At 58.5% G+C, this 230,686-nt stretch carries 190 protein-coding genes, 1 tRNA gene, 1 other RNA gene and 1 pseudogene (2 of these 193 only partly in view); 103 read left to right on the forward strand and 90 right to left on the reverse strand.

Annotated features, from left to right (window positions below):
• From secD to hinT, 8 genes are all read right to left on the reverse strand, one after another.
• Positions 1-1,325 carry the 5' portion of a protein translocase subunit SecD gene (gene secD, locus G5533_RS00505; RefSeq protein ID WP_257690225.1) on the reverse strand. 478 nt of this gene lie to the left of the window's left edge, so 1,325 of the gene's 1,803 nt are visible here — the first part of the coding sequence; its start codon is at positions 1,323-1,325; the stop codon falls past the left edge of the window.
• A 158-nt stretch (positions 1,326-1,483) separates the two neighbouring features.
• The gene (locus G5533_RS00510; protein ID WP_005334044.1) at positions 1,484-1,918 is read right to left on the reverse strand and encodes a hypothetical protein; all 435 of its coding nucleotides are present in this window, start codon (positions 1,916-1,918) and stop codon (positions 1,484-1,486) included.
• Positions 1,919-2,014: 96 nt separating this feature from the next.
• Positions 2,015-2,872 (reverse strand): DUF6279 family lipoprotein, encoded by an 858-nt coding sequence (locus G5533_RS00515; protein ID WP_005361577.1) that lies wholly within the window; start codon positions 2,870-2,872, stop codon positions 2,015-2,017.
• 3 nt (positions 2,873-2,875) lie between these two features.
• Positions 2,876-3,700 (reverse strand): phosphotransferase, encoded by an 825-nt coding sequence (locus tag G5533_RS00520; protein WP_421204680.1) that lies wholly within the window; start codon positions 3,698-3,700, stop codon positions 2,876-2,878.
• A gap of 10 nt (positions 3,701-3,710) precedes the next feature.
• Complete coding sequence (lpoB, locus tag G5533_RS00525; protein WP_005334041.1) at positions 3,711-4,307, reverse strand: penicillin-binding protein activator LpoB; 597 nt, start codon at positions 4,305-4,307, stop codon at positions 3,711-3,713.
• A complete protein-coding gene (locus tag G5533_RS00530) occupies positions 4,307-4,705 on the reverse strand; it encodes a YcfL family protein (RefSeq protein WP_231719680.1) in 399 nt (132 codons plus the stop codon). Before G5533_RS00530 ends, lpoB begins: the two co-directional genes overlap by 1 nt.
• 83 nt (positions 4,706-4,788) lie before the next feature.
• Positions 4,789-6,183: a COG3014 family protein gene (locus G5533_RS00535; protein WP_266133812.1), complete on the reverse strand. Its 1,395-nt coding sequence runs from the start codon at positions 6,181-6,183 to the stop codon at positions 4,789-4,791.
• 29 nt (positions 6,184-6,212) lie between these two features.
• The gene (hinT, locus tag G5533_RS00540) at positions 6,213-6,563 is read right to left on the reverse strand and encodes a purine nucleoside phosphoramidase (protein ID WP_266133813.1); all 351 of its coding nucleotides are present in this window, start codon (positions 6,561-6,563) and stop codon (positions 6,213-6,215) included.
• Positions 6,564-6,812: 249 nt separating this feature from the next.
• Here hinT and G5533_RS00545 point away from each other — a divergent pair, with 249 nt between their 5' ends.
• Entirely contained in the window at positions 6,813-8,825 is a 2,013-nt protein-coding gene (locus tag G5533_RS00545) for a methyl-accepting chemotaxis protein (protein ID WP_266133814.1), read from the forward strand.
• A 71-nt stretch (positions 8,826-8,896) separates the two neighbouring features.
• Here G5533_RS00545 and G5533_RS00550 read toward each other — a convergent pair whose 3' ends face one another.
• Positions 8,897-9,772, reverse strand: coding sequence for a 6-pyruvoyl trahydropterin synthase family protein (locus G5533_RS00550; RefSeq protein WP_266133815.1), 876 nt, complete (start codon positions 9,770-9,772; stop codon positions 8,897-8,899).
• A gap of 80 nt (positions 9,773-9,852) precedes the next feature.
• Between G5533_RS00550 and G5533_RS00555 the strand changes: the two genes are divergently transcribed.
• The 5 genes from G5533_RS00555 to G5533_RS00575 all read left to right on the forward strand — a co-directional run bounded on the left by G5533_RS00555 (position 9,853) and on the right by G5533_RS00575 (position 15,221).
• Positions 9,853-11,196, forward strand: coding sequence for a dihydroorotase (locus tag G5533_RS00555; RefSeq protein ID WP_075115531.1), 1,344 nt, complete (start codon positions 9,853-9,855; stop codon positions 11,194-11,196).
• A gap of 112 nt (positions 11,197-11,308) precedes the next feature.
• Positions 11,309-11,385, forward strand: a tRNA-Pro gene (locus G5533_RS00560).
• 216 nt (positions 11,386-11,601) lie between these two features.
• On the forward strand, positions 11,602-12,033 hold the full coding sequence (locus G5533_RS00565) for a CC0125/CC1285 family lipoprotein (protein ID WP_216980324.1): 432 nt from the start codon (positions 11,602-11,604) through the stop codon (positions 12,031-12,033).
• Between the two features lie 204 nt (positions 12,034-12,237).
• Positions 12,238-13,497, forward strand: a complete 1,260-nt coding sequence (locus G5533_RS00570; protein ID WP_005334018.1) for a dicarboxylate/amino acid:cation symporter — start codon at positions 12,238-12,240, stop codon at positions 13,495-13,497.
• Positions 13,498-13,601: 104 nt separating this feature from the next.
• Positions 13,602-15,221, forward strand: a complete 1,620-nt coding sequence (locus G5533_RS00575; RefSeq protein WP_266133816.1) for a methyl-accepting chemotaxis protein — start codon at positions 13,602-13,604, stop codon at positions 15,219-15,221.
• A gap of 64 nt (positions 15,222-15,285) precedes the next feature.
• Here G5533_RS00575 and G5533_RS00580 read toward each other — a convergent pair whose 3' ends face one another.
• On the reverse strand, positions 15,286-15,888 hold the full coding sequence (locus G5533_RS00580; protein ID WP_421285552.1) for a DUF924 family protein: 603 nt from the start codon (positions 15,886-15,888) through the stop codon (positions 15,286-15,288).
• 252 nt (positions 15,889-16,140) lie between these two features.
• On the opposite strand from G5533_RS00580, the gene G5533_RS00585 reads away from it, so the two are divergent.
• The 3 genes from G5533_RS00585 to G5533_RS00595 all read left to right on the forward strand — a co-directional run bounded on the left by G5533_RS00585 (position 16,141) and on the right by G5533_RS00595 (position 19,123).
• Positions 16,141-16,281 (forward strand): hypothetical protein, encoded by a 141-nt coding sequence (locus tag G5533_RS00585; RefSeq protein ID WP_021231002.1) that lies wholly within the window; start codon positions 16,141-16,143, stop codon positions 16,279-16,281.
• Between the two features lies 1 nt (position 16,282).
• Positions 16,283-17,203 (forward strand): DUF808 domain-containing protein, encoded by a 921-nt coding sequence (locus G5533_RS00590; protein ID WP_441254269.1) that lies wholly within the window; start codon positions 16,283-16,285, stop codon positions 17,201-17,203.
• Between the two features lie 123 nt (positions 17,204-17,326).
• The gene (locus tag G5533_RS00595) at positions 17,327-19,123 is read left to right on the forward strand and encodes a M3 family oligoendopeptidase (RefSeq protein WP_266133818.1); all 1,797 of its coding nucleotides are present in this window, start codon (positions 17,327-17,329) and stop codon (positions 19,121-19,123) included.
• A 63-nt stretch (positions 19,124-19,186) separates the two neighbouring features.
• Here G5533_RS00595 and G5533_RS00600 read toward each other — a convergent pair whose 3' ends face one another.
• Positions 19,187-20,593, reverse strand: a complete 1,407-nt coding sequence (locus G5533_RS00600; RefSeq protein WP_441254270.1) for a nucleobase:cation symporter-2 family protein — start codon at positions 20,591-20,593, stop codon at positions 19,187-19,189.
• Between the two features lie 505 nt (positions 20,594-21,098).
• On the opposite strand from G5533_RS00600, the gene ycfP reads away from it, so the two are divergent.
• The gene (gene ycfP, locus G5533_RS00605) at positions 21,099-21,638 is read left to right on the forward strand and encodes an alpha/beta hydrolase YcfP (RefSeq protein ID WP_005334000.1); all 540 of its coding nucleotides are present in this window, start codon (positions 21,099-21,101) and stop codon (positions 21,636-21,638) included.
• 74 nt (positions 21,639-21,712) lie between these two features.
• Positions 21,713-23,005 (forward strand): NAD(P)/FAD-dependent oxidoreductase, encoded by a 1,293-nt coding sequence (locus G5533_RS00610; protein ID WP_421254839.1) that lies wholly within the window; start codon positions 21,713-21,715, stop codon positions 23,003-23,005.
• An 84-nt stretch (positions 23,006-23,089) separates the two neighbouring features.
• On the opposite strand, the gene G5533_RS00615 is transcribed toward G5533_RS00610, so the two are convergent.
• From G5533_RS00615 to G5533_RS00625, 3 genes are all read right to left on the reverse strand, one after another.
• Positions 23,090-23,731 carry an energy-coupling factor ABC transporter permease gene (locus tag G5533_RS00615; RefSeq protein ID WP_257699128.1) on the reverse strand — a complete coding sequence of 214 codons (642 nt, stop codon included), beginning with the start codon at positions 23,729-23,731 and terminating at the stop codon, positions 23,090-23,092.
• Positions 23,732-23,818: 87 nt separating this feature from the next.
• On the reverse strand, positions 23,819-24,616 hold the full coding sequence (pflA, locus tag G5533_RS00620) for a pyruvate formate lyase 1-activating protein (RefSeq protein ID WP_005333994.1): 798 nt from the start codon (positions 24,614-24,616) through the stop codon (positions 23,819-23,821).
• 65 nt (positions 24,617-24,681) lie between these two features.
• Positions 24,682-27,618 carry a sensor domain-containing phosphodiesterase gene (locus G5533_RS00625; RefSeq protein ID WP_245133507.1) on the reverse strand — a complete coding sequence of 979 codons (2,937 nt, stop codon included), beginning with the start codon at positions 27,616-27,618 and terminating at the stop codon, positions 24,682-24,684.
• A gap of 135 nt (positions 27,619-27,753) precedes the next feature.
• On the opposite strand from G5533_RS00625, the gene G5533_RS00630 reads away from it, so the two are divergent.
• The 4 genes from G5533_RS00630 (at position 27,754) to pbpC (ending at position 37,762) form a co-directional block, all read left to right on the forward strand.
• Complete coding sequence (locus G5533_RS00630; protein ID WP_441254271.1) at positions 27,754-29,442, forward strand: FAD-dependent oxidoreductase; 1,689 nt, start codon at positions 27,754-27,756, stop codon at positions 29,440-29,442.
• A 214-nt stretch (positions 29,443-29,656) separates the two neighbouring features.
• Positions 29,657-30,316, forward strand: a complete 660-nt coding sequence (locus tag G5533_RS00635) for a DedA family protein (protein ID WP_005333990.1) — start codon at positions 29,657-29,659, stop codon at positions 30,314-30,316.
• Positions 30,317-30,480: 164 nt separating this feature from the next.
• Positions 30,481-35,364: an alpha-2-macroglobulin family protein gene (locus G5533_RS00640; RefSeq protein ID WP_441254272.1), complete on the forward strand. Its 4,884-nt coding sequence runs from the start codon at positions 30,481-30,483 to the stop codon at positions 35,362-35,364.
• A 52-nt stretch (positions 35,365-35,416) separates the two neighbouring features.
• Positions 35,417-37,762, forward strand: a complete 2,346-nt coding sequence (gene pbpC / locus G5533_RS00645) for a penicillin-binding protein 1C (RefSeq protein ID WP_441254423.1) — start codon at positions 35,417-35,419, stop codon at positions 37,760-37,762.
• A gap of 426 nt (positions 37,763-38,188) precedes the next feature.
• Here the strand turns inward: pbpC and G5533_RS00650 are convergent, their stop codons facing one another.
• Positions 38,189-39,154: a hypothetical protein gene (locus G5533_RS00650; RefSeq protein WP_421204692.1), complete on the reverse strand. Its 966-nt coding sequence runs from the start codon at positions 39,152-39,154 to the stop codon at positions 38,189-38,191.
• A gap of 177 nt (positions 39,155-39,331) precedes the next feature.
• Here G5533_RS00650 and thiI point away from each other — a divergent pair, with 177 nt between their 5' ends.
• Entirely contained in the window at positions 39,332-40,780 is a 1,449-nt protein-coding gene (gene thiI, locus G5533_RS00655) for a tRNA uracil 4-sulfurtransferase ThiI (protein ID WP_421265391.1), read from the forward strand.
• 72 nt (positions 40,781-40,852) lie between these two features.
• Here the strand turns inward: thiI and G5533_RS00660 are convergent, their stop codons facing one another.
• Both G5533_RS00660 and G5533_RS00665 read right to left on the reverse strand, forming a co-directional pair.
• The gene (locus G5533_RS00660; protein ID WP_042053183.1) at positions 40,853-41,245 is read right to left on the reverse strand and encodes a hypothetical protein; all 393 of its coding nucleotides are present in this window, start codon (positions 41,243-41,245) and stop codon (positions 40,853-40,855) included.
• A gap of 99 nt (positions 41,246-41,344) precedes the next feature.
• Positions 41,345-41,977, reverse strand: coding sequence for a trimeric intracellular cation channel family protein (locus G5533_RS00665; protein WP_129503709.1), 633 nt, complete (start codon positions 41,975-41,977; stop codon positions 41,345-41,347).
• Between the two features lie 382 nt (positions 41,978-42,359).
• On the opposite strand from G5533_RS00665, the gene flaA reads away from it, so the two are divergent.
• From flaA to G5533_RS00725, 12 genes are all read left to right on the forward strand, one after another.
• The gene (gene flaA / locus G5533_RS00670; RefSeq protein WP_129503710.1) at positions 42,360-43,271 is read left to right on the forward strand and encodes a flagellin A; all 912 of its coding nucleotides are present in this window, start codon (positions 42,360-42,362) and stop codon (positions 43,269-43,271) included.
• A 579-nt stretch (positions 43,272-43,850) separates the two neighbouring features.
• Complete coding sequence (flaB, locus tag G5533_RS00675; RefSeq protein ID WP_129503711.1) at positions 43,851-44,756, forward strand: flagellin B; 906 nt, start codon at positions 43,851-43,853, stop codon at positions 44,754-44,756.
• 33 nt (positions 44,757-44,789) lie between these two features.
• Positions 44,790-45,230 carry a flagellar protein FlaG gene (locus G5533_RS00680; protein WP_129503712.1) on the forward strand — a complete coding sequence of 147 codons (441 nt, stop codon included), beginning with the start codon at positions 44,790-44,792 and terminating at the stop codon, positions 45,228-45,230.
• 26 nt (positions 45,231-45,256) lie between these two features.
• Complete coding sequence (gene fliD / locus G5533_RS00685; protein WP_216954022.1) at positions 45,257-46,675, forward strand: flagellar filament capping protein FliD; 1,419 nt, start codon at positions 45,257-45,259, stop codon at positions 46,673-46,675.
• Between the two features lie 25 nt (positions 46,676-46,700).
• Complete coding sequence (gene fliS, locus G5533_RS00690; protein WP_005346697.1) at positions 46,701-47,123, forward strand: flagellar export chaperone FliS; 423 nt, start codon at positions 46,701-46,703, stop codon at positions 47,121-47,123.
• Complete coding sequence (locus G5533_RS00695; RefSeq protein WP_129503714.1) at positions 47,120-47,428, forward strand: hypothetical protein; 309 nt, start codon at positions 47,120-47,122, stop codon at positions 47,426-47,428. Before fliS ends, G5533_RS00695 begins: the two co-directional genes overlap by 4 nt.
• A 6-nt stretch (positions 47,429-47,434) precedes the next feature.
• The gene (locus tag G5533_RS00700; protein ID WP_421173043.1) at positions 47,435-49,519 is read left to right on the forward strand and encodes a motility associated factor glycosyltransferase family protein; all 2,085 of its coding nucleotides are present in this window, start codon (positions 47,435-47,437) and stop codon (positions 49,517-49,519) included.
• An 85-nt stretch (positions 49,520-49,604) separates the two neighbouring features.
• Positions 49,605-51,224 carry an HAD-IIIC family phosphatase gene (locus G5533_RS00705; RefSeq protein WP_227340796.1) on the forward strand — a complete coding sequence of 540 codons (1,620 nt, stop codon included), beginning with the start codon at positions 49,605-49,607 and terminating at the stop codon, positions 51,222-51,224.
• Positions 51,217-51,450, forward strand: a complete 234-nt coding sequence (locus G5533_RS00710; protein WP_227340795.1) for an acyl carrier protein — start codon at positions 51,217-51,219, stop codon at positions 51,448-51,450. Before G5533_RS00705 ends, G5533_RS00710 begins: the two co-directional genes overlap by 8 nt.
• A complete protein-coding gene (locus G5533_RS00715) occupies positions 51,447-52,202 on the forward strand; it encodes an AAC(3) family N-acetyltransferase (RefSeq protein WP_408082949.1) in 756 nt (251 codons plus the stop codon). The genes G5533_RS00710 and G5533_RS00715 overlap by 4 nt, the downstream gene beginning before the upstream one ends.
• Positions 52,199-52,603: a VOC family protein gene (locus tag G5533_RS00720; RefSeq protein ID WP_005346679.1), complete on the forward strand. Its 405-nt coding sequence runs from the start codon at positions 52,199-52,201 to the stop codon at positions 52,601-52,603. The genes G5533_RS00715 and G5533_RS00720 overlap by 4 nt, the downstream gene beginning before the upstream one ends.
• Entirely contained in the window at positions 52,600-53,961 is a 1,362-nt protein-coding gene (locus tag G5533_RS00725) for a DUF4910 domain-containing protein (RefSeq protein WP_421204694.1), read from the forward strand. Before G5533_RS00720 ends, G5533_RS00725 begins: the two co-directional genes overlap by 4 nt.
• Here G5533_RS00725 and G5533_RS00730 read toward each other — a convergent pair.
• The 6 genes from G5533_RS00730 to pseF are packed head-to-tail and all read right to left on the reverse strand — an operon-like array spanning position 53,943 to position 59,228.
• Positions 53,943-54,689, reverse strand: a complete 747-nt coding sequence (locus G5533_RS00730) for a class I SAM-dependent methyltransferase (protein ID WP_421204695.1) — start codon at positions 54,687-54,689, stop codon at positions 53,943-53,945. The genes G5533_RS00725 and G5533_RS00730 overlap by 19 nt on opposite strands.
• The gene (locus G5533_RS00735; protein WP_010635733.1) at positions 54,689-54,949 is read right to left on the reverse strand and encodes a hypothetical protein; all 261 of its coding nucleotides are present in this window, start codon (positions 54,947-54,949) and stop codon (positions 54,689-54,691) included. Before G5533_RS00735 ends, G5533_RS00730 begins: the two co-directional genes overlap by 1 nt.
• Entirely contained in the window at positions 54,946-56,241 is a 1,296-nt protein-coding gene (locus tag G5533_RS00740; RefSeq protein WP_323912169.1) for a motility associated factor glycosyltransferase family protein, read from the reverse strand. Before G5533_RS00740 ends, G5533_RS00735 begins: the two co-directional genes overlap by 4 nt.
• On the reverse strand, positions 56,234-57,280 hold the full coding sequence (pseI, locus tag G5533_RS00745; RefSeq protein ID WP_421309654.1) for a pseudaminic acid synthase: 1,047 nt from the start codon (positions 57,278-57,280) through the stop codon (positions 56,234-56,236). Before pseI ends, G5533_RS00740 begins: the two co-directional genes overlap by 8 nt.
• A 6-nt stretch (positions 57,281-57,286) precedes the next feature.
• Complete coding sequence (gene pseG / locus G5533_RS00750) at positions 57,287-58,543, reverse strand: UDP-2,4-diacetamido-2,4,6-trideoxy-beta-L-altropyranose hydrolase (protein ID WP_421223450.1); 1,257 nt, start codon at positions 58,541-58,543, stop codon at positions 57,287-57,289.
• Complete coding sequence (gene pseF / locus G5533_RS00755) at positions 58,533-59,228, reverse strand: pseudaminic acid cytidylyltransferase (protein WP_421312067.1); 696 nt, start codon at positions 59,226-59,228, stop codon at positions 58,533-58,535. Before pseF ends, pseG begins: the two co-directional genes overlap by 11 nt.
• A gap of 173 nt (positions 59,229-59,401) precedes the next feature.
• Between pseF and G5533_RS00760 the strand changes: the two genes are divergently transcribed.
• From G5533_RS00760 to G5533_RS00850, 19 genes are all read left to right on the forward strand, one after another.
• Positions 59,402-59,938 carry a GNAT family N-acetyltransferase gene (locus G5533_RS00760; RefSeq protein WP_441254273.1) on the forward strand — a complete coding sequence of 179 codons (537 nt, stop codon included), beginning with the start codon at positions 59,402-59,404 and terminating at the stop codon, positions 59,936-59,938.
• A complete protein-coding gene (locus G5533_RS00765; protein ID WP_421223454.1) occupies positions 59,935-60,168 on the forward strand; it encodes an acyl carrier protein in 234 nt (77 codons plus the stop codon). The genes G5533_RS00760 and G5533_RS00765 overlap by 4 nt, the downstream gene beginning before the upstream one ends.
• The gene (locus tag G5533_RS00770; RefSeq protein WP_227340787.1) at positions 60,168-60,917 is read left to right on the forward strand and encodes an SDR family NAD(P)-dependent oxidoreductase; all 750 of its coding nucleotides are present in this window, start codon (positions 60,168-60,170) and stop codon (positions 60,915-60,917) included. Before G5533_RS00765 ends, G5533_RS00770 begins: the two co-directional genes overlap by 1 nt.
• Complete coding sequence (locus G5533_RS00775; protein WP_421297082.1) at positions 60,914-62,272, forward strand: AMP-binding protein; 1,359 nt, start codon at positions 60,914-60,916, stop codon at positions 62,270-62,272. Before G5533_RS00770 ends, G5533_RS00775 begins: the two co-directional genes overlap by 4 nt.
• On the forward strand, positions 62,269-63,324 hold the full coding sequence (locus G5533_RS00780; RefSeq protein ID WP_421173048.1) for a LuxE/PaaK family acyltransferase: 1,056 nt from the start codon (positions 62,269-62,271) through the stop codon (positions 63,322-63,324). Before G5533_RS00775 ends, G5533_RS00780 begins: the two co-directional genes overlap by 4 nt.
• Entirely contained in the window at positions 63,303-64,508 is a 1,206-nt protein-coding gene (locus tag G5533_RS00785) for an acyl-CoA reductase (RefSeq protein ID WP_441254274.1), read from the forward strand. Before G5533_RS00780 ends, G5533_RS00785 begins: the two co-directional genes overlap by 22 nt.
• Positions 64,509-64,677: 169 nt before the next feature.
• Positions 64,678-65,649, forward strand: a complete 972-nt coding sequence (locus G5533_RS00790; RefSeq protein ID WP_421173049.1) for a glycosyltransferase family 2 protein — start codon at positions 64,678-64,680, stop codon at positions 65,647-65,649.
• Positions 65,646-66,827, forward strand: coding sequence for a UDP-galactopyranose mutase (gene glf / locus G5533_RS00795; protein WP_441254275.1), 1,182 nt, complete (start codon positions 65,646-65,648; stop codon positions 66,825-66,827). Before G5533_RS00790 ends, glf begins: the two co-directional genes overlap by 4 nt.
• A 113-nt stretch (positions 66,828-66,940) precedes the next feature.
• Positions 66,941-69,301: an HAD family hydrolase gene (locus G5533_RS00800; protein ID WP_421204702.1), complete on the forward strand. Its 2,361-nt coding sequence runs from the start codon at positions 66,941-66,943 to the stop codon at positions 69,299-69,301.
• Positions 69,302-69,320: 19 nt separating this feature from the next.
• A complete protein-coding gene (locus G5533_RS00805; RefSeq protein ID WP_441254276.1) occupies positions 69,321-70,943 on the forward strand; it encodes a glycosyltransferase in 1,623 nt (540 codons plus the stop codon).
• A 14-nt stretch (positions 70,944-70,957) separates the two neighbouring features.
• Positions 70,958-72,121: a hypothetical protein gene (locus G5533_RS00810; protein WP_441254277.1), complete on the forward strand. Its 1,164-nt coding sequence runs from the start codon at positions 70,958-70,960 to the stop codon at positions 72,119-72,121.
• A gap of 60 nt (positions 72,122-72,181) precedes the next feature.
• Positions 72,182-73,990, forward strand: a complete 1,809-nt coding sequence (asnB, locus tag G5533_RS00815) for an asparagine synthase (glutamine-hydrolyzing) (RefSeq protein WP_129505123.1) — start codon at positions 72,182-72,184, stop codon at positions 73,988-73,990.
• A gap of 223 nt (positions 73,991-74,213) precedes the next feature.
• Entirely contained in the window at positions 74,214-75,209 is a 996-nt protein-coding gene (locus tag G5533_RS00820) for a hypothetical protein (RefSeq protein WP_441254278.1), read from the forward strand.
• Between the two features lie 257 nt (positions 75,210-75,466).
• Positions 75,467-77,056 carry a glycosyltransferase gene (locus tag G5533_RS00825; RefSeq protein ID WP_129503724.1) on the forward strand — a complete coding sequence of 530 codons (1,590 nt, stop codon included), beginning with the start codon at positions 75,467-75,469 and terminating at the stop codon, positions 77,054-77,056.
• A 1-nt stretch (position 77,057) separates the two neighbouring features.
• Positions 77,058-77,759 (forward strand): WbqC family protein, encoded by a 702-nt coding sequence (locus tag G5533_RS00830; protein ID WP_421204706.1) that lies wholly within the window; start codon positions 77,058-77,060, stop codon positions 77,757-77,759.
• Positions 77,760-77,770: 11 nt separating this feature from the next.
• Positions 77,771-78,724: a radical SAM/SPASM domain-containing protein gene (locus G5533_RS00835; protein ID WP_421204707.1), complete on the forward strand. Its 954-nt coding sequence runs from the start codon at positions 77,771-77,773 to the stop codon at positions 78,722-78,724.
• Positions 78,721-79,860 (forward strand): dTDP-4-amino-4,6-dideoxygalactose transaminase, encoded by a 1,140-nt coding sequence (gene rffA, locus G5533_RS00840; protein WP_421204708.1) that lies wholly within the window; start codon positions 78,721-78,723, stop codon positions 79,858-79,860. Before G5533_RS00835 ends, rffA begins: the two co-directional genes overlap by 4 nt.
• A gap of 161 nt (positions 79,861-80,021) precedes the next feature.
• On the forward strand, positions 80,022-81,047 hold the full coding sequence (locus G5533_RS00845; protein ID WP_216953972.1) for an NAD-dependent epimerase: 1,026 nt from the start codon (positions 80,022-80,024) through the stop codon (positions 81,045-81,047).
• A complete protein-coding gene (locus G5533_RS00850) occupies positions 81,047-82,213 on the forward strand; it encodes a nucleotide sugar dehydrogenase (protein WP_216953971.1) in 1,167 nt (388 codons plus the stop codon). The genes G5533_RS00845 and G5533_RS00850 overlap by 1 nt, the downstream gene beginning before the upstream one ends.
• Here G5533_RS00850 and pseC read toward each other — a convergent pair.
• The 7 genes from pseC to suhB form a co-directional block, all read right to left on the reverse strand.
• Entirely contained in the window at positions 82,210-83,331 is a 1,122-nt protein-coding gene (gene pseC / locus G5533_RS00855; protein ID WP_421254829.1) for a UDP-4-amino-4,6-dideoxy-N-acetyl-beta-L-altrosamine transaminase, read from the reverse strand. The genes G5533_RS00850 and pseC overlap by 4 nt on opposite strands.
• Positions 83,328-84,332, reverse strand: coding sequence for a UDP-N-acetylglucosamine 4,6-dehydratase (inverting) (pseB, locus tag G5533_RS00860; RefSeq protein ID WP_227340774.1), 1,005 nt, complete (start codon positions 84,330-84,332; stop codon positions 83,328-83,330). The genes pseC and pseB overlap by 4 nt, the downstream gene beginning before the upstream one ends.
• Before the next feature lie 156 nt (positions 84,333-84,488).
• A complete protein-coding gene (locus G5533_RS00865) occupies positions 84,489-85,334 on the reverse strand; it encodes a cobalamin-binding protein (RefSeq protein WP_441254279.1) in 846 nt (281 codons plus the stop codon).
• Positions 85,327-86,289, reverse strand: a complete 963-nt coding sequence (locus tag G5533_RS00870) for a cobalamin biosynthesis protein CobD/CbiB (protein ID WP_421204712.1) — start codon at positions 86,287-86,289, stop codon at positions 85,327-85,329. Before G5533_RS00870 ends, G5533_RS00865 begins: the two co-directional genes overlap by 8 nt.
• A complete protein-coding gene (gene mtnN, locus G5533_RS00875) occupies positions 86,286-86,978 on the reverse strand; it encodes a 5'-methylthioadenosine/S-adenosylhomocysteine nucleosidase (RefSeq protein WP_021230869.1) in 693 nt (230 codons plus the stop codon). Before mtnN ends, G5533_RS00870 begins: the two co-directional genes overlap by 4 nt.
• A 168-nt stretch (positions 86,979-87,146) precedes the next feature.
• Entirely contained in the window at positions 87,147-88,079 is a 933-nt protein-coding gene (locus G5533_RS00880; RefSeq protein WP_005361496.1) for a ZIP family metal transporter, read from the reverse strand.
• Positions 88,080-88,401: 322 nt separating this feature from the next.
• A complete protein-coding gene (gene suhB / locus G5533_RS00885) occupies positions 88,402-89,205 on the reverse strand; it encodes an inositol-1-monophosphatase (RefSeq protein ID WP_005352992.1) in 804 nt (267 codons plus the stop codon).
• A 199-nt stretch (positions 89,206-89,404) separates the two neighbouring features.
• On the opposite strand from suhB, the gene G5533_RS00890 reads away from it, so the two are divergent.
• The 3 genes from G5533_RS00890 (at position 89,405) to emrD (ending at position 92,151) form a co-directional block, all read left to right on the forward strand.
• Positions 89,405-89,860 carry a hypothetical protein gene (locus G5533_RS00890; RefSeq protein WP_005352991.1) on the forward strand — a complete coding sequence of 152 codons (456 nt, stop codon included), beginning with the start codon at positions 89,405-89,407 and terminating at the stop codon, positions 89,858-89,860.
• Between the two features lie 168 nt (positions 89,861-90,028).
• Positions 90,029-90,691 carry a glutathione S-transferase family protein gene (locus G5533_RS00895; RefSeq protein ID WP_124929151.1) on the forward strand — a complete coding sequence of 221 codons (663 nt, stop codon included), beginning with the start codon at positions 90,029-90,031 and terminating at the stop codon, positions 90,689-90,691.
• A 263-nt stretch (positions 90,692-90,954) separates the two neighbouring features.
• Positions 90,955-92,151 (forward strand): multidrug efflux MFS transporter EmrD, encoded by a 1,197-nt coding sequence (gene emrD / locus G5533_RS00900; protein ID WP_076492248.1) that lies wholly within the window; start codon positions 90,955-90,957, stop codon positions 92,149-92,151.
• 165 nt (positions 92,152-92,316) lie between these two features.
• On the opposite strand, the gene ssrS is transcribed toward emrD, so the two are convergent.
• Both ssrS and zapA read right to left on the reverse strand, forming a co-directional pair.
• Positions 92,317-92,498, reverse strand: a non-coding RNA gene (gene ssrS, locus G5533_RS00905) — 6S RNA.
• A 16-nt stretch (positions 92,499-92,514) separates the two neighbouring features.
• Positions 92,515-92,847 (reverse strand): cell division protein ZapA, encoded by a 333-nt coding sequence (gene zapA / locus G5533_RS00910; RefSeq protein ID WP_005333910.1) that lies wholly within the window; start codon positions 92,845-92,847, stop codon positions 92,515-92,517.
• 173 nt (positions 92,848-93,020) lie between these two features.
• On the opposite strand from zapA, the gene G5533_RS00915 reads away from it, so the two are divergent.
• From G5533_RS00915 to gcvP, 6 genes are all read left to right on the forward strand, one after another.
• Positions 93,021-93,590 carry a UPF0149 family protein gene (locus G5533_RS00915; protein ID WP_005346580.1) on the forward strand — a complete coding sequence of 190 codons (570 nt, stop codon included), beginning with the start codon at positions 93,021-93,023 and terminating at the stop codon, positions 93,588-93,590.
• Positions 93,591-93,767: 177 nt separating this feature from the next.
• On the forward strand, positions 93,768-94,991 hold the full coding sequence (gene ubiH / locus G5533_RS00920) for a 2-octaprenyl-6-methoxyphenyl hydroxylase (protein ID WP_216977464.1): 1,224 nt from the start codon (positions 93,768-93,770) through the stop codon (positions 94,989-94,991).
• A gap of 136 nt (positions 94,992-95,127) precedes the next feature.
• On the forward strand, positions 95,128-96,396 hold the full coding sequence (locus tag G5533_RS00925; protein WP_139405357.1) for an FAD-dependent 2-octaprenylphenol hydroxylase: 1,269 nt from the start codon (positions 95,128-95,130) through the stop codon (positions 96,394-96,396).
• 416 nt (positions 96,397-96,812) lie between these two features.
• On the forward strand, positions 96,813-97,910 hold the full coding sequence (gcvT, locus tag G5533_RS00930) for a glycine cleavage system aminomethyltransferase GcvT (protein ID WP_005352980.1): 1,098 nt from the start codon (positions 96,813-96,815) through the stop codon (positions 97,908-97,910).
• 84 nt (positions 97,911-97,994) lie between these two features.
• Complete coding sequence (gene gcvH / locus G5533_RS00935) at positions 97,995-98,384, forward strand: glycine cleavage system protein GcvH (protein ID WP_005333898.1); 390 nt, start codon at positions 97,995-97,997, stop codon at positions 98,382-98,384.
• Positions 98,385-98,682: 298 nt separating this feature from the next.
• Positions 98,683-101,559: an aminomethyl-transferring glycine dehydrogenase gene (gene gcvP, locus G5533_RS00940; protein WP_421254828.1), complete on the forward strand. Its 2,877-nt coding sequence runs from the start codon at positions 98,683-98,685 to the stop codon at positions 101,557-101,559.
• A gap of 91 nt (positions 101,560-101,650) precedes the next feature.
• Here the strand turns inward: gcvP and G5533_RS00945 are convergent, their stop codons facing one another.
• On the reverse strand, positions 101,651-103,204 hold the full coding sequence (locus G5533_RS00945) for a methyl-accepting chemotaxis protein (RefSeq protein ID WP_421204715.1): 1,554 nt from the start codon (positions 103,202-103,204) through the stop codon (positions 101,651-101,653).
• A gap of 204 nt (positions 103,205-103,408) precedes the next feature.
• Here G5533_RS00945 and G5533_RS00950 point away from each other — a divergent pair, with 204 nt between their 5' ends.
• Together G5533_RS00950 and G5533_RS00955 are read left to right on the forward strand one after the other, a co-directional pair.
• A complete protein-coding gene (locus tag G5533_RS00950; protein ID WP_421254827.1) occupies positions 103,409-103,651 on the forward strand; it encodes a hypothetical protein in 243 nt (80 codons plus the stop codon).
• 291 nt (positions 103,652-103,942) lie between these two features.
• Entirely contained in the window at positions 103,943-104,134 is a 192-nt protein-coding gene (locus tag G5533_RS00955; protein ID WP_421204716.1) for a hypothetical protein, read from the forward strand.
• Between the two features lie 97 nt (positions 104,135-104,231).
• Here G5533_RS00955 and G5533_RS00960 read toward each other — a convergent pair whose 3' ends face one another.
• A complete protein-coding gene (locus tag G5533_RS00960) occupies positions 104,232-105,302 on the reverse strand; it encodes a permease (protein WP_323905664.1) in 1,071 nt (356 codons plus the stop codon).
• A gap of 106 nt (positions 105,303-105,408) precedes the next feature.
• Here G5533_RS00960 and G5533_RS00965 point away from each other — a divergent pair, with 106 nt between their 5' ends.
• Entirely contained in the window at positions 105,409-105,735 is a 327-nt protein-coding gene (locus G5533_RS00965) for an ArsR/SmtB family transcription factor (protein WP_128815807.1), read from the forward strand.
• 101 nt (positions 105,736-105,836) lie between these two features.
• Here the strand turns inward: G5533_RS00965 and G5533_RS00970 are convergent, their stop codons facing one another.
• Complete coding sequence (locus tag G5533_RS00970) at positions 105,837-107,219, reverse strand: amino acid permease (protein WP_005352966.1); 1,383 nt, start codon at positions 107,217-107,219, stop codon at positions 105,837-105,839.
• Between the two features lie 398 nt (positions 107,220-107,617).
• On the opposite strand from G5533_RS00970, the gene G5533_RS00975 reads away from it, so the two are divergent.
• Positions 107,618-107,896 (forward strand): hypothetical protein, encoded by a 279-nt coding sequence (locus G5533_RS00975; RefSeq protein ID WP_441254281.1) that lies wholly within the window; start codon positions 107,618-107,620, stop codon positions 107,894-107,896.
• Positions 107,897-108,161: 265 nt separating this feature from the next.
• Here G5533_RS00975 and ppsR read toward each other — a convergent pair whose 3' ends face one another.
• Positions 108,162-108,974 carry a posphoenolpyruvate synthetase regulatory kinase/phosphorylase PpsR gene (gene ppsR, locus G5533_RS00980; protein ID WP_005333888.1) on the reverse strand — a complete coding sequence of 271 codons (813 nt, stop codon included), beginning with the start codon at positions 108,972-108,974 and terminating at the stop codon, positions 108,162-108,164.
• A 347-nt stretch (positions 108,975-109,321) separates the two neighbouring features.
• On the opposite strand from ppsR, the gene ppsA reads away from it, so the two are divergent.
• Positions 109,322-111,694 carry a phosphoenolpyruvate synthase gene (ppsA, locus tag G5533_RS00985; RefSeq protein ID WP_421254825.1) on the forward strand — a complete coding sequence of 791 codons (2,373 nt, stop codon included), beginning with the start codon at positions 109,322-109,324 and terminating at the stop codon, positions 111,692-111,694.
• Positions 111,695-111,775: 81 nt separating this feature from the next.
• Here ppsA and G5533_RS00990 read toward each other — a convergent pair whose 3' ends face one another.
• Both G5533_RS00990 and ubiU read right to left on the reverse strand, forming a co-directional pair.
• A complete protein-coding gene (locus G5533_RS00990; RefSeq protein ID WP_421254824.1) occupies positions 111,776-112,648 on the reverse strand; it encodes a U32 family peptidase in 873 nt (290 codons plus the stop codon).
• A gap of 11 nt (positions 112,649-112,659) precedes the next feature.
• Complete coding sequence (gene ubiU, locus G5533_RS00995; RefSeq protein ID WP_441254282.1) at positions 112,660-113,655, reverse strand: ubiquinone anaerobic biosynthesis protein UbiU; 996 nt, start codon at positions 113,653-113,655, stop codon at positions 112,660-112,662.
• 189 nt (positions 113,656-113,844) lie between these two features.
• Here ubiU and ubiT point away from each other — a divergent pair, with 189 nt between their 5' ends.
• Positions 113,845-114,378, forward strand: a complete 534-nt coding sequence (gene ubiT / locus G5533_RS01000; RefSeq protein WP_101530750.1) for a ubiquinone anaerobic biosynthesis accessory factor UbiT — start codon at positions 113,845-113,847, stop codon at positions 114,376-114,378.
• On the opposite strand, the gene G5533_RS01005 is transcribed toward ubiT, so the two are convergent.
• Positions 114,331-114,747 carry a hypothetical protein gene (locus G5533_RS01005; RefSeq protein WP_139474391.1) on the reverse strand — a complete coding sequence of 139 codons (417 nt, stop codon included), beginning with the start codon at positions 114,745-114,747 and terminating at the stop codon, positions 114,331-114,333. The two genes, ubiT and G5533_RS01005, sit on opposite strands and share 48 nt — an antisense overlap.
• Before the next feature lie 187 nt (positions 114,748-114,934).
• Between G5533_RS01005 and trmJ the strand changes: the two genes are divergently transcribed.
• From trmJ to G5533_RS01105, 20 genes are all read left to right on the forward strand, one after another.
• On the forward strand, positions 114,935-115,657 hold the full coding sequence (gene trmJ / locus G5533_RS01010) for a tRNA (cytosine(32)/uridine(32)-2'-O)-methyltransferase TrmJ (protein WP_100645606.1): 723 nt from the start codon (positions 114,935-114,937) through the stop codon (positions 115,655-115,657).
• Positions 115,658-115,749: 92 nt separating this feature from the next.
• Positions 115,750-116,253: a Fe-S cluster assembly transcriptional regulator IscR gene (gene iscR / locus G5533_RS01015; RefSeq protein WP_026035025.1), complete on the forward strand. Its 504-nt coding sequence runs from the start codon at positions 115,750-115,752 to the stop codon at positions 116,251-116,253.
• 53 nt (positions 116,254-116,306) lie between these two features.
• Positions 116,307-117,521, forward strand: a complete 1,215-nt coding sequence (locus G5533_RS01020) for an IscS subfamily cysteine desulfurase (RefSeq protein ID WP_013723838.1) — start codon at positions 116,307-116,309, stop codon at positions 117,519-117,521.
• 41 nt (positions 117,522-117,562) lie between these two features.
• A complete protein-coding gene (gene iscU, locus G5533_RS01025) occupies positions 117,563-117,946 on the forward strand; it encodes a Fe-S cluster assembly scaffold IscU (protein WP_005333813.1) in 384 nt (127 codons plus the stop codon).
• A 15-nt stretch (positions 117,947-117,961) separates the two neighbouring features.
• On the forward strand, positions 117,962-118,285 hold the full coding sequence (gene iscA / locus G5533_RS01030; protein ID WP_005333812.1) for an iron-sulfur cluster assembly protein IscA: 324 nt from the start codon (positions 117,962-117,964) through the stop codon (positions 118,283-118,285).
• Between the two features lie 236 nt (positions 118,286-118,521).
• On the forward strand, positions 118,522-119,040 hold the full coding sequence (gene hscB / locus G5533_RS01035) for a co-chaperone HscB (protein WP_421254822.1): 519 nt from the start codon (positions 118,522-118,524) through the stop codon (positions 119,038-119,040).
• Positions 119,041-119,068: 28 nt separating this feature from the next.
• Entirely contained in the window at positions 119,069-120,916 is a 1,848-nt protein-coding gene (gene hscA, locus G5533_RS01040) for a Fe-S protein assembly chaperone HscA (protein ID WP_005351033.1), read from the forward strand.
• Between the two features lies 1 nt (position 120,917).
• Positions 120,918-121,256: an ISC system 2Fe-2S type ferredoxin gene (gene fdx, locus G5533_RS01045; protein WP_005333808.1), complete on the forward strand. Its 339-nt coding sequence runs from the start codon at positions 120,918-120,920 to the stop codon at positions 121,254-121,256.
• Positions 121,257-121,429: 173 nt separating this feature from the next.
• Complete coding sequence (gene pepB / locus G5533_RS01050) at positions 121,430-122,734, forward strand: aminopeptidase PepB (RefSeq protein WP_216977894.1); 1,305 nt, start codon at positions 121,430-121,432, stop codon at positions 122,732-122,734.
• Complete coding sequence (pepB, locus tag G5533_RS01055) at positions 122,731-124,014, forward strand: aminopeptidase PepB (protein ID WP_005359802.1); 1,284 nt, start codon at positions 122,731-122,733, stop codon at positions 124,012-124,014. The genes pepB (G5533_RS01050) and pepB (G5533_RS01055) overlap by 4 nt, the downstream gene beginning before the upstream one ends.
• Before the next feature lie 267 nt (positions 124,015-124,281).
• Positions 124,282-124,710, forward strand: coding sequence for a nucleoside-diphosphate kinase (ndk, locus tag G5533_RS01060; protein WP_005333805.1), 429 nt, complete (start codon positions 124,282-124,284; stop codon positions 124,708-124,710).
• 167 nt (positions 124,711-124,877) lie between these two features.
• The gene (locus tag G5533_RS01065) at positions 124,878-125,981 is read left to right on the forward strand and encodes a bifunctional tRNA (adenosine(37)-C2)-methyltransferase TrmG/ribosomal RNA large subunit methyltransferase RlmN (RefSeq protein WP_005344856.1); all 1,104 of its coding nucleotides are present in this window, start codon (positions 124,878-124,880) and stop codon (positions 125,979-125,981) included.
• An 11-nt stretch (positions 125,982-125,992) separates the two neighbouring features.
• The gene (tapF, locus tag G5533_RS01070; RefSeq protein WP_216953941.1) at positions 125,993-126,784 is read left to right on the forward strand and encodes a type IV pilus biogenesis/stability protein PilW; all 792 of its coding nucleotides are present in this window, start codon (positions 125,993-125,995) and stop codon (positions 126,782-126,784) included.
• Positions 126,774-127,745, forward strand: a complete 972-nt coding sequence (gene rodZ, locus G5533_RS01075) for a cytoskeleton protein RodZ (protein ID WP_216978561.1) — start codon at positions 126,774-126,776, stop codon at positions 127,743-127,745. Before tapF ends, rodZ begins: the two co-directional genes overlap by 11 nt.
• Before the next feature lie 10 nt (positions 127,746-127,755).
• Positions 127,756-128,871, forward strand: a complete 1,116-nt coding sequence (gene ispG, locus G5533_RS01080; protein ID WP_005333801.1) for a flavodoxin-dependent (E)-4-hydroxy-3-methylbut-2-enyl-diphosphate synthase — start codon at positions 127,756-127,758, stop codon at positions 128,869-128,871.
• Positions 128,872-129,009: 138 nt separating this feature from the next.
• Positions 129,010-130,287, forward strand: coding sequence for a histidine--tRNA ligase (gene hisS / locus G5533_RS01085; RefSeq protein ID WP_033136069.1), 1,278 nt, complete (start codon positions 129,010-129,012; stop codon positions 130,285-130,287).
• Positions 130,288-130,290: 3 nt separating this feature from the next.
• On the forward strand, positions 130,291-130,941 hold the full coding sequence (locus G5533_RS01090) for a YfgM family protein (RefSeq protein WP_421254821.1): 651 nt from the start codon (positions 130,291-130,293) through the stop codon (positions 130,939-130,941).
• The gene (gene bamB, locus G5533_RS01095; RefSeq protein WP_421254820.1) at positions 130,934-132,118 is read left to right on the forward strand and encodes an outer membrane protein assembly factor BamB; all 1,185 of its coding nucleotides are present in this window, start codon (positions 130,934-130,936) and stop codon (positions 132,116-132,118) included. Before G5533_RS01090 ends, bamB begins: the two co-directional genes overlap by 8 nt.
• Positions 132,119-132,192: 74 nt before the next feature.
• On the forward strand, positions 132,193-133,689 hold the full coding sequence (der, locus tag G5533_RS01100) for a ribosome biogenesis GTPase Der (RefSeq protein WP_043823902.1): 1,497 nt from the start codon (positions 132,193-132,195) through the stop codon (positions 133,687-133,689).
• 124 nt (positions 133,690-133,813) lie between these two features.
• Positions 133,814-134,038, forward strand: a complete 225-nt coding sequence (locus tag G5533_RS01105) for a zinc ribbon domain-containing protein (protein WP_058057395.1) — start codon at positions 133,814-133,816, stop codon at positions 134,036-134,038.
• A gap of 373 nt (positions 134,039-134,411) precedes the next feature.
• Here the strand turns inward: G5533_RS01105 and mltF are convergent, their stop codons facing one another.
• The gene (gene mltF / locus G5533_RS01110; RefSeq protein WP_421208290.1) at positions 134,412-135,896 is read right to left on the reverse strand and encodes a membrane-bound lytic murein transglycosylase MltF; all 1,485 of its coding nucleotides are present in this window, start codon (positions 135,894-135,896) and stop codon (positions 134,412-134,414) included.
• Positions 135,897-136,045: 149 nt separating this feature from the next.
• Between mltF and purL the strand changes: the two genes are divergently transcribed.
• Complete coding sequence (gene purL, locus G5533_RS01115) at positions 136,046-139,969, forward strand: phosphoribosylformylglycinamidine synthase (protein ID WP_421254819.1); 3,924 nt, start codon at positions 136,046-136,048, stop codon at positions 139,967-139,969.
• Positions 139,970-140,041: 72 nt separating this feature from the next.
• Here the strand turns inward: purL and G5533_RS01120 are convergent, their stop codons facing one another.
• From G5533_RS01120 to G5533_RS01245, 26 genes are all read right to left on the reverse strand, one after another.
• Positions 140,042-141,583, reverse strand: a complete 1,542-nt coding sequence (locus tag G5533_RS01120) for an HD domain-containing phosphohydrolase (protein WP_254203392.1) — start codon at positions 141,581-141,583, stop codon at positions 140,042-140,044.
• Positions 141,584-141,599: 16 nt separating this feature from the next.
• Complete coding sequence (locus G5533_RS01125; protein ID WP_421254818.1) at positions 141,600-143,030, reverse strand: HD domain-containing phosphohydrolase; 1,431 nt, start codon at positions 143,028-143,030, stop codon at positions 141,600-141,602.
• A 2-nt stretch (positions 143,031-143,032) separates the two neighbouring features.
• Positions 143,033-144,157, reverse strand: coding sequence for an FIST signal transduction protein (locus G5533_RS01130; protein WP_216962189.1), 1,125 nt, complete (start codon positions 144,155-144,157; stop codon positions 143,033-143,035).
• A 181-nt stretch (positions 144,158-144,338) separates the two neighbouring features.
• Positions 144,339-145,802, reverse strand: a complete 1,464-nt coding sequence (gene nuoN / locus G5533_RS01135) for an NADH-quinone oxidoreductase subunit NuoN (protein ID WP_227340747.1) — start codon at positions 145,800-145,802, stop codon at positions 144,339-144,341.
• The gene (gene nuoM / locus G5533_RS01140; protein WP_139747386.1) at positions 145,799-147,343 is read right to left on the reverse strand and encodes an NADH-quinone oxidoreductase subunit M; all 1,545 of its coding nucleotides are present in this window, start codon (positions 147,341-147,343) and stop codon (positions 145,799-145,801) included. The genes nuoN and nuoM overlap by 4 nt, the downstream gene beginning before the upstream one ends.
• A 98-nt stretch (positions 147,344-147,441) precedes the next feature.
• Positions 147,442-149,289, reverse strand: coding sequence for an NADH-quinone oxidoreductase subunit L (nuoL, locus tag G5533_RS01145; protein WP_441254283.1), 1,848 nt, complete (start codon positions 149,287-149,289; stop codon positions 147,442-147,444).
• Positions 149,286-149,594: an NADH-quinone oxidoreductase subunit NuoK gene (nuoK, locus tag G5533_RS01150; protein WP_005337247.1), complete on the reverse strand. Its 309-nt coding sequence runs from the start codon at positions 149,592-149,594 to the stop codon at positions 149,286-149,288. The genes nuoL and nuoK overlap by 4 nt, the downstream gene beginning before the upstream one ends.
• A complete protein-coding gene (gene nuoJ, locus G5533_RS01155) occupies positions 149,591-150,142 on the reverse strand; it encodes an NADH-quinone oxidoreductase subunit J (RefSeq protein WP_005359828.1) in 552 nt (183 codons plus the stop codon). The genes nuoK and nuoJ overlap by 4 nt, the downstream gene beginning before the upstream one ends.
• 10 nt (positions 150,143-150,152) lie before the next feature.
• Positions 150,153-150,695 carry an NADH-quinone oxidoreductase subunit NuoI gene (nuoI, locus tag G5533_RS01160; protein ID WP_005337245.1) on the reverse strand — a complete coding sequence of 181 codons (543 nt, stop codon included), beginning with the start codon at positions 150,693-150,695 and terminating at the stop codon, positions 150,153-150,155.
• A gap of 10 nt (positions 150,696-150,705) precedes the next feature.
• Positions 150,706-151,674 carry an NADH-quinone oxidoreductase subunit NuoH gene (nuoH, locus tag G5533_RS01165; RefSeq protein WP_005337244.1) on the reverse strand — a complete coding sequence of 323 codons (969 nt, stop codon included), beginning with the start codon at positions 151,672-151,674 and terminating at the stop codon, positions 150,706-150,708.
• Entirely contained in the window at positions 151,671-154,427 is a 2,757-nt protein-coding gene (gene nuoG / locus G5533_RS01170; protein ID WP_421254816.1) for an NADH-quinone oxidoreductase subunit NuoG, read from the reverse strand. Before nuoG ends, nuoH begins: the two co-directional genes overlap by 4 nt.
• Positions 154,428-154,468: 41 nt before the next feature.
• Positions 154,469-155,854 (reverse strand): NADH-quinone oxidoreductase subunit NuoF, encoded by a 1,386-nt coding sequence (nuoF, locus tag G5533_RS01175; RefSeq protein WP_421254815.1) that lies wholly within the window; start codon positions 155,852-155,854, stop codon positions 154,469-154,471.
• On the reverse strand, positions 155,851-156,393 hold the full coding sequence (nuoE, locus tag G5533_RS01180) for an NADH-quinone oxidoreductase subunit NuoE (RefSeq protein ID WP_042658436.1): 543 nt from the start codon (positions 156,391-156,393) through the stop codon (positions 155,851-155,853). Before nuoE ends, nuoF begins: the two co-directional genes overlap by 4 nt.
• Positions 156,394-156,473: 80 nt before the next feature.
• Positions 156,474-158,279 carry an NADH-quinone oxidoreductase subunit C/D gene (gene nuoC / locus G5533_RS01185; protein WP_005337234.1) on the reverse strand — a complete coding sequence of 602 codons (1,806 nt, stop codon included), beginning with the start codon at positions 158,277-158,279 and terminating at the stop codon, positions 156,474-156,476.
• 2 nt (positions 158,280-158,281) lie between these two features.
• The gene (locus G5533_RS01190) at positions 158,282-158,956 is read right to left on the reverse strand and encodes a NuoB/complex I 20 kDa subunit family protein (RefSeq protein ID WP_005344917.1); all 675 of its coding nucleotides are present in this window, start codon (positions 158,954-158,956) and stop codon (positions 158,282-158,284) included.
• 29 nt (positions 158,957-158,985) lie between these two features.
• A complete protein-coding gene (locus G5533_RS01195; RefSeq protein ID WP_005344919.1) occupies positions 158,986-159,390 on the reverse strand; it encodes an NADH-quinone oxidoreductase subunit A in 405 nt (134 codons plus the stop codon).
• A gap of 377 nt (positions 159,391-159,767) precedes the next feature.
• Positions 159,768-160,337: an Lcl C-terminal domain-containing protein gene (locus G5533_RS01200; RefSeq protein ID WP_005351118.1), complete on the reverse strand. Its 570-nt coding sequence runs from the start codon at positions 160,335-160,337 to the stop codon at positions 159,768-159,770.
• 13 nt (positions 160,338-160,350) lie between these two features.
• The gene (locus G5533_RS01205; RefSeq protein ID WP_421254814.1) at positions 160,351-161,790 is read right to left on the reverse strand and encodes an Lcl C-terminal domain-containing protein; all 1,440 of its coding nucleotides are present in this window, start codon (positions 161,788-161,790) and stop codon (positions 160,351-160,353) included.
• A gap of 59 nt (positions 161,791-161,849) precedes the next feature.
• Entirely contained in the window at positions 161,850-164,297 is a 2,448-nt protein-coding gene (locus G5533_RS01210) for a proprotein convertase P-domain-containing protein (RefSeq protein WP_441254284.1), read from the reverse strand.
• A complete protein-coding gene (locus G5533_RS01215) occupies positions 164,294-166,300 on the reverse strand; it encodes a prolyl oligopeptidase family serine peptidase (RefSeq protein ID WP_441254286.1) in 2,007 nt (668 codons plus the stop codon). Before G5533_RS01215 ends, G5533_RS01210 begins: the two co-directional genes overlap by 4 nt.
• Positions 166,300-168,438: a TonB-dependent hemoglobin/transferrin/lactoferrin family receptor gene (locus G5533_RS01220; RefSeq protein ID WP_441254288.1), complete on the reverse strand. Its 2,139-nt coding sequence runs from the start codon at positions 168,436-168,438 to the stop codon at positions 166,300-166,302. Before G5533_RS01220 ends, G5533_RS01215 begins: the two co-directional genes overlap by 1 nt.
• A 162-nt stretch (positions 168,439-168,600) precedes the next feature.
• Positions 168,601-169,476 carry a flagellar motor protein MotB gene (locus G5533_RS01225; RefSeq protein WP_155397380.1) on the reverse strand — a complete coding sequence of 292 codons (876 nt, stop codon included), beginning with the start codon at positions 169,474-169,476 and terminating at the stop codon, positions 168,601-168,603.
• Positions 169,454-170,212, reverse strand: a complete 759-nt coding sequence (locus tag G5533_RS01230; protein WP_040067282.1) for a flagellar motor protein — start codon at positions 170,210-170,212, stop codon at positions 169,454-169,456. Before G5533_RS01230 ends, G5533_RS01225 begins: the two co-directional genes overlap by 23 nt.
• A 364-nt stretch (positions 170,213-170,576) precedes the next feature.
• Entirely contained in the window at positions 170,577-171,899 is a 1,323-nt protein-coding gene (locus G5533_RS01235; protein WP_005344933.1) for a Na+/H+ antiporter family protein, read from the reverse strand.
• Positions 171,900-172,172: 273 nt separating this feature from the next.
• Positions 172,173-172,850, reverse strand: a complete 678-nt coding sequence (gene rnt, locus G5533_RS01240; RefSeq protein WP_216953912.1) for a ribonuclease T — start codon at positions 172,848-172,850, stop codon at positions 172,173-172,175.
• 102 nt (positions 172,851-172,952) lie between these two features.
• Positions 172,953-173,690, reverse strand: a complete 738-nt coding sequence (locus tag G5533_RS01245) for a phosphatase PAP2 family protein (protein WP_441254291.1) — start codon at positions 173,688-173,690, stop codon at positions 172,953-172,955.
• 247 nt (positions 173,691-173,937) lie between these two features.
• On the opposite strand from G5533_RS01245, the gene G5533_RS01250 reads away from it, so the two are divergent.
• From G5533_RS01250 to G5533_RS01285, 8 genes are all read left to right on the forward strand, one after another.
• Positions 173,938-175,059, forward strand: coding sequence for a 4-phosphoerythronate dehydrogenase (locus G5533_RS01250; protein ID WP_441254293.1), 1,122 nt, complete (start codon positions 173,938-173,940; stop codon positions 175,057-175,059).
• Positions 175,060-175,252: 193 nt separating this feature from the next.
• On the forward strand, positions 175,253-176,269 hold the full coding sequence (locus G5533_RS01255; protein ID WP_040066449.1) for an aspartate-semialdehyde dehydrogenase: 1,017 nt from the start codon (positions 175,253-175,255) through the stop codon (positions 176,267-176,269).
• Between the two features lie 271 nt (positions 176,270-176,540).
• Positions 176,541-178,733 (forward strand): FimV/HubP family polar landmark protein, encoded by a 2,193-nt coding sequence (locus G5533_RS01260; protein WP_421254809.1) that lies wholly within the window; start codon positions 176,541-176,543, stop codon positions 178,731-178,733.
• 188 nt (positions 178,734-178,921) lie between these two features.
• Entirely contained in the window at positions 178,922-179,731 is an 810-nt protein-coding gene (gene truA, locus G5533_RS01265) for a tRNA pseudouridine(38-40) synthase TruA (protein WP_421204755.1), read from the forward strand.
• A 119-nt stretch (positions 179,732-179,850) separates the two neighbouring features.
• Positions 179,851-180,714 carry an acetyl-CoA carboxylase, carboxyltransferase subunit beta gene (gene accD / locus G5533_RS01270; RefSeq protein ID WP_005344944.1) on the forward strand — a complete coding sequence of 288 codons (864 nt, stop codon included), beginning with the start codon at positions 179,851-179,853 and terminating at the stop codon, positions 180,712-180,714.
• Between the two features lie 2 nt (positions 180,715-180,716).
• Positions 180,717-181,976: a bifunctional tetrahydrofolate synthase/dihydrofolate synthase gene (gene folC / locus G5533_RS01275; protein ID WP_441254296.1), complete on the forward strand. Its 1,260-nt coding sequence runs from the start codon at positions 180,717-180,719 to the stop codon at positions 181,974-181,976.
• A gap of 74 nt (positions 181,977-182,050) precedes the next feature.
• Positions 182,051-182,839, forward strand: coding sequence for a cell division protein DedD (gene dedD / locus G5533_RS01280; RefSeq protein WP_421235883.1), 789 nt, complete (start codon positions 182,051-182,053; stop codon positions 182,837-182,839).
• Positions 182,840-183,010: 171 nt separating this feature from the next.
• Positions 183,011-183,328, forward strand: coding sequence for a heavy metal-binding domain-containing protein (locus G5533_RS01285; RefSeq protein WP_216953896.1), 318 nt, complete (start codon positions 183,011-183,013; stop codon positions 183,326-183,328).
• 116 nt (positions 183,329-183,444) lie between these two features.
• Here the strand turns inward: G5533_RS01285 and cysG are convergent, their stop codons facing one another.
• The 5 genes from cysG to G5533_RS01310 form a co-directional block, all read right to left on the reverse strand.
• Entirely contained in the window at positions 183,445-184,824 is a 1,380-nt protein-coding gene (cysG, locus tag G5533_RS01290) for a siroheme synthase CysG (RefSeq protein WP_441254298.1), read from the reverse strand.
• 197 nt (positions 184,825-185,021) lie between these two features.
• Entirely contained in the window at positions 185,022-186,032 is a 1,011-nt protein-coding gene (gene asrC / locus G5533_RS01295; protein WP_201902486.1) for a sulfite reductase subunit C, read from the reverse strand.
• Positions 186,033-186,043: 11 nt separating this feature from the next.
• The gene (gene asrB, locus G5533_RS01300) at positions 186,044-186,883 is read right to left on the reverse strand and encodes an anaerobic sulfite reductase subunit AsrB (RefSeq protein WP_204383048.1); all 840 of its coding nucleotides are present in this window, start codon (positions 186,881-186,883) and stop codon (positions 186,044-186,046) included.
• A 1-nt stretch (position 186,884) separates the two neighbouring features.
• The gene (asrA, locus tag G5533_RS01305) at positions 186,885-187,943 is read right to left on the reverse strand and encodes an anaerobic sulfite reductase subunit AsrA (protein ID WP_421309642.1); all 1,059 of its coding nucleotides are present in this window, start codon (positions 187,941-187,943) and stop codon (positions 186,885-186,887) included.
• Between the two features lie 200 nt (positions 187,944-188,143).
• Positions 188,144-188,986, reverse strand: a complete 843-nt coding sequence (locus G5533_RS01310; protein ID WP_005333746.1) for a patatin-like phospholipase family protein — start codon at positions 188,984-188,986, stop codon at positions 188,144-188,146.
• 265 nt (positions 188,987-189,251) lie between these two features.
• On the opposite strand from G5533_RS01310, the gene G5533_RS01315 reads away from it, so the two are divergent.
• Complete coding sequence (locus tag G5533_RS01315; protein WP_441254302.1) at positions 189,252-190,268, forward strand: S66 family peptidase; 1,017 nt, start codon at positions 189,252-189,254, stop codon at positions 190,266-190,268.
• Between the two features lie 134 nt (positions 190,269-190,402).
• On the opposite strand, the gene G5533_RS01320 is transcribed toward G5533_RS01315, so the two are convergent.
• Entirely contained in the window at positions 190,403-191,998 is a 1,596-nt protein-coding gene (locus G5533_RS01320; RefSeq protein WP_441254304.1) for a methyl-accepting chemotaxis protein, read from the reverse strand.
• 253 nt (positions 191,999-192,251) lie between these two features.
• On the opposite strand from G5533_RS01320, the gene hutW reads away from it, so the two are divergent.
• A complete protein-coding gene (hutW, locus tag G5533_RS01325) occupies positions 192,252-193,613 on the forward strand; it encodes a heme anaerobic degradation radical SAM methyltransferase ChuW/HutW (RefSeq protein WP_421221530.1) in 1,362 nt (453 codons plus the stop codon).
• Positions 193,614-193,711: 98 nt separating this feature from the next.
• Here hutW and G5533_RS01330 read toward each other — a convergent pair whose 3' ends face one another.
• Positions 193,712-195,112, reverse strand: coding sequence for a DEAD/DEAH box helicase (locus tag G5533_RS01330; RefSeq protein WP_266133891.1), 1,401 nt, complete (start codon positions 195,110-195,112; stop codon positions 193,712-193,714).
• A 161-nt stretch (positions 195,113-195,273) separates the two neighbouring features.
• A complete protein-coding gene (locus G5533_RS01335) occupies positions 195,274-195,750 on the reverse strand; it encodes a glutathione peroxidase (RefSeq protein WP_040066373.1) in 477 nt (158 codons plus the stop codon).
• Positions 195,751-196,088: 338 nt separating this feature from the next.
• Between G5533_RS01335 and G5533_RS01340 the strand changes: the two genes are divergently transcribed.
• A complete protein-coding gene (locus G5533_RS01340) occupies positions 196,089-196,697 on the forward strand; it encodes a 2OG-Fe(II) oxygenase (RefSeq protein WP_265783640.1) in 609 nt (202 codons plus the stop codon).
• A gap of 204 nt (positions 196,698-196,901) precedes the next feature.
• On the forward strand, positions 196,902-197,891 hold the full coding sequence (locus G5533_RS01345; RefSeq protein WP_100653575.1) for a D-alanine--D-alanine ligase: 990 nt from the start codon (positions 196,902-196,904) through the stop codon (positions 197,889-197,891).
• Between the two features lie 168 nt (positions 197,892-198,059).
• Here G5533_RS01345 and mngB read toward each other — a convergent pair whose 3' ends face one another.
• Both mngB and mngA read right to left on the reverse strand, forming a co-directional pair.
• Positions 198,060-200,714 carry a mannosylglycerate hydrolase gene (gene mngB, locus G5533_RS01350; protein WP_441254308.1) on the reverse strand — a complete coding sequence of 885 codons (2,655 nt, stop codon included), beginning with the start codon at positions 200,712-200,714 and terminating at the stop codon, positions 198,060-198,062.
• 86 nt (positions 200,715-200,800) lie between these two features.
• The gene (mngA, locus tag G5533_RS01355) at positions 200,801-202,747 is read right to left on the reverse strand and encodes a PTS 2-O-a-mannosyl-D-glycerate transporter subunit IIABC (protein WP_441254310.1); all 1,947 of its coding nucleotides are present in this window, start codon (positions 202,745-202,747) and stop codon (positions 200,801-200,803) included.
• 247 nt (positions 202,748-202,994) lie between these two features.
• Between mngA and G5533_RS01360 the strand changes: the two genes are divergently transcribed.
• Positions 202,995-203,714: a GntR family transcriptional regulator gene (locus G5533_RS01360; RefSeq protein ID WP_441254312.1), complete on the forward strand. Its 720-nt coding sequence runs from the start codon at positions 202,995-202,997 to the stop codon at positions 203,712-203,714.
• A gap of 130 nt (positions 203,715-203,844) precedes the next feature.
• Here the strand turns inward: G5533_RS01360 and xseA are convergent, their stop codons facing one another.
• The 6 genes and pseudogenes from xseA to G5533_RS01390 form a co-directional block, all read right to left on the reverse strand.
• Positions 203,845-205,224: an exodeoxyribonuclease VII large subunit gene (gene xseA, locus G5533_RS01365; RefSeq protein WP_441254314.1), complete on the reverse strand. Its 1,380-nt coding sequence runs from the start codon at positions 205,222-205,224 to the stop codon at positions 203,845-203,847.
• A 123-nt stretch (positions 205,225-205,347) separates the two neighbouring features.
• A pseudogene (locus G5533_RS01370) lies at positions 205,348-205,769 on the reverse strand (ExbD/TolR family protein).
• 163 nt (positions 205,770-205,932) lie between these two features.
• The gene (locus G5533_RS01375) at positions 205,933-207,516 is read right to left on the reverse strand and encodes an arylsulfatase (protein WP_441254316.1); all 1,584 of its coding nucleotides are present in this window, start codon (positions 207,514-207,516) and stop codon (positions 205,933-205,935) included.
• A gap of 64 nt (positions 207,517-207,580) precedes the next feature.
• Positions 207,581-208,831 carry an anaerobic sulfatase maturase gene (locus G5533_RS01380; protein WP_441254318.1) on the reverse strand — a complete coding sequence of 417 codons (1,251 nt, stop codon included), beginning with the start codon at positions 208,829-208,831 and terminating at the stop codon, positions 207,581-207,583.
• 67 nt (positions 208,832-208,898) lie between these two features.
• A complete protein-coding gene (locus tag G5533_RS01385) occupies positions 208,899-209,588 on the reverse strand; it encodes a Crp/Fnr family transcriptional regulator (protein WP_270906190.1) in 690 nt (229 codons plus the stop codon).
• Between the two features lie 206 nt (positions 209,589-209,794).
• Positions 209,795-211,663 carry a potassium transporter Kup gene (locus G5533_RS01390; protein WP_441254320.1) on the reverse strand — a complete coding sequence of 623 codons (1,869 nt, stop codon included), beginning with the start codon at positions 211,661-211,663 and terminating at the stop codon, positions 209,795-209,797.
• 520 nt (positions 211,664-212,183) lie between these two features.
• Between G5533_RS01390 and guaB the strand changes: the two genes are divergently transcribed.
• The 5 genes from guaB to G5533_RS01415 all read left to right on the forward strand — a co-directional run bounded on the left by guaB (position 212,184) and on the right by G5533_RS01415 (position 217,599).
• Positions 212,184-213,647 carry an IMP dehydrogenase gene (gene guaB / locus G5533_RS01395; RefSeq protein WP_441254321.1) on the forward strand — a complete coding sequence of 488 codons (1,464 nt, stop codon included), beginning with the start codon at positions 212,184-212,186 and terminating at the stop codon, positions 213,645-213,647.
• Positions 213,648-213,731: 84 nt separating this feature from the next.
• Complete coding sequence (guaA, locus tag G5533_RS01400; RefSeq protein ID WP_076495702.1) at positions 213,732-215,321, forward strand: glutamine-hydrolyzing GMP synthase; 1,590 nt, start codon at positions 213,732-213,734, stop codon at positions 215,319-215,321.
• Between the two features lie 380 nt (positions 215,322-215,701).
• Positions 215,702-215,974, forward strand: a complete 273-nt coding sequence (locus tag G5533_RS01405) for a hypothetical protein (RefSeq protein WP_005337011.1) — start codon at positions 215,702-215,704, stop codon at positions 215,972-215,974.
• 351 nt (positions 215,975-216,325) lie between these two features.
• Entirely contained in the window at positions 216,326-216,754 is a 429-nt protein-coding gene (locus G5533_RS01410) for a hypothetical protein (RefSeq protein ID WP_441254322.1), read from the forward strand.
• A 371-nt stretch (positions 216,755-217,125) separates the two neighbouring features.
• The gene (locus G5533_RS01415; protein WP_216978598.1) at positions 217,126-217,599 is read left to right on the forward strand and encodes a hypothetical protein; all 474 of its coding nucleotides are present in this window, start codon (positions 217,126-217,128) and stop codon (positions 217,597-217,599) included.
• A gap of 281 nt (positions 217,600-217,880) precedes the next feature.
• Here G5533_RS01415 and G5533_RS01420 read toward each other — a convergent pair whose 3' ends face one another.
• The 5 genes from G5533_RS01420 to G5533_RS01440 form a co-directional block, all read right to left on the reverse strand.
• Positions 217,881-218,708 (reverse strand): bifunctional transcriptional activator/DNA repair enzyme AdaA, encoded by an 828-nt coding sequence (locus G5533_RS01420; protein ID WP_441254323.1) that lies wholly within the window; start codon positions 218,706-218,708, stop codon positions 217,881-217,883.
• 51 nt (positions 218,709-218,759) lie between these two features.
• Positions 218,760-219,524 (reverse strand): SDR family oxidoreductase, encoded by a 765-nt coding sequence (locus G5533_RS01425; RefSeq protein ID WP_441254324.1) that lies wholly within the window; start codon positions 219,522-219,524, stop codon positions 218,760-218,762.
• A 394-nt stretch (positions 219,525-219,918) separates the two neighbouring features.
• The gene (locus G5533_RS01430) at positions 219,919-220,992 is read right to left on the reverse strand and encodes a lipocalin-like domain-containing protein (RefSeq protein ID WP_441254325.1); all 1,074 of its coding nucleotides are present in this window, start codon (positions 220,990-220,992) and stop codon (positions 219,919-219,921) included.
• Between the two features lie 88 nt (positions 220,993-221,080).
• The gene (locus G5533_RS01435) at positions 221,081-223,510 is read right to left on the reverse strand and encodes an FtsX-like permease family protein (protein WP_441254326.1); all 2,430 of its coding nucleotides are present in this window, start codon (positions 223,508-223,510) and stop codon (positions 221,081-221,083) included.
• A gap of 30 nt (positions 223,511-223,540) precedes the next feature.
• A complete protein-coding gene (locus G5533_RS01440) occupies positions 223,541-224,221 on the reverse strand; it encodes an ABC transporter ATP-binding protein (protein WP_088869197.1) in 681 nt (226 codons plus the stop codon).
• Between the two features lie 197 nt (positions 224,222-224,418).
• Here G5533_RS01440 and G5533_RS01445 point away from each other — a divergent pair, with 197 nt between their 5' ends.
• Entirely contained in the window at positions 224,419-224,886 is a 468-nt protein-coding gene (locus G5533_RS01445; RefSeq protein ID WP_158112251.1) for a DUF4357 domain-containing protein, read from the forward strand.
• A gap of 107 nt (positions 224,887-224,993) precedes the next feature.
• The gene (gene nhaD, locus G5533_RS01450) at positions 224,994-226,418 is read left to right on the forward strand and encodes a sodium:proton antiporter NhaD (RefSeq protein WP_158112250.1); all 1,425 of its coding nucleotides are present in this window, start codon (positions 224,994-224,996) and stop codon (positions 226,416-226,418) included.
• A gap of 76 nt (positions 226,419-226,494) precedes the next feature.
• Here nhaD and G5533_RS01455 read toward each other — a convergent pair whose 3' ends face one another.
• The 3 genes from G5533_RS01455 to G5533_RS01465 form a co-directional block, all read right to left on the reverse strand.
• Positions 226,495-227,706: a Bcr/CflA family multidrug efflux MFS transporter gene (locus G5533_RS01455; protein ID WP_227096344.1), complete on the reverse strand. Its 1,212-nt coding sequence runs from the start codon at positions 227,704-227,706 to the stop codon at positions 226,495-226,497.
• Between the two features lie 113 nt (positions 227,707-227,819).
• Positions 227,820-229,514, reverse strand: a complete 1,695-nt coding sequence (locus G5533_RS01460; protein WP_441254328.1) for a hypothetical protein — start codon at positions 229,512-229,514, stop codon at positions 227,820-227,822.
• A 58-nt stretch (positions 229,515-229,572) separates the two neighbouring features.
• Positions 229,573-230,686, reverse strand: the 3' portion of a protein-coding gene (locus G5533_RS01465; protein ID WP_441254424.1) for a hypothetical protein. The gene runs 215 nt beyond the window's last position; only the last 1,114 of its 1,329 coding nucleotides appear in the window; its start codon lies beyond the right edge, outside the window; its stop codon occupies positions 229,573-229,575.

The raw sequence follows: 230,686 nt of genomic DNA on the forward strand, positions 1-230,686 counted from the left end.
AGCGCGGTGAAACCCGCCTCGATATTCTGCATCCCCAGCGTCGGGCCTATGCTGCGTTCTTCCAGGATCTTGAGAGGGGCGGTGAGGGCTCCGGCGCGCAGCAGCATGGCCAGCTCTTGTGCTTCCGGCAGACTGCCAATGCCGGTGATGCGGAACTGGTTGCCAAGGGCGGTCTGGATGGTGGCGACGTTGATCACCTCGCTCTGGGCGCGCAGTTTGCCCTGGGCATTGGTCTTGTACTCGGTGAAGACGGTCGCCATCGGCTTGCCCACATGCAGGCGGCTGAACTGGTTCATCTTGCTGCCACCCAGGGTGTCAAGCACGATATTGACCTGGGGCTGGCCCATCTCGCCCATATTGGCGCGGGCATCGACGATGTGCTCGCCGGTGAGTACCGGCTTGCGCGCCATGCCGACGGCCTGACCGTTGCGATCGGCGATGTAGAAGTGGCTGTCGGCTTTGGCCTCGTAGAAGGCCAGCGAGGCGGTGGCCCCGATCACCTCTTTCGCCTGTTTGGGGTTATGTACTCCGGGCAGTTCGATACGGATACCATCCTGCCCCTGACGCACCACCGAGGCCTCGACGATGCCGAGCTCGTTGATCCGTTTTTTCAGGATCGACAGGTTCTGGGTCACGGCGTTGTTGACCAGCAGGGTACGCTCCGCCTCGCTCAGCACCAGTTTCAGATCATTGCCGGAGCGGGTCAGCTTCCACTGATCCTGACGGGTACCGGCACTCTCCTTGATGATGGCGAGCCAGCTCTCCTGTTCGGCCACCTCCGGCAGGGTGACGGCTACGGCGCCCTGTGCGCTGCGCGTGACGCTGGCGCCGCGCAGGTTGGCTTCACGGAAGCGGGTGCGCAGGGTATCCACCAGATTCTTGGTCTGATTGTCGATGACAAAGTCCACGTCCACCCCGATAAGCAGCTGGGAGCCGCCACGCAGGTCCAGTCCCAGCTTGATGGGATCGGCGCCGAGGCGGGTGATCCAGGTCGGCGCGTTGGAGTGAAACTCCAGGGTCAGGGCGGCACTGTCGACCCCTTGCTGCTCCAGCAACTGCTTTGCGCGCTGCTGCTCGCCCTGGCTGGCAAAGACCAGCTCGACCCGCTCAGGTTGCTCAATGACCTTGAGCGGGGTCAGGTGCTTGTCGCTCAGCAACATCTGTTGCTGGGGGGTCAGGCGCTGCTGTCCGTGCAGGCCGAGGGAGGGCTGCTCACCAAAAAAGGTGGGCAGGGAGTAAAAGGTAAAGGTCAACAGCATCAACAGCAGCAGTGCGTACTGCCACTTGCTCATGCGGTTGAGAACGGTGCGATTGCTCTTTCTCATGGCAAACAAGCCTCTGTCAGGAGAATGGTGCCCGGGCCGATAGCAACAAGGCTCGGCAAGGCGCAAAAAATGGGATGCATCAAATGCGGATCAGGCAGTTGCCGGATCCGTAAGGAAGAGGAGATCAGCAAACAGTGGATGTGCCAGCCCCTCCGGGGTCAGGCGCTCAGATAGCTCTGGGTGAAGCGGTATTGCAGATGTTGGCGCTGTAGATGGCGCCGGTGGATCGCGCCAAAGCGATCGCGAAAACTCTGTTTGTGATAGAGCTCGGGGGCCAGCATCAGCCAGCCAAGCAGCAACAGCAGGATGGCCTGGGCCGACCAGCTCTGGATCAGCTCGTAGACCACACTCTTGGGCTGGTTGTCACTGCGCAGGGATTGTTCGAGACGCAGCAGGTGATTCTGATGGCTGCCAACAAACTTGATGATGCCATCATCGCTGTCGCTAAGCTGATTGAACACCTGAGTCTGCTGCTGTTCACTCTGGGGAGATGCGGGTAGCAGCGGGCCTTCCATTCGGGCGATGGAACAAAGCAGGGTGAGGGCGATAACCAGAGTGACCAGCACCAGTTTTACTTTGTCGATAAGGCGCAAAAAGTTAATTCCCGATAAATAGGAAGGGCAAACTACCATAAGCGCCCGGTTTGAACAAGGTTGCCCCGGGCACATGGCACCATTCGGTGCTGGCTGTCAGCTGCCGCTCATCTGCTTGAAGTCGCGGGCATAACCCTTGAGCAGGGAGTAGAGATGGGCCCGCTGGGAGATATCCAGCGACTGGCTCATGGCGCTCAGCCAGTTGACGGTACGCTGGCGCGACTGTTCGGTATAGCCGGTAAAGCGGCCATCCATCAGCCCATCCCCTTCGGCCAGCAGGTCAGTCAGCTCGCGGGTAAAGTCGGGACTCTGGCGCTGCTTCATCAGCCTGTCCAGCTCCTGGGTCCAGGACTCCTGAAACTCGAGCCAGGGGGGCATTAGCTCGTATTGCCATTCGGCCCACTGGGCCACCAGTGGCGCCTGTGCCGGTTTCACCTCACCAATCCAGAACTCGAGCCGCTTGTTCATCTTGTCGCGAAACTCCGCCAGCATCTGCTCTTTGGGCTCAGTGGCAAAGTCCTTTTGCCGTTCCTGTTGCCGCTTGACCCGATCGGTCATAAAGCGGGCCACCTGCTCGTCGGTCAGGGTGCGCGCCAGCCTGACGGCACGGGGGATAGTGTTTTCCAGCGTGCGGGTCAGGCTCTGCTGCACCGCATCTAGGTTGGTCGAGATCTGCTCCGGCGTCATGGGGCTGGCCACCGCCTTGGCCAGTGCATCGAGATCCCTGGCGTAGCGCGGCAGCTCGTGCTGGCGGTGCCAAGCCATCAGCCCCTTCACTTCGCGGCTGAGCAGATCCTTCTGCGAATAGGAGAGGGCAAAGTAGTCATCCAGCTGCCAGATGATGGCGGTATCGAGCCAGTAGTAGATCACCCGGGTGGAGCAGCCGGTCAGCAGCAGGCCGATCAGCAGCAGACCCCAGGTTTTCGGCTTGTGCCAGCGCACCTTGTTTATCATCTGTTACTCCAGTCGTTGCCGGTTGATGGCGATCAGGGTGTCATAGTCGAGTGAGGGCTGTTGCTCTGTCATCAGCAGGGCCCAGAGCAGGCCGATATAGTCGACCCAGGGTAAAAATGCCTCGCTCTGAAAATCGGGCCACTGGTGGCGCGGCAGGGCCTGCAGATAGTGCGCTTCCAGCTCGTCGCGCCGCTCGGCGGGCCACTCATGGGTGCGCTGGATGCTGGCGAGCTCAAAGCCGGGGTGACCTGCCGCGCCATACTCCCAGTCGATGACCCAGGGTTTGCTTCCCAACAAGTTAGCCGGATTGAGATCATGGTGGCAAGGGCGCCAGCAATCATTTGGCTCACTGCTAGCGAGCAAGCCCCGCTCCAGGGCGGGCAGCCAGGAGGGAATGTGGGCCAGTCGGGCGCGATAGCCCGCGGCGTGGGCTCGCACCGCCATCACCACCTCAGGCAGCGGCAGGCGATGGAGCTTGCGCAGCACCTCAGCCAGCAGACGGGGCTGATCGGCTTCCGGTGGTGCCGCGAGCACCCAGTTTGGCTCATCGCACCATTCGAGCAGCATCAGACCGCTGGCGGGATCGCCATAGTGGCAAGGCAGCGCCAGCCCTTCGGCCATCGCCCCCTGATAAAGCTGCCACTCGGTGGAGCGGTCGATGCCAAGGCGCAGCGGATCGGGGTGCCCTTGACGCAAAAAGTAACTGCGCCCCGAGGGGAGGCGCAGTCGATAGTTGCAGTTGGTCAGGCCTAACCCGAGTGGTTCCAACTGCCCCTCCCGCCAGGGGGCGGGCAGGCTGGCCAGTAGCGGATCACAGTTGCCTGTCACCAGGAGCCTGTTACCAGCCAAAGGTGGATTTCTTCGCCTGTTTGCGGATCTCTTTCTGATCGGCCCACAGCAGTTCGCCGTTTTGCAGGTCCATCAGGTTCATGGTCATCTGGTAGTAGACATCCTTCACCTTGCCATTGTCCTTGACGATGCTGGCGAGGTTGCCATAGACCATGTAGCGGGCACCAGTCTGCTTGCCAAGCCGCACCATGGAGGCAGGATCCACCATGCCGCTGCTCTGCTGGTATTCGAGCTGCTGCTTGACGGCGGCCACCTTGCTCATGTCGACGAAGCGGAACTTGCCGGCCCGCAGCAGCTTGGTGCGGATGGTGTCGGTGATGGCTTCGGTATCGATGTGCTCGGAGGTCTTGTTGCGGATAGAGTCCATAAACATCACCGGACGACCGCCTGCGGTGATCTCGCTGGTGGCAGGGGAGGCGAGCATGGAGTCCGCCATCTTGTCGGCGATGGCCTGCAGGTCGCTTGAGCCGTAATCGACGGTGACGGTTTCGGTTTCAGTGGGATCGCCATAGCTGACGGTAGTGCTGGAGCAGCCGCCCAAGAGCAATGCAGAGGTCAGGATCAGCAGGGCATGATTCATTTTCATCAGTAGGATTCCTCAATCACTTCGCGTACGTAAATCCGGTAACCTTGCGCCGCCGGGCTGGGCGCCAGGGCCGAGAGGGTGCGGGTCTGATAGCCATGCAGCTTGATGGGGGTCCAGCCGCGGCCATCGCTGGCGACCTCCTGACCGGCCTCATCATACCAATAGAAGATATATTGCAGCTTGTTATCGCTGCGCTGGGTGCTGGCAGCGGCCACATTGACCTGCAGCAGGCCATTTTGCTGGCGGCGGCTCAGCTCGGTCAGGGTGACGTTGACGTTTTGATGCTGCTCTGCCACTGGTGCACCGCCCGCCGGGCCATAGAGCGCCACGCCGGAGGTGTTGGTGGCGCAGCCGGTCAGCAGCAGCGCGAGCCCGAGGGCCAACCCGTATGCTTTCATCTTGCTCTCCTTAATCGGGGTGAGTGGGGCCGCGAGTGTGCCTGCCCGGTTAATTGTCTTGCTCATCTCTCTTCGCCGTCTGCTCAGAGCGGCATCACCCTGGTGGTCAGACCGGCGCCGAGGCGCTGTACCCAGACCAGGGTTGTGCGGCCCTTGTGGATGGTGAGCGGCAATTGCCGCTGCGCTGCCCCCGCGCCCAGGGTGAGATTGATTTCACCTGCCGGCACCATCCCCTGCCAGCTCGATGCCTGCGCTGGCAGCGTCAGCCAACTGCGGGTATCGGCCCGCTCCGAGAGGGTGTTGAAGATCCCCACCAGAATATTGCCCACATCCCCTCCCTCTTTGGCGGCGGTGCGGCGCATCTGCTCCTTGGCCACCAGTCGCAGCGCCTGGCGGGTCAGCATGCCGGGCAGCCGCTCCTGCAGATCTTTGGCGGCCAGCGCTTCCAGCCTGACCAGCTCGCTGGTCTGCTCGACCCGCTTGCCGACTTCCACCGTCAGCGGGCCGGTGTCGCTGGCCCGATTATCGTAATAGGGGATGGCGACGGTAAAGGTGCGAAAATCGCCGCGGGAGGTGGAGATGGGGAGCGGCAGGAACAGTTCGCGCCGTGCCGGGATCAAACCATCTTCAAACAGCACCACCAGCTGGCCTTGATCTTTTGCAAGCGGCGGCGCTTTGCGGCCTATCTTTTTCTCGGTCTCGCGGATCTCGTCCGGTGAGCCACGCAGCCGCGCCAGACGCAGCAAGGCATCTTGCAGGCTGCGGTTGTCCGGCGCTATCTGGTAGCCGCGCTGATAGTCGACCCAGGCATCGTTGAGATCCCCGGCCGCCTCATAGAGCACGGCGGAAAAATAGAAGGTGTAGGCGTTCTGAAAACCGTTTTTGACCTTGCCGATCAACCGGTCGAGATCCGGTGCGCCGCGCGACATCAGCTGGCGCATCTCGCCTTCTGCTTCGGCCTCTTCGCTCTCATCCTTCGCTTTGCGTACCTCATCGGCTCGCCGTTTCAGGGCCTGCTCCTGCACCTGATTGGCCCGGCGTACCTCCACCAAGGCGCCATCGGCATCTCCCCGTTGCAGGTAGTTGAGGGCCAGATAGTGGTGCAGCATGGTGCGTTCGTAATCGGGGGTGAGATAGGCCATCGACTGATCGTTGGTGAGCAGACTGCCCACCTGATCCAGACCGTGGCTCAGCCGGTATTCGGCTTGATTGTCTTCCCATTGAAGGCGGCTGTCGGCGGCGGTGAACGCCTGCTTGCTGTCCGCATCTTGCCCCGCCAGCCAGGCGATACGCCCCTGTTCGAGCCGATCGAGGACAAAGGTGTCATCGCCGAGGGTGGAGTCGCGCACTTCGGGCAGCGCCTCGGCGGCATGGCCCAGCAGCAGCTGGTTGCGCAAGGGCACCATCTGGTCGGAGTAGGAGACAAACATATCCTGCCAGTGGGAGGCGCAGCCTCCCAGCAGGAAACTGGCCAGCATCAGGCAGGCCAGTCGAATGCTCGGGAGTATCACAGGCTGAGCAGGGGGCCCAACGGCTCGCCGCCGACCAGATGCAGGTGGATGTGGTAGACCTCCTGCCCACCGTGGCGGTTGCAGTTCATGATGAGGCGGTAGCCATCTTCGGCGATGCCCGCATCGCTTGCCAGCTTGCGGGCCACGGTGAACATCCGGCCAAGGGCCAGTTCATGTTCGGCTTCCACGTCATTGACGGTGGGGATCAGCACATTCGGGATGATCAGGATATGGGTCTTGGCCTTGGGCTGGATATCCCGGAATGCGGTGACCAGATCGTCTTGATAAAGGATGTCGGCAGGGATCTCTTTACGGATGATTTTGCTGAAAATGGTTTCTTGCGCCATGGCTAACTCCCTTACATGAAAAAGAAAATTGAACTTGCATCCCAAGCGGCTCCCGAAAGAAGGCGAGCAGCGCGTCAAGTGTGACACAAGCCGAGATTTGACACAGCTGATGTCCCATTCCCTTCAGTTATTGTTAAGAATACCGATAGCCAGAGGGACGTCATCTGCAGCGCCTGTTCAGGGGTCTGCAGGGTATCAAAAGGACGGGGTACTCAGGCAAGGGACTTTTGCATATACAGCGGGACAATAATGAAACAAACAATGTCGGATCTCTCCATCTTGCAGCGAGTCTACCTTGGCTTCGCGATCCTGGTGGCCGTGATGGTGGCCAGTTCACTACTCACATTTCGTAGTCAGAATACCCTGGGGGGATCGCTGGAACAGGTGACCCGGCAGTCTATGCCGCTGGTGATTGCCAGCAGCCAGACCCAGATCACCCTGCTCAGTGCCAACAAGTGGCTGGGGGATGTGCTCACCGAGCAGGACCCCAAACAGCTGCCTGCCGAAGTGGCCGAACTGAAACAGGCCAAGGCCGCGGTGGGCAAGAGCCTCGATGCCTTGCGCCAGCAGGTCGCCCACCACCCCGAACTGCAAGGGGAGATGGGCACTCTGAGCCAGCAGGTCGACAGCTACCTGCAACTGACCGATACCCTGCCGGGCGAACACGAGGCGCTGCTCACCCGATTGCACAAGGTCAATCTGGCCAAGGGGCAGTTTCAGGTCAGCTTGCCCCAGTTCAAGAAGAGTCTGGGGGACATGATGATCACCATCGACGACAGCTTCATCAAGATGCTCTCCGAGACCCTGACCACCAAGCTTTCCGCTATCGAACTCTCCACCATGGATGCCCTCAACCAGAGCATTCCGGCCCCCATTGAAGCTGCGCTCAAGCGCAACAGGATGCAGATCGAGGGGTTCAACAGCACCATCAAGGATCTGCAGGGTGAGCTCAAGGATTTCGACAACAACATGGGTCACTACGTCCACGGTTTCGTGCGCGATACGACCGGTAATGAAGGTGTCCTGGCCCAGTATCTGGCGCTGATGCAACAGCAGGAGCAGATGCGGGAGAAGAGCAAGCAGGCGAGTGCGCTCATCGTGGCAATTCAGGATCGGCTTGAGCGGATCACCGATCAGAGCCAGCAACTGATGAACCAGAGCATTCAGCATGCCAAAGCCGCACAGAGCCAGAGCACCCTGACTCAGGGAGCCAGCATAGCGGTCGCCATCCTGATTGCCATGCTGGTGGCTTATACCCTGGGCAAGGCCATTCGCCGTCCGCTCAGGGAGTTGCTGCGGGTGCTGACCGAAGTAACCCAGGGCGACATGACCCAGCGCATCGGTTTTCAGAGCAAGAATGAATTTGGTCAGCTGGGCAGCCAGATCAACCTGCTGATCGCCCAGATGGGGGAGGTACTGGCGCAGCTTTCACAAGCATCGGCCCAGCTTAACGATGCCGCCCACGGCAACCGTCGCACCACCGAATCGGTGAGGGCGGATCTGGAGAAACAGCGGCAGGAGACCGCCTCGGTCGCCGCCGCCATGACCCAGATGGAGGCATCGGTGCGGGAAGTGGCGCAGGCCGCCAACCAGACTCTGGAGCGAGTGATGGATGTGGAGAAGGCCTCCGAGATGGGGCGAAGGGTGATGGCGGGCAATATCACCACCACCCATCAGCTGGCGGGCAAGCTGCAACAGACCGGCAAGGTGATTGGTGATGTGAGCGCCATGAGCAGCCAGATCGGCAATATCCTCGATGTCATTCGCGGCATTGCCGAACAGACCAACCTGTTGGCTCTCAACGCGGCCATTGAGGCGGCGCGGGCCGGCGAGCAGGGGCGCGGATTTGCGGTGGTGGCGGATGAGGTGCGCAGTCTGGCGGGCCGCACCGCCCAGTCCACAAGCGAGATCCAGACCATGATCGAGAACCTGCAGCAGGGGGTCGCCAAGGCGGTGACCGTGATGCAGGAGTGCTCTCGCGAGATGGACAGTTGCGTGGATCAGAGCTCTCACGCCAACAACGCTATGGAGGAGGTGCAGGGAATTGTGGTGCTGATCAGCGACATGTCGAGCCAGATCGCTTCTGCCGCCGAGCAGCAGCAGGCCACCAGCGCCGATATCGCCACCAACCTCAACCGCATCTCCGATATCTCGGATCTCAACTATCAGGGGATCGAGCGGGTGGCCGAGACCAGCCAGCAGCTGGACTCCCTTGCCGAGCAGCAGGAGAGCCTGGTCAAGCGTTTCCGCCTCAGTGCCTGATGGTCGAGAGTTGAAACAACAAGGCCCCGCAGATGCGGGGCCTTCTCTTTATTGCTGCAGCGACAAGGGGATCAGGCGTAGGCAATCGCGCCCTTGCCGACCCCTTCATAGGCGACAATCTTGACGAACTTGTCGCCAACCATCTTCTTCACTTCGCGGGCGATGTAGCAGGCCAGCAGCTCGACCGTGGTGTCGGTGTCGATCATCTCTACCTCGGCGGTGGGGATGGCCAGCTGGAACAGCCCCTGGGGCGCCATATATTTGAAGCCGGTGTGATGCTCGCCAAGCTGGGCATTGGCGCGGGGGCTCAAGGTGAGCTCGGCCAGTGCCACCTTGTCCTCTTCGGTGCCGAGGTAGATATCGCCCCAGCGTTCGGCCCAGTTGAACTCAAGCTCTTGGTCGCGCTCGCCATCGACGTGGATCTCGATGGGGGAGCGGTGGCCGTGGGCGATGCGCTGGCAGTTGCCATCGTGCTTTTTCAGGCCGTGGCTGTAGTGGTAGAAGGCACCGGTGATCGCCTCCTGACGCAGGGTCAGCGACAGATCCTTGATGTTGCCCGGCAGCCGTTTGGCCAGCACCGCCAGCAGGTAGCGGGTCACCGACTCTTTATCAACTTGCGGGGCAGGGATAAAGGCAAAGCCCTGGGATGGGCAGCGCAGATGGATGGAGCGACCCGGGCGCAGCAGATCCACTGTGCTTTCGTTACCATCCAGTGTCTCGACGTGGATCAGCGGGCACTCGGTCGGCACCAGCAGCTTGTGGTCCACCTCTTCATCGATGATCGACTTGATCAGCTTCTTTACCCGGCCAAAGTCCAGCAGCATGCTCATTTCGTTGAGCTCACCGCTCATTTCGATATCTACCAGCCAGCTCTCGCCCACCATGCCGCGGCGTTCGCAGAGGTAGCTGGAGTCGATCACGGTCAAATCTCTTACAAATAACTTCATCAGTCAGGCCTTGCTACAGAGAAAGGGCAGTTTTGCGCTATTATGACCCGCGATTATCGGCAAAGGAACTGGAACCCCCCATGAACAAACTGCTTATCAAAAATGCCACCCTGGTCAACGAAGGCCGCATCTATGCCTCCGATGTGTTGATCGAGGGGGAACGGATTGCCCGCATTGCCCCGGATATCGAGGCGCCCGATGCGCTGGTTATCGATGCGGCAGGTCGCCACCTCATCCCCGGAATGATCGATGATCAGGTCCACTTCCGGGAGCCGGGATTGACCCACAAGGGGACCATCGCCAGCGAATCCCGCGCCGCCGTCGCCGGTGGCACCACCAGTTTCATGGAAATGCCCAACGTCAATCCCCAGACCACCACCCTCGACGCCCTCGAAGCCAAATACCAGATCGCCGCCAACTCCTCCGTCGCCAACTACAGCTTCTATCTCGGCGCCACCAACGACAACCTTGCAGAGATCAAGCGTCTCGACCCCAAGCAGTCCTGCGGGGTCAAGGTGTTTATGGGCTCCTCGACCGGCAACATGCTGGTGGACAATCAGGAGACCCTGGCGGCCATCTTCCGCGAAAGTCCGGTGATGATCGTCACCCACTGCGAAGACACCCCGACCATCGCCAAGGCCGAAGAGGCGGCGCGAGCCAAGTGGGGCGAGAATGTGCCGATGGGCGAGCACGGCCGCATTCGCAGTGACGAGGCGTGCTACAAATCCTCCAGCATGGCGGTGGCGCTGGCGAAAAAATACGGTGCCAAGCTGCATGTGCTGCATCTGACCTCGGCCAAGGAGCTGTCGCTGTTTACCGCCAGCCACGACCTGAGCGAGCTGAAGGACAAGAACATCACCGCCGAGGTGTGCGTTCACCACCTCTTCTTCAATGAAGCCGATTACGAGACCCAGGGCAGCCTGATCAAGTGCAACCCTGCGGTGAAGAGTGCCGCCGACCAGCAGGCACTGCTGGATGCGGTACGCAACGACGTGCTCGACATCATCGCCACCGACCACGCGCCCCACACCTGGGAAGAGAAGCAGAACAGCTACTTCAAGGCGCCGTCCGGCGTACCGCTGGTGCAGCACTCTTTGCAGGCGCTGCTGGAGCTCTACCACAACGGCGTGTTTACCCTGGAGACTATCGTCAAGAAGACCTCCCACGCGGTAGCCGAGCGCTTCCAGGTGCAGGATCGCGGTTATATCCGCGAGGGCTACTTCGCCGATCTGGTGCTGTTGGATCTGGGCAAGCCCTATGTGGTCAACGACGACAACATCCTCTACCACTGTGGCTGGTCACCCTTCAACGGCTACCGCTTCCACAGCACGGTGGAGATGACGCTGGTGAATGGCCAGATCGCCTGGCAAAACGGGCAGGTGACTGACCAGATCCTGGGCAAGCGGCTGACCTTTAACCGCTGATTGTTCGCAAAGCAGGCGAACGCACCGTGGCCGAGGAATTGGCGGCGTTTCCCTGTTGACAGGGCGGGGTCATCTCCATAAACTCTGCCCCCGTCAGCCGAGCTGACTCCGTCGGTGTGTAGCGCAGCCAGGTAGCGCATCTGCATGGGGTGTAGAGGGTCGGAGGTTCGAATCCTCTCACACCGACCAAATTCCCCGGTAAAGGCCTTGTCAAACGACAAGGCCTTTTCTTTTGCCTGCGATTCGCCGCACAGGCGTGAAGCCTGTGGTGATGCACGCTGGTCGCTGCTGGCGTGAGCAGATTGTGCAGTCACCGCGCTTTATGGTGTAGTAACAACTCTGTTGCTCATTTGCCTGGCGAGGCCTCTCGTGTCTGCATCCGTATCTAAACCCTGTTGTCTGCTGATGCTCACCCTGCTGCTGGTGGGCTGCGCCACCCCTTACCAGAGTGAAAAGTCATTCTGGAACGGCCAGACCGGTTTTTCCCAGACCCGGCTTGGCCCGGACAAGTGGCAGCTGGAGTTTGTCGGCAACGATCTGGTGGACAGGGAGACCGCCCGCAAATATGTGCTCAAGCGGGCAGGGGAGCTGGCACTGGCAGAGGGTTACTCCTGGCTCAAGGTCGATGAGCTGACCATTAACCGCGATGCCGTCAGGGTGACCCCATCACGGCCGATCTTCGGCTTTGACGAGGATGAGCCGGATCTCTTTATGGCCCAGATGCAGGTGCAGCATACCATCTCGGCGCTGCTCACTTTTCGCCTGTTGCCACGGGCACTCGATGAGCGAACTCTGGATGCGAAATATCTCGCTGAAATCAAAATAAACAGTGATTAATATTGGTGGTTTGCAAGATCTATATCACATACACCTAATGGCAGGATAAAATTCTGGAGAAAGCCTCTAGATTTACCCCCTGCTTTTAGGCATTCTCCCAGCATACCAGCCGCCAGGAATCAACGGCTCGGATCACAAAAACGGACTGTTGTGGCTCCCATGCCACCGTTTACGGCTTGCACCAATCAAAACCGGGACTCCCCCATGAAAATGAATAAACTGACGGTCGCCATCCTCATCTCCATGATGTTTGGCATCCTCACCGGCCAGGGCTATCGCATGTTTGCCGCAGATCAGGCTGCGGATTTTGCCAATAACATCACGATCCTGACCGATATCTTCCTGCGACTGATCAAGATGATCATCGCTCCCCTGGTCTTCACCACCCTGGTGGTCGGTATCGCCAAGATGGGCGACACCCGCACCGTGGGGCGTATCGGTGCCAAGACCCTCGGCTGGTTTATGCTGGCCTCCCTGATGTCCCTGAGCCTGGGTCTGGTGATGGTGACCCTGATGCAGCCGGGTGTGGGGCTTTCGCTCTCCCTGCCCAATGACACCGCCAGCTCGGGCATTGCTGCCGGTGCCATTACCCTGAAAGATTTCGTGACCCACGCCATCCCCAAAAGCGTGGTAGAGGCAATGGCCACCAACGAGATCCTGCAGATCGTGGTCTTCTCACTCTTCTTCGGTCTGGCCGCCGCTGCGCTCGGCGATCTGGCCAAGCCGGTGGTGGTGCTGATGGCCAGCGCTGCCGAGATCATGCTGAAAGTGACCGGTTACGTGATGAACTTTGCGCCGTTCGCGGTATTTGGCGCCATCGCCGCCATGGTGGCCAAAGAGGGGCTGGGTATTCTGGTTACCTACGGCAGCTTTATGGCCCAGTTCTACATCGCGCTGGCCTGCCTCTGGCTGCTGCTGATCGCCATGGGCAGCGTCTTCCTGCGTGGTCGTGTCATCAAGCTGCTGGCGATGATCCGCGAACCCATCCTGCTCGCCTTCTCGACCGCCAGCTCTGAAGCCGCCTATCCGAAGACCCTGGATCGTCTGGAGAAGTTCGGTTGTGACAAGCGCATTGCCAGCTTCGTGCTGCCGATGGGTTACTCCTTCAACCTCGACGGCTCCATGATGTACTGCACCTTCGCGGTGATGTTCATTGCCCAAGCGTATGGAATCGAGCTCTCCATGGCCCAGCAGATCACCATGCTGCTGCTGCTGATGGTCACCTCCAAGGGGATGGCCGGGGTACCGCGCGCCTCTCTGGTGGTGATTGCCGCCACCCTGAACCAATTCCATATTCCGGAAGCGGGCATCCTGCTGCTGCTGGGGATCGATCACTTCCTCGACATGGGCCGCTCTGCCACCAACGTGCTGGGCAACGCCATCGCCGCCAGCGTGGTGGCCAAGACCGAAGACAGTCTGGGTGAAACCGTCGCGCTGGGCGAGAGTGAGCCAGCCAAAGCCTGATCACAACGCCATGAAAAATAAACAACAACGGCCCGCCAATGCGGGCCGTTGTTGTTTATGGCTCGTCTACACTGCTAGATAGTTTTCATCTGGAGTGTACGGTTATGAATATTGCTCGTCGACTGCAACTGATCGCGCTGCTGGTGATGCTGACGCTCATTTTTCTCAGTTGGTTCAGTATCAACCGCCTCGATTCGGCCAACCGGGATTTAGGCTATGTGACGGACAATACGGTGCCCAGTATTTCGCTGATTAAGCAAGTGCAGGCCGATTTCTATGAATTGCACTCGCTGGTGCAGACACATGTGCTCAATACCGACACCGGCAAGATGCAGCAGATCGAAACGGGTATCACCGAGATACAGGGACAGATCACTTCACTGCTCGACAAATACAAAGCTGAGATGCTCTCCAATGATGAAGATCGGCGCCTGACCGACGATGATCAACGTATTGTCGCGCAATATTATCAGGAGATAGACAAGGTTCTGCAGCTCTCCAGACAAAACAAGAACGATGAAGCGCGAGACATGCTGGCGGGAGAAGCCACCAGAGTGTTCCAGCAGTTTGCCAAGGCAATCGAGCTTCACGTCAACTTCAATATGGATTTGGGACTGGCGCTCAAGAAGCAGGGCCAGGAGAACTACGACAACAGCCTGCAAACCCTGCTGTTTATCGCCGGTGGCACCATTGTGCTGACGATGGGGCTGTTTGTCTGGTTGTTCAATCAGGTGGCCAATCCTCTTCGCACCGCCATGGATACCCTGACCCGGATCCAGCGCGACCTCAACTTTACCCTCAGAGCGGATGTGAAACAGCAGGATGAGATTGGTCTGACCCTCAATGCGGTCAACCGGTTGCTCGATACGCTGCAACAGACATTTACCGAATTTTCCGTCGGCAGCTTGCAGATCAAGAGCACTGCCGAATCCCTCTCTCAAGCGGCGCAGCACCTCGCCAGCTCGGCCAGTCAGGCCAATGATGCTACCAGTCTGATCGCCGCCGGTGTGGAAGAGATGACTGTCAGCATCACAGATATCTCCCAGCGTACCCAGGAGACGAGCCGTATCACCAATGAGTCAGGGCAGCTGGCTAGCGAAGGAAGCAGAACCATAGATCGTACCGTTCATGCCATCAACGAGATCGCCGACTCCATTCGGCAGGCCTCGGCCGAGGTCATTGCGCTGGGTGAGGGCATTTCGCGCATTGGCGGTGTGGTCAACGTGATCCGTGATGTGGCGGGGCAGACCAACTTGCTGGCCTTGAACGCGGCCATTGAGGCGGCGAGGGCCGGGGAGTCCGGCCGTGGCTTTGCGGTGGTGGCAGATGAAGTGCGCAAACTGGCTGAGCGCACAGCCCAATCCACTCAGGAGATATCTGCCACTGTAGAGGCGATCCAGCAGGAGTCGAACAATACGGTCTCCCGCATGCATCTGGTGGAGGAGAAGGTGAGCCAGGGGGTCAACATGGCTACCGAGAGTGGCGCCATTATTGCCGAGATCCGCAGTGCGTCGCACCGGGTGATGGAGCAGGTGGGCGAGATCACCAATGCCATCCGCGAGCAGAGTTCGGCCGCCGAGTCGATCGCTCACCAGGTAGAGCAGATTGCTCAGGTCGTGCAGCAAACCAGCAGCACAGCGGAAGAGACCTCAGCCGCCGCCGAGGAGCTCAATGTCACCACAGAGAGCATCCACCAGCAGATATCCCGCTACCGCATTCAGTAACGCCGACGGTTGTTATCCATCTGCTATCCCCGCCAGCTGGCGGGGATTTTTTTATATGGCTTGCTTAGAAGCCTGAGCCCGGTTGCTGCAAAAATGCCGCCTCTTCCGGTGTGCTGGTGCGACCCAGAATGTCGTTGCGGTGGGGGAAGCGGCCAAAGCGTTCGATGATCACCTGATGACGGCGGGCAAAGTCGGCAAATCCTGCGAAGGTCGCTTGCGCCGGTGTGCCAGCCTGCTCGGCAGCGAGTGCCTCGAACAGGGCCACACTTCTGGCCTGTTGTTCGCGGGATTCGGCATGCTCCAGCGGCAGATAGAAGAAGACCCGCTCCAGTGGCGAGAGGGATTTGTCCGCCCCGATGGATAGCCCTTTCAGGCAGAGATCTCTGGCCAGCGGATCCTGGGCAAAGGCCGCAGGCGTGTTGCGATTGATATTGCGGGGCAGCTGGTCAAGCAGCAGGATCAGCGCTAGCCGACCGCTGGGGAGATCGGCCCAGTGGGCGAGACTGCCCTTGGCTGCGGCCTCTGCCAGCTCGCCAAAGCGGCTGGCCAGCAGGGCATCCGTTTCGCTGCTTTTTCCCCACCAGAGCGGGGCTTGCCGTGTGGCCCGCAGGACATCATCGGCTTCGTCGCCAAACCAGAGATCGAGCAGAGGTTGCCAGGGTTGCATGGGAACTCCTTGATGTGATTCAGAGGGAACCAGGAACAAATGGCTCAGGGGTGCTGCCGAAACGGCGGCTTCTCGTTACACTGTGCCATCTTTTGCCCGAAAGACGTAACCCCACCGATGGTGAGCGCCGGATTCTTGGCTCGGCCGATGATGGCCTGAGATCGCCACGAGGTGGTCCTGTTGACCCTGGTGGTTATCGGGACGTACACCTCTCTCCCGGGGTTGTTCTCACTGATATAAGGAATCTTTGATATGGCCGGAACCAGTCTGTTGGCCCTGCTCGACGATATCGCCAGCGTGCTCGATGACGTGGCGCTGATGACCAAGGTCGTTGTGAACAAGCGCGAGACATTTTTCGGGAAGACGTTTCTCACTGATATAAGGGATCTTTGATATGGCTGGAACCAGTTTGTTGGCCCTGCTCGACGATATCGCCAGCGTGCTCGATGACGTGGCGCTGATGACCAAGATGGCGGCGAAGAAGACTGCCGGGGTGTTGGGGGATGATCTGGCCCTCAACGCGGAGCAGGTCTCCGGGGTGCGTGCCGAGCGGGAGCTGCCGGTGGTGTGGGCGGTGGCCAAGGGGTCATTTCGCAACAAGCTGATTCTGGTGCCCTCCGCCATCGCCATCAGTGCCCTGGTGCCCTGGCTTATCACGCCGCTCTTGATGTTGGGAGGTGCCTACCTCTGCTTTGAGGGGGCCGAGAAGCTGGCCCACAAGTTCCTGCCTCATGAAGTGAGTGAGGGTGAGGCACATACAGCCCCCATTCCCGATGATCTGGTCGCCTTCGAGCAGCAGAAGGTAAAAGGGGCGATCCGCACCGATTTTATTCTCTCTGCCGAGATCATCGTCATCGCTCTTGGCACGGTACAGGGAGCAAGCCTCACGCTGCAGCTCTCGGTAGTGGCGGGCATCGCCCTGCTGATGACCATCGGGGTCTACGGGTTGGTGGGGCTGATCGTCAAGCTCGATGACATCGGTCTGCATCTGCTGCAAAAGCCCGATGGCAGCGCCCTGCGCCGCGCGGTGGGGCAGGGATTGTTGGTGACGGCGCCCCGTCTGATGCACCTGCTGGCACTGGTCGGTACCATCGCCATGTTCATGGTGGGCGGTGGCATTCTGGTGCATGGCTGGCCCTTTGCCCATCACCTGATTGAAGGTACAGCCGCTGTTGTCGCCACCCTGCCCACAGTGGGGGCCGTACTGGCGGCGGTGACGCCGACGCTGCTCAACGCCGTGGCCGGTGTGGTGGCGGGTCTGCTGCTGGTTGCCGTGATGACGCTGGTGAGCCGTCTTGCCCCGGCCAAGGGATAAGCGAGCTTGCGGGCCATTGTCTCTTTTTTCCTCTCTTCATTTTTTGGCCTTCGGGTTGCCCGGTCTCTGACTTGCTGCCCGCAGGTCTGCTGCGCCTCCCGATAAAGGTCTTTGCGAGAAGTTATGTATCAACAACAGTGGAATAACGACCATATCTACCCGGGCCTCGACAGCCCCGAGCTGGAAGCGGACATGCGCGCCGCCCGCCACGCGCTGGAAGAGCTGGCCAGCTATATGGCAGGCCTGGACGGGGTGCGCGACTATGACGCTGCGCTGCAGGATTTCTTGCGGGAAGTGCGGCTGCGCGCCCGCGATATTCGCCATATCGGCTGGAACGTCGCCATTCTGGCCGCGTGCCGCGGCAGTCAGGATGCGCGGGATCCGCAGGCCAAACAGCTGGCGTCCCGTGCCCGCGCCCTTAACGCCGATCTGTTCAAGACCCTGGCGCCGGTGGAAGATCTGATGCTGGCGCTGCCGGAAGTTGAATTTGCCGCGCTGATGAGTGATCCGCTGCTCGGCGAGGAGGCGTACCGCTTGGGCCATGAGCGTCGTTTGCAGGATCAGCGCTTGCCGGTGGCGGCGGAGCAGCTGGTGATTGGTCTGGGCACCGATGGTCTGCACGCCTGGGGCAACCTCTATAACGATCTGGTGGGCAAGATCCGCTTGACCATTGATGGCCGCGAGATGGGGCTGGCCGAGGCGAGCAATCTGCTCTCCAGCCCGATACGTGCGCTGCGTTTAGAAGCCTTTGATGCCATCAGTGCTGGCTGGGAGGGAGAGCAGGAGACGGTGGCCGCCATCCTCAATGCCCTCAACGGCTGGCGGCTGGAGCTGGCCCGCCAGCGTGGCAACACCCGGTTGCTCGATGCGCTGGATCTCTCCTGCCACCAGAGCCATATCGAGCGTGCCACCCTCGATGCCCTGATGAGCGAAACCTGGCGAGCCCGTGGGTTGGGCCAGCGCGCCCTAGAGCTGATGGCCGAGCGCCTTGGTCTCGACGATCTGGGGCCGGAGGATCTCTTTGCGCCGCCGCCTGCTTCCAGCAGCCGCGACATTCCTTTTGATGAGGCGATCGAGTTGATTGCCGATGCCTTTAGCCGTTTCGATCCCGAGATGGGGGCGTTTGCCCGCATGATGGCCGAGAAGGGGTGGATTGATGCGGCGCCCACGCCAAATCGCCGCACCGGCGCCTACTGCACCAAGTTTGCAGAACCGGTCGAACCGCGGGTCTTCGTCACCTATGCCGGCACCATGGATAACGTCATCACTCTGGCCCATGAGCTGGGCCACGCCTGGCACAACTGGGTCATTCGCGATCTGCCGATGAGCCAGCGCAGCTATCCCATGACGCTGGCCGAAACGGCCTCCATCTTTGCCGAGACTCTGGTGCGCAGCGCCCTGTTCGAGCAGGCAGAAAGTCCCGAAGAGCAGTTGGCGATCGCCTGGGCCGAAGCCGACGGTGCGGCCACCTTCCTGGTCAATATCCCGGCTCGCTTCGATTTCGAGCAGGCCTTGGTGGCCGAGCGGGCGCAGGGTTATGTATCCGCAGAGCGACTCAAAGCGTTGACCGACGAGGCGTGGGGACGCTGGTATGAGGGGAGCCTGACCCGCTATCACCCCATGTTCTGGGCGGCCAAGGCGCACTTCTCCATCGCCGGGCTGGGCTTTTACAACTATCCCTATCTGTTCGGTTATCTGTTCAGCCTCGGGGTCTATCAGCAGTTGATGAGCCGCAAGGCGGCGGGGGAAGAGGGCATTGCCGAAGCCTATCGCGCCTTGTTGCGCGATACCGGCCGGATGAGCGCCGAAGATCTGGTAGCCAAGCATTTGGGGCAGGATATCCGTGAGGCCGCCTTCTGGCAGGGGAGTCTGGCACAGGTAGCGCATGCGGTTGAGCGCTTCGCGCAGTTGCCTGCCTGATTGGGTCTGCGGTGATATGAACAACAGGCCCCCGGACAGTCTCGCTGTCCGGGGGCCTATTTGTTATGCCTGCTCTTGCTGCGGTTTGATGGGACCAACGAACAGAGGACGGGTCTGGTGACTCAGATCCGGCTGATAGCCGTTGAAGAAGAGGTTGAGCAGCACCGAACTGATGGTGGCCAGCAGGATACCGCTATGAAAAAGCGGTTGTAGCTGCGCCGGAAGCTGCTGGAAAAAATTCCCGGAGACCGTCGGGATCATGCCAATTCCGAGACTGATGGCGACGATATAGAGGTTGTGGCGGTTGCTGTTGTAATCGGTGCGCGCCAGGATGCGGATCCCGGTTGCCAGCACCATACCGAACATGACGATACCGGCGCCCCCCAGTACGAAGGGCGGGATGGAGGCGACTAGCACCGACATCTTGGGGATGAGGCCAAAGGCGAGCAGTATCCCCCCCGACATCACACAGACCCAGCGACTAGATACTCCGGTCACGCTCACCAGACCGATATTCTGGGAGAAGGAGGTGTGGGGGAAGCTGTTGAATATCCCACCAATAATGGTGCCGATGCCATCCACCCGCAGCCCGCGCACGATATCACCGCGCCTGGCCGGATGGCCGACGATGTCGCCAAGGGCCAGAAACATCCCCATGGATTCGATAAAGGTGATGAGCATGATCACCGTCAGGGTGGCGATGGAGATGGGATCGAAGGTGGGCCAGCCGAAGGCGAAGGGCACTATGGGGGCAAACCAGGCTGCCTCGCCGAGGCCATCGAGGCTCACTTCGCCCATGGCGATGGCCACCACGAAACCGAAGATGATCCCGAGCAGCACCGAGATATTGCTGAAAAAGCCCTTGGTGAAGCGGGTCACCAACAGGATAAAGACGAGCACCAGGAAGCTGGTGCCGATATAGCGCAGGCTGCCATATTCCGGATTACCCTTGCCCCCCGCCATCCAGTCGATCCCCACCTGCATAATGCTGATCCCGATGGAGGTGATAACCACCCCGGTGACGACGGTGGGGAAGAGTGGCATCAGCCGACCTATCAGCGGCACCAGCAGGGTCGAGATGATACCGGCGGCAATGGTGGCGCCGAAGATGCCCGTCAGCCCCAGATCCGGGTTGGCTCCGATGGCCAGCATGGGCATCACGGCGGCAAAGGTGACCGACATGATGACCGGCAGCCGGATCCCGGCAAAGCGGCCAATCCCGACACATTGCAGCAGGGTGACGATGCCGCAGCAGAAGAGATCCGAACTGATGAGGTAGGAGATCTGCTCCTTGGGTAGCCCCAGACTGCCGCCAATCACCAATGGCACCGCCACGGCGCCGGCGTACATCACCAGCACATGTTGCAGGCCCAGGGTAAAGAGTTGGCCCATGGGGAGCATGCGCTCCACTTCATCCACCGGGCGCTTGCGCGCACCCGGTCGGGGGGATTGGGGATTGGTCTCGTTCATCAACAGATCACTCCTTGAAGCCCGCGCAACTGCTACAGGCAAGATAGTGAAAGCCGCAGCTTTCCCGGTCATTGATCTCGTGTATTGACAGAGGTGCCAGATCCCTCGGCAGTAGTGAGAGGGAGCCGGTGCAGCACGGGTCAGTGCACAAAACATGCACAACGCCGCTCACGAGAGAAAACGTTTGGCGATAACGCCTTGTTTTTGCGGGATGAGTCACATATCGGCCAGATAAGTGTCCGGCTGCTGGCAGGGGAAGGAGGTGAGGGCATCTCAGATTGGTAAGGGGTTTATCATTATTGGTCTGGCGATCTCACTTTGATAGCCGGGCACCATAACGTTGCTCGCAATGCGCCCGTCTTCATGTGACGGCGCTCGCGGGCTGCTGGGCGCAATCGGGGGCGGGGGCGTGATCCAAAGCAAGAAAGTTGGATGTTTTGGTGGCGCGCATGGCCGCCGCTGGGGTAGTTTCGATAAAACCGACACAGATCCTGAGGTCTTATCCATGATCATCTATCTGCATGGCTTTGATGCCACCAGCCCAGGCAATCACGAGAAAGTGCTGCAGTTGCAGTTTATTGATGATGATGTGCGTTTCGTGCACTACAGCACGGTTCACCCCCGTCATGATATGAGCCATCTGCTCAAGGAAGTGAAAAAACAGCTCGATATGAGTACCGATCCCAAACCGCTGATCTGCGGCGTGGGTCTTGGTGGCTACTGGAGCGAGCGGATCGGCTTTCTGTGCGGCATTCGCCAGGTGATCTTCAACCCCAACCTCCATCCTGAAGAGAACATGCAGGGCAAGATCGACCGGCCGGAAGAATATGACGATATTGGCACCAAGTGTGTAACTGAATTTCGTAAGAAAAATTCAGGAAACTGCCTGTGTATCCTTTCCGTTCAGGATGAAGTGCGCGATAATCGGGACACTGAACGTGAATTGAAGAACTATTACGACATCGTGTGGGATGAGCGCGAGACTCATAAGTTCAAAAATATCTCGCATCATCTGCAGCGGATGAAGGCCTTCAAAGAAGCCTGATCCATCACGTCGACCGATTTCGTTTTAGGGAGCCAATGGCTCCCTTTCGTTTTGAGGAACCGAGGAAAATCATCATGATGAATATTGTCGTTGTAGGCGGCGGCGCCGGTGGCCTGGAGCTGGCCACCAGTCTGGGTCGCAAGCTTGGCAAGAAGAACAAGGCCAAGATCACTCTGGTCGATCGCAACCGCACCCACCTGTGGAAACCCCTGCTGCACGAAGTGGCCACCGGCTCCATGGACGCGGGCATCGATGCCCTGAGCTACCAGTCTCACGCCAAGAACCACGGTTTCGACTTCCAGCTCGGCACCCTGACCGACATCAAGCGTGACGATAAACGCATCGTGCTGGCCCCGATCCACGACGACAATGGCGACATCGTGGTCAACGAGCGCGAACTGCCCTACGACTATCTGGTGATGGCCATCGGTTCTGTCTCCAACGACTTCAACACCAAGGGCATCAAGGATCACTGTATTTTCCTCGATAGCCCCTCCCAGGCGCACCGTTTCCACAACAGCATGATGAACCGCTTCCTGCAGTTCGCCACCGAATATAAGCCGGGCGACAAGGTTAAGATTGCCATCGTCGGCGGCGGCGCAACCGGCGTCGAGCTCTCTGCCGAGCTCTACAATGCGGTCGAGCAGCTCTACGCCTACGGCTTCAAGAACCTCACCACCGACAGCCTGAAGGTGACCCTGGTGGAAGCGGGCCCGCGCATTCTGCCGGCTCTGCCGGAGCGCATCAGCGGCGCCGCCCATCAGGAGCTGGTCAAGCTGGGTGTGGACGTGCGTACCGCCACCATGATCACCGAAGCGACCAGCGACGGTCTGCACACCAAGGATGGCGAGCTGATTGAAGCGGATCTGATGGTGTGGGCGGCCGGTATCAAGGCACCTGACTTCATGAAGGATATCGCTGGTCTTGAGACGAACCGCATCAACCAGCTGGTGGTGAAAGAGACCCTGCAGACTACCCGTGACGAGAGCATCTTCGTTATCGGTGACTGCGCTGCCTGCCCGCAGCCGGATGGCAAGTTTGTGCCGCCGCGCGCCCAGTCTGCCCACCAGATGGCCAGCCAGGCGTTCAAGAACATTCTGGCCAAGATGGACGGCGGCGAGATGAAGCCCTACCTCTACCACGACCACGGTTCGCTGGTCTCCCTCAGCCGCTTCTCCACCGTGGGCAGCCTGATGGGCAACCTGATGCGTGGATCCATGATGGTCGAGGGCTACATTGCCCGTCTGGTCTACATCTCCCTCTACCGGATGCACCAGATCGCCCTGCACGGCTATGTCAAGACCGGCCTCATCATGCTGGTGGGTCGCATCAACCGTGTGCTGCGTCCGACCCTGAAGCTGCACTAAGCCAAGGTTTGACAGAATTCGGAATACCAAAAGGAGAGGCGATGGCCTCTCCTTTTTTATGGGCGCAGATCAGGAAAGAGAGCGTTACTTGCCCAGATAGGTACGGTCGAAGAAGGTATTGACCCAGTGAGGGCGGTAGATGGCCAGCACCGTCATCGCCATGCCGTTGAGCAGGGCTTCGGGGAACAACAGCAGTGGCCAGATGGAGAGGTAATCCGCCGTGATGGTGTGCCAGGGGTAGCTGTCACTCAGCCCCATCAGCAACGCACTGGCGGCCACCTTGACCGAGATGGTGATGGCGCCGCCGAGAAAGGCGGCCACGAAGATATAGACAAAGAGATGGCGCGGCAGCCAGGCCCAGCTGGCCAGAAACAGCAGCCAGCTGGTGGCTACCGGCAGGGCGATGCCAACCAGTGCCTGCCAGCCAAAATCGGCCAGATTGGTGACACCGAAGTAACCGAGCACCAGCAGGGTCAGGCAGGGGGCGAGCAACGCCAGTCGCCAGCCCAGCAGCAGGGTGAGGGAGGTGAGCCCGAGAAAATGGACCTCCAGCCCCTCATGCAGACCGGCCCTTAGATACCAGAGCGGCACCAGCGCGATGGCACTCCCCAGCAGCAGGTGCTGATAGAGGGGGTTGTCATAGAGGGTTTGCCACAGGGAGCGGCGCAGGCTGAAGGCCAGCAGTACCAGCCAGATCAGGAGGGCGGCGAGTTGTCCTTCACTCATCTTGTCGTCCATTTATGCAGTAGAGTCCGGGCGGTCTTCCCGACCGCCCATAGCAGAGCAGGCTGACGAGTCAGCCTGCTTTTACCATCAATATTTGACGTTGTTGTGGTACTTGCCGAGGATGCCCTTGACCCGTTCCATGGTCTCCTTGCTGGGGGGCTTGATCCCGCTCAGCTCGTACGGATCGCCCAGCACGTCCCACTTGTGTTTGCCCAGCTCATGGTAGGGGAGCAGCTCCACCTTCTCCACGCTCTCGCCCAGCTCGGCGATGAACTGGCCCAGCCCTTCGGCGCTCTCGTCGTCATCGCTCCAGGTCGGTACCACCACGTAGCGGATCCACATGGTCTTGCCTTTGGCCGCCAGATAGCGGGCAAACTCCAGGGTGTATCTGTTGCTGACGTGAGTCAGCGGAATGTGTTTCTCGTCATTGATCTGTTTGATGTCGAGCAGCACCAGATCGGTCTGGTCGAGCAGCTTGTCCACCTGTTCGTCGAGATGACGGACGAAGCCGTTGGTGTCGAGACAGGTGTGGATCCCTTTCTCTTTGCAGGCGGTAAAAAGTTCGGTAATGAAAGCCGGTTGCAGCATGGCTTCACCGCCGGACGCTGTCACGCCACCGCCGGAGGCATTCATGAAGTGGCGATAGCTGGTGATGTCACTCATCAACTCCGGTACGGTCACTTCGCGGCCACCTTCGGTATCCCAGGTATCGCGGTTGTGGCAGTACTTGCAGCGCATCAGGCAGCCTTGCATGAATACGATAAAGCGTATTCCCGGGCCATCGACAGTGCCGCAGGTTTCGACGGAATGGATCCGGCCAACGGTGCCGTGAGCTCCGGCTGGCTGGCTGATTTCAACGGCAGGGATCCGATTAATGACAGACATAAACAACTCCAACGATTCGAGCAGGCCGTTATTTTATTACATAAACCCCTATTGATCCTACACCTTTAGTCCGGCGCCCGGCTGCCAAGCAGCTGCTCCAGCCCCTTGACGGTGAGCGGCCGACTGGTGAGAAACCCTTGATAATGCTGGCATCCCAGCGCTTTGAGGATGGCCAGCTGCGCCTCCTCTTCCACCCCTTCGGCGGTGACGGTAAAACGAAAGACCTGGGCCAGATCGAGTATCGCCTTGACGATGGCTCTGTCCTGTTCGCTGTGTACCAGGGTCTGAATGAAGCTTCTGTCCAGCTTTACCTCATCGGCGGGCAGATCCCGCAGATAGGCCAGCGACGAGTAGCCTGTGCCGAAGTCGTCGATGGAGATGAGGATGCCGAGCTCCTTGAGCTGGCGCATTCTGGCGATACTCTCCTGCCGATTCTCCAAGACTACCGATTCGGTCACCTCCAGCAGCAGGCGGGAAGGGGGCACACCGGTGTCGCGCAAGATGTACTCCACCTGTTGTACGAAGCCCTGGGTGTGGAACTGGCGGGCACTGACGTTGACCGACAGATGGGGGATCTGCAGGCCACGGTTGAGCCAGAAGCTGTATTGGGCGCAGGCGGTCTTCATCACCCAGTAACCGATTTCGAGGATCAGGCTGGTCTCTTCGGCGATGGGGATAAACTCCCCGGGTGGCACCATGGTGCCGTCGCTGCGCTGCCAGCGCAGCAGCGCCTCGATACCCGACAGCGAGCCATTGTCGACCCGGTATTGCGGTTGATAGTGGAGCTGCAGCTCGTGATGACGCAGGGCATCGCGCAGCTCATTGGTGAGGGTCAGCCGATTTTTCTCGTGCTGGGCCATCGCCTCGGTAAAGAAGACGTAGTGGCCCTGACCGGCGCGCTTGGCCATGTGGGTCGCGGTGTCGGCCTGTTGCATCAGGACCAGATGATCCGTCTCGTTGCCGGAGAAGAGGCTGATCCCCACCGAGGCGCTGCAGTGCAGTTTGTGATCACCGATGTCGAACGGGGTGCGAAACAGCCCCATCAGCTCGCGGGCGAAGTGCTCTGCCAGAATTTTGGCGGTGACCTCGCCTTGTCCGAGCTGGGTAAAGAGCAGGGCAAACTCATCCCCCGAGATGCGCGCCTGCACCAGATTGTCCTGGGGCAGCTCCCTGAAACGCTGCACCACGGCCTGCAGCAGCAGATCGCCGCAGGCATGACCGAGGGAGTCGTTGATCGACTTGAAGTTGTCGAGATCCACCAGCAGCAGGGCGCCCCACTGGCCGTTGGGGGCGCTCAGGGTCTGCTGCAAAATATGGTTGAGGCTGCGGCGGTTGTGCAGACCGCAGAGATCGTCGTAGTAGGCGAGCTGCTCGATATGTCTGGCTGCCTCTTGTTCCTGGGTGATGTCGTAGAAGCTGCAGATAAAGTGGCTGAGCTCCCCCTGCTCATCCTTGACGCCGTTCACCATCAAGCGCACCGGAAAGAGGTGACCATCCTTGTGCAGGCAGCGCTCTTCCCCGAGCCAGAACTCCTGCTCGTTGACGGTGCGGCTGACATCTTCCTTGAGATGATCCCCGTAGTAGGTGGGGCGCAGCTTGCGAATGGAGTGACCGATCACCTCTACCTCGCCAAATCCGGTGATCCGGCTGAAGGAGTGGTTGACCTTGAGGATGATGCCGTTGTGATCCATCACGATCAGCCCATCGTGGGTATTAAAGGCTACCTCAGCCAGCCGCAGGGCATCGTCGGTGGCGAGGCGCTTGAGCTCGATGGCGGCCCGCTCGTGCTGGCTGCTCAATAGATCCAGAAGCTGTTCGGGCTCCTCGAGGGGGGTATCGAGCAGCAGGGTGATCTGGCCAATGGGGGCGCCGCTCTGGCCATGGAGTGGAATGCCGATGTAGGCGCTGGCGTTGAGGGCCAGCAGCCGGGTCGCCTTGGGATAGCGCACGGGCAGATCTTCCACATAGATGGCCTGACCATGCTGGAACAGCTCCTGAGCGGGGCCGGGGTCGAGCTGGATGGGCTTGAGGGTGGAGCAGATCTCCTCGTTGATGACGCAGCGGGGGATGATCCAGAGATCCTGACCGCGGGGTTGGAACTCGCCGATCCAGCCCACCCGGGCACCGCTGGCGCTCATGGCCCAGCTTACCAGCGTCTTGCAGTAGTCGATGCCGGTCTGCTGGTGCAGTTCGGGCGGGAGGGCCAGCTCGGCGCGGTGCTCTTCCGGTTGCGGTTGCCAGTGGCCGAGCAGCTGGGCGCTGCTGCGCACCAGTTGCAACATCTCCTCGCTAAGCGGGGTGGGATCGAGATACTCCAGACTCAGCACCCCGAACAGCTTGTCCTGCTCCAGCAGGGCACCATCAAGGCGTGAGCGCACACCGGCACTGGTCAGATAGAGGTGATTGCTCAGCATCGGCTGGTGGGCGGCCTCCGAGAAACTCAACGCTTTGCGGGTACGCAGGGCGCGGATATAGCGGCTGTCACCACGAATGGGGTAGAGCGCTTCGACCCCCAGGGTGAACACCGGGGTGAGTTGCTCGCTGCCGAGATCGCCGTTGGCCTGATAGTGCCAGAGGATGAGCCGATCGGCCCCCAAACTCTCTTTAAGGGCCTCGAGCAGGGGCGCATACTGTTGCTGGCTCGCCATCTGGCTGAGGCGCGGCAGTTGCAATGCCAGATCGGCGATGGGCTCCTGACGAAGGTTCTGCAGACAGATGAGCCAGAAGCCATCCTGCTCGTGAGCGAGGGCGATGTGCCAGAGCTGGCTGGCAAAGCGCACGGTGATCTTGCCGCCATGGCCGTTGGCCAGCAGTTGTTCGATGGGCAGGCGCAGGGCATCGGGCAGCTGGGCAGGCCAGGGAGCACGCGGCTCGTCGAGCCAGTAGAGCGGGGTTTGCATCACGTCGGTCAGGGCGACCAGCCGTTGACTGCGCAGGTCCAGACGGAAAAAGAGCGGCGTCTGGAGGGCAGGAGGAAGATGACTGAGTGCGGTAGACGACATGAACAAACAACATCCTGTTAAGCAACCGTCGGGGTTGCAAGAATACTGCAAAATGGTGTGAAACAAAATTTCATTGAATTCTAAATTAGAAAAGTCTAATTTATTGCCCATTATCATGTATGAGGAGTCTTGCAGATGAAACGGATCCTGATTATCGGTGGTGTCGCGGGGGGCGCATCGGCGGCGGCTCGTGCTCGTCGTTTGAGTGAAGAGGCAGAGATCGTGATGTTCGAGCGGGGCGAGTTTGTCAGCTTCGCCAACTGCGGTCTGCCCTATCACATCGGGGGCGATATCCCCGACCGGGATGCCTTGCTGCTGCAGACTCCCCAGAGTTTCAAGCGCCGTTTCAACGTCGATGTGCGGGTCTTCCACGATGTGATTGAGATCGACAAGGCGGGCAAGACCTTGCTGGTGCGCAACCTGCAAACCGGTGAAGAGCAGCGCGAGCATTACGATGTGCTGCTGCTGAGCCCGGGGGCGGCGCCGATCCGTCCTCCCTTCCCCGGTATCGACAGCCCCCATGTCTATACCCTGCGCAACATCTCGGACATGGATCGCATTCTGGCGGCCCTGCATCACGATCAGCCACGCCACGTCACCGTGGTGGGCGGCGGCTTTATCGGGCTGGAGATGATGGAGGCGCTGCACCAGCGCAAGCTGGATGTCACATTGCTGGAGCTGGCCGATCAGGTGATGGCGCCGGTGGACAAGGAGATGGCCAACATGCTCCATGCCCGCATCCGGGAAGAGGGGATCGACCTTCGCCTGCGCACCGGCCTCACCGCCATCGAGAGTCTGGATCTGCCTGCCGAGAAGACCTCCGCCGTGCCGACCGCCAAAAGCGGTGGCCTGCGCCTGACCCTCAATGACGGTTCCCATCTTGATACCGGTCTTTTGATCCTCGCCATCGGCGTCAAGCCGGAAACCCTGCTCGCCGCCAAGGCAGGGCTGGAGCTGGGCCCACGCGGCGGCATCAAGGTCGATGCCGGGATGCGTACCTCGGATCCCTTCATCTACGCGGTGGGGGATGCGGTGGAAGAGATAGACTTCGTCACCGGCGAATCTGTGCTGATCCCGCTGGCGGGCCCGGCCAACCGGCAGGGGCGCATCGCCGCCGACAACATGCTGGGCCGAAGCGAAACCTACAAGAAGACGCAAGGGACCGCCATCTGCAAGCTGTTCGATCTGGCGGTGGCCAGCACTGGCCTCAACGAGAAGCGACTGGTGCAACTGGGATTGCCGTTCGAGAAGGTTTATGTCCATCCGGGCAGCCACGCCGGTTACTACCCGGGCGCACATCCGGTCAGCCTCAAGCTGCTGTTTGCCCCGGATGGCAAGATTTACGGTGCCCAGGCCATCGGCAAGGATGGCATCGACAAGCGCATCGACGTGCTGGCGGTGGCCCAGCGCGCCGGTCTCACCGTGTTTGACCTGCAGGATCTGGAGCTCACCTATGCGCCGCCGTTCGGCTCAGCCAAGGATGTGATCAACATGGCGGGCTTTGTGGCGAGCAACCACCTGAAGGGGGACACCCTACTCTGCCACGTGGCCGAGGTGCAGGCTCGTAACCCCCATCAGCTGGTGGTGGATGTGCGCAATGGCCCGGAGCTCGACAAGCTGGGCCGCATTCCGGGGGCGCTGCATATTCCCCTCGACGAGTTGCGCAGCCGCCTCCATGAGTTGCCCAAAGAGAAAGAGCTGCTGATCAGCTGTCAGGTCGGGCTGCGCGGCCATGTCGCCTGCCGCTTGCTGAGCCAGCACGGCTTCAAGGTGAAAAACCTCTCCGGCGGCTTCAAAACCTGGCTGATGGCCACCGCCGAGTAACCGTTTTATTTCTGTGCCTGTTTGCCCCTCTCCCTTGTGCGTGCAAGATGAGGGGCTTTTTATCTCTGCTGTTTGCCCTCCTTGCATCCCCTAATTGCAGCAATATTTCGACACACTTTATTTCCTGTGCCGGACAAAATTAACGTTTTGTTCAGGGGATGGGTGCTATAACCCCTGCCTCGTTCATGATGAACCGTGTAGTAGGGAGAGTGACATGCTGGATATGCTGATGGCCATTTGGCATCAGGATTTTGACGCCCTGGTTCAGATGCAGGCGGTACCCCTGCTGATCAGTTGCCTGATGCTGGTACTGCTGCTGGAGTCCGCATTCGTCTTCCTGCCCCTGCCGGGGGACAGCCTGGTACTGCTGGCCGGTGGATTGGTGGGCATGGGGGTGTTTGGCCCTGAAGTAACACTTATTTATCTGCCGTTGGCTGCTGGCATAGGTTCTGTGCTCGCCTATTGGCAGGGACGGGCCCTGCAGCGTACCCGCTTTATGGATCATATCGAGCGGATGCTGCCTCCCGACAGCCTGCCCAAGGCGACCCGGCTGCTGAAAAAGTACGGTTTTCTGGCGATGTTCTCCTCCCGTTTTATCCCGTTCGTGCGGGTACTGACCCCCATGCTGATGGGGATTGGCCGCCTGAGCGTGCTGCGGATGTGCGTGGCCAGCTTTGCCAGTGCCTTTATGTGGGCGCTCTGCCTCAGTTTGGTGGGCAAGCTGGCGATGAATACCCCCTTCTTTCTCCACCACAGCGAACTGTTGACCCGGGCCCTGCTGATTACCTCGCTGGTGCTGTTTCTGGCGGCCGTCATGGCCATCCTGTTTCGCTGGTTCAAAGGCGGAGCAAAAAACGAGACCAGCCACGACTAGATGACAACCCTTGCCGCACTGGATCAGTGGGCAAGGGGGTTATCGTGCTGCAGGGGGGGGAATTGTGCCCATTCGGGTAATGAGCTTTGTGTCGGGTGCGCAGGATGCCTTATCCTGTTTCCAGCCACGCTGCGTTTGCAGCGCTCCAACTCGGGATGGAACCTATGCGCCTCTTCGACTCTCCCTCTGCTTCTCACCGCTCTACCGCTGAAACCGGCGCTCTGCGCCGCCGCTGGTCAACCCTGCTGCTTTGCGGGGTGGTCGGTTTGCTGTCTGGTTGCGGCCCTGACAAGCCCGCCAGCCAAGTACCGACCACAGAATCTACAGCGCAGCAGGAGGCCGGGGCGCCAACTTCTGTAGTGCAGGCCAATGCCCGCCAATATCGCGATGCGCCGGCACTGGCGCTGGTCTTCTCCGGCCCCCTGGCGCCGAAGGCAAACTGGCAGAGCTGGCTCGGGGTCAGTGAGGGGGGCAAGCAGGTGCAGGGGGAGTGGATCCTCGCCGACGATGGTCGCACCCTCTATTTCCCGAATGTGCAGCCCGACAAAAGTTACGAGGTGAGCCTCAAGGCGGGGCTGGGCCCATCCCCCCAGAGCTGGACCCTCAAGACCCGGCCGCTGGAGGCGGGGGCTTCGTTTACCGCCAGCGGCATGGTATTGCCGCTGCGTCAGGAACTTCGCTTGCCCATCAGCGCGGTCAATGTGGATGAGGTCAATATCGACTTTTTTCGGGTCGATGCGGAATACCTGCCCCGTTTTCTGGCGGAATATCGCCCCGGTTCCGGCATGGGCAACTGGGAGCTTGAACAGATCACCAAGCGGGCCAAGCGGTTGTTCAGCGGCCGCTATGCGCTGGAGCTCGATGCCAACCGGCGCGAGACCCGCCTTATCAATGTGAAGGAGCCGCAGCTGGCGGAGGCTGGCGTCTACTTTGCTGTGATGTCCCCCCTTGGCAACTACGACTGGCGCAAGGAGACCACCTACTTCGCGGTGAGCGACATGGGGCTCAGTGCCCGCCGTTACCGCGATCAGCTGGAGGTGTTCGTGAGCTCCTTGGCCAGCGCCGACCCGCTCAAGGATGTGCAGCTCTCCCTGCTCGACGAGAAGGGCAACCGGCTGCAGGTGCAAACCACTGATCCGCAGGGCCATCGTCGCTTCGATCAGGTGCAGGGGGCTCGCCTGCTGCTGGCCGAGCAGGGCAACCATCTGGCGGTGCTGCGTCTCGATGGGGCTGCGCTCGATCTCTCCACCTTCGATCTCGGCACCCAGCCTTGGCAGGCCCAACAGCTCTATCTGTTCAGCGGGCGCGATCTCTATCGCCCCGGCGAGCGGCTCGACAGCGAGATCCTGCTCAAGGGGCAGGATGGCCAGCTGCTGCCCGGCATGGCGGTGGAGCTGGAGGTGAAGCAGCCGGACGGTCAATTGCTCGAACAGAAACGGCTGCTACCTGATAGCCTTGGCGCCGCCCACTACGGCCTGCGTCTGCCGGACGATGCGCCGCTCGGGCGCTGGACCATCAACCTCAAGACCGCCGCCGGCAGCCGCTTCGAGTGGCCTTTCCTGGTGGAGGAGTTTTTGCCGGAACGGCTGAAACTGCAGCTTGGCAAGGGGCCGGATGGGGAAGTGACGAGTCTGGACGCCTCCCTCACCCTGCCGCTGCAAGGGGACTATCTCTACGGTGCACCGGCGAGCGCCACCAAGGCGAAGGCGGAGGTAAAGATCAGCCGCGCCACCATGCCCTTTACCCAGTGGCAGGAGTTCACGCTGGGTGACGTGCTGCTTGCCGAGCAGGCCAAGGATCTCGAGCCTCTCAATCTCACCCTCGATGCGCAGGGGCAGGGGACTTTTTCGTTAGCTGATGAGCTCGATGGGGTGCGCGGTCTCGGGCCGTTGGAGGTGGCCTATCGGGTGTCGCTCTCCGAGCCCGGTGGCCGCGCCGTCAATCGCAGCCGCACCCAGTATGGCTGGCCCGCAGGCAGCCAGTGGCCGGCCCTCAAGGCCGATTTCGTGGCGGATCGGGTGGAAGGGGGCAAGCCGCTCCCCTTCCAGATCCTCAACCTCGATGACAAGGGCCAGCCGGTGGCGGGGGCGGTGAAAGTGCGTCTTATCAACGAGTACCGCGACTACTACTGGCACTACGCCGATGGCGAGGGGTGGAAGTACGAGTTCAACAGCCAGCCCTATCTGGAGCAGGAGCAAACCCTGCAGCTGGATGGCAAGGGGCCGACCCCGCTCACGCTGCAACTCGCCGCGGGCTGGTATCGATTGGAGGTGGAGAACAGTCAGGGCCATCAATCGAGCCTGCGGGTGGAGATCGGCAGCTACGCCTGGGGCGGCGGTGGCGAGCAGGCGCGGCCCGACAAGATTGCCATCACCCTCGACAAGCGCGCCTATCAGGCGGGCGACAAGGCCAAAGTGACGCTGGTGGCCCCGCGCCCCGGCAAGGGGTTGCTTATTGTGGAAGATGGCGACGGCCTGCGCTGGTGGCAGCGTATCGAGCTCAAGGGGGCCGGTGGCGATGCCAAGGATGCCCGCGGCGAGTTCGAGATCCCGGTCAGCCCCGAGTGGCAGCGTCATGATCTGCACATTTCGGCCCAGATCGCCGCACCAGACAGCGCCTCCAAACCGGTCAGCAGCCAGCAGGGGCAGAGCCTGCGCTCGGTCGGTCTGGTGCCGCTCACCCTGGATCGGGAAGCGCGCCGTCTGCCGCTTACCCTGAGCGCGCCGGACAAAGCCGTGCCGCTTACCCGGCTGGAAGTGACCGCAACCTCCACCCCCAATAGCCAAGGCCGTGTGGTACTGGCGGCGGTGGATCGGGGCGTGCTCAATATCAGCGATTATCAGCAGCTCGATCCGTTCGAGATCTTCTTTGGTCGCAAGCGCTTCTCCCAAGATTTGTTCGACAACTACGGCCAGGTGATCCCGCCGCAGGATGGCAAGCTGGCCCGCCTCAACTACGGGGGCGATCGGGCGCCGCTGAAAAAGGGTGGCGCGCTGGAGAGCCGGGTCGAGATAGCCGCACTGTGGAGCGGCGAGGTGAGTTTTGACCAGCAGGGTAAAGCGGTGATCCCGCTCGACTTGACCAACTTCAACGGCGAACTGGCGCTGATGGCGCTGGCCTGGAACGAACAGCAAGTGGGTGAGGCCGAGCGCGCCGTCAAGGTGGTGGCGCCCTTGGTGGCCGAGATCGGCTGGCCGCGCTTTGGCGCCAGAGGCGATGAGACCCGGGCATTGGTGCAGTTGCGCAACATGAGCGGCGAAGATCAGACCCTCTCCCTTGCCTGGACCCTCAATGGCGGGCTCAAGGCAAATGGCGAGCTGCCCGGCACCCTGTCCCTTAAAAATGGCGAAGAGCAGTGGTTGACCCTGCCGCTCACCGTGACCGGGGCGAGGGGTGTGGCAAGCCTGCAGTTGGCGGCTAGCGGCAAGGATTTTGCCATCAGCCGCGACTGGTCTCTGCCGCTGCGCTCCCCTTGGCCAGCCGAGACTCGCCAGCGTTACCAGATGTTGGCCCCCGGCCAACAGATGAGCTTTGCGCCAGCTGAGCTGGCCGGTCTGGATCGCGCCAACCTGCAGGGGCTGCTCAGCCTCTCCGGCACTCCCCCCTGGGATCCGGCAGCCCAGTGGCAGGCGCTGGCCGATTACCCCTACGCCTGTCTGGAGCAGACCTTGTCCCGTGCCTGGCCCTATCTGCTGACCACGGCAGATGAGCGCATCGCTTGGAGCAAACCCGCAGAGGGCAAGAAAGCAGCGAGCGAGGCGGATGTGCAACGCGCCCTGCTACAGCGGCTGCAGCGGTTGCAACTGCCAAGCGGTGGCTTTGGCCTGTGGGATGGTCGCTCCGACGAGGAGCAGTGGCTCACCGCCTATGCCGCTGACTATCTGCTGGCGCGCAAGGAGGCGGGTGACGCAGTGCCGGAGGCCATGCTCAATCAGGCTTTGAACCGGCTGCAAAGCTATCTCACCGACAGTCAGTATGGTGAGCGCTGGAGCAGTGCCCCCGAGCACAGCCGGCTGGCCTATCAGGCCTACAGTGCCTATGTGCTGGCCCGGGTTGGCAAGGCACCGCTCGCTACCCTGCGTCTTATCTGGGAGCAGCAGGCCGATCACGCCCGTTCCGGTTTGCCGCTGCTCCACCTCTCGCTGGCCCTCTCGGCCATGGGGGATGAGCAGAACGCCGCCAAGGCCCTCAGCCGGGCATTGGCGACCGAGCGCGGTGATGACTATCTCGGGGATTACGGCTCACCGCTGCGCGATGAAGCTCTTGAGCTCTCCTTGCTGCGCCAGCACAAGCTGGCTGTGGAGCGCTGGCCGGCCCTCAGTGCCAAGGTGGCAGATACCCTGGCTCACCGTCAGTGGCTCAGCACTCAGGAGCGGCTCGCCCTGCTGCGACTCGCCCGCTTCGATCCGGCCGCAGACTGGCAGGCCAAGGTAACTTCCTCTCTTGGCAGTGGATCCCTGAGCGGTTCGGCTCCGCTGCAGCAGGGCGCCCCCGAGGCGCTGGCGGCGAGCTCCGTCACCAACGAGGGCAGGGGGGCCCTCTATGTGCAGCGTACTCTGGTAGGTTACCCCGAACAGGCTCCGGCACGGATCAGCAAGGGGATGAGCGTGACCCGTAGCTGGTTCAATAGCGACGGTCAGCCGTTTGATCCCGCCAAGGTGAAGGTGGGCGATCTGGTGGTGGTGCGGCTCAACGTCAGCAGTGAGTCGGCGGTGCCCGATGCCCTGCTGGTGGAGATGGTGCCCGCCGGCTTCGAGCTGGAGAACCCAGCCCTTGGCAACAGCATCAAGCTGGAAGAGCTCTCCATCGAGGGGAAACCGGCGTGGCAGAGCGAGTGGAACGACTATCTCAAGCATCAGGAGTTTCGCGATGACCGCTACACGGCTGCGCTGGATCTGAGCGAGGGGAGCAACCAGCAACTGGTCTACCTGATGCGGGCGGTGACGCCGGGTCGCTATCAGGTGCCGCCGACCCAGGTGGAGGATATGTACCGCCCCGAGCTGCGTGCCGTGGGTGAGGATATCCATGAGGTGATCATCTCTGAGTAATGTTCCCTCCCTTGAGCGGGTTCGCCCGCTCACTTTCTGGCAGCGTGGTTGGCTGAAATTGGGTCGCACTGGCCACGCTTGCTGGCGCTGGCTTGGTCGTTTGCCACGCTGGCTGCTCTTCTCAGTGCTGGGCGTTGTCGCACTGCTCCTGTCATTACTGGCGCTGGATCGACTCTTCCCGCCGCCGCCACTCGACCCTGCCTACGCACGGGTGGTGCTCGACATGAAGGGGCGGCCGCTGCGCGCCTTTGCCGATACCAGCGGCGTGTGGCGCTATCCCGTGACCCTGGAGCAGGTCTCCCCCCGCTATATCGAGGCGCTGCTGGGCTACGAGGATCGCTACTTCTGGCGTCATCCCGGGGTCAATCCGGTGGCCATGGTGCGCGGGGTCTGGCAGTGGCTGCGCTATGGGCGGGCTGTATCGGGCGGCTCGACCCTTACCATGCAGGTGGCGCGTCTTATCGAGCCCTACCACAGGAGCGTGCCCGGCAAGCTGCGCCAGATGGCCCGCGCGCTGCAGCTGGAGTGGCACTATGACAAGCGCACCCTGCTCACCGTCTACCTCAATCGGGCGCCGTTTGGCGGCAATCTGGAGGGGGTGCAGGCGGCAAGTTTTGCCTATCTCGGCAAGAGTGCGGCCAAGCTGACCTATGCCGAGGCGGCGTTGTTGGCGGTGTTGCCGCAGGCTCCCAGCCGCAACCGGCCGGACCGCCATCCCGAGCGGGCCCGCACCGCCCGTGACAAGGTGATGCAGCGACTGGTAGCGCAGGGCGTCTGGCCCGAACAGGCGTGGCTGGAGGGACGCATCGAGCCGGTGCTGGCCCGCGGTCACTTCACGCCAATGGAGGCGCCGCTCTTTGCCCGCCTTGCCGCCGATAATCAGGCCGGGGCGCTGGTGCACACCACCATAGACGGCGATCTGCAGCGCTGGCTGGAGGGGCGGGTGGCGAGCTATATCCGTCGCTTCCCCGAGCAGACCTCAGCGGCGTTGCTGTTGGTAGATAACAAAACCATGGCGGTGCGCGCCTATGTGGGCAGCGCCGAGTATGGCAATCTGCGTCGCCACGGTTACCTCGACATGGTGCAGGCGATCCGCTCCCCCGGCTCTACCCTCAAGCCCTTCATCTACGGTTTGGCGATGGACGAGGGGCTGGTGCATTCGGCCTCCTTGCTCTCCGATGCGCCAAGGCTGGGCTCGGAGTACCGCCCCGCCAACTTTTCCGGTGCCTTTCAGGGGCCGGTGACCCTGGCCCAGGCGCTGCAGCAATCCCTCAACGTGCCGGCGGTGCAGGTGCTGGAGGCGCTGGGGCCGGACAAACTGGTCAGCCGCCTCGACAACGCCGGGGTGAGACTGGCGCTCTCCGACAAACCCAATCCTGCCATCGCGCTGGGGGCGGCGGGCATTCGGCTCGAACAGCTGGTGGCGCTCTACAGCTCGCTGACCCGGCAGGGGCAGGTGGCGATGCCGGTCTGGCTGGCGGGGCAGCAGGCGGTGTCACGCCCCTTGCTGAGCCCGGGCGCGGCCTGGATCATCTGGCAGATATTGAGTGCCCAGGGGCGCGCGGATCAGCCCTTTGCCAGTGAGGCGACCGGCCGGGTTAACCGACTGGCCTGGAAGACCGGCACCAGCTACGGCTATCGCGACAGCTGGGCCATGGGGGTCTCCGGTCGCTGGACTATCGGCATCTGGCTTGGGCGCCCCGACGGCACCCCTTTGCCCGGTTTTTACGGCCAGAGCGCAGCGGTGCCGCTGCTGCTCTCGGTCTACTCACGGCTGGCTGACAACAGCTCTCTGCCGGCACAACCCAACACGGTGAGCGAAGCCGAGATCTGCTGGCCGCTGGGGCGCAAAATGAGCTCGACCCTGCCTGAGGCCTGCTTGCAGCGTCAGAGCGCCTGGTTGCTGGAAGAGCGCGATCCCCCCACCTTGCCGGATCCCATGGATTGGCCCTCGCCGCTGCGTCAAGTTGCATTGACCGCCGCGGGCAAGCCGACTCTGACCCGTTGCCCCGATGCGGCACAATCCGGTTTTCGGGCGCTCTGGCCATTGTCGCTGGAGCCGTGGCGGTCCCCCGGCGAGCGACGGCAGGCGCTGCTGGCCAGCGGTTGTGCAGGGGAAGGGCAGAGTGCCGAGCTGCAGGCTCCCATTCGCATCGTGGCGCTGGGGGAGGGCAACCTTATCCGCAGCCAGCGCTATCGGTTGCAGCCCAAGGTGCTCGGTGGTGTCGGCAAGCCGGCCTGGTTTCTCAACGGCCAGCGACTGCGCTGGGACGGGGATCAGGTGCTGAGTATGGCGGGTCGTTATCAGCTGGTGGTGGTCGATGAAGCGGGTAACAGCGATCGTATCGAGTTTCGTGTGGTGCATCCTGACAGTGATGCCAGCACCATCACCCGTTGATCGTTTTGCCGACAGCCATTGAGGTGAATGTAATTAACCATTTGAAATGCATCAATATTTGATTGGATGAATTAATTTGTGAATAATTACGAGTTCATTCAAATCCAATCGGGAGTTCTCTTTTGCTGCGTGTTCTGTGTCCCTTGCTGGTGCTGATTAGTTCGGGTTGTGCCACAACCAATCATGGTGATCACCATGTTTCTCCTGAACGAACCGGGTTCTATTCACCTTTCGAACCTGCTTCCGAGAGTTTTGCGCGTTGCTATCAGAAACAGTTTGCCTGTACCCCTGCCAATATCCGCCGCGACAGGGCGATGGAGGCGCGCAGGCAGGCGCAAGAGCGGGCCAATCACCGGGGTGATGATTGGTAGGCCGCAGAAAACGAGAGGGGTTGGCAGATGCCAACCCCTTTCTCATTCCGCCAATTCAGCCCGGTTGGCGCAGATGACCGAGCCGGGTGAAGAAGTGCTGGCTCTTGCGCTGGTGAAAGTGGCTCTTCTTGATGGGATGGAAGATAAGGTTGCTTTCGGGGTGGCTCGCTTTTAACTGGTGGAGCATGGCTACGGCGGGCAGGCTGGTGCTGACCAGGGTGGTGAGTGGTATGCTGAGGGTCTCGGGCCCCAGCAGTTGATTGAGCCCTTGCTGAGCCTGCTCAAAGCGGGTCAGGGCCGCCGGGTCGGCATAGCCGCTACCCAGCATGGCGAGCAGGTTGTCGATGGCCAGATGAAATTCGGCCAGCTGTTGGCGAAAGCCGCTGCGCCCGCGCAGGGCAATCAGCTCTGCCAACGGAATGTCGGCCAGGTGAGTGGGCACTTGCAACGGGATCTCGAGGTGGAAGCAATCCTGGCCGCCGCGATTGTGGTAGCGGGATTCGAGCAGGTGGAGCAGGCGGTCCAGATAGTCGTGATCGGTAATAAGCGCCCCGTCATTGGCGAGTGCCCACTCACGGGCAAGACGCATGGAGAGCAGGTTGGCAAAGCGCCGCGCCATTCTGATCCCCCCTTCATCCCGGGTCGCAAAGCTGTGAGTCAGGCAAAAGCCGTGCAGCCGCTCCAGCCCCGCCTGTTCCGGGCAGAAGCAGTCGTGGTTGGCCTCCTGACGCCAGCGACCAATCAGCTCCTTGTTGCCAAACACCTTGTGGCGGACGAAATCGGGGGCCACCAGGCCGCTTATCTGGCACTCCAGTTGCGGGGTAATGGCGGCAAAGAAGGCGGCATCGGGCCGCTCGGCCAGCAGGTCGGTCTGCTGTTGAAGGGTATCGAGCAGGGCGGTGAGCCCGCTCTTTTCGCTGACGGTGAAGACAAAGGCAAGCCGCTCCAGATAGAGCAGGGCAAATTTGAGCCAGAGCTCGTCGCGTACCTCCATGCCGGGGTAGTAGATATAGGTCTTCATCGGATCAGTCTGTTGTCAAAAATCTGGCGAGGCGCAGGGTCGGGAATATACGCAAGATTCGCGCTGCACGGCAAACACTGTATGGGGTAATGTGAGCAAACGCTCATCCAGTAGGCGCTGGCCACAAAGTTCTGATATAATTCGCGCCCTTAAATCAAGGTCACCCGAGTCATTACCATGAAGTTCATTATCAAGCTGTTCCCGGAAATCACCATCAAGAGCAAGTCGGTTCGCCAGCGCTTTATCAAGATCCTGCAGGGCAATATCCGCAATGTCCTGCGCCGCTTCGACGACGATGCCCGCGTACGGATGGATTGGGACAAGCTGATCGTGAGCTCCCGCAATGACCAGTTCCGCGAGCAGGCAATCGAAGCCCTGGCCTGCATTCCCGGCATTCAGGCCTTCCTCGAGGTACAAGCCAGCAAGTTTACCGATCTGCACGACATCTTCGAGCAGGTGAAAGCCGTTTGGGGCGACCAGCTCAAGGGCAAAACCTTCTGCGTGCGCGCCAAGCGCCACGGCAAGCATGAGTTCTCCTCCCTCGAGGTTGAGCGCTATGTGGGCGGTGGACTGAACCAGCACTGCGAAAGCAATGGTGTGCGCCTCAAGAACCCGGATGTGAAGATCAACCTCGAGATCGACGGCGAGGAGCTCTTTATCGTCAGTGCTATTCATCAGGGCCTGAGCGGCATGCCCATCGCGACCCAGGAAGATGTGCTGAGTCTGCTCTCCGGCGGTTTTGACTCCGGTGTGGCTTCGTTCCAGTTCATCAAGCGCGGCTGCCGGGTGCACTACTGCTTCTTCAATCTGGGCGGTGCGGCCCACGAGATCGGCGTCAAGCAGGTGGCCTATCACCTGTGGAACCGCTTCGGTTCATCCCACCGGGTACGTTTCACTGCTGTGGACTTCGAGCCGGTGGTCGCCGAGATCCTCGAGAAGATCGACAACGGTCAGATGGGCGTGGTGCTCAAGCGGATGATGATGCGTGCTGCCGCCAAGGTGGCCGATGAATTCCAGATCCCGGCGCTGGTGACCGGTGAGTGTGTGGGTCAGGTATCCAGCCAGACTCTCACCAACCTGAACGTGATCGACCGGGTGACCGACAAGGTGATCCTGCGCCCGCTTATCACCTGGGACAAGCCGGATATCATCAGTGAAGCCCGCCGCATCGGCACCCTGGAGTTCGCCGAGACCATGCCGGAGTATTGTGGGGTCATCTCCAAAAAGCCGACTGTGAAGGCCGAGCTCTCCCGCATTGAAGAGGAAGAGGCCAATTTTGACTTCTCCATTCTGGACAAGGTGGTCTCCGAGGCCCGTTACCTTGACATTCGTCGCATTGGTGAAGAGACCGCCGCCGAGGTGCAGGAAGTGGAGACTACCGCCGAGAGCGGTGACAACGAGGTGATCCTCGATATCCGCTCCATGGACGAGCACGACGAGAAGCCATTGCTGGTGGAAGGGCGTGAGGTCATGCATATCCCCTTCTTCAAGCTGGCTACCGCCTTTGGCGATCTGCCCAAGGAGAAGACCTACCTGCTCTACTGCGATCGCGGCGTGATGAGCAAGCTGCAGGCGCTTTACCTGAAAGAGAAAGGCTTTGCCAACGTCAAAGTTTACCGTCCGTAATTTGACGCTCAATCTCCCATAAAAAATCCGGCCAATGTGCCGGATTTTTGTTTTATAGCTCGGAGCTTGGATTTATGGACAGGGAACGGGAGTGAAGGAGTGCTCCCCCAGGCAACGCCAACCCATTTCCGCTCCCCTCATTTGCCAAAGGTTATCGCTGCGATAGAGAGTCAGGATATAGAGCATGTCGTTCTTGCTGCCATCGAGGGCAACCGAGAGTACCAGATCATTATCCAGTTGCTGTGCATGGATGCGACTGGGGATGTCGCTATGACCGACAAAACGAAGTGCTACCTCACGGTAGTCATTGACCCATTTCTGATGTAGCTCGTTCGCCTGACGTATCTGCTGGTTGAACTGCTGCACTGGCGCCGATGCCAGTCGTCCAAAAACGGCTTGTGCTTCGGCATGTGCTGCTGTCACGTTCGCAAGGAGGAGAGTGGTAAGCATACCGATTTTGTGCATGAGAATATCCGGCTAACAACGACTGCTTCTATGACAACAGAAAAGCCCATTTGGTTCAACGCACAACCCACAGAGCCATATTCCACTGCGGGTGTGCTTTCAGTTGCGTTGCAGCGAGAAGGTTGGTAGCGACAGGTGCCAGTAGATAGCAGCTACCCGCAAACCGAACACGGCTGTCATACAGATGAGCATGGCGGTTACTCTGTCCATGTTCGCCTCCAGTGCCAGGGTGTAGAGGATTCCGCCCAAAATGCAGGCTGTTGCATAGATCTCTTTTTGCAACACCATAGGCACTTCCCTAGCCAGTACATCACGGATCATACCGCCTGCTACCCCGGTCATGGTCCCCATCAGCACGGCGATCAGTCCCGGGGTACCGAAGTTGAGGGCTTTTTGCGCCCCAATCACCGTAAAGAGGGCCAACCCGAAGGCATCCGCGACGGGCAGTACATACCAGGGCATTCTGCGGGGCAGTTTGACCATCCACATACCGATCAGCGCCGTTGCAATGACCACCCAGATATAGAGAGGATCGCGAACCCAGAACACCGGGGTTGCTCCTAGGATCATGTCGCGGATGGTACCACCGCCGATGGCGGTGACTGCCGCCAAAACCATGACGCCAAATCCGTCCATTCTGAGCCGGCCCGCCACCAGAACCCCTGAAAACGCGAATACCGCAGTACCAAACATATCGCTGATGTAAACAATCTGCTCAACCAGTGTCTGCATGGAAAACAACTCACGCCAAATTGTTGATGGGGCCGCGATTTTAGGGGCTGGAGAGCCCAATCGCCAACTGTGCTCGACAAAATTGAGAGTCGACACCGCTTTTTTCTCGCATCATGGACAAGGAGGGGCTCGAGTGTGCCTGTTTACCTCCTTGTTGGAGGAGGGGCGCGATGAGTTTCTGCCACGTTTTAGTGGGCGTTTTTTTCCTTAAGTTTATCCCCGACCTGTCGATATATAGGGTAAGCGGCGTTAACGTGATGAAGCGTTGAAAAAAATGCTAAAGACATCGAAAAACGGGCCGTTAAATAAGACGCATCGGGCACAGAAAATAATAAAGCCAGAGCAAATAGAAGAGTAAATTTAATAGCTTAGGAGAATAGTCATGGGCCTTTATATCAACACTAACGTTTCATCACTCAACGCTCAGCGTAACCTGATGAACACGACCAAATCACTGGATACATCCTACACTCGACTGGCATCCGGTCTGCGTATCAACAGCGCCAAAGACGATGCCGCCGGCCTGCAAATTGCCAACCGTTTGACCTCCCAGATCAACGGTCTGGATCAAGGTAATCGTAATGCCAATGACGGTATCTCTGTTGCCCAAACTGCCGAAGGGGCAATGGATGAAATTACTTCCATGCTGCAACGGATGCGTACGCTGGCTCAACAGTCAGCCAACGGCTCCAACAACACAGATGACCGTACCGCGCTGCAGCAAGAGTACACTCAGCTGATGACTGAGATCGACCGGGTAGCCAAAGATACCACCTTCGGTGGCCAGAACCTGCTCAATGGCGGCTATGTGGGCACCTTCCAGGTGGGGGCAGACGCAGGGCAGACCATCACCTTCCGGATGACGACCGCCTTTACTATCTCGGGCATGGCCTCTGCCACCAGTGGTAGTGCGACAGTGGCAACCACGACCTCGGGCGAGCCGTATAACATCACGAAGACAGCAGGAACGCCGGTCACATCTACCAGTATGTCGACCATTACAGCTGCAAGCTCGGCCCAGTCGGCTATGGCCAACCTGGATTACATGATAAAGGTGGTGGACAGCAAGCGTGCTGAATTGGGGGCGGTACAAAACCGGTTTGACTCGACCATTCGCAACCAGGCGAACGTCTCCGAAAACGTTAGTGCTGCACGCTCACGTATCCGTGATGCAGACTTCGCCACCGAGACTGCAAACTTGACCAAGCAGAATATCTTGCAACAGGCCGCATCAACCATACTGGCCCAGGCGAACCAGCGCCCCCAGTCAGCTCTTTCGCTGCTGCAAGGCTAACAAAAGAAAACAGGGCGGTTGTTCAGGCCGCCCTGGTCAAGAGATGGAACAAAGGGGTGTTCGGTTCGCACTCTGTTCTATCGGGAGAGATATAATTCTCTACTAGTAATGCCAAGTGTTGTCCAGCTGTTCAGTTCTGTCACGCTTGGTCATATTCTCCTGAGCATATGCTCATCTTTAGGCCGGTTTACCGGCCTCTTTTTATTGTGTCGTCAAATCGACGTCACTCTACCCAACCTAAGCACAAATCGTGCCACAAAAATAATCCTGTCACACCATCCTGCAACCCCTCTATTACGTCTTGCACTATGTTTGCCATCTCGCTTTCCTTGCCATGTACCGGAGAAAAATTGCCGCGTTAGGCAACAATTTTCCTAAAGCTTGCCTCTGCACTGCCGTTAAACAAAGTGAAGCAATCGAGGGGTGTTCGGAATCCAACGTTTGCACTACTGCGGGTGACCTGTCCGTTCAAACAGACACCCGCCAGAAGACTCAGGCTCGTTCAACCTGTTCTTCTAACGGTGGGACGCCGCTTTGACGGCGCAACCCGCAGTCGCATGTTCTTCGGGAGAATATTTTATGGCCATGTATATCAACACGAATACTTCATCACTGAACGCCCAGCGTAACCTGATGAATACCAACAAGTCTCTGGATACCTCTTACACCAGACTGGCATCGGGACTTCGTATCAACACTGCCAAAGATGATGCTGCCGGTTTGCAGATCTCCAACCGTTTGACTTCCCAGATCAACGGTTTGGATCAAGGTAACCGCAACGCCAACGATGGTATCTCGGTTGCTCAAACGGCTGAAGGGGCCATGGATGAAGTGACCAGTATGCTGCAGCGTATGCGCACGCTGGCACAGCAATCTGCTAACGGTTCCAACAACACCGATGACCGTACTGCATTGCAGCAAGAGTTTGACCAACTGACTACAGAGATCAACCGTATCTCCAACGACACCACTTTCGGTGGCCAGAAGCTGCTGGATGGCAACTACAAGGGGTCGTTCCAGGTGGGGGCGGATGCTGGTCAGACTATCACCTTCAAGATGACTTCCGCCTTTACCATCAGTGGGATTGCGGCATCAACCAAGGGAAGCGCGACCGTTGCTACCAGTGCCTCTGGCGAGCCCTATACCGTGACCAAGGGAACATCTGCAGTAACCTCTACCAGCGTCAGCAGCATCAGCTCTGCCAGCGCCGCCCAGCTGGCCATGGCCAACCTTGATTTCATGATCAAGGCGGTAGACAGCAAGCGGGCAGAGCTGGGTGCGGTGCAGAACCGGTTTGACTCCACCATTCGCAACCAGTCCAACGTCTCTGAAAACCTGAGTGCAGCACGTTCTCGTATTCGTGACGCAGACTTTGCAACCGAGACCGCTAATCTGACCAAGCAGAACATTCTGCAACAGGCTGCTTCCAGCATCCTGGCTCAAGCCAACCAAAGACCGCAATCAGCCCTGTCCCTGCTGGGTTAACAGGCTGTGATGAGATAAAAAAGGAGCGACGATATGGCCAATGAAATTGGAATTCCGTCATCGGTCACTCCTTCTTCTCTTCAGTCAAGTAGCAAGAGCGGCCAGTCGGCCGCTCAAGTGCTATCTGGCACAGCAGAAGAGCAGCGGGGGACGGCAAAGGACATGGAAAAGCAACAGGGGCTGCCTGAGCAGGAGAGGGCTGGCAAGCCGAAGATTTCAGACAAGGAAATTGAGAAAGGGGTACAAAACTTGCAAGAGTTCAGTCAGTTGCAAGGATGGACCGTCAATTTCAGTGTTGAAAAGGAACTGGAGCAGGTTGTTATCAAGGTTATGGATGCCGATACCAAATCAATGATCCGTCAGATACCAAGCGAAGAGTTGCTGGCTATCAGCAAACGAATCCAGGCTCTGCGCGAAGGTGATGTGATTGGCGGTGGCTCTCGAGTCGGGTTATTGCTTGATAAAGAGATTTAATAGTTACGTTTGCGAGGAGAGTGAGTATGGCTACTATTACGTCTGCTGGTGCGGGCTCTGGACTGGACTTGGAGTCTGTCATCGCTGCAAGCGTTGATGCCAAAAAGGCGCAGCTGTTGCAGCCAATTACCACCAAAAAGACCAACGCCCAGATCACTCTCTCAGGGGTAGGCCAGCTGAAGTCAGCGATCGCGACTTTTGTCACCACTCTGCAGGCTATGTCAAAGGATGACGCGTTTAACAAACGTGCGATAAACATCACCCAGGATAAAGATAATCCGGTTCTCAAGGTGGAGAGCAAGAGTGGCGCTTCCAACGGGCAATATGACATCAGTGTCGAAAAATTGGCGAAGACCAGCAAATTTGAAGGTAGTTTCGCCTCTTCGACCACGCCCATGATCACTCAAGATGGCACCCTGACATTCAAGGCAGGTGACAAGACCTTTGATGTGGATGTTAAAGCAGGGGATTCACTCCAGTCCATTCGCAAGCGGATCAACAATGATAGTGACAACTTTGGTCTTAGCGTCAATATCATGAATACCTCCGATGGCAAGGCGGCCCTTGTGATTGACTCCGGTGTCAGTGGAACAGGTAAAGATCTGCAGATAACCGGCAGTACACCTGAACTGACTGACAATTTCATCTCCAAGCTGACCCAGAAGCAACAAGCCCGTGATGCCGAGATAAGCGTGGATGGCAATAAATTGACCAGTGCGACCAACACCTTTGATGGCACCATTGTGGGTCTCAAGATTACGGTGTTGAAAGAGTCGGAGAGCACCACTACCACGAACCCGAGTGATGGTACCGTGACGACCACTTACAAGCCAAACAGAGTGGATGTGACGACAGACAAGGCTGGCATCAAGACCATGGTGCAGAGCTTCATCGATGGCTATAACGCTCTGGTGAAGAAGAGCACCGATCTGGGCAAACGCAGCTCTATCGTGGCCGGTGTCAGCCAGAATGATGGTGGAGCCCTGGCGGGGGATGCGACGACCAAGGCTGTGACCAACCTGATGAGTGGCACCGTCACCGAGCCTTCTAACAACTCTTCGACCTTCTCTACCATCTTTCAGTTGGGGGTCAAGATGGACAACAAGGGAGTGCTCTCACTTGATTCGACGAAATTCGATGAAGCGGTCGAGAAGAACTTCGACCAGGTAGTGGCTGTATTTGGTGGCAAGGACGGTGTTGCTGGCAAGTTGGCCAGCCAGCTTGAGACCTACTCCAAGACAGGGGGACTGCTTGCCAAGCGGGAAGAGACACTCAATTCTGATCTGCGTGATGTCAACCGCAAACAAGCAGATGTCGCGGCGCAGCTCACCAAGTATGAAGAGACGTTGAGGGCACGCTACGGCAGTCTGGATACCTTGCTGGCCAAGATGAACAAATCTGCCTCCTATCTCAACCTGCTCAATACCAACAACAAAACCAGTTAATTTGTAGTCAGGAGCTGAGTCTCGTATGTATCGAAAAACGATCAAGGCCTATACAACCCAGAGTTTGCAGTCTGAGCTGGCAGTGGCGGATCCCTATCGCGTGATCCAGTTATTGATGCAAGGGTGTCTCGAACGTCTCGCTCAGGCTCGCGGTGCAGTCGAGCGTCGCGATTTCGAGGGTAAGTCCCAATCTATCTCCAAGACGCTGGCCATTATCAATGGTCTGCAAGATTCACTTGATCTCTCTTATGGCAAGGTCCCCGAAGACCTGTTCGCACTTTATGACTATATGAAAGTGCGCATGATGGATGCCAGCCGTGACATGGATGTAGGCGCCATTGATGAAGTGATGAACCTGATGCTGACGGTCAAGAGCGGTTGGGATGCCATCCCTGTCGATGAGCGAGACAAGGCGCTGGCACAGCAAAAGGTAGGCAGACCGGCATGAATGAGGTCAATAGTACTTCTGTGTCTGCCTTGATGAGACAGGGCGAGCAGTTGCAGTCTCTACTGGTGCAAGGTGAGCTGGTTGCAGCAGAACAGCTGGCTGAACTTTATCTGCATGCTCTGGAAGAGGTATTCGGGTCACTGCCTTGGGGAGAGACTCTCAATGTGGAACAGCGGCAGGCACTGATGCAGTTCCAGCTTATTTATGATTGGGTGGGTCAGGAAAAGCAGCAGGCTGAAGCACAATTACGACAATTCTCCCAGGCCGGACGTGCATCCGGTCTTTACAAGCTGAATGCAGGTTAGTCTGACATGGATATCCATCACAAGATTCATGATGTAGAAAGTGAACTGGCACGCCTGGCTCTGCAAAAGCAGCAGGAGGCCGCCATGCTGGAAGTACTCCCCGTTCGTTATGAACTCAATATGGCTGCGTTTGCCAAATACATGCCCGCCATTCATGACTTTTTCAAGGAGTACCAGCCTGCCAGGCCTTTTCGTTTCTTCTGTAATGAAAACGGCGTTCCCAATATTCTGTGGCTCGACGAGGGTATCTCGCTTTATGGGGATGATCCATTTAGCGAGGTTCAGTCGCAGATTGCCGAGGTCATTGAACACAGTGTCTTGCAGTGCATCGATTTTGTGCCCCAGTGGTATATCGATGGCCAAATCCATATCAAATACAACAATGAAATCTCCAAATTAAAAGAGAAGTCAGCTCTGGAAGGGTTGCGTCTAAAGGCAGCATTACATACCGATATTCCTCTGGCACTGATGTATGGCATTGGTTTGGGCTACCAGCTCGGTTGCTTGTATGAACAGTGCAAGATCAAGAATCTGTTTGCTTTCGAGCCTGATCTTGACATGTTTTACGCCTCGCTCTTCTGTTTTGATTGGCATCAGCTGCTCGCCTACATGGAGGAGGAGTCGATCAGTCTGCACCTCTTTATCGGTGTTGACGAGCGATTGCTGGTCGCTGACATGATGGAGGCGCTGCATCGCAAGGGGGCATTCTGGTCGGCAAGCTATTTCTCGTTCTGTCATTACCATTCCCCCAAGCTGCACGCCTTGATAACACAGGTGGAAAGGGAGTTCTATCTGCTCAAAACGGGGTGGGGGTTCTTTGATGACAACATCTATGCACTTGCCCATAGCCACACCCATCTGCAAGACGGCACCCCCTTTCTGAAACGGTGGCGCGATAGCCGTGCCTTCGAGCAGATCCCTGTCTTTGTGGTTGGCAATGGCCCCTCGCTGGATCAGAGCATCGAGTTCATCCGGCAGCATCAGCAGCAGGCAATCATTATCGCCTGCGGTACTGCGGTCAGTGCACTCTACAAAGCTGGCGTAAAACCGGATATCTACGTTGCAGTGGAGCGCACCAAGAGCTCAGCCGATTTTCTGAGCATTCTCAATGCCGATGACTTTATCAAGGACACCGTGTTTCTGAGCGTTGATGTCATTCACCCTGAATGCAAGCGCTTCTTTCGTAAAACAGGGTTGGCGTTCAAGCCCAACGAGCCGATGTTCTCCATGCTGATTAGCGCGTTTGGTCAGGCATTTGAGTACGATACCATTGAATTTTCCAACCCGTTCGTCGGCAATACCGGCCTCAATTATGCGGCCTTGCTTGGTTTCAAGCAGGTGTATTTGTTTGGTATCGACAATGGCTATAAAACAGCCGGACAGCATCACTCCAGCCTGAGTCTCTATTACAACGACAAGCAAGAGGCGAAATACGAGGAAAATTTAAAGGATACTTTCCCGGCACCGGGTAACTTTGGTGACGAAGTGCGTATCAATCATCTGTTTGGGCTAGCCATTCACAATATGGCCAGTGTATTGCGTGATTATCCCGAGATGCAGTGCGTCAACAGTAGTGACGGCGCTTATATAGAAGGGGCAATCCCTCGTCGTGTTGAATCGTTGCAACCTGAATGGCCGGTACTCGACAAAATCCCGCTCATGGATGAAGTGATGGCCACTTGTTTCCAGTCCTTTGACATGAGCAGCGTTGATTTCGCTGCTGCATTGCAGGTGCCGCTGTTCGTTGAGCTGGTAGACAAGTTGCGCGATGACTGGCGCCAGGTAGCCTGTGAACACAATGCGGTATTGGCCATGATGCAACGCCATCACGACTATCTGCTCTATCTGCTGATGAGCCGCGAATCACATCTCTATCGTGTGTTGATTGGTTCAATTAACTATTTCTACGCCAATATCATCAGCCTAATGATGGCGCAGGTGACAGCAGAACCCGAGGTGCTGGCGGGCAAGATAAAAGAGGCGCAGGCAATTCTGGAGTTATTCTTCGAGGATAGCAAAGTGATGTATGCCGATGCGTTCGATGGCCATGATACCACCTATTTTACCGGCCTGGATGTGTTCAAGCGCTAGTCCTTGAATCGGATGGGGATGACTCTGTTCATCTCCATTCCCTAACAGTATGATATAGAAGTATTTAATCCTTTCAGGTGCATATATGGCCACCCTTTCCCTGGCATCCACCGCATTTCTCATGCCCGGTAATGTGGCATGGGCTCCTTTGGCCCGACATGCACAGTTGCAATTTTGCCCTCAAGGTCAATGGCAGCCGATGGCCGCTTGTGACGGACATCTGGTGCTCTGGTTTTGGGAGCAACTGCTGACCGACAGCGAATGCCAGCATTGGTACACCTTGGCTGAACCCGCATTGTCCGAGACCATCGACACCTGGTTGGAAGCATTGCTCTCGCCACTGCGGGGGCTCCCTCATCTTTATCTTGGTGCCTGTTCACTGCAAGGCGGTGGTGTGAGTAGCGCTCTTCATCCCTGGATGATGCAGCTGGATGTCTGCTTTACCCGAGCGCTTGCACGTCACCACATTAGGGATTTGGGGCTGGGTCGCTGGCTCTCTGAGCAGGGGCGAGCCCATTGTGTGGACGAGCGTAATCGTTACCTTCTTTCTTGTCCTCTCTCGATGCACGGCTTGACCAGCCTTGCCGACTGGATTGCCGCGCGTTGGATGCTTGATCAGGCGCCAATACGCAAGGTGCTGGTGCTCGATTGTGACAATACCCTGTGGGGGGGGGTAGTGGGTGAAGAGGGGTTGACTGGCCTTTACCTTGGTCAGGACGGTCTCGGCAAACTCTATCAGTCGTTTCAGGATGCGGCGCTCTACTGGTATCAGCGCGGCGTGTTGTTGGCATTGTGCTCTAAAAACGAGCCTGCAGATGTTTGGCTGGTGTTTGAGCAGCATGGCGCCATGAGACTCAAAAGGCGAAATATTGCAGCATCTGCCATTGGTTGGGGCTCTAAATCTCAAGGTTTGCGACATATTGCTGCCAGCCTCAATCTGGGGCTTGAGGCCTTGGTCTTCTGGGATGATTCCCCCCTGGAAAGGGCTGAAGTTCGCCATGCCCTGCCACAAGTCGATGTCATTGAACCACCAGTAGATATTTGGGCATGGCCTACAACCTTGCTCACTTATGGGGGGTTCTCGCGCATATTCAGTGGTGATGATGCTCTTCGTCAAGCCTCCTATCTGGCATTGGCAGACGCCGCCCGGTTACGTAGCGAGGTTGGCAGTGAACAACATTTTCTCGCCTCCTTGTCGTTGCGTGCGGCGATACAGCCGTTGGCGGTGGATAACCTTGCTCGTGCCGAGCAGATCATCCATAAAACCAACCAGTTTAATCTCTCCTGTCTGCGATATGAGGCGAGCGAGCTCAAACGGCTGGCGCAGTCTGGCTGGTGCTGGCTAGTGTCGTTGCAGGATCGCTTTGCCGATCATGGCTTGGTTGGCTTGGTGCTGATCATAAACATCACGCCCAAACTGGCATTGCTCGATACGCTGGCTCTGAGTTGCAGAGTGTTGTCCAGAGGACTCGAATATTGGTTACTGGATAGCGTCTCGGCTGCATTGCGCGAGGCGGGGATCGAGCGTCTGGTTATTGGCTCGAATCGTTGTGCACGTAATGAACCTGCGCTGACATGGTTGGCATCCCTGCCGTTGACCCCCTGTGATAATCCGGATCCCGCCCGTTTTTCCCATGAGCATTACCATAGTCTGGCGCTCGAACAGCTGAATTTGCCTTTTTTGGAGTTTTATCACCATGACTGATCTCTTCACTTTGTTGGAACAGCAGTTTCCTTCTGCAACCGTCACGCGAGGCGACTATCAGTTGGGACTTGGGGCCTTTCCGGAATGGGATTCGCTTGGTCATTTCAATTTTCTGCTGCTGGTTGAGCAGACGTTCTCGGTACGCTTCGAGCCTGAAGAGCTGGCGAAGATGAAGCAACTTCAGGACATTCGTGATGCGCTGTTGCGGCGTGGTCTTGTGCTGTGATTGAAGCTCTCTCTCATGTTCTTGGCTCCCTTGGGATCGCACGAGGGAGCGCTATCATGGTTCACACTGACGCCATGGCTGTGGCCCAGTTTCCTGGACGGGGCAATGAAGCCGGCATGCATGCTTTTTGGTTGGGGATGCAGGAGTGGCTTGGAAACGAGGGCACTCTGCTGGTGCCAACATTCACGTATAGCCTGACTCGCCAGAGCTGTTTCGACAGGGCGACATCCCCCAGTGAAGTCGGGTTGATGACGGAGCAGTTTCGCACTCTGCCAGGGGTTGCGCGGACCCGCGATCCCATCTTCAGCGTTGCGGTATGGGGCGCGGGGCGTGACCAGGTGGTTGCAGCAGGGGGTCATGACTGCTTTGGTGAAGAGAGCCCCTTCGCCTGGTTGGCGGCTCACGATGGCTGGATTGCCGGTTTTGCCTGTCATCCCGATCGCATTACCTTCACCCACTATGTCGAGCAGCAACTAGGTGTCGATTATCGCTTTATGAAACGCTTTGAGGGTGATGTCCGCGAGCAGGGAATGGTGCGCCCCTGGCATTGTGACTACTTTGTGCGAAGACTCGATCTGGCCAGCGAGATAGATCTTTCCCGTCTGGTTGAAGCCCTTAAAAATCAGGACAAATGGCACCAGGGGTTATTTGGCCGTTTACCAGTCTGGGCCGTTCGCTGCGCCGACTTTGCCGCGGTGGCAAAAGAGCTGATCGCTGTCCATCCCCATGCGCTCATCAGGGAGGGGAGATGAAACTGCACCATATTGGACTGGTGGTGGCCGAACTGGATCTTGGCGTACGTTATTGTTGCGAGACCCTCGGGCTTTCCCGCTTTAGCGAGCCGGTGCTCGATCCGTTGCAGCGGGTGCATATCTGTTTTGCCTATGATGATGCGGGGATTTGCTATGAACTGATTGCACCTGCCAGTGATGATAGCCCCGTCAGTCAGGCGCTACGAACCCGTCATAACCTGCTCAATCATCTGGCCTATGAGGTGGCAGACCTGGCAATGGCTGCCGAAAAACTGCGGGCCCAGCGTCATCTTCCCCTCGGGCCCAGCCAGCCAGCCATCGCGTTTGGCGGCGCCCACGTCCAGTTTTTCCTGAGCCCCCTTGGCCACATTGTCGAATTGATCGAGGCACCCACCCCATGAGTTTTTCACCCAAGAGCGGCTATCTGCCCACCGACTGGGACGACCAGGCACAAGTCGGTGAACAGCTGCATCGGCTGCTCACCCTGCTGTTTCCGCTCAATCGCAGCCTGACCGGGGACGGGGTTCGGCAGTCGCTGGCCCTGTGGCGCGAGCACTGCCTGCCCGAGCTGCGGATCCATGAAGTGGCCAGCGGCACCGAGTGCTTCGACTGGACAGTGCCTGACGAGTGGAACGTGCGGGAAGCCTACATAGTGGGGCCGGATGGACGCAGAGTGGTGGACTTCCAGGATCACAACCTGCATCTGGTCGGTTACTCGGAGCCGGTGCGCTGCACCCTCTCGCTTGCCGAGCTGCAGCCCCATCTCCACTCTCTGCCCGAGCAGCCGGATGCCATTCCCTATGTGACCTCCTACTACAAGCGCCGCTGGGGCTTCTGTCTGCCCCATCGGCTGCGTGAAGCGCTGCCGGAGGGAGAATATCAGGTGGTGATCGATGCCACCCTGGCCCCGGGCTCGCTCACCTATGGTGACTGGGTGCTGCCGGGGGAGAGCGAGCAGGAGATCCTGCTGTCGAGCTACACCTGCCACCCCTCCATGGCCAACAACGAGCTCTCCGGCCCCTGTGTCGGTGTATTCCTGATGGCCTGGCTTGCGTCACTGCCCACACGTCGCTACAGCTACCGGCTGATGCTGGTGCCTGAAACCCTGGGGGCCATCGTCTATCTCTCCCGTCATCTGGACCAGCTCAAGCAGCGCACCTTGGCCGGCTTCAACCTGACCTGTCTTGGCGATGACCGCAGCTACTCCTTCCTGCCCTCACGCCAGGGCAACACGTTGGCGGATCGCATCGGTCGCCATGTGCTGGGTCATCTGGCGCCGGGCTACAAGGCTTACAGCTTCCTGGAGCGGGGATCCAACGAGCGGCAGCTGTGCGCGCCCGGCATCGATCTGCCGGTCACTTCTGTGATGCGCAGTCGATACGGCTGTTATGCCGAGTACCACACCTCGCTCGATGACCTCTCGCTGGTGACGTCGGCCGGTCTGGCCGGCGGCTTCATGGCGCTGCGCCGTGCCATCGAGTGTCTGGAGCTGGACGAGCGCTGCGAGGTCACTGTGCTGGGCGAACCCCAGCTCGGCAAGCGGGGGCTCTACCCGGATTTGTCGACCCGCTATTCGGGCTGGCAGGTACGGGAGATGATGAATCTGCTGGCCTACAGCGACGGCAAGCTGACCCTGTTCGAGATTGCCGAGACCATAGGGGCGCCGTTCTGGCGGGTGGAGCCGCTGGCGCGGATGCTGCTGGATGCCGGGCTGCTGCGTCGCCTCAGCCCGCAACCGGACTACTCGATCACCAGATAGGCTGGTCCCGGGTTGTGCGGGGTGCGACGGATGGCGTAGCGATCCAGCCCCAGCATCTCCTTGAGGGCCAGGGTCTCCCCCGGAAAGGCGGGCCAGTTGAGCTCATCGAATGCCAGCACCGATCCCTTGGTCAGGTGCGGCTTGATGAGCTCGAGACAGCGGCGGGTCGGCTCGTAGAGATCAAAGTCAAAATAGGCCAGCGCTATCATTGTTTCCGGCTGACGAGCCAGATAGGCCGGCAGCGTCTCGGTCACATCCCCCTTCACCAGCTCATGCTTGACGATATGGTCCAGCGGGCTTTCCGCCTCATGGGCGGCGAGCAGTTGGGCCAGATGCTGCTCATAGCCCGGCGTCACCCCGTAGGCACCGGGCTGGATTGCGGCATCACTGCCATCTTGCGGAGCGTGGGAAGGGAAGCCGCTGAAGGTATCGAATCCCACCAACTTGCGGTTGTAGTTGTAGGGCTCATACATGCCGCGAAACGAGGAGAAAAGCGCCAGGTTCTGACCCCAGCGGGTACCGAAATCCATGATGACGCCGTGGACCGGCACGATCTTCTGATACAGCTCGTGCATGAACAGGATGCGGGAGAGCGACTGGCGCTTGAGGTAGAGGCCCAGGTTGTTCTGCAGCTCGGCCGCGGGCAGCGGGCTGGCGTGCAGCAACTCGCTGAAGGTCTGGCGGCGTGACAGCTCCTGCTCGGAGGCGTTGGAAATGGCCTTGATCATCAGTGGTCTCCTGTGGTGGTGTCGCCGGCCGGGGTCGACAGGCAGTGCACCACTTCATATTCGAGGTAGTCGGCCAGCCCCAGCCAGTCCTGGCGCTCCTGGCACTGCAGCAGTGCGGCTACCAGTCCGGGTGGCAGGTTGCCCTGCTCGGTGAGCACCTCTTGCAGCAGTTCCGGCAATGCCTGACTCGCTGCAACCGACTGCCCCAGCCGAAACTGGTGCGCCAGGGCGGTGAGGCGGGTGATCTGGCCGTTTTTCATTGCACGTACTCCGGGTGATAGCGGCAGCCGGCGATTTCCGCCCCTTCCCGGCTGCAGTTCCAGAACTGCACATCGGTGTGGAGCGCTATGTAGCGCTCGAGCTCGGTGCGGTAGGCGGAAAAGTTTGGATTGGTCTTGACCCGCCGGCCATGGCCGTCGAGGGCCCAGCTGAGGGCCAGCGCGGCGCTGGGGCCGAGCGCACCGTCGGCCCAGCCCGAGTGGGTGAGCTCGCCGGGAAAGGCGAAGTCAGTGCCCAGCAGGATGACCTGGCGGCAACCCATCTGCACGGCGAGATCCACGGCGGGATGAATGACGCTGCCGCCCGAGTGCAGCACGCCCTTGGGGAGCGTCTGTCGCAGCTGCTGATACATGGGGCTGCGGGAGTAGGCGGTCATGCGTGGCCCCTGCCAGGCCAGCAGGGCTGCCGTGGGAACCGTGGGGTAATAGACCAGGGTGGTCTGGGCCGACTGGGCGGCGGGCAGCCGGTTGCCGTGGATGGCGTCATCGATGGTGACGACGATGTCGGGCCGGATACCGTGGCTGAGCAAAAACGCCAGCGCGGTATCGACGCTAATCAGAAGATAGTCCTGCCGACGGCGCTGCAACTGGGCCTGCAGGGTGGCCAGGTTGTGCTGCAGGGTTGGGCCACTCGCCACGATCAGCGCCTGCTTGCCCTGAGCCAGACCGAACAGGGAGGCCACATCGCCGTCGCCGGCCAGCAGATCGCGGTTTTCCGCCAGCCGCCGGGTGATGTCGGGGTGCTCGGCGTCGAACCTGGCCCGGGCGAACGGCAAATCGATTTCACTCACCAGCCGGTCGCGGATGCGGGCGGCAGCATCTTCCACCAGCAGCAGCTCGGGCGGCAGGGCGAAGAAGGGCAGCCGCACCTCCCCTTCGTCGCCGGCCATCATCAGCTCGACCCTGGGGTCCGTCAGCCAGTCCTGCTGGTCTAGCAGCCGCAGTACAAGGGCAAACAGGGCGCCATTCATGATCTTCACTTCCAGCCGCTTGAGGCTACTGCGCCCCAGCAGGGTGCGCGGCAGATCGCCGAGCCCGGTGCCGTAGAGGTGCAGCACCGGCTGCTCGGGCAGGCTGGCGGCCTGCAGCTCGGCTTCCTTCACCCGGTCGTGCCGGCTGGTGAGCTGTATGCCGTGGAGGCTTAGGGTGGAGCCGAGACCTTCGGTCAGCTCGGCCGGCAGGCTTTCAACGTCCTGTGCCAGCAAGCGGGGCCAGAGGGCGGGCCAGCGCTGGCTGATGAGCCTACCGTGCTGGTTGAAGAGATCATCACTCATCGTTGTCTATCCACTCCCAGCTCAGCGGTTGATTGGCACTCAGGCTGCGGTTGACCCGCTTGCCGATGAGCCGATCGTAATCGGCCGGGGGCAGGCCGAGGGCGGGGCGCACCGACTTGATATGCTCTGCGGTGAGCTGCTCGCCGGCGGCCATCTCCTTGACCAGATAGAGGGAGCGGCGAAATGCACGGTTACCCTGTTCACTGGCGGTGAGCTGGTAGTCAGCCACCCCAAGGGCGGCATGGGCGGTATTGACCGAGGCCACCAGCTCGGTGAGCTCGGCCGGTTCCATGGAGAAGGCGCAATCCGGTCCGCCGTCGGCGCGGGCCAGGGTGAAGTGTTTCTCGATCAGGGTGGCCCCGAGCGCGGTAGCGGCGATGGCTGTGGCCGACCCCAGGGTGTGATCGGAGAGCCCCACCTCGACCCCGAAGCGCTGGCGCAACATGGGGATAGTACGCAGGTTGTACTCGGCTGCCGGCGCCGGATAGCCGCTGACACAGTGCAGCAGGGCCAGCTGGCCGTTGCCATGCTTGAGCGCAATATCGACCGCGGCGGAGATCTCGGCCTCGTTCGCCATGCCGGTGGACATGATAAGCGGCTTGCCGGTCTGGGCGGCGTAGCGAATGAGGGGCAGATCCACCAGCTCGAAGGAGGCGATCTTGTAGGCCGGGCAGTCCAGTGATTCAAGCAAGTCCACCGCACTGAAATCGAACGGGCTGCTAAAGACAGTCAGCCCCAGCTCGCGCCCTTTGGCAAACAGCGCTTGGTGCCATTCCCAGGGGGTGTGCGCCCACTCATAAAGATCGTAGAGGCTGTGGCCATCCCACAAACCGCCGTGGATCTGAAATTCCGGTCGATCACTTTTGAGGGTGATGGTATCCGGGCGGTAGGTTTGCAGTTTGACGGCGCTGGCACCCGCTGCTTTGGCGGCGGTCATAATGGCCAGGGCGCGGTCCAGATTGCCATTGTGGTTGGCCGACAGTTCGGCAATCACATAGGGGGCCTGTTCCTGGTTGATGGGGCGATGATCGATCTGCATCTGTGTTCAGATTCCTGTGCCAAGTTGCCAGCCTTGCGGCGCCGGCTGCCAGGGGGCAGGGGGCGCTATCTGCGGTGGCTCGGCAAGATAGAGGGGAAATTGGGAGAAAATTGTTTGCAAGCGATGTGCCAGCTCTTGCCACTCCGATAGTTGAAGTGGCCGGGTGGCCTGCCATGTCAGCCGCTGGCCGTTCAGCGTCAGGGTGAGCAGCAGTTTGCCATCATGGCGTAGTTGCCACTGTTGGCCATCTGGCAACAGTTGATAATCGGATTGTGGTAGCAGCCAGGCGGTGAGCCGATCCAGCCCCAGCCCATCCACCTGTTGCTGGCCGTGGCAGCGATAGTCATCTGCTTGCAATTCAAGTCGTTGCAGGGCCTGCATCAGCCGCTCAGGTTCATCCAGTTCGCTCAGGGTCAGCCGCTCTGCCAACTGGAAGCGGGCGATCACCTCATCGTTAAACTGTTGGTTGTCGACGATGGGCACCGCCAGGGTCGGCAGGCCGAGACAGGCCCGCTCCCAGGTCATGCCGCCCGCAGCGCCAATGGCGAAGTCGTGTCGGCTCATCAGGTCGGCCATCTGGTCGCTCTGACGCAGCAAGGTGAGCGGCAGATCGGGCAGTTCGGCAACCCTTTGTTGCAACTCGGGCCAGAAAGGATTGGCCCCACCGGCTACCAGAGTCCAGCTGACGGTTTTAGCCCATGGCAGTCGAGCCAGCGTATTGAGGGTGATGAGGCAGGCTCCGGCCGGATCGGCACCACCAAAGCAGATGAGGCCATGTCGCCACCGGCTGGCCTTTTGGCGTGCTAGCTGGCGATAGGCAGGGCGCAGCAGGGCATAGTCGGTGCCCAGCAGCAGCCGACAGTCGGCAGGGACGAGTGACTGGTAATCGGCTGTGCTGCGCTGTGGCCCCTGATCCAGCAGCAACTGACCATGATGAGGGCGATCGGCCAGATCGTCGATCACCAGCAACTGACCACAGTGACTTGCCAGTGTCTGCTCGATTTGCCGATCAATCTGGTAGTGATCACACACCAGCCACTCCGGGCGCAAGGTGGGCAAGGGGCCTGCATCGTCCAGATCACAGAGAGCGTGATGCTGGTGGGAGTGCAACAGTGGCAACAGGTGCATAGGTAGCTGATGGCAGAGGAAGTGGCACTCGGCGCCAGCCGTTTTCAGCCGATCGGCGATGGCCAGACAGCGCATCAGATGACCCAGCCCAATCTCGGTGCCGGCGTCGAGCCGGAAGGCAACCTTAAACGTCATCTTGGGCCAGCACTTGATAGAGCAGTTCGGCCAGGTGCCAATCTTCCGGCGTGTCGATGTCGACCACCCTGTGTCTTGGCAGAATATGGCCAATCCCTTCTCCCCCTACCGGGCTGATCCCTCCCAGCCAGGCCGCACGGCTGCCCCAGTAGAACTGGCCGGCATCCTGATAGGCAGGCTCCAGATCCTGAGAGCGTTTCGCCATCTGCTCCGGCCAGAAGGGGGTGACCCGGCCCTGCTCGTCCATGCGCACGGCGCGCTGAATAGGGAAGCCAAACTCGGCCACGGTATAGACAAAGGGAGCATTACTTGCGCTCAGTCGCTGATGGGCGGCCTTCAAGTCATCGGCTTGAATAAGCGGGACCGTGGCATAGATGCAGCAGTAGTGCTTTGCCTGGATGCCGAGCTGGTCGAGCCGCTGGATGGTGTCGATCACCACAGGGGTGGTACCTGTGTGATCATCGGCGAGGTTGGCTGGCCGCAGAAATGGTACTTCCGCGCCCAGTTGACGAGCGACCTTGGCAATCTCCTCATCATCGGTGGAGACCACCACCTTGCTGAAACAGCTCGATTGTTGCGCCGCCTGGATGGCATAGGCGAGCATGGGCTGGCCACAAAAGGGGCGGATATTCTTGCGGGGAATGCGTTTGCTGCCACCCCGGGCCGGGATAATGGCGATGGCCATGATGGGTTCTCTCTGCTGGATTAATGACTGGCCAAAGCCAGGATAATCGATGACAACTCTTTGATTATTTTTGATATTATACTGGTTTTTCTGCTTGTATTATCGATTTTTGCTACGGAATGGCGGCCGTGTGGTCGATAAGAGAGACAGGTCATGGAAGTCATGGAAACTGTATGGCGTTGAAGATGAGTTATGGCGTTGAGCTACGCCCGATAGCGCCGTGGGATCTTCCCGCTTTGCGGCGTTGGCGCAATCAGGATGAGGTGCGAATGCAGATGGTATCCCAGACGCGTATTTCGCCACGGCAACAGCGCCAATGGTTCACCGCCACCAGTGAGCGGCGGGATCAGCAGCACTGGGTGCTCTGGTGCAAAGACGTGCGAGTGGGCTACGTCAATCTTAAAGGTGAGTCTCAGGGCGAGTTGCTGGGTCAGGCGATCGCCGATGCGGGACTCTATCTGGGCAACTCAACCGTGCGGCATCCCATGCTGGCTGTCGCTGCTGCCTTATCTCAGCTTGATCAGGGTTTTGATGAGTTGCACATCGGTTGTATCCGCACCCTGGTTCGGGAGAACAATCGCTCTGCCCTGCGCTTGAATGAACAACTGGGTTATAGCCAGATAGGACAAGAGAACGGATTTTTTGCATTGGAACTGCTGCCGGCGAATTACTATGCCGCCCGTGAGCGGCTACGGAGATTTTTCAGATGACAATCGCATTGGAACAGGTTTTTGCCGAGGCGCTGGGTCTCGATATCGGCAGCGTCAGCGATGAGCTGGCCTACAACAGTATCCCGCAGTGGGATTCTGTCGCCCACATGGGGCTGATTGCCCAGTTGGAGGATAACTACGGCGTGCTGCTCGACACCGATGACATTATCGACATGAGTTCGGTCGGCAAGGCGCGCGAGCTCCTGGCCAAGTACGGGGTCGCTTTCTGATGCTGGGGCTGTTGCAGGGCAAGCGGGTGTTGATCACCGGTGCCGGGCGTGGCATCGGTCTTGCCATCGCCCGCCAGTTTGCCTCTCAGGGGGCTGAACTGTGGCTGGGAGGCCGTGATGAGGTGACCATGAGCCAGCTGGTGACCGCGATTGGTACCGAGTTTGGGGTGCCTTGCCAGCCTCTCTGTTTTGATGTGGCTGATCCGTCGGCGGTCAAGCAGGCTTTTCAGCAGCTGTTTGCTCAGACTCGTCAGCTGGACGTGTTGGTCAACAATGCCGGCATGCTGGAAGAGGCGTTATTGGGAATGGCGAACCAGACCCATCTGCAAAAGACATTCAGCAACAATACCTTTAGCGTGATCTACTGCAGCCAGTATGCCGCCCGCATGATGCAGCGCAGTGGTGGCGGTAGCATCATCAATCTCGCCTCCCTGATGGGGCTGGTGGGGGCAGCCGGGCTCAGTTGCTATGCCGGCAGCAAGGCGGCGGTGATCGGTATTACCCAGTCACTGGCCAAGGAGCTGGCTGCCAGCCAGATCCGTGTCAATGCCATTGCTCCCGGTTTTATTGATACCGATATGGCGCATGCCATCCCGCAAGAGAAGTTTGCCGAGCGGGTGGCCAGCATCGCGATGGGACGGATTGGCACGCCAGATGAAGTGGCCAAGGTGGCCCTGTTTCTTGCATCCGACTTGTCGAGCTATGTGACCGGGCAGGTGATTGGAGTCGATGGGGGGATGGTGATTTGAACCGGCCTGATTTGCTGACCCATCTGGTTGAGGGTAACAGCGAGCCCGCCTGGCGAGACCCGCAAGAGGGGTGGCTCAGTTATGGTGAGCTGGCTCGGCGTGTGGCGCAGTTGGCCACCACCTATCCTGCTGGCCGCCATTTGGTCTACCTGCCATTTGTGACGTCTACCCTGCATCTACTGCACTACTTGCTGGCCCTGCGTGATGGCCACGCCATCATGCTGGCCGATCCTGCACAGGATGCCCGGTTGCACAGTGAACAGTGCCAGCGCTTTGGTGTTAGTCTGCGGGTACTGGAGGATGGGGCAGTTGCGCATCTTGGCGATGCGCCTTCACTTCACCCTGAGCTGGCCATGCTGCTGCCGACATCGGGCAGTACCGGCTCCTGCAAATGGGTGCGATTGTCGCGAACCAATCTTGATGCCAATGCCACGGCCATCGCCGAATATCTGGCGCTGAACGGGCGTGAGCGAGCCATCACCTCGTTGCCACTTTTTTACTCCTTCGGGATGTCGGTACTTAACAGCCATCTTTTGGTTGGCGCCTCGCTGGTTTCATGCACTGCCAGTCCCCTTGAGCGCCACTTCTGGGATGAGGTCAATCGCCACCAGGTCACCAGTGTGGCGGGGGTACCCTTTACCTTTCAGATGCTAAACCGCTTGCGTTTTGAGTGGGCCCGCTATCCCAGTCTGATGACCCTGACCCAGGCCGGAGGACGACTTGAGCCAGCACTGGCAAAACAGTTTGCCGAGCAGGCCGCTGCACTGGAACGCCGTTTTTTCGTGATGTATGGCCAGACCGAAGCGGCACCGCGCATCGCTTGGTTGGCACACGATGAAGTGATGATTGCCCCGGATGCCATCGGCCGTGCCGTACCGGGCGGGCGTCTCTCTCTGCGTCATGAGCCCGGCTTTCCTGACGGGGAGGGAGAGCTGGTTTACCAAGGGCCAAACGTGATGCTGGGCTATGCGGAGCGCCCTGAAGATCTGGCTCGGGGGCGTGATATGGATGCGCTCTTTACTGGCGATCTGGCTCGTTGTGATGAGGCGGGCCGATTCTATCTGACCGGACGGATCAACCGTTTCCTGAAGCTGTTTGGCAAACGGGTGAGCTTGGCTGAAGTGGAAGCCTGGTTGCAGGGGAGGGGCTATTCCTGCGCCGCGACCGGCCGCGATGATCGCCTGTTGGTAGCCATCGAGGCAGACGCGTGCCCCTGTGACGCACTACAGCTGGAGGTGGCCCGCTGGCTGATGGTGCCACCATCAAGCGTGCGTATCTACCAACACCATTTGCCACGACGCAGCAATATGAAGATTGATTATCCGGCCCTGTTAACAGAGCTGGAGCAACTATGAACAAGCTGTTTGATGCGCCGGTTTTTGGGCTGCCCCAACAGGAAAAAAGTGGGCTGCTCCTTGCTCGCCTGAATGAATTGACGCAGCGGCATGGGCAGGGGTGTCCAGCTTTTGCCAATATTCTGTCGGCGTTTGGCTGGGGTCAGGCCTCGACCTACCAAGAGCTTCCCTATCTGGCCGCCCGCCTGTTCAAATTGGCCCAATGGCAGAGCGTGCCGCAAGAAGAAGTATTCAAGGTGCTCACCTCGTCGGGCACCACGGGGACGCCGTCACGCATTGTGCTGGATCGGGATACAGCCGCGTTGCAGAGCAAGGTGCTGGTGAAGATCCTGCAAGAGTTCGTCGGCAAGCAACGGCTGCCTATGCTGCTGGTGGAGCAACCCGCCCTGATTCAAAACCGCAGCGGTTTTTCCGCTCGGGGAGCCGGTGCGCTGGGGCTCTCCTTCCTTGGCCGTGACCATACCTATGCCCTCGATGAGCAGATGCGGCCCAACTGGCCTGTCATCGAGGCGTTTTGTGACAAATATGCGGGCCAGCCGGTCCTGCTGTTCGGCTTCACCTTCATGGTCTGGCAATGTTTGCTGGAGCCGCTGCGTGAGCGAGGTCTGCAACTGCCGTTGACGCACGGCACGCTTTTTCACAGCGGTGGCTGGAAAAAACTGCAACACCTCGCGGTGGATAATCCGGCTTTCAAGCAACGTTGCCATGAACAGCTGGGGCTGAGTCGGGTGCACAACTTCTATGGCATGGTGGAGCAGGTGGGGTCGGTATTTGTCGAGTGTGAGCATGGCCATCTTCATGCTCCCCTCTTTGCCGATCTGCTGGTGCGGGATCCGCTGACTCATCGACCGCTCGGGGTCGGCCAACCCGGCTTGCTGCAGGTGATCTCTGCCATTCCCCAAAGTTATCCTGGCCACAGCCTGCTGACCGAGGATCTCGGCGTGCTGCTGGGGGAGGATGATTGCCCCTGCGGCCGTCGTGGCCGTTATTTCCATGTATCAGGACGTCAGCAAGGCGCCGAGGTGAGGGGATGCAGCGACACTTTCCAGTGAGCCGATCAGATGTAGAAGATGCCATCTGGCAAGCGGGGCCAGAGGTTGCTTTCGTGGCTCCCGTCAGCGGTTGGCAAGGTTTTGTCACTCACCCACTGCCAAGCTTTGCGCCCGTCATCTGCGACTTTGTGGCTGCGCTCTCTGCACGTCTGCTGAAGGAGGGGCGAGAGAACCCTGATCTGGCCGCCTTTGGCTTTTTGTTGCGGCCGCGCCAGATTGAGGTACAGCGCAAACGCATGGCAGGGCGTGCACCCTTGGGGATGGTTTTTCATCTGGTCCCCTCCAACGTGCCGACCGTCGCGTTCTACTCCTGGATCATGGCGCTGCTGATGGGCAATGGGTCCGTGGTACGTCTCTCATCGCGCATCGACCCGGTGCAAGAGGCCATGCTGGCCATCCTGAACGAGCTCTTCTCCCTGCCCGAGTGGCAAGAGATTGCCTCCCGTACCCGTTTTATCCGCTATGACCACGACGAGGGCATCACCGCCTGGCTGTCGGCCCGGTGTCGGCTTCGCATTATCTGGGGAGGTGATGAAACCATCAGCCGGGTACGGGCTATTCCGCTCTCACCCCGCGCTCAGGAAATCGTGTTTCCGGATCGCCGCTCCATGGCGGTGTTGGATAGCCAATGGCTCGCCAACCTGGATGCTGCTGCGTGGCGGCAAGTGGTCGCGGCTTTGCAACAAGACTTTACCCGTTTCAATCAACAAGCCTGCGCCTCACCCACTACGATTTGCTGGTTGGGCACTCCCGCCAGCACGTTGCGCCGTCGTCTGCTCGAAGGGATCTTCGCCCCATTTGCAGATAATCCCTCCCTGATGATGGAACGCCTTATCAATAGTCAACAAAATGCCGCCCATGATGGCCAGATGCAGCTGGACACCTTTTCTGGCGTCACCTTATTGACTCCCACCGCCTCTTTGCGGCTTGCACACATCGGAGGAGGTACAGTCGCCGAATTTGTTGCCGATAACCTTGATGAGTTGCTGCTACAGCCTTGGGATATGCAGACCTGTGTCTGGGCTGGCCCGGATAAAACGCAGCTTGAGCATGCGCTCCTGGTATCGCCAGGTTGTCGTATCGATAGGGTGGCAAGTCCGGGACAGGCGCTGGCATTCGAATGGCTCTGGGACGGCATCGACATGCTAGCCGCCTGTAGCCGTCGGCTTGCCCGCATTGAATAGTGGATGCCAGGTCACATAAATCAAGTCATATCAATCAATTAGCTTGGTCAGGCACAGCTCTTGCAGTAATTATTGTGATGAAGGGCAGGAAAGGTTGACAGAGACCGTGCGGTAGCCTTGTCCATTTTCTTTGTTTTGCTTCTTTTTTACTCAAACCCTGGGTTTCCTTATGAAAATCAGCATACTGGTGCCGGTATACAACCTCGGGCGCTTCATTGAACCTTGCCTGCTTAGCCTGCTGGAACAAAAAACGGATTTCGAATTCGAGGTGATCGCCATTGATGACGGCTCGAGCGATGACTCCTGGGCCATTATGCAGCGGTTGGCGTCACAGTGGCCTCGGCTACGGGCACTACAGAACGCGCAAAATATGGGGTTGGCTAAAACCCAGAAACGCTTGTTGAGAGAGGCGAACGGCGAATATATCGCCTATGTCGACGGGGATGATCTGGCCCTGCCGGGCAAGCTGCAGCGTCAGGCCGATTATCTGGACGCGCATTCCGGTTGCACCCTTTGCTACCACGAAGCGGAGATGTTTGATGATGAGACCGATGCACGGATCAAGCTCTTCACCCGCGATTATTACAATGCTCGCTATCTCGAACTAGTGATGACGCGGGAGGCATTAATCCGCTTCGGGGTGTTCGTCAATGCCAGTTCCATTATGTTTCGCCGTTATGAAGGGATGGAGAACGCCATCGATGAGGGGTGCAAGATCATCCTCGATTATCCCTGGCATATCTTGAACCTCTCCCACAATCCGGGGACGCTGGATTTTATCCCCGAATTATTGGGCCGCTATCGCTTCCATACCCAGAGCTTTGGCGGGCAAACCCGCAAATCGGCTGAACGTCGTGAACAGTCGCTGCGCGATTTGCTGCGTGCCTGTGACAATGCTGCGGCATTCGGTGCTGATCCCGTGATCATTGCTCAGGGGCGTGCCCATCACTACTACTCTGCCGCGCTCTACTTTTTGCGGCAGGATGATGTCGTGCGCTTCACTCAGCTTATCGAGCAGTCGGTCGATGCTGTGGCAAGGTTAGCCCCGGGTTGGTTCTTCGACGAACGACATCAGTTGGCATGGGCAGAGCGGGCCCATCCCGCGCGTGTCATGCAGCAACTGTTTGGAGATAGAGCGTGAGCTATCAGGCGATCGTCATCGGCGCTGGGCTTTCGGGTGCCGTCATGGCTGAACGAATGGCCAGCCAGCTTGGCTGGAAGGTGCTGGTGCTGGAACAGCGCGATCATCTCGGGGGTAACTGCTTCGACGCGTATGACGAGCACGGCGTGCTGATCCATCGTTATGGGCCACACCTGTTCCATACCGACAAGCAGGAAGTCTGGGATTACCTGTCGCAGTTCACCGAGTGGTTGTCTTATGAGCATCGCGTGCTGTCACGGATAGATGGTCAGTTGGTGCCCATCCCGTTCAACCTGACCAGCATTGAACGCTGCTTTCCGGCGGAGAAGGCAGCGGCCATGATTGAGGCCCTTCAGGCCAGATTTGGTGAGGGGGCCAGAGTGCCCATCATGGCACTGCGGCAGGAAGCTGAGCCTCTGCTGGCTGAGCTGGCCCAGTTCATCTATGAGCGAGCCTTCGTCAACTACACCAGCAAGCAGTGGGGTGTATCGCCAGAGCAGGTCTCGCCCGAGGTCACTGCGCGCGTGCCGGTTGTCGTCAATCGTGATGACCGTTACTTTATTGATCCCTGGCAGGCGGTGCCCGCGCAGGGTTATACCGCCATGTTCGAGCGCATCTTGGCGAACCCCTTGATTGAGGTGAGGCTATCCATTCCCATGGGGGCCCGCGTCTGTCTGGATTGGCAACAGAAACGGATACTGCTGGATGGCGTGCCCTTTGCCGGGCCCTTGGTCTATACGGGGATGCTGGATCAGCTGATGCCGGCGGGGCACGACGGCTTGCCGTACCGTTCACTGCGCTTTGAGCACTGTCATCTGCCGCAAGCTCAATTTCAGCCGGTGACCACGGTCAATTATCCGAATGAAGAGGCCTATACCCGCATCACTGAATTCAAGCATCTGACGGGGCAGCAACATCCCGGCACCAGCATCGTTTATGAATACCCCTGCACCTATGTGGCCGGGCAGGGGCTGGAGCCTTACTACCCGCTGTTTACCGATGCAGCCAAACAGCATTATCAGACTTGCCGCGATGAATTGGCCGAGTTCCCGCAACTGATTGCTTTGGGCCGCCTTGCCGAGTATCGCTATTTCGATATGGATGATGCAGTGGATAACGCGCTGAACAATTTCTCTCGATTGGTTTCCGATGCCTGTTTTGCCGTTTTAAATAAGTAATGAATATAATCTATTGCAGAGATAGATATTTTCATTCCGCAAAAGTATTCGAGTTTTTGAGTGTGAATGTTTTTTATGTGATTTCTTTTATTTTGATGCATGTGTAGGTATATATGAGTCATTATGCGGTGATGTCTCCCGAGTTGCGTGATTTACTAGAAAATAGCCAGTTTCTAACTGCTCTTGATCAGTATCTTTGCATTGATAAAATAACACATATTTCATTGGATGTTTTTGATACATTATTGCGTCGTGCATGTGATGAACCCTCGTGGGTTTTTGAGGAAGCAGCGAGACGGTTGCTAAATAGAGGTCTTAATCTGCCAATAGAGGCAGAAGATTATAGATTTTGCCGCCTCGAGGCTGAAGCTCGTGCTCGCAAACTAATTTCAGGTGAAGAAATTAGTTTTGACGATATTTTTGAACAGCTGCCTTTTAGTGATGAAATTAAGGCGGTGCTTAAAGTTGAAGAGCTGAAAGTAGAACGAGAAGTTCTTTATCCAGACCCGATTATTCAAGAAGTTTTGGTACGTGCACAACGTAAAAATAAACTGATTGTTTTTATTTCCGACATGTATTTGCCAGAAGTTTTTTTGCGCGACTGTATTTCAGAAAAATGCCCTGAAATTTCTTATAATTATCTGTTTGTTTCATCAAGTGTTGGGTTGACCAAGCAGAGTGGCGCTCTCTTTAGCCATGTAATTACTCAGATAAAGCTGAAACCAGAGCAAGTTTTGCATATCGGTGACAATCCCAGGGCTGATGTGCAGTCGGCACGGCAACATGGTTTGGCTTCATTGCATTTTGATATCCCAGAGAATCTGTCTGAGGTGTTGGAAAACGAGAAAGTTTATCGGGTAAATGTGCCATCGACCATGCAACATGCCAGGAAGCTGGCCGTCCTGTCGATGCCACAACAGCTTTCCGAGGAGGAGCAATTTTTCTACACATATGGCGCCTTCATCCTTGGACCCGTCCTGACGGCATTTGCCAAGTGGGTTCTGCAGTCAGCCAAACGACTGCAGGTAAAAAACATTTTGTCGCTGATGCGAGAGGGCGGGATCTTTGCTGCCTGTATCAACCGCCAGGTCGATTTTCAATCACAGCAGTACCCAGATATACGCTGTCAGACCTGTTATGCCTCACGCAAGGCAACCTATTTGCCCGCGATAGATGATAGCCAAGTGGAAGAGGCTGTTTCCCAGACCTTGATGCGCCGCAATTACACCGTTCGTGACTTTTTCAATGAATTTGGTGTTCAGGATGTCAGGTTGGCATCCTTTCTTGACACGCCACTGGCGCTTTTGGATCAAATTGCCATCGATGGGCAAGATGGTCTGCAACTGATGGCTGAAGTGTTTGAGCAAAATATCGAGCAGATCAAGAGCAGTATTCAGCAAAGCAGGCTGGACATGCGAGATTATTTTGTTGGCTTGACGGGAGATGCTCCCTATCTGCTAGTCGACTTGGGTGGCGGTGGGACGATTCCCTCTCAAATTAGCAAGGCCATGTTGCAACAGCCAATGAGCAGTCTGTTGCTCTACTGTAACCATAGAGGCAGCAAAAACTCCGTTATCACGCCGATCAGTGCCTTTATTCCGGTGCGTAACGATACCATAAAGGGGATCAAGAAGATTGCCCGTTCACCAGAGATTTTTGAAATTGTTCTCGTTGGTTTGGAAGGGAGCACACTGGGGTATCGGCGCACAGCGGAAGGGAAAGTTGTGCCGCGACAGGCAGAGGTTCGCTACAGTGTCCAGCATCAGCAAAATATCCGGAGTTTTGAGGCTGGAGTTAATGCCTATCAGTTATGGGACCAGTCGCTGGGCATCGCCGAATCCGATTTGAGTGAGCGCATCTCTTTTTTACGCATGATGGAGCGTCTGGTCGAGTGTCCGGTATCGAGCGAGGTGCACTATCTTGGTAATCTGGTTCATGAAGACAACTTTGGCTCGGAGCGTAGTTACAAGGTTATTAATTCCTCCGGGTTGGCGCGGATCCACTCAGAAGGAATAGAAACCTTCTATCGCAAGTTCAGTAAAAACATGTCTTATGGTGAGCGTTGGTTGGCTTGGCCACAAGGTTCCCTGAGTCGGCTGGATCCTGATTTGATGATGGATTTTGTCGGCTTACGCGATGCACGTTATAAGCATGCCCAAGCGATCGATAGACTTCTGGAATTGATGCAAAGTCAACATGCCACCGAAGTCATAGTGTATGGGGCGGGAGAATTCTTTGAGTGTCTGGCACCTGAACTGATTAAAAAAAGCATCCGTATCCGTACCGTGATCGATAAAAAAGCCAACTTTGGACACTACCAAGTGATGGGATATGACGTTATATCATTATCCGAGTGCTCAATTCCATCTGGTTCTGTACTTATTGTCGCGTCCGCCTCCTTTGTGGACGAAATAAAACGAGACATCTTTGCGACTATATCCAGCCAAGATGTGACCATATTGTCATTGAATTGAATTCCAAGGAAACCGACACATGCTGGATCTGTCGATGAAACATGCCCTGCCTTTTGATGCGTTATTGCATCAGGAACTGCTGTCCGGGAAACGCAAGGCGATTGCCTGGGGGGTGGCGGGAAATCTTTATTATCATGTGCTCCAATCCCCTTATCCATTCGTCGCCATCATCGATGGTCTTAACGGTCCTCAAGTCGGTCAGTTCGCCTGTGGCATTCCGATTGTAGGGCCAGAACTGCTTAATAATTACCCAGCAGAGGAGGTGGTCATTGTCATCTTTTCAGATTTACAGCAATTCGGTGGGCAGATTATCGAGCAACTAGGTCATTATGGCGACTATCCCTATATCACTCCCTATGTTGAGGCAACCTGCCAGCCATCGGCGATGTTGCAGCAAAAGCTTGAGCGGTTGATCCGCGAGCGTCGAGCACATCGGCTGCCCCAAGTAGTGCAGCGTGTCGTGCTATATATCCACTCCTTGGTCAAAGGCGGTGCTGAGCGGCAGATGGTATTGCTGGCCATCGGATTGCGCCAGCAGGGATGGGAAGTGCATTTGATCTCGGTGAAGAATAAGGGGGTGGAGGTTAATCACTGGGAGGCGCTTTTGCGTACTCATGGTGTAGAGCTCTACTTCGTGCCTTCTGCCCGTGAGTGCTGGCCGAACTTGGAGCAGGAGGAAAATAGCTACCAGTTGGCTAATCAATTGGCACCCTTCTTTGAGCCCGGACTGCTTCACGGCATTCTCACTGCCTATGACTATATGCAACGTGTTCAGCCCAAACTGGTTATCGCCTATCTAGAAGACGGTAATGTCATTGCTTCTATGGCCGCAATTTTCGCGGGAGTAGAACAGATCATTATCTCTGGAAGGAGTGTTGCACCCTCAGAGTTTCCTGAATACCTGGCCGTTTATGATGAGTCGAGGTTGGCAGCTTACTATCGTCTGATGACCGAGTTGCCAGGAATCGTTTTGAGTGTTAACTCCATGGCAGGGGCGCAGTCGTATGCTCGCTGGCTAAATTTGCCTGAATCGAGCATCCCCGTAGTGAAAAATGCGGTCATGGCCAAGCGGGTTGAGGGACAAGAGCCTTTACAGCAGTTAGATATTCATTTATCGGCCCCAATATTGATGGGGATAATGCGACTGTCTCCGGAAAAGTCCCCATGTCGCTTTATAGAGGTTGTCGCTTCTGTCATTGCCAAACTTCCTCAAACCCATGCAATTTTAATCGGTGATGGACCATTGCGCTCAGAGGTCCTTGCTTGCATTGCGCAGCAGCCGTGCCGCGATAACATTCATGTCGTGGGTGTGAAAGATAATATTTTTGAATGGTTAAGTTGTGCCAGCCTGCTCATTTCCACCTCCAGTCATGAGGGAATGTCTAATGTTATTTTGGAAGCACAGGCACTTGGTTGTCCTGTTGTAGCGACAGATATTCCAGGAAATAGAGAAACTGTACTGACAGAGTTTTCTTGTGACTTGATTCCCTATGGGGAATGGGGTTTGATGGTTGAAAAGATAGTGTCATTATTAATGGGGAGTGGAGAGAAAACATCAGTTGGTTTGGTGGAAAAGATGAGTGAGCATTATTCACCACGTATACTTGCTGAAAAAACACTGGCACTGACTAATAAAAAATAAATCGGAGACGGAATATGGATGTTATCTTGTTCGGTGCTGGTGAAGTTTGTGATTCATTTATAAAAAGACTTCCTAAACGATTTTCAATATTGGCTATTGCTGATAATAACGAAAATTTACATGGTCAGTTTAAGGGTGAGCTTCCTATTATCTCTCCTGATGAAATTCATCTATATAAACCAAATTTTATTATTCTCTCTTGTCTTCAGAGGCATGTCTCAGATATCTGTGCTCAACTCGTCAAATTGGGGCTGGATGATTTATATTTACCCTTTCCTTATGATGAGGAAAGTGAAATAAAAGATCGAGAGAAGCAGGAACTGAAAGGGCTAATCGGACGTGAGCTCGTGGATAAGATAATAGGAAGTAAAAACACTAGCGGTAGTGTATTTTATCATATATCACTTGGTAATCATTTCGAGAAATGCCGTAAACAATATATTTCAAAGCCGGTAAATCGATTTTTACATATAGGTTCTGGTCATTCCCTTGGGGTGGAGATATATAGTCTATTACGATGGGGCGGGGAGTGGACCGCGATCGAACCATTCCCGGGACTAAGCGGGAAATATCCTTTCAATGAACATGTTTCAATGATTAAAGATTTAATGGGGCTTTTCAATGTCCCATGTAAGGTAAATGATGGTATTGTATTTAATGATGATGTTGAATCATTCCATCTTCATGATCATCATGGCACTAGACTAAATTACTTCCCTGAGATAAAGCTTGAAGATTTCAATGATGATGAAAAATATGATGTATGCTATTCGTGTGCCGTAATGGAGCATGTTGTAGATATTCATTCATTCGTAGCCAAGACATTTGAGCTATTAGCATCAGGTGGTTTTGCTTTTCACTGGATTGACCTCCGAGACCACCGGGATTTTTCACGACCACTTGATTTCCTGACAATAGGCAAGTCAGAGTGGCGTGACCATTATGGTGATGCTGGCCACTTTTTACATGGTAATCAGCTGCGTTATAGTGATTATCGACAGATATTTTTACAATGTGGCTTCAGGATTGTTGCTGAAGATAAATATATGAAGAATGATAGAGAGCATATTCAGGAAGTCTCTGTCGATTTCGCAGATGAGTATGCATCACTGGGATGGGAGGATTTGGAAGTCGCTGGTGTGCTATTCGTTCTGGAAAAGCCATCGCATGATAGTTGATTATTCTATGATGTCTCATGCGTGACATCATGTGTTGGCTTACCTTTAGGGAGTTATAAAATGTGCGGTATAGCCGGAATAATGAGTATTCATGGTCAACATGATCCTGCGTGGTTGAAACAGCAGGCTAATAGAATGGCGGAGGCGATGACCTATCGAGGGCCTGACGACCGGGGTCTTTGGGAGTCGGATGACGGACGCTGTGTTCTGGCACATTGTCGATTGAGTATTCTGGATGTATCGCCTGCCGGGCATCAACCAATGCATGATGCACAGCAACGAGCCTGTATCGTATTTAATGGGGAGATCTACAACCATCTTCAGTTGGGGGGGCGTCTTAAAGACGCCGGCATATCATTTACTGGCCATTCTGATACCGAGGTATTGGTCAATGGCCTGGTACGGGAAGGTGCTGACTTTCTGACCCGGCTCGAGGGGATGTTTGCACTTGCCTACTATGATCGTGAGCGCAGGGAGTTGCTGCTGGCGCGTGATCCGTTTGGCGAGAAGCCACTCTATTATGCCGAGTTTGACGGTTTGTTGGTCTTTGCCTCCGAGCTGGCGGCTTTGACCCTGGTGCCAGGATTCCCTGCCCGCATTACGGTTGATACAGTCGCCCATTATCTGGCTTTCCAGCACCCCGTCGGGGAACGCACCCTGTATCAACACGCCAGAAAGTTGCTGCCGGGGCACTTGATGCGTGCCGTGACAGGAGCGGTCTCACAGGCAGAGCGTTACTTCCACTTTATCTGTGCCGGTGACCATATGCCGTCACGCCCGCTGGAGGAGCAGGTTGACCAGCTTGAGGATCTGTTGCTGCGTTCGTTATCGCGCCGCTTGGTCGCCGATGTGCCGGTGGGGGCTTTTCTCTCCGGTGGTGTCGACTCCTCGACGGCGGTGGCCCTGATCACCCGTCGTTTGCAACGGCCGATCCGCACCTTCTCCATCGGTTTTGAACAGGCGCCGGAGAGCGAACATGAGGAGGCTCGGGCTTTTGCCGACTTTCTCGGAACCGAACACACTGAGCAACTGCTGCGTCCCGAGGCTTTTGTTGAACAGGTTGGTGATCTGGCGCGGCGCATGGATGAGCCCAATGCCGACACCTCCTGTGTACCGACCTATATGGTCTCGCAGCTTGCTCGTCAGCAGGTCACCGTCGCGATTACGGGTGACGGGGGGGATGAGCTGTTTGGCGGTTATGGCCGTTACCTGCAGACACTGGTCGCCGCCGAGGGCAGAGAGCAACAGATGCAGGCGCGTAGCTGGCATCTTGGGCGGGAGTACTACTCTGGTCGCATCTTGCTGTATGCCGATCGCCAGTTGGAACAGTTGTTCGGTCGCATTCCGTCCGGTACTGGTGATCACTTGATGGCGCTGCGCAGGCGTATCGATATGGATAGCCGCCCGTATCTTAATCGCCTCCGTGAGGCCGATATTGCCAATTATCTGCCGTTGGTATTGGCCAAGGTAGATCGAATGAGCATGCTGCACAGCCTTGAGTGCCGCACGCCCTACCTGTCGACCGAAGTAGCTCAGTTTGCCGCAGGTTTGGCACAGTCAGAGCTGATTGCACAAGGACAGGGTAAGTTCCTGTTGCGCCAGTTGGCCAAACGCTACTTGCCGGCGGAATGGATCGACAGGCCGAAAAAGGGTTTCAGCATAGATCCGTTCAATCAACAGGCCAAACAGAGTGCGATTACGCAACTGCGTCAGCAGGCCTCTTCAGGCCAGCTCTGTCTGCATCAGTTTATCGCTCCCGACCGGTTGCGGATGTTGCTGGATAACCAGTTTGACGGTATGACCTTCTATCATGTTTGGGGTTTATTGGTGCTTGAGATCTGGTTGCAGTCCCATGAGTTCAATTTGTGAGATAACGCTTTGGGCTAAAAGTTATTAAATAATATTAATTATAATGACTGAGCCCACTATTATGAATATATTTTATGGCTATATAATAAAGGCGAAGAATTTTTGAAGTTTATAACTGCGGTTGAAATTATAGCCTTGTTTACATTGTTTGTGAAATATAATTCATTCGTGACTTGATAAGTCTTTCTTATAACTTCATATTATATGTTACGGGAGTTCTGTGATGGGTATGACGCCAGCTATGTTTAATAAAATGAAGAATCACTTTCCTGAAAACTTTAATTCGATAATTGAGTTAGGGTGCCAGCAGTTTTATTCATTAAACTCGGCAGAGATAATTGATGAAGAATTAAAGAATTATCAGGATGGTGATTTTACAAAATCTATGTATGAAAACCTAGGTTTAAAATATGATTCTGTGGATGTTTATGATGGGACAATATTTTGCGATTTTAATAGTCAGATGCTCGAGTTATCTCATCAGTATGATGTGGTAACTAATCTTGGAACTAGTGAACATGTTTTTAATCAATATAATGTTTTTGCGTCAATACATAACATTACAAAGAAAAATGGATTAATGATTCATTGTTTGCCTATGAAGCATTCCCCACATGGACTTTTTACATATAATGTTGATTTTTTCATTTCACTTTGTTTTTCAAACAACTATGAAGTCGTTGAGTTAGTATTTGGTTGGAGAGGTACTGATGGTGAGTATACATTTGGCTCATTGTCAGACGTCGTTGAGCATCAGACAACTGAACAATATGCTTTCCTAGTGGCTAGAAAATGTCTGGAAGATAAATTTGTTTCTCCGCAGCAGATAATATATAACCCTTTGATTTCTATTGATAAAGTGATAGCGTTGTGCTCTGATGACATCTATTTGTTGAGCCAAGTTGTTCAATATCCTTTCACGGATAATGTTCTAAATCATACGCTCATCTTCGATGAGGTAAGCAATAGTTATTCTGAAGTACTTCTATATGGTGCTGGTCATATCGGACAGGCCATTTTAAAATTTTCCAAGCACAGGAAAAAAATTAATATTATTGTTGATGAACACTCGCATGCTATAAATGACTTCAAGGTTAACACGTTGGGGGATTTAGATGCTATTAATTCACCAGTCTATATAGCATCGGATTTCTATCGAGAGGAAATTAGACGTGCTTTATTGATGAAATTTGATGGGAGAGTTGTTTTTTTAAACTGATAAATAGCTATAGATATTATAAGTTATTTTATTACTTTCCTTTTGTTTTTAGTCTCCAATTTTTTATGAATTACTCTTTAAATTTATCCTTTGATTCTTCCTTGACGAACCAGTTCGAGCTAGTGTATTGATTTTTAGAGATTCCTATATGTTATAGATTGTTCATTTTTTGAAAAAATGGTATTGATCGCATCAGTTATTATTTAAGGCTGGTAATTTTATTCGGCGTATTGTTAACACAGGGTTGTGGGGGCGGCGTGAACATTGTTGTTTTTGATTTCAATAAGAGTGTCGGTGGTGCGGAGACATTTAACTGTAGATTTATTGACTATCTTGTTGGATTAGGTGATTCCGTTGCCGTAGTTGGATACGAGGATTCTGCACTTTTTGGGCTATTGGATAACAAGAGTGTAAAGATAAAAAAGTATATCATTCCAGAAATGGATGATTTCTTTGTTTCTATTTCAAATCAATCGTATCTGGGGGCACTTGGACAGAAAATTATTGATGATTTTTTTGGGGAAGATATATATGTTCTCGCTTCATATTTTGAAGTTTTGCATAGGGCTATGCATGTCTTCAATGGAAATAAAAGAGTTCATATATTGACTGGGATGTTGCATCCAGAAGCTTGGAGTATCTGGGAGCCAGGGATTGGATTTAACGCATCTCGTGCATTCAAACCAAAGTTAATTAATGAAACTTGGCACTACCAGCGCCAATTATTATTAAAGTTGGATCGAGCACATGCAATCTGGTATCCCAATGACATATATCGTAAATATAATTCTGAGTATTTTTCTGTTCCACTTAATCATCACTCATCTGCCACTGTTCCTGTTGAGCCCGTAACACAAAAGATACGGTACAATATTTCTGCTCCAGAAGAGTTTATGAAGGTGCTCTGGCTCGGGAGATTTGACTTTTTCAAGAATGAAAGCATCTTGAGTTTTATTGACAGCTTGAATGTTGTTCTTAACAATAAACCTCAGCTGCATATACTTTTTGATTTGATAGGATATGGATATGCTCTCTATGAGGATGAAGTTGAATCATATAAAAAGCTTGCGCATGAACGCCTTGAAATTCGTATCTTAGGAAAGAGAAATGAATCTGATATATACAGCCTAATTGAATCTGAAAAATATCATTTCGGTGTTGCAATGGGCTCCTCAGCATATCATCTTGCAATGATCGGATTACCTGTGATTGCCATAGACTCTTGTGTTAAAGGATACCGTCGTCTAGTGAAAGGGGTGTGGCTTGATGAAGCTTCAGACGAGTTTGATGAAGGCTCAAGTCTTTATCTCTCGCTAATTGGGGAGCCTTCCCCACAGCGAAATGATATTCATGTTATGCTTGAAGATGTATTCCAATATGGTTTTCTCGAAAATAAATCAAGAAGCTGCTGCAACTATGTTGAACAGTTTCATAATATTGACGTTATTTTGCCGAAAATCAGAGGTTTTTTACTTGAAAGTTCATTTTCAGAGAAATTCACGTATCGATTTAAACGAAATTTGCCAGATGAGTTTTACTATCGATTTGGAAGAAAAAGAAATATTAAAATAGCTATTTTTGGCACTGGCTCTGGCGCAAAAAAATTCTATGGAAAACTTCATTCTGATCTTGTTTTTTCTGACAGGGAAATAAAGGTGAAGTGTTTTTTTGATAATGACGATAGTAAATTTGGCGCTATATTTTGTAATGCCCCAATAGAAAAGTTTACACTGGAGGCCACCAATGAACTTGATGTGGTTATTATTGCTTCTGATTACTGGCCCGAGATTAAAGCACAGATGATTTCATGTGGTTTAACACGTTCAAAAATATTAAGAGCATACTAACTTGCATAAAAAGATAGCAATCATTCAATCTAATTATATTCCTTGGATAGGCTACTTTGATATTATAAACAGGGTGGACGAATTTATATTTCTTGATTCTGTCCAGTATACAACAAGAGATTGGCGTAACCGCAATAGGATTATGACCACACAGGGTGCTGTATGGTTAACAATACCCGTATGTCATGTTGATAGAAATCAGAAAATATCATCCACAAAAGTTGTCGATAATCTATGGTGTCAGAAGCATTTTGCTATAATTAAAGAGCGATACAAAAAGGCGCTTTTTTTTGATAGATATATAGATGAAATTAAATCATGGTATGAAGATGCACGTGAATTTGAGTATATCTCTGATATAAATATCATGTTTATTAAAAAAATCATGCATTTATTAGGGATCACCACCCCCATCTTTACGGATAGTCATTACTTGAATGGGGGGGGGGTTAGCGATGCAACGGAAAGACTGATCGTCATTGCTGAAAGAGCTGATGCAAGTATTTATTTTTCTGGGCCGGCGGCAAAAAATTATTTAGATATCGGGCGCTTTGAAGAAAGGGGTATCGGTGTTGCCTGGATGGAATATCCTGAATATGCTCGCTATCCCCAGAACGGACCTGGTTTTGATTGCCGCGTCAGTATTATCGATGCTTTATTATGTGCTGGCGGTGATTTTGTTCATAGCGAACTAAATTATTAGTAGGAGGACTCATGGCTAAATATGGTTTCTATGATCGACTGTCATCGGAGTTTCCATCACAGGTCATTGTAGATATTGCTGAAATTTGTAATTTAAGATGCATACATTGTCCACACCCTCAATTTAAAGAGTCTGAACATTATTCCGCAAGATTGTTAGACCCTGAACTAAACAAGAAGCTGATCGATGATATAAGAGACAATAGCGACGGACATTGCCAGTATATACGATATACCAGCAATGGTGAGCCACTTATGCATCCACATGCACATGAAATGATCCAGTATGCTGTCGAGCATAGTGGCACGTTTGTCACGTTAACCACTAATGGTACAGTTCTTAATGAGAAAAAACTAAAACAGTTATTAGAAAGTGGCCTTCATATGATTGATGTCAGCATTGATGCCTTTAAAGATGAGACTTATGCGAATATTCGTGGCGGGCGTCTTGAGCAAGTGCGACGTAATATAATTAGAATGATCGAACATATCAAGACAGGGCAATACAGAACTCGTATTGTTGTGAGTTTTATTCGTCAGGCAGGAAATGAAGATGAGGTAGATGATTTTTCTCTTTTTTGGAAAAATCAGGGAGCTGATGAAGTGCTGATCAGGAATTTACATTCGGCGGCAGGTATGTTGGCTCAAGGGGAAGCTCATTCCCATGAGTCAAGGCGCCCATGCTTATATCCATGGGAGCGTTTGACCCTGGATCCAAAAGGTGAGCTTTCTTTTTGCCCGACAGATTGGGCGTATGCATCCAGTTTCATTGATTACAGGAAGACAACGCTAAAAACTGCTTGGCAGGGAGCATTTTTAAACGAACTGCGAGAGGCTCATCTTAATAACGATTTCAAATGCCATACTTTTTGTGGGCAATGTCCTGATTGGAGGCTGACAACATGGCCTGATTCAGGAAGAAGTTATGCAAATCTTGTCAGTGACATTAAGGTTATTATGAAATGAAATCATATCACAATTGGATACCATATAATCGCCCCAATAATATTGGCCATATCACTGAAAGTGATGGAGAATGTTTAGGTATCGGTGTTAATAAAAAAAAATGTGAGGAACTATTACACGATATATATAATGCAAGGCGAGTTTTTTTAACGCCATCCTGTAGTGCATCTTTGGAGATGGCAGCTTTAGCTATGGATTTGCAGCCAGGGGATGAGGTAATACTGCCAAGCTTTACATTTGTTACCTCTGCAAGTGCTTTTGCCTTAAGGGGCGCAAAATTAGTATTTGTCGATATCAGGCCAGACACTTTGAATATAAATGAGCAGCTTATTGAAGAGGCTATTACAGTTAGAACGAAAGCCGTAGTGGTTGTTCACTATGCCGGTGTTGCATCAGAAATGTCTTCTATAGTCGATATATGCAATCGCTATAATCTTGTATTGGTTGAAGATGCTGCACAAAGTATCATGTCAACATATAAAGGACGGCCACTTGGTTCAATTGGTCAATTTGGCTGCGTCAGCTTTCATCATACTAAAAATATTCATGCCGGTGGTGAGGGCGGGGCTTTTTTAGTAAACGAAGATAAGTACCATGGTATATGTGAAATCATTCAGGAGAAAGGAACTGATCGTTCAATGTTTTTGCGTGGAGAGGTTGATAGATATACATGGCAAATTTTATCATCTAGTTATGTAATGTCAGAGGTTCAAGCTGTAGTCTTGTTGCAGCAATTACAAAACGCGAGAGAAATTACGAATGCTAGATTAAAAAAATGGCTTTTTTATCATACATGTTTATCTGAGTTGGCTAATACTGGAGTGCTCACACTTCCTGCCGTTCCGGCACATGTTGAGCATAATGCTCATATATATCATATAAGAACAAGATCCCCTGACGAACAACAGGGATTATTTAAATTCATGCGCAATCTTAATGTGGAAGTTACCTCACACTTTGTACCTCTGCATTCTAGTCCGGCTGGTATTCGATATGGTAGATTTCATGGCGATGATATAAATACCACAGCGGTTTCTAGAATGCTGTTACGTTTACCTTTACATGCAAGCCTGACTGAGTCGGAGCAAGTATTCATTATTGATGCGGTCAGACACTTTTTTGTAGTCAATAATTAAAGCTAATCATAAATTTAAATGAATTAGATGCATTTTATTAATGATCTTATAAATATTCATAAGCTATAATATTTGTAATATACATATGGATATTGGCACTCAGTAAGATAATGATTTCACCTTAGCGTATAACCAAAAGCAATTTTTAACAGGTATGTCGTATGAAATATTTTGTAACTGGTGCAGCGGGGTTTATCGGTGCGAAGGTGTGCGAACTACTGTGCTTGAAAGGGTATCAGGTTATAGGTATTGATAACCTAAATGATTACTATGAGGTATCTCTTAAATTAAGTAGACTTGAACAGTTAACTCCATTTTCTAACTTCAAGTTTGTAAAAATGGATGTCTCTGATAGAAAATCTATCCTGACTCTTTTTTCCAAAGAGAAGTTTGACAGAGTAATTCATCTTGCCGCTCAAGCCGGTGTTCGCCATTCAATGGAATCTCCCTTTTCTTATATTGATAGCAACGTAGACGGATTTTTGACAATTCTGGAAGGTTGTCGTCATCATCATATTGAGCATCTTGTTTATGCATCTTCTAGCTCCGTATATGGAATGAATGAGGAAATGCCATTTAGAGTGAGTGAACCCACTGACCATCCTATTTCGTTATATGCAGCGACAAAAAAAATGAATGAGCTGATGGCGCACACATATTCTCATTTGTATGGTATCCCAACCACAGGATTGCGTTTTTTCACAGTTTATGGCCCGTGGGGACGGCCGGATATGGCATTATTTAAATTTACTAAATGTATGCTGTCTGGACAGCCAATAGATGTATATAACAATGGTCTGTTAAGCCGAGATTTCACATATATAGATGACATTGCTGAAGGTGTGATCCGGGTAGCGGACGTGATACCGGTTGAAAATTCTGCCTGGCGTTGCGCAACTGGTTCTCCAGCTGATAGCAGTGCCCCTTATCGTGTATTTAACATTGGTAATGGTAGGCCGATTAAAATAGTTGATTTTATTCAATCTCTCGAGCAAGCGCTGGGGGTTAAAGCTATAAAAAATATGATGCCCATGCAGTCGGGTGATGTTTATGCGACATGGGCGGATACTGAGGATTTATTTGCTACTATTTCATATCGCCCATCAATGAAGATAGAACAGGGCATACAGAATTTTGTTGAATGGTATCGCTCTTATTATCAATTTTTGGATGTGAAGGTTCAATAATGAAAATTGCCGTTGTCGGTATAGGTTACGTAGGTTTGTCTAATGCAATATTGTTAGCTCAGAACCATCATGTTGTTGCATTTGATGTTAATCCAGAAAAAGTGTCCATGATTAACAGGCGACAATCTCCAATTATTGATTCTGATATCGATCTGTTCTTTAAACAACGGACTTTGGATCTTACCGCAACCTTGAATAAATCAACCGCTTACCAACATGCTGACTATATTATAATTGCGACGCCCACTAATTATGATCCTGATACAAATTGCTTTGATACTGCGTCGGTAGAGTCAGTTATTTTTGATATTATGGAAATTAATCCTGAGGCAGTAATTGTAATCAAGTCTACTGTTCCTGTTGGTTTTACCTCTAAAATGCGGATGACTCATAATTACGAGAATATTTTCTTTTCCCCCGAGTTTTTACGTGAAGGGAGAGCATTATATGATAACCTTTATCCATCACGTGTTATAGTCGGGGCAACAAGTGAATATGCACGAACATTTTCTAGACTTATGATTGATGGGGCAATAGAAAAAAATGTGCCAGTCATTTTTACTGAAAGTACGGAAGCAGAGGCTGTAAAATTATTTGCTAACACATATCTGGCGATGCGAATCGCATTTTTTAATGAGTTGGATACATATGCCCAAAAAAATAATCTAGAAACAAAGGATATTATTGATGGTGTTTGCCTGGACCCTCGTATTGGCCACTATTACAACAATCCATCTTTTGGTTATGGAGGTTATTGTCTGCCAAAAGACACCAAGCAGCTTCTGGCAAATTTCAACCAAGTGCCCAGCAACCTGATTAGAGCTATTGTTGATGCTAATACAACGAGAAAAGATTTTATTGCCGATACAGTTATCGCGACTAATCCTAAACGAGTAGGTATTTATCGACTAGTTATGAAGGCTGGTTCGGATAATTTTAGAGCATCGGCAATACAGGGAGTCATGAAAAGAATCAAGGCGAAGGGTATTGAGGTTGTTGTTTATGAGCCATCCTTAATGGAACCTTATTTCTTTAGGTCAAAAGTCATCACTGAAGTATCCGTATTTAAAGGTATGTGTGACATTATACTTGCCAACCGAATGAGTCCTGATTTAGCCGATGTGATTGATAAGGTCTATACACGAGACATTTTTGGCTACGACTAAAGCAGACTGCATATTTTCAATTGCTGTGCTTTTGTCAAACCAGGAAAGAGTGGCAAGGTCATTGCGCCTGCGTAAAATTGCTCAGTAGAGGGCAGGGTAGTATGAGTCCACTTTTGATGCCAAGGTTGTTTGTAAATAGGTATATAGTGCACGTTGGCGCCGATATCCTGTGCACGTACTTTTTGGAAGAGCGCACTGCGTTGTTCAGGGGCTACATGGTGAACATAGAGATGGAAGGCACTACGCCGCTCGGTGTTGAAATGACGAGGTAGCTGGTGTGGTGCCAGTCTTTCGAAGTAGTACTGGGCAATCTCGTTACGCGTGTGAATCCATGTCTCCAGATTGGCCATCTGGCTCAACCCCAGCGCAGCCTGAATGTCGGTCATGCGGTAGTTGAAGCCGAGCATCTGCTGCTCATAGTACCAAGGGCCGTCCGGCTCATTGATAAAGTCTTCCGGTTCACGGGTGATGCCATGGCTGCGGAGCACGCGCATCGTCTTGGCAAGCGCAGGGTCGTTGGTCATGGCCATGCCACCCTCGCCAGTGGTTATGATCTTCACCGGGTGGAAGCTGAATACTGTGATGTCGCTATAGCGGCCATTGCCGGTAGGCTCACCATGATAACGGGCACCAAGGGCGTGGCAGGCATCTTCGATGATCTTGAAACCGTACTTTTGTCCCAGGCGGTGGATCTCCTGCATGTCGCAGGGGAGGCCGGCAAAGTGCACCGGTATGACTACTTTGGGTAGCTTTCCTTCCGCCTTGGCTGCAATCAGCTTCCTCTCCAGCTCCAAAGCGCACATGTTACCGGTATCTGGTTCAATATCGACAAAATCGACTTGTGCACCGCAGTAGAGAGCACAGTTGGCGGATGCAACAAAGCTGATGGGGGATGTCCAGACCCAGTCGCCGGGGCCAACGCCAAGTGCCAGACAGGCTACATGGAGTGCTGCGGTACCTGAATTGACTGCCACCCCGAATTTGGCTCCACAGTAATCGGCTACTGCTTGCTCGAAGCGGGGGACTACGGGTCCCTGGGTCAGGAAGTCGGACTTGAGAACGTCCACAACAGCATCGATATCTGCCTGGCTGATGGATTGGCGGCCATAAGGGATCATTCAGTTCTCCCCTTTTGGTTCATTTTCAAAAGCTGTTCAATGGTAAAAAAGTGAGGGTTGCTGCGAGAGTTATATTCGAAGCCCTGTTCTACCATTTTTCCTTTTTCGCCCGCCGCTGTTTTGGAGAAATCGTTGTTGCGATTATTGAAATTGATGGTTGGGCCAATCACGAAGAAGTCATCAAACTCGAAGGTGTGATAAGAGTCATCGGCAGGACACATCACTTCATGGAGCTTTTCTCCCGGGCGAATGCCGATGATCTTGTGTGGCAGGTGAGGGGCCATGGCGCTGGCGAGCTCGGTAATTCGGACGGATGGCAACTTGGGAACAAATATTTCCCCCCCCTTCATCCGCCCAAAATTGTCCAGGACAAAATCAACCCCTTGCTGCAAGGTGATCCAGAAACGCGTCATCTCCTCATGGGTGATGGGTAACGCATCCGCCCCCTGGTCAATCAGCTTTTGGAAGAAGGGGACGACAGAGCCGCGAGAACCCACCACGTTACCGTAACGAACCACTGCAAAACGGGTGGGATCCTGCCCCGCGATGTTGTTTGCTGCCACGAAGAGCTTGTCTGATGCCAGTTTGGTGGCACCGTAGAGATTGATTGGATTGGCAGCTTTGTCAGTGGAGAGGGCAATAACTTTTTTGACTTGATTGAGCAAAGCGGCCTGGATCACGTTCTCTGCACCATGGATATTGGTTTTAATACACTCCATGGGGTTGTATTCAGCGGCTGGAACCTGTTTCAGTGCTGCTGCATGAACCACGTAATCGACGCCACGCATTGCCATGGTAAGCCGGTTGGCGTCTCGGACATCACCGATAAAATAGCGCATGCAGGGGTCGTTAAACTCCTGCTGCATCTCGAACTGTTTCAGTTCGTCACGAGAATAGATGATGAGCCGTTTCGGCTTATAACGTTCCAGTACTGTCTTGACCAATCGTTGGCCAAACGAGCCGGTGCCACCTGTGATCAGTAGCGTTTTATCGTTGAACATTGTGGGCATCTCGTCATAAAAACAGTAGATGAATCATATGCTAGCAAATAAAGTACCAGCTTTTTTGGCAAAGAGTGTGATCCATTCACAAAAACAGTTTTAAAGATTTGGGCGCACCCAGACCACCTCGGATTGGCTCGCATCAGTAGAGCTTTATCAAGATGTGCTGGAGCTCTGCGCGCTTAGCTGAATAGCCTGGCAAACCTCTTCAACCCCATTGAGGGCTCTCGGGGTGAAGCGGTGTAGTTCATCCGAGTTGATCAAATCGAGTCGCTGGTGCTGCACCGCATCGAGATTGGGCCACTTTTGCCAGTGATTCAGGGCGTCAGGATCTTGACTCCCCGCCAGGATCAGCGCGGGGTTCGCTTTGATCACCTGTTCCATGTCCACTTGAGGGTAGGGGGTCTTGGCATTCGCCATGACGTTGACCCCGCCGCAGAGTTCGATGGCCTGAGCCGGCCAGGCATTGCCACTGACGCTGGTGAGCGGTGGGTACCAGAGCTGGTAGAACACCTTGACGCCGGTTGATTGTCCATAACGCTGTTGCAGCTCATGCAGGCGCGCCAGATAGCGATCGGCGGCTTCGTTGGCACTTTTCTCAACACCCAGCAATTTGCCCAGCGCCCGCATCTCGGTCGCCAGCGAGGCAAAATCGGTGGGTTCAGAGTAGAACACCGAGATACCCAGCTGTTCCAGCGGTGCCAGCATTCGTGACTGGGCCGAGCGCCAGCCCAGGATCAGGTCCGGTTTTTGTGCCAGCAGGGCCTCGACATTGATGCTGCGATAATTGGCCACCTTGGGTTTGTTTTTCACCTCGGCGGGATAGTCTGAGGCATCATCAACGGCCACCAGTTTGTCACCGGCACCGATGTCGTAAAGCAGTTCGGTAAGATGGGGTACCACGCTCACCACCCGGCTCGGAGTCGCGGCAAACAGTACGCCGGGCAACCAGGCCAGCAGCGCGCAGGGCAGCCAAGTCGGCAATCGCAGCCATTTATCCATGAAATAACCCCGCTATCGTGACAACCAGCGCCAGTATCAACCAGCCCCAGCCGCATCCTTGCAGAATGTTGAGCACCTTGCGCGGAGTCTCGCTATCTGGCTCAGCACCTGTGCCGATGACTGGCCAGCGCTGGAGAGCCCCCTGATAGTAGCGAGGGCCACCAAGGCGGATCCGGCACTTGTCTACCAGCAGGGTGAGCAGCATCCCCATGACTGGATAGGGCCAGAGCGCGCCACTTCGCACCAGCTGTGCGGCCTGTTTGAGCCGCGGTAGCAGGAGCGGTAGCCCCAGTAGCAGGATGGTGGGAGCATTGAGCCCCTTATAGAGGGTACTGGAGGCTCGGCCAAAATAGCCAAACGCGGGATCCTTCATGCTCCAGCCCTGGCTCATCAGCTGCACCAGCCGCCAGAGCAAGGCGCCCTGTACGCCAGCCAAGGCAAATCCCAGCAGCGGGCCAGCCCATTGGCCGACCAGACGCAGGGCGCAGCTCTCCGTCACTGCTTTGGCGAGCCCCATGGTCGAGAGTTTGCCGGTCTCCCGCTTAAGCCAGGGGGCAGACTGCAATCTCGCCAGCGGCAGGGTCTCCTGGGTGGCGAGCGAGCGGGTGGCATGGGAGAGTTCGCGCAGCGGACGGGATTCGAGCATCAGCAGCAAGAACAGCAGGTCGAAGAGCGGCTCGCTCAGGGCCAGATTGCGAAGCGACCAGAGCCCGGTTGCGCAGGGGAGCCAGACTACCAGCATTGCCAGCAGGCCGGCCTGCATTTGCTGGCCGGGTGAACCATCGGGTCTGTGTACCTTGTGCCCCAGCCGGGTCAGCAGGGGCGTGACGGCCGAAAGACGCAGATGGGATGGCCACGGGATCACCGCCTCCAGCAGGGCAGCACCTACCAGAATGGCCGCCGTCGTCGAGAGGAGGGCGTCGGCCATCAAATCAAGCGAGCCGGTCTCGATCACAGCTTGCCGAGCATCTTGATGATCACTTCGGCGGAGTGCTTGCCGGCCACTTCGATAAAGGCATCGAAGGATTCAACCTGTTCCTTGCCAGCGATATCGGACATGGCGCGCACCACCAGATAGGGCACTTTGAACATGTGGCACACCTGACCGATGGCGGCACCTTCCATCTCGACCGCCAGCATCTGCGGGAAGTCGGCGCGAGCCTTGGCGATGGCGTCCGGTTTGCACATGAACTGATCGCCGGTGCAGATTAGGCCGACCTTGGTCTGGTGCTTGCCCTGCTCGGCGATGCAATCCTGAGCGACCGCGATGAGCTTCTCGTCGCAGGGGAAGGCGGCGGGTTGTTGCGCCATCTGGCCCATCTCGTAACCAAAGGCGGTCACGTCGACATCGTGGAAACGCATCTCGCTGGCGATCACCACATCACCGATATGCAGGTCCTGGGCAAAGCCGCCCGCAGAGCCGGTATTGATGACGCAGTCGGGGGCAAACTTTTCCAGCAGCAGGCTGGTGGCCACGCTGGCGGCGACCTTACCGATACCGGAGCGGGTCAGGATCACCTCTTTGCCTGCCAGCTCCCCTTGATAGAACTCGCAGCCGCCCAGTTGCAGGGTGGTGGGGTTGCTCATCTGGCTGCGCAGCAGGGCCACTTCTTGCTCCATGGCGCCGATAATACCTACTTTCATTGCTGACCTCGTCTTGATAGCCGTGTGGCTGAATTTAAGTTGCTGTAGATCATAACAAAAGATGGCGTCGGCGCCGAGAGGCACAAGCGAAAGGAGAGATGAAGCGCGGCGCTCCATATGGGAGCGCCGCAGGTGACAAAAAGCATTGATGAGGAGGGGAGAGTGCCTTTAGCCGAGCGCAGTATCGAGGGTCATCATCAGGGCAAAGCCTGCCATCAGACCGAGGGTGGCATAGGTCTGGTGACCGTTGCGGTGAGTCTCCGGGATCACCTCGTGCGAGACCACAAACAGCATGGCGCCGGCGGCGAGCCCAAGTCCGATGGGGTAGGCGATGGCAAGGCCACTGGAGAGCCCCACTCCGAGCAGGGCGCCAACCGGTTCGAGCAGGCCGCTGGCGATGGCAACCAGCACCGCGACAGAGGGGCGAAAACCGGCGGCGCACATGGCCAGCGCCACCGCCAATCCTTCCGGAATATCCTGTAGTGCGATGGCAGTGGTAAGCGGCAGCCCCACCGACATATCCCCCTGCGAGAAGCTCACCCCGATGGCCATCCCCTCCGGCAGGTTGTGCAGGGCGATGGCAAAGACGAACAGCCAGACCCGGGAGCAGCTCTCGTGGCCGGGGCCGCAGGGGCCGGTTTTGTCATGCTCGTGCGGGGTGAACTGATCCAGCCCCAGCATCAACAGCACCCCGAGGGTCATGCCGACAACCACCACGGCGGCGGCGCTAAAGCCGTTGCCGGTGATCCCCTCGGCAGCCTCTAGCCCCGGCAGCAGCAGGGAGAAGGCGCTGGCCGCCAGCATCATGCCTGCGGCAAAGCCGAGCATGGTGTCCTCCACTTTTTGCGGTACCGAGCGTAGAAACAGAGCGGGCAGGGCGCCGATGGCGGTGGCGGCAAACCCGGCGGCACCACCTATCAGGCCATAGCGCACGCCGCTGGTCACCTCGCCGGTAGCGAGCATGATGAGACTCTGCAACAGCAGCAACAAGACGGCAGCCAGCGCGATAAAGAGGCCGAGAGCAGTGAGCGGGCGGCTTTGCATCTGGCTGCGCAGTTGCTGTGACCAGGATAACGGAGGAAGAGCTGAGAGATGGTCCATGGCATGACCTCAAGGTGTGCAAAGTGGATGGTGGCATTACATCGATTCGGCCGCCCCTTGTCCATGTCTGCAGGGCGATTGCCGCTATCTGAAAATCTGGAAAGAGTTTATCCAGGCAACCACATGGGAACTCTTATCGGTAGCCAAAGGCGGGGGGCAAGAGGGGTTGTCTGCAAATGGCTGAAGTGGATGTTGAGAGGCAAGTGGGGATGCATCGCGAACTCTTTTAAATCAGCTGTAGATGTCTGCCTTGGTGTTCGGATAACAGATACAAGAAAACCGGCTTGCGCCGGTTTTGTTATCTGTCTGCTCGAAGGCTGGCTTATTTCGCCAGGGACTCCGGCAGCTCTTCACGGATCTTGCCGAGCATCTCTTTCAGGACACGCGGGTTGGCAACCACGATGTTGCCGGAGTTTTCGTAGTTGTGACCACCTACGAAGTCGGTGACGATGGCGCCAGCTTCTTTGGCCAGCAGTTCACCGGCAGCGGTGTCCCAGGGCTTGAGGCCGATTTCCCAGAAACCGTCGACGCGACCGGCAGCCACGTAGGCCAGATCCAGTGCGGCAGAGCCGGAGCGACGGATGTCGGCACATTCGATGAACATGCTCTGGAACATCTTCAGGTAGGACTCGATGTGGTGCTTTTGCTTGTAGGGGAAACCGGTCGCCAGCACGGTGCCAGCCAGCTCTTTGGCTTTGCCGACACGAATGCGGTAGCCGTTCAGCTGGGCGCCGCTACCACGGGTAGCAGTAAACAGCTCGTCACGGATGGGATCGTAAACAACGGCTTGTTCAGTCTTGCCCTTGACACGCAGGGCGATGGAGACGGCAAAGTGCGGAATGCCTTTGACCAGGTTGGTCGTGCCATCCAGTGGGTCAATGATCCATTGATAGTCCGGATTGGTACCGGCAATCTCACCAGACTCTTCAGCAACAATGCTGTGCTCCGGGTAAGATTTTTTGATGGTGTGAATGATGGCCGCTTCGGCTTCACGGTCAACGTTGGTCACGAAGTCATTGCTGCCTTTTTGGATAGCCTCAATGTTCTCGGGCTGGGAGAAGGCTTTTACTACAACTTGACCGGCGTTGCGCGCAGCGCGCACGGCGATATTCAGCATCGGATGCATAGGTTCACCACTGGATGTTAAAGAACGGGGGATAACAGGACGCGGTATGATACCAGTATTTTGTGCGATGGCAACTGTTATCCCCCTACGACTAATTGATTGCGACTGCCAGATCTGACGGCTCCAATATAGACCAGATCTGCGCTAGTCTTATCCCAGCAGCCGGATACAGGCTGTCATGAGCATAGGGATATGAGCCATGAATTTGTCATTAGTGAGTCAGAACGTGTCAGCAGCCAGCGAGGGACTGTTGGCCATCTTGCGGTCATCACCCGAGTATGGTGATCACTTTGCCCACATCACCGTGACCCCCCTGGCCCAGTGGCAACCGGCCAAGACGGAGGCGGCGATCCTGCTGATCGACGGCGATGCGCCCTGGCAGGATGCCGGATTTGCCCGGGGAGAGGATGAGACGATCGGTTTGCCGGTCTTGCCGCTGCTGATCCGTAAGGGAGACAAGGAGCTGACGGTCTGCGGGCCGGATGTGCGTGACCCCCGTTTCTATTTTGTCTCAAACGGCATCGTGCTGGATGAGTCGGAGCTGGCCGAGCCTGCCTGCAGCCGGGTGCTGTTGCGCAAGCTGGAGTCCTACTTCCCGCTGCTTTCCCGCCTGATCATGCTGCGCCAGCGCAAGCCGGTCGCCGTGATTAACTAATATCTACTATTGCCAGAGAGCACCAGCGGCGCACCGTGGCCTTGTTTGGCCTACGGTGCGCCGCTTTTTAATGGTCTGGAGCCGGTCACTTGTTGCAAGATGAGGCGGCTATGGTGTTGCACCCTGTTCCAACCGTGCAATCTGGCTATGACCAACAAGGAGTGAATCATGATCGACTTTTACACCGCCGCGACCCCCAATGGTTTCAAAGTGGCGATCGCCCTCGAAGAGCTGGGTTTGCCCTATCGGGTCATTCCTCTCGATTTGTCTGCACTGGATCAGAAGAAGCCCGAGTTTCTCGCCATCAACCCAAATGGCCGTATTCCGGCTATCGTCGATCGGGATAACGACGATTTCGCCGTATTCGAGTCGGGCGCCATCCTCATTTATCTGGCGGAGAAAGCGGGCAAGTTGCTGCCCGTTGATCCCAAACGCCGCTCTCAGGCCATCCAGTGGCTGATGTTCCAGATGGGCGGGGTAGGACCCATGATGGGGCAGGCCAATGTCTTCTACCGCTATTTCCCCGAGAAGATCCCCGCCGCCATCGAACGCTACCAGAAGGAGGGGCGCCGCCTGTTCGAGGTACTCGACAGCCATCTGGCCCATCACGAATATCTGGCGGACGAGTACAGCATCGCCGACATTGCCACCTGGCCCTGGGTGCGTATTTATGACTGGAGCGGCATCTCCATCGAGGGATTGCCCCATCTGCAAGCCTGGATGGATCGCATGGCAGAGAAACCTGCCTGCCAGAAGGGGATCACCATACCGCCACGCAAGGAGCAGCCCGATGAGCTGATCAAGCAGGCGCAGCAGATGGTAACACGTTGATTTTTAACTGCTGACGGGGCGTGTTGCCCCGTAATATTAGAAAAACTAAGGCAAGCCGATTATAAAGATTCGTTCGTTTTTTGTGAGCTGAATCACTATGATGCCCCCATACCACCAAGCGTCCTGTGCGGTGGCTTGGCGGGCTCCCCGCCTACTGTTTCCAACACTGTTTTTGATTGCATCACAGCCTCTGTGATCAGATTCCTCTGGGCCATTTTGTGCCAGAGGTGCGGCAGCATTTTTTCGATTTTTTTGGGACTGATATGGATCGGCACAGTTTTTATCCGTTGTTTTTATTGACCATTCTGATGGTCGCTGTGGGCCAGATGACCCAGACCCTTTATGTTCCCTCCATTCCCATGATGGCGGGGGACTTCAACGTGGCCTCGGGCCAGTTACAGGCGGTGATGGCCTGTTACCTGATCCCCTATGGCCTCTCCCAGTTTGTCTACGGGCCGTTGTCGGATCGCATCGGCCGTCGCCCGGTGCTGATCGTCGGCATGATGGTGTTTCTGGTAGGCACCCTGATCATTCAGGTCATCCCCCATTTTGCCGCCCTGCTGGTGGGCAGCTTTATTCAGGGGCTGGGTACCGGTGCCGGTGGCGCCATGAGCCGTACCGTGATGCGCGATCGCTACAACGGCGCCGAGCTCAACCGCGCCAACAGTCTGGTGAGCATGGGGGTGATCTTCTCCCCGCTACTGGCACCGGTGCTGGGGGGATGGCTGACCGAGCTGTTCAACTGGCGCGCCGGTTACTGGTTCCTGTTCGGTTTTGGTGCCGTAGCCACCCTGGCGATCATGGCCTGGTTTGGCGAGACCCTGCCTGCTGCTGCCCGTCAGCCACTGCGCGTCGGTGCTGCCTATCGCCATGTGCTGGGCAACCCCAAGTTTCAGGGCAACCTGCTCTGCCTGATGGCGACCTTTGCCGGTTTGGCAGTGTTCGAGGCTGCGGCCGGTGTGCTGCTCGGCGATGTGCTGAAACTGAGCGCCCGCACCGTGAGCGTGCTGTTCGTGCTGCCGCTGCCCGGCTATCTGTTCGGGGCCTGGCTTTCTGCCAAGCTGAGCTTTCGCCTGAGCCAGGGCAAGCTGATGCGCCTTGGCATCGCCTTTCTGGCGCTCGGCTCCCTCATCATTCTGGTGCCGGGGCTGTTCGGGGTGGTGAGTGCCGCCTCGCTGGTCGGTGGTGCGGCTGTCTACTTCATCGGTAGCGGTATTCTCTACCCGACCGCCACTTCCTGTGCCATCGAGCCCTTCCCGGGTCAGGCCGGTACCGCGGGTGCCATTCTCGGCGGGATGCAGAATCTGGGTGCCGGTGTGGTGACCCTGCTGGCGGCCGGTTTCCCGATGACCGGTCAGGTGACTCTGGGTGCCATCATGACCCTGATGGTGCTGATCGTGGCGCTGAGTTTTGTCTGGTTACGCCACCATGGCTCCCCCCACGAGCAGATGGCAATTTGATCTGCCGCTCTCTTTGCATCTGGAGCAAGCCCACCCTCAGCGGTGGGCTTTGTTTTATCCGGAGAACGGGCTAGGAGATCGCATTAGCTTGATGTAGTGATCGATGTTGTGAGGTTAATTCCGGAAAAGAAAAAACCCGTCACGCTGGTGACGGGCTTTTGCTGTTGGTACCCCGAGATGCCGTTGCCGGTTTGGGCCCTTGAACCGTCGGTTCAAGGCGGGGATCGGATCTGACCGCAGGCTTCTCGGTCGTGCCGAGCATGCGCAATAGCCAGAAGGCAGATCCCCTGTTTGGTATGAATATCGGCTCGGGGACTTGAACCGGCTGACAAACATCCCAGGGAATTTTAAAACGGTTTGCGATTAGGGCTGCTGCCCCTCTTCGCTGGAATCACCATATTGTCCGTGCTCGATCAGGGCCGCTTCGATGGTGCGCTGCAGCATCTTGATCCGCTTGTCCATGGTCTCAGAGTATTGGTGGTTCTTCTCTTTTTCAAGGCAGAGCTCATGACAGAAATTGAGCGCTGCCATGATAGCCAATTGCTCGTTGCTGGAGACTTTGGAGCGTTGACGCAGGTCGATCAACTTGTCGGTCAGCTGCTCGGCGGCCTGGCGCAGGGCATCCTGCTGTCCCAAGGGACAGGATACCTTGTAGGGACGTCCCAAAATGACGATTTCTACGGCCTCTGTGCTCATGCCTTCCTCAATACGGCGGAGCTGATTTCCGCCTTTATCCACGTGGACAACTGGGCGGGACTATATAGCGCAGATGCATAAGTTTCAAGGCCTTGCTGGCTCTGCAAGAGGGAGAATGCTAGGATCCTGACCATTAATTCTGCAAATTTGACTGAACTTTGAGCGGATCCTCGATGAGCAAAACGAACCCCCTTAAATATGCGGCAGTGGCCGACATCATGGAACAACATGAGCTGATGGCCAGCGCAGTAGAGGCCCATGGTGTGATCTGCGGTCTGGTGTGCGGCGGTGTGGCACTGGACGACAAGAGTTGGGTGCCCCATTTCAACGATCTGGTGAACGACGGTTTCGGCCTGCCGGCCCCGGTGCGCCAGGTGATGACCGATCTTTATCACAATGTAGTCGAGAGCTTGATGGCCCAGAAAGGCGTCGAGCTGCTGCTGCCAAGTGATGATGCCCCCCTCGACGAGCGCATCGATTCGCTGGTGGACTGGTCACAGGCGTTTCTGGCCGGTTTCGGCGTGGTGCAGCAGGAGCTCTCCCGCGCGTCGGAAGAGCTGCAGGAGATGATCCAGGATATCGCCAGCATCACTCAGGTCTCTGCCGAGTTCGATCAGGAAGATGACGAGAACGAAGCCTCCTTCCTGGTGCTCTACGAACACGTCAAGCTGGGGGTCATGATGGCCTTCGAAGAGTTTGGCAAGCGCCCCGATACCCCGAGCGCGCCGCCGACCCTTCATTGAGGTGCGGGTCAACGCGACCCTTACTGAATCTGCAAGAGCGCCTGATGGCGCTCTTTTTTATGGCGCTGTTGTGGCTAACCCTGTGAGGCACAACCGGTTTTTTGCCGGTGACCTCGCATTCGGCCTGCGGCTTTGTGATAGCATGAGGCCACCTTTTTCACTTCTTCCTCTCTGCTTATGTCTCAATCTGATGTGCGACAGGTCGATGTCACCCTGGTCGGCGGTGGAATGAGCGGTGCCGTGCTGGCCCTCTCGCTGGCAGCCCTGCTTCGATCCGATGGCTCCCCCCTCGAGATCCTGCTGCTGGAGGCAAGCGTCCCCGAACAGCACACCCATTCAGGGTTCGACGCCCGCGCCATTGCGCTCTCGGCCGGTACCTGTGATGCGCTGTTGCGACGCGGACTCTGGCCGCTATTTGCCCCCCATTGCGCTCCCATTACCCAGATTCATGTCTCGGATCGGGGCCACTTCGGTCAGGCTCGCCTGTCGGCCGCTGAATACGGCCTGCCCGCGCTGGGCCAGGTGATCGAGCTTGCAGCTGCCGGTCATGAGCTGCAACGGGCGATGGCGGCCTCTCCCAATATCCGGGTCTGTTGTCCGGCACGGGTGAGCGAGATTGTGCCCGATGAGGAGAAGGTGACCCTCACCCTTGAGGACGGTGAACAGATTGAGACCCGCCTGCTGGTGGCGGCAGACGGCGGCAACTCCTTTGTGCGTCAGCACTTCAAGTTGCCGGTGACCCGCCACGACTTTGAGCAGCACGCCATCATCGCCACGGTCAAAACGGCGCAAGACCCTGAGGGACGCGCCTTCGAGCGTTTTACCGAAGGGGGGCCGCTGGCCCTGCTGCCGATGCAGGATGGGCTCTCCTCGCTGGTATGGAGCGTCGGGCAGCATGAGGTGGATGAGCTGATGGCCCTCGATGAGGTGGCGTTTCTTGCTCGTCTGCAGCAGGCCTTTGGCTGGCGGCTCGGCCGCTTCGAGCGATGTGGCGTGCGTCACGTCTATCCGCTCATTCTGACCGCCTGCGACTACCCGCTGGCCCAGCGTACAGTGCTGGTCGGTAATGCCGCCCACGCCCTGCACCCCATTGCCGGACAGGGCTTCAACCTCGGGATGCGGGATCTCGACCTGCTTACCGGCGCCGTAGCCAAGGCGTTGGCAGAGGGGGAGGATATCGGCAGCTTCAAGGTACTGAGTGGCTACTGGCAGCAGCGTCAGCGCGATCAGGAGCAGACCGTCTGGCTCACCTCTTCGCTGGCCCAGCTCTTCTCCAATGGTCACGATCCGCTGGTGGCGGGGCGCAATCTGGCGCTCACCCTGATGGGGCGATTCCCGTGCCTCAAGGCGCCGCTTGCCTCGCGCACCCTGGGCTTTGTCGCCGATGTGTGCGGCAACTAGCCAGCACTTGTTGAGTGGAACCTGTTGACCGGAAGATGGTGACCGCCATTCGTTGATCAAAACCTATTGAATAAAGAGGTGATGCTTGCGGGCGTCCCCTCGCTGGCCAGCCGGTCAGCCCTGAAAGGATGAGATGATGCAGATGCAAAATGTGGATGTGGTGATTGTCGGTGGCGGCATGGTGGGGCTGGGGCTCGCTGCGGCCTTGAAACATAGCGCCCTCAAGGTGCTGGTGGTGGAGGGGCAACTGCCCGACCCGCAGCTGGGGGAGGTGGCCGATAACCGGGTCAGCGCCCTGAGTCTGGCCAGCCAGCAGATCCTGCGCCATGTCGACGCCTGGGACGGCATTGAAGCGCGCCGCCTGCAGGCCTACGACAAGATGGCGGTGTGGGAGCAGGACAGTTTCGGCCATATCGACTTCGATGCCGCCAGCTTGCGTCAGGCCAACCTCGGCCACATCGTCGAGAATCGGGTGATCCAGCTGGCACTGCTTGAGGCGATTGAAGGTGCCAGCAATATCCAGTTGCTGACCCCCGCCAGAGCCAAGAGCCTGCAGAGCGGCCCGGCGGGCGCCCTGCTGCTCCTTGAAGATGGTCAGGCTATCTCGGCCAAACTGGTGGTAGCCGCCGATGGCGCCCACTCCTGGGTGCGCCGTCAGGCCGATATCCCGCTCACCAGCTGGGATTACGGTCACCACGCGCTGGTGGCGACGGTGCGCTGCGCCGAACCCCATGAAGCTGTTGCTCGCCAGATCTTTACCCCGGATGGCCCGCTCGCCTTTTTGCCGCTGTGGCAAGAGAACCTCTGCTCCATCGTCTGGTCGCTGCCTGCGGCCCGCGCCGAGGCGCTCTGCGCCTGCGACGACGAGCAGTTCAATCGCCAGCTTACCGCCGCCTTCGATGCCCGGCTCGGTCTGTGCAAGGTGGAGGGGCCGCGCAGCGCCATTCCCCTCACCGCCCGCTATGCCCGCGACTTTGCTCGCGAGCGGTTGGTGCTGGTGGGAGATGCCGCTCATACCATCCACCCCCTGGCGGGGCAGGGGGTCAACCTTGGCCTGCTGGATGCTGCCGCGCTGGCGGAGCAGATCTTGCAAAATCATGCTGCGGGCGAGGATATCGGCCTGCTCGCCAACCTGCGCAGCTACGAGCGCTGGCGCAAGAGCGAAGCGGCTCGCATGCTCGCTGCGATGGAGGGGCTCAAGCGGCTGTTCAGCGGGGCCAACCCGCTCAAGAAGCTGGTGCGGGGCGTGGGGTTGCGTGCGGCCAATCTGCTGACGCCCTTCAAGGAGGGGGTGATCCGCGCCGCCATGGGGCTGGAGGGAGAGTTGCCCGCATTGGCCCGTCCTGACTGGGCTGTTGCTGCGACCAAAGGCAGTGCCATGCAGGCCAAGGGTGAAAAAAACTAATATTACTCGCCGTTTTTGACAACAAAAGTAATCCGACAAGGCTGACGACCCGTTTTGGGTGTCAGCCTTTAATTTTGCTCTGGAGCGAAACGTTTTTCTGCAAATTGTGACGAAACGGTGAAAATCAAAATTTAATCTCGCCTGAGTCGGCTTATGGCTGTTTTTATCACTGCATTTATCTTAGTGTCTGGAGTCAGTTTTACGGGAGGGGATTAGTTTTTTTTGAGCGGCACGCTCGCCTGCTTGTCATATAATCCGCTCCGTTCAAGGAATCCCTCTTGCCTGGCAAGGGCAGGAGCGAGCACACACTTTTGGATCCGGTCGCTTTTTGTTGCACGCAATGCAGTCAGAGCGGTGGCGCGGGTCGCAAGGGTGGTCGCCAAAGCGAAAAGGCTTTTTGCTAAGGAAAGAATGCGATGATCCAGACTACTGTACTGCATCCCAAACACTTGGAAGCCGGCGCCAAGATGGTGGACTTCCACGGTTGGGAAATGCCCATCAACTACGGCTCCCAGCTGGAAGAGCACCACGCGGTGCGCAGCGATGCCGGTATGTTCGATGTTTCCCACATGACCATCGTCGATTTGACCGGCGAACGGGTCAAAGCCTTTCTGCAACACCTGCTGGCCAACGACGTGGCCAAACTCACTGCCCCCGGCAAGGCCCTCTACAGCGGCATGCTCAATCCGGAAGGCGGGGTTATCGATGACCTCATCACCTATTATCTTGGCGATACGTTTTACCGGCTGGTGGTCAACTCCGCTACCCGCGAGAAGGATCTGGCCTGGATCCGCCATCACGCCATCGATTTCGATATCACAGTAACCGAGCGTCCTGAGCTGGCGATGATTGCGGTGCAGGGCCCCAACGCCAAGGTCAAGGCTGCTGCTGTGCTGAGCGCCGCTCAGCGTACCGCCGTGGTGGGGATGAAACCCTTCTTCGGCGTGCAGGCTGGCGATCTCTTTATCGCCACTACCGGCTACACCGGCGAAGATGGTTATGAAATCGTGGTGCCGCAAGAGAAAGCCTGCGAGCTGTGGCAAGCGCTGCTGGATAACGGCGTGGCCCCCTGCGGCCTCGGTGCCCGCGATACCCTGCGCCTCGAAGCGGGGATGAACCTCTATGGTCAGGATATGGACGAGTCAATCTCTCCACTCGCCGCCAACATGGCCTGGACCATCGCCTGGGAGCCGAGCGATCGCAATTTCATCGGCCGTGACGTGCTGGAAGCGCAGAAAGCGGCGGGCAACCAGCCCAAGCTGGTGGGTCTGGTGATGGAGGAGAAAGGGGTGCTGCGTGCCGGTATGCCCGTTACCTTCACTGCGGCAAACGGTGAGAAGCGGGAAGGTGTGATCACCTCCGGCTCTTTCTCCCCCACCCTGGGCTACAGTATTGCCCTGGCACGGGTGCCCCGCGATATCGGTGAATTGGCCGAGGTGGAGATCCGCAAAAAGCTGGTCACCGTGAAGGTCACCAAGCCCGCTTTCGTCCGTAACGGCCAGAAGCTGGTTTAATACCGTTTTGGGGGAGGGCAGTGCCTCCCCCATCCCTTTTCATATTCGTTTTTAAACGCGACTCAAAGATCAAAGGAAGCACAAATGAGCCATATCCCGAGCGAACTGAAATATGCCACTTCCCACGAGTGGATCCGTGTTGAAGCCAACGGCGAGGCCGTGGTCGGTATCACCGAGCACGCCCAGGAGCTGCTGGGTGACATGGTGTTTGTCGAGCTGCCGGAAGTGGGCAAGCAGGTCAGTGCCGGTGACGACTGCGCCGTGGCCGAGTCGGTCAAGGCGGCCTCCGATATCTACAGCCCGGTGAGCGGCGAGATCATCGCCGTCAACGAAGAGCTGGAAGGGAGCCCCGAGCTGGTCAACTCCGACCCCTACAGCGCTGGCTGGCTGTTCCGCATCAAGCTCGATGACGAGAGCGAGCTGGCCAACCTGCTGGATGCCGAAGGCTACCAGAACGTGGTGGACGAAGAGTAATGCCCCCGGGCCCTGCCAACACAGCAGGGCCCCTTTGTATGACCGCCAGCCGGGCAAGCACCGGCCGGTGGAAGGGTGAAGTCGCCCGCGTCTGTCGTTTACCAGCCTGCTCTTGCCAGGGTAAACGGGCCGGTCCGCAACAAGGCGATCCCCTCTTGATGCTGCCGCAGCATCCGGTGCCGCACCTTGTCTGCGGGACCCAGAACATGAGTGGAGTCGGTATCAGCCGACGATCAGGAACATCAGGTCTTGGTTATCAGGATGTCATGCCAGGACTTATTTATCAGGAAATAGGGAAATGACCCAGTCACTGTTTGAACTCGAGCAAAAAACCGATTTTGTCCGCCGCCATATCGGCCCGGGCGAGGAAGAGCTGCGCCAGCTGTTGGCGACCGTCGGGGCCGAAAGCCTGGACGATTTGATTGAACAGACCGTGCCTGCCGCCATTCGCCTGCCGGGCCCGCTCGGCATCGGTGCCGGCATGACCGAGGTGGAGGCGCTGGCCAAGCTCAAGGGCTATGCCGCTCAGAACAAGATTGCCAAGAGCTATATCGGCATGGGTTATCACGATACCCATGTGCCCCACGTCATTTTGCGCAATGTGCTGGAAAATCCGGGTTGGTATACCGCCTACACCCCCTATCAGCCCGAGCTGGCACAGGGCCGTCTCGAAGCCCTGCTCAACTTCCAGCAGCTGACGCTGGATCTCACCGGCATGGATCTGGCCAGTGCCTCCCTGCTGGATGAAGCGACCGCCGCCGCCGAGGCGATGGCGCTGGCCAAGCGGATGGCCAAGTCCAAATCCAACCTCTTCTTCGTGGCCGATGACGTGCATCCGCAGGTGATCGACGTGGTCAAGGAGCGTGCGGTTCACTTCGGTTTCGACGTGGCGGTTGGCGCCGCCAGCGATGCAGTGAGCGAAGAGGTGTTCGGTGCCCTGTTCCAGTACCCCACCACCACAGGTGAGGTGAAAGATCTGCGCGCCCTGATTGCCGCGGTACAGGCCCAGAAAGGGCTGGCCTGCGTCAGCGCCGACCTGCTCTCCCTGCTGCTGCTCAAATCCCCGGGCGAGCTGGGCGCCGATGTGGTGTTGGGCTCCGCCCAGCGCTTTGGTGTGCCCATGGGTTACGGTGGCCCACATGCCGCCTTCTTCGCCACCCGTGATGCCTACAAGCGCTCCATGCCGGGCCGCATCATTGGTGTCTCCAAGGATGCCCGTGGCAAGGCCGCGCTGCGCATGGCGATGCAGACCCGCGAGCAGCATATCCGCCGCGAGAAGGCCAACTCCAACATCTGTACTGCTCAGGTGCTGCTGGCCAACATGGCAAGCTTCTACGCCGTCTATCACGGCCCGGTGGGGCTGAAAACCATCGCCTCCCGTGTGCACCGTCTCACCACCATTCTGGCGCTCGGCCTCAAGGCCAAGGGCGTGGCCCTCAAGCATGCCAGCTGGTTCGATACCCTGACCGTGCTGACGGCAGATAAAGAAGCACTCATTGCCAAGGCCGAGGGGCTCGGCATCAACCTGCGCGCCGATCTCGACGGTGCGGTAGGGGTGTCCCTCTCTGAAACCACCACCCGCGGCGATGTGGCCGAGCTGTTCGATCTCTTCCTCGGTCAAGGTCACGGACTGGAGCTCGAGGCTCTCGACAAGGCGGCGCAGGCCCATCACGCCATCCCGCAGGATCTGCTGCGCACCGACGCCGTGCTGACCCACGAGGTGTTCAACAAGTACCACTCCGAAACCGAGATGTTGCGTTATATCCACCGTCTCGAAGCCAAGGATCTGGCGCTCAACTACGCCATGATCTCCTTGGGCTCCTGCACCATGAAGCTCAACGCCACCGCCGAGATGATCCCGGTGACCTGGCCCGAGTTCGGCAAGTTGCACCCGTTCGCCCCGCTGGCACAGGCCAAGGGCTACCAACTGCTGCTGGCCGACCTCGAAAACTGGCTGGTGAAGGTGACCGGTTACGATGCGGTCTGCATGCAGCCCAACTCAGGTGCCCAGGGCGAGTACGCGGGTCTGCTCGCCATCAAGAAGTACCACGAGTCCCGTGGCGAGGGGCATCGCGACATCTGCCTGATCCCAGCTTCTGCCCACGGTACCAACCCCGCCTCTGCCCAGATGGCGGGGCTCAAGGTGATCGTCACCGCCTGTGACAAGTCCGGCAACGTGGATCTCGACGACCTGCGCGCCAAGGCGGCCGAGGCGGGGGATCAGCTCTCCTGTCTGATGGTGACCTATCCCTCCACCCACGGGGTGTACGAGGAGACCATCAAGGAGGTGTGCGACATCGTTCACCAGCACGGTGGTCAGGTCTATCTGGACGGCGCCAACATGAATGCGCAAGTCGGGCTGACGGCGCCGGGCTTTATCGGGGCGGATGTGTCGCACCTCAACCTGCACAAGACCTTCGCCATTCCTCACGGCGGTGGCGGCCCGGGCATGGGCCCCATCGGCGTGAAGAAACACCTGGCACCGTTCGTAGCCGGTCACGCCGTGGTCAAGACCGACAAGGAGAGCCGCAACAACGGCGCCGTGTCGGCGGCACCGTTTGGCTCGGCCAGCATCCTGCCCATCAGCTGGATGTATATCGCCATGCTGGGCGACGAGGGGCTGAAGAAATCCACCCAGGTGGCCATCCTCAACGCCAACTACCTGGCCAAGAAGCTGGGTGAATCCTTCCCCGTGCTCTACTCCGGGCGCAACGGTCGGGTGGCCCACGAGTGCATCCTGGATATCCGCCCGCTCAAAGAAGCTTCCGGCATCAGCGAGATGGACGTGGCCAAGCGGCTGATGGACTACGGCTTCCACGCGCCGACCATGAGCTTCCCGGTAGCGGGTACCCTGATGGTCGAGCCGACCGAATCGGAATCCAAGCGCGAGCTGGACCGCTTCGTGGAGGCGATGACCGCCATCCGTGCCGAGATCGCCAAGGTGCAGGACGGCCACTGGAGCCTCACCGACAACCCGCTGGTCCATGCGCCGCACACCCAGGACGACGTGATGGATGCAGAGTGGTCCCGTGGCTACAGCCGCGCCGAGGCGGTCTTCCCGTCCGACGCCGTGCGCGCCAGCAAGCTGTGGCCCTCTGTGAACCGCATCGACGATGTCTACGGGGATCGCAACCTGTTCTGCTCCTGTATCCCGACTGAGGATTACGCCAAGTAAGTGGCGTCCAGGAGCAACAGTTAAGCCGTATAAACAACAGGGCCACCCAGACGGGTGGCCCTTCGTTTACATGGACTTTATCTGCATGCTGCTATCCGAATGTCCGGCTTAGGTCCTTGAGCTGGCTCGCTTTGCTCTGCAAGTTGGCACTGGTTTTACTGACCTGATCGATTTTGAGGCTGTTATCGTGAGAAAGTGAGGATATCTGATTGATATTACGACAGATCTCCTCGATCACCGCTTGCTGCTGGGTCGCTGCAGCGGAAACTTGATTGGAAAAATCAGAGACCTTGTCTATTTCGATCACGACCTGATTCAGGTTGCCGGTGCTTGCCCGAGTGGTTGCGAGGCAATCATTGGTTCTGGTCACATTGAGATGCATCATCTCTTTCCATCCCCCGAGGGTTTGCTGGATATGACCAATGCTGCTCTGGATCTGCTCTGTTGCTCTATGGGTTCTGGTCGACAGGCTGCGTACCTCGTCAGCCACCACTGCAAAGCCGCGTCCCTGATCGCCCGCCCGCGCTGCTTCAATGGAGGCATTGAGTGCCAGCAGGTTGGTTTGATCCGCAATCCCGCGAATTTCACTCATGATGCTGCCGATCCGTTCGGACTCGCTTGCCAGCTCGACGGCTGACTGGAAGGCCTGCTCTGCCTGGGTAGCCAGTGCCGACATCTCTTCTCCCGCATCGGAAAGCTGATTGCTGGTGGTGATGCAATGGTTGCGCGCCTCTTCGATCTGCTGGTTGCTGTCCTGAATATTGCGGCTGATCTCTTCGGCAGCTGATGCCATCTGGGTAACTGCGGTGGCGACTTGCTGAATTTGCATATCCTGTGAGGAGATATCCCTGCTGGCCAGTGCGGCCGAACCACTCAAATTGTTGGCCATGGCATTGAGCGAGAGTGTGGTGTCATCGACTCTTCCCAGCACGGTACGGATTCTGGCTTGCCAGAGCTTGATATGGAAATCGGCAATGCTGTGGGGGGCATCCCCCGAGAAGATCAGGCGGCTGATGCTGTCGTAGTCCTGCTCAAGCTGTTGCAAGAATCGCGGTGTGAGGAAGAGCGCATTACGGTTGAACCAGAGGGTGGCCAATAGGGGAATGATGATCCAGAGCGCCTGCAGTGGTGTGAGCAGCCAGAGCGCGCTGATCACGCTGAGCAGCAGCAGGGGTATGGTCATGATGGCCGGAGTGAGCAGGCGCTGCCCCATGTGAATGGCGGAGCCGGTTTCGCGTGCCTTAAGGGTTTTGTACATCTTGTTGGCACGCGCTTTGTGCTCTGCGGAGGGTCGGCAACGAACGGATTGGTAACCCACCATCTTGCCATCTTCATAGATCGGGGTGACATAGGCATCAACCCAGTAATAGCTACCATCCTTGCAGCGGTTTTTGACTATGCCCCGCCACGGCTTGCCCGCTTTTAGATGGGCCCAGAGATCGGCGAATGCCGCCTTGGGCATGTCTGGGTGGCGTACCAGGTTGTGATGTTGTCCCAGCATCTCTTCCAGGCGATAGCCTGCCACCTGACAAAACGCCGGATTGGCGTAGGTGATGTCCCCTTTGAGATCGGTGGTCGATACCAACTGGACGTTGTCGGTAAATTCAACTTCGGTATCTGTAGTGTGAGGTGTGTTGGTTACCATGATCAGGCTCCGGTTTTACCATAACGGAATGCATCGTCTGAGTATGGCAGAGGCTGCTCATTTTATTGTGTTGTTGCTCATTAACTGTTCTGCGCCTAGCAGGGGCATCTACACATCTTCCATCGCAACGGTTTGGCGGGGGACGCAAGCCAAGTAACATCGCATGACTTATAGCCACGCAGCGATACAGGTAAGGCAATTAAGTTGGGGGCGATTTTATGGAATTATGACAGCACCCTGGTCAATTCGGTGCCGCAGAATATCGATATCGCCAAGCAGATCCTGGCTGATGTCGCCCCCCATCTGACCGGCGATCAGTTACCTCGTTATCTGCGCAGCGAAGCGGAGTATCACCATGCCAATCACGCCGCCAAGAACTGGCAGGATCTCTATAGGGATTACTACGGTTTGTCGCGGGACGAGATGGTGCAGGCTGGCAGTCTGTGAGCCAAACATCAGGAGAGACAGGGACTTAGGTGCATTTTTTAGGAGCTGGAGGTGGTGATTGACCATTTCTCTGCCATTTCCCATGGCATTTGTTCGAAAAACGCCTAAAAACCCTTCTCCGTGTGCTTGAACTGCATGGTGTGAACAGCCAGTTCAAGGCCGTGGCTGGCTACGATGACGTGCCCGCACAGTAGCAAAAAACACCCTTTCGGCGGCCTCAAATGTCTGGAGTCTATCTTCGGCCCAGCCAGGTGTCCGTCGCTCATCTATATCGGTGATCATGAAGCGGATGTGCAGTTTGCTCGTCATTTGCAAGGGGCGCTTGGCGAGCAGAGCCGTGTGATCTCGGTGGCTGTCGCCTATAGCCGCGCGACCCCGGAGCGCTGGGAACACCAACCCGACCATATCGCCCGTGACGTCGAGGATCTGCTCCATCGTCGGGCAATATCTGTAACGCCGGTTGCAGATTGCCGTACGGAATAGACAAACGCCGATCAGTTGATCGGCGTTTTGTCTATGGGAAGCCTGATGGTTTCACACTCAGCTGGCTTAACACCCTGTCTGTTTAATGATGGGCGACTTAAAACAGCAGTTGCGTCAGGTAGCCCATCAGGATCGCCATGCCGAGGATCACGGTAAGGAAGGCCGCAATCATCGGGGTTTTGAACATCGATTTGAGCAGGATCACCTCGGTCAGGCTGGCACCGGCACTGCCGATGATCAGCGCCATGACGGCGCCCATTCCCATCCCTTTGCCCAGCAGTACCGATGCCAGCGGGATCACGGCCTCGGCACGGATGTAGAGCGGGATCCCGACGATGGCGCTGAAGGGGATGGCCAGCGGGTTGTCGGCGCCAGCATGGGCGGCGATCCACTCGGCCGGAATAAAACCGTAAATAAACGAGCCGATGAGCACCCCCAGCAGCAGGAAGGGCAATACCGCTTTGAACTGCTGCCAGGCATCAATGCGAGCTTTGCCCCAGGCGGTGGGGAGCTGTGGTGCTCTGGTCAGGACTGCCGTGCCATCGCCGCAGCAGGAGAGGGTGGCCTGTTCTGCCATCTCTGGTTGAGGTGCCGGGCAGCACGCTGCCCCGTTGAGGGGTTTGATTGCGCGAATGACGCCGCGTTGGTTGTCACTGCAATGTGCTTGAGTGGTGGTGCGGGTCGCCGGGCCACAGCCGCTACCGCAAGAGGGGGTGGCCTCTTTGGGGTCGATGACATGGCGCTCGAACCCCAATCTGTCGAGCAGCATGCTCGCCATGACGGAGACGCTGGCGGCGATCACGGCGTAGAGCAGGGTCACTTTCCAGCCGAAGGTGGCCCACATCAAGCCGACGATGATGGGGTTCAGCAGGGGCGAAATAAACAGGAAGGTGAGGGTGGGGCCAAAGCCAGCCTTGGCCGAGAGTAGTCCTCTCAGCATCGGGATGGTGGAGCAGCTGCAAAAGGGGGTGACGGCGCCGAGCAGGGCTGAGAGTAGATAGCCCTTGCCATGTCTCGCCCCCAGCATCCGCTGGATCTTCTCGTCGGGGATCTTCTGACGGATCAGGCTGACCCCGGCGCTAATGACCAGAAACAGCACCGACAGCTCGACAGCCAGAAACAGGAACATCTGGGCTGCATCGGTCAGCATGGTTAACCACTCATTCATTGTCGTATCCTCACTTGGTTTCTATATTTCCAAAATAATCGAAATGAATGGTCGGTCAAGATATTTCTGGTATTATCGAAATATCAAATTCGTGGAGGGCGCAGAGATGCAACTAGAAGAGGTCGCCAAGGCATTGAAAGAGCTGGGTCATCCGACCCGGCTGTTTATCTTCAAGCATCTGGTCAAGGCGGGAGAGCAGGGGCTGCCGGTGGGGGAGCTGCAAAAGCAGCTGGTGATCCCCGCTTCCACCCTCAGCCACCATATCGCGGCGCTGGTCTCGGTGGGGCTGGTGAAGCAAAACCGGGAGAGTCGCACCCTGCTTTGCGTCTCTCAATACGCGGTGTTGGAGGAGATCATCGCCTTTTTCCGCGATGAGTGTTGCGTCAACAGCCCGGAGCATCGGCAAGATCAAAGGCAAGAGCTGCCTTCCTGAGGGCTATGGCTGCTAGTAGTGCGGTCAGTTGCGCTGCGCGCAATAAAAAAAACGCCGATCATCCGATCGGCGTTTTGCATTGTTTTTCTCAGCTACGGGCATTAACCCAGATTGGCTGCGACCTTGCTTTGAGCTTGTCCTTTGCGCTTGATGACAAAGCCAATGCCCAGTACCACCAGCCAGGCGGGGATCAGTTCGACCGAGATGCGGAAATCGGGGGTCATATACATGATCACCAGAATACCGGCCATGAACGCGAGGCAGAGGTAGTTGCCGAAGGGATACCAGAACGCCTTGAACTTGGGCTGGACGCCTTCCGCGACCTTGGCCTTGCGGAACTTGAGGTGCGCGAGGCTGATCATCGCCCAGTTGATCACCAGTGCGGAGACCACCAGCGCCATCAGCAGGCCGAACGCCTTGCCCGGCATCAGGTAGTTGATCAGCACGCAGAGCAGGGTGGCGATGGCCGAGACCGAGAGGGCAACCAGCGGTACGCCGCTCTTGTTGGTCTTGAGCAGGGCTTTCGGGCCGTTGCCCTGTTTGGCCAGACCGAACAGCATCCGGCTGTTGCAGTAGACGCAGCTGTTGTAGACCGACAGTGCTGCCGTCAGTACAACGATGTTGAGCACGGTCGCGACCAGATTGCTGTCCAGTGCGTGGAAAATCATCACAAACGGGCTGCCGCCTTCCACCACTTTACCCCAGGGGTAGAGGGACATCAGGATAGCCAGAGCACCGATGTAGAAGATGAGGATGCGGTAGATCACCTGATTGGTGGCCTTGGGAATGCTCTTCTCGGGATTGTCCGCTTCGGCGGCGGTAATACCGACCAGCTCCAGACCGCCAAAGGAGAACATGATCACCGCCATCGCCATCACCAGACCGCTGATGCCGTTGGGGAAGAAACCGCCCTGAGCCCACAGGTTGGTGACGCTCGCCTCGGGGCCGCCGGCACCGGAGAGGAGCAGATAGCCGCCAAAGCCAATCATGCCGATGATGGCGACCACCTTGATGATGGCGAACCAGAACTCCATTTCGCCAAACGCTTTGACGTTGGAGAGGTTGATGGCGTTGATCAGCACGAAGAAGAAGGCTGCCGACATCCAGGTCGGGATCTCGGGCCACCAGTACTGGACATAGATGCCCACCGCGGTCAGCTCGGCCATGCTCACCAGCACGTAGAGCACCCAGTAGTTCCAGCCGGACGCAAAACCGGCAAACTCACCCCAGTATTTGTAGGCAAAGTGGCTGAAGGAGCCGGCTACCGGCTCTTCCACCACCATTTCACCGAGCTGGCGCATGATCAGGAAGGCGATAAAGCCGCCGATGGCATACCCCAGCAGGACTGAGGGGCCTGCCATCTTGATGGTTTGGGCAATGCCCAGAAAGAGGCCGGTGCCGATGGCGCCGCCCAAAGCAATCAACTGAATGTGGCGGTTTTTAAGGCCGCGCTTCAGCTCCTCACCGTCTTGTTTCAAATCCATGGGTCTGTCCTTACGTCTCTGTTGTCTCTGGTCGGTGTTGGGCTCATCCTGAGCAGGCCGCAGTGCGTAGCCAAAACCTGACGAAAGCTGTATTTATTTCGTTACGCCATGCCATTTTCAATTTTTAGTGTTGGCTGGCAACCGAAGCAGAATAGTGATAATCCGCCATGAATGCACCTGTTTTCCATCTCTAATGGCCGTGTTTTGTACCAAATGCAGCTTTTTCATGATCTGAAGTGGCTTCTTGGTAGTTTTTGGTTGATGTTTGTTCAATCGAGTTCTGTTTTATTGACATTTTGTCTTGTTGGTGTGCTTTTGTGGTGCCAAGCCACAAATGGATGCAAATGATGCCAAACAAGCGAGAGTGCAGGGAAGAATGCAAGGAAGAGTGCAGGGAGTTGGATCACAGGGAACGCGAAAGCGTGCTGCAACAAGGGGTTGCCCGGAGTGTGCTGGTGGCGATCTGGTTAGGGATTGCCGCCAGTCCGCTGTTGTTGCTGGTGGCCGCGATTATGTTGCTGGGTTGGCTGTTACTCGGTGATCAGGAGTTGCTGCACTACTGGCAGTCGCTGTTGCTGGTGGGTGGGGTAACGGGGGCGCTCGTTGGCGGCTGGCTGGCTGGCTGGCGGAGCGGGTTCGCCTGCGCCACGGTTTGCTGGCCTTCTATGCCCGGTTGATGAACAACCCTGAGCTCAATCGTTAGTTAACGCTGGCTGTTTGCCGAGCGCAGCAGAACGGAATCGAATAGCGGCTAACTGGCAGCAGGTGACAAGGGCACAACGCCAAGGTCGACAAGAAGAGGGATAAGCATTTGTGGTGCTTATCCCTTTTTTATCCACGCTTTTCACTGTCATCTATGTGAATTGCAGTTCGCCACAGCTGACTTTCGCCGCGACACTGTAATTTTTATCTTTTGTTGATGCCGATAGCTGTCAAGCTGGCTTAACAGAGCTGGCGGCGCAGACCGGTTGCCTCGAGGACCTTGGCGCTGATCTCCTCCACCGAGTGGGAGCTGGTATCGAGGAAGCGGATCGCCTCCTGGCGAAACAGTCGCTCCACGCAGGCCAGCTCCTGCTCGCACTGTTCGATGGAGGAGTAGCGGCTGTTGGCACGGCGCTGGTTACGGATCTCGTGCAGCCGCTGCGGCGCTATAGTGAGGCCAAACAGCTTGTGACGGTTGGCCTTGAGGGGGGCGGGCAGCTCCAGCATGCCCATGTCCTGCTCGATAAAGGGGTAGTTGGCGGCACGAATGCCGAACTGCAGCGCCAGATAGAGGCTGGTGGGGGTCTTGCCGCAGCGGGAGACCCCGATCAGGATGATGTCCGCCTCATCGTACTCCCTGGTGGTGATGCCATCGTCGTTGGCAAGTGCGAAGTTGACCGCCTCGATGCGATCGTCATAGAGCTTGCGGTTCTCCATGCCGTGGGTGCGGTGGAGGCGGGGCTCGGCTTTGACCCCCAGCTCCTGCTCCAGCGGGCTGACGAAGGTATTGAGAAAGTCGTGGCCGCACGCCTCCGATTTCAGTACCTCTTCCCGTACCAGCGGGTCGACGATGGTGTGAAACAGAATGGGGCGTACCCCGGTCTGGCGAAACTGCTCGTCGATCCGCATCCGTACCTGACGGGCTTTCTCCAGTGTCTCCACAAAGGGGATAGTGATCTGCTCGAAGGCCAGCGGAAACTGGCTCAGTACCGCGTGGCCGAACACTTCGGCGGTGATGGCGGTGCCGTCTGAAACATAAAATACGGTGTGCACGTAGGGCTCCTGTGATACCGCGGGTGGGGTCGCATGGGGTAAGGGGTGAGAAGTATCTCCCGAAACCATACCAGTTTTGTCAACCGGTCTGCTGTGCCCAAGTTGTGAAGTGGCTTGCAAACCTGAATCGTTATCTTTTTGTGTCGCCATTGTAGAATGTTCCGGTCATTCGACCATCCCCAACTCTTGCTCGGGGATTTTTTTGAAAACCAATAGAAAACGTTTTCATGGTCGTTAGCAACAAAAGAAACCGACAATAACGCACCTGACTTACCCATAACCTCATCGATTAAATCGGGCGCACGAGGTGCTATGGCATCGGTGCCCACCAACCTGGAGACATCCAAGTGCAACAGTACGTGCTCTGGTACGAACAACTCGGAATGCAGGACGTAGAACGAGTTGGCGGCAAGAACGCATCCCTTGGCGAGATGATCAGCAACCTCTCTGGCGCCGGCGTATCCGTGCCGGGGGGCTTTGCCACCACCGCCTTTGCGTTTAACGAGTTTCTGGAGTCAAGCGGCCTCAACGGCAAGATCCACCATCTGCTCGACAATCTGGACGTGGACGATATCGCCGCCCTCAACCGGGCCGGTCAGCAGATCCGCGACTGGGTGATCGAAGCCCCGTTCCAGCCCGAACTGGAGCAGGCTATCCGGGTTGCCTATGAAAAGTTGAGTGCCGGTGTCGAGGCCTCGTTTGCGGTGCGCTCCTCCGCCACCGCCGAGGATATGCCAGACGCCTCCTTTGCCGGTCAGCAGGAGACCTTCCTCAACGTACGTGGCATCGATGCCGTCATGACGGCGGTCAAGCATGTGTTTGCTTCCCTGTTCAACGATCGCGCCATCTCCTATCGGGTGCATCAGGGCTACGACCACAAGGGCGTTGCCCTCTCGGCCGGGGTACAGCGGATGGTGCGCTCGGATCTCGCCGCCTCCGGCGTCATGTTTACCCTGGATACCGAGTCCGGTTTCAACGACGTGGTCTTTATCACCGGTGCCCATGGTCTTGGCGAGATGGTGGTGCAGGGCGCGGTCAACCCGGATGAATTCTATGTGCACAAGCCGACCCTCAAGGGGGGCCGCCCGGCGGTGGTGCGCAAGACCCTCGGCTCCAAGCTTATCAAGATGACCTACTCGGACGATGCCGGTCACGGCCGTCAGGTGAAGATTGTCGACACCAATGAGGCCGAGCGTAGCCGCTTCTGCATCAGCGATGAGGAGGTGATGGCGCTGGCGAAACAGGCCCTCATCATTGAGCAGCACTATGGCCGCCCGATGGATATCGAGTGGGCCAAGGATGGTCAGGATGGCCAGCTCTATATCGTGCAGGCCCGCCCGGAAACCGTGCGCAGCCGTCAGGAGGCCAACACCCTCGAGCGTTTTGCCCTCAAGCAAGCGGGCAAGGTGTTGATCGAGGGGCGTGCTATCGGTCACAAGATTGGCGCGGGCCCGGCGCGGGTCATCTCCTCCATCAGCCAGATGGACGAAGTGCAGCCCGGCGATGTGCTGGTCACCGACATGACCGACCCGGACTGGGAGCCCATCATGAAGCGGGCTTCCGCCATCGTCACCAACCGGGGTGGCCGCACCTGTCACGCCGCCATTATCGCCCGCGAGCTGGGCATTCCGGCAGTGGTAGGCTGTGGCAACGCTACCGATCATATTCAGCCGGGCCAGCGGATCACCGTCTCCTGTGCGGAAGGGGATACCGGTTTTATCTATGACGGCGAGCTGGACTTCGACGTGGCGGTGACCGAGGTGGGCAATATGCCGCGCCTGCCCATCAAGATCATGATGAACGTCGGCAACCCGGACCGCGCTTTCGACTTTGCCCAGTTGCCCAATGCCGGGGTAGGGCTGGCGCGCCTTGAATTCATCATCAACCGGATGATCGGCGTGCACCCCAAGGCCTTGCTGGAGTTTGACCTGCAAACCCCAGAGCTGCAGGCCACCATCGGCAAGATGATCGCCGGTTACGACAGCCCGCGGGAGTTCTATGTGGCCAAGCTGACCGAGGGGATCGCCACTCTGGGGGCCGCCTTCTGGCCGGAGCGGGTGATCGTGCGGATGTCGGACTTCAAGTCCAACGAGTACGCCAATCTGGTGGGCGGTCGTGGCTACGAGCCCCACGAGGAGAACCCGATGATCGGTTTTCGTGGCGCATCCCGCTACATCGCCGACAGCTTCCGCCCCTGCTTTGCCCTCGAGTGCGAGGCGATCAAGCGGGTGCGCGATGTGATGGGGTTGACCAACGTCGAGGTGATGATCCCCTTCGTGCGCACCGTGGGCGAGGCGGAGCAGGTGATCGACATCCTGGCCGAGAACGGTCTGCGCCGCGGCGAGCGGGGGCTAAAGGTGATCATGATGTGCGAGATCCCGAGCAATGCCCTCTTGGCAGACAAGTTTTTGGAGCACGTGGACGGCTTCTCCATCGGTTCCAACGACATGACCCAGCTCACTCTTGGGCTGGATCGGGATTCCGGGCTCATCGCCCATCTGTTCGACGAGCGTAACGAGGCGGTCAAGGCTCTGCTGGCGATGGCTATTCAGGCCGCGCGCAAGGCGGGCAAGTACGTGGGGATCTGCGGTCAGGGCCCCTCCGATCATCCGGACTTCGCCGCCTGGCTGGTGGAGCAGGGGATCGACTCGGTGTCGCTCAACCCCGATACAGTTGTCGATACCTGGCTCTATCTGGCGGAGCAGCATGGCGCCAAGTAAGTCACTATGACATGAGTGATTAGAAAGGGGGGCCTAATGGCCCCCTTTTGATCGCTATTATCTTATGTTTTGCCCTTGGGCTTATTCCACCAGGCTCATGCCGGGGATCTGGCGCCAGTAGCCGTTGCAGTCGCTTCCTTGCTGCAAGGAGAGGGGAGCCTGGCCCTGCCGGTTGGCTTTGAAGCGGGCCAGCATCTCCAACGTATTCATCCCTTGCGGCGAAAGCCTGACCACATCTACCAGACCTTCCATACCAGCCAGCTCGTTACCCAGGTTATAGCAGTAACCGGACTGGGTCTGGATCCCGTTGAGATTGAACACCCGCTGCCCCTCGCGGCTGTTGGCCAGTCGTCCGGTGGGGTAGTTGATGCAGGCGAGCTCGCAGTTGTCTTTCGGTTTGTCGAGGGAGCGGGCGGTGAAGCAGCGCGCCGAGTAGGCGAGCGGCAGATGGCCGTAGGCAAACACCTCCACCTCAAATTGGTCGCGCAGGGGGCCCAGATCCTGATTGAGCTGGATCAGCCAGTCACGGGAGAGCTCCACCGGCATGACCCAGCGTTTCATCCCCTGTTTGAGCAGCATGCGCAGCACATCGGCGTTATAGGCGTTGATGGCGGGGCCACAGACGAAGGGGATCCCAGCCTCCCAGGCGAGTTGTACCGTACCGAGATCGTTGGCTTCGACCATAAGATCGCCATTGTCGACCAGCCGCTTCACCTCCTTGAGCTCGGAAGGGGCGGAGATAAGGGCGAGGGTCGAGAGCACCACCTGCTTGCCGGAGCTGGCCACCTGACGGGCCAGCGCAATCCAGTCATCGACTTTGAGTTCGCGCCGCTTGCTGCAAACGGTCTCTCCCAGATAGATGATGTCGGCCTGACTGTTGGCGGCGGCATGGTAAAAGGCTTCGGTATCGGCTTTGGGCCAGTAGAAGAGCAGAGGCCCGAGAGAAAATTGCATGGGTGGACTCCTTATTGCCACTGACGATGGTAGGCGCCGAGGGTAGTCTGGCTACCTTCGGAGACGCGGGCGAGCTGGGCATCCCACTCAGCTTTGACCTGATAGGCCTCGGGATTGGCCTGATAGGCATCGATGGCCGCACGCCAGACCCGGGTCACTTGCTCCACATAAGCTGGGCTGCGTTGGCGTCCTTCAATCTTGACCGACTGGATCCCTGTCTTGAACAGCTCGGGCAGGAGACCCAGGGTATTGAGACTGGTGGGCTCTTCCAGCGCGTGGTAGGTCTGGCCATCCACGTCGAAACGCCCCTTGCACAGGGTCGGGTAACCGGCATTTTCGCCCGGGCCATAGCGGTCGATCAGCACCTCGTTGAGCCGCGACTCGAGGCCGCTCGGGGTTTCTGCCCAATGGACGAACTTGGCCGGTGAGCAGGCGCCGACGGTGTTGGGACTCTCGCCAGTCATGTAGGAGGAGAGATAGCAGCGCCCCTCGGCCATGATGCAGAGGCTGCCAAAAGCGAATACCTCAAGGCCAACATCGGTCTCGCGGGCTAGCTGCTTGACCTGATGCATGGAGAGCACCCGGGGCAGCACTACCCGTGTGACATTGAATTGCTGCTGATAGAAGCGAATGGCGGCGGCATTGGTGGCGCTGGCCTGCACCGAGACATGGAGTTCCATCTCGGGGTAGTGGCGGCTGGCATATTCCAGCACGGCGAGATCGGCGATGATTAACGCATCGGCGCCGAGGGCCACCCCGCGATCAACCGCCTGTTTCCATCGAGTATGGGCCCCGGGATGGGCAAAGGTATTGATGGCAATATGCAGCTTGCGACCATGTTGATGCACATAATCCACCGCCTTCTCCAGTTTGCTGTCGGTAAAGTTGAGACCGGCAAAGTGGCGGGCATTGGTGTCATCCTTGAAACCGATATAAACGGCATCAGCCCCGTTATCCACGGCGGTTTTCAGTGCCGGCAAACTGCCTGCCGGACAGAGTAATTCCATTGGTACGCTCCGAGAGTGCATATGAAGGGCAAACGAGCCCTGATTGTATGCAGCCATGCACTCCCGCTTTTTGACCTGAGGCAGCTTTGTGTGGCTTTACCCTTCTTGAGGTAACCCTGCACAAGTTTGATTTCCAACAGGATCTTGCCACTCTCCCTGTGTTTGAATGCGCAAAAAAGGGAGTCTATCGTGTTTCAACAACTGCAACGCCGCCTGGTCGAACAGGCTCCGCGCTTCTTGCGCCATCCCCTCAAGCTGGTTCCCTTCAATCTGCAAAAGCAGCTAATGGAGAGTTTGCTGGCCCGGGTTTTCAAAGAGGCTATCGAAGATGGCGATTTCGAGTTTCTGGCAGACAAGTGGCTGAAAGTCGAAGTCTCTGATCTGGAGCTGTGCTGGTTTATCAGTGAGCAGAATGGCCAGCTGGTGGTGGCTCGCGAGTGTGACAAGGCCGATGTCTGCTTCAGCGGTACCGCCAACGACCTGATCCTCATCGCTGGTCGCAAAGAGGATCCGGATTCGCTCTTTTTCCAGCGCAAACTGAAGATAGAAGGGGATACCGAACTGGGTCTTGAGGTGAAAAATCTGATGGACAGTCTGGATCTCGATGGCTTGCCAAGCCTGATGAAGTATCCCCTGATGGATCTGGCGACGTTTATCGAACGCGCCCGTACCGCGTCAGCGCAGGCTCCGGTGCAGACGGCGCCGGGCGGGATCCCGTCTTAAGTGGGCAATCACCCCATGGGCATGGCGACGATAATGGTGCCGTGCCCAGAGGCAACGACAGGCCCACAGACAGGGCACCAAGGCGATGAGTGCCGCAGGGGCGGGCAGCTGTGACATGGCCAGCCCCGCAGCCAGCCAGATAAAGGGTTGCGCTTCATACAGCCACTCCGGCTGTAGCCAGCGTTTGCTCGGAAAGATAATCAGATCGGTACGCCGGTAGCTGGAGCGCATCATCCAGGTCACCGCTCCGGCGATAAACAGCAAGGCGCCTGCAAACCAGAGCAGGGGCTGTTCACTCAACGTAATAATGGCAATGGCTGCCAGCAGGTAGAGGCTGGGCAATCTCTCATAGATAAAGGGAGGAAGCATGGCGTGGTGTCTCCTGTGCCGTTTATCGGATATCCATCAAGTTTAGTCCCCCCCTCTCACTTCCCTCATGCTGGTTTGTTATACAAACGGGTAGTTTTGTTCTGAAATGGCTCGGCTTTTACGGTGCCAACATTGTGTTCTCTTATGTTACAATTGCGCGCCATTTTTGACTGAAGATTGACTGGGCATGTTGGATCAGATTCGTATCGTTTTGGTAAACACCTCTCATACCGGCAACATGGGGTCTGCGGCACGTGCCATGAAGACCATGGGTTTGACTCAGCTGGTATTGGTTGATCCGCAAGCCTTGCCGGACGACAATGCCTTCGCTCTGGCGGCTGGTGCCAGCGATGTGCTTGCCAATGCCCGTATCGTCCCGACACTGGACGACGCGATCGCCGATTGTGGTCTGGTGATTGGCACCAGCGCCCGCTCTCGAACCCTGAGCTGGCCCATGCTCGATCCCCGTGAGGCCGGCGAAAAGTCGGTGGTTGAGGGGATGCAGCACCCGGTTGCGTTGGTGTTTGGTCGTGAGCGCACCGGTCTCACCAACGACGAATTGCAAAAGTGCCACTACCACGTGGCCATTCCGGCCAATCCTGATTACAGCTCTCTCAATCTGGCCATGGCGGTGCAGACCCTCTGTTACGAAGTGCGGATGCGCTGGCTGCTGGGGCAGGCCGCCGAGCCTGAAGAGGAGATGGCCTATCCGAGTACCGCCCAGCTGGAAGGGTTTTATCAGCACTTGGAACAAACCCTGATGAAGACCGGTTTTATTGCCGATGACCATCCGGGTCATGTGATGAGCAAGCTGCGTCGCCTGTTCAATCGGGCTCGGCCGGAAGCGGCTGAGCTCAACATTCTGCGCGGTATTCTGACCTCGGTGCAGAAAGCGCGCGTACCGGATTAATCCGACTGATTTACTCAACCATATACTTGACTGATTTGGTCGGGTATGTGACCATGTGCCCCATTAAATTGCTTCGCAAGACGGTAAGGCACATGAGACTGACTTCAAAAGGACGTTACGCTGTAACCGCCATGCTCGACGTGGCGCTGCATGCAGAGCAGGGGCCCGTCCCCCTTGCCGATATTTCCGAGCGCCAGGGCATCTCGTTGTCCTATCTCGAGCAGCTCTTTGCCCGCCTGCGCAAACATGGTCTGGTGAGCAGCGTGCGTGGCCCGGGTGGTGGTTATCGCCTCGGGTTGGCCCCAGGCGAGATTTCGGTTGGTCAGGTGATCACCGCGGTCGATGAGTCGGTCGATGCCACCAAGTGTCTCGGCAAGGGCGGTTGCCACGGCGGTACCCAGTGCCTGACTCACTCCCTGTGGCGTGATTTGAGTGAGCGGATCTCCAGCTTCCTCGGGGATATCACGCTGGCTGAGCTGGTACGCCAGGCCGATGTGCGCCGGATTGCCGGCAAGCAAGATGAACAAATGAAGACCGTGTTGTCCCTGGTTGATCGGGCAGAACACGGCGATGTGAGCTTGAAAGTCCAACTATAAACGTGCTTTCCACAGCGGGACTCTGTATGACCCGGACTGTGACGGAGAAAAACATGAAACTGCCTATTTACCTTGATTATTCGGCAACCTGTCCGGTGGACCCGCGTGTCGCAGAAAAAATGATGCAGTGTCTCACCATGGATGGCCTGTTCGGCAATCCGGCTTCCCGTTCTCACCGCTTTGGCTGGCAAGCTGAAGAGGCGGTGGATCTGGCCCGTAATCAAGTGGCAGATCTGATCGGTGCCGATCCCCGCGAGATCGTCTTCACTTCCGGTGCTACCGAATCCAATAACCTGGCCATCAAGGGTGTTGCCCACTTCTATGCCAGCAAGGGCAAGCACATCATCACCTCCAAGACCGAACACAAGGCGGTGCTCGATACCTGTCGCCAGCTGGAGCGTGAAGGGTTCGAGGTGACCTATCTTGAGCCGATGCCCAACGGCCTGTTCACTATCGAGATGATCGAGAATGCCATGCGTGATGACACCATCCTGGTCAGCATCATGCATGTGAACAACGAAATCGGCGTGGTTCAGAACATTGCCGCCATCGGCGAGTTGTGCCGTTCCCGCAAGATCCTGCTGCACGTGGATGCCGTTCAGAGTGTGGGCAAGATCCCGGTAGATGTGGAAGCACTGAAAGTGGACCTGCTCTCCGTCTCAGCGCACAAGGTGTACGGTCCGAAAGGGATCGGTGCACTGTTTGTTCGCCGCAAACCCCGCGTTCGTCTGGAAGCCCAGATGCACGGTGGCGGCCACGAGCGCGGCATGCGTTCCGGTACTCTGCCGACCCACCAGATCGTCGGGATGGGCGAAGCTTTCCGCATCGCCAAAGAAGAGATGGTGAGTGAAGGCGAGCGTATCTTGGCACTGCGCCAGCGTCTGTGGAATGGCATCAAGGACATTGAAGCCGTCTACATCAATGGCGATCTGGAGCAACGTGTTCCGGGCAACCTCAACGTCAGCTTTGCCTATGTGGAAGGGGAATCCCTCATCATGGCGCTGAAAGATTTGGCAGTCTCTTCCGGTTCGGCCTGTACCTCCGCCAGCCTGGAACCTTCCTATGTGCTGCGCGCACTGGGTCTGAACGACGAGCTGGCACACAGCTCCATCCGTTTCAGCATGGGTCGCTTCACCACCGAGGAAGAGATTGACTACGCGGTCAAGCTTATTCGTGACTCCATCGGTCGTCTGCGTGAGATGTCCCCTCTGTGGGAGATGTACAAAGACGGCGTCGATCTGAACACGGTCGAATGGGCTCATCACTGATCTATTTGGTTAGTGAGCAACAGAATTAGCAGGAGTGAGATATGGCTTACAGTGAAAAAGTAATCGACCACTACGAGAATCCTCGCAACGTCGGTGGTTTCGACAAGAATGATCCCAGCGTTGCAACCGGCATGGTCGGTGCGCCCGCCTGTGGCGACGTGATGAAGCTGCAACTGAAGATCAGCGACGAAGGCATCATCGAAGATGCCAAGTTCAAGACCTACGGCTGCGGTTCCGCCATCGCCTCCAGCTCCCTGGTAACCGAATGGGTCAAGGGCAAGACCCTGGACGAAGCGGCTGGCATCAAGAACACAGATATCGCTGAAGAGTTGGCCCTGCCACCGGTGAAGATCCACTGCTCCATTCTGGCTGAGGACGCCATCAAGGCCGCCATCGCCGATTACAAGCAGAAGAAAGGTCTCTAAGCGCCGGAGAGCAGTATGGCTATTACCATGACAGATGCCGCCGCGGCACGGGTTTCCTCTTTTCTGGCTAACCGGGGCAAGGGCATTGGCCTGCGCCTCGGCGTCAAAACCACAGGCTGCTCCGGTCTTGCCTACGTGCTTGAGTTCGTTGATGAACTGACCGATGAGGATCAGGTGTTCGAGCAGCAGGGCGTCAAGATTATTGTTGATGCCAAGAGCCTGATCCATCTGGATGGCACCGAGCTGGATTTCGTCAAGGAGGGCCTCAACGAGGGCTTCCAGTTCAACAATCCCAATGCCAAAGGCGAGTGTGGTTGTGGCGAAAGCTTCAGTGTCTGAGATGTTTGACGTGAATGATCTTTCGTCTGTTGTTGAACGGGTCAGATATGCGTAGTTCAACAATACCTTCTCATGCGCCAAAGGCGAGTGTGGTTGCGGCGAAAGCTTCAGTGTCTGAGATGTTTGACGTCAATGATCCTTCGTCTGTGGTTGAGCGGGTCGCCCATGACCCGTTCAACCACATCTCATTTGCCAGGGGCGAGTGAGGTTGTGGCGAACGTTTCCAAGAGGTTTGCATGAATCATTTCGAGCTGTTTGGGCTGGTTGAAGGCTTCGAGCTCGATACCCGTCAGTTGGCTGATACCTACCGCCAGCTGCAAACCCAATTCCATCCTGATCGTTTTGCCACCGCCCCCGAACGGGAGCAGCTGGCTGCGGTGCAACGTGCCGCCCAGATCAACGAAGCATTCACCACCCTCAAGGCGCCGCTGCGCCGTGCAGAATATCTGCTCTCCCTGCGTGGCACCGATATCCGTGGTGAACAGCAGACTCTGCAAGATACCGCGTTTCTGATGCAGCAGCTGGAGTGGCGCGAGCGTCTGGCCGATCTGAAAGATGACGCAGACCCTGAGCGCGCCATCAAGGATTTTCGCAGCGAGATCAGGCATGATCACCAGATGTTGATGCAGCAGCTGACCGAGTCTCTTGCCGCCGGCATAGATCTCGTTGCCGCTGATTGCGTTCGCAAACTCAAGTTTGTCGACAAGCTCCTCGAAGAGCTGGAACGATTCGAAGACTCGTTTCTCGAGTCTTGATCCTTTAACGCTGGAAGTTTCATTACCCATGGCATTACTGCAAATCGCCGAACCCGGCCAGAGCGCTGTTCCTCATCAGCACAAACGTGCCGTCGGGATCGATCTCGGCACCACCAACTCTCTCGTCGCTGCGGTTCGCAGTGGTCACGCCGATACCCTTTGCGATGAGCAAGGGCGCGACCTGCTCCCGTCAGTGGTGCACTATCAAAGCGACGCCATTCGAGTCGGGATTGATGCCAAGCGCGAAGCGGCGCTCGATCCTCACAACACCATCGTCTCGGTCAAACGGATGATGGGCAAGGCGCTGGCCGATATCGATACCCGCCAGCAGCCTTACCAGTTTGTTGCCGCCGACAATGGCATGCCGCAACTGCAAACCCGTCAGGGGCTGGTCAATCCGGTGCAGGTCTCGGCCGAAATCCTCAAAAAGCTGGCCGAGCGTGGCGCCCAGACTCTCGGGGGCGATCTCGATGGCGTGGTCATTACCGTGCCCGCCTATTTCGATGATGCCCAGCGTCAGGGGACCAAGGATGCGGCCCGTCTGGCCGGTCTGCACGTACTGCGTCTGCTCAACGAGCCGACCGCGGCCGCGATTGCCTATGGCCTTGACTCCGGTCAGGAAGGGGTGATCGCGGTTTACGATCTGGGGGGCGGCACCTTCGATATCTCCATCCTGCGTCTGCACCGCGGTGTGTTTGAAGTGATGGCGACCGGCGGCGATTCCGCCCTCGGCGGTGATGATTTTGATCACCTGCTGGCGGACTGGATCAAGGAGCAAGCGGGCCTCTCCGGTGAGCTGGATGCCCATCTGCAGCGCGAGCTGCTGGATGTGGCCGCTGCCGTCAAACACGGCCTGACCGATGCCGAGCAGGTGGCGTGCACCTTTGCTGGCTGGCAGGGTTCAGTGAGCCGTAGCCAGTTTGATGAACTCATCACCCCGCTGGTGAAACGGACCTTGCTGGCTTGTCGCCGCGCCCTGCGCGATGCCGGTCTCGAGCAGGTGGAAGTGCTGGAAGTGGTGATGGTCGGTGGCTCCACCCGGGTGCCGCTGGTGCGTGAACTGGTGGGCGAGTTCTTCCAGCGTACGCCGCTGACCAGCATCGATCCGGACAAGGTTGTCGCCATCGGCGCCGCCATCCAGGCCGATATTCTGGTGGGCAACAAGCCCGATGCCGAGATGCTGCTGCTGGACGTTATCCCGCTATCGCTGGGTCTGGAGACCATGGGTGGCCTCGCCGAGAAAGTGATCCCGCGCAACACTACCATTCCGGTTGCCCGCGCCCAAGAGTTCACCACCTTCAAGGATGGTCAGACCGCCATGGCGATACATGTGGTACAGGGCGAGCGCGAGCTGGTGGCCGATTGCCGCTCCCTGGCCCGCTTTACCCTGACCGGTATTCCGCCGATGGCTGCCGGCGCCGCCCATATTCGCGTCACCTTCCAGGTGGATGCGGATGGGCTGCTCTCGGTCAGCGCCATGGAGAAATCCTCCGGCGTGCAGGCCGAGATCCAGGTCAAGCCCTCTTACGGGTTGGCGGAGCAGGATATCCTCAACATGCTGAGTGCCTCCATCGAGAACGCCCAGCAGGATATGGATGCCCGCATGCTGGCCGAGCAGCAGGTTGAAGCCGACCGGGTGGTCGAGAGTCTCAATGCGGCGCTGGCCGCCGATGGCGATGCCCTGCTCAATGCTGCCGAGCGTGCCGAGATTGATGCCGCCATCGCCCATCTGCTGACCATGCGCAACAGCGGTGCAACCCATCAAATCAAAGAAGCCATTGAGGCAGCCGATGCTGTCAGTGGCGAGTTTGCAGCCCGCCGGATGGACGCCTCCATCCGCAAGGTGCTGACCGGACAAAACGTCAACAAGGTGTAATATGCCAAAACTGATCATTCTTCCTCATCCCGTACTCTGTCCGGATGGCGCCGCCCTCGAGGGGCAAAGCGGCGAGACTATTCTGGATGTGGCGCTGCGCAACGGTATCGAAATCGAGCACGCCTGCGAGAAATCCTGTGCCTGCACTACCTGCCACTGCGTGGTGCGCGAGGGCTTTGACTCGCTCGAGCCAAGTGACGAGCTGGAAGACGACATGCTGGACAAGGCGTGGGGGCTGGAGCCGGAATCTCGTCTCAGTTGCCAGGCAAAACTGGCGGACGAGGATCTGGTGGTGGAACTGCCCAAGTACACCCTGAACCTTGCCTCTGAACGCCATTAATTACACATGAGTGAATTGCACGTGCAGCATCCTGTGGTGCTTCAGTGATATGGTGGAAGGCCGTGACCCTCGGGGGCACGGCCTTTTTTGTATTCGTTATTCTCTCTTTGCCAATAAGCTCTTTCCCATAAAGAGTGCTTATACATAGTGCCAGTAAAAAGGAAGCAAACACGATGGCTGACATGATGAAGGTAGCGTTATCCACCCAGGCTGCGGCCGCCTATTGGGGCGAGGGCGCCCAGCTCAGTTTCAATGGCGACGAGGCACTGATCCATCTTGGTGCCGCCGGTCAGGAGAAGGATGTTCTGCGCACCGTTCAGCGCGCCGCCCGTCGCCTCGAATCGAGCGGGATCAAGCGGGTGACGCTGGTCGGTGAAGGCTGGGATCTGGAGCGTCGCTACGCGTTCGCCCAGGGGTTCTACGCCGCCAAGGGAGCCCGTGAACTGGATTTCGGCCAGCAGAGCGACGCGGAAGCACGTGAACTGGAGGCGCTGCTCAAGGCGGCTCGCTGGGTACGTGACATCACCAATGGCTGTCCGGAAGAGATCTACCCCATGAGTCTGGCGGAATCGGCCCTGTTGCTCATTCGTGGTCTGGCCGGGGATCAGGTTACAGCTCGCATCACCGCCGGTGAAGCGCTGCGCGAGTCCGGCCATATCGGGATCTGGTCGGTTGGCCGTGGCAGCGAGCGCGAGCCTGTGCTGCTGGAGCTTGACTACAACCCGACCGGTGATCGCAATGCGCCCGTGGTGGCGGCGCTGGTGGGCAAGGGGATCACTTTTGATTCCGGTGGCTACTCCATGAAGTCCTCTGACAACATGCTGCCGATGAAGTCCGACATGGGCGGCGCGGCCATGGTGACCGGTGCGCTGGCGCTGGCTATCAGCCGCGGTCTGAACCAGCGGGTGAAGCTCATTCTCTGCTGCGCCGAGAACCTGGTCTCCGGCCACGCCTTCAAGCTGGGCGACATCCTTACCTACAAAAACGGCATTTCGGTCGAGATCCAGAACACCGATGCGGAAGGGCGTCTGGTGCTAGCCGATGGCCTGATGGCGGCCTCCGACAGCGGTGCAGCTTATATCCTTGACGCAGCCACCCTGACCGGCGCCGCCAAGATGGCGCTGGGGCGCGACTACAATGCGGTGTTTGCCCTCGATGAGACCGAACAGCTGCGTGCGCTGGCCGCCGCCAAGGTGGAAAACGAACAGGCGTGGGCGCTGCCGCTGGAACCCTGGCATGCCAGCCAGCTCACCTCGGCCTTTGCCGATCTGGGCAACGTCGCCTCGGCAGAGGGTACGGCCGGTGCCACCACGGCTGCTGCGTTCCTTTCCCGCTTCGTGCGTGATGAGGGCAAGGGTTGGGTGCATCTGGATCTGGCAGCCTCCTATCAGAAATCGGGCAACGATCTCTGGGCGACCGGCGCCAAGGGGCACGGTCTGCGTACCATCGCCCGCTGGCTGCAGGAGGTGACCGCATGAATGTCTGGTTAAGTCGTGAATTTGCACCGGCCGAGTGGGGGGAGGGGGCGCTGCTCTCTCACCGTGCCGACGGCATGGTGATCCATCTGGTGACGGCCAATCCGCTGCTCGATATCCAGCAAGCGGCCCGTCGCCTCTGCCAGCAGGGGATCCAGAAAGTGACCCTGGCTGGTCATTGGGAGCGTGAACAGCAGTGGGCTTTTGCCCAAGGGCTGCAAACCCCCAAGGCGGAGGTGCAACTGCAGTGGGCCATGTCCTCGGAAGAGGACAGAGAGGAGCTGGAAGCGCGTTGGCTCTGCGGCCGCTGGGTGCGCGAGATGACCAATGCCACCCCGGAGCAGTTGGGCCCGCTGGAGCTGGCGGTGGAAGCTGCCTCTTTTATTACCGAGCTGGCGCCGGACAAGGTGAGTCATCGCATTTTGAAAGGCGAAGCGCTGCAACAGGCGGGCTGGGTCGGCCTCTATCAGGTGGGCCGCGGCAGTGCGCGCGAACCGGTATTGCTGGAGCTCGACTTCAACCCGGGGCGTGACCCCAAGGCGCCGGTGGCAGCAGCGCTGGTGGGCAAGGGGATCACCTTTGACTCCGGCGGCTACTCCATGAAGAGCTCCGAGGGGATGCTCACCATGAAGTGCGACATGGGGGGCGCGGCGATTGTCACCGGTGCGCTGGCGCTGGCCATGCTGCGCGGGCTCGACAAGCGGGTGAAGCTGATCCTCTGCTGCGCCGAGAACCTGGTCTCCGGCCACGCCTACAAGCTGGGCGACATCCTCACCTACAAGAACGGTACCACAGTCGAGATTGTGAATACCGATGCCGAAGGGCGGCTGGTGCTGGCCGATGGCTTGCAACTGGCGAGCGAGTCCGGCGCACCGCTGATCATCGATGCCGCGACCCTGACCGGCGCAGCCGTGATGGCGCTGGGTGGGCGCTACAATGCTCTGTTCGGCCTCGACAAAGGGTTGGTAAGTCGGGCCATGACCTATGCCGATGCCGAGCATGAGCCAGCCTGGCCGTTGCCGCTGGAGCCCTGGCACCGCCAGCAGTGCCCTTCCCATTACGCCGACACGGCCAACAGCCGTCCGGTGAAGGGGGGCGGGCCGGGTGGCGCCTCCAACGCGGCGGGTTTCCTCTCCCGTTTCGTTGCCAACGAAGGGATGGGCTGGCTGCATATCGATCTGGCCGCCTGCTTCAGTGACAACGGCGATGCCCTCTGGGCGCCGGGAGCTAATACTCTGGGGATGCGCACCATAGCGCGGGCCTTGCTGGCGGAAGCCAAATAGGCGAGACAAGGCACCTTCGGGTGCCTTTTTCATGCTGTTCGAATTGTGAACAAAAGATGGGGTTTTGGCGGCTTAAGGTAACTATCGTGCGCAAGCGCACATATTTTCCGGCTCTGCTCGGTCAAGATGAGTGTGGATGTTGATTGCAAGGGAGTGATGTTTAATAAAAAGTTGCTTGTTTGTGTGTTTTTCCGGTTTTTGTTTACGTATAATCGCCAGCGAACATGGATTCTAACAATAAAACTCTGTAGTTAAGGAAAGATATCAATGGCCATCGAACGTACCTTCTCTATCGTTAAACCGGATGCTGTCAGCAAGAACCTGATCGGTGCCATCTATAGCCGTTTCGAAAGCGCAGGCTTGAAAGTGGTGGCATCCAAAATGCTGCACATGAGCAGTGAACAGGCTGCCGGTTTCTATGCCGAGCATCAGGGCAAGCCTTTTTATGACAATCTGGTCAGCTTCATGACCTCTGGCCCTGTCATGGTACAGGTGCTGGAAGGGGAAGACGCCATCCGTCGCAATCGCGAGATCATGGGTGCTACCAACCCGAAAGAGGCGCTGGCTGGTACCTTGCGTGCCTGTTATGCCGAGAGCATCGATCGCAACGCAGTACATGGCTCCGATGCACCGGCATCCGCTGCCCGCGAAATTGCCTACTTCTTCTCTGACAACGAGATCTGCCCGCGCGGCTGATTTTTGTGGATGATGACCCAAGGGAGCCTCGGCTCCCTTTGTTGTTTTCGCCGTTTACGCAATATCCCTCTATTCTCCAGGTGGAAAGCCAGACCCATTATTTGTACAATGCCGCCCCCTGACGTCGTCAGCCAATAATTGATGAAGTGTTTGAACTGAGGCCATTGATGAGCGAAACAAAAATCAACCTGCTGGATCTTGATCGGGATGCCATGCGTGCCTTTTTCGTCGAACTGGGCGAGAAGCCATTCCGGGCAGATCAGGTCATGAAGTGGATCTATCACTTTGGGTGTGATGATTTCGATCAGATGACCAACGTCAACAAGGTGCTCAAAGAGCGCCTCAAGGCGATCGCCGAGATCAAGGCGCCCGAGATCAGCCGCGAGCAGCGCTCTGCCGATGGCACCATCAAGTGGGCCTTGCAGGTGGGCGATCAGGAGGTCGAGACCGTCTACATCCCGGAAGATGACCGCGCGACCCTCTGCGTCTCCTCTCAAGTTGGCTGTGCGCTGGAGTGCAAGTTCTGCTCCACGGCTCAACAAGGCTTCAACCGCAATCTGAAAGTCTCCGAGATCATCGGTCAGGTGTGGCGTGCTGCCCGTGTGGTCGGTGGCAAGCGTCCCATCACCAACGTGGTGATGATGGGGATGGGCGAGCCGCTGCTCAACCTCGCCAACGTGGTGCCCGCCATGCGTCTGATGATGGATGACTACGGCTTTGGCATCTCCAAGCGCCGGGTGACCATCTCCACCTCTGGCGTGGTACCTGCGCTGGACAAGCTGGGCGACCAGATCGACGTGGCGCTGGCTATCTCCCTGCACGCCCCGAACGACAAGCTGCGTTCAGAGATCATGCCGATCAACGACAAATACAACATCGAGGAGTTCCTCGCCGGTGTCCGTCGCTACCTGGCCAAATCCAATGCCAACGGTGGTCGGGTAACCGTCGAGTATGTGCTGCTCGATCATATCAATGACGATATGCAGCATGCGCACGAGCTGGCCAAGGTGCTCAAGGACACTCCGAGCAAGATCAACCTGATCCCGTTCAACCCCTTCCCGGGCAACCCTTACGGCAAGCCGAGCAACAGCCGTATCGATCGCTTCTCCAAGGTGCTGATGGAGTACGGTTTCACCGTGATTGTCCGTAAGACCCGTGGTGATGACATCGATGCCGCCTGTGGTCAGCTGGTGGGTGACGTGATTGACCGTACCAAGCGAACTATCAAAAATCGGATGCAACAGGATGGGATTTCCGTCAAAATGGTTTAAATGCTAAGCCATTGTATAGACAGGGAATGGATACACGTACATTGATCGTAGTGGCAGCGCTCTGCGCGCTGCCAGGCTGTGTGACCGAGACCACTTACGCTGGCCAGAACTCGACCCAGCGTGAAGTGGGTCCTGACCTCAAGGCGGCTGCCCAAACCCGCCTCGACCTGGGTATCCAGTACCTGCGTCAGGGCAATGCCGAGCAGGCCAAGTTCAATCTTGATCGCGCCCTCCAGTATGACCCCTCCAATCCTCAAGTGCAGATCGGTTTTGCCTACTTCTACCAGAGGGTGGGGGATTTCAAGGCGGCTGAAGAGCATTACAAGAACGCCCTTGCCATGGATCCGTCCAATGCTGACGCAATGAACAACTATGGCGCCTTCCTCTGTGATCGTGGCCGTTATGATGAGGCAGACAAGGCATTCAACCAGGCTGTTATTCAACCAGGCTATGTGAAGATTGCCGATACCTATGAAAATGCGGCACTTTGTGCCCTGCAAAATCGCAGAAATGATAAAGCAACCGAGTACTATCTCCTGGCCTTGGGGTATAATCCGGGCAATCCAAGGTTATTGCTGGACTTGGCCGAGCTTTCCATGAAAGATGGCAAGCTGCCTGATGTGCAGTCCTACCTCGCCCGTTTTGCCGATGTGTCAGACGAGAATGAGGAGAGTCTCTGGTTGAGACTCAGATTGGCACAGGCAATGGACAAGCCGGCATTACTTCACCAATTCGGGACTGAGCTGGTAAGGCAATATCCCACTTCGCAACAAGCCAAGCGTTATTTAGCCAATGACTATTGAACAGCCACACGATTTCCAACAAGACGATTCCCAGGCAGCAGGTCCAGGCCAGCTGCTGCGCAATGCCCGTGAACAGCTTGGCTGGACACGAGAACAGGTTGCGTCCCGCATTCACCTTCGTCTGACCCTGATCGCCGCCATCGAATCGGATACCTACGACAAACATACGTCCCATACCTTTATTCGGGGCTATCTGCGTACCTATGCCAAGTTGGTCGGGATCCCGGAAGAGACCATTCTGGCCGCTTACGACAAGCTGGGTCTGACTCCTCCCGACAATATCGACATGCAGAGCTTCTCCCGTCGCTCTCGCCAGCAAGCCAACGACAATCGGCTCAAGGTGGTGACCTGGCTGGTTATTCTGGTGTTGATTGCGCTCTCGGTCGCCTGGTGGTGGCAGAGTACTTCACGCCGCTCCGCCGGTGATGAAGCCCTGGCAGCCACCGAGATGAGTGCAACCGGTTCGACTCCGGCTGAACCGGCTATCACGCAGCCCGATGCGATCAACACCGCCCCGGTGGAAGGCGCTGCCATCGCACCTGCCGCCACTGACGTGACTGCCCCCGCGGTGGTCTCCGATGCGACTGCTACCCTGGCGCCTGCTTCTGCGGCTGTTGCCCCGACCGATGTCAGCGCGGCTGTCGGCACTGCGACCGATGCTGCGGTATCCGGCGCCAATGGCACCGAATCTGAAGAGGCTGTCGTTGATCCGGCGACTGCGCCGCAACTGAAGATGAGCTTCACCGCCGATTGCTGGCTGGATGTGAAGGATGCCAACGGCAAGACCCTGTTCAGTGGTCTGAAGAAGGCCAACGACGAGCTGGTGCTGGAAGGCGCCGAGCCCCTGAAGTTCATCATTGGCGCGCCCATGGCCGTCAAGCTTGACTACAAGGGTCAGTCGTTTGATATGAGCCGTTACAACAACGGTCGTACAGCCCGCTTCTCACTGCCGCAGGAGTAATCTGTTTCCCATGTCTTCTCACGAATCACCCATCATTCGTCGTAAATCCAGACAGATCATGGTTGGTAATGTACCGGTTGGGGGCGATGCCCCCATTACCGTGCAGACCATGACCAACACCAAGACCACAGATGTCGCCGCCACCATCGAGCAGATCCAGCGGATCGAGCGGGTCGGCGCCGATATCGTCCGTGTCTCCGTGCCCACCATGGAAGCGGCGGAAGCCTTCCGGCTGATCAAGCAGCAGACCCGCATCCCCATCGTTGCCGATATCCACTTCGACTATCGCATCGCCCTGAAAGTGGCCGAGTACGGTGCCGACTGCCTGCGTATCAACCCGGGCAACATCGGCAATGAGCAGCGGGTGCGCTCGGTGGTCGATTGCGCGCGCGACCTCAATATCCCGATCCGTATCGGGGTCAATGGCGGGTCGCTGGAGAAAGATATCCAGGAGAAGTACGGCGAGCCGACCCCAGAAGCGCTGGTAGAGTCCGCCATGCGTCACGTGGACTATCTCGATCGCCTCGATTTCCAGGATTTCAAGGTGAGCGTCAAGGCTTCCGATGTGTTCCTGGCAGTCGGTGCCTATCGCCTGCTGGCCAAGCAGATTGAACAGCCGCTGCACCTTGGCATCACCGAAGCGGGCGGTTTCCGTGCCGGTGCGGTGAAGTCTGCCATCGGTCTGGGTATGCTGCTTACCGACGGCATCGGCGATACCCTGCGTATCTCGCTGGCGGCGGATCCTGTGGAGGAGGTGAAGGTCGGTTTCGATATCCTCAAATCCCTCCGTATTCGCTCCCGTGGCATCAACTTTATCGCTTGCCCATCCTGCTCACGGCAGGAGTTCGATGTGATCGCTACCGTCAATGCACTGGAAGAGCGGCTCGAAGACATCATCACACCGATGGATGTTTCCATCATCGGCTGTGTGGTGAACGGCCCGGGTGAAGCGCTGGTCTCCGACCTTGGTCTGGCGGGTGCCGCCAACAAGAGTGCCTTCTATGAGGGGGGCCAGCGGGTCGATCGGCTCGACAACAAGGATCTCATTCCAACTCTGGAGCGCCGCATTCGCGCCCGCGCCGCCATGCTGGATCCCGCCAACCGGATCCCGATGGACAAGGAGTGAGCGAAACAGGGCCACATTGGGTGGCCCTTTTTCCAGGTGACTGATTTTAAATCCCGCATCCGGATTCCCTGATTTTACCTTGGGGGGGAAAATCCCTATAATGCGGCCAAATTTTACCTCTTTTTCTCGAGTATCAACGTGGCAAAACAGATCCAAGCTATTCGCGGTATGAATGATTGCCTGCCGGAGCAGAGCCCGGTATGGCAGAAGGTTGAACAGATCCTGCGCCAGGTCGTTGCCAGCTATGGCTACAGCGAAGTGCGCATGCCGATTGTCGAGCAGACTCATCTGTTCAAGCGCGCCATCGGTGAAGTGACCGACGTGGTCGAAAAAGAGATGTACACCTTTGAAGACCGTAACGGCGACAGCCTGAGTCTGCGTCCGGAAGGGACCGCCAGCTGCGTCCGTGCCGGTATCGAGCACGGTCTGCTCTATAACCAGGAACGCCGGATGTGGTACATGGGCCCCATGTTCCGTCACGAGCGTCCCCAGAAGGGCCGTTACCGCCAGTTCCATCAGTTCGGTGTCGAGCTGTTTGGCATCAACGGGCCGGACATTGACGCCGAGCTGATCATGCTGACCCACCGCCTGTGGCGTCTGTTTGGCATCAGCGAGCATGTCACCCTGCAGCTCAACACCCTGGGCCAGAGCGCCGAGCGTGCCGCTTACCGCGATGCGCTGGTGGCCTATCTGGAGCAGTACAAGGATCAGCTGGACGAAGAGAGCCAGCGCCGCATGTACAGCAACCCGCTGCGGGTACTCGACTCCAAGGATGAAAAGGTGCAGGCCATTTTGGTGGGTGCCCCGCGTCTGTTCGACCATCTGGGCGAAGAGAGCCTGGCCCACTTCGAGGGGCTCAAGCGCCTGCTCGAGTCTGCCGGTATCAAATACGAAGTGAACGAGCGTCTGGTGCGTGGTCTTGACTACTACAACCTGACCGTGTTCGAGTGGGTCACCAGCAGTCTGGGTGCCCAGGGCACCGTCTGTGCCGGTGGCCGCTACGATGGTCTGGTAGAGCAGCTGGGCGGTCAACCGACCCCGGCCGTGGGCTTTGCCATGGGCATGGAGCGTCTGGTGCTGATGCTGGAAACCCTCGAGCTCAACGCCGATATCCGCCCGGCGGTGGATGTTTATCTGGCGATGGTGGGCGAGGGGACCGAACAGGCTGGCTTCCAGCTGGCCGAGCGTCTGCGCGATGCCCTGCCGGACCTGCGCCTGATGAGCCACTGCGGTGGTGGCAACTTCAAGAAACAACTCAAACGCGCCGACAAGAGCGGCGCGGCAATCGCCCTGATCCTTGGTGAGACCGAGGTGCAAAACGGGGAGATCACTATCAAATATCTGCGTGGTCAGGCCGAGCAACAGACCGTCAAGGTTGACGCCGCCATTGCCCTGCTGGCAGCCAAAGGAGAGTAAGCTGTGGAAGTCTATACCACCGAAGAACAACAGGTTGAGGTTATCAAGGAGTGGTGGAAAGAGAACGGAACCTCGGTGATTGCCGGGACCGTGATCGGTCTGGTCGGTCTGTTTGGCTGGCGCTATTACAACCAGCACCAGCAAGAGACCATGGAGGCCTCCTCCCACTCTTACAACCAGGTGATTGAGCAGCTGGCCAAGGGCGATGCCGCCGGTTTCGAGCAGGCACTGCAGTTTGTCACCGCCAACAAGGGTGACTCCTACGGTGAACTGGCCGCGTTGCAACTGGCTGCCGCTGCCGTCAAGGCGGGCAAGCTGGATCTGGCTGCCGAGCAGCTGGAGCTGGTGGCGACCACGGGTGACGAGAGCATTCGTCCCATCGCGGCGCTGCGTCTGGCCCGTGTGCTGAATGATCAGGGCAAGGCAGATGAAGCACTGGCCAAGCTGGCGACCATCCAGAATGAGGCCTTCAAGGCGCAGGTAGCCGAAGCCCGTGGTGATGTGCTGCAAAAGCAGGGCAAGACCGAAGAGGCTCGTGATGCCTATCAGGCGGCGGCGGATGCCGGCGGCCTGCAGGGTAGCGCCGAGCTCAAGCTGAAAATGGACGATCTGGCCCTGCCGGCCATGACCACGGGTGAGGCACCGGATGCGTAATCTATTCAAGATGGTGGCGCTGGGGGCTGCGGTCTCCTTCGCTCTGCAGGGGTGCTCCCTGTTCAGTTCCGAAGAGGATCTCAACCCGATGGCGCCGCTGCCCAAGGTTGAATCTGCCTTCACAGCCGACACCGCATGGTCATCTAATGTGGGTGATGGCATCGGTGACTTCTACTCCCAGCTCAAGCCGGTGGTGGAAGAGGATCGCATCTACGCGGCGGCCCGCGACGGCGATGTCAGCGCCTTTGACCGTGCCAGTGGTGATCGCCTCTGGACCGTCGATCTGGCCGACCTGCCGGTCAACGCCGACAAGCGCAGCGCCCGCCTCTCCGGCGGCCTGGTTTCCCGTTACGGCAAGCTGTTCCTCGGCTCCGAGAACGGGGTGGTCTACGCCCTGAACGAAGAGAATGGCGAAGTGCTGTGGCAGACCAATGTGCCCGGCGAAGTGGTGGCAAGCCCCGCAGTGGAAGATGGCCGCGTGGTGGTGTTGACCACCTCCGGTCGCCTGATCGCCCTCGACACTGATGAAGGCAAGATGCAGTGGTCGCTCTCCGAAGAGCAGCCGCCGCTGACCCTGCGCAGTGCCGGTGCACCGGTGATCACCAACGGCGCCGTGATTTACGGTCGTGCCGATGGCAAGGTGGGCATCGCCCTGCTGAGCAACGGCCAGCCGGTGCGCCAGTCCAAGGTGGCTGATCCGCGCGGTGCCACCGAGCTGGACCGCATGGTTGACGTCGATGCCAGCCCGCTGATTGCCGGTGATGAGCTCTATGCCATCGCCTACAACGGTCAGCTGATGGCGCGCAAACTGATGACCGGCGATGAAGTGTGGAAGCGCAAGTATTCCGGCTATCGCGATCTGGCGATGACCGGTAATGCCATTGTGCTGACCGACAGCCGCAGCCACCTGTTTGCCGTGGACCGCCGCAACGGTCTGGAGCTGTGGTCCAATACCCAGCTGGAAAACCGCACCGTCACCGCACCTGTCATCTTCGGTGACTATGTGGTGGTAGGCGATGTGGAAGGATACCTGTATTGGCTTGATCGTACCGACGGTACCATCAAGGCGATGCAGCAGCTCGATAGCAGTGGTCTCTACGCCGCCCCGCTGGTGGATGGCGAGACCCTGTATGTGCAGAGCCGTGACGGCAAGTTGTACGCCCTCAAGCGTCCTTGATCGTCCGATAATGTGAATATCCGGCTCCTGGTCTTCGGACCCGGAGCCTTTGTCGTCTTGAGAATGAGGCTTTTATGACTCCTGTAGTAGCCCTGGTGGGCCGCCCCAACGTGGGGAAATCCACCCTGTTTAACCGCTTGACCCGTACTCGGGATGCCCTGGTTGCCGATTTTCCCGGTCTGACCCGGGACCGTAAATACGGTCAGGCGAAGTTGGGCGAGCTGGAATTTATCGTGGTCGATACCGGCGGTATCGATGGCACCGAAGAGGGGATCGAGCTGAAGATGGCCGAGCAATCCCTGCTGGCCATCGAAGAAGCGGACGTCGTGCTGTTCATGGTGGATGCCCGTGCCGGTCTGACCGCGGCGGATCAAGCCATCGCCGAGCACTTGCGCAAGGCCCACAAGAAGGTATTTCTGGTGGCCAACAAGACCGACGGTATCGACGGTGATTCCGCGGTCTCCGAGTTCTACGGTCTGGCGCTGGGCGAGGTCTACCAGATCGCGGCCGCCCACGGTCGTGGCGTGCTGAGCCTGCTGGAACTGGCCCTGGCTCCCCATCTGGAGACCCTGGTCGACGCCGCTACCGATGAAGATGCGCAGGATGAGGAAGAGGAGGACTTCGACGAAGAAGCCCTGCTGCGCATGGTGGCTGCCGGTGAACTCGATACCAAAGAGGACACCAAGGAGACCCCGTTTGCCGACCTGCCCATCAAGTTCGCCATCGTTGGTCGTCCCAACGTCGGTAAATCTACCCTGACCAACCGTATGCTGGGTGAAGATCGGGTCATCGTCTATGACATGCCCGGCACCACCCGTGACTCCGTTTACATTCCGATGGAGCGTGACGAGCAGAAGTATGTGGTTATCGACACCGCCGGTGTGCGTCGTCGTGGCAAGGTGCACGAGACGGTGGAGAAGTTCTCCGTCATCAAGACCCTGAAAGCTATCGAAGATGCCAACGTCTGCCTGCTGGTGATCGACGCCCAGGAGACCATCACCGATCAGGACTTGAGCATCCTTGGCTATGTGCTCCACGCCGGTCGCTCCGTGGTGCTGGTGGTGAACAAGTGGGATGGTCTGGATCAGAAGGTGAAAGAGGATGTGAAGAACGAGCTGGATCGTCGCTTGGGCTTCATCGACTTCGCTCGCGTCCACTTCATCTCCGCCCTGCACGGCAGCGGTGTCGGCCATCTGTTTGAATCCATTCAGGAGGCTTACCAGTCCGCCACCCGTCGTACCAGCACGGCCATGCTGACCCGCATCATGCAGATGGCGCAGGAAGATCACCAGCCGCCGATGGTCAATGGTCGCCGCGTCAAGCTCAAGTATGCTCACGCCGGTGGCTACAACCCGCCGCGCATCGTGATCCACGGCAACCAGCTGAACGACTTGCCGGACTCCTACAAGCGGTATCTGATCAACTACTTCCGCAAGTCCCTCAAGATCATGGGCTCGCCGATCCGGGTCGAGTTCCAGGAGTCGGTCAACCCGTTTGAAGGGAAGAAGAACACCATGACCCTGAGTCAGGAACGTCAGCGCAAACGCCTGCTGAAGATGAAGAAGAAATAAGCCCTTGCGGCTGCCCTCACCGGCAGCCGCTTTGTTATCCTCGCCATGTTAAGGTGAGGAATAAGGGGAGGGGGATCTGCCATGGAACAAGACCATGGCAGATCCACTTTTCGAGGAGTTGATTATGGAAGTCCTGCTTTGTCCATCATGCCAGGCTGAACTGGATACCCGCAGCAAGGAGCAAACCTGTGGCCAGTGTCAGGTCAATGTCCGCGTCACGGCCATCTGCCCCACCTGCCAGCAGGAGCTGGAGCGTCTCAAGGCGTGCGGCGCGGTGGATTACTTCTGCAACCACTGCAACTCGCTGATCTCCAAGCGGTCGGTACAGTTCAAGGCGGCACTGGTGTAAGACAGTATTCAGGTGAGAAAGAAGATAAAAAAACCCGGCGAATGCCGGGTTTATGCTGTGTGCTCTGCAATAAGCAGGGTATAGGATCGATTTCTGCGCCACAGGTTGCGCTTGATGTCATTAAGCTTGAGTTTGCGTCTGGGGCTCCAGCTGCACTTCGCTTTTCTGACCAGACTGATTTTTCTACGTTTTTGCATCTTGGTCTCCTCCCAACTCAGGTGGCCATCCCGGCCTTGGGTCATTGATGGAGCCCATCCGAAATTGCTGTTATTTAATCTCTCAACATAATGAAAACAATGCGATTTCGGATAGGCTCCGATGTGAATCGATGGTAACAGAGAAGTTTGCGTGAAAACAGCCGAATAATGGCTGGTTAGCGCATGGTGATCTGATTGACCACTTCGGCGATGGCGGTGGGGCGCTCGGCCAGCTCGGGCTCGCTGTCGTTGTCGAGACTCTCCCGCTGATGTGCCTTCTGCTGCTCGTTGTCGAGCCAGAGCAGACTCTGGTAATACTGCCGCACGTTGTTGACATAGTTGCGCGCCTCGCTGCCACGGGCATAGCCGTAACGTACCTTGCGGTGCCAGCGCGCCTGTTGCAGCAGCGGCAGCACCTCTTTCACGTCGCTCCAGGCGTCGGGATTCTTGCCGAGCTCTTTAGTCAGGCGGCGGGCGTCCATCATGTGGCCGTAACCTATGTTGTAGGCGGTGAGGGCAAACCACACCTTCTCGTCATCGGGCACCGAATCCGGCACCTTCTCCATCATCTGTTGCAGATAGAGGGAGCCACCTTTGATGCTCTCTTCCGGATGAAGCCGGTCGTTGACTCCCATCGCCTTGGCGGTGGGCTCGGTCAGCATCATCATGCCGCGCACGCCGGTGTAGGAGCGGGCCTGCGGGTCCCAGTGGGACTCCTGATAGCTGATGGCGGCGAGCAGACGCCAGTCGATATTCTTGGCGTGAGTCTGGAACAGCGGCTGGTACTTGGGCAGCAGACTCTTGGCGCGCTTGAGGAAGGTGCGGGTATCGACAAAGTCGAAGTTCTGCACGTGGCCGAAGTACTTCTCGTCCAGCTTTGCGATGGCACCATCCATAAATCGCTGACCGAAAAAGTCGATGACGCTGGCGTAGAGGCTGTCATCGGGCAGCTTGCTCATGGCCCAGGCAACAGTCTGCTTCTGGGCCAGGGTCAGCCCCTCGGTGAGCTCGGGGTAGTAGCGCTGACTGCGTGCCAGTACGGTATCCTGCACCACCGTGTAGTCAATCTTGCCATCCACCACCTGCTTGAGCAGCTCCTCCACATCGGCGTTGTGGCTGGTGCTCCAGGCTAGTTTCGGATTCTCTTTGCTCATCTCTTTGAGTAGGTCTTCCCCGGTGGAGCCTGCGGCCACCATCAGCTTGCCTTTTATGTCGTTCAACGAGGCCGGCTTGGGCTTGCCGTTACGGTAGACCAGCTTGGGGGAGACCTGGTAGAAGCCCGGACCGAAGCGAAACAGCTCGCGACGTTCCGGTGTGACCATGATGGCGGCTGCCGCCAGATCGACTTTGCCCTTTTTCAGCAGTGTAACCAGTTCGTCAGTGGTGTTGACCGGGATGATGGTGAGTGTCACCCCCAGCCAGTCGGCATAATTTTGTGCCAGCTCGTAATCGAACCCCTGGGCGAGGTCGTCACGCTGGTAATAAGAGGTGGGACCATAGATGGTGCCAACCCGGATCTCGCCTCGCTGGCGGATCTGCTCCAGCTGGCTGGAGGGGCTATAGAAGTCGCAGCCAACCAGCGTCAGCGTCAACAACAGCCCGATAAACAGTCGAAAAATGCAGCGCAAGTAGGTGAGTACCTTTGTTGAAAAAATCGGCATTTGTCAAAAAAGAGGCACCTTTATACCAGAGAGTGTGCGCAGAGTCACACTGCTCGAAGTGAGAAAAACGTTTGTCCGCTGTGAGCCAGATCCCTATAATACGCGCGTCTCAATTCCCCCCCACTTTAAAACTTGGTGAGAAAGGTCATATGGATATCTTGCGTGGTGCCCCAGCACTGTCTGATTTTCGTGTCCAAAAACTGCTGCAACGCTTCGCACAGATGAGAAACGAGAGTGGAGTAGAGAGCGGAGTAGAGATAGAGGATGTCTATGCCGAGTATGTGCACTTTGCCGAGCTGACAAGCCCCCTCTCTCCCCCCGAGCGAGCGACCTTGGGCCAGCTCTTGCGCTACGGCCCGACCATCCCCGAACACACCCCCAGCGGTCAGCTGTTTCTTGTTACCCCCCGCCCCGGCACTATTTCCCCCTGGTCTTCCAAAGCAACCGACATCGCCCACAACTGCGGCCTGAAACAGGTCAAGCGGCTGGAGCGTGGTATTGCCTATTACCTGACCATCAAGGGGCAGGGTGAGCTGAGTGCCGCCCAGCGTAGCGCCATTGCCGCTGTGCTCCATGATCGGATGATGGAAGTGGTGTTTGCCGAGATGAGCGAAGCTGCCGCCCTGTTTGCTCACCACGAGCCGCGCCCCTTCACCCAGGTGGATGTGCTGGGCGGTGGTCGCGCAGCCCTGGCCGAAGCCAACGTGGCGCTCGGTCTGGCGCTGGCCGACGACGAAATCGACTATCTGGTGGAGAACTTCACCAAGTTGGGTCGCAACCCCAACGACATCGAGCTCTACATGTTCGCCCAGGCGAACTCCGAGCACTGCCGTCACAAGATCTTCAATGCCGACTGGACCATCGATGGCGAGCAGCAGCCCAAGTCGCTATTCAAAATGATCAAGAACACCTTCGAGCAGACGCCGGATCATGTCCTCTCTGCCTATAAAGACAACGCCGCCGTGATGGAAGGGAGCCAGGGTGGCCGCTTCTTCCCGAGCCCGGCCAACGGCGAATACCAGTATCACCAGGAACAGGTTGACATCCTGATGAAGGTGGAGACCCACAACCACCCGACCGCCATCTCCCCGTTCCCGGGCGCAGCTACCGGCTCCGGCGGCGAGATCCGCGACGAGGGTGCAACCGGTCGCGGTGCCAAGCCCAAGGCGGGTCTGGTCGGTTTCTCCGTCTCCAACCTGCGCATTCCCGGCTTCGAGCAGCCCTGGGAGCAGGATTTCGGCAAGCCGAGCCGCATCGTCAGCGCCTTCGACATCATGCAGGAGGGGCCGCTCGGCGGCGCCGCGTTTAACAACGAGTTCGGCCGTCCGGCCATTCTCGGCTACTTCCGTACCTTCGAAGAGGAGGTGCCGAGCCACAACGGCGTCGAGGTGCGTGGCTACCACAAGCCCATCATGCTGGCAGGCGGCATCGGCAACATCCGCACCGAACATGTCCAGAAAGGGGAGATCCCGGTCGGCGCGGCGCTGATCGTGCTGGGCGGCCCGGCGATGAACATCGGTCTGGGCGGTGGTGCCGCATCCTCCATGGCCTCCGGCCAGTCGGCCGAAGATCTCGACTTTGCCTCGGTGCAGCGTGATAACCCAGAGATGGAGCGCCGTTGCCAGGAGGTGATCGATCGCTGCTGGCAGCTGGGTGACGACAACCCTATCGTCTTTATCCACGACGTGGGCGCCGGTGGTCTCTCCAACGCCATGCCGGAGCTGGTCAACGACGGTGAGCGCGGTGGTCGTTTCGATTTGCGCGCCATCCAGAGCGACGAGCCGGGCATGAGCCCGCTAGAGATCTGGTGCAACGAATCCCAGGAGCGTTACGTGCTGGCGGTAGCGCAGGACAAGCTGCCGCTGTTCAAGGTGCTGTGCGAGCGCGAGCGCGCCCCCTATGCCGTGATCGGCACCGCGACCGAAGAGAAGCATCTGACCCTCTCTGATAGCCACTTTGACAACCAGCCCATCGATCTGCCGCTGGACGTGCTGCTCGGCAAGGCGCCCAAGATGCACCGCGACGTGGTGACCCTGCCTGCACAGGGTAAAGCGCTCCAGCTCGATGGCATCACTTTGAGTGACGCGGCCGAGCGGGTTCTGCGTCTGCCGACCGTGGCGGAGAAGTCCTTCCTTATCACCATCGGCGATCGCAGCGTGACTGGCTTGGTCAATCGCGACCAGATGGTTGGCCCCTGGCAGATCCCGGTGGCCGATTGCGCCGTCACCGCTGCCACCTATGACAGCTATCACGGCGAAGCCATGTCCATGGGCGAGCGCACTCCGGTGGCGCTGCTCTCCCACGCCGCCTCCGCTCGCATGGCGGTGGCGGAAGCGCTCACCAACCTGGCGCCGGCTCATATCGGGTCGCTGAAGCGGGTCAAGCTCTCCGCCAACTGGATGGCCGCCGCTGGTCACCCGGGTGAAGATGCCGGTCTCTATGAGGCGGTCAAAGCGGTAGGTGAGGAGCTCTGTCCGGCCCTTGGCATCACCATTCCGGTGGGCAAGGACTCCATGTCCATGAAGACCCGCTGGCAGCAGGATGGCAAGGAGCACAGCGTCACCTCGCCGCTCTCCCTGCTCATCTCCGCCTTTGCCCGGGTCGAGGATGTGCGCAACACCGTCACGCCACAGCTGCGTACCGATCTCGGTGAAACCGACCTTATCCTCGTCGACCTTGGCAATGGCAAGCAGCGCCTCGGCGCCTCGGCACTGGCGCAGGTCTATCGCCAGCTGGGTGACAAGGCGCCGGATCTCGACAATCCGGTCCAGCTCAAAGGCTTCTTCAACGCCATTCAGGCACTGGTGGCTGATCGCAAACTGATCGCCTATCACGACCGCTCCGACGGCGGCCTGTTCGTCACCCTGACCGAGATGGCGTTTGCCGGTCACTGCGGCCTCGACATCCAGCTTGATCGCATCGGTGGCGAGCTGCTGCAGGCGCTGTTCAATGAAGAGCTGGGCGCCGTCATCCAGGTGCGTCGTGAAGACAAAGAGACTGTGATGACCCTGCTGGCCGGTCACGGCCTGGCGGCTTGCTCCCATGTGCTCGGTACCGTGCGCGAAGGGGATCTCATCACCCTGCAGCGGAGCGGTCAGGAGGTCTATCGCGCCAGCCGCACCGCCCTTCGCACCATCTGGGGCGAGACCAGCTGGCAGATGCAGCGCCTGCGCGACAACCCCGAGTGCGCAGATCAGGAGCACGCGGCCCGTCAGGACGCCACCGATCCGGGCTTGCAGGCCAAGCTCAGCTTCAACCCGGCCGAAGATGTGGCCGCACCTTACATTGCCCGTGGGGTCTCCCCCCGTCTGGCCGTGCTGCGCGAGCAGGGTGTCAACTCCCATGTGGAGATGGCGGCGGCGTTCGATCGTGCCGGTTTCGCGGCGGTCGATGTCCATATGAGCGACATTCTTTCCGGTCGCATCAAGCTGGAGGAGTTCCAGACCCTGGTGGCCTGTGGCGGCTTCTCCTACGGTGACGTGCTGGGGGCGGGCGAAGGCTGGGCCAAGTCCATCCTGTTCAACGACAACGCCCGCGAGCAGTTCCAGCGCTTCTTCGAACGCGGCGATACCTTGTCGCTGGGCGTCTGCAACGGTTGCCAGATGATGTCCAACCTGCGGGATCTCATCCCGGGTGCCAATCTCTGGCCGCGCTTTGTGCGCAACCGCTCCGAGCGCTTCGAGGCGCGCTTCAGCCTGGTGGAAGTGCAGGAGTCCCCGTCCGCCTTCTTCGCCGGCATGGCAGGCTCGGTGATGCCCATTGCCGTCTCCCACGGGGAAGGGCGTGTCGAGGTGCGCGATGCCGCTCACCTGAGCGCACTGCAGCAGAGCGGTCTGGTAGGGCTGCGTTTTGTCGACAACCGTGGTAGCGTGACCGAGCAGTACCCGGCCAACCCGAATGGCTCGCCGGATGGTATCACCGCCGTGACCACCACCGATGGACGCGCCACCATCATGATGCCGCACCCGGAGCGGGTGTTCCGCACCGTGGCCAACTCCTGGCACCCCGACAACTGGGGCGAGGACGGCGCCTGGATGCGGATGTTCCGCAACGCCCGGGTTCGTCTGGGTTAATCGCGACTGCGCCAGCGCATAAAAACAGAAACCGGCCAAATTTGGCCGGTTTTTCAATATGGGCTCTGTCGATCAGGTTTGGCCGTGGCCAAGTTCATGAGGGGTAAACTCTCCCCGATCCAGAATACGCAGACAGGCATCGACCACGGCTTCATCCAGCTGGACTCCCCGCATGGCCATGATATGGGTTCGGGCCTGCGCAATCCCCAGGGCAGCACGGTAGGGACGATCCGATGACATGGACTCCACTATATCGGCGACCGTGAGAATGCGCGCTTCCAGCAGGATCTGCTCGCCTTTTAACCCTGATGGATAGCCGGAACCGTCGAGATACTCGTGGTGCTGGTGGATCATCCGGGCTATGGGCCAGGGCAGGGCGATATCCTTGAGCACCAGATAACCCGCTGTCGGATGCTCCTTGACCAGATTGAACTCCTGGGGGGTCAGTTTGCCCGGTTTGGTGAGGATCTCGACAGGGACCTGGATTTTGCCGATATCGTGCACCATGGCGCCCAGATAGAGACCGCGTAGCGGTTTATCACCCAACCCCAGTTCTCGGCCGATGGCCAGCGCCAGGGTAGCGACATGCTTCTGGTGTCCGGCGGTGTAGGGATCGCGTTGTTCCAGCACGGCAGCGATGGCTCCCAGCGCATCCTCTAGGGCCAGCTCCAGTTGGCGGGCATGCATGGCTTTTTCACGCTGGGCGGCAAGATAGGCCTGCTGGGTTCGACGTGCCTGCAGGCCATAGGTCAGGTAGTCGGCCAGTCCGTTGAAGAGATGCACCTCCTCATCGGTGAAGGCTCTGGCCTGCGTGCTGTGAATAAGCAGTCCGCCTGGCACAGTGGCTTGCCACTGCAATGGCAGCAGCAGCCGTCCCCTCAAGGTGGCGGAGTGGTGGACCAGTTCGGTGCCAAGTGCTTCGTTGCGCATCTCTCCTGAACTGATTGCACTGATCAGGGCTGCGTCCCGGGTGAGCCAGTTATCGCTGGCAAACCAGACGGCCTGACCTGCCTGCGCCAGGATCTGTACTCTGTTCTGATCAGCGGTCTGCAGTACGGTCACCAGGGGAAAACGGCCATCGAAAGTGATGGCATCACAGATCTCCTGCAGTAGTGTCTGTTCATCCCCCTGCTTGAGCATGGCATGGTGGGCGCGGGTTATTGCTTCCAGCGTCCAGGTATATTGCTGGAGACGCTCCTGCTGCTGTTTCTGGTCGGTGATATCTTCGAAAAAGACAGCGACACCGATCACCTTGCCCAGCTCATCGTACAGGGGAAACTTGGTGGTACTGAGCCAGCGGTCTTCACCCCCTTTCAGATAGGGTTCTTCGTGATGCCGGGTTGTGCCGCTGGCCATGACCTGGAGATCGTCATCCCGGTAGCGTTGGGCCAGCTCGGCCGGGAAAAAATCGGCATCGCACTTGCCAACCAGTTCGGCCGGGGTGAGGGCCAGATCGTCGGCCAGCAGTCGGTTGCAGGCGATGAAGTGTGAACGGGTATCTTTCAACAGGACGCGATAGGGCAGCTGTTCCATCACCTGATGGAGCAGGGCTGCGGTGGGGTGAGAGCTGACGCCCGGTGGCTGAATGGATGGCGGTAGATCTTTTAACATCATCTTGGTGCAACCAGAGTCAGGTGGTAGTAAAGCGGTAGCCCGCTTGCCAGACGGCGAAACAGGCATCGACCACCTGTTCGTCGTAATGCACACCGGCATAGCGCGTCAGCTCGGCGAACGCATCGGTGAGAGAGAGGGCGCGCCGGAACGGACGGTGGGCCGTCATGGCGGCCAGGGAGTCGGCGACCCGTATAATCCTCGCCTCCAGCGAGATCGCATCCCCCTGTAGCCCTTGTGGGTAGCCGCTACCATCGAGATTTTCATGGTGCTGCATCACTATGGTGGTGATGGGCCAGGGGAAGTCAATCTGTTGCAGGATCTCGCGGCCAGTGTCCGGATGCTGTTTGATCAGTTCGAACTCAACCGGCCTCAGTTCCCGCGGGCGTGTGAGGATCTCCGCCGGGATCTGCAGCAGGCCGATGTTATGCACCATGGCCGCAAGACCCAATCCATCCAGCTGCTCTTGCGGCAGTTGCAGCTGTTGACCTATAGCCAGCGCGAGATCATGCACGCGCCGTTCGTGTCCTGCCGTGACCGGATCTTTGTGGGCAATCGCGGAGGAGAGGGCCGCGATGGTCTGAAACAGCAGGGTGCGCTGGCGCTGCTCGCTTTCCTTGATATGGGTGATGTCGACCAGTGCCCCTATGATTCCGGCCACCTCGCCCTGATGGTCATAGAAGAGATCCTTGAAGTTGAACACCTGGTAGCGGTGGCCGCTGCGATCAAACAGCGTGTGTTCAAAATATTGCGGCTGCCTGCTGCGCAGCACCTCCATGTCCCTTTGGGTATATTCGTCCGCCATCTCCGGGGGCAGGATTTCGTCCACCCGCTTCCCCTGCAGCTCGGCCTTGCTGATCCCGGTGACCTGGGTAAAGGCCGGGTTGCAGCTGAGAAAGCGCCCTTCGACATCCTTGTAGAACACCGGGATGGGAATGGCCTTGAGCAGGGATTCGTTGAGGCGCTGCATGTCGACCAGCTCGGCCTGCTGGCGCCTGGCGAGCTGTTCGCTGTCCTTGCACAACTGGATGGCGCGCGCCAGATTACCGAGCACCGGGCTGAACAGATGGCAGACCGGCACTGTGTGCTGCTGGGGTTGGGGGGCCAGCAGCAAGATGAGATATCCCCCGTCAACCCTAAGCCGATAGGCAAAGTGGTACGGTCGGCCACCGGGGAGAGGCAAGGTCGTTTGCAGCGCACATTGGTCACCTTCAACAATCCAGGCAGGCAAGGAGAGCAGCGAGCCACTGTGCCGGGATAGCTGATCATCACCAATGACCTTGAGCAGCTCATATCCTTCCCGTTGCTGCTGCAATACCACACCAACCGGTGTGGCACAGTGAAACATAAAGCGCTGCAACACTTTGGTGAGCAGGGCATCGAGTGTGACCTCCCGACCGATGCAGAGGGCGAGATCGCAGACAATGGCCATGGCGTGATCGTTATTCATTGCTAACCCTCGCTGAGACAGAGGATGGCACCGTTGTGAAAGAGCGGGTAATCCCCCGGCCTTACACTTCCTATCTCGCCAAGAGAGAGGGCCCCGACCAGCTCGTGGGCTCCGCTGTGGCTAAAGAGGGTCTCCAGCTCCAGGGTGCTCTGTTCGCCGAAGTGCTGCTGACGGCCGGCGCAGTAATAGATCTCGAGGCGCTCGGGTGTACCGTGCCGGCCGAGCTTTTCGGCCAGTTCGACAGCGTGCTCTGTGGGGCTTTCCGGGGCTTTCAGCAGTGTGAGAATACTGTGGTCAGGCACCTCTCCGACGCAGAGCAGGGCACCGTCGTCGGTAACGGCGACCGGGATCCGCACGATCACATCGCCATTGGCTCGCAGCAACCCCAAGGGCAAATGTACACCGTACCGATAGAACTGCTCTGGTGTGAGGTTTTGCTGGAACTGTTGCCGGATCAGGGATTGATAGCGGCTAAAAGCCGGCTCCCAGTCGATAAAGGAGATCTTGTTGCCTTCACTGCTGGTGGCGAGCATGGGCTGGGCAGTGAGTTGATAGCCGTGCTCCAGCAAGGGGGGACTGTGGGGGGAGAGCAGTGCACAGCTGACCCCATGCCCCAGCAATCTCTGGGTGTCAAACAGGCAGGGCATGGCTGTGAACTGGCCGCTACCTGCATTGACACCCGCATAGTTGACCCTGTCCGCCAGCCTTAGATAGATCCCCTCGAGCAGGGTTGCAATATTGGGGAGCATGGCGTCAAAGGTGAGAAAGAGGGTGGGAACCTTCTCGGTGTCCGGCCATTCTGCCAGTCGGGACGCCAACTGCTCGCAGATGATATCGGCCAGTGTATCGGCACTGGCTGTAGGGGAGAGCGAGAGCAGCAGAGGATTGTGGGATGCTGGTCGGGGCAACAGCCAAGCCCCCCTTTCGTGGAAACCGTGCCGACTGACAAGGCGTGGAAAGATGGCGCCGCAGAGTTGAATGTTGAGGCGCTGACACTGCTGCTGCAGATCGGCAACGCGTGCGGCATCCCGCTCGGCTAGCAACACATCGAGTCGTTGCCCCTCATAGGGAAGCAATGCATCGGCCAGTGGATGCGCATCAAATTGATGAAAAGTAGGCTGCATCATCGCTCGGAACTCCATTCCTGCCAGTCATCAATATATCAGCAAGGGGGTTGGATGAATACCGGACGAGACCAACGGCTGCACGGGGTGTGAGATGCCAACACAAAAGGGTCTCTGCCAGCAGGCAATCCACATAAAAAAGAAACCGGCCACATGGGCCGGTTTTGAAGGGAAATGAGCCGGGTTACTGCAACACCACCTGCTGGAACCCTTGTACCAGACTGATGACCGGCTGGGGATAGAGCCCCAGCAACACCACCAGCGCTGCAGAGAGCAGCACCACCACACCACCGGAGGAGAGCGCCCAGTCGGCGCTGGCATCGCGCTGCTGCATGCCCGGTTCGCGCAGATAGAGGGTCACCATCACCTTGAGGTAGTAGTAGAGACCCAGTGCGCTGCCGAGCACGATGGCACCGGAGAGCCACCAGAGCTGCGCCTCGACGGTGACGCCGATGAGGTAGAACTTGCCGATAAAGCCGAGGGTCATCGGGATGCCCGCGAGTGACAACATCATCACCGTCAGCACTGCTGTGAGGTAAGGACGCTTCCAGAACAGACCGCGATAGCTGTGCAGGGAGTCGGCATCCTTGCCGCGATAGGGGCTCGACATCATGCTGACGACGCCAAAGGCGCCGAGGCTGGTGAACAGATACATCAGCAGGTAGACCCCGGCTGCTTCCACCGGCATCTGGCCGAATCGGCTCGCCACGATTACCGCCAGCAGGTAACCGAAGTGGGAGATGGAGGAGTAACCCAGCATCCGTTTGACGTTGGTCTGCACCAGGGCCAGCAGGTTGCCGACCAGGATGGAGATGACCGCCATGGCTGCCAGCAGCCAGTGGATCATGGGATCGCTCGCCGCCGGTACCGCCAGATAGAAGCGCAGCAGCACGGCAAAGACCGCCACCTTGCTGACGGTGGCGAGGAAGGTGGCGACCGGTGCCGGGGCACCTTCGTAGACATCCGGGGTCCAGAGGTGGAAGGGGGCCAGGGAGAGTTTAAAGGCAAAGCCGACCAGCATTAACCCCAAACCGCCCATCAGCAGCGGGTGGTGAGCCGGGCTCTCGGCCAGGGTCTGCCCCAGGGCGGCAAAGCTCAGGCTGCCAGCCTGCGCGTAGAGCAGCGCCATGCCAAACAACAGGAAGGCGGTGGCGGCGGCAGAGAGCACCATGTATTTCACCGCGGCTTCCAGCGAGTGGCGCTCGCGGTAGGCGTAACCCACCAGACCGAACATCGGCAGGGTCAGCATCTCGATCCCGATAAAGAGAGAGGCGAGGTGACGGGAGCAGGCCAGCACCAGACCACCGGCAGTGGCGATCAGCAGCAGCAGGAAGAACTCCTCCCGGTTGTCCGGGTAGGCTTTCAGCCACGATTGACCGAAGGTGCAGGTGGCCAGGGCGCCGATGAGCACCAGTCCCATGTAGAAGACGGCGTAACTGTCCACTTGCAGCAGCGGGGTGACCCCCTGATCCCCTTGCGCCATCACGATGGGCAGCGAGAACAGAGCAAGGTTGAGGCCAACAATGGTCACGGTAAAGGCGGTGGTGACACAGCGGCGCCAGGCGATGGCCAGCATCAGGGCCGCCATGGCCCCGGTGGTCAACAGCAGGGGAAGCAGTGCCAGCAGTTGGGAAGCGGAGAAAGTCATTGCAGGGCTCCAGCAGTCGGCAGCAGATACCAGTGCAGCACGTTGATAAGGCTGCTGCTGGCGGTGTCAATCACGGGTTGGGGATAGAGGCCAAGCAGAACCAGCAGGCCCGCGATCACCATCATCATGGTCAGCTCGCGGCGATCCAGCCCCTTGAGCATGCTCTCATCCTTGGCGGGGCCAAAGCAGGCGCGCTGCAACATGATGAGGGAGTAGACCGAGGCCAGTACCAGACCGAAGGTGGCGACCGCCGTGATGACAGGGGCAACCTGGAAGCTGCCGACCAGGATCAGGAACTCGCCGACAAAGTTGCCGGTGCCCGGCATGCCGAGCGACGCTACCGAGAAGAAGAGCATCACACCGGGCAGATAGCGCAGACGCCCCCACAGGCCGCCCATCTGGCGCAGATCCCGGGTGTGCAACCGCTCGTAGAGCTGACCGCAGAGGATAAAGAGGCCGGCAGCGGAGAGACCGTGGGCGATCATCTGCACCACCGCACCCTGCAGGGCCAGCTCGCTACCCGAGTAGATAGCGATCATCACAAAGCCCATGTGGGAGATGCTGGTGTAGGCTACCAGCCGTTTGATGTCGGTCTGGGCAAAGGCCACGATGGCACCGTAGACGATCCCGATCAGGCCAAGCACCATGGCGTAGGGAGCAAATTCTGCGGACGCTTCGGGGAAGAGCGGCAAGGCAAAGCGCAGCAGACCGTAGGCGGCGGTTTTGAGCAAAATACCGGCGAGATCCACCGAACCTGCGGTCGGCGCCTGACTGTGGGCATCCGGCAGCCAGCCGTGCAGCGGTACCAGCGGCATCTTGACCGCGAAGGCGATAAAGAATCCCAGCATCAGCAGCCACTGAACGCCCTTGCTCATCGGGGTATTGAGCAGCTCCAGATAGTTGAAGGTGAAGACTCCGGTGGCATGCTGGTGGGTCAGCACCAGCCCGATGATGGCCACCAGCATGATAAGGCCGCTCACCTGGGTGTAGATGAAGAACTTGGTTGCTGCGTTGATCCGTGATTTGCCGTCAGTGACCGAATGGCCCCAGAGCGCAATCAGGAAGTACATGGGGACCAGCATCATCTCCCAGAAGAAGAAGAAGAGGAACAGGTCCAGCGCCATAAAGACCCCGAGCACGCCGCCCAGGATCCAGAGCAGGTTGAGGTGGAAGAAGCCGATGCGTTGCACGATCTCTTTCCACGAACAGAGGATGGCCAGCACCCCGATAAAGCAGGTGAGGATCACCATCAAGAGCGACAGGCCATCCACCGCCAGATGCAAAGAGATGCCAAAGCGGGGGATCCACGGCAGGCGCCACTCGGCGGCCCAGGCGGAGGCAGCACCGGTGACGCCCGCGCTGTCGAGACCCGTGGTGGCAAGGGAGAAGTCACCACTTAGCCAGATGGCACAGGAGAGCAGCAGGCTGGCGCTCATGGAGAGCAGGGCTACCCAGCGGACAAACTGCCCGCCGAGACGCTCCATCTGCCAGCAGAGCAAGCCACCGATAAAAGGAATTAGCAAGATCCAGAGTAAAGTCACGGTATCAGCTCTCGTTCAAGTTCATATGAGATTGCGCTCCCTGTTCCATCAGGGAGAGCAAACAGCCTGGCTGTATGATTGTCCGGTTGTTCATCGCGTTACCCCAGCAGCAACAGCGCCAGCACCAGCACGGCGCTGATCCCCATGGAGGCGGCATACCAGCGCAACTTGCCGGTCACGGTCCAGGCCAGCAGCTGGTTGCCACGCAGGGCAAGCCAGGCGGGCAGGCCCATCATCCAGTCCAGCGGATCCTGCCCGACCAGACGGGTCGCCAGCAGATAGGGCTTGACCCACAGCTGGTCATAGAGCCAGTCAAAGCCCCAGGCGTTGAACCAGAGGGTGCTGAGCAGGCGGCCCGGCGCGCTGTTGGCAATGGAGGTGGCCAGACGGCGCTCACCGAGGAACAGAAACGCGGCCAGTGCAATGCCTGCGATGGCGATGATGCCAGAGGCTACCTCCAGTGCATGGCGACCCTCTTCGATATGGTCTCCCGGGCCTGCGGGCAGTACACCTGCCAGTGGCGGGGTGATCAGCGCGCCTATGCCGGTGGAGAGCACCAGCAATACCAGCAGCGGCAGATGGTGAGCCAGACCGTGGCCCGCATGGGCTTTGGTCTGCTCTTTGCCATGGAAGGCGATAAAGATCAGCCGGAAGGTATAAAGCGACGTGAGGAATGCCCCCGCCAGACCTGCCCACAGCAGCGTGCTTTGGCCAGAGGCTTCTACTTGCCACAGGATAGCGTCCTTACTGTAGAAACCGGAAGTGGCCAGCGGCAACGCCGCCAGCGCCGAGCCCCCCACCAGGAAGCAGGCGTAGACCAGCGGCAAACTCTTGCGCAGGCCACCCATCTTGAAGATGTTCTGCTCATGGTGGCAGGCAACGATCACGGCACCGGCGGAGAGGAACAGCAGCGCCTTGAAGAAGGCGTGGGTCATCAGGTGGAAGATGGCCCCTTCCCATGCGCCGACCCCCAGTGCCAGAAACATGTAGCCAATCTGGCTCATGGTGGAGTAGGCGAGGATCCGCTTGATATCGGTCTGAACCAGTGCGGCAAAGCCTGCCAGCACTAGGGTGATGGCGCCAACCAGCCCGACCAGATGCAGCACCTCAGGCGCCAGCAGGAACAGGCCGTGGGTACGGGCAATCAGGTAGACACCGGCGGTCACCATGGTGGCGGCGTGGATCAGTGCGGAGACAGGGGTCGGGCCTGCCATCGCATCCGCCAGCCAGGTTTGCAGCGGCAGCTGGGCTGATTTGCCGACCGCGCCGCCCAGGAGCATCAGGCAGGCCAGCGACAGGGCAGGGGAGCCCTCGGCAAACAGGGTCGGGGCACGAACCAGCAGCTCGTGGATATTGAGGGTGCCTAGTTCCCGATAGAGGATAAACAGGCCGATGGCGAGGAAGACATCACCCACCCGGGTCACGACAAATGCCTTGAGGGCCGCCGCTCCGTTCTTGCGATCCTTGTAGTAGAAGCCGATCAGCAGATAGCTGCACAGCCCTACCCCTTCCCAGCCGAGGTAGACAAACAGCAGGTCATCGGCCAGCACCAGAAACAGCATGCTGGCGATAAAGAGGTTGGTGTAGGTGAAGAAGCGGGAGTAACCCTCTTCCCCACGCATATACCAGGAGGCGAACAGGTGGATAAAGAAACCCACACCGGTCACCACCCCCAGCATGGTCAGCGACAGGCCATCCAGTGCCAGCGAGAAGCTCGGGGTAAAGTTGCCCACCGCCATCCATTGCCACAGGCGCTGGATATAGACGCCCCCCTCGGGCGGGTTGCCCAGAAAGTCGATGCCGACCCACAGGGTAGTGAGGGCCGACAGGCCAATGGAGCCCACCCCGATCAGCGCCGAGGTACGCTCGCCAAACCGGCCGAGGGAGAAGGCCAGCACCAGCCATCCCAGCAGCGGAAATAGAAAAGTCAGATATAAGAGGCTCATCCGCGCATCTCGCTCACAGTGTCCACGTTCAGGGTGTGGTAACGACGATAGAGCAGCAGTAACAGGGCAAGGCCGATACTTGCCTCCGCTGCCGCCAGAGAAATCACCAGGATATACATGATCTGGCCATCGGCCTGGGCCCAGCGGCTACCCGCCACCACAAACGCCAGTGCCGAGGCATTCATCATGATTTCGATACTCATCAGGATATAGAGCAGGTTGCGGCGGATCAGCAGACCGCACAAGCCGATGCAGAAGAGCACCGCGGCCAGCAGGAGGCCGTGCTCCATAGGGATTCCATTCATTGCTGACCTCCTTCTTGTGCAGAGCGGGATGCTGTGCGGGGGACCGAGAGCACTTCACCGCTCTTCTCTTCCCGACCCAGGTGATAGGCGGTTACCAGACCCGCCAGCAGCAGGATGGAGGCAAGCTCCACCGCCAGCACATAGGGGCCAAAGAGCTCGACACCCACCTGCTTGGCGGTCACCTCGGTCACTCCGATCAGGCCGCCGGTCACCCCGAGAATGCCGTGGGCCAGAAAGCCCAGCAGGATCAGCGAGAGCAGGGCTGGGCCCCCCCAGGTCATGGGGGTGAGCCACTTTTTCTCCTGCGCCTGGGCACTCCCCAGGTTCAGCATCATCACCACGAACACGAACAGCACCATGATGGCGCCGGCGTAGACGATCACCTGCAGGGCACCCGCAAAGGCGGCACCCAGGCAGAAGAAGATCATGGCCACGGCGATGAGGGAGATGATGAGATTGAGCAGCGCATGCATGGGATTGCTGGTGCTGATCACCCGCAGCGTGCTGTAAATGGCCACCAGGGCCGAGGCATAAAATGCCAGTTCCATGATTGACTCCTCAGGGCAGCAGGCTCTTGACATCGATGGGCTTGGCTTCGTTTTCGGCATCCCCTTTCGGCTTGCCGTCGATGGCCATCCCGCTCATGCGGTAGAAGTTGTAGTCCGGGTATTTGCCGGGCCCGCTGATCAGCAGATCTTCCTTCTCGTACACCAGATCCTGGCGGCGATACTCACCCATCTCGAAATCCGGTGTCAGCTGGATGGCAGTGGTGGGGCAAGCCTCTTCACACAGGCCGCAGAAGATGCAGCGAGAGAAGTTGATGCGAAAGAACTCCGGATACCAGCGACCATCTTCCCGCTCGGATTTTTGCAGCGAGATGCAGCCGACCGGGCAGGCAACTGCGCAGAGGTTGCAGGCCACGCAGCGCTCGTCCCCGTCGGGGTCGCGGGTCAGCACGATACGGCCGCGGTAGCGGGGGGCGGCATAGACTGCCTGCTCCGGATAGTTGAGGGTCTCACGGGGCCGCCAGGCATGGGAGAAGACCATGGCCAGGCTGCGTAACTGGGTGCCGACACCCTGAATAATGCTAACAATTTTCATATTGAGTGCCTCACTGCGTACTTATCAGTACAACTGCCGCGGTGACCAGCATATTGATCAGGGTCAGCGGCAAGCAGACTTTCCAGCCAAACGACATCACCTGGTCAAAGCGCGGGCGAGGCAGGGAGGCCCGCAGCAGGATGAAGAACACCATGAAACAGGCGGTCTTCAGGGCAAACCAGATGAAGGGGGGCAGCCAGGGGCCGTGCCAGCCACCGAAGAAGAGGGTCACGATGAGCGAGGAGATCAGCACGATGCCGATATATTCGCCCACGAAGAAGAGACCCCACTTCATCCCCGCATACTCGATGTGATAGCCGTCGGCGAGCTCCTGCTCGGCTTCTGGCTGATCGAACGGGTGACGGTGGGTGACGGCGACACCGGCAAACAGGAAGGTGACAAAGCCCAGGATCTGGGGCACCACGTTCCACAAGTCTGCCTGTGCCTCGACGATATCCCGCAGGTTGAAACTGCCGGTCTGGATCACAATCCCCATCAGCGACAAGCCCAGGAACACCTCGTAGGAGAGGGTCTGAGCCGAGGCGCGCAAGCTGCCGAGCAATGAGTATTTGTTGTTGCTCGACCAGCCGGCGAACAGCACCGCATAGACCGCCAGCCCTGCGATGGCCAGGATGTAGAGCAGCCCCACATTGAGATCAGCCACGCCCCAGGTGGGGGTGATGGGCACCACCGCAAACGCCAGAATAAAGGCAGTGAAGGCGATGATGGGGGCCAGGATAAAGATCCGCCGATCAGCGAACGGCGGGATCCAGTCCTCCTTGAAGAACATCTTGATCATGTCGGCGGCCAGCTGGAGCAGACCAAACGGCCCCACCCGGTTGGGGCCGTAGCGATCCTGCCACAGGGCCAGCAGACGGCGCTCGATGAAGCTCATGAAGGCGCCAGCCCCCACGATCCCCACCAGCACGATCAGTGCCTTGCCCACCTCCAGCAACAGATCGATCAGCGACTCGCTCATGCGATCACCTCCTGCAGGTTAGTGATTGAGGCTTGTTGCAGGGCCGTTGGCAGGCCGTTCACCCCAAGGGGGAGTCCCACCAGACCGGCGCTCAGCTGATCGCTAAGCCGCAGACGCAGTTGCCAGTGGCTACCGCCCCAGGAGAAGGAAACCTGACTGCCCCCGTGGAGGGCCAGACGCTGCGCATCAAGGGGATTGAGCACCAGCTCGGGTTCGTTCATCCGGGCCTGAATGACCGGGCTGCGAGCGGAGAGCTCCTCGCCGCCAAACAGCTGGGCGTAATTGACCACTTGCAGCGCCTCTGCGGCCTTGAAGGGGGCGGGGATGGTGGTGAACCAGCCGAGCAGCTCCTTGCCTTCTGCCTGCGGGTCTGTTGCTTCCAGCAGACGGCGACCCGGATCGCCAGCACGCAGTTTGCCACCCACTTCATCCTGGAACTTGTTCCAGGCGGAGGGAGAGTTCCAGCCCGGTGCCCAGGCGAACGGTACTTGCGGCAGCGGCTGACGGGCTCCGGCATACCCTTCCATGGAGAAGTTGAAGGGGGAGTCGGGATCTTGCGCTACCCGCGGCTCGCTGACGTTCTGATCCGCCAGCATGGAGGTGCGACCACTGTAGCGGTGTGGCTCACGGGCTAGCCGCATGCCACGGATCCGCAAGCCTGCGTTGGGCGCCGCTTCCAGCATGGTAGCCAGCAGCGGATTGCTGGTGGCACAGTCATGGTTGACCTGGTCGAAGTTCTGCCAGCGCAGCGGCTTGCGTTCGATCGCCCCTTGCAGCGCCGCCAGCCAGCGCCACCCTTCACGCACCTGAATATCGGCGTTGTAAAAGGCGGGGGCATAGACCTGGAAGAAGCGCTGGGCGCGCCCTTCCATGTTCACCAGGGTGCCATCGGCTTCGGCAAAACTGGCCGCTGGCAGCACCAGATCAGCCTTGTTGGCGGTCGGGGTCGCCTGATGGTCGATGACCAGCAGGTGCTGCAGCCGTGCCAGCGCCGCATCCACCCGGTTGCGCGGCGCGCGGCGGTAGAGATCGTTCTCCAGAGTGACCAGCGCCAACCCCTCCTCGGCCTCGATACGTGCAAGGGCGGCTTCGAGCGACTTGTCTGACAAGGTTTGAGCGCCCAGCATGGCCAGACCCAGCGAATTGGCCTCCTGGCCAACCAGTGCGATGTTGGCTTCCTGTCCACGGCCTTTCAGGGCGCGGGCAATGTTGCTGGCCGCCTCAAGCAGCGCCACATCGCGGGCAGTGGAGCCAGCAATGATGAGCGGCTTCCTGGCGTTGCCGAGCAGCTCGGCCCAGCGAGTCGCTTGTGCCTGCTGCTCGGGGCAGAGGTCGGCCACGGCCGGTGCTGCCGGGTCGAGCAGGTTGGCGATGGCAAAGCCAAGGCGCGCCTGATCGGCATAGGGGGCGTGCAGCTTGTCGGCCGCCACATCGTCCAGACGGGTGGTGTCGAGGCTGGTGATGAGCAGCGGGTAGCGCTCGTTCTGACCCAGGGTCTGAACGGCGGCGACTTGCCACAGATCCACCTTCATCTTGCGGGCCAGCTCGCGAGCCTTGCCCTTGACCGACTGACGCAGCGCCAACGCGATACGGGCTGCGCTCATGGTGACATCTTCGCCGAGCACCAGAATGGCGTCTGCCTCTTCCATGTCCCGCAGGCTCGGAGTCGGCACGCCGCCCTGTTGCAGGATCTGCAGCATCTTCAGCTGACAGGCCCACTCGGCCTGCTCGACGCCTGCGTAGAAGTTGTCTTCACCCACCAGCTCGCGCAGGGCAAAGTTGCTCTCCAGCGAGGCGCGGGGCGAGCCGATGCCGATGAGGTCGCGGGCCGTGCGCAGGGCATCGGCGGCTCGGTTGAGGGCGCCATCGACTGTGATGGTCAGCTGGTCGTTGCCATCTTTGAGCAGCGGCTGGCGCGGGCGATCAGCCAGGTTGACATAGCCATAGCCAAAGCGGCCACGGTCACAGAGGAAGTAGTGGTTGACGCTGCCGTGGAAGCGGTTTTCGATGCGGCGCAGCTCGCCGTAACGCTCGCCCGGACTGATGTTGCAGCCCACGGAGCATTGCTGGCAGATGCTGGGGGCAAATTGCATGTCCCACTTGCGGTTGTAACGTTCGGAGTGGGTCTTGTCGGTGAAGACGCCGGTGGGGCAGACCTCCACCAGGTTGCCGGAAAATTCACTCTCCAGGGTGCCATCCTCGACCCGTCCGAAATAGACGTTGTCGTGGGCACCATAGACCCCGAGATCCTCGCCACCGGCATAATCCTTGTAGTAGCGGACGCAGCGGTAGCAGGCGATGCAGCGGTTCATCTCGTGACCGATGAAGGGGCCCAGCTCCTGATTCTGGTGGGTGCGTTTGGTGAAACGGTAGCGACGGCTGTTGTGGCCGGTCATCACCGTCATGTCCTGCAGGTGGCAGGCGCCGCCCTCTTCACACACCGGGCAGTCGTGGGGGTGGTTGGTCATCAGCCACTCCACCACGCTCTTGCGAAATTCTTTAGCCTCTTCATCCTCGATGGCGATGTAGCTGCCATCGGTGGCCGGGGTCATGCAGGACATGACCAGACGACCGCGTTTGTCATCGGCATTCTGATACTGTTTGACCGCACACTGGCGGCAGGCGCCAACGCTACCCAGCGCCGGATGCCAGCAGAAATAGGGGACGTCCAGACCCAGCGACAGACAGGCTTGCAGCAGGTTATCTGCTCCGTCTACCTCGTACTCTTTGCCGTCTACATAAATGGTTGCCATACAACTTCCCTGAAACCTGTTTTGTGAAATCTGTGGTGTCGTTACCAGCGCTCGCCCAGCAGATTGGGCTGGATCCCTTTGACCGGCTTGCGGTTGTCGCCGCTGCCTTTGATCCCGGCCTCGAATTCGGAGCGGAAATATTTGATGGCGCTGGCGAGCGGCTCGACGGCGCCCGGTGCGTGGGCGCAGAATGTCTTGCCCGGGCCAAGGAAACCGCAGAGTTGCTCCAGGGTCGCCAGATCGCCGGATTGTCCTTCGCCACGTTCCAGTGCCCGCAGCAGCTTGACGCTCCAGGGCAGGCCGTCGCGGCAGGGCGTGCACCAGCCGCACGACTCGCGGGCGAAGAACTCCTCCATGTTGCGCAGCAGACTCACCATGCTGATGGAGTCATCCACCGCCATGGCGAGGCCGGTCCCCATCCGGGTGCCGACCTTGCCGATACCGGCGGTATACATCTGGGCATCGAGGTGCTCCGGCAGCAGGAAACCGGTGCCCGCGCCGCCCGGTTGCCAGGCTTTCAGGCGATAGCCGCTCTTCATGCCGCCGGCGTAATGTTCAAACAGCTCGCGGGCGGTGATGCCAAACGGCAGCTCCCAGACCCCGGGGTTGTTCACCTTGCCGGAGAAGCCCATCAGCTTGGTGCCGTGATCTTCCGAGCCCGGCAGCGCCAGCCCGTGATACCAGGCGACCCCGTTGCCAATAATGGCGGGGACGTTGCAGAGGGTTTCGACGTTGTTGACGCAGGTGGGTTTGCCCCAGACGCCGGAGACGGCGGGGAAGGGGGGTTTGGCGCGCGGGTTGGCACGGCGCCCTTCCAGCGAATTGATCAACGCCGTCTCTTCACCACAGATGTAGCGGCCGGCGCCGGTGTGGACGAACAGCTCGAAGTCAAAACCGGATCCCAGAATGTTCTTGCCCAGTAGACCGGCGGCCTTGGCCTCTTCCACCGCACGGCGCAGGTGGATGGCAGCATCTACATACTCGCCGCGCAGGAAGATGTAGCCGCGATAGGCTTTGAGCGCCCGGGCACTGATGATCATCCCCTCGATCAGCAGGTGGGGCAGTTGCTCCATCAGCAGCCGATCTTTCCAGGTGTTAGGCTCCATCTCGTCGGCGTTGCAGAGCAGGTAGCGGATGTTCATGCTCTCGTCTTTGGGCATCAGCCCCCACTTCACGCCAGTGGGGAAGCCCGCGCCGCCACGCCCCTTGAGACCGGCATCCTTGACGGTGCTGACGATCTCGTCCGGACTCATCTGGCCGAGCGCCTTGCGCACCGCTTCATAGCCCTGTTTTGCCTGATACTCCTCCAGCCACACCGGCTGGCCGTCATCCCGCAGCCGCCAGGTGAGCGGGTGGGTCTCGGGGGCTCGCGGGGTGCGATTGGCGGTGCCAAGAGAGGCGAGGATCTTGTTCTGCGGCAGGCTCATGGGTAAGCCTCCAGGGTTTTCAGCAAGGTCACCGGATCGAGGCCGCCATAGGTGTCGTCATCGATCATGATGGCTGGCCCCTTGTCGCAGTTGCCAAGACAGCAGACCGGCAGCAGGGTGAAGCGGCCATCCGGGGTGGTTTGACCGGGGCCGAGGTTCATCACCTCCTTGAGACCGGCCATCAGATCTTCATGGCCATTGATGTAGCAGACCATGCTGTCGCAGACGCGGATAATGTGGCGCCCCACCGGCTGGCGGAAGATCTGGCTATAGAAGGTGGCGACCCCCTCCACGTCGCTGGCGGGAATGCCGAGCTCGGCCGCGATGGCGTGAATGGCGCCGTCGGGTACCCAGCCTCTGGCCTGCTGCACGATCTTGAGCGCTTCGATGCTGGCGGCGCGGGGATCTTCGTAGTGGTGTTTCTCGTGTTCGATGGCATCGCGTTCAGCCTGGCTCAGAACGAAGTCGTCCTGTTTGCTGCTGCATGCCCCTTGCCCCTGTGGGGTCTGATTATTGTGACACTGACATTGCTGGCTCATGACTTGACCTTTGGTGGCTTGTCCTTTTACTGCTCGTCCGGCGATCCCGATTCCCGGCCATGGCCGGGATGGCGGATCACTTAACGGTCCACATCCGACATAACAAAATCGATACTGCCCAGATAGACGATGAGGTCCGACACCATGCTGCCCTTGATCACCGAGGGGATCTGCTGCAGGTGAGCAAAGCTCGGGGTGCGGATCCGGGTCCGGTAGCTCATGGTGGAGCCGTCACTGGTCAGGTAGTAACTGTTGACCCCCTTGGTCGCCTCAATCATCTGGAACGACTCGGCAGCGGGCATCACCGGGCCCCAAGACACTTGCAGGAAGTGGTTGATCAGGGTCTCGATGTGCTGCAGGGTGCGCTCTTTGGGCGGCGGGGTGGTGAGGGGGTGATCCGCCTTGAAGGGGCCCTCCGGCATGTTCTTCATGCACTGTTCGATGATCGACATGCTCTGGCGGATCTCTTCGATCCGCACGGTGGCTCTGTCGTAGGCATCGCCATTGCTGCCGACCGGCACTTCAAAGTCGAACTGATCGTAACCGGAGTAGGGGCGCCACTTGCGTATGTCGAAGTTGAGGCCGGTGGCGCGCAATCCGGCCCCCGTGGTGCCCCAGGACAACGCCTGCTCGGTGGTGTAGGCAGAGACGCCTATGGTGCGACCGCGCAGAATGCTGTTGCGCATCGCCGCTTTTTCGTAATCCATCAGCCGCTTGGGCAGCCAGCTCAGCAGGTTGTCCTGCACCAGCCGTTGCCATCCCTTCGGCAGGTCGTGGGCCACACCGCCGATACGGAACCAGGCCGGGTGCATGCGGGCACCGGTGATCGCTTCGATGATGGTGTAGATCTTCTGCCGGTCGGTGAAGGTGAAGAAGACCGGGGTCATGGCCCCCACGTCCTGGATATAGGTTCCGAGGAACAAGAGGTGGCTCTGGATGCGAAACAGCTCCGCCATCATCACCCGGATCATGTCGACCCGCTGCGGCACCTTGATGCCGGCCAGCTTCTCGACTGCCAGCACATAGGGGAGGTTGTTCATCACCCCGCCCAGATACTCGACCCGGTCGGTATAGGGGATGTAGCTGTGCCAGGACTGGCGCTCACCCATCTTCTCGGCACCGCGATGGTGATAGCCGATGTCGGGCACGCAGTTGCGGATCTCCTCGCCATCGAGCTGCAACACCAACCGGAAGGCGCCGTGAGCAGAGGGGTGGTTGGGGCCGAGGTTCAAGAACATGTAGTCCTCGTTCTCGTTGCCGCGGGCCAGCCCCCACTCTTCCGGTTTGAACAGCAGGTTCTCCTGCTCCATGTCCTGTTTGGCGGCATCGAGCATGAAGGGATCGAATTCGGTGGCGCGCGCCGGGTAATCCTTGCGCAGCGGGTGACCCTGCCAGCTCTTGGGCATCATGATGCGGGTCAGATGGGGGTGGCCATCGAAGGTGATGCCCATCAGATCCCACACTTCCCGCTCGTACCAATTGGCATTGGGGAAGTGGTTGGTGATGGTGGGAAGATGCAGGTCACTTTCGGCCAGCGCCACTTTCAACATCACATCGGCGTTACGGTCGATGGAGATGAGGTGATAGAAGACGGTGAAATCGCTCTGGGGCAGACCGTCGCGATGGCTGCGCAGCCGCTCATCGGTGGCGCTGAGATCAAACAGCATCACAAACGGGGAGGGCACCTTGCGCAAAAAGCCCATCACATCCTGCAGCAGTTCGCGGGGGAGCCAGACCACCGGCACGCCGGTGCGTGTGGTCTGCACGGTGAAGTGCTCGGCCCCGAAGTGGGCAAACAGTTCGCCAATGACTTTGGCATCCTTGTGGTCGCTGGGCTGCCACTGGGCCATGGCGTAATTGCTGGGAAAATCACGAGTCAGTTTCATGGTCAGATCTCATCCGGCGTGCGCAGGTTGGTCACATTGATCCGTTCGCCGCGCTTGCGCTCTTTTTCGGCCTGCATCTGGGGACGGTAGATCCCCTGATCGCCCACCACCCAGGAGAGGGGGCGGCGCTCTTTGCCGATGGAGTCCTGCAGCAGCATCAGGGCTTGCAAAAAGGCTTCGGGACGGGGCGGGCAACCCGGAATGTAGACGTCTACCGGCAGGAACTTGTCTACCCCCTGCACCACGGAATAGATGTCATACATGCCGCCGGAGTTGGCACAGGCCCCCATGGAGATCACCCACTTGGGTTCGAGCAACTGTTCATACAGGCGCTGGATGACTGGCGCCATCTTGATGAAGGGGGTCCCTGCAATCACCATGAAATCGGCCTGACGGGGCGAAGCGCGGATAACTTCGGCGCCGAAGCGGGCCACATCGTGGGGGGAGGTGAAGGCGGTACACATCTCCACGTAGCAGCAGGAGATGCCGAAGTTGTAAGGCCAGAGGGAGTTTTTGCGGCCCCAGTTGACTGTGTCTTGCAGCACCTCCTCGAGGCGGCCCATCATGATGCCGCGCGTCGCTTCTTGCGCCAGTGGGTCATCGACGGTCTGGCGCTGCTCCTGGGGGTAGCGCTCAACGGGTGCATCCGGGTCAATCCGGGTCAGGGTGTACTTCATGGTGCAACCTCAAGGAAAGGGTCTGTGGTTCAATCACTGTTTTTGTTGTTCAGCTGCGGTTTGCGCGGTGACCAGTCCAGTGCGCCGATGCGCCAGAGGTAGATCAGGCCGATAAGCAGCAGTCCGATGAAAATGGTGGCTTCAATAAAGCCGACCCAGCCGCTCTCCCGCACGGAGACAGACCAGGCAAACAGGTAGAGCGCCTCGACGTCGAAGATGACGAAGAACATGGCGACCAGATAGAACTTGGCGGAAAAACGCAGGCGGGCACTGCCGACCGAGTCGACACCAGATTCAAATGGCTTGTTCTTGGTGCGGCCGTAGGCGCGACCTCCCAGCAGGGCGGCGAGGCCTATCATCACCAGGCAGATGGTGATGGCACCGATGACATAAATGGCAAAAGCCCAATGTTGAGCAGAAATATCAGCAAACATAGAGGTTTTTCCTAACCAAATTAATCAAGTGACTTAACAATAATGTTACGCATTATGACACTTTCGCACTGATTTACATGTCATTTTTACGGGTTAATTATTAATCGGTTAACCGGTAATTAAATTTTGTTAAGAAGCGCACTTTTTTGTTGGTTATGGCGGGCGGGAAAGGCCTGTAAAGCGCAGAGAGCTGCTCCTCGTTATCACCTGAAAGGGGTATGTCGCGGGCGAAGCCGGATCAGGTCGGTATCGCGGGCAGGGGGCACAGGCGGGAGAAGAGCGTGATGGCGGGTGAGGTAGGGGGGCGGCAAGAGCAATAAAAAGAGAGGCTTTCAAGCCTCTCCTGTCATCGCGTTCCGGTTTCGAGCGTGGGGCGGTCAGGGTTTATTGGCGACCAGCAAGACCTGATCCGGGTAGGCGCCAATGGAGCGAAGACCGATATCTCCCGAGGTAATATCCAGATACGCCCGCTGACCATTGGCGGAGGTTACCGTGCTGCTCATCAGATAGACATAACCCTCATTGACCTCTTTACCGCCCCCCGCCATGGCGCGCGGGAAAATGGCTTCATTGAGAGAGGGCTTGTAGCAGGCATGCTCGACCAGGGTCGCCAGCTCCTTGATGTCGGGCAGACGCCACTGGCTGATACCGCCGAAGTGATAGAGAGCATGGCTGCTGTCACTGCGGATCCGCTCCGCCACTTGCAGCCCCTGCTGCCAGTAGTAAACGGTCGGTTCCCCCAGGCAACTGCTGCCACTCCATGTCTGCCCCAGTTTGCAGCGCATCCAGGTGAGGCCGGTGTGTTGATCCGTGACGGTGCCGTTGCCATGGTCAAGAAAACGGGCAGAGGGGGCGGTGCGATCCATGGTGTCATCACAAATGGCAGCACCGTGGGCCAGGGGGGCCAGCAGTGCCAGCATGGCGAACGAAAAGCGATAAAGGCTCATGATATTCCTCGGATTATTGGGGAGTGGCGACCAGTCGTACCTGCATCAGCTCGATATAGGTATCTTGCTGCACCAGCGCGGGATAGGTGGTGCCTGCATCTTCTCCCAAGAGCAGGACTGTGCGTTTGCTGATGGGGCCACCGGAGAAGCGCTGGGCGGTGTTGCTGGTGGCGCTCCAGTAGTAGCCATGGTAGGTGTCATCTTCCGAGGAGGCGATATCCGGGAAGTAGCGGGTATCCACGATGATGCGCTGACCCAGCGGGTCCTTGGCCAGGCTACCGTAGTGCATCAGTGACATCAGCTCACCCATGGTGGGCAGCCGCCACTGGCTGATGCCGCAGCGCTGCTCGCCATTGAGCCACTGCTGATACGCGCGGGTGGTCAGCATGGTGGTCAGCGCCTGTGCCCGGGCGAGGGCCGCCAGATCTCCTTCGGCGGTGAGCTGTTCGATCCTCTTATGAATATGCTGGTAGGCCGCTTGCTGCTCGCCTGCGGTTGCGGTGAGTTGCTCATCCTCATAGGCAAAGGGTCTGCTTTTCCAGGCCGGACTCAAGGGATCATCCGATTTGACCTCCCACACCAGACCGGTATTGAGATCCTTGACGCACTGCCAGCTCGGCGCGTTGTCGGGGAGAACCTGACCGCGATCATCGAGTTTACGATAGGCAAGTTGGGGACGGGTGCGATTCCAGCTGGCATCTTGTCCCGGATAATCGGCAGGTTCCCGTTCCAGCAGCGGATCGTTGCCATCACTGAAGGTGGTGACGCCGCTGACGGTCAGCAGGTTGCGTGGCTGTTGTTGCGCCAGCAGGGTAAGCAGTTCGCTTTGGGTCTCTTCGGTAAATTGGCCGTGGCGCTGCCACTCCTGAGCCAATTGCCCCAGCATCAGGCTGATGGCGCGATAGCTGGTGGTAAGCAACTGGGTCTCTTTGGCGTTGGCAAGGCGGGTTCTGGCCTGTTGCTGCAAGCTGATCGCTATCTGCTGCAGCCCCTGATCAAACTGGCCGAGACTTGCGAGGGCGGCGCGGTCGCTGCCCGGTTGCAGCGGCGCGAGATCGGTCAGCAGCTGGGTCAGTGCGCGATCGGCGGCCATCCCTTCGGCAATACGGCTCTGCCACAGGGTGCTGAGCAGGGTCGGTTGCAGCCGTTGTGGATCCCCTTTGGCGGCCGGATGCGCCAGCAGCAGGCCTCCGCTCCTCGGTACGAACAGCAGGGGCGAGTTGACGATGTTGGCCGAACCGCTGATAAGGGCCACAGCGCCTTCGCCGCTGACGGCTGGGTCGGCGGGATCACATTGCCAGTTCTGATCCAGATCGGCGCACAGGGTGCCGGCTGCAGGTAGGGCGACATCGACCCGGTAGTCCGGGATCGCCAGTGGTGCGCTATCTTCCCCGCCGCCACAGGCGCTAAGCAGAGCTGAGAGGGTTGCAATAACCAGTACGGATGATTTCACTTCACATTCCTTGATTCGGTCACAGGTTCACGGGGGCGGTGACCCCCGTGGTACAGGGTTCAACGGCGCAGGGGGATCCGGCGCCAGAGGCGGGGCCACAAGGCCAGCAACAGCAGCAGAGGAGAAGTGCTGCCGCCGCCCCCCTCATCTTGCTCAAGGGGGATGATGCCGGTGTTGGGCAAGGCTTCATCCTTGCTGCAGCGAGCCCCTACCTGCTGGGCGACCCGCCAGCTGCGCAGTTGGCCGCTCTCCTCTGGTTTGGTGTCGTTGATTTCCAAGAGCCAGCGGCCGGCGAGTGGTTCGCCGTGCAGCTTATCCAGCGATTCGAACGGTACTAATTCATGGGGGTACTCACCTTTCAGCCGGGTATGGTTGGCAAAGCCCTTGTTCCACAGGCTGATCCGGGTGCCGTAAGGGGAGGTGAGCCAGATCTCCAGCTGCTCCAGCTTGCTGTGCTCCAGATCGAGGGCGACCACGAATCCGCTGTCGATGCGGGCCTTGCTCTCGGGCAGGGTGAGAGTGAAGCGGGACAGGCCGTGCCGTTCATCGCTCACCGCATCCTTGATCTGGCCACCCTGGCCGATGGCCCGCTGCCAGAGCGGTTCACCGATCGGCAGTTGCAGGTCAAGGCGGGTCTGGCGCTCGGTGGGGCTGGGCAGGGTGAGCTGGAACTGCAGCGGCAAGGTGACTGCCTCGCCACAGGTCAGGTTGCTCGCTGCTTCCAGCGGCAGGGTCCAGCGGGCGGTGCCATCGGCGTTGAGCTCTCCTTGCCAGTGACCATCACCCATGAGCCCCTTGCTCGGGAGCAGGTTGGCGTCAGCCACGGTCAGGGGGCGGCCGCTCTGGTTGGTCAATTCGATGGCGAGGCTCTTTTTCTCCCCGAGCAACAGGTAGCTGTCATCGGCAAGGCGGGCCGCGATGGGCTTGGGCAGCAGGGCGTGGTGGCGGAAGGCCTGCTCCAGCAGCTTGCCATAACTGCGATCCGGATAGAGGCGGTTGGCGGTATCCACGGTGACCCGCGCCAGCTGGGGCATCCGCACCTGCGGGCCGAGGCCGAAGTGAGATTCAATCAGCAGGGTATCGAACTCGTCACGGGCTACCTCGCCATACTGTTCAACGGCCTGGCGCAGCGCGGTGAAGAGCGGGGTGCCCCACAGCTGGTCGCCGTTGCTGCCGTTGATGGTGAGGTGAGCCGGATAGAGGAAGCCCGGATGATAGCGCGCCCGCAGGTCATCGAGCTGACGGGGCGTCCGGCCGCTTATCCTGGCATCCCAGTTGAAGACCATGAAAGGCTCGAACTGGCGAGCCTCTGGACTACGCTGGCGCCAGCTGGCGGCCAGATAGTCGCTAAAGCCCTCGCCGATGGCGCCCCAGTCACCCTCTTCTCCCATGTCGGGCAGGATATGGTGCTGCACCGCATGGCCAAACTCGTGCCAGATCACCATGGGATCTTCCGCGTCGGGCACCCCTATCCGGCCAATTTCCAACCGGCGCAGGAAGGGGTCATAGAGGGAGTTGTCCTGCTCCCCGGCATCGGTATCGATGGCCAGGGGGCCGCCCATCAGCGTTGGGTAGCCAAGGGATGCCACATGGCGCTGGGCCAGATCCAGATGGTAGTAGCCATTGATATCGAGGAAGGCGGGCTGCTGGTGATCCAGCTGGAAGCCATCGGCATCAGGGCTGCTAAAGGGGGCAGTTTCCGGCGCCGTGCCGTCCACGACCCGGGCGCGTGGGCCATTTAGCTGGTAGGTGTCATCCACCTTTTGTACCGTGAGCGGCACGGTGCGATAGGCCCGGTTGTCCAGCACCAGATCGTGGCGCCACAGCAGGTTGCCATCTTGCAGCTGGGTGCGTGGGTCGAGGGCAAAGATGCGGGCCTGCACCGTGGCCGCTTCCCCTGCCAACGGGATCGCTTCGGCACGGGTGTTGGCCTCTTGCAGCGTGCGCCCCAGCAGGGCGCTGCCATCGCAGGTGACAAACAGTTGCCAGTGGCTGCTCTTGCTGTTGCCCGGCTGGCTTTCCACCGCCAGCAGACGCCAGGCCGCAGTCAGTGTGTCGCCATCCTGCCAGTACCAAGGCTGGGCTTCGTCACTGCCAGCGAATTGCCACACAGTACCATCCAGCGTGGCGGTATAGGCATCCACCCCGGCGCGGCTTGCTTCATCACATGGCGTCGCCTGTGCCTGCATCAGCCGGGTATTGTGATAAAGGCGCCACGGGCGACCCTGCTCATCGAGACTGACGGCGGCCATCAGGCCGGCGATCGGTGCGCCATTGAGCTGCTGGCGATAATGCAGATAGTGGCCCAGCTTGCCTTGGCGCTGATAGGCCGGGGCATCACTCAGGGTGACGCCGAGCTGCTGTTCGAGCCAGAGGCGGGTATCGGCCGGGGCGTCCTGTTCGACAAAACGCAGTTCGGCGGCCTGAGTGGAAAAGCCAGCCAGCCCCAGCAAGAGGGCGGGCAACAGGGGTTTCATAGTGGTACTCCCAATCAGCGGCAGGGTCATTGATTGATCCCCGCCAGATGCAACAGGAAGGCAAATTCACGAGCCCGATCGCCACCACCGGCGCGGTGGCCTCCCTCCAGTTCGGTCAGCAGCAGGTAGGGGCCGGAGCCCGTGCTGTGCTCCCGCAGGCGGGCCAGCCACTTGACCGGCTCCCAGTAGGGCACCTGGCTGTCGTGCAGGGCGGTAGTGACCAGCAGGGGCGGGTAGGGGGCGCGGTGCAGGTTGTCGTAGGGGCTGATGCGGCGCATCGCCTGATACTCTGCGGGCTTGGCCGGGTTGCCCCACTCCTGATACTCCTGACGGGTCAAGGGGAGGGCGGGATCACTCATGGTGCCGAGCAGATCGACGAAGGGAACCTGCAACACGGCGCCGCTAAAGAGTGTCGGTTGCTGGTTGAGGGCCGCAGCAACCAGCGTGCCCCCCGCGCTGCCCCCCATGGCAAACAGGGGCAGAGGGGCTGAGTCGGGCGACCAGTGGCGCAGGGTGTTGCCGGCAGCGATAAAGTCGCTGATGCCGTTCTGCTTGTTGATGCCCCGCCCGTCGCGGGTCCACTGCTCCCCCAGCATGCCGCCGCCGCGCACATGGGCGATGGCGTAGACAAAGCCCCGATCCAGCAGGCTTAACAGCTCTTTCTGGTAGTAGGGGCGCATCGGCGTGCCATAGGCGCCATAGCCATAGAGCAGTACAGCGCGAGGGGCCAGATCCTTGCGCCACACCAGCGAGACAGGCACCCGGGTGCCATCGGCAGAGGTGATCCAGCGCCGCTCGCTCTGATAGGGCAATGCTTTATTGCCTGCGGTGTGCTGGTCGTTGATCCACTGGCCGCTGTTTAAATCCAGCCAGCGCTGGCCGGGGGGCTGGCTCAAGCCCTGACTGCGCACCAGAATGCGGTCGCTGGCCGGGTCATGTTCTCCTTGCAGCCAGCCGGTTCCGGCGCCACTGGCCAGCGGCAGGCGCTGGCGTTCATGGCCGTTGCGATCGAGGAGGGCGAGCCAATCCTCCCCCTGCTGGCGAAACTGCACTACCAGATGGCGATCAAACAGTCGCCACTTTTCGGGATCGCCGAGATCTTCCCCGGCGCTGGGCCAGAGGCGCTGCCACTCACCGAGCGGCGTGCTGGCTGAGTAGAGGGCAAACGCCCCCTCCCGGTTGCTCTTGATCACCCAACCAGACTGGCTGTCCAGATAGTATTCCACCCCGCGCTGGCGGGGTTTGACCCGCTGCGGCTTGCCCGAGTCGAGCAGGTACTGCTCCGAACTGTCGTGGTTGTTGCCCTGCAACACCAGATGTTGGCCATCCGTGGTGCGATAGAGGCTGAGCAGCCAGGCGGGATCTTGCTCCTCATAGAGAGTCTGCTCCCGGCCATCCTGCCAGCCGCGCAGCTGCCAGGGGCGCAGGGTGTAGCGCTCGTTGGCGATGGTATAGAGGGTGCGACCATCTTGTGACCAGGCGAGATCGGCGCTGCGCTGCGCCAAACTGGCCAGCGCCTTGCCGCTCTGGAGATCGAGCAGGGTGACCTGATAGTCGAGATCGCCGCGCCTGTCTTCGGCGATGGCCAGCGTGCGGTTATCCGGGCTCAGGGCCCAGCCGCCCGCTTCGTAATAGCCCTCACCCGCTCTGGCGGGAAGCAGCTGCTGCACCTTGCCCCCGTGGCGTTGCCAGAGTGAGCCATCCGGGCGCAGCAGCCATGCCTGATCGCCGCGGACAAGCCAGTTCTCTGGCACAGATTCCCCCGCCGGATGACGGGCAAACTCGGCGCGCAAGGTCGCTTCCAGCGGCTGCTGGGTGGCGAGTTGCTGCTCGCTCCAGCGATTTTGCTGTTTGAGCAGGGCGAGTATGGCCGGGTTGCTACGGCTCTCGTCCCGCAACCAGAAGTAGGGATCCTGGCGTACGGGATTGCCTGAAATCAGGTGAGATTGGGACGGGATCGGGGGTGGCAGGGCCTCTTGCGCCCACGCCAACGGGGCGGCCAACAGGGCCGCCATGATTGCATGATGCTTCATCACATCCCCACGAAACGGTAGCTGAGGCTGGCAGACAGGTAGCGGCCGCTCTGGCTGTAGAGGGAGGTGTCGCTGCCAGCCGGGAGTCCGGCCACATCCTGATAGCGGACATAGCGGGTATCGAGCAGGTTGCCGATGGTGGCATTGACCTTGAGCGCCTCGGTGATCTGCCAGTCGCCGGTGAGATCCAGGCTGAACCAGCCTGCGCTGCTCTGACAGGCACCGTTGTAGCCAGTCTGCGCATTGGCGCACTGGGGCACCTTGGTCATGGCGGCGGCATAGTTGCCACTGAGCTCAACCCTCCAGTCGAGCTGTTGCCAGCGCAGGGTGGTGTTGCCTTCCAACGGTGTCTGGGTGCGCAGCGGCTCACCGCGGTGATCCTTGCCATCCATCCAGGCCAGATTGGTCGAAAGCTCCCACTCGTCGCTCAGCCAGAGGCTGGCGGCCAGCTCGGCGCCCCAGGTTTCTGCTTTGGCAACGTTGCGATATTGGCGCAGGAAGACACCGTCATCGAGGCGAAAACCGGTCTGGCGCCAGTCGATGAAGTTGTAGTAGCGGTTGTAGAAAACGGCCGGTTTGACGCTCCAGTTGTCGCTTTGGCCATTCACTCCCCACTCCAGGCTGTGGCTGGTCTCCTCCTTGAGGTTGGGGTTGGCAATGATCTCGAACGGCGGCATGGCAAAGTAGTGAGGAATGTTGCCGTAAACCTGATCGTAAGCGGGGGCGCGGAAGCCGTTGGCATAGCTGAGCCAGCTGCGCCATGTTTCGTTGAAGCGGTAACTGGCCGCCACACTAGGGGAGATGTGGTCGCTGTGGTTCTCGGCCAGATTGCTGTCCGGTGCGCGCAGGCGCTGGCGATCAAAGCGCAGGGTCGGGGTAAACTGCCAGCTGCCCAGATCGATCACATCGCTCAGCCAGATGCCATCGCGGCGGGTCTCTGCCTTGCTGAAGGGGGCTTTCTGTCCCTGGGTGGTGATGCCATCTTCCAGGGTCAGATTGCTGACCGGCCGCTCGTGGTTGGCCTGCTCCAGCTCCACACCGTAGCTGAAGGTGTGATCCAGCGAGCCGGTGCTCAGCTTGCTCTGCAACTCCAGCTCGCTGCCAAGGCGCAGCTCCTCGAACGTGGAGAGGGTGCGCTGGCTGCGATATCTGGGATAACCGCTCAGGGCATCGTTGCGCAGCAACTGGCGCTGGTTGGCTTCGTTGCGGGACTGATTGCCAAACAGGCTCCAGTTGAGGGTATCGACCATGCCCAGATCGCTGGCTTCCCAGCTGAACTTGCCGCCCTGGGTGCGCTGATCGCCATCTTCCTGAAAACCGATCACGTCCCAGCTGCCATCGGGTTGGGGCAGCGCTTTGGGCCCCATCTGGCGTTTGGCGTGATCCTCGTAGTAGTCCAGCTCCAGCCGCAGAGCGTGATGGGCATTGAGGGGGAGGCGGCTGCTGGTGGAGGCACTCATGCCATCCAAATCAGCCGGAATGCGGTTCTCTTCAAAGTTGGCGGTTTCGTTGCCACGCCAGCCGGAGAGGCGCAACAGATGTTCGCTCTCCAGTGCCCGCACCGCGCCGGTCATGCTGAGCTTCTTCTTGTTGCTGTCGCCACCGTAGAGGGTTTTGGCCGCCAGATAGCTATCTTGTTGTTGCAGATAATCTTCCGGCTGCTTGGTATTCATCACCACGGTGCCGCCGATGGCATCGGAGCCATGCAAGGAGGAGCCGGCCCCCTTGGCCACCTCAATTTGCTTGATGTCATCGAGATCGAAGTTGAAGCGACCTACCTTGTCATTGATGTTGTCGGCGCCAAAGCCGTCGCTGACGCGCACCCCATCCTTGATCAGCAGGATACGGTTGCCACCGATGCCGCGCACGCTGATGTTTTGCGGTCGCCCGGCAGAGCCGGTGACCGAGACTCCGGGGATCTTGCGAAACACATGAGTCAGCTCGCTGGCGACCTGACGGTCCAGCTCTTCCTGGGTGATGACGGTGATGGAGCCGGAAACATCGGAGAGTTTCTGTTGTACCCGTTGCCCGGTGACAATGATGGTGTCGTCGCTGCGCGCCTTCTCCACAGGGGGAAGATCGGCCGCGCCAGCGGAGGCACACAGGAGTGCCGGCCATGCCTGAAGCAGTTTGTTCATAATGATAATTGTTTTTATTTAAGCCTGAGGGGCGGCATTATTGCAGAGGCCTGATCACTTGACAACAAATGGCAATCATTATCATTAAGATCTTATGGTGTTGATATTATTGAGTTATTTGTTTTTAAAAAGAGGCTCCCGCGCGAAGCGGGAGCGGGGGGATCAGGGCTTGAGCAGTTGCAGTGACTCTTCTGCTGCCTTGCCTTGAGAGAGGGTGATATCGACCCGGCGATTCGCCTGGCGATGTTCGGGGGTGTCATTAGCAAAGCGGGGTTGAGTGTCGGCAACCCCCTGAGCGATGACTCGTCTGGCATCCAGCTGGGGGTTGGTCAGCATTGTTTGCACGATGGAAGAGGCCCGCAGCACCGAGAGCTCCCAGTTGTTGCGATAGAGCTCCACCGGCGCCTGGGAGTTGTCGGTATGACCGGTGACCACTACCTGCCCCGGGATATTGGCCAAAATGTCGGCGATCTTGTTGACCAGCGGGATGAACTGGGGCTGCAGGAACGCCGAATCAGAGGGGAATAGCGCCTTCTCGCCGATGCGGATCACCAGCTGGCTGCCAAGCTGCTCGACCTCGAGATCCTTCGATTCGATCTGGGCCTTTAGCTGCTGCTCCAGCTTCTGCTTGGTCACCTGCACCCACTCCTGCTCCTGGGTCTTGTGGGGCCAGGTTTCGGTGGCGCTCGGTTTTTCCGAGGCACCTATGGTCTCGTTGAAGGGGTCCGATGCCGCCATGGGGGCATCTTTCTCCAGCACAGTCTCCTCTTTCGGGCTGCTCGGCGTGGTTTTTGATTCCGGCTCGAGAATCCCTGTGCCCCCCTGCATCAAGGGTGAGCCGGCAGGCGGGGAGATGAGGCCGATTTTACCCAGAGACTCGATAAAGCCCTGGATAAGCACCCGGGTTTCGGACTGTTTGGCCATGGCAAAGGAGTAGAGCACCACAAACAGGGCGAACAGCAGGGTCATGAAGTCGGCATAGGAGACCAGCCAGCGTTCGTGGTTCTCCGGTGCTTCAGCCTTTTTCTTTTTCGCCACCGTGACCTCCCAGATAAGGTTCGAGGGTAACTTGCAGGCGTGCCTGGGACTCGCCATCCACGATGCAGAGAATGCCGGTCAGGGTCATCTCCTTGTAGTGGCGGATCTGGTGGGCAAACCCTTTGTAACGGTTGCCGAACGGCAAGAAGATCAGGTTGGCGGCGGATACCCCGTAGATAGTGGCGATAAAGGCCACGGCGATGGCGCCGCCCAGCTTGTCGGGGGCATCCAGCAGACCCATGGCGTGGATCAGGCCAAACACCGCGCCGACGATCCCCATGGTCGGGCAGTAGCCGCCCATGGCTTCGTAGAATTTGACCGTCTGTTCGAGATCTTCCTGCTCGAACTCGATCTCGTTCTCCAGCACCTCGTGTATCTTGGTCTTTTCGTAACCATCAACCATCATCTGCACCCCTTTCTTCAGGAAAGGATCCTTGATCTCGTCGATCATCCCTTCCAGCGCCAGCATGCCGCTGCGGCGGGCGTTGCCTGCCAGGGTCTCCAGCAACTGGGCCTGTTCATGCATATCGAGCTTGAGGGGGGAGAGCAGCCATTTGAAACGCTTCATGGTGCTGCCGACGACGGAGAAAGGGAACTGGGTCAGCGCAGCACCTATGGTGCCACCGATCACAATGAGGAATGCGGGCAGATCGAGCAGTGCACTGGGGTGCCCCCCCTCGATCATGTTGCCGCCAAGGATGGCGATCAACGCCAGCACCAAGCCAATCAAGCTCATTTTTTACACGTCCCTGTATGGTGATAATCGCTAGTGTAGCTAGTTAAGTATCAGTTTTTCAAAATGATATCCAATCGCTGAGCAATTAATCGGCGTGGTATGTGGCAACGGGTGTGGCGCACAACGCTGGGGGGGCTGAGTGCTGTTATGGCATCTGTGGCTAGAGACTGATCCCATAAGAGCAAGGAGCGAAACAAGCAGTGCGCAATCATCCAGATCCGGGAATCCATGTCGCCCAATAAAGAGCTTCTCCTCTCGGGACCATGTCCTGGTGATTAGGTGAACGTGCTTATAAAGAAGGCGACCATAAGGTCGCCTTCTTGTTTCGTATTTTGCAGAGCATGGTTCGATGCCAGAGTGGCTATCAGAGCACCATGGCGGCAATCCAGCCGAAGATCACCAGCGGGATGTTGTAGTGAATAAAGGTGGGCACCACGCTGTCCCAGATATGGTCATGCTGGCCATCGGCGTTGAGGCCGGAGGTGGGGCCCAGAGTTGAATCAGATGCAGGTGAACCCGCATCCCCCAGCGCGCCTGCGGTACCGACCAGGGCGATGATCGCCATCGGTGAGAAGCCGAGCTGCAGACAGAGCGGCACATAGATGGTGGCGATGATGGGCACGGTGGAGAAGGAGGAGCCGATCCCCATGGTGATGAGCAGGCCAACCAGCAGCATCAGGAAGGCGGCGATCCCCTTGTGCTGACCGATGCCGGAGGCGACCACCTGAACCAGAGAGTCGACCCCGTGGGTCGCCTTCATCACGGCGGCAAAACCGGCGGCGGAGATCATGATGAAGCCGATCAGCGACATCATCCGCACCCCCTGGGTGAAGGCATCCTGGCTTTCGCGAAACTTGATGACGCCGCCGCAGGTGAAGATGACAAAACCGGCTAGCGCACCCAGTACGATGCTGTTGGTCATCAGTTGCAGCCCCAGCGCTACGCCAATGGCCAGCAGGGCCACCCAGATGTGGGTGAGGTTGAGCTCGACCGCTTCGGGCTCGGCATCCAGGATCTTGGCCAGATCGTACTGGCGCGGTTTGCGATAGCTGATGAATACCGCAATCAGCAGGCCCAGTACCATACCGGCAACCGGAATGGCCATCGCCAGCGGGATCTGGCTGGTGGTGATGGGCACGCCGTTATCGATCAGGTTCTTGGCCAGAATGTTATTCAGGAAGATGCCACCAAAGCCGACCGGCAGCACCATATAGGTAGCTGTCAGGCCAAAGGTGATGACACAGGCCACCTGACGACGGTCGATCTGCATCTGCGCCATCACATGCAGCAGCGGCGGGATCAGGATGGGAATAAAAGCGATGTGAACCGGGATCAGGTTCTGGGACGAGATAGCCACGGCCAGCACGGAAGAGAGCAGCAGGGTTTTGACCCACATGATGCGGGTCGAGCTGGCATCCTTGCCCAACTGGCTGATCACCTTGCGGGCCAGCAGGTCGGTGATCCCGGAGCGGGAGATGGCAACTGCAAAGGCGCCCAGCATGGCGTAGGAGAGGGCAATCTCGGCGCCACCGCCCAGGCCACCGCTGAAGGTGGTGAGGGTATCTGTCAACGACAACCCGCCCACCAGACCGCCCGCAATGGCACCCAGCGCCAGCGAGACCACCACATTGATCCGCAGCAGACTGAGCACCAGCATCAGCCCGACTGCGATAACAACTGGATTCATTTGATTTCCTTATAGTTTGTTATTGCTGTCTGTCATGTGAAGGGGAGTTAGTTTGCGAAAAATGTGACAAATGTCGAGAAAAAAATCAGTCAAACCCCTCATATTGCAGCAGCATGTGGCACAAGGTTGCTCAACCTGAGGGTTTGTGACCTGTTTGTCTCCGTGCATCCCGCGCTCAGCGGTGGATAGTGACCTTGATAGCGATTTCCGGTGCGCTGTGCAATCAATCACTTCCCCAAAAAGCGAAGGCTGCCAGTGGCAGCCTTCATCCGTTTATTCTTGTCCCTCATCATCGGTAGGGGCATCGGTTGTGTCATCATCCGGATGCGCAGGCGGCCAACCCCCCATGCTCTTCCAGCGGTTAACGATATGACAGAACAGCTCTGTGGTGCGTTCGGTGTCATAGAGGGCAGAGTGCGCCTCTTTATTGTCAAACGGGATGCGGGCGCTCTGGCACGCTTTGGCCAGCACGGTCTGCCCCAGCGCCAATCCGGAGAGAGCAGCGGTGTCGAAGGTGGCAAACGGGTGGAACGGATTGCGCTTGAGGCCAGCGCGCTCGGCGGCAGCCATCACGAAGCCGTGATCAAAGGTGGCGTTGTGGGCCACTATGATGGCGCGGCCGCAATCCTGCTCCTTCATCCCCTTGCGGATTCCCTTGAAGATCTCGGTCAGCGCCTCTTTTTCCGAGACAGCGCCACGCAACGGGTTGTAGGGATCGATGCCGGTGAACTCCAGCGCGGCCTTTTCCAGGTTGGCCCCTTCGAAGGGCTCGACATGAAAGTGGAATATGTGATCGGGAACGAGCCAACCCTGCTCATCCATTTTCAGGGTGTAAGCCGCTATCTCGAGCAGGGCATCGGTCTTGGCGTTGAACCCGGCTGTTTCAACATCGATGACGACGGGGTAAAAACCACGGAAACGGCCCTTGAGGGTATGAACTGCGTCGGTCATGGGATCTCGGTCGGGATAAAATGAGGCGGCATTATGGCAAAAAAGCACAGGCTTGTCCCCCCATCCCGTTGCAGTAAGCCGCTTACAATGCAGTGCCTGGTTTCAGTATCGGTGCAGCCACCAGCGGGCGGCTATCAACGCCGTGAACGACCCCAGCAGGGCGCTGGCCAGCACATCCACCGGCCAGTGCATCCCCATCACCATGCGCGATAGACCAATTCCCAGTGCCCACAGAGGCAGCAGCCAGACGCCCGTGGGAGCGCGGGCCAGCCAGATAAGGCCGAAAAATTGGGCCAGGCTGATGGCGGCGATGCTGTGGCCGGAGGGGAAGGCGTAGTTCACCTCGGCCTGCCAGTGGTGGCCGAGCCACTCAGGCAGGGCCAGCAACTGGCTGGCGGTATGAACCTGTTCGCTACGCACATCGACCCTGCTGGCGTAGAAGCTCTTGATAGCCGGGATCAGCGCCTGACTCTCCAGCCAGATCAGATAGGGTCTGGGCTCTTCGGTCAGGTGCTTGATCAGGCTCTTGAGCACCCAGTCGCTGGCGAGCAGGGCTGCCAGCGCGCATCCCAGCGCAATGAAGGGGGTCAGCTTCAGTTTGAGTTTGTAGCGGGTCAGCAACAGCAAGAGGGCGCCACTGAGCCCGATCCCGGGAATATCGACCATGCGGGTGAGGGCGTATGACCACCATAACCAGCCTGAATGCAGGGAGTCGATCAGAAAAGGCTGCCAGGGCAGCGTGGCGAGCAGCAGCAGGGGCAGGATCAGCAGGGCAGTGAATCCAAGCACCTGACTGCGGGTGAGTGAGGAGACAGAGAGCGACGAGAAATGTGGCGGCATGGTGAATATGGGCGATCGCGAAAAAGAGGGGCATTGTGCCACCGTGACATGCCCGGACAAAGCCGAGCAGCACGTTTGTTACCTCTGCTTACACATTTGTGGCGACATCCTCGGTTTGAACGGCAGGAGAGAGTGGCCACCGAACAATGTGGTCCCCTTTCGCGCCTGATTGCATCACAGGCTGAAATCTCGGGCGGCTTTGCGCTAGAATGGCTCCCCCGTGGCGGTTGTGACCAAAGAGAGCCCGATGAAGATAGTCGTTGATGAGAATATGCCCCATGCCGTGGAGCTGTTTGCCGAATTTGGCGAGGTGGTCGCCTTGCCCGGACGGCAGATGCAGGCCCGCGATCTGCTGGATGCCGATGTGCTGCTGGTGCGTTCGGTCACCCGCGTCAACGGCGATTTGCTGGCGACCAGCCCCAAACTCGGGTTTGTCGGCACCGCCACCATAGGCACCGACCATGTGGACAAGGCGCTGCTGGCAAGCCGCAATATTCCCTTCTTCAGCGCCCCCGGTTGCAACAAGTATTCGGTGGGGGATTATGTGCTCTCAGCCCTGCTGGTGCTGGCGGAGCGCTACGAACTCGACCTCTCGGCCATGACGCTGGCGGTGATTGGCGTGGGCAATACCGGCGAGTGCGTGGCTGGCAAGGCCCAAGCGCTCGGCATGCGGGTACTGCGCTGCGATCCGCCCAGGGCGCGTAATACTCCCGATGCGGGCTTTGTCGATTACCAGACCGCCCTTGGCGCCGATATCGTCAGTTTCCACGTGCCCATCACCCGTGAAGGGCCGGATGCGACCCACCATCTGCTCGATGCCGAACAGATTGCCGCGCGCCCTGCCGGGCAGATCCTGATCAACGCATCCCGTGGCGAGGTGTGGGATAACCGGGCCCTGCTGGCGCGTCAGTTGGGCGATGCGCCTTTGCGACTGGTGATGGATGTGTGGGAGAACGAGCCCGAGCCACTGGCTGCGCTGGTGCCCCATACCGAGATTGCCACCCCCCATATCGCCGGTTACAGCCTGGAGGGGAAGGCCCGCGGTACCTGGATGCTCTATCAGGCGCTCTGCCAGCAGTTGGGACGCCAGCCTCGTCAGGATTTGAGTCAGCTGTTGCCTGCCCCCGATGTGCAGGCGGTGGTGCCGGGCCGCGCACCGGATCAGGCGCTGATCAAGCAGCTGGTGCATCTGGTCTATGATGTGCGCCGCGATGATGCCCGTTTCCGGGCCCGACTCGGCTTGCCCGGCAGCTTTGACGAGCAGCGCAAACACTATCCAGAGCGCCGTGAACTATCCTCCCTGCAGGTTGAGGGGGCGTTTGCCGACCAGGCGCTGGGCGAGCTGGGATTTGCGCTGTCACGCCCCTGAATCGGGGACTAGGAGTTGGAAGATAACCGGAAGGGGTGAGCCGTACTGGCTACCTCGAACCCATTTTTTACTGAGCTGGCGCAGATGCTACTGCGCCAGCTCAGCCATATCAGGCAGCGTCATCTCGCCGTGCGGGAGCCTGCCGACCATGGTGCCACCCGGCGCCATTGCAGCATTATCAGAGGAGAACAGAATGAGCCAGCAGTTTAACGTAGCGGTATTGGGTGCCAGCGGCGCCGTGGGTCAGGCGATGATCGAGATCCTGGAAGAGCGCGAATTTCCGGTAGCGACCCTCTATCCGCTGGCTTCCAGCCGCAGCGCCGGTGATACAGTGCGCTTTGGCGGCAAGAACCTCGAGATCCTCGATGTGGAGGAGTTTGACTGGAGCCAGGTGCAGATCGCACTCTTCTCCGCCGGTGCCGAGGTATCTGCCAAGTGGGCGCCGATTGCTGCCGAGCACGGTTGTATCGTCATCGACAACACCTCCTGCTTCCGTTACGACGAAGATATCCCGCTGGTGATCCCGGAAGTGAACCCGGATGCGCTGGCCGATTTTCGCAATCGCAACATCATCGCCAATCCCAACTGCTCCACCATCCAGATGCTGGTGGCCCTGAAGCCGCTGCACGACGAAGTGGGCATTGCCCGCATCAACGTGGCCACCTATCAATCCGTGTCAGGCTCCGGCAAAGAGGGGGTCAGCGAGCTGGCGGGTCAGACCGCTCATCTGCTCAACGGTCGTCCGGTGGAACCGACCCTCTATCCACAACAGATCGCCTTTAACCTGATCCCGCAGATCGACAGCTTCACCGACAACGGCTACACCCGTGAAGAGATGAAGATGGTATGGGAAACCCAGAAGATCCTCGGCGATGCCAGCATTGCCGTGAACCCCACCTGCGTGCGGGTGCCGGTCTTCTACGGCCACGCCGAGGCGGTACACGTCGAGCTGCACCAGCCGCTCGATGCCGAACAGGTCAAGGACCTGCTGCGCAGTGCGCCGGGTGTGACCCTGTTTGATGACGAAGGGGACTATCCGACCCCGGTGCGTGACGCAACCGGCAAGGATGAGGTGCTGGTGGGTCGGGTGCGCCAGGATATTTCTCACCCGAGTGGTATCAATATGTGGATCGTGGCCGATAACGTTCGTAAGGGCGCGGCAACCAACAGTGTACAGATTGCCGAGCTGCTGGTTCGCGACTATCTGTAAGGCTGGATATCTGCCACAGATGGGCAGCAGGGAGTGCTGCCCATCCGGACTGTGATAAATCGGGGGTGTGACCCATGCCGCACTCCGCTACATCAAGATTCTGTTGCGATATCAACTGATTAAGTTTTTTCCTACACTCAGAGTCAAGTCGGGTGCTAAATGTGTCGGACTACTGGCTTGCGACGCGAGCCTGATTTATATTGAACCGACTGTTTTGGGGTAACTATCCAGATTTTTCAATGTGATAGGGCCGTCATACGAAGGAACGAATATGGGACATTCCCGCATAACATTGGCAACGCTACTCGCATTGGGTCTGCTGGGCTCCGTCCAGGCTGAAGACGCTGCGCGGGAGCCTTTTTTTGTCGAGCTAAAAGGCCCTGACGAGCCCGCACCTCCAGCCGTCAATTCCCAGCCGCTGGCGCAACCGGTCGCCAGACCCGTGGCGCAACCGGTACGTGCAACCGCCCAGCCGGTGGTACGTCAGGTCACGGCCAATGCCGGTAGTTATGGCCCTGTTCGTCCAACCGATACTCTCTGGAGTCTGGCGAGCAAATACCGTCCCTCCAGTAGTGTCAGCGTCTACCAGACCATGGTGGCGATCTACGAGAAAAACCCCCGCAGTTTTGCCGATGGCAATATCAACCACATTCTGGTGGGGTCACGCATCCTGCTGCCGACCGTGGCCGAGGCGAGCGTCATCACCGATGCCCAGGCTCGTGCTAAGTTCCGCAGCGACAACGCCAGCTGGAAGGGGTTAAGCCCCAAGTATCTCGCCGAGAAGCAGGCCCATGGCGCCAAACCGGCGGCCAAGCCCGTGAAGGTTGAGACTGCCAAAGCCGAACCGGTGAAAACCGCGCAAGCTCCCTTGCCTGCGGCAAAAGCGGCACCCATTCCTGCTCCTGTCGTAGCACCGCAACCGTCTGCTGAAACCAAAGATGTTGTCAAGGCGAGCGAGCCTGCGCCAAAAGAGGCGGTGGCCCCAGTCCCGGCGACGAGCGCCGCAGCAAGCACCACACCGGCGCCTCTGCCTTCCGATCTGGAAAAACCGGTGGGCAAACCGGCCACCGAGATGGCGCTGGCGCTGGAAGATGCCAATGCCCAGCTCGGTCAGGTGACCGAGATGAACCACAGGCTCAAACTGCGCTTGCAATCTCTCACCGAAGAGGTCGAGACCCTCAAGGCCCAGTTGCAGGATCAGACCGCGCTGCAAAAAGAGCTCGCCGAGCTGAAGGCCAGACCTGTCCCCCCCGTGGTGGCAGAGCCTGAACCCAAGCAGCACTGGCTGATGGAGCTGCTCTCCTCACCGCTCAACCTTGCCATGATCATCCTGCTGCCGGTGCTGCTGGTATTGGCGCTGGTGACTCTGTGGCTGCGGGCCCGTGCCCGTCGCGAGCTGGAGGAGCAGGAGAAGAGCCTCTCCGAGTCCACCGCCATGATGATGGATCAGGAGCAGAGCGAGTTTGACGATCTGCTGAGTGTCGATGTGACCGACAACGAGCCGGTACGCCCGGTGCCGGATCTCAATACCCCTGATGGCTTTATGCCGGTCGAGCCAGATGAATCGGCTAAAAAGCCGGATGTTGATCTGGTTTTCAGCGACGATGGCGAGATCGATCTGCAAGGTTTCGAGCCGGAGCGAATGGCTGCCCAGTCAGCCAGTCGTGACCCGGATCTGGTGCCGGATCTCGATCTCTCGCTGGATGAGCCTGTCGCGTTGGCCAATGAACCCGACATGGATCTGGCCAGCGAGTTCAATCCCAAGTCCAGGGATGCTGATGAGCTCATGAGCGAAGAGGAGCTGCAGGCAGCCCTGTTTGCCGAACTGGATGCGGATCTTTCGGCTGATCTGGAACCGGAGTTGAGTGCAAGCAGCAAGAGTACGGCTGCTGATGATCTGGCCAGTTTTGATCTGGGTGATTTTGAAAATGAGCTGGATAAACCGGCTGCGGGCGAGGGCAATAATGCCATCGACTTGAGCGTGGATGGTTCGGCTGATGATATGTTGGCCGAGTTGGGGCTTGAGCCAACCAAAGGCAAGGAGACCGAGCTCGATCTTGAGTGGGATCCCAACGAACTGGCGCTCTCCGATTTCGAGGATGCCTTTACCGAAGTGGAGTCTCATCCGGCAGAATTGCAGCCGAGGGAACAGGCCCAGGCAAGCGGTTACGTCGAGATCGACAAGCTGCTGGCCGAAGCAGATGCCACCGCGCCAGAGCAGGAGCCTTATCAGGGCTTCTCGCTGGATGTGGGGCTCGATGGCTTCCCCGAGGTGTTGCCTGAATCCACCGGCTTTGATGTGGATGCCGATGACGGCGGTGTGGGGGCCAAGCTGGATCTGGCCCGCGCTTACCTCGAGATCGACGACAAGGATAGCGCCCGCGAGCTGCTGCAAGAAGCGGCAGAGCAGGGCACTGAGCATCAGCGTGCCGAGGCAGAAAAACTGCTCAAGCGGTTGGGGTAAAATTGTCCCTGTCGCGGGATCAGCAAGAAGGGGGCAGCCATTGGCTGCCCCCTTCTTCATGGCAATTTGCACAGGGTGAATTCTCCGCCCATGCAAGCCAATCAGGCGGTTTGTGGGACTTTTCGAGTTGAGCGCGTATAATCCGCCCCGTTTCTTTCACTGCGTTTCACAACAAGACAAGTTTATCCATGCGAATTGCCCTAGGTATTGAATATGACGGCAGCCGGTATTTCGGTTGGCAGCGTCAGCGTGAAGTGATCAGCGTGCAGGAGGAGTTGGAGAAGGCCATCAGCCGGATCGCCAACCACCCTGTCTCCATCCAGTGTGCCGGGCGCACCGATGCCGGCGTCCATGCGACCGGCCAGGTGATCCACTTCGATACCGAGGCGAACCGTGCCGAAGGGGCCTGGACCCTGGGTCTCAACTCCAACCTGCCGCCGGATATCGCCGTGCGCTGGGTCAAGGAGGTGGACGAAACGTTCCACGCCCGCTTCAGCGCCACCGCCCGTCGCTACCGCTACGTCATCTACAACCACAACTTCCGTCCGGCGATCCTCGGCAGTGGCGTCAGTCACTACCACGAGACCATCGATGCCGAGTTGATGCACCAGGCGGGCCAGAGCCTGCTGGGGGAGCACGACTTCAGCACCTTCCGTGCCGTTGCCTGCCAATCCAACACCCCGTGGCGCAATGTGACCCATCTGTGCGTCAGTCGTCAGGGGCCCTACATCGTGCTCGACATCAAGGCCAACGCCTTCCTGCACCACATGGTGCGCAATATCACCGGCTCCCTGCTGCTGGTGGGCCAGGGGCTCAAACCGGTGGAGTGGATTGCCGAGGTGCTGGCGGCCAAGGATCGCAATCTGGCCGGGCCGACCGCCAAGGCCGGTGGCCTCTATCTGGTCGACGTGGATTACCCGGCCGAGTTTGCTCTGCCGCAGTTGCCGCTCGGCCCGCTGTGGCTGCCGGACTCGGCACCGGGTACGACCAGTTTTTAGTAACTGCGCCCGAAAAATTGTGGTTTAATGACCCGTCATTTGTTGCCATCGAGCTATTAAGTCATTGAACAATCTAGGCTCGATGCGTTTTGTCAGGCACAAAAGCATTAAGGAATTCCATGAGCTGGCTTGAGAAGATTCTTCCCAAGAGCAAGATCACTGCACCCCGTCGTCACAACATTCCGGAAGGGGTGTGGACCAAGTGCAGTGCTTGTGAACAGGTGCTCTACCGGGCAGAGTTGGAGCGCAACCTCGAAGTGTGCCCCAAGTGTGATCATCATATGCGCATCAGCGCTCGCGCCCGTCTCGAGAGTTTCCTCGACGAGCAGGGTCGTACCGAGATCGGTGCCGAGCTGGAGCCGCAGGATGTACTGAAATTCAAGGATTCCAAGCGCTACAAGGATCGTTTGTCTGCCGCCCAGAAAGCGACAGGAGAAAAAGATGCGCTGGTGGTCATGAAAGGGACCCTCAAAGGGGTGCCGGTTGTCGCCTGTTCCTTTGAGTTCTCCTTTATTGGTGGCTCCATGTCCTCCGTGGTCGGTGCCCGCTTCGTGCGCGCCGTCGAGGAGTGCATCAAGGAGGGCCGCGGTCTGGTCTGTTTCTCCACTTCTGGTGGTGCCCGCATGCAGGAGGCCCTCTTCTCCCTGATGCAGATGGCCAAGACCAGCGCGGCGCTAGACCGACTCTCCAAGGCTGGCCTGCCCTTTATCTCTGTGCTGACCGACCCCACCATGGGGGGCGTTTCCGCCAGTCTGGCGATGCTGGGTGACATCAACGTGGGCGAGCCCAAGGCGCTGATCGGTTTTGCCGGCCCGCGCGTTATCGAGCAGACCGTACGCGAGAAACTGCCGGAAGGCTTCCAGCGCTCCGAATTCCTGCTGGAGAAGGGGGCCATCGACCTGATTATCGATCGTCGCGACATGCGTAACCGTCTGGCCAGCCTGCTCGCCAAAATGCTGAATACTCACGTCATCGAAGAGTGAAGATGAGTTCAAACATGCAACAATCCCAAAGCCGGTCGCTTGTCGACTGGCTTTCTTATTTGGAGCAGATCCATCCGGTCAATATCGACATGGGTCTGGATCGGGTCGGTGCCGTTGCCCGGCGTATGGGGCTGACCCAACTGCCGTTCAAGGTGGTCACGGTGGCGGGCACCAACGGCAAGGGCTCCAGCTGTGCCATGGCGGCCAGCATTCTGATGGCCGCAGGCTACAAGGTCGGCGTTTACTCCTCGCCCCATCTGCTGCGCTTTACCGAGCGGGTGCGGGTCAACGGGCAAGAGCTGGCCGACAGCGATCACTGCGCCGCTTTTGCCGAGGTGGAAGCGGCTCGCGGCGAGATTGCCCTCACTTTCTTCGAGTTCGCGACACTGGCTGGGCTGTGGCTGTTTCGCCGCGCCGCGCCCGATGTGCTGCTGCTGGAGGTGGGGCTGGGTGGTCGGCTCGACGCCACCAATGTGGTGGAGTCCGATGTGGCGATGATCACCTCCATTGCCCTCGATCACTGCGACTGGCTGGGTGATACCCGTGAAGCCGTGGCGGTGGAGAAGGCTGGGGTCTATCGCGCCGGCAAACCCGCCATCAGCGGTGAGCCCAATCCACCTGCGACTATCGCGAGCGAAGCACAGCGTCTTGGCGCCAACCTGCGTCAGGTCGGTCTCGATTTTCGTGGCGATGAGCACGAGAGCGGTTGGGATTATCACGGCCTCAACCAGTGGCGGGATCTGCCAAAACCGGCGCTGCCGCTGATGAACGCGGTGACCGTGCTGGCGGCGCTGGAATCCCTCGGCTTGCCGCTGCCGGAGTCCGCCATTCGTGACGGGCTTGCCAATGCCCGGCTGGCTGGCCGGATGCAGCAGTTGCAAAGTGCGCCGCTGGTGATCGTCGATGTGGCCCATAACCCCCATTCGGCAGCCTATCTGGCCGCGCAATTGCGCAAGATGCCCTGCACGGGTGTGCGCCGTGCCGTGGTCGGCATGCTCAAAGACAAGGACATGGCGGGGTCACTTGCTGAGCTCGACGGTCTGATCGGCGAGTGGTATCTGGCCAGCCTCACCGGCCCGCGCGCCGCCACCGCTGCGCAACTGGCTGCGGCGTTGGGAGAGGGCAAGGGGCCTGCCAGGGAGTTTGATAATGTCAGCGCCGCTTATCAGGCAGCGTTGGCCGCATCGAGTCCGGACGATATGGTCATTGTGTTTGGTTCGTTTTACACTGTCGCCGACATTCTGGCGGGTGTCGCCGTCTAGGCCACACCCCGGCTCCCCAGCCCTTTGGCGGGGAGCCAAATCGCATATTGAGTTACGTAAAGGTAGGATTCAACTTGGCCTCGAAGTTTCAAAACCGTCTGGTGGGCACCGTCATCCTGGTGGCCCTGGTTGTTATTTTCCTGCCGGACTTGCTGGATGGTCACAAGCTGGCACAAAAGGAGGAGGCCTTTGCCAAGATCCCGCTGCGCCCCGAGCTGGAGCCTGCCAAGCCTGCGCTGCAGGTCTCGGCAGCCAGCAGCCTGCCCGCCGATCATCTGGCCAGCCAGCAACAGGCCTCTGCGGCCCAGCAGTGGCAAGTGGAAGAGGTGGCTGACCCCATGACCCTCGCCGGTCAGGGCAACGGCGCGCAGCTGGCGACAACCCCTGCCGCACCGGTCCAGTCGCAACAGAATGCCCAACCCAAGCCACAGCCCAAGCCAGAAGTGGTGGCCAAAAAACCGGTCGAACCGCCCAAGCCAGCACCCAAGCCGACGCCAGTCAAACCGGTTGAAGTGGCCAAGGCACCTGCGCCAGCCAAACCACAGGCGGGTCAGATCAAGTCCCTCGATGATCTGATTGAAAGCAAGATGAATCAGTCGACCACACCTGCACCCGCGGCCGCGCAGGGTAGCTGGATCCTCCAGCTTGGTGCCTTCAAGAACGTCGACAGCGTCAACGCGCTGGTGAGCAAGCTGCGGGCGGCGGGCTACTCTGCCCACACCTCGCCGCGCACACCGGTGCAGGGTCAGCTCAACCGTGTCTTTATCGGGCCGGATGTCTCCAAGGCCAAACTGCAGGGGATGCAGGGACGGATCTCCCAGATGACCGGCCTCAGTGGCTCGGTGGTCTCCTACAACCCGTAATGGCGTTGCCGTTTGCAATGGCCCTCTGAAACAAACACCGCGCCCCGTGCGCGGTGTTTTTTATCTGACCGTCGTGATTTTTAATGACGGCGTCGTACAGGCCACCACCCGGTTGGGATTTGCTGTCAGTTGGGGTAGTCTGGGGCCTTCTGCTACTCACAGGAGTTCAAGATGATCCTCTCGACGACCCCCACGCTGGAAGGCAAAACCATTCGTGAATACCGCGGCATCGTGGTTGGCGAAGCCATTCTCGGCGCCAACATTTTCAAGGATCTCTTTGCCGGGATCCGCGACATCATCGGCGGCCGCTCCGGCGCCTATGAAAAAGAGCTGGCCCGTGCCCGCGACATCGCTTTCGATGAGCTGAAAGAGCGCGCTGCCGCCCTTGGCGCCAATGCGGTGGTCGGTATCGATATCGACTACGAAGTGGTGGGGCAAAACGGCAGCATGCTGATGGTCAGCATCAGTGGTACTGCCGTGCTGGTGTGATGCGCCACGCAAGGGTTGCCGACAACTGCCGTCGCAGGCAGGGTCACGGATAAAGTGGATAACTGCTGGCTGCCCAAGGGCCGACAACCCGGTTGTCGGCCCTTCTCGTTTATTGATCAATTTCTGTCGTTGCCATACCAGTCGAGCTGGTCGGCCAGAGTGACCACCGAGCCGATGATGATGAGGCTCGGGCTCTTCACCTGACGGGCCAGTTCGGCCAACTGCTGCAGCTCGCCGCGCACCACCCGCTGACTGAGCTGGGTGCCTTGCTCCACCAGCGCCACCGGGGTATGACCGGGCATGCCGTGGGTTTGCAGCTCATCCTGAATGCGGGCGGCGTGGGCCAGCCCCATGTAGAAGACCAGAGTCTGGCGGCGGGCCGCCAGCGCCGACCACTCCTGGGCGATATTGCCCTCCTTGTCGTGGCCGGTGATGAACTGCACCCGCTGGGCATGATCGCGGTGGGTGAGGGGAATGCCGCTGTAGGCGGCGCAGCCCGACGCAGCCGTAATGCCCGGTACTACCGAGAAGGGGATGCCCGCCTCGGCCAGGGTTTCCAGCTCCTCGCCACCCCGGCCAAAGATAAAGGGATCGCCCCCCTTGAGCCGCACCACCTGTTTGCCGAGGCGGGCCTGCTCCAGCAATAGCTGGTTGATCGCCTGCTGGGGCACACAGTGGCGGCCCGCCTCCTTGCCAACAAAGATCCGCTCGGCATCCCGGCGCACAAGTGCCAGCACCTCCTGCGACACCAGCCGGTCATAGACCACTACATCCGCCTGCTGCAACTGCTGCAGACCGCTTAGGGTAAGCAGTCCCGCATCGCCAGGGCCGGCGCCCACCAGGGTTACGCTTCCCTTGCTCTGCAGTGGCTCATTCAATAGCTCTGCGACGCTCTGCTCGGCAGCTTGCTGCTGGCCGCGGGCCAGCTGGCATGCCAGTCGCTCATGGCTAAAGAGTCGCTCCCAGAAGCGGCGGCGGGCCAGCTTGTCCGGAATGAGTTTGACCCGCTCGCGCAGCTTGCCCGCCAGCGCAGCGAGCTGGCCGAGGTGTTGCGGCAGCATGGCTTCAAGTTTTTCCCGCAGCTGGCGGCTTAGAACCGGCGCCGCACCTGCGCTGGAGATGGCCACCATCAGCGTCGAGCGGTCGATGATCGCGGGCATGATGGCGCTGCAGTGGGCCGGGGAGTCCACCACATTGCAGAAGATCTGGCGCAGGTTCGCTTCGTTGAAGACCTGCTGGTTGACCTCTTGCTGGTTGGTGGCGGCGATCACCAACCACTTGCCATCGAGCAGTTCGGGATGAAAGCTGGCGGCGCAGACGGTCAGGCGACCCTGCTCGGCCCAGCTCATCAGCTGGGGTTCCAGATGCGGGGCATTGATGGTGATCTTCGCCTTGGCATCGAGCAGCAGACGCGCCTTGCGCACCGCCACCTCACCGCCGCCGACGATCAGGACCGGCTTGTTTTGCAGCTGACAGAAGAGAGGGAGAAAGTCCATAACAGGCTCCGGATGCTGGCCCGCTCGCAATGCCGCGCCGGGCGAGATAGCAGGGCGCGCCGTGACGCACCCCGGATGGTCGGGTGAAAGATCCCCCGACGGGAATAAAAAAGGGGAAGGGTGATCTACGCCCGGGCCAACGACAGATCCCCACCGGTGTCGGCCACTTGATCACGCTTCCCCAAACGAGGTTTTTCCTATTGCACCGCTTTGACGTGCATGTTGGCGACGTACTGATCTTCGGCCCAGAAGATGCGGTCAGCGACCATGGCTTCCGGGTTGAGGGTGACGCCGCGCAGCACCCGCTCCTTGAACTTGTGATAACCGGCCCGGTCGATAAGGTGACCCATGTGCAGGTAGATGGGCTTGCCATCCAGCATCTCGGCCTCGAACTCGAACAGGTTCTTGATCACCGCATGCAGCACCTCTTCGGTCACCCAGTTGAGGAACAGCTTGCCGGTACGGGGAGTCTTCTTGCTGGTGCGTCCCCCCAGCTTGACCATGTAGAGCTGCTTGGGATCCCGCTGCCAGGCCAGGGTCGGGCAGGCCAGCACACACTCGCCACAGCCGATGCACTTGCTCTCCTCTTTGACCGCCTTGCCATGCTTGATGGCGAGGCAATCCACCGCGTGGTGGCTGCACGCCTTGACGCAGGCGCCGCAGCCGATGCAACGCTCGGCATTGAAGTGGATCTTGGCGATGCCGAGGATACCGAAGTCGGCCATGTTGGCCTTGGCGCAGTCGTTGGGGCAGCCGGCGATCACCATCTTGAGGTGATAGGGGTTGGGGTAGAGGTGCTTCTCCATCCGCTGAGCCATCCCGGTGCAGTCGATATTGCCCTTCTGGCAGATGGTGTTGCCTTGACAGGCGACGATGTTGCGCCCGCCGATGGTCTGGTAACCGGCTGTGGTGTCTTCTACCTCGATGCCGCAGGTCTCCACCTCGATCTCCTTGATAAAGGGCTCGAGAGCGGCGTTGACCTTGTCCATGTCCTGATACTTGATGCCGGGCATCGCCAGCTTCTGGCGGGTGGTGAGGTGGATCAGGCCGTTGCCATACTGTTCGGCGATCTGCTGGGCCACCGCCAGCAGGTGGGCGGGCATGATCCCGCCGGGAATGCGTACGCTGATCATCGCTTCGCCGCGCACCTTGGAGAGGCGGTATTCGTTCTTGGCGCGGGCCTTGATGATGTCGATATCGAGACTCATGGTGTTCTCCCTCAGTCGATCAGATGCTGGGCCTGGTCAAAACGAAAGACCGGTCCATCCACGCAGATATAGGTGTCGCCCATCCGGCAGTGGCCACACTTGCCCACGGCGCAGGCCATGCGGCGTTCGTAGTCGACCCAGATGCGATCCTTGGGGATGCCCCGTTCGAGGAAGGCGAGCACCACGAAGCGGATCATGATGGGGGGGCCGACCACGATCACCTGGATATCCTCCTTGTCAGCGAGATCCAGCTGGTCGATGTAGTCGGTGACCCGGCCGATGCGAAACTGCTCGCTCTCCTTGCCCTCGTCCAGGGTGACGATGAGGTTCTGCTGCTCGGCCCAGAGCTGCATCTCGTGGCGATAGAGCACCGCCTGCTCGTTCTTGAAGCCGAGGATCATGTCGAGGGATTTCACCTCTTCCGGATGTTTGCTGAAGCGGCGCAGCAGCCCCTTGACCGGCGCGACGCCGGTGCCGCCCGCCACCACGATGAGGTGCTGGTTGCGGTAGGTCTCCAGCGGATAGCCGTTACCGTGGACGCCGCGCATCCACACCTTGTCGCCCACATCGAGGGCAAACAGCGCATCGGTCACCTTGCCGACCTTGCGGATCAACAGATCCACATAGCCATCGCCATAGTCGGAGACCGAGATGGGCGCTTCGCCCACGGTGGGCAGGGAGATCTCCACAAACTGGCCGTAGTGGACATCAAAGTCGCGTGATACTCGAAAGTTCCACTCCAGCTCGGTGTGGCGCTCGATGGCCAGAATGGTGTAGGCCTTGGGCAGCAGGCGGTTTTCGACCACGTCCTGCTGCGGTTCTGCTGTTGCGGTTTGTTGGCACTGGCACATATCAGTTCGCCCCCTGCGCGTGGTCGGCTGCGATGGTCTGTTCGACCACATCGGTCATCTTGTTGATGATGTTGCTAAAGGAGATGTAGTGAGGGCAGCGATCGTCGCAGCGGCCACAGCCGACGCACATGTGCTCCTCTCCCTGACGGGCCTTGTAGTCGTTGACCTTGTGCAGGGCGCGATAACGCAGGCGCTCGCCATGCTTTGCGCGAAAACCGTGGCCACCGGCCATGTCGCTGAAGCCATCCACCATGCAGCTGGCCCACTGGCGACGGCGCTCGCCCTGCTTGGGGTTCTCCGCATAGGTGAGGTCGTGCACGCTGTAGCAGCTGCAGGTCGGGCAGGAGGTGGTACAGCGGCCGCAGCCGATGCAGCGGCTGTCGTACTCGGCCCAGACCGGATGGGCGGTGAGGATCTGGCGGATCCGCTGGGGGTCGTCACAGACGCTGTCCGGAGTGCGTACCTTGACCGGGTTGCTCTGGACAAATTCCGGGGTGAAGTCATCGGCTTCGCCCAGTTCGGCAAAGTAGCCGAGCAGCTCGGGATCCTTCACCTCAATACGGGCACCCTCATCGCTCAGACGAATGGCGGCGGCGTAGTCCTGGGTCTCGTTGCTGCCCATGGAGACGCAGAAGCAGTTCTCGAAGCTCTCGCGGCACTCCAGCAGTACCAGCTTGAGCTTGCTGCGCAGCCGGGCGTAGTAGACGTCGCTGTTCTGGCCGTTTTTCAGGTAGACCTGATCCAGCCTGCGCAGAGCGTGGATATCACAGCTGCGCAAGAACAGCAGGGTGGGCTTGGCCTCCACCTTTGATTCGCGCAGCTCCAGATTGTCGAAGTGGAACAGGGTCTGGGTGATGGGGAGCACCACCTCTTTCGGGGAGAAGTGGGACTTCTCCTGCCACACCAGCTCGGCCGGATGGCGGATGCTGTGGTAGGTGACGTTATCGGTGTCGGAGAAGCGGCCGCCCCGATATTCGGCCGCGGGCGCCATGATCCGGTAATCGGGCAGCAGCCGCTCGAACAGCTGCGCCAGCGCGGGATGGGTGAGAAGAAACGACATAAATAAACACCTTGTATGAGGGTGAGATGCCCTGGCATAGGGATGAGGCGCGGGCCGGTCAGGGTGTCTGGCACCGGTTCTGGCCGCGCTTGCCTCGCCACGGTCTGTTTTTATGACTCATGTTGCTCAACTGACCCGATTGTTATTGTGTTGGCGGCGCGAGCGTCGCGGCAGGTCGGGTCATGCCTGTAAAACCCTTATCAATTGAGCAGGGCGGCCTGATAGCCTGCGCACTTGCCCATCACGTATCCCATCTCCAGCTTGTTGATATCGCGGGTAAAACGGGAAACGGGGAAGTAGTCGGCCGGGGCGATCACCTCGATCTGGCAGTCCTCCGGCGGATTGGCGATAAAATCGAGCGCCTCGTTGTAGCTGCGATCCCGCTGCTCCAGCGCCTGTGCCAGCGCGGGGCGGGTCTTGAGCAGGGTACGGATCATCCAGGGGAAGGGCATCGGCTTGAGCCGATAGCCAAGGGGCTCGGAGAGGATCACCGTCAGGTGACGGGCACCGCGGCGGTAGGCCTCGATCACCGGGATGGAGTCGGCCACCCCGCCATCTGTCATCGGTACCCCGTGCACCTCTGGGTATTCGTGGGAGGCGAGGGGAATGGCGCAGCTGGCGGGCAGCACCTCGTTCATGTTCTCCGGCTTGACCCGGATGTACTCCGCCTTGCCGGTCAGGGTATTGGTCACCACCGCATAGAAGGGGATGCCGGTCTCCCGGTAGGCGTGAATGTCGAGGGGATACTTGCGGCAGCTGGTGTTCCACAGCCAGTGGATGTCCACCAGATTGCCCCCCTTGGCAAAGCGCAGGGGGTCCATAAACTGCTGGCTGCACGCCAGTTTGGTCAGGATCTCGTGGCTGCGGCCATGCTGGCTGGCGAGATAAGCCAGCAAGTTGGTGGCCCCCGCCGAGACGCCGATGGCGAAGTCAAATGGGCGATAGTCATGCTCGATAAACGCATCCAGCACGCCGCTGGCAAATATGCCGCGCATGGCGCCGCCTTCTACAACCAATGCGCTGGGGGATGCGTTTTTGTTCATGACAGGCACCTCATTGATAAGTCAGAGAGAAAAAGTGGGAAAGAGAACGTCCGGGCTGTCAGGCCGACCGTTCTGACAACCAACCGGGGTTGGCCATCGCAATGAGGTCATTCTAGGAAGGGGATGGTGTTTAGAATATCTGTTAATAATGAATCAAGTGTTTTGTATTTCTAAACGATGGTGATAAACCCGTTGTGATCAAAGGGGTTGTGTAGGAGTCTCAACGACTCTGTGATGGCTGGATATTGGCAAGGATGAGTGTGTCATGACGTTATTGGTTCCCCCGCTGCTTAAACGTGGCGATACCATCGCTTTTTTCTCCCCCTCCAGCGCGGCGACCGCTTGGGCACCCAACCGTTTTGCCCGCGCAAAAGCCTTTCTTGAGGGGCAGGGCTTTAGGCTCAAGGCGGGCAGCCTCACCGGCCAGCAGGATCACTGGCGATCCGGCCCCATTGCCGCGCGGGCCGAGGAGCTCAACGCCCTTATTCGCGACCCAGAAGTGCGCTGCATCATGTCGGTGATTGGCGGCAGCAACTCCAACTCCCTGCTGCCCTACCTCGATTTTGATGCGCTGAGGCGCGATCCCAAGATCATCGTTGGCTACTCCGATGTGACGGCCCTGCTGCTCGGCATCCACGCCCAAACTGGCCTGGTTACCTTTTATGGCCCGGCGCTGGTGGCCTCCTTTGGCGAGTTGCCGCCGCTGGTGGATGAGACGCTGGCCAGTTTTTTACAGATTGCGTTGGCCGATGAAGCTGGCGTCCCCTGCACGCTGCCTACGCCAGCGCAGTGGAGCGATGAACGGCTGGACTGGGAGAATCAGACCCGGGCCAAGCGCTGCCAGCCCAATCGGCTGAGCTCGGTGGGTTCTGGCCGGGTTGAGGGGCGGCTGATGGGTGGCAACCTCAACACCATGGCGGGGATCTGGGGCTCCCCCTATATGCCAGCCATCGAGTCTGGTGACATTCTGCTGCTGGAAGACAGCCTGAAATCTGCCGAGACGCTGGAGCGCTCCTTCGCCCACCTCAAGCTGTGCGGGGTGTTTGAGCGGATCGGCGCGCTTATCCTCGGCAAGCACGAGTTGTTCAACGATCAGGGCAGCGGCAAGCGCCCCCTCGATATCCTGCTGGAGGTGGTGGGGGAGCCGAACTTCCCCATTCTGGCGGAGTTTGACTGCGCCCATACCCACCCCATGCTGACGTTGCCGCTGGGTATCGAGGTGGCGCTCGATCTCGACCGCCAGCAGCTCACCTTGCTGGATCCCTGGTGGGATGACTGTTGAGGCTATGTTGCCAAGGGAGATGAAGCACACATGCTATGTGCTGAAGAGGATTGATGAATGCTCGACACCGCCCATCAAGGGTAGTTTGCGGCAACAAGCGCGACTCGGGAGCGCGCTTGTTGCCATTGGCTGGATTACCAGCGGTAGGTTTTCAGCAAGGCCTCCAGTTTTTGACACTGCTCGACCAGCTGGATACTGGCGAGGTTGGCGGCATGGGCCTGACCCAGAGTGTCATTGGACGTATTGCGAATGTCGCTGACCGCGTGATCCACTTCGCTGCAGACCCTGTCCTGCTCTTCTGCTGATTGTGCCATCTGGGCGTTGAGGTCATTGATGCTGGCGATGCGTCCAATGATGTTTTGCATGGCCGCCAGGGTTGCCTCTGTCTTGCTGATGCTCTCACCGGCTTTGCTTTTTGCATCCCCGATCACCACAACGGCGCTTTGGGCCTCGTTTTGCAGGGCGGCGATCATCTGGGAGATCTCCTCGCTGGCGGCGCGGCTACGGTTAGAGAGGGCCCGCACTTCATCGGCTACCACCGCAAAGCCACGGCCCTGCTCGCCGGCCCTGGCCGCTTCAATGGCGGCGTTGAGGGCCAGCAGGTTGGTCTGATCGGCAATCCCCTTGATCACCTCAAGCACACCGTCAACGGCGAGGCAGCGGCTATCGAGTTGCTGGATCACCTGATCCACCCGATCAATTTCTGCCGACATCTCGCCCATATCTATGATGGAGTGCTGGGCGAGGCGGCTGGTATTGGCGGCATCCTGATTGGTGAGGGCGGAGAGCTCGGCGCTCTTGCGGGCATGTTCGCGCACTTCGTGGGAGCTTGCCGCAAGCTCGCTTACAGCGGCGGCAACCTGAGTGGTCATCGACTCTTGCTGACGGGCCGAGTTTTCTGTCTGGGTCGCCACCTGACGGATCTGGCTCGACTCCTGATAGAGCTGATGGGTCGCCCCTTCTACTTCCTGCAGGCTGTGCCTGAAGCCCTGCACCATCTCATTGACGGCACGGGTCATCTGGCCCAGCTCATCCTGACTCTGGTTGAGCAGGGGGATAGCGAGGTTACGCTCTTTGGCCATCTGGAGCATGGTACGTTGCAGTTGCCGCAGCGGGTGTTTTACATAGCGTTGCAATACCCACCACAGCAGGCCGAAACCGAGGCTGAAGACAAGGGCCAGACTGCCGCTCAGGATCAGGTTGTTGTGGCGGATCTCGCCGAAGGTGTGGCTGAGGTCATAACTGATCCGCACTGCCCCCATTACGGTCCCTTCATTGACCTGGTGACAGGTGAGACATTGGGTGCCGCGATACTCCTTGTAGGCTTTGAACGGTTTGATCAGGGTGAGCCGGTTGCCCTGCTGCTGCAGGATGGTTTCCCCCTGATTGATGGCGCGTTCGTCGAAGCTGTCCTGGGCTTTCTGGTCCGGGAAACCCGGGCCAAACAGGTTGCTGACGGCCGGGGCTCGAACCAGACGAGCCTCAACAATGCCCGCTTCACTCTTGAGTTTGGTCTGCACTATCTGCCGGTTGGCCATGCCACCTGTCATCATCAGCACGTTGACCTGATCCATATAGGTGTTGGCCATGCTCTCAACCTTCTCCTCTGCCAGCCGGATGGCGAGATCCCGTTGCAGCCAGGCAGAGAGCTCGAAGCTGAGGCCAAAGGTGGTGCTGATGACCAGCGCAAGAGGGAGAAAGATTTTCCAGTTCAGGGAGAGGTTATGCATAGTCGGGGCGTTCCATGCGTTGTTGTGTTTTATCTGTTCCAGCTTCATCTGAGCGTAGGCGAGGAGAGCAAGAATGATGGTTCTCTATCGGCACACCATAACCGCTCTTTAGTAAATAATCTGTTAAGCGGATCGGTAATGCTGGTTGCCAAAATGACTTCGACGAGCTGCACGGCTCTGCGGGTTGATCCAGAACAAAATGCAAGTAACGATAATCGTTATCATTGTCATTATTTTCTAAATAGTGACCACCATGAATCTGACCCCTTCCATGACCGGTATCTCCTCGCCGGATCCCCTCAAGTTTGCCTTTAGCGCCAAGACCTCGGCCCACGCCAGTCGGGGAGGGATGCGCCCCTTCCCGCTGGATGAGGCTGGCTGGCAGAGCTGGTGGCAGCGAGAGAGTGAAGCTGAGGAGCGCGCCCTCTACATCCATATTCCGTTTTGCCGCAAGCGCTGCAGCTTCTGCAATTTCTTTGAAAATGGCGCCAACCCGGCGCGGATCAACCGCTATGTCAACGCTCTGTGCGCCTCCCTTGCGCAGGCGGCTGACACCCCGCTGGCGCAGAGCCTGCCATTTTCAGCCGTCTATGTGGGGGGCGGTACGCCGACCGACATGAGCGCCGACGAGCTGGCCATGCTGGCCGCCGTGATCCGCCGTTTTCCGTTGTCGGCCGATGCCGAGGTGACGCTGGAGGGGCGGCTCAACGGCTTTGATGATGAGAAATGGCAGGTGGCGCTGGCCGGGGGCTTCAACCGCTTCTCATTCGGGGTGCAGAGCTTTGATACCCGGGTGCGTCAGCAGGCGGCCCGTTTCGATGACAGGGAGACGCTGCTGACCCGTCTGGGTGAGCTGACCCGGGATGATGCGGCTGTGATCGTGGCGGATCTCATCTTTGGTCTGCCCGGTCAGGATGATGCCGTGTGGCAGCAGGATATCCGCGATGTGATGGCGAGCGGTGTACACGGGGTCGATCTCTATCAGCTCATCGCCATGCAGGGCACCAATCTGGAGCGGGCGCAGGAGAAGGGCACCCTGGATTGGCTCGCCGATGGCCAGCAGCGGGCGGCCATGTATGCCTATGGCGGGGCGCAACTGGAAGCCCACGGCTGGGAGCGTCTCTCTTGCAGTCACTGGCGGCGCAGTCCGGCCGAGCAGAGTCGTTATAACCAGATGGCCAAGCGCGGTGCGGAGATCCTCCCCTTTGGCGCCGGTGCGGGGGGCAGCATTCTTGGCCACGGCTTGATGTATGGACGGGATCTGGCCCCCTGGCACGACGCGCTGGCCAGTGGCAAGCGGGCGCCCGGGATGGTGATGGGGCGCAATCCCAATGCAAGGATGGACGGTCTGCTGCGCGGTGCCCTCGACAGTGGCGTGCTGGCGCTGGATCGTCTGCCGGTCTCCTTGCGTGCTCATCTGATGCCGCTCTTCTCGGCCTGGCAGCAGCATGGCTTGGCCGAGATAAGCCATGAGCGACTGCAACTCACCCTTGCCGGACGCTTCTGGAACGTCAATATGCAGGCTGGCTTGTTCGAGTTCCTGCAGCTCAATCCGCTCGATGGTTCAGCGCCGCCCAGCCATGGTACCGCCGCGGTGCGCCATTCGCTGGTCTGAGCCCGAGTGGAGCATTTGCACGGCTCCGTGTGATCCACAACGAAAGAGGGAGCCTTGCAGGCTCCCTCTTTTGGCTTGGCAGTTAGCGTCGCGCGAGCTTACTCGTCGCTGCTCTCCTGATAGCTGTCGCGCATTGCTTTGGGCAAGCGGCGCATTGGCGCAAAGCCGATATCCTCGCCCACCACTTCCCGCTTGCGGGACTTGTTTTGAGGAGACTGGGCGGGCTTCTTGGAGGCATCATCCTTGGCTTTGCCCTTGCCTGCGGCAGGTTTGCCTTTGGCATTGCTCTTGGCGTTGGCATGGCCGCGAGCCCGGGGCGGGTTCTGCACCGGCTTGCTGCCCGGCAGAGTCTGGCGACTCGGCTTGCCGCTTGGCTCATACCCTTCCAGGATCTCCACGGTCAGGGATTGGCCGATCAAGGCTTCGATAGCCTTGAGCTGACCCAGCTCGTCCTGGCTGACCAGCGAGATTGCCTCGCCGCCACGACCGGCGCGGCCGGTACGGCCGATACGGTGGATGTAATCCTCCGCCATCTGGGGCAGTTCGAAGTTGATCACGTAGGGCAGTTGATCGATATCCAGACCGCGGGCGGCGATATCGGTTGCCACCAATACCCGAACGTCGCCACTGCGAAAATCGGCCAGCGCCCGGTTGCGTGCTCCCTGGCTCTTGTCACCGTGGATCGCCACGGTATTGAGGCCATCTTTTTGCATCTGCTGGGCGAGGCGGTCGGCGATCTGCTTGGTGCGAACAAAGACCAGCACCCGCTGCCAGTTGCCACGGCCAATCATGTGGGAGAGCAGCTCGCGGCGGCGTTCCCGATCCACCTGAATGATGCGTTGGGTCACCTGCTCCGCGGCAGTATTGCTGGGGTCCACCTCGATCAGGGTGGGGTCGTTCAGCAGGTCATCGGCCAGCGCCTTGATGTCGTTTGAGAAGGTGGCAGAGAAGAGCAGGGTTTGCCGCTCTGCAGGCAGCGCCTTCATGATGCGGCGGATGTCGACGATAAAGCCCATGTCGAGCATGCGATCCGCTTCATCCAGTACCAACACTTCCAGTTGGCTCAGGGTCAGGGCGCCCTGGGTCAGCAGATCCAGCAGACGGCCCGGGGTGGCGACCAAAATGTCCACCCCCAGCTTGATGGCGTCCAGATTGGGCTTGATGCTGACACCGCCATAGGCGATCAGAGTCTTGAACGGCAGGTGGTGGGCATACTTTATGATGCTCTCGCCCACCTGTGCCGCCAGTTCGCGGGTCGGGGTGAGCACCAGGGCGCGCACCTGACGTCGGCCGCGGCCATGGTTGGCCAGCAGACGCTGCAACATCGGCAGGGTGAAACCGGCCGTTTTGCCTGTGCCTGTCTGTGCACCGCCGAGCACATCCTGACCAGCCAGAATAGCCGGAATGGCTTGCTGCTGGATGGGGGTTGGCTGTTCGTAACCCAGCTCCTTGACGGCCCGCAGGATGTGCGGGGACAGACCCAGTTCGTTGAATGACATGTTCGAGAGAAACTCCTGAGATGAGCCTTTGGCTCAACGGGTGGCCAGCGCGTTGGAGCCAGCCACGATATGGAAATGATAACGGGGGCGTAATATAGCAAAAGAGCGGCCGCTGCGCAGTAGCTGTTGTACCGGCCGCTCTTTTGTATCGCGAAAAGCAATCAGAGCAGGTCGCGGATGGGGGTGACCAGACTCTCCGGCTTGGTGGTGGGAGCAAAGCGGTCAACCACCTTGCCATCACGGTCGATCAGGAACTTGGTGAAGTTCCACTTGACGTTTTCGAGCCCCAGCAGCCCCGGTTTCTCTTTCTTGAGCCATTGATAGAGGGGGTGGGCCTGTTCACCGTTGACATCGCACTTGGCCATGATGGGGAAGCTGACCGGATAATCGAGAGAGCAGAAGCGAGCGATCTCGTCCGCATCCCCCGGCTCCTGATTGCCAAACTGGTTGCAGGGGAAGCCCAGGATCACCAACCCCTCTGGCCCCAGCTCGCGATAGAGGGCTTCCAGCCCCTCGTATTGAGGAGTAAAGCCACATCGGCTAGCCACATTGACCACCAGTACCACCTTGCCCGCCAGTTGAGTCAGCGGGTAGGGGCTTCCATCCAGTTGTTGCAAAATAAGGTCGGGCAGAGGCATAAGCAGATCCTTCTCGTGGTTATCCGTGGGGTGTCAGGTCGGTTGTGGCGATGAGCGCCGGCCTAACGACATGATGGTGATGTGGCTACGGTATCGGTTGGCTCTTTTAACGGCAAGGTGAGAGCAAGGATCCGTCCCCTTGATTGCAAGGGCCATCACAGTTTCGACGGCCAATACGCTCCTTGGCAGAGCGGGATCACAACTGTCGACAAAAACGCGGGGCGGCGGGCAGCAACTCGCGTATTGATGTTGGGACTTCTCAAGAGAAGCAAACCGGTTTGTGACTTTGCCGGTAAGTCGCTACAAAGCGCCCTCTTTCTACTCATTGTGAGCCAATCTTGGACTATCAAGCTGCCATGGATGCCATTTACACCCGGGGATGGGTGATAGTGGATGATTTTTTGACCGCCACCGAGGTGGATGCCCTCAAAGCCTGTTTGCCAAGCGAATGGCAACCGGCCGGGATCGGCCGTGACGCCCTGCACCAGGGCAATCCCGACATTCGCCGTGACCAGATCCACTGGCTGGAGCCCTCCCTCGGTGCGCCGGTGGCTGACTACCTCGCCCGGATGGAGTCCCTGCGTCTTGCCGCCAACCGGATGCTGATGCTGGGATTGTTCGACTACGAGGCCCACTTCGCCCGCTATCGCAGCGGGGATTTTTACGCCACCCATCGGGATGCCTTTGCCGGTCGCTCCAACCGCCGTCTTACCACCGTGTTTTACCTCAACAACGACTGGCTGCCCGAAGCGGGTGGAGTGCTGCGCATGTATGACGACAAGGAGCAGTTTCTGATGGATGTCAGCCCCAAGGGGGGGCGGCTGGTCATGTTTCTCTCCGAGGAGTTTCCCCACGAGGTACTGCCTGCCAATCAGGAGCGCTACAGTATTGCCGGCTGGTTTCGGGTCAATGGCAACGGCATGGGAAGGGTCGATCCCCCGCGCTGAGGGGCAATGTGTCCCGATTTTGACACAGGGGAGGCTTTTCACTGCAAGAAGTGGGGTCATGGGTCTCCCATCAGCTGACAAGGGTTGATCTCCCTTGCTACACTGGCGCGCACTTATGTTCGTATCTGGCTTCGTCCGGTTTTTATGGTGGTTGGCTTATCAAATGGTCATGACGAGGCCGCTTTTCCCAAGGGATCACATCTAATGAAGAACATGCATGTCTTGCTGCTGTGCGGCGGCGGTGGCTCCGAGCACGAGGTTTCTCTGCGCAGCGCCAATTTCCTCGAGCAACAACTGGGCCTTCTGCCCGGTGTCGAAGTGACCCGCGTCGAGATGTTCGCCGATCGCTGGCTCAGTGCCGATGGCCGCGAGTGCAAGCTGGGGCTCGACAAGCTGCTTTCGTTTGACAGCGTGGCCCGTCCGGTGGATTACGTGGTGCCCTGCATCCACGGCTACCCGGGTGAGACCGGCGATCTGCAATCCTTCCTCGAACTGGCCGGATTGCCTTATCTCGGTTGCGATGCCGAGGCGAGCAAGATCTGCTTCAACAAGATCAGCACCAAGCTGTGGCTCTCCGCCATCGGCATTCCCAACACCCCGTACCTGTTCCTGACCGAGCAAAATGAGGCGGCGCTGGCCGAGGCCAAAGCTGCGCTGACCAAGTGGGGAAAGGTCTTTATCAAGGCGGCCTCCCAGGGTTCTTCCGTTGGCTGCTACTCCGCCAGCAACGAAGCGGATCTGGTAAAAGGCATTGCCGATGCCTTCGGTTACTCCGAACAGGTTCTGATCGAGAAAGCAGTCAAGCCGCGTGAGCTGGAAGTGGCGGTTTACCAGTATGGTGACGAGCTGGTGGCGACTTATCCGGGCGAGATCTGCGTGCCGCAGGACAAGTTCTACACCTATGAAGAGAAGTACAGCAGCGCCAGCCATACCGAGACGGCACTGCGTGCCGAGGGGCTGACCCAGGCGCAGGCCGATGCGATCCACGAGTATGCCCTCAAGGCGTTCCGTCAGCTGAAACTGACCCATCTCTCGCGCATCGACTTCTTCCTGACCGAGGAGGGGGAGATCCTGCTGAATGAAATCAACACCTTCCCGGGCATGACCTCCATCTCCATGTTCCCGAAACTGCTGGAGCATCACGGTCACCGTTTCTCTGACTACCTTGAGCAGATCCTGCGCAAGGCCAGCTAAGCGCGCTCTCCCGCTCGCGGGATGAAGCAGAACCCAATAAAAATCCCCGCCAATTGGCGGGGATTTTTTTATGTCTTTATCAAGCTGGATAGACCTGTCTGAGGGATAAACCGGCGGGGAGGGGATGACTCTTCCCCGCCTGTTGCTAGCTGTGGGTGTTACCGGCGGTTAGCCGCGAGCCACCCGAAAGCGCACGCTGCGGGAGTGGCAGGGCGCCAGTTCGCCAAACTCGCCAGCAGCCAGCTCAAGGGGCAGGGGCTGCTCATCCATCCGCACCGCTTGCCACTCGCTCAGGGCGTGTTCGCTGGTCACCTTGCCCCCTTCCAGTGCCGCTTGCTCGCTCGGGTTGTAGACCCGGACCACCAGCGCCTCTTCATCCTCGGCTTTTTTCAGGGCGCTCAGCACCGGACCGGAGGGATCCATGGAGAGCAGACTGAAGTGCAGCGGGGTGGTGAAGCTCGCCTTGTTGAGCTTCATGGCATCGAACGGGATCTTGTTGTAGCAGCGAACCGGGGTGAGGTAGCGGTGCGCCGCCTGCATCACGTTGGCGCTGATGTGATCGCCGGCAAACGCCAGTAGGCTGAAACGGCAGCTGAGTTTGCCACGCACCTGGGAGTCCGGGGTGGGCAGCTTGATGCCGGAGGGGCGACCCGGGCGCAGCAGCAGCTCCTCTTTACCGAGTACGCCGACCCCGCGCAGCAGGGTGAGTGCCAGGGTGTCGCACTGCTCACCGATCACTTCAAACTCGCGCAGACCGTCGCTCAGCACCGCCAGTCCCTGCTTGCCATCTTGCAGGGCGACGAAGTTCATCAGCTGCCAGACCGGAATGGGGGCCTCTTTCCACCCTTCTGCCTCCCAGTTCGCCATGGCGCTGTCGCGGGTAGGGCGGGTGATGCAGCCAAACTGGTTGTCAGAGACCACCGTGTCGCTCGGGAAGGGGGTGGGGATCAGCACTCGCACCCGGTGGTCATCAGCCTGATTGTCGAGCTCCAGCTCGATATCGATACGCGGGCACTGATGCGCCAGGGTGATGCGGCAGATGACATCAAGGTGGCCGCTGCACTGGCGGTTGGCGCGCTCGGCGAGGTTGGCAGGCAATGCCATACGCAGTTTGAGTGTAGCGATGCTCTGCCACGCCTGATGGGTGACCTCGCGGGTCACCGCAAACTCGGTGGAGTAGCGCAGCCACTCGTCCCGCGATGGCGAGTAGTCATACTCGTCGCCATCATCTGAACCCTCTTCCAGCGTGAGCACCTGATCAAAGGTGGTGCCGCGCAGCTTGTCCAGGATCTGCAAAGTGCCGTTGTCATTGAGGGCGATGCGGTAAAAATCGTTCTCCAGCAGCTCGCCGCTGGCCGTCACCGGCTGCTCCAGTCCCGGCTGGTTGCCCTCGATATGGAGAGTGCAATAGCCCATGGCGGGCAGGGGATGACAGAGCTGGATGTCGTACTCCATAAAGGGGTCGTAGTTGCCGTAGTGCACGATCTGTCTGTCCACCAGACCCGGGTCAATCTCCCGCTTGGCGCGGATGAAATAGGGGACCGGCTGGCCCGCTTCATCGCGCAGGGCAAAGGATTGGGCGCGAATGCGGATGCTGGTGTTAATCACCTCCTGACGGGGGAAGGGCATCAGGTTGAACAGGCAGAGCTTGTCGGCCACCTGTACGCCGTCTTCACACAGCGCCACCGGCATGTTGTCGACAATCTTGCGCATGTAGAAGCGGATCAGGTTCTCGGCCATGTCGTCGGCCAGAATGAAGCGGGTCATCACCTCCTGATGCACCTTGTCGCTGCAGCAGCAGCCGATGCTATCGTGGGCGTGGTTCTTCATGATCTCCTTCCACATCTTCTCAAGCAGCCCGTGGTGGTACTCGAAGCCGAGCGCCCAGGCGATGCTCGCCAGCGGCTCGAGGATGTTGACGATCTTGTTCTCGATGGCGGCGTGGGCCAGCTTGATGTCCATCCGGGTGGAGGAGATGGTGCGGTGTACCCGCATGTATTTGCCGTCGTTGAACTCCCCCTTGAGGGTGGCCAGTTGGTCGCGGCACGCCTCGATGCGCTCGAAGACCTGCTCGAAGCGGCTCATGTGGAATTCACGCTGGGGGTAGATCTCCCGCAGCTTGTCGATGATGGCGAAGATGTTCTGTTGCAGCGGCATCTGGTCGTGGCCATTGGGCAGCAGGATATCCTTGGTCACCGACGCCTTCTCCAGCACCTCGAAGTAGGATTCGAGCCGCTTGCGCAGGCCCGCTTCATCTTCCGGCAGGTACTTGCCGATAGCGTAGCCAAGCGGCAGCACCTGGGCGGTTACCTCGCTGCCATCGTTGCTCTGCCAGAGGAACTCGGTCTTGTCAGTGCCGTGACGCTCGGAGCAGCCGCGCCAGAACATGGCCCGATCGATCCCGAAGCCGTTGAAGATGTGGGGCAGCTGGGAGGACATGCCGAACGAGTCGGGCAGGTAACCGATCTTCATCGGCTCGCCAAGGCTAAGGCAGTCGCGCATCCCGTAGAGCAGGTTGCGCAGGATGGACTCGCCGCTCACCTGCATGGTGTCGGTCTGGGTGTACCAGGGGCCGATGATGAGCTTGCCCGCTTCCACCAGCGCCTTCACCCGAGCCTTGTTCTCGGGCTGGATGGCGAAGTAATCCTCCAGCACCGCAGTCTGGCCGTCGAGCACATAGAACTTGTAGTCAGGGTCGGATTCAAGACGCGCCAGGATCTCCGCCATATTGTTGACCAGCAGGATGCGGGACTCCTCGGTGGTGAAATACCACTCCCGATCCCAGTGCATGTGCGGCGTGATGTGAACTCGTGAAACTGTCATGACAATGATCCTTTGCTGACGCACGGCGGCCCTTGCCTGCCGTGCGGAAAAATAGTCTGTTGAAAAAGCGGTTGTGAAGATGAGCCTTACTCTGCGGCGACCACCTGATAGGTGCCGCGCTGCATGGCGTGACGGCGCCAGCCGATCAGCACCACAGTGGAGATAAGGGTGCCCACCAGCGCCGCCCCGAGCCAGACGGCGGCAGCCATCAAGGCGCCGTGGCCGCCATCGTGGAGCAGGAACAGGGAGAAGATGCCGGCCCCCGGGGTGGAGAGACCAATTCCCATGGCACCCACCATGGCGCCGGTGACCACCGATCCTGCGAGGAAGGAGCCGATCACCCGGATCGGATCTTCGATGGCCATCGGAATGGCGCCCTCGGTGATCCCTGCCAGCCCCAGCAGCCAGGTGGACTTGCCGGTCTCGATCTCGAAGGTCTGGAACAGGCGCGGCGCCAGCAGGGTGGAGAAGGTGACGGTAAAGGCCGAGACCATCTTGACCGCGCCGAAGATGGCGTAGGGGCCGTAGACGCCGTTGGCCATGGCGCCGAGGCAGAAGGCGTAGGCCGCCTTGTTGACCGGGCCACCCAGGTCAAACGAGCACATAAAGCCGAGCAGGGCGCCCAGTACCAGCGCATTGGTGCCGGAGAGACCGTTGAGCCACTCGGTGAGGCTGTTGTTGAGCCAGGCTACCGGCTGGCCGATGACAAACAGCATCAGGCTGCCCGCCACCAGAGTGCCTATCACCGGATAGAGGTAAAAGGTGAGAAAGCCGTTGAAGTTGGGGCTAAGGCGCACATGCTGCTTGACCCAGCGCATCAGGTAACCGGCGATAAGACCACCGACCACGCCGCCGAGGAAACCTGAGCCAATCATGTTGGCGGCCAGTCCCGCCGCAAAGCCCGGGCCCAGCGCCGGTTTGTCTGCCAGCGAATAGGCGGTATAGGCCGCCAGCACCGGCACCATCAGGGTGCCCAGCATGCCACCGCCGAGTTTTCGGTACATCCAGAGCCAGGAGTTCTCGGTATCAAACAGATGTTGCAGGCCGAAGATCTGGGCCAGCAGCACAGAGACGGCGAGCACGGTACCGCCCGCCACGATGAGCGGTACGGCAAAGGATATGCCGCTCAGCAGCGCCTGTTTAAGCTCGGTCTTGAGGCTCACCTTTTTGCCGGTCTGCGCGTCGCTCTGGCTGGGGCTGGTTTTCGGGGCGGTGCGACCGGCCTTGGCCGCTTCCAGCGCCTCATTCATGATCCGCTCGGCATGGCGGATGGGCTCGGCCACCGGTGTCTCGATCCGGGGGATACCGGCGAAACGCTCCTGCTCCTTGATGGCCACCTCGGCGGCGAAGATGCAGGCCACTGCGGCATCGAGCGCCTCTTGTGGCAGGCGATCCTCGATGCCATTAGCACCCTGCTTCTCGACCAGTACCCGAATACCCAGCTTGCGGCCCGCCTTTTCCAGATACTCGGCAGCCATATAGGTGTGGGCGATCCCCGCCGGGCAGGCGGTGACACAGACCACAGTGGGTTTATTTGTATCTAACTTGTCTTCTTTTTCTGGTTGCTTGCCACTATCCCCTTCACCATCAAGCAGTGCCATCAGTTGCTCGACACTTTGAGCCGCCAGCACGGCCTCGCGGGTATCGTCATCCACCAGAGCGGTGGTGAGGGTGGTGAGCAGCTGCATATGGGTGGAGCCCGCCTGATCGGTCGGGATCGCCAGCATGAAGATCAGGTTGACCGGCTCGGGGCCGTCGATCCCCTCCCAGCCCAGCTCCTCGCTCAGGGTAGCGACGGCAAAGGCCGCTTCGCGCACCGCATCGCACTTGCCGTGAGGTACCGCAAGCCCTTCGCCAAGGGCGGTGGGGCCCTGTGCCTCGCGGGCCATGACCGCAGCCAAAAAGGCGGCCTTGTCGTGCAGCTTGCCGGCCTGATCGAGCCGATCAGCCAGGGCATGAATGGCCGCATCCCGATCGGCAAACCGGGTTTGCAACGTGATGAGATGGGGGCCGGTAAGACTGGTCAGATTCATGATGATCCTCTGTCAGGTTGGCTTGCCAGCAAGCCGTCATGGTGAAAGTGACAGCGATGCTAACAAACCGGCCGACTGATTTTTGTGAGTGGTATCATACAATTCGTTATTTGTATTGTTTTTGTATTGTTTGGTCAAGGTGATTTGTTAGGTCAAATGGGGCCGAGCCGTTTTGTCTGCCGGGTAACTGGGGTAGAATGACGCCTCTTCCATTTATCATGGCGCAGAGCCGACGAGGTGGCCTTTCGTGTCGAAAAAACCCATGTATCGCCAGATAGCCGACACCATCCAGCAGTGGATTGCGCAAGGGGAGCTGGTCCCTGGCGATGCCCTGCCCACCGAAGCCGAGCTGCGCGAGCAGTTCGGAGTGAGCCGGGTGACGGTGCGTCAGGCGCTCAAGCAGCTGACCGAACTCAACGTCATCGAGAGCATTCAGGGCAGCGGCAGCTACGTGCGGCAGGAGAAGGTGAACTACGACATCTATCAGCTCACCAGCCTCTATGAGAAGGTGACCGATCCGGCGGTCGAGACCCACAGCGACATTCTCGCCTTCGAGGTGATCAAGGCGAGCAGAGAGTTGGCCGAGCGGCTCAATCTGGTGGAAGGGGCGCTGGTCTACTACGTCAAGCGGGTGCGTTTTATTCGCCAGATCGCGGTGACGCTGGAGGAGACCTGGATGCCGCTCGCTCTCTTCCCCGACCTCAGCTATGCGGTGATGCAGGGCTCCAAGTACCACTACATCGAAGAGGTGAAGCAGCTGGTGATCGACCGCAGCGAGCAGGAGATCATTCCGGTGCTCCCCTCGGCGCAGGTGGTGGAGGCGCTCGGTATCGATCCCGCCAAGCCCATTATCGAGAAGGTCTCCCGCGGCTTCTTGCAAGATGGCACTGTGTTCGAGTTCAGTCGCAACTTCTTCAAGAGCGATGATTACAAGTTCACTCTGGTCGCCCGCCGCGCCAAGGGGTGAGCGGGCGGCAGCACCCGAGATAAAAAAGGCCACCACCCTGTTTGCGGTGGTGGCCTTTTTTTGTTTGGCCGATTAACGGGCCAGCAGCTGGGCTGGATAGTTCGTTGGCTGGTCGTTTGACTCAGCCGATCTACTGCGCAGAGTCCTTGACGATCCCCTCGACCCGCACCTGCAGGCTCCCTTGTGCCAGGGTGGTGACGAGCTGGTCGCCGCTGCTGACCTGATCGGCGCGGCTGATGACTTCACCGCGTGGAGTACGGGTGATGGAGTAGCCGCGCCCCAGAGTAGCGAGCGGGCTCACCCCGTCGAGGCGGGCGGTGAGCATCGCGAGGCGGTGACTGGCAAGGTCTTGCCGCTTGGCAATCAGGGCATAGAGTCGCTCCTCGGCCAGCTGATGGCGGCGCTTGCCAGCTGCCAAGAGGCGCTCCGGATTCTTGCCCTGCAGGCGCAGCTCAAGGTTGGTTAGGCGCCGCTCACCCTGATGCAGCTGTTGGCGCAATAGCTGCTGCAGACGGGCAGAAAGTTCGTCTAGGCGCTGGGACTGCTGTTCCAGCCGCCGCTTCGGATCCTGATGGTCGAGCCGCTTTTGCAGCAGGATGAAATCGTGGCGGGCGGCGGTCTGCTGGCGGCTCATAGCCTGCAGCAGTCTTTGCTTGAGGTGAATGAGACGCTGGGCACGGGCGCTCTGATCCGGCGCCACCAGCTCGGCGGCGGCCGACGGGGTAGGGGCGCGCAAGTCGGCGGCAAAGTCGCTGATGGTGACATCCACCTCGTGGCCCACTGCGCTCACCACAGGTATGGCGGAGTGGGCAATGGCACGCGCCACCGCCTCTTCGTTGAAGCACCAGAGATCTTCAAGCGAGCCGCCACCACGGCCAACGATCAGCACATCCACCTCGGCGCGCTGGTTCGCTTTGGCGATCGCCGCGACGATCTGGCTGATGGCGGCGCTCCCCTGCACCTGGGTCGGGTAGATAAAGACCGGCAGATCCGGCGCGCGCCGTTTAAGCACGGTGAGCATATCGTGCAGGGCGGCGCCGGTGGCGGAGGTGATAAGGCCCACCGCCCGCGGTTCACGGGGCAGCGGCCGCTTGCGGCTCTCGTCAAACAGCCCCTCGGCACCGAGGCGGCGCTTGAGCTCTTCAAAACGCAGCGCCAGCACGCCATCGCCCGCCGGCTGCATCGATTCGATGATCAGCTGGTAGTCGCCGCGTGGCTCATAGAGGGAGACCCGCGCCTGCACCAGCACCTGCATGCCATCCTGCGGGCGGAAGGCCACCCGCCGGTTGTTGCCCTTGAACATGGCGCAGCGTACCTGCGCCGACATGTCCTTGAGGGAGAAGTACCAGTGGCCGGAGCTTGGCATCGCCAGATTGGAGAGTTCGCCGGTCAGCCACACCAGCCCCAGATCCTGCTCCAGGATCATGCGCACGGCGCTGTTGAGGCGGGTGACGGTAAAGACCTGCTGCTCGCGGCCGCTCGCCGCACTGGATGGGGTAAATCGGTTCAATGGCGTACCTGTAGTCTGCCCCGGCGGGGCCGGGATAAAACGATGGCCGCTATCTTACCCCAGCGCGGGGCAGGTGCCGAGCCTCTATCAGCCCGAGCACCCGATATCGCCTTTGCAGGGCTTTCATTCGTTCTGTGGCTGGCTGACAAACGCGATCTTGTGCAGGCCGTGGCGAGACGCAGCTGCCATGACGTTGGCGATGGTGCCATATTCGACCCGTCGGTCGATGCGCAGCTGGATCTCGGGCAACTCGCCGGGAGCTTTGCTGGCGCTCTCCATGTGGGCCAATAGCGCCGCTTCATCCACCTCCTGCTCGTTCCAGTAGGTCTTGCCGCGCTGTCGATGGAGAGGGTGATCGCCTCCGGTTTGGGCTGATTGAGCTGGCTGCTCGCCTTGGGCAGATCGAGTTTGACCGCGTTGGTGAGCAGGGGCGCGGTGATCATAAAGACGATAAGCAGCACCAGCATCACATCGATCATCGGGATCATGTTGATTTCGCTGAGGGGCTGCTCATCCTCATCGCCGGGCAGGGAACCGAATGCCATTATTGGCCTCCCGTTTTGGCTGAGCGCCGGGCAAGGCGGGTGACATTGTTGGCAGCCGGTTCAAAACCGGTCAGCAGCAGGGCAAACAGGTCGTGGGCAAAGGCATCCAGTTCAGCCATAAAAAGCGGCCCCAAAGGGCCGCATCAGATTTATGGTTGGGCCATCACTGTTGGCCCTTCTTGATTGTTTCGGAGACCAGATTGGACATATCGAAACTGGTGCCGCCTTGCACGGGGGGATATTTCACCAGCGTCTTGAGGTGGTCACTGACAATTTCATTGACGGGGGCCAGCAACCACGACATTTTTTGCAACAAATGTCCCTGTGCATCGCGGGAGTCGTAACTCTCGAAAGGGTCGGCCCGCAGGTTATATATTTTGGGAACGGTCAAGGGAACCACATTGGCATAATAATCCTCCTTGGTGGAGAAGTGGAATTTCCATTGGCCAAGTCGCACAGCAGTCAGCTTGTCTTCGTAATAATAAAGAATGGAATCGCGGTTGGATTTATTGGTTTTCCCTTCCCAATAATCGAGGTTGTTGATGCCATCGATATATTGTTTCTTCTCTTTCATCATCTTGTCTGCGACATTGGTTTCACCTGCCGCTGCTGCAAGGGTAGTAAAGAGGTCTTGATGACCCTGAATACCGTTCAAGACGGTACCAGCAGGAATATGCCCCGGCCAGCGAACCATCATGGGTACTCTCACCCCACCTTCATAGGTAGACATTTTTTCACCGCGGAAGGGGGTGGTACCGCCATAAGGCCAAGAGGAGTGTTCCGGGCCATTGTCCGTGCTGTAAACAACAATGGTGTCTTTATCCAGCCCCTTTTTCTTCAAATAATCGAGTACGAGGCCAATATCATGGTCATGCTGCAGCATGCCGCTGCCGTGATAGTCATATTCACTGGTGTACTCTTCCACGGCATAACGCCATTTCTCATTGAGGCGGGTATACAGATGCATGCGGCTGGTATTGAGCCAGACAAAGAAGGGTTTGTTCGCAGAACCAGCTTTGTCCATAAAGCCCAGAGCTTTCGGGATCACCTCGTCTTCGTCAAATGCCTTCATCCGTTCTTGTGTCAGCGGGCCTGTGTCGGTGCATTTCTGTTTGCCTACTTCGCCAAAACGTGGCTCGACCGTTTTATCTTCCTTCGTGGTGGCGTAGCAGTGCAGTACCCCTCTGGTACCAAATTTCTGGTCGTACTTCTCGACGGAGCCGGAATACTCCTTGGCAAATCGCTGGTAGTCCCGTTGCTCGGACTCTTCCTGGGTGTTGAGGTGGTAGAGGTTGCCAAAGAACTCGTCAAAGCCGTGAACTGTGGGCAGGGAGAAGTTGTGATCGCCAAGGTGGTTTTTGCCAAATTGGCCGGTGGCATAGCCCTGTGCCTTCAGCACTTCTGCTAATGAAGGGGAGGCGCTTTTCAGACCCAGCGAGCCCCCTGGCATGCTGACTGTCGTCATGCCGGAACGAATGGGGTATTGGCCGGTGATAAAGGCTGCCCGTCCTGCCGTCGAGCTGGGTTGGGCATAATGATCGGTAAACATGGCCCCTTGCTGGGCAATGCTGTCAATATTGGGCGTCCGGTAACCCATAGTGCCCATGCCGTAGGCACTCACGTTTTGCCAGCCGATATCATCGCCAAAAATGACTAGGATATTTGGTTTTTTTGCTTCTGCGGCATGCAGCGATGGCACGACGGACATTGCCGTGAGCATCGCGGTCGCGATAAGCGTTTTACGCATGATAACTCTCCTTTGTTGTATTGAAATAAACAACGACTCTGCCTTTTTTCAATTGGCCGAATTATCAGGTGAGATAACCCAGCGCTTTTAAAATACGAACAACATCTGGACCTATATGGTCAAAGAATCGATAAAGCCCCTGGCAAAGATAATTCAAGCCAGGTTCACCCGTTTTGGTATTAATGATTCGGTTCTTGGGACACTCTCCCCAACATAATTTCAGATAATTGCAGCTGCGGCACTGCGCAGGCAATGATGCCTTTTTATTCATGCCAAATTGCTGCTGTACGCTGGAAAATGCCATATCGCCGAGGTGGGTATGCAAGATATTGCCGATGCGATAGTTCTCATAAACGAAATGGTCGCAGGAAAAAACGTCACCGTTATGTTCAATGGCCAGCGCCTTGCCGCAAAATTCTGACTGGGTACAGGTCTGGGCTGGCATACCTGCTGATTGGGCTATCACGGTTTCAAACAGATTGACGTGGACAGTTCCAATGTCTTTTTGAAACCACTCATCCCAGACCTGGCAAAGGAAAGCACCGTAGTCGTCAGGATCGACCGACCAGGCGGTCACGATGGAGAGGGGATGGGCCGGGGTCGCCCGGGCGTCTCCCTGTTTTGGCTGGCTTTTGGCCGAGAGCAGAGAGGGGGCTTGAACCTTGAATGCCTGCGGCTCGACCGCCGGAGTAAATTGGACCCGAGTTGCCCCAACCTCATCGACCAGAAAGCGGTACACGGCAACCGGATGCAGGGCATTGAGCCGGTTGACGACACATAACGCGGCAAAGGGGATGTCGGCCTCACGCAGGCGTCGGGCTGCCACCATGACCTGATCGAAGGTCGACTTGCCGCTGCGGTTCTTGCGGTAGGCATCGTGCAGGGAACGTGGCCCGTCGATGGATAATCCGACATGAAAACCGTGGGTTTTGAGAAAGGCAATCCAGCCATCATCCAGTGCAATGCCGTTGGTCTGCAGGTCGTTGCCAATGTGTTGACCGGGTTTGGCATAACGAGCCTGAAGCTCAACGATGCGCTCAAAGAATGCCAGCCCCATCAGCGTGGGCTCACCTCCTTGCCATGAAAAGATCACCTCATCACCGGTCTGGGCTTCTATGTATTGGCGTATATGCTGCTCGAGCACACTGTCGTCCATCCGGGCGTGTCGTTCGTGGCCCAACAGTTCACTTTTATGTAGATAGAAGCAGTAATCGCAGTCGATATTGCAGCGTGCGCCGCCGGGTTTCACCATGGTGTGGAAGCGATAATGGCGTCCGGCCGGAAGAGGAGGTAACTGCAAACTGGGTTGGTTCATGAAATCCTCTGCTAAACAGTGTGATGAATATCCAGAAGGTGTTGTGATAGTCCCTCTGAGCTCCCGCTTATTGGGTCTGGATGTGCGGCACTGGGTCGTAATACATCAAGCTGAACGGATGCAATCTGGCTTTCAAGGAGGCCATGTCGGTGATATCCAGCCCTCCGCGCCGAATCGTGATCTCGCCCGTTCGAGCCAGCTCTTTTAACACCTCATTGACTCTGGGGCGGCTGATTCCAGCAATCTGGCTGAGCTTCTGCTGAGTAATTTGCAATGAGGAGGCAAAGGGGTCTGCCGCGGTATTTTTGGCGACCAACTCCAGCAAGACATAAGCGATGCGGGTAGTCAGACAAAAAAGAGTATTGCTCCCCATCTGCAAACTGATACGCACTACTTGCTGGGCGATATGAAACAAAAACTTGAATACTTCCGGGTCTTTCTCGGATAACGATTCAACATCTGCTCTGGGAAATAGCCACAACTCGGTCGGCCACAGTGTTTCATAGCGCTCGGAGGGGGCGTAGGCCGGATTATGAATTGACTGTGTGCCCAGCCAGCAACCCCGTCCAAAAATAAGGCCAAGAGAGTTGCTCATGCTGGCATTGGCTGCATAGCCGACAAGACAACCGGATGACACATAGATCACGCCCGGCAGACTGCCCGTCAGGCGCTGGCAATCAAATGGCTTTGCCAGTGCCAACAAGTTCGCCTGAGTGGATGGATGAAGCGCGCATGGCCAAGCAATGTCGTCGTTCATTATCGAGAGTCCTGTATCAGATGATCAGAGCCGATGCTAAGCCCCATTTCTCTTTGCCTGATCGGGGGGACGTTAGTGACGGCTGAGTCAGTATATCCCGCCGAGATCGTCACCTCTGTTCCCGGAAGAACAGTTTGGGAAAAAACCGCTTTTTTATTTTCACCCTCAATTTGTGACAAACAGCAGTTGGAGTGAAACAAAGGAAATTAAAGCTCCAGTAATACCCCCAGCTCCACCACCCGGTTGGCCGGAATATGGAAGAAATCGGTCGCCTTGAGGGCGTTGCGATTCATCCAGACAAACAGCCCCTCGCGCCAGCGGGCCATGCCCGGAATATCGGTGCTGACCAGATTTTCGTGGGAGAGGAAGAAGGAGGTCTGGCTCATGGCGACTTTAAGGTCGTGCTGGGCACAGGCTTGAAAAATCTCCTCCATGTCGGGGGTCTCCTTGTAGCCAAAATGGGCCACCACTTGCCAAAAACCCTCCCCGAGCTGTTTGAGCTGGACCCGTTCGCTAAAGGCGAGCCAGGGTTCATCCTTGATGCGAACGGTGAGGAAAATGATCCGTTCGTGCAGGATCTTGTTGTGTTTGAGATTGTGCAGCATGGCGTGGGGCACCACCTGCTCGGAGCGCGACAAGAACACTGCTGTACCCGGCACCCGCAGCGGCGGGTGCTCAAGCATGTTGTCGACAAAGCGGGTCAGGGCAAACGACTTGTTCTCCAGTTTGTCGAGCACCAGCTCGCGTCCCCGCTTCCAGGTAGTCATCACCAGAATGGCGAGCAGGGCAAACAGAATGGGGAGCCAACCACCCGCCAGCAGCTTGGTGCTGTTGGCGGCAAAGAAGGTGGCGTCTACCAGCAGCAGCGGCGCGCACACCAGCGCAATCAGCCAGCGTGGCCACTTCCAGCGCGCGGCGGCTACCACCATCAGCAGCAGGGTAGTGAGCACCATGGTGCCGGTGACGGCGATACCGTAGGCGGCGGCCAGATTGCTGGAGGTCTGGAACCAGAGGATCACGATGACAATTCCTGCCAGCAGCAACCAGTTCACCAGCGGCAGGTAGATCTGGCCAATCTCCCGCTCGGATGTGTGGCGGATCTCCTGACGGGGCAGATAGCCGAGCAGGATCGCCTGACGCACCACCGAGTAGGTGCCGGAGATAACCGCCTGCGAGGCGATGACGGTCGCCATGGTGGCCAGCACCAGCAGTGGCAGGGTGAGCCAGGAGGGGGCAAGCAGGTAGAAGGGGTTCTCGACGGCGGCGGGATTGCGCAGCAGCAGCGCGCCCTGACCGAAATAGTTGAGCAGCAGGGCCGGCATCACCAGCGAGCCCCACGCCAATCGGATGGCACCGCGGCCAAAGTGACCCATGTCGGCGTAGAGCGCCTCCGTGCCCGTCACGCAGAGCACCACGGCGCCCAGGGTAATGAAGGCAACACCGGGTCGCTCGCCAATAAAATCAATGGCATAACGCGGATTGATGGCCTGGAGAATGACCGGGTTCTGGATGATCTCGATGGCTCCCAGCAGGGCCAGCACGCCAAACCAGAGCAGCATGATGGGGCCGAACAGCTGGCCTATCCCCGCTGTGCCGTAATGCTGGGTGCCAAAGAGAATTACCAGCACGATCAGCGTCACTGGGAGCACGAAGGGGGCGAGATCCGGGGCGATCACCTCCAGCCCCTCGACGGCAGAAAGTACCGAGATGGCGGGAGTGATCACTGCATCCCCGGCAAAAAGTCCTACCCCGACAAGTCCAAGCAGCATGGCAATGGTGCGAGCGCGGGGCGAGAGGCGGCGCGATGCCAGCGAGGCGAGGGTCAGCACGCCCCCTTCACCCTTGTCGTCGGCACTCAGTACCAGCAGCACATATTTGAACGAGACCACCACCATGATGGTCCAGAAGAAGAGGGAGATGAGGGAGAGAATCTCCTGCGGGCCCGGCTGCAAGCCGATGTGGCCGGCAAAGCACTCCTTGAGGGCATAGAGCGGGCTGGTGCCCAGATCGCCGTAGACGACCCCGAGCGCTGCCAGCGTAATCGCCGCCCGTCCTTGGTGAAGCTGTCGACTCATCATGAAATTCCATTTCAATTCAGCGTGTTAGTCATGATACGCAAGAGTCGGATGCAAAGGAACAGGATTATCGGGAAAGCACTTGCCAGCACGAAAACGGGCAATTTTTGCACCAGTGAAACCATCAAGGCAGACAGCGTTTCGTAGGTGCAACAGTGCAGTTTTATGCCTCCGAAGTGTGGCAATAGTGCGGCAATAACGGGGACGTGACTGCCTCTCCGAATCGGTGATTTTCGCTCTGGATTGCGGCTGTTTTTACCGGGAAAAGTGGAGCCATTCTGACCGCGCAGAGAGGGGCACCTGGCAAACGGGCAGGGTGCATAAAACACCACTTTGCCAACTCTTTTGCCCCGAAATGGCGGTTTTCGTACTGATAATCTTGGTTTTTTGGCGTTTTGGCCTCCTAAATGAGGGCTACGCCATAAAAAATTCAAAAAACTTCTTTACCAGTGACCAATCCGTGAGTAAACTTCGTCGGCAATATTTTACACCCCCACTTCCTCAACGGTGAGATATTGCCATGCTCAGGATTGCCAAAGAAGCGTTAACCTTCGACGATGTACTGTTGGTTCCCGCCCACTCCGAAGTTCTTCCCAATACTGCCGATCTGCGTACCAAGCTGACCTCCGCCATCAGCTTGAACATCCCGATGATCTCCGCTGCCATGGACACAGTGACCGAAGCCCGTCTGGCTATCGCACTGGCCCAGGAAGGCGGTATCGGCTTTATCCACAAGAACATGTCCATCGAGCAGCAGGCTGCCGAAGTGCGCAAGGTCAAGAAGTACGAGAGCGGCGTGGTCACTGACCCCGTCACCGTGCGCCCTGACATGACCATCGCCCAAATCAAGGAGCTGAGCCATAAGAATGGCTTCGCCGGTTACCCCGTGGTGACTGACGGCAATCAGCTGGTCGGTATCATCACCGGCCGTGACGTGCGCTTCGTGATTGACCTCTCCCAGACCGTTGAACAGATCATGACCCAGAAAGATCGTCTGGTCACCGTGCGCGAAGGGGCCCCTCGTGAAGAGGTGGTTGCCCTGATGCAAAAGCACCGTATCGAAAAAGTGCTGGTGGTGAACGCCGACTTCAAACTCAAGGGCATGATCACCGTTAAAGATTTCCAGAAAGCCGAGCGCAAGCCCCACGCCTGTAAAGATGACAAGGGTCGTCTGCGGGTTGGTGCTGCGGTTGGTGCCGGTGCCGGCAACGAAGAGCGCGTCGCCGCGCTGGTGGAAGCCGGTGTTGACGTGCTGCTGATCGACTCCTCCCACGGCCACTCCCAGGGTGTGCTGGATCGCATCAAAGCCACTCGCGAAGCCTATCCGGATCTGCAAATCATCGGTGGCAACGTGGCGACCGCCGCGGGCGCCAAGGCGCTGGCTGCTGCCGGTGTCAATGCGGTCAAGGTCGGTATCGGCCCGGGCTCCATCTGTACTACCCGTATCGTAACCGGCGTGGGCGTGCCCCAGATCACCGCCATCTCCGATGCCGTTGATGCGCTGGAAGGCACCGGTGTACCGGTTATCGCCGACGGCGGCATCCGCTTCTCCGGCGACATCGCCAAGGCCATCGCCGCGGGCGCCAGCTGCGTCATGGTCGGCTCCATGTTCGCCGGTACTGAAGAAGCGCCGGGCGAGATCGAGCTCTATCAGGGTCGCTCCTTCAAATCCTACCGTGGCATGGGCTCTCTGGGCGCCATGTCCAAAGGCTCCAGCGACCGCTACTTCCAGACCGACAACGCTGCCGACAAGCTGGTACCGGAAGGTATCGAAGGTCGCGTGCCTTATAAAGGTCGCCTCAAAGAGATCATCCATCAGCAGATGGGCGGCCTGCGCTCCTCCATGGGCCTGACCGGCAGCGCTACCATCGACGACATGCGCACCAAGGCTGAATTCGTGCGCATCTCCGGCGCCGGGATGAAAGAGTCCCACGTCCACGATGTGACCATTACCAAAGAAGCCCCCAACTATCGGATGGGCTGATAAAACGGGGCCCTGCGCCCCGTTTTTCCACCCTTTTTTTATCCCGTGCCCTTTGTGACAACATCAGCCTGATGCAGGAATAAAATGACTAAAGACATTCACCAGCACCGTATCCTTATCCTCGACTTCGGTTCTCAGTACACCCAGCTGATCGCCCGCCGCGTGCGCGAAATCGGCGTTTACTGCGAACTGTGGGCCTGGGACGTAACCGAAGAGCAGATCCGCGAATTCAATCCGAGCGGCATCATTCTCTCCGGCGGTCCCGAGTCCGTCACCGAAGCGGGCAGCCCGCGCGCCCCCGAGTATGTGTTCAACGCCGGTGTCCCTGTGTTCGGTATCTGCTACGGCATGCAGACCATGGCCGAGCAGCTGGGTGGCAAGGTGCAATCCTCCACCGAGCGTGAATTCGGTTACGCCAAGGTGGAAGTGCTGGGCGAAGCTGGCAAGAGCAGCGCCCTCTTGCGCAACATCGAAGATGCCATCGCCGACAACGGCAATGCCCTGCTGGATGTCTGGATGAGCCACGGTGACAAGGTCACTACCATTCCGGCCGACTTCACCACCATCGCCCAGACCCCGACCTGCCCGCACGCGGCCATGGCCAACGAAGCCAAGCGTTTCTACGGCGTGCAGTTCCACCCGGAAGTGACCCACACCCGTCAGGGGGCCCGCATGCTGGAGCACTTCGTCAAAGACATCTGCGGCTGCGAGTGTCTCTGGACACCGGCCACCATCATCGACGACGCCGTTGCCCGCATCCGCGAGCAGGTGGGTGACGATGAAGTGATCCTCGGCCTCTCCGGTGGGGTCGACTCCTCCGTGGTTGCCATGCTGGTGCACCGCGCCATCGGCGATCGCCTCACCTGCGTCTTCGTGGATAACGGCCTGCTGCGCCTGAACGAAGGCACCCAGGTGATGGAGATGTTTGGCGATCACTTTGGTCTGAACATCGTCAAGGTCGATGCCGAAGAGCGCTTCCTCTCTGCGCTGGCCGGTGTTGACGAGCCGGAAGCCAAGCGCAAGATCATCGGTCGCGTCTTCGTCGAAGTGTTTGACGATGAAGCGAAAAAGCTGAAAAACGCCAAGTGGCTGGCGCAAGGCACCATCTATCCGGACGTTATCGAATCCGCTGCCAGCAAGACCGGCAAGGCCCACGTCATCAAGTCTCACCACAACGTCGGCGGCCTGCCGGAAGAGATGAAGATGGGTCTGGTCGAGCCGCTGCGCGAGCTGTTCAAAGACGAAGTGCGCCGCGTCGGCCTTGAGCTGGGTCTGCCCTACGACATGCTCTACCGTCACCCGTTCCCGGGCCCGGGTCTGGGCGTGCGCGTCCTTGGCGAAGTGAAGAAAGAGTACTGCGATATTCTGCGCCGCGCCGATGCGGTCTTTATCGAAGAGCTGCGCAAAGCCGACCTCTACAACCAGGTCAGCCAGGCGTTCGCCGTGTTCCTGCCGGTGCGCTCCGTTGGCGTGATGGGCGATGGCCGCAAATATGACTGGGTTATTGCCCTGCGTGCCGTCGAAACCATCGACTTTATGACCGCCCACTGGGCCCATCTGCCGTACGACTTCCTCGGTCACGTATCGAATCGCATCATCAACGAGATCAACGGTATCTCCCGCGTGGTGTACGACGTCTCCGGCAAGCCGCCCGCAACCATCGAATGGGAATAAGCGGCACACGCCCTGCTACCCATCGAGCATAAAAATGCAAAAAAGACGCCCTTGCGGCGTCTTTTCTTTTCTCAATCGTTTGCGCCACACATCTTCTTTTTTCGAGCAGCTTTTTCGCCACCTTGCCCCTGTCATATGTGACAGGGGCATTTTTGCGATCTCGCACTAGGCTCTCTCATGCCAATTGAGCCCGCTGTCAACAGCGGCTCGTGGCTGGGGAGAGGGCTTATCCAGTTGCAGATAGCTGCGCAAATTTGCCCATCGTCATCGTGCCAACCGGCAGTGATGACACCCCGGTGGAGACCGGAAACCACTTGAATCAACGGGGCGCAGCCCGAACGGCCAAACGAGTCGGGATCATAGAGCACGGAGAGTTTGATATGTCAGAACAAGCAGTGTTGGTGGGTGGATGGACCGCATATCACAAGCTGACCGCCGAGGATCAGGCGGTATTTGATCAGGCGCTGAAAGGATTTGTCGGGGTGCAATATGTACCCTTTGAAGTCTCCACTCAAGTGGTGGCTGGCACCAACTACCGCTTCAAGTGCAAGAGCACTGTGCCGCTTGCCAAACCGATCCATGGCGAAGCTGTGGTACAGATCTTCAAATCACTGGACGGGGATGCCCATATCACCTCCATTACCCCGATTTGATTGGGTGGTGGGGCAAGGTGGGGAGGGGGAATAACCTCCAACCTTTTTGCTCAAAGTCCTTAAAATAAGAAAGACGCCTTAGGGCGTCTTTCTTATTTCCACCACCAGTTATCTCTGATGCATGGTACAGTATTTGTACTTATTGATTAATTTGTTGATCTTGCTCAGGAAACTATCATCATCTGCTTTTGCTTATCTGTCTTGCTCGCTAGGATATCCGTCTGGATATGACCTCTTTGGAGTTACCAATGAATCAGAACAGATATATTGCGTAGGGGAGAAATCAAGCAAACACTTTCAGATCCCAGTAATAGTAATGCAATGATTTAAAATTATTTTTTTTGAGGTGGCATGAATAAAATCACTAAATATATTTTGAGCAAGTTGTTAAATCAGCCATGCCCTATTCAAATTCCTCGAAGTGGAGAGTTAGGAAAGCAGGTTAACTGCTATTCCATAAGTATTTATAATGGCGATGTCCCAATCATGCTCGTTAACTCTATTGAAGAAAATGGGTTAAATGGCAATCATTTTGAAGGTGGGGGATTCTGTACAGAGGCTGTAATTCCTTTTTCGCTTTATTCTGGCTTGAGTTTACGAGTTGATCATTATCATGGGCTGGTGACACATACATATAACGGCGTGCTAGATTATATCCTTCATGAATGGACTGGGTTATATAAGCTACAGTCAATATATATTTTAGCAAAACATTCTGTCCCACAATATTTTTTCAACAAGAGAAACTTACAACTACCAAAGAGAATGAAGATTCTATAAAGTATAGTTTCCAGGCAAACAGAAGAGCCTCACAAATCATTTTCGTCGCTTGACCTAATGAGTTAAATATATTCAATTAGGTGGTATTTGCATCCACAGAAAACAGAATTGCGTAAAAAAATGGATCTGTATTTATCATCATTCGTAGCATCAGGAGAGTTGAAAAATAATGGTAGTAGCTTCGAGTTTATAATCACAGGTAAAGCTATAGCCACTTTAGAGCAATATCAAATTGAGACTGCAAGGGCGAAATCTGCCAAGTCCGCAAACTCTTGGATGCTTAGACTTACGGCTATATTAGCATTTTTTGCTGCCTTTCAGTCTGGCTTAATTAAGTCACCGGTGTGGATTGATCTAGGTAAGATTTTGGAATGGCTGTCATTGTTCATGTAACAATGCCATTAAATTCACTTCCTACGGTCGTCAGAAGCTTGGAGTTACGTGCTTTTGCGAATAAGTTAAATCTAGGAGTAAATTCGAAAGAATTTTTGCCATATTTGCCGACTTTGATTACAACGTTAATTGTTGTTCCTATCGGTATTTATCTACAAACACGGTTAAAAAATCTTGCGCATAGCAATGACTTTTTGAAAGCTATTGAACAGCTAAAAAAGAATACGGAAGCGGTGGAAAGCATAAAAAGGCAGTTTGATGAAAAATACTGGGTAAAGCAGCAAGTTTGGGATACTAAGCGTCTTGCCTATGAAGAAATACTATCTTGCCTGTATTTAACAAAAGAGTATATCGAAGACCAAATAGCATATTTAACTGATTATAAAGATAGTTTTATTTGTATCGGGAGTTCTATTTACGACTTTGAAGACAAGTGCCGTAGGGTGCAATGAAATTGCACCGCTAATTTGGTTTCTGCTGTTTTGCACAAAAGCCGCTCGGCAAACGGTGCAATGCGCTGCGCTTATTGCACCCTACCTGTTTCGTCAATTCGCTGAGGTGGGGCGGCTGAGTGCTGAGCCTCGCCAAAGCAACAAAAGGGGCGATCTGCGCCCCTACTCTGCTAATGCCCTCGCTTTATACCGTGAATGCTCGTTCGGCGCGGCCTGATAGTCTGCTGACTCACTACCAAGATTCCTGTTTTCCTCATCAGGCGGGCAGAAAAAGCCCACCTTCACTCATACCTCGCCGCTTCCCAGGCGTGTATCGCCTGTTTGCGGGTCTCGCCCCAGTGATAGCCGCCGAGTTTGCCATTTTGCTGGATGACCCGGTGACAGGGGATCATCAAGGCGACGGGGTTGGCGCCCACCGCCAGCCCCACGGCGCGGGCGGCTTTGGGGTTGCCGACGGCGTTCGCCACCTGGGCGTAGCTCACCACCTTGGCGGGCGGGATCTGCAGCAACGCACGCCAGACGCTGATCTGAAAATTGGTGCCGCTCACGTGCAAGGAGATGGGGCGATCCGGCGCCTTGCTGCCATCAAACATGGTGTGGATGACCCCTTGGGTGCGTGATGGCGCCTCCCTAAGTTCTGCCTCTGGCCAGTTGCGGGCGAGGTTGGCCAGCGGCGCCTCTGGGGCCTTTTCATCGAGAAACGAGAAGTTGCACACCCCCCGCGGGGTCAGGGCGACGAATGCCTGACCGAAGGGGGTGTCGTGCACCCCGTGATCGATAACCAGCCCGGCCCCGCGCTGCTTGTACTCGCCCGGTGTTACCGCTTCGAGCTGCACGAAGTGATCGTAGAGCCGCGAGCCGCTGCTAAGGCCCAGGGTATCGGCCACCTCAAGCAGCGGGCGCGACTCCTGCAACAGCGCCTTGGCCCGCTCCAGGGTCAGCACCTGCAGATAGCGTTTGGGCGTCACTCCGGCCCAGCGGCTGAACAGCCGCTGGAAGTGAAAGGGACTTAAGTGAACGTGCGCCGCTATCTCGTCCAGAGTGGGCTGGCGCTCCACCTGACTTGCGATAAAACGGATGGCATCGGCGATGCGGGCGTAATCAGACATAAGGCGCTCTCACGATAAGGTTTCGGTCGCAGGATCTTGGGGGCGACAAGGTCATGTGCGACAAATTGATACCCCACCATCGGCCAGCAGGGCAATGCCGGTGGTAAAGCTGGATGCATCGGACGCGAGATAAAGGGCCGAGCGGGCGATCTCCTCCGGTTGGGCCAGCCGTTTGAGGGCATGCATATTCTGCACAAAGGCGAGGCTCTCTGGCGTATTGGCAAAAGTCCGCCCCATGGGTGTGTCGGTACCCCCCGGCAGCAGGGCGTTGACCCGCACCCCTTGTGCCCCATACTCGGTGGCCAGCACCCGGGTCAGGCCAATCAGGCCCGCCTTGCTCGCCGCATAGGCCGCCATACCGGGCAGCCCCAGGGTATGGCCGACAAAGGTAGAGGTAAAAATAAGCGAGCCGCCGCCACGCGCCAGCATGGCGGAGATCTGGTACTTGGCTCCCACAAAGGCGCTGGTGAGGTTGGTATCCAGAATTTCCTGCCACTGCGCCAGTTCAAGCTGCTCTACGCTGCCCGGCGTGCCTGTGGTACCGGCGTTGTTGAAGGCGATATCGAGCCCGCCGAAACGGGTTAGCGCGAGATCAACAAGGTCGCGGGCGTAACTCTCGCTTTTCACATCTCCCGCCAGACTCACCGCCTGGCCCCCCTTGTGGCGGATCTCCTCCACCAGCAGATCCAGTTCGGGCTGGCGGCGGGCGCCGACGACGACTCTGGCTCCCTCCCGGGCAAACAGGATGGCGCTGGCGCGACCGATACCGGAGCTGGCGCCGGTGATGATGGCGACCTTGTTGGACAGTAATGACATGGCAGTTCCCTCGCTGAGTGTGTTGTGCGCCAGCTAAGTGGCGCACAAGGTTGGTTGTGGATTGGAACCCAAATAGGTTCCAACCGACTTGGGTTTGGCCCCCACTATGGCAACCACTCCTCGCTGGAACGACCCGAATCTTGCTCTCTTTCTCTCCAACTCGTTTTGCTACATGTCGATACAGGCCTTCGTAGCAACAAAAGGGGCGAACTGCGCCCCGAATTCTTTATCATGCCCCCCTTTAAAACCGCCTGACTCGGGTTCGGCGCGCGCTGTGTGCCGCAGTGAGGGGCGAGAGCCCCGGCGTCATGGTGGCTGCGTGCATCATCAAATCCGTCTGGCAGGGCGTTGACGGCGGCTTATGGCCGTTGCAATCAACAGCCACGCTCCTGGATCAATAGCCCGTCATCTCCAGATAGCCGACCCCCTTGGCATCCCCCGAGACAGAGACCGCACCCTCCCAGTAGTCAAAGCGGCCGGTCATGGCCTGATTGGGCTGACGGGCTTTGATGGTGAGGCTCATTCCGGCGGCGTCTAGCTGCCACTCGACGGGGTAATTCTGCCCCTTTGGGCCGCGCCAGGTGTTGCCCGGCGTAAGGTGAATCGCGTCGGGGGCGAGCACCCGGCTGCTGCCGTCCCGCTCAATCAAGATGCCGTAGCGGTTCTCGGGCTCAGTGCGTCCCGATTTGGTGCGCAGGCGAAACAGCATCAGCTCGCGGCCATCGTTCAACTGGAGCGAAAACCAGTCCCAGCCCGATTGCCACTCGGCCAATACCGAGCTGCTCCACTCGTGATCAAACCACCCTTGTCCGGTGATGGTGCGGGTTTCGCCATCGCGAGTCAGGGTGCCGCGAAGAGTGAGGCGCGGGTAGGAGTAGTAAAAGGAGGCGTTGCCCGGGCTCTTCTCGCTGTAACCGGCCTTGCCTTGCAGCACCAGCGGCTTGGCGGCAGTGACGGTGAGGTTCAGCTCGCCAATCTTGCTCTGCACCTTGAGGGTGGCGGGGAAGAGCGCAGCCCCTTGCGAGGCAAGCCGCCACTCTCTGAGCCAATATTGGCCGCCGCTGGCCCCCGCCAGTCCCGGCCCCTGCCGACTGGCCCGTTCATCTTGCTGGTGGCTGCCACGGTCGAGATCCGTGATGGCAAACTGGGCCAACCAGAGCTGGGGAGTGAGCCAGGGGTTGCTGGTGCGGAGTTCTTGCTCGATACCCTGGCGAAACAGGGTCCACTGCATGCCATATTCGCGCCCCTGCTCATCCTTGAGATTGCCGGTGAGATACCACCACTCGGAGCGGTAATCGGGGTGGGCGGCGTGATCCTCCGGCAGCTGGATGGTTTGCCCCGGCAGCACCTTTTTAAAGCTGTCGTTGCCACCGCCGAGCAGGGCGCCCAGATCGCTGGCAGCGATAGCCCCGCTATAGAGCGTCCAGAGCATACCCAGCGCCAGCGGCCACCCTTTGATCTGTTTCATACCACTCCCCTTGCCGCATACCAGGAGGCCAATGCGCCGCGTATCAGGTGTGAGAGCCAGCATGCTGGCGTATCTCGCGGTTGTTGGCTCATACCACTCTCCTTGCTGCATACCAGGAGGCCAATGCGCCACAGACCGGTGCCAGCAACAGGGCGGTGACCGCATGAAGGGGGGCGGCCTCGAAGGCGAGGCGCCAGCCAAAGGCGCGTGGGTTGACCACCTCGATCAGCACCCAGGCGAGGCCATACCCCACCGGCATGGCCAGCAGGGCGGTGAGCAGCCCCAATCCCGCTCCTTGCCACACCAGCAGCTGGCGGCAGTGGCGGGGGCTCAAACCCAGACTCTGCAAGGTCTGCAGCTCGCCACGGCGTGCCAGACCCAGCACCATAAAGGCCGAGCCGATCCCGACAAAGGCGATGCCGAGGATCAGCAGTTTCAATAGCTCGGTCACCACAAAGGTCTGGTCAAACACCTTGAGCGCCGCGCTGTGAATGGCGGGGGCGGAGAGCAGATTGAGCTGCTCGCCAAAGCGCTCGCGCAGGCGGTCGGCCAGCTGTTCGGGGTCGTTGCTAAAGAGGGCGAGGGATTGCACCGCTCCCGCCTCGAAGGCGTGCAGGATCTGTCCCTTGTCGCTGCCGTAGTCCTGATAGACGCCAGTGACGGTGAACTGCCTTGGCCCCTGCTCGCCGCTCACCTCAAGGGTCTGTCCCACCTTGACCCCGAGGCGTACCGTCAGTGGTTCGCTTGCCAGCACCTCGTCGGGGCGGGTCGGCCAGCGTCCGGCCAGCAGCGGATAGGCCGCTTTAAGCTGGGGGATAAAGTCCATCTGCGCCCACTCGATGGGCTGCCCCTGCCAGCGGGCAGGATGCACCGAGCGGCGCGAGGCCGCGCTCACCAGCGGATTGGCGAGCAGAGTCTTAAGGGTGGCGTCGCTCAAGGTGCCCTTGTTGCCCGCCACCCCCTTGGGGGCGGTGACATAGAGATCGGCGGCCAGACGCTGGCCGAGCCAGATCTCCACGCTGGAGCGAAAGCTCGACACCATGACCCCGATGCCGATGGCCGCCGCGATGGCCAGCTGCAACGCCATCACCGCGATGGCGGTGCGATCGAGGTGATAGAGGGTCTCGGCCACCCCGAGCCGTGCGGTGAGGGGGCCGCCCGCACGCCGTCGCAACCAGCCAAGCAGGCCGCGCAGGGCATCGGGCAGCCAGAGTGCCATGGCCAGCAGCCAGCCGCCGGCGATAAAGAGGGCGCCGGTCAGACCTGTTTGTGGCAGCCACAGGCAGAGGGCGCACAGCAGCAGGATGGCGATGGCCAGCACGCGCCGTCGCCACGGGTGAGCGGGGGGACGGCTGTTTCCTGCTCGCAGTTCGAGGGGGGATTGGCGCAGCAGTTGCCACCAGCCGGGCAGGTTGGCGGCCAGCGTGCCGAGCAGCCCGATCAACAGTGCCTTGAGCAGGCTCACCGGGGAGAGGCGCAACAGGTCGATGGGGTTGGGCCCATATAGATCGGCCAGCGCCTGGGTCAGTTGCCCCATCAGCGCCAGCGCCAACAGGCTGCCGAGCAGCACCCCGAGCAGGGTACCCACTGTGGTGAGAATAAGCAGCTCCAGGATGAGCCAGCGGAGCACCCGACTCGGCCCCATTCCCAGAATGATCAACTGGGCCAGCTGGGGGCGACGCACGCTCTGCACAAATCGCTGGGCGTTGAACACCAGAAACAATCCCACCGCCATGGCGAGCAATGAGAGCGCCGTCAGGTTAAGGGCCAGTGCATCGCCAAGCTGGCTGGCATCGAGCGCCGGGCTGATGGGCTCAAGCCACAAGGGCTGGTTCGGGTAATCGGTTTGCAGGGTGGCCTGCAGGGTACGAGCCTCGGCGTCGCTTAGCTTGAAGACGATGCGATCGAGCCGACCCGCTTTGCCCAGCAGCGGTTGGGCGAGGCCGATATCGGTGATCAGCAGCCGCTCCATGGGCACGGCGCCCGGTTCAAAGGTGCCCGCCAGCGTCAGGGTCAGGGGGCGGGCGCTGACGTCATCGCTGCCGCTCAGCACAAAACGGCGGCTCTGGCCCGCTTGCCAGCCAAGTCGCGCCGCTTCGGGGGCCGACAGCCAGATGCTGTCGGCTCGGTTTAAGGAGAAGGCGGGTTCGCTTGCGGGTTGGGCGCCAAACAGCTGGCGCAGAGGGCCGGGGTTGAAGAGATCCATTCCCAGCAGTTGAAAGCTGCGCCCCTCTTCATCCTCGAGCCAGCCATGGAGCTGGGGCATGGCATCGAGGGCGGGTTGGCTGGTCACCAGTTGCACATAAAGCTGCTCATCCAGCCCGCCAGCGGGGGCCAGCCGGTAGTTAGCTTCCCCTGCCAGCTGGCTGCGGGCGGCGACAAAATTGGTGCGGGCACTGTGATTGAGCAGCTCGATGGCCACCACCAGCGACACTCCCAATACCAGCCCGGCCAGACTCATCAGCAGCAACCAGGGGTGACTGCGATAGAGGCGCAGCAGCGCTTTGAGTGGCAGCATCAGCGTGCCTCCGACAGACGCAGTTGCTGTTTAGTCATGACGGGGCCCCTTGAGCTCGATAAGTTGACCCCCTTCGAGGCGCAGCACTCTGTCTGCCAGCGCAGCATAGGCGGGGTTGTGGCTCACCAGCAGCAAGCCTGCGCCGGTATCGCGAACCGCCGCCACCATCAGCGCCATCACCTGTTCGGCATTGTGTTCATCTAGGCTGCCGGTGGGTTCGTCGGCGAGCAGCCAACTGGGTTGATGGATAAGGGCGCGGGCCAGCGCCACCCGCTGTCGCTGACCGCCGGAGAGCTGCTCCGGCCAGGCATGGCGCTTGTGGCTCATATCGAGCCGCTGCAGCAACTGGTCAATCCTTGTCTCATCCGGTGGCAGAGCGTTGATGGCCAGAGGCAGGGCCAGATTCTCGGCCACGTTGAGGGTCGGCAGCAGGTTGAAATCCTGATAGACGATACCGAAATGGCGGCCCCGCAGGCGCGCCCGCTCGTCGGGGGATCGGGTGTCGATCCGGGTCTCCCCCAGCCAGATCTCCCCTTCGTCCGGTGCAATCAGCCCGGCGATCAGATTGAGCAGGGTGGACTTGCCGCAGCCGCTTTGGCCCAGCAGCAGGGTGATCTCGCCAGCGGGGAGGGCGAGATCGAGATGGTGGAACAGCGGCAGTCGTTCACTGCCGTTATCGAAGCTCTTGCAGAGGTTGCGCAGGGTCAGCATGGGATAACCGTTTGATGGTCAATGGCTTTCATCATGCTTGGTACGCTAGCACGGCCGGCAATGATCAACACCCCTTACGGTTGATCAAGAGTGCCAGTTAGTGATCAAGGCGGCAAAAGAGCAGTGGATCCTCGCTGGATCCCGCTTGCCCGAGGTGGTTAGAATAGGGGCTTCCATGGGTCACAGGATGAGCAAGGATGTTACATAAGCAAGTCAGTTTTATCATCGATAGCAAGGGCAACAAGCAGGCTGCCGTCGTCCCCATCGAGATCTACAACGAGCTGATGACCCTGCAAAAGGCACTCTCCGACAATCGGCCGGGGGAGCGCGAGCTCTACCACTTCAACGGCAAGGGGGCCGAGGCCCACGGTTATCCGGTGGGCAAGCGGCAAAATCCGGGCTTTATGGTGCTGGCCGGTTCCACCGCCAATGGCGAGGATGCCGCCTCCCTGCGTGAAGCGGTGATCGAGCTGCGTCACGAACTGCTGGAGAAGGGGGTCATAGTGCCCCGCAGTCAGGGTGGCTTTGTCTTTACCTCCGATCAGCTGTTCAACAGCCCGAGTCTGGCCGCCAGTCTGGTGGCGGGCAATAACCGCAGCGGTCTGGATGCCTGGCAAAACAGCGCCGGCTATACCCTCAAGCAGTCGGGTTTCGGCAAGAAATAATCCCGCGTTTCGACAGCAAACCAATTAAGCGTTAATTGACCTGGATGAATTTTTCTTTTCATCCAGGTGCTAGCATGATTGCCAGATGGTTCTAAAAGGAAGAGACCATGTCTGCGCTCACCCCTGTTATTTTGCTGCTGTCCCTGTTTATCCCTCCCGCCCATGCCAGTAGTGGCCCAGTTCTGTTGACATCCTCCTCAATCGGACTTTTTTGTGTCGGATTGTTTGTGTTGGCCTACGCCCTGGTGATGGCTGAAGAGTATCTGCAACTGCGCAAGTCCAAACCCGTGCTGGTGGCCGCCGGGGTGATCTGGATCCTGATCGGTATCGCCTATGCACAACAGGGGATGAGCCCTGTCGCCGAGCAGGCATTTCGCCATACCCTGCTGGAATATGCCGAGCTGATGCTGTTCCTGCTGGTGGCGATGACCTATATCAACGCCATGGAGGATCGGCGGCTGTTCGATGCCCTGCGTGCCTGGCTGGTGCGATCCGGTTTTCACTTGCGCACCCTGTTCTGGTTGACCGGCGGGCTTGCTTTTTGTATCTCGCCAGTGGCAGACAACCTGACCACAGCGCTCTTGATGTGCGCCGTGGTGTTGAAGGTGGCCAACGGGGATCGGCGTTTTGTCAATCTTGCCTGCATCAACATAGTGATCGCCGCCAACGCCGGAGGGGCGTTCAGTCCCTTTGGCGATATCACCACCCTGATGGTGTGGCAGGCGGGCAAGGTGCAATTTGGTCAGTTCTTCACCCTGCTTATTCCCTCTCTGCTCAATTTTCTGGTCCCGGCCATCCTGATGAGCCTGATGGTGCCGCGTCATGTGCCGGAGGCTGATAACGAGGTGGTCGATCTCAAGCGAGGGGCCCGTCGCATCGTCGCGCTGTTCTTGCTGACCATCATCACGGCGGTGCTATGCCACAGTTTCCTCCATTTGCCACCCGTACTGGGCATGATGCTGGGGCTCGGTTATCTGCAGTTTTTCGGCTTCTATTTGCGCAAGTCGCTGCCGCGATCCCTTGCCCGCAAGCGTGCGCTCTATGAACGCAATGGCGATGAGGTGCGGTTACGCAGTCTGGGCTCTGTGGTGCCATTTGATGTGTTCAACAAGGTGGCCAAGGCGGAGTGGGATACCCTGCTCTTCTTCTACGGGGTGGTGATGTGTGTCGGTGGGCTGGGCTTTATGGGGTATCTGGAACTGGTGTCACACTGGCTGTATGCCGGTGGGGAGCCCACCATGGCCAATATCTTCATCGGGGTCTTGTCGGCCATCGTGGATAACATTCCCGTGATGTTTGCCGTGCTGTCGATGAACCCGGACATGGCGCTGGGGCAGTGGCTGCTGGTGACCCTGACCGCCGGAGTGGGCGGCAGCCTGCTCTCCATCGGCTCTGCGGCCGGGGTGGCCCTGATGGGGCAGGCCCACGGCATGTATACCTTCTTTGGCCACCTGAAGTGGCTGCCTGCTATCTTGCTCGGTTATCTGGTGAGCATAGGGGCGCACCTCTGGCTCAACAGTGCCCAGTTCTGAACGTCTTGGCGCCAGTACGAAAAGAGGCTTCCGTTGACGGAAGCCTCTTTCGTTTTCCTGACAGGGGGGAGGGGGATCAATCGCCTCGCTTGCCGGTTAGCAGCCAGTAACTCAGGGTGGAACCCACGCCGCAGCAGGCGATGGCGATGGCCATGGGCAGTGGCGAGTGGGGCGGATTGAGGTTGACCAGAATGCCGACCAGGGCGCCGATGCCAAAGCGCAGGGTGCCCGCCAGTGCCGAGGCGGTGCCCGCAGATTGCGGGAAGTGGCCCATCAGGCCGGTCATGGCGTTGGCGCCCACCAGACTGATATGGCCGACAAACAGTACCACCGGAATGACGATGCCCCACAGGCCGCCGGTCTGGCTCCAGGCGTTGTAGACCAGCAGGGCGCCCGCGCAGGGTAGCACCAGCAGACCGTATTGCAGCATCCGCTCGGCGCCCACCCCTTTCACCAGTCGGCTGTTGACGAAGGTGACCACCATCATCAGCAGAATATTGAGGCCAAACAGCCAGCCGTAGTGCTCGGTCGGCACCTTGAAATACTCTATATAGACATAAGGGGAGCCACTTAAGAAGGCGAACATGCCGGAGCTTGAGAGGGATCCGCACAGCACATAACCCATGGCACCGCGATGGGAGAGCACACCCCAGTAGTTCTTGAGGATCTGGCCGATCTTGAGCGGCTGACGGTGCTCGGGTTTCAGGGTCTCCTCAATTTTCCACTGCATCACCAGACAGATCAGCAGGCTGATCCCCACCAGCAGCCAGAAGATCACCCGCCAGTCGGCGTGGGCACTGATATAGCCGCCCACCACAGGGGCTACCAGCGGCGCCAGGGTCATCACCAGAATGACGAACGACATGGCGCGAGAAAACGCATCCTTCTCGAACAGATCGCGCAGCAGGGCATTGACCACCACAGAACCCGCCGCACCGCCTGCCGCTTGCAACATCCGATAGGCCAGCAATTCGGGCAGGGAGTCCGCCATGGCACAGCCCACCGAGGCGATGGCAAACATGATGAGCCCCGCCAGGATCACCGGCTTGCGGCCATAGCTGTCGGCCAGCGGGCCGTAGAAGAGCTGGCCGATGGCAAAGCCGCCCAGAAAGGCGCTGATGGTGAGCTGGGCGCCGTCGATGCTGGTGGCCAGATCCCGGGCGATGGCCGGAATGGCGGGCAGATACATATCCACCGCCAGCGGGGTCAGACCCGCCAGAGCGCCGAGCAGGATAAACAGGAAACGGGGAGAGAGGGCGGCAGCCTGAGCTGTTGGCGATTGGGGCATAGGGTATCCGCTGGTGAACCTTGGTTGAAAAAGGGAGAAGGGCGAGTCTATCAGGTTTGCCCCCGCTCGGCATGACGTTCCTGCCCCCTCAAAAGGGGGAGGTGCCCGGCCATTCAGGCACCTTGGGGTGCACGCTTGCGGTCATGGGGGCGCACTGCGCGGATCACTCCCCCCAGCCAGAGCAGCCAGGCCAGCGACGAGATGGCGTACCCGAGCCGCTCCGGCCAGCGGGCGGTGAGGGTAAAGGTGAGGCTGTGTTGTCCGGCGGGCACCCAGACCTGTACCAGCCCGTTGCCGGTGCTGCTGACGCTAAGGGGCAGATGCTGGTCGAGCCTTGCCTGCCAGCCCGGGTAATCAAACTGGTGAAGGATCAGTTTGGCGGGCGCCGGGGCATCCACCGTCAATTCGATATGACGCGGCTGCCAGCGCTGGATCTGCCAGTTCACCCCCTGATGGTCGCTGGTGATGGCGGGCTGGAATTCCTCTTTCCAGGCAAGCAGGGTGGGGGCAAACATGCCGCGTGGCACCTGCTTTGGCCGGTATTCGCGGGCGCTGCGCTTGCTGTCGAACTCCCCGTCGAGCTGACTCTTTACGGGAGCCTGGGTGAGCGGCGCCTCGCGTACATAGAGTCCCTGCGAGAGCAGGGTGAGGGCAAGCAGTAGCCACCAGACCCACTGCCACGGGCGATAGGTGGGGGTACCCAGTGCCACCACGGCGACGGTAGCGATGACCAGCAGCAGATTTAGGCGCCAGGGAAATTGCACCAGTTGCAACGGAGTGAGCAGGCGCCACAGGGGCTCGCTTGTTGGCAGCATCATCAGAAAGCTCAGGGTGCCAATGACCCCCCAGAGCAGCAACTCGGGATGGCGCGGCTCGCGGGCGGCAGCCCAAGCTACCAGCAGCAGAGCCAGGGTGAGCAGCGTCAGCCAGGCGAGATGGCCGCGAAAGCGCCAGTCATCACGGCTTTGGGGCAAACGATCGAGAAAGTTGCGCTGAAATTCGAACATGCCGGTGCGCATCTGCTCCATGGAGATCCCCCCCTGATCCAGCAGAGCGGGCAGCAGCAACAGGCTGGCCATCGCCAACCCCCAGAGCTGGCCCAGCAGGGTGCCAATGAGCGGGGAGGCGGTGACAGGGACACTGACAAGCGCTGTGCTCCCCTTGTAGCGCCAGACCAGTAGCAGGCTGCGCAGGGTGAGCAAGCCCAGAATGAGCAGGGTGCTTGGTAGATGGGAAAGCGTCAGCATGGAGACGGCCAGTGCGAGCTGCAGTAGTGCAAAGGGGGCGCCGCGGCAGAGGCGATCCTGCGCCAGCAGAGCCAGCGGCGCCCAGACGAAGGCCCAGCTCTCCGCCAGGGCAAAGCGGGCGTAGATATCGATGGCCAGATGATAGGGCAGCGCCATATAGAGCAGACTGGCCGCCAGCGCCCGTCCGTGGCCGGCAAAGGGACGCAACCAGAGATAGGCAAACAGGCCGGAGAGCCAGAGTGCCACGCTGCTGCTCCAGAGCAGCGGCGTCATCGCCTCGTGGGCCAGTGGGGTGGGGCCGGCGAACAGTGCGCTCACATAGTAGGGCAGGGGGGGATAGAAGAAAAAGACCGGGCTGCCGAAGGCGCCGTTCATCTCCATCAACCAGCGCGGATAGAGCTCACCTTGCCACAGTTGCACGGCAAAGAAGTGACCGGAGAGCAGGTGGTGAAACAGATCATGGCCCTGACTGCCGCCGCGCAGCCAGAATGGTAGCAACAGGAGGGCACAGGCCCCGGTCAGCACCGACAAAACCCACAGCCACTCTCTGGTTACACGCATAAGGAGACTCGTCTGTTATGGATGCGCTGTGAGTGTACCCGAGTTGTTCCCCTCTTTTTTAGTTGCCTTGGCGGATTTTTGTGCTCTTTATATGTTTCTTGTCACTTTCCCCATGGGTTGTCTGCCGCGAGGGAATGGCGAGCCAGAGTCCGGGCTCGGCGGCAAAGCGTGGGGCAAACCAGTGCTGGCGCACCGCGCTGGGCATTTCGTTCGCGGCGATGGGGCGGCGACTGAGGCGGCAGGCTCCCTGAGAGAGTGCCAGCGCCGCATCCCCCTTGTACCAGCCATCGGTGACGGCCAAGGCTGTGGTCTCCCGCAGCAGCCGCACGCCCCACTGGGTCACCAGCGCTGGGCAGCTTTTCTCTGCGAGCCTTGCTGCCTGCACCATGGCGGGCGGATGGGGCAGGGTGCAGGTCGCGCCGAGCAGCAGCAATCCGGCGACCGCGACCACCCACTCGCCACGACGTGGCAGCCAGCCTGCCAGCAGAACTATGCCAAGCAGTGTAATGGGCGCCAGATGGCGGGGATTGTCGGGATTCTGGCCAAACAGGGTCCAGAGCAGCAGGGCGAGCCAGTAGAGCGTCCAGAGCGGGGGGAGGGCGGCAGGGTGGTTTTTTGATCTTTGCCAAAGCGGCAGTACCAGCAGCGCCCCAACAGCCAAGGGCCAAAGCGGGGTGAGCTGATCGTTGAAGGTGCGCGCCCAGCTGAGCAGCCGATCGCCGTGGGCCGCTGCCGTGTTGCCCCACAGGGTAAAGTGGCCATCGGTAAAGCGCCGCCCCTCGCTGAAGTAGGCCCAGCCATCGGCCTGCCAGACAAAGAGCAGGCTGATAAGCCCCACCAGCACGATGGGGAGAACAAACCTGACGCGCGTGCCCTGCTGCGCCAGCCCGAGCCACAGGGGCAGCAGCGCCAGCACAAAATAGGAGGGGCGCAGTGCCAGCATAAGTCCCAGTAACAGACCCGCCAGCGCAATTCTGCGCTGTTGCAAGGCCAGCAGTGCCCCGAGCCAGGCGGCGAGCGCGGGCCCATCCGAAAGGCCGGAGAGCGCCAGCGTCGGGGTGAGCGGCAGTGCCAGTACCAGCAGCCAGAGCGGCGCCAGCAGGCTTGGCCGTTGCCACAGCCTGACCGCCAGCAAGGCGGCGAGCGGCGCCAGTAAACCGCTGCCCAAGAGG

The organism is Aeromonas sp. A600620 (genome assembly GCF_029479985.1).
Lineage (GTDB): Bacteria > Pseudomonadota > Gammaproteobacteria > Enterobacterales > Aeromonadaceae > Aeromonas > Aeromonas veronii_A.

What these genes read in the sequence shown, in the direction of transcription:
- G5533_RS01125 (WP_421254818.1), bottom strand. Translation starts at nt 143,030, where the DNA reads ATGAATAACGATCACGCCATGGCCATTGTCTGCGATCTCGCCCTCTGC.
- G5533_RS01385 (WP_270906190.1), bottom strand. Translation starts at nt 209,588, where the DNA reads ATGAACGACGACATTGCTTGGCCATGCGCGCTTCATCCATCCACTCAG.
- nuoH (WP_005337244.1), bottom strand. Translation starts at nt 151,674, where the DNA reads ATGAGCGAGTCGCTGATCGATCTGTTGCTGGAGGTGGGCAAGGCACTG.
- mltF (WP_421208290.1), bottom strand. Translation starts at nt 135,896, where the DNA reads ATGCCGATTTTTTCAACAAAGGTACTCACCTACTTGCGCTGCATTTTT.
- pseB (WP_227340774.1), bottom strand. Translation starts at nt 84,332, where the DNA reads ATGTTCAACGATAAAACGCTACTGATCACAGGTGGCACCGGCTCGTTT.
- G5533_RS00515 (WP_005361577.1), bottom strand. Translation starts at nt 2,872, where the DNA reads ATGATAAACAAGGTGCGCTGGCACAAGCCGAAAACCTGGGGTCTGCTG.
- G5533_RS01420 (WP_441254323.1), bottom strand. Translation starts at nt 218,708, where the DNA reads ATGTCTGATTACGCCCGCATCGCCGATGCCATCCGTTTTATCGCAAGT.
- G5533_RS00550 (WP_266133815.1), bottom strand. Translation starts at nt 9,772, where the DNA reads ATGAAGTTATTTGTAAGAGATTTGACCGTGATCGACTCCAGCTACCTC.
- G5533_RS00530 (WP_231719680.1), bottom strand. Translation starts at nt 4,705, where the DNA reads ATGAAAGCATACGGGTTGGCCCTCGGGCTCGCGCTGCTGCTGACCGGC.
- asrB (WP_204383048.1), bottom strand. Translation starts at nt 186,883, where the DNA reads ATGTGCCAGTGCCAACAAACCGCAACAGCAGAACCGCAGCAGGACGTG.
- trmJ (WP_100645606.1), top strand. Translation starts at nt 114,935, where the DNA reads ATGTTGGATCAGATTCGTATCGTTTTGGTAAACACCTCTCATACCGGC.
- G5533_RS00600 (WP_441254270.1), bottom strand. Translation starts at nt 20,593, where the DNA reads ATGAACGAGACCAATCCCCAATCCCCCCGACCGGGTGCGCGCAAGCGC.
- G5533_RS00635 (WP_005333990.1), top strand. Translation starts at nt 29,657, where the DNA reads ATGCTGGATATGCTGATGGCCATTTGGCATCAGGATTTTGACGCCCTG.
- ubiU (WP_441254282.1), bottom strand. Translation starts at nt 113,655, where the DNA reads ATGGAATTACTCTGTCCGGCAGGCAGTTTGCCGGCACTGAAAACCGCC.
- flaA (WP_129503710.1), top strand. Translation starts at nt 42,360, where the DNA reads ATGGGCCTTTATATCAACACTAACGTTTCATCACTCAACGCTCAGCGT.
- G5533_RS00835 (WP_421204707.1), top strand. Translation starts at nt 77,771, where the DNA reads ATGGCTAAATATGGTTTCTATGATCGACTGTCATCGGAGTTTCCATCA.
- G5533_RS01065 (WP_005344856.1), top strand. Translation starts at nt 124,878, where the DNA reads ATGAGCGAAACAAAAATCAACCTGCTGGATCTTGATCGGGATGCCATG.
- hscA (WP_005351033.1), top strand. Translation starts at nt 119,069, where the DNA reads ATGGCATTACTGCAAATCGCCGAACCCGGCCAGAGCGCTGTTCCTCAT.
- folC (WP_441254296.1), top strand. Translation starts at nt 180,717, where the DNA reads ATGAGTTCAAACATGCAACAATCCCAAAGCCGGTCGCTTGTCGACTGG.
- G5533_RS01410 (WP_441254322.1), top strand. Translation starts at nt 216,326, where the DNA reads ATGAATAAAATCACTAAATATATTTTGAGCAAGTTGTTAAATCAGCCA.
- G5533_RS00575 (WP_266133816.1), top strand. Translation starts at nt 13,602, where the DNA reads ATGAATATTGCTCGTCGACTGCAACTGATCGCGCTGCTGGTGATGCTG.
- G5533_RS01130 (WP_216962189.1), bottom strand. Translation starts at nt 144,157, where the DNA reads ATGATGCAGCCTACTTTTCATCAATTTGATGCGCATCCACTGGCCGAT.
- mngA (WP_441254310.1), bottom strand. Translation starts at nt 202,747, where the DNA reads ATGAATCTGACCAGTCTTACCGGCCCCCATCTCATCACGTTGCAAACC.
- pepB (WP_216977894.1), top strand. Translation starts at nt 121,430, where the DNA reads ATGGCTGACATGATGAAGGTAGCGTTATCCACCCAGGCTGCGGCCGCC.
- G5533_RS00710 (WP_227340795.1), top strand. Translation starts at nt 51,217, where the DNA reads ATGACTGATCTCTTCACTTTGTTGGAACAGCAGTTTCCTTCTGCAACC.
- G5533_RS01320 (WP_441254304.1), bottom strand. Translation starts at nt 191,998, where the DNA reads ATGCATAACCTCTCCCTGAACTGGAAAATCTTTCTCCCTCTTGCGCTG.
- iscR (WP_026035025.1), top strand. Translation starts at nt 115,750, where the DNA reads ATGAGACTGACTTCAAAAGGACGTTACGCTGTAACCGCCATGCTCGAC.
- G5533_RS00545 (WP_266133814.1), top strand. Translation starts at nt 6,813, where the DNA reads ATGAAACAAACAATGTCGGATCTCTCCATCTTGCAGCGAGTCTACCTT.
- G5533_RS01430 (WP_441254325.1), bottom strand. Translation starts at nt 220,992, where the DNA reads ATGAAACAGATCAAAGGGTGGCCGCTGGCGCTGGGTATGCTCTGGACG.
- G5533_RS00800 (WP_421204702.1), top strand. Translation starts at nt 66,941, where the DNA reads ATGAGTCATTATGCGGTGATGTCTCCCGAGTTGCGTGATTTACTAGAA.
- suhB (WP_005352992.1), bottom strand. Translation starts at nt 89,205, where the DNA reads ATGCATCCGATGCTGAATATCGCCGTGCGCGCTGCGCGCAACGCCGGT.
- G5533_RS01425 (WP_441254324.1), bottom strand. Translation starts at nt 219,524, where the DNA reads ATGTCATTACTGTCCAACAAGGTCGCCATCATCACCGGCGCCAGCTCC.
- G5533_RS00705 (WP_227340796.1), top strand. Translation starts at nt 49,605, where the DNA reads ATGGCCACCCTTTCCCTGGCATCCACCGCATTTCTCATGCCCGGTAAT.
- G5533_RS00615 (WP_257699128.1), bottom strand. Translation starts at nt 23,731, where the DNA reads ATGAGTGAAGGACAACTCGCCGCCCTCCTGATCTGGCTGGTACTGCTG.
- asrA (WP_421309642.1), bottom strand. Translation starts at nt 187,943, where the DNA reads ATGTCGTTTCTTCTCACCCATCCCGCGCTGGCGCAGCTGTTCGAGCGG.
- pseF (WP_421312067.1), bottom strand. Translation starts at nt 59,228, where the DNA reads ATGGCCATCGCCATTATCCCGGCCCGGGGTGGCAGCAAACGCATTCCC.
- G5533_RS01215 (WP_441254286.1), bottom strand. Translation starts at nt 166,300, where the DNA reads ATGAAGCATCATGCAATCATGGCGGCCCTGTTGGCCGCCCCGTTGGCG.
- purL (WP_421254819.1), top strand. Translation starts at nt 136,046, where the DNA reads ATGGATATCTTGCGTGGTGCCCCAGCACTGTCTGATTTTCGTGTCCAA.
- gcvH (WP_005333898.1), top strand. Translation starts at nt 97,995, where the DNA reads ATGAGCCATATCCCGAGCGAACTGAAATATGCCACTTCCCACGAGTGG.
- G5533_RS00785 (WP_441254274.1), top strand. Translation starts at nt 63,303, where the DNA reads ATGCAGCGACACTTTCCAGTGAGCCGATCAGATGTAGAAGATGCCATC.
- G5533_RS00570 (WP_005334018.1), top strand. Translation starts at nt 12,238, where the DNA reads ATGAAAATGAATAAACTGACGGTCGCCATCCTCATCTCCATGATGTTT.
- der (WP_043823902.1), top strand. Translation starts at nt 132,193, where the DNA reads ATGACTCCTGTAGTAGCCCTGGTGGGCCGCCCCAACGTGGGGAAATCC.
- mtnN (WP_021230869.1), bottom strand. Translation starts at nt 86,978, where the DNA reads ATGAAAGTAGGTATTATCGGCGCCATGGAGCAAGAAGTGGCCCTGCTG.
- G5533_RS00810 (WP_441254277.1), top strand. Translation starts at nt 70,958, where the DNA reads ATGGATGTTATCTTGTTCGGTGCTGGTGAAGTTTGTGATTCATTTATA.
- hutW (WP_421221530.1), top strand. Translation starts at nt 192,252, where the DNA reads ATGAATCTGACCCCTTCCATGACCGGTATCTCCTCGCCGGATCCCCTC.
- ispG (WP_005333801.1), top strand. Translation starts at nt 127,756, where the DNA reads ATGTCTTCTCACGAATCACCCATCATTCGTCGTAAATCCAGACAGATC.
- G5533_RS01005 (WP_139474391.1), bottom strand. Translation starts at nt 114,747, where the DNA reads ATGCTTCCTCCCTTTATCTATGAGAGATTGCCCAGCCTCTACCTGCTG.
- emrD (WP_076492248.1), top strand. Translation starts at nt 90,955, where the DNA reads ATGGATCGGCACAGTTTTTATCCGTTGTTTTTATTGACCATTCTGATG.
- truA (WP_421204755.1), top strand. Translation starts at nt 178,922, where the DNA reads ATGCGAATTGCCCTAGGTATTGAATATGACGGCAGCCGGTATTTCGGT.
- G5533_RS00630 (WP_441254271.1), top strand. Translation starts at nt 27,754, where the DNA reads ATGAAACGGATCCTGATTATCGGTGGTGTCGCGGGGGGCGCATCGGCG.
- G5533_RS00590 (WP_441254269.1), top strand. Translation starts at nt 16,283, where the DNA reads ATGGCTGGAACCAGTTTGTTGGCCCTGCTCGACGATATCGCCAGCGTG.
- nuoE (WP_042658436.1), bottom strand. Translation starts at nt 156,393, where the DNA reads ATGAGCCAGCAATGTCAGTGTCACAATAATCAGACCCCACAGGGGCAA.
- lpoB (WP_005334041.1), bottom strand. Translation starts at nt 4,307, where the DNA reads ATGAAAATGAATCATGCCCTGCTGATCCTGACCTCTGCATTGCTCTTG.
- G5533_RS00820 (WP_441254278.1), top strand. Translation starts at nt 74,214, where the DNA reads ATGGGTATGACGCCAGCTATGTTTAATAAAATGAAGAATCACTTTCCT.
- flaB (WP_129503711.1), top strand. Translation starts at nt 43,851, where the DNA reads ATGGCCATGTATATCAACACGAATACTTCATCACTGAACGCCCAGCGT.
- G5533_RS01310 (WP_005333746.1), bottom strand. Translation starts at nt 188,986, where the DNA reads ATGAACAAAAACGCATCCCCCAGCGCATTGGTTGTAGAAGGCGGCGCC.
- G5533_RS00850 (WP_216953971.1), top strand. Translation starts at nt 81,047, where the DNA reads ATGAAAATTGCCGTTGTCGGTATAGGTTACGTAGGTTTGTCTAATGCA.
- G5533_RS01380 (WP_441254318.1), bottom strand. Translation starts at nt 208,831, where the DNA reads ATGAACCAACCCAGTTTGCAGTTACCTCCTCTTCCGGCCGGACGCCAT.
- nhaD (WP_158112250.1), top strand. Translation starts at nt 224,994, where the DNA reads ATGTCTGCGCTCACCCCTGTTATTTTGCTGCTGTCCCTGTTTATCCCT.
- G5533_RS00865 (WP_441254279.1), bottom strand. Translation starts at nt 85,334, where the DNA reads ATGGATAAATGGCTGCGATTGCCGACTTGGCTGCCCTGCGCGCTGCTG.
- rnt (WP_216953912.1), bottom strand. Translation starts at nt 172,850, where the DNA reads ATGACCGACGCAGTTCATACCCTCAAGGGCCGTTTCCGTGGTTTTTAC.
- G5533_RS00740 (WP_323912169.1), bottom strand. Translation starts at nt 56,241, where the DNA reads ATGAGTGATGATCTCTTCAACCAGCACGGTAGGCTCATCAGCCAGCGC.
- G5533_RS00760 (WP_441254273.1), top strand. Translation starts at nt 59,402, where the DNA reads ATGGCGTTGAAGATGAGTTATGGCGTTGAGCTACGCCCGATAGCGCCG.
- G5533_RS00565 (WP_216980324.1), top strand. Translation starts at nt 11,602, where the DNA reads ATGCTCACCCTGCTGCTGGTGGGCTGCGCCACCCCTTACCAGAGTGAA.
- nuoL (WP_441254283.1), bottom strand. Translation starts at nt 149,289, where the DNA reads ATGAGCCTCTTATATCTGACTTTTCTATTTCCGCTGCTGGGATGGCTG.
- G5533_RS01440 (WP_088869197.1), bottom strand. Translation starts at nt 224,221, where the DNA reads ATGCTGACCCTGCGCAACCTCTGCAAGAGCTTCGATAACGGCAGTGAA.
- G5533_RS01315 (WP_441254302.1), top strand. Translation starts at nt 189,252, where the DNA reads ATGACGTTATTGGTTCCCCCGCTGCTTAAACGTGGCGATACCATCGCT.
- G5533_RS01335 (WP_040066373.1), bottom strand. Translation starts at nt 195,750, where the DNA reads ATGCCTCTGCCCGACCTTATTTTGCAACAACTGGATGGAAGCCCCTAC.
- G5533_RS01345 (WP_100653575.1), top strand. Translation starts at nt 196,902, where the DNA reads ATGAAGAACATGCATGTCTTGCTGCTGTGCGGCGGCGGTGGCTCCGAG.
- G5533_RS01230 (WP_040067282.1), bottom strand. Translation starts at nt 170,212, where the DNA reads ATGAGCTTGATTGGCTTGGTGCTGGCGTTGATCGCCATCCTTGGCGGC.
- G5533_RS01220 (WP_441254288.1), bottom strand. Translation starts at nt 168,438, where the DNA reads ATGAACAAACTGCTTCAGGCATGGCCGGCACTCCTGTGTGCCTCCGCT.
- G5533_RS00660 (WP_042053183.1), bottom strand. Translation starts at nt 41,245, where the DNA reads ATGCACAAAATCGGTATGCTTACCACTCTCCTCCTTGCGAACGTGACA.
- iscU (WP_005333813.1), top strand. Translation starts at nt 117,563, where the DNA reads ATGGCTTACAGTGAAAAAGTAATCGACCACTACGAGAATCCTCGCAAC.
- G5533_RS01195 (WP_005344919.1), bottom strand. Translation starts at nt 159,390, where the DNA reads ATGTTTGCTGATATTTCTGCTCAACATTGGGCTTTTGCCATTTATGTC.
- G5533_RS00555 (WP_075115531.1), top strand. Translation starts at nt 9,853, where the DNA reads ATGAACAAACTGCTTATCAAAAATGCCACCCTGGTCAACGAAGGCCGC.
- G5533_RS01020 (WP_013723838.1), top strand. Translation starts at nt 116,307, where the DNA reads ATGAAACTGCCTATTTACCTTGATTATTCGGCAACCTGTCCGGTGGAC.
- G5533_RS01415 (WP_216978598.1), top strand. Translation starts at nt 217,126, where the DNA reads ATGGCTGTCATTGTTCATGTAACAATGCCATTAAATTCACTTCCTACG.
- G5533_RS00965 (WP_128815807.1), top strand. Translation starts at nt 105,409, where the DNA reads ATGCAACTAGAAGAGGTCGCCAAGGCATTGAAAGAGCTGGGTCATCCG.
- rodZ (WP_216978561.1), top strand. Translation starts at nt 126,774, where the DNA reads ATGACTATTGAACAGCCACACGATTTCCAACAAGACGATTCCCAGGCA.
- thiI (WP_421265391.1), top strand. Translation starts at nt 39,332, where the DNA reads ATGAAGTTCATTATCAAGCTGTTCCCGGAAATCACCATCAAGAGCAAG.
- G5533_RS00730 (WP_421204695.1), bottom strand. Translation starts at nt 54,689, where the DNA reads ATGATCAAGGCCATTTCCAACGCCTCCGAGCAGGAGCTGTCACGCCGC.
- cysG (WP_441254298.1), bottom strand. Translation starts at nt 184,824, where the DNA reads ATGGACTTTCTCCCTCTCTTCTGTCAGCTGCAAAACAAGCCGGTCCTG.
- G5533_RS00535 (WP_266133812.1), bottom strand. Translation starts at nt 6,183, where the DNA reads ATGCTGGCCAGTTTCCTGCTGGGAGGCTGCGCCTCCCACTGGCAGGAT.
- G5533_RS01210 (WP_441254284.1), bottom strand. Translation starts at nt 164,297, where the DNA reads ATGACCCTGCCGCTGATTGGGAGTACCACTATGAAACCCCTGTTGCCC.
- pseC (WP_421254829.1), bottom strand. Translation starts at nt 83,331, where the DNA reads ATGATCCCTTATGGCCGCCAATCCATCAGCCAGGCAGATATCGATGCT.
- nuoF (WP_421254815.1), bottom strand. Translation starts at nt 155,854, where the DNA reads ATGAGCCTGCCGCAGAACAAGATCCTCGCCTCTCTTGGCACCGCCAAT.
- G5533_RS00700 (WP_421173043.1), top strand. Translation starts at nt 47,435, where the DNA reads ATGGATATCCATCACAAGATTCATGATGTAGAAAGTGAACTGGCACGC.
- G5533_RS00725 (WP_421204694.1), top strand. Translation starts at nt 52,600, where the DNA reads ATGAGTTTTTCACCCAAGAGCGGCTATCTGCCCACCGACTGGGACGAC.
- fliD (WP_216954022.1), top strand. Translation starts at nt 45,257, where the DNA reads ATGGCTACTATTACGTCTGCTGGTGCGGGCTCTGGACTGGACTTGGAG.
- G5533_RS00720 (WP_005346679.1), top strand. Translation starts at nt 52,199, where the DNA reads ATGAAACTGCACCATATTGGACTGGTGGTGGCCGAACTGGATCTTGGC.
- gcvP (WP_421254828.1), top strand. Translation starts at nt 98,683, where the DNA reads ATGACCCAGTCACTGTTTGAACTCGAGCAAAAAACCGATTTTGTCCGC.
- guaA (WP_076495702.1), top strand. Translation starts at nt 213,732, where the DNA reads ATGACTAAAGACATTCACCAGCACCGTATCCTTATCCTCGACTTCGGT.
- zapA (WP_005333910.1), bottom strand. Translation starts at nt 92,847, where the DNA reads ATGAGCACAGAGGCCGTAGAAATCGTCATTTTGGGACGTCCCTACAAG.
- G5533_RS00945 (WP_421204715.1), bottom strand. Translation starts at nt 103,204, where the DNA reads ATGGTAACCAACACACCTCACACTACAGATACCGAAGTTGAATTTACC.
- nuoK (WP_005337247.1), bottom strand. Translation starts at nt 149,594, where the DNA reads ATGAATGGAATCCCTATGGAGCACGGCCTCCTGCTGGCCGCGGTGCTC.
- G5533_RS01255 (WP_040066449.1), top strand. Translation starts at nt 175,253, where the DNA reads ATGAGCCAGCAGTTTAACGTAGCGGTATTGGGTGCCAGCGGCGCCGTG.
- G5533_RS00790 (WP_421173049.1), top strand. Translation starts at nt 64,678, where the DNA reads ATGAAAATCAGCATACTGGTGCCGGTATACAACCTCGGGCGCTTCATT.
- nuoG (WP_421254816.1), bottom strand. Translation starts at nt 154,427, where the DNA reads ATGGCAACCATTTATGTAGACGGCAAAGAGTACGAGGTAGACGGAGCA.
- G5533_RS00915 (WP_005346580.1), top strand. Translation starts at nt 93,021, where the DNA reads ATGAGCAAAACGAACCCCCTTAAATATGCGGCAGTGGCCGACATCATG.
- G5533_RS00595 (WP_266133818.1), top strand. Translation starts at nt 17,327, where the DNA reads ATGTATCAACAACAGTGGAATAACGACCATATCTACCCGGGCCTCGAC.
- nuoI (WP_005337245.1), bottom strand. Translation starts at nt 150,695, where the DNA reads ATGAAAATTGTTAGCATTATTCAGGGTGTCGGCACCCAGTTACGCAGC.
- guaB (WP_441254321.1), top strand. Translation starts at nt 212,184, where the DNA reads ATGCTCAGGATTGCCAAAGAAGCGTTAACCTTCGACGATGTACTGTTG.
- G5533_RS01245 (WP_441254291.1), bottom strand. Translation starts at nt 173,690, where the DNA reads ATGCCGCCACATTTCTCGTCGCTCTCTGTCTCCTCACTCACCCGCAGT.
- G5533_RS01260 (WP_421254809.1), top strand. Translation starts at nt 176,541, where the DNA reads ATGGGACATTCCCGCATAACATTGGCAACGCTACTCGCATTGGGTCTG.
- hscB (WP_421254822.1), top strand. Translation starts at nt 118,522, where the DNA reads ATGAATCATTTCGAGCTGTTTGGGCTGGTTGAAGGCTTCGAGCTCGAT.
- G5533_RS01285 (WP_216953896.1), top strand. Translation starts at nt 183,011, where the DNA reads ATGATCCTCTCGACGACCCCCACGCTGGAAGGCAAAACCATTCGTGAA.
- G5533_RS00960 (WP_323905664.1), bottom strand. Translation starts at nt 105,302, where the DNA reads ATGAATGAGTGGTTAACCATGCTGACCGATGCAGCCCAGATGTTCCTG.
- gcvT (WP_005352980.1), top strand. Translation starts at nt 96,813, where the DNA reads ATGATCCAGACTACTGTACTGCATCCCAAACACTTGGAAGCCGGCGCC.
- accD (WP_005344944.1), top strand. Translation starts at nt 179,851, where the DNA reads ATGAGCTGGCTTGAGAAGATTCTTCCCAAGAGCAAGATCACTGCACCC.
- bamB (WP_421254820.1), top strand. Translation starts at nt 130,934, where the DNA reads ATGCGTAATCTATTCAAGATGGTGGCGCTGGGGGCTGCGGTCTCCTTC.
- G5533_RS01250 (WP_441254293.1), top strand. Translation starts at nt 173,938, where the DNA reads ATGAAGATAGTCGTTGATGAGAATATGCCCCATGCCGTGGAGCTGTTT.
- G5533_RS00970 (WP_005352966.1), bottom strand. Translation starts at nt 107,219, where the DNA reads ATGGATTTGAAACAAGACGGTGAGGAGCTGAAGCGCGGCCTTAAAAAC.
- rffA (WP_421204708.1), top strand. Translation starts at nt 78,721, where the DNA reads ATGAAATCATATCACAATTGGATACCATATAATCGCCCCAATAATATT.
- ycfP (WP_005334000.1), top strand. Translation starts at nt 21,099, where the DNA reads ATGATCATCTATCTGCATGGCTTTGATGCCACCAGCCCAGGCAATCAC.
- G5533_RS00680 (WP_129503712.1), top strand. Translation starts at nt 44,790, where the DNA reads ATGGCCAATGAAATTGGAATTCCGTCATCGGTCACTCCTTCTTCTCTT.
- G5533_RS00650 (WP_421204692.1), bottom strand. Translation starts at nt 39,154, where the DNA reads ATGAAGACCTATATCTACTACCCCGGCATGGAGGTACGCGACGAGCTC.
- G5533_RS00765 (WP_421223454.1), top strand. Translation starts at nt 59,935, where the DNA reads ATGACAATCGCATTGGAACAGGTTTTTGCCGAGGCGCTGGGTCTCGAT.
- hinT (WP_266133813.1), bottom strand. Translation starts at nt 6,563, where the DNA reads ATGGCGCAAGAAACCATTTTCAGCAAAATCATCCGTAAAGAGATCCCT.
- G5533_RS00735 (WP_010635733.1), bottom strand. Translation starts at nt 54,949, where the DNA reads ATGAAAAACGGCCAGATCACCCGCCTCACCGCCCTGGCGCACCAGTTT.
- G5533_RS00585 (WP_021231002.1), top strand. Translation starts at nt 16,141, where the DNA reads ATGGCCGGAACCAGTCTGTTGGCCCTGCTCGACGATATCGCCAGCGTG.
- G5533_RS00780 (WP_421173048.1), top strand. Translation starts at nt 62,269, where the DNA reads ATGAACAAGCTGTTTGATGCGCCGGTTTTTGGGCTGCCCCAACAGGAA.
- G5533_RS00640 (WP_441254272.1), top strand. Translation starts at nt 30,481, where the DNA reads ATGCGCCTCTTCGACTCTCCCTCTGCTTCTCACCGCTCTACCGCTGAA.
- G5533_RS00880 (WP_005361496.1), bottom strand. Translation starts at nt 88,079, where the DNA reads ATGGACCATCTCTCAGCTCTTCCTCCGTTATCCTGGTCACAGCAACTG.
- G5533_RS00895 (WP_124929151.1), top strand. Translation starts at nt 90,029, where the DNA reads ATGATCGACTTTTACACCGCCGCGACCCCCAATGGTTTCAAAGTGGCG.
- iscA (WP_005333812.1), top strand. Translation starts at nt 117,962, where the DNA reads ATGGCTATTACCATGACAGATGCCGCCGCGGCACGGGTTTCCTCTTTT.
- ubiH (WP_216977464.1), top strand. Translation starts at nt 93,768, where the DNA reads ATGTCTCAATCTGATGTGCGACAGGTCGATGTCACCCTGGTCGGCGGT.
- G5533_RS01460 (WP_441254328.1), bottom strand. Translation starts at nt 229,514, where the DNA reads ATGCGTGTAACCAGAGAGTGGCTGTGGGTTTTGTCGGTGCTGACCGGG.
- G5533_RS00580 (WP_421285552.1), bottom strand. Translation starts at nt 15,888, where the DNA reads ATGCAACCCTGGCAACCTCTGCTCGATCTCTGGTTTGGCGACGAAGCC.
- G5533_RS01235 (WP_005344933.1), bottom strand. Translation starts at nt 171,899, where the DNA reads ATGAATCCAGTTGTTATCGCAGTCGGGCTGATGCTGGTGCTCAGTCTG.
- pflA (WP_005333994.1), bottom strand. Translation starts at nt 24,616, where the DNA reads ATGTCTGTCATTAATCGGATCCCTGCCGTTGAAATCAGCCAGCCAGCC.
- pseG (WP_421223450.1), bottom strand. Translation starts at nt 58,543, where the DNA reads ATGACGTTTAAGGTTGCCTTCCGGCTCGACGCCGGCACCGAGATTGGG.
- G5533_RS01105 (WP_058057395.1), top strand. Translation starts at nt 133,814, where the DNA reads ATGGAAGTCCTGCTTTGTCCATCATGCCAGGCTGAACTGGATACCCGC.
- G5533_RS01200 (WP_005351118.1), bottom strand. Translation starts at nt 160,337, where the DNA reads ATGAGCCTTTATCGCTTTTCGTTCGCCATGCTGGCACTGCTGGCCCCC.
- G5533_RS00990 (WP_421254824.1), bottom strand. Translation starts at nt 112,648, where the DNA reads ATGCAATTTTCTCTCGGGCCTCTGCTCTTCTACTGGCCCAAAGCCGAT.
- G5533_RS00695 (WP_129503714.1), top strand. Translation starts at nt 47,120, where the DNA reads ATGAATGAGGTCAATAGTACTTCTGTGTCTGCCTTGATGAGACAGGGC.
- G5533_RS01445 (WP_158112251.1), top strand. Translation starts at nt 224,419, where the DNA reads ATGTTACATAAGCAAGTCAGTTTTATCATCGATAGCAAGGGCAACAAG.
- pseI (WP_421309654.1), bottom strand. Translation starts at nt 57,280, where the DNA reads ATGCAGATCGATCATCGCCCCATCAACCAGGAACAGGCCCCCTATGTG.
- G5533_RS00625 (WP_245133507.1), bottom strand. Translation starts at nt 27,618, where the DNA reads ATGTCGTCTACCGCACTCAGTCATCTTCCTCCTGCCCTCCAGACGCCG.
- asnB (WP_129505123.1), top strand. Translation starts at nt 72,182, where the DNA reads ATGTGCGGTATAGCCGGAATAATGAGTATTCATGGTCAACATGATCCT.
- G5533_RS01455 (WP_227096344.1), bottom strand. Translation starts at nt 227,706, where the DNA reads ATGCCCCAATCGCCAACAGCTCAGGCTGCCGCCCTCTCTCCCCGTTTC.
- G5533_RS00665 (WP_129503709.1), bottom strand. Translation starts at nt 41,977, where the DNA reads ATGCAGACACTGGTTGAGCAGATTGTTTACATCAGCGATATGTTTGGT.
- G5533_RS01120 (WP_254203392.1), bottom strand. Translation starts at nt 141,583, where the DNA reads ATGATGTTAAAAGATCTACCGCCATCCATTCAGCCACCGGGCGTCAGC.
- nuoJ (WP_005359828.1), bottom strand. Translation starts at nt 150,142, where the DNA reads ATGGAACTGGCATTTTATGCCTCGGCCCTGGTGGCCATTTACAGCACG.
- nuoC (WP_005337234.1), bottom strand. Translation starts at nt 158,279, where the DNA reads ATGAAACTGACTCGTGATTTTCCCAGCAATTACGCCATGGCCCAGTGG.
- G5533_RS01390 (WP_441254320.1), bottom strand. Translation starts at nt 211,663, where the DNA reads ATGAGTCGACAGCTTCACCAAGGACGGGCGGCGATTACGCTGGCAGCG.
- G5533_RS00610 (WP_421254839.1), top strand. Translation starts at nt 21,713, where the DNA reads ATGATGAATATTGTCGTTGTAGGCGGCGGCGCCGGTGGCCTGGAGCTG.
- G5533_RS00890 (WP_005352991.1), top strand. Translation starts at nt 89,405, where the DNA reads ATGAATTTGTCATTAGTGAGTCAGAACGTGTCAGCAGCCAGCGAGGGA.
- G5533_RS00770 (WP_227340787.1), top strand. Translation starts at nt 60,168, where the DNA reads ATGCTGGGGCTGTTGCAGGGCAAGCGGGTGTTGATCACCGGTGCCGGG.
- pepB (WP_005359802.1), top strand. Translation starts at nt 122,731, where the DNA reads ATGAATGTCTGGTTAAGTCGTGAATTTGCACCGGCCGAGTGGGGGGAG.
- asrC (WP_201902486.1), bottom strand. Translation starts at nt 186,032, where the DNA reads ATGAGTCTCGATATCGACATCATCAAGGCCCGCGCCAAGAACGAATAC.
- G5533_RS01405 (WP_005337011.1), top strand. Translation starts at nt 215,702, where the DNA reads ATGTCAGAACAAGCAGTGTTGGTGGGTGGATGGACCGCATATCACAAG.
- G5533_RS00925 (WP_139405357.1), top strand. Translation starts at nt 95,128, where the DNA reads ATGCAGATGCAAAATGTGGATGTGGTGATTGTCGGTGGCGGCATGGTG.
- mngB (WP_441254308.1), bottom strand. Translation starts at nt 200,714, where the DNA reads ATGACAGTTTCACGAGTTCACATCACGCCGCACATGCACTGGGATCGG.
- G5533_RS01375 (WP_441254316.1), bottom strand. Translation starts at nt 207,516, where the DNA reads ATGCGTAAAACGCTTATCGCGACCGCGATGCTCACGGCAATGTCCGTC.
- G5533_RS01330 (WP_266133891.1), bottom strand. Translation starts at nt 195,112, where the DNA reads ATGTCATTCAACGAACTGGGTCTGTCCCCGCACATCCTGCGGGCCGTC.
- G5533_RS01435 (WP_441254326.1), bottom strand. Translation starts at nt 223,510, where the DNA reads ATGCTGCCACTCAAAGCGCTGCTGCGCCTCTATCGCAGTCACCCCTGG.
- ndk (WP_005333805.1), top strand. Translation starts at nt 124,282, where the DNA reads ATGGCCATCGAACGTACCTTCTCTATCGTTAAACCGGATGCTGTCAGC.
- nuoN (WP_227340747.1), bottom strand. Translation starts at nt 145,802, where the DNA reads ATGACTTTCTCCGCTTCCCAACTGCTGGCACTGCTTCCCCTGCTGTTG.
- G5533_RS00805 (WP_441254276.1), top strand. Translation starts at nt 69,321, where the DNA reads ATGCTGGATCTGTCGATGAAACATGCCCTGCCTTTTGATGCGTTATTG.
- G5533_RS00845 (WP_216953972.1), top strand. Translation starts at nt 80,022, where the DNA reads ATGAAATATTTTGTAACTGGTGCAGCGGGGTTTATCGGTGCGAAGGTG.
- fliS (WP_005346697.1), top strand. Translation starts at nt 46,701, where the DNA reads ATGTATCGAAAAACGATCAAGGCCTATACAACCCAGAGTTTGCAGTCT.
- G5533_RS01190 (WP_005344917.1), bottom strand. Translation starts at nt 158,956, where the DNA reads ATGAAGTACACCCTGACCCGGATTGACCCGGATGCACCCGTTGAGCGC.
- fdx (WP_005333808.1), top strand. Translation starts at nt 120,918, where the DNA reads ATGCCAAAACTGATCATTCTTCCTCATCCCGTACTCTGTCCGGATGGC.